The sequence below is a fragment of the Streptomyces sp. NBC_00464 genome, assembly GCF_036013915.1.
Lineage (GTDB): Bacteria > Actinomycetota > Actinomycetes > Streptomycetales > Streptomycetaceae > Streptomyces.
Window position 1 is genome coordinate 4,333,673 of sequence record NZ_CP107899.1, and the last position, 228,026, is coordinate 4,561,698.

211 protein-coding genes and 1 tRNA gene (2 of these 212 running past the window's edge) are annotated in these 228,026 nt (G+C 70.0%); 100 read left to right on the plus strand and 112 right to left on the minus strand.

Features of this window, described 5'->3' with window-relative positions; genetic code table 11:
• Positions 1 to 760, minus strand: partial view of a DUF4253 domain-containing protein gene (locus tag OG912_RS19545; RefSeq protein WP_327710464.1) — the 5' portion only. The gene continues 29 nt to the left of window position 1, outside the view; 760 of the gene's 789 nt are visible here — the first part of the coding sequence; it begins with the start codon at positions 758 to 760; its stop codon lies off the left edge, out of view.
• 93 nt (positions 761 to 853) lie between these two features.
• Positions 854 to 1,663, minus strand: coding sequence for a HEAT repeat domain-containing protein (locus tag OG912_RS19550; protein ID WP_327710465.1), 810 nt, complete (start codon positions 1,661 to 1,663; stop codon positions 854 to 856).
• Between the two features lie 124 nt (positions 1,664 to 1,787).
• On the opposite strand from OG912_RS19550, the gene OG912_RS19555 reads away from it, so the two are divergent.
• Complete coding sequence (locus tag OG912_RS19555) at positions 1,788 to 2,219, plus strand: DUF3224 domain-containing protein (protein WP_327710466.1); 432 nt, start codon at positions 1,788 to 1,790, stop codon at positions 2,217 to 2,219.
• Here OG912_RS19555 and OG912_RS19560 read toward each other — a convergent pair.
• Both OG912_RS19560 and OG912_RS19565 read right to left on the minus strand, forming a co-directional pair.
• On the minus strand, positions 2,213 to 2,935 hold the full coding sequence (locus tag OG912_RS19560; protein ID WP_327710467.1) for a DUF4232 domain-containing protein: 723 nt from the start codon (positions 2,933 to 2,935) through the stop codon (positions 2,213 to 2,215). The genes OG912_RS19555 and OG912_RS19560 overlap by 7 nt on opposite strands.
• 40 nt (positions 2,936 to 2,975) lie before the next feature.
• Positions 2,976 to 3,737, minus strand: a complete 762-nt coding sequence (locus OG912_RS19565) for a DUF4232 domain-containing protein (RefSeq protein WP_327710468.1) — start codon at positions 3,735 to 3,737, stop codon at positions 2,976 to 2,978.
• Positions 3,738 to 4,152: 415 nt separating this feature from the next.
• On the opposite strand from OG912_RS19565, the gene OG912_RS19570 reads away from it, so the two are divergent.
• Entirely contained in the window at positions 4,153 to 5,610 is a 1,458-nt protein-coding gene (locus OG912_RS19570; RefSeq protein ID WP_327710469.1) for a helix-turn-helix domain-containing protein, read from the plus strand.
• 69 nt (positions 5,611 to 5,679) lie between these two features.
• Here the strand turns inward: OG912_RS19570 and OG912_RS19575 are convergent, their stop codons facing one another.
• On the minus strand, positions 5,680 to 6,963 hold the full coding sequence (locus tag OG912_RS19575) for a choice-of-anchor A family protein (protein ID WP_327710470.1): 1,284 nt from the start codon (positions 6,961 to 6,963) through the stop codon (positions 5,680 to 5,682).
• A 227-nt stretch (positions 6,964 to 7,190) separates the two neighbouring features.
• On the opposite strand from OG912_RS19575, the gene OG912_RS19580 reads away from it, so the two are divergent.
• Positions 7,191 to 7,619, plus strand: a complete 429-nt coding sequence (locus OG912_RS19580) for a hypothetical protein (RefSeq protein ID WP_326736886.1) — start codon at positions 7,191 to 7,193, stop codon at positions 7,617 to 7,619.
• Positions 7,620 to 7,703: 84 nt separating this feature from the next.
• Here OG912_RS19580 and argS read toward each other — a convergent pair whose 3' ends face one another.
• A complete protein-coding gene (gene argS / locus OG912_RS19585; RefSeq protein WP_327713476.1) occupies positions 7,704 to 9,476 on the minus strand; it encodes an arginine--tRNA ligase in 1,773 nt (590 codons plus the stop codon).
• Between the two features lie 168 nt (positions 9,477 to 9,644).
• Here argS and lysS point away from each other — a divergent pair, with 168 nt between their 5' ends.
• Positions 9,645 to 11,408 carry a lysine--tRNA ligase gene (lysS, locus tag OG912_RS19590; protein ID WP_326740655.1) on the plus strand — a complete coding sequence of 588 codons (1,764 nt, stop codon included), beginning with the start codon at positions 9,645 to 9,647 and terminating at the stop codon, positions 11,406 to 11,408.
• A 97-nt stretch (positions 11,409 to 11,505) separates the two neighbouring features.
• On the opposite strand, the gene OG912_RS19595 is transcribed toward lysS, so the two are convergent.
• The 3 genes from OG912_RS19595 to OG912_RS19605 form a co-directional block, all read right to left on the minus strand.
• On the minus strand, positions 11,506 to 12,915 hold the full coding sequence (locus OG912_RS19595) for a DUF2637 domain-containing protein (protein WP_443060994.1): 1,410 nt from the start codon (positions 12,913 to 12,915) through the stop codon (positions 11,506 to 11,508).
• Between the two features lie 213 nt (positions 12,916 to 13,128).
• Positions 13,129 to 13,995 (minus strand): DUF3558 family protein, encoded by an 867-nt coding sequence (locus tag OG912_RS19600; protein WP_327710472.1) that lies wholly within the window; start codon positions 13,993 to 13,995, stop codon positions 13,129 to 13,131.
• Positions 13,996 to 14,141: 146 nt separating this feature from the next.
• Positions 14,142 to 15,038 carry a DUF3558 domain-containing protein gene (locus OG912_RS19605; protein WP_327710474.1) on the minus strand — a complete coding sequence of 299 codons (897 nt, stop codon included), beginning with the start codon at positions 15,036 to 15,038 and terminating at the stop codon, positions 14,142 to 14,144.
• Positions 15,039 to 15,208: 170 nt separating this feature from the next.
• Here OG912_RS19605 and OG912_RS19610 point away from each other — a divergent pair, with 170 nt between their 5' ends.
• Complete coding sequence (locus tag OG912_RS19610; RefSeq protein WP_327710475.1) at positions 15,209 to 16,402, plus strand: RtcB family protein; 1,194 nt, start codon at positions 15,209 to 15,211, stop codon at positions 16,400 to 16,402.
• 55 nt (positions 16,403 to 16,457) lie between these two features.
• On the opposite strand, the gene OG912_RS19615 is transcribed toward OG912_RS19610, so the two are convergent.
• Positions 16,458 to 17,216 (minus strand): SDR family oxidoreductase, encoded by a 759-nt coding sequence (locus OG912_RS19615; protein WP_327710476.1) that lies wholly within the window; start codon positions 17,214 to 17,216, stop codon positions 16,458 to 16,460.
• 54 nt (positions 17,217 to 17,270) lie between these two features.
• Positions 17,271 to 17,606, minus strand: coding sequence for a YnfA family protein (locus tag OG912_RS19620; RefSeq protein WP_326736880.1), 336 nt, complete (start codon positions 17,604 to 17,606; stop codon positions 17,271 to 17,273).
• 94 nt (positions 17,607 to 17,700) lie between these two features.
• Between OG912_RS19620 and OG912_RS19625 the strand changes: the two genes are divergently transcribed.
• Positions 17,701 to 18,222 (plus strand): hypothetical protein, encoded by a 522-nt coding sequence (locus OG912_RS19625; protein ID WP_326736879.1) that lies wholly within the window; start codon positions 17,701 to 17,703, stop codon positions 18,220 to 18,222.
• A 51-nt stretch (positions 18,223 to 18,273) separates the two neighbouring features.
• On the plus strand, positions 18,274 to 18,759 hold the full coding sequence (locus tag OG912_RS19630) for a MarR family winged helix-turn-helix transcriptional regulator (protein ID WP_327710477.1): 486 nt from the start codon (positions 18,274 to 18,276) through the stop codon (positions 18,757 to 18,759).
• A 58-nt stretch (positions 18,760 to 18,817) separates the two neighbouring features.
• Here OG912_RS19630 and OG912_RS19635 read toward each other — a convergent pair whose 3' ends face one another.
• The 9 genes from OG912_RS19635 to OG912_RS19675 form a co-directional block, all read right to left on the minus strand.
• Entirely contained in the window at positions 18,818 to 19,576 is a 759-nt protein-coding gene (locus OG912_RS19635; RefSeq protein ID WP_327710479.1) for a Mut7-C RNAse domain-containing protein, read from the minus strand.
• Positions 19,577 to 19,676: 100 nt separating this feature from the next.
• Positions 19,677 to 20,516, minus strand: coding sequence for an SDR family oxidoreductase (locus OG912_RS19640; RefSeq protein WP_327710480.1), 840 nt, complete (start codon positions 20,514 to 20,516; stop codon positions 19,677 to 19,679).
• Positions 20,517 to 20,675: 159 nt separating this feature from the next.
• Positions 20,676 to 21,206 (minus strand): GNAT family N-acetyltransferase, encoded by a 531-nt coding sequence (locus OG912_RS19645; protein ID WP_327710481.1) that lies wholly within the window; start codon positions 21,204 to 21,206, stop codon positions 20,676 to 20,678.
• 48 nt (positions 21,207 to 21,254) lie between these two features.
• On the minus strand, positions 21,255 to 22,076 hold the full coding sequence (locus OG912_RS19650) for a helix-turn-helix domain-containing protein (RefSeq protein WP_327710482.1): 822 nt from the start codon (positions 22,074 to 22,076) through the stop codon (positions 21,255 to 21,257).
• A gap of 28 nt (positions 22,077 to 22,104) precedes the next feature.
• The gene (locus OG912_RS19655) at positions 22,105 to 22,422 is read right to left on the minus strand and encodes a hypothetical protein (protein ID WP_326736873.1); all 318 of its coding nucleotides are present in this window, start codon (positions 22,420 to 22,422) and stop codon (positions 22,105 to 22,107) included.
• A gap of 170 nt (positions 22,423 to 22,592) precedes the next feature.
• On the minus strand, positions 22,593 to 23,126 hold the full coding sequence (locus tag OG912_RS19660; protein WP_327710483.1) for a DUF3291 domain-containing protein: 534 nt from the start codon (positions 23,124 to 23,126) through the stop codon (positions 22,593 to 22,595).
• Between the two features lie 48 nt (positions 23,127 to 23,174).
• Positions 23,175 to 23,876, minus strand: a complete 702-nt coding sequence (locus OG912_RS19665; protein ID WP_327710484.1) for a helix-turn-helix transcriptional regulator — start codon at positions 23,874 to 23,876, stop codon at positions 23,175 to 23,177.
• Positions 23,877 to 23,982: 106 nt separating this feature from the next.
• Entirely contained in the window at positions 23,983 to 24,591 is a 609-nt protein-coding gene (locus OG912_RS19670; RefSeq protein WP_327710485.1) for a hypothetical protein, read from the minus strand.
• Positions 24,592 to 24,781: 190 nt separating this feature from the next.
• A complete protein-coding gene (locus OG912_RS19675) occupies positions 24,782 to 25,369 on the minus strand; it encodes a hypothetical protein (RefSeq protein ID WP_326736869.1) in 588 nt (195 codons plus the stop codon).
• Positions 25,370 to 25,498: 129 nt separating this feature from the next.
• Here OG912_RS19675 and hemL point away from each other — a divergent pair, with 129 nt between their 5' ends.
• The 7 genes from hemL to ccsB all read left to right on the plus strand — a co-directional run bounded on the left by hemL (position 25,499) and on the right by ccsB (position 33,568).
• The gene (hemL, locus tag OG912_RS19680) at positions 25,499 to 26,824 is read left to right on the plus strand and encodes a glutamate-1-semialdehyde 2,1-aminomutase (protein WP_443060995.1); all 1,326 of its coding nucleotides are present in this window, start codon (positions 25,499 to 25,501) and stop codon (positions 26,822 to 26,824) included.
• A complete protein-coding gene (locus OG912_RS19685) occupies positions 26,821 to 27,522 on the plus strand; it encodes a histidine phosphatase family protein (protein WP_326736867.1) in 702 nt (233 codons plus the stop codon). The genes hemL and OG912_RS19685 overlap by 4 nt, the downstream gene beginning before the upstream one ends.
• A gap of 458 nt (positions 27,523 to 27,980) precedes the next feature.
• Complete coding sequence (locus OG912_RS19690) at positions 27,981 to 29,243, plus strand: hypothetical protein (RefSeq protein WP_327710487.1); 1,263 nt, start codon at positions 27,981 to 27,983, stop codon at positions 29,241 to 29,243.
• Positions 29,244 to 29,310: 67 nt separating this feature from the next.
• Positions 29,311 to 29,919, plus strand: coding sequence for a TlpA family protein disulfide reductase (locus OG912_RS19695; RefSeq protein ID WP_327710488.1), 609 nt, complete (start codon positions 29,311 to 29,313; stop codon positions 29,917 to 29,919).
• Between the two features lie 4 nt (positions 29,920 to 29,923).
• Positions 29,924 to 30,685: a cytochrome c biogenesis CcdA family protein gene (locus tag OG912_RS19700; RefSeq protein WP_327710489.1), complete on the plus strand. Its 762-nt coding sequence runs from the start codon at positions 29,924 to 29,926 to the stop codon at positions 30,683 to 30,685.
• Between the two features lie 7 nt (positions 30,686 to 30,692).
• The gene (resB, locus tag OG912_RS19705; protein ID WP_327710490.1) at positions 30,693 to 32,489 is read left to right on the plus strand and encodes a cytochrome c biogenesis protein ResB; all 1,797 of its coding nucleotides are present in this window, start codon (positions 30,693 to 30,695) and stop codon (positions 32,487 to 32,489) included.
• Positions 32,486 to 33,568, plus strand: a complete 1,083-nt coding sequence (gene ccsB, locus OG912_RS19710; RefSeq protein WP_327710491.1) for a c-type cytochrome biogenesis protein CcsB — start codon at positions 32,486 to 32,488, stop codon at positions 33,566 to 33,568. Before resB ends, ccsB begins: the two co-directional genes overlap by 4 nt.
• 72 nt (positions 33,569 to 33,640) lie before the next feature.
• Here ccsB and OG912_RS19715 read toward each other — a convergent pair whose 3' ends face one another.
• From OG912_RS19715 to OG912_RS19730, 4 genes are all read right to left on the minus strand, one after another.
• The gene (locus OG912_RS19715; protein WP_327710492.1) at positions 33,641 to 35,209 is read right to left on the minus strand and encodes an ABC transporter substrate-binding protein; all 1,569 of its coding nucleotides are present in this window, start codon (positions 35,207 to 35,209) and stop codon (positions 33,641 to 33,643) included.
• Positions 35,202 to 37,322 (minus strand): hypothetical protein, encoded by a 2,121-nt coding sequence (locus OG912_RS19720; protein ID WP_327710493.1) that lies wholly within the window; start codon positions 37,320 to 37,322, stop codon positions 35,202 to 35,204. Before OG912_RS19720 ends, OG912_RS19715 begins: the two co-directional genes overlap by 8 nt.
• A 128-nt stretch (positions 37,323 to 37,450) precedes the next feature.
• A complete protein-coding gene (locus OG912_RS19725; protein WP_327710494.1) occupies positions 37,451 to 37,906 on the minus strand; it encodes a nucleoside deaminase in 456 nt (151 codons plus the stop codon).
• Positions 37,903 to 39,210 (minus strand): aldehyde dehydrogenase family protein, encoded by a 1,308-nt coding sequence (locus tag OG912_RS19730; RefSeq protein WP_327710495.1) that lies wholly within the window; start codon positions 39,208 to 39,210, stop codon positions 37,903 to 37,905. The genes OG912_RS19725 and OG912_RS19730 overlap by 4 nt, the downstream gene beginning before the upstream one ends.
• Before the next feature lie 151 nt (positions 39,211 to 39,361).
• Between OG912_RS19730 and OG912_RS19735 the strand changes: the two genes are divergently transcribed.
• Positions 39,362 to 39,826 (plus strand): MarR family winged helix-turn-helix transcriptional regulator, encoded by a 465-nt coding sequence (locus OG912_RS19735; RefSeq protein ID WP_327710496.1) that lies wholly within the window; start codon positions 39,362 to 39,364, stop codon positions 39,824 to 39,826.
• 31 nt (positions 39,827 to 39,857) lie between these two features.
• Here the strand turns inward: OG912_RS19735 and OG912_RS19740 are convergent, their stop codons facing one another.
• Complete coding sequence (locus OG912_RS19740) at positions 39,858 to 40,256, minus strand: PLD nuclease N-terminal domain-containing protein (RefSeq protein ID WP_327710497.1); 399 nt, start codon at positions 40,254 to 40,256, stop codon at positions 39,858 to 39,860.
• Between the two features lie 88 nt (positions 40,257 to 40,344).
• Between OG912_RS19740 and OG912_RS19745 the strand changes: the two genes are divergently transcribed.
• From OG912_RS19745 to OG912_RS19755, 3 genes are all read left to right on the plus strand, one after another.
• Positions 40,345 to 41,802, plus strand: coding sequence for a menaquinone biosynthesis decarboxylase (locus tag OG912_RS19745; protein WP_327710498.1), 1,458 nt, complete (start codon positions 40,345 to 40,347; stop codon positions 41,800 to 41,802).
• Positions 41,799 to 42,716 (plus strand): menaquinone biosynthesis prenyltransferase MqnP, encoded by a 918-nt coding sequence (gene mqnP, locus OG912_RS19750; protein WP_327710499.1) that lies wholly within the window; start codon positions 41,799 to 41,801, stop codon positions 42,714 to 42,716. The genes OG912_RS19745 and mqnP overlap by 4 nt, the downstream gene beginning before the upstream one ends.
• Positions 42,717 to 42,798: 82 nt before the next feature.
• Positions 42,799 to 43,464, plus strand: a complete 666-nt coding sequence (locus tag OG912_RS19755; protein WP_327713477.1) for a UbiX family flavin prenyltransferase — start codon at positions 42,799 to 42,801, stop codon at positions 43,462 to 43,464.
• A gap of 10 nt (positions 43,465 to 43,474) precedes the next feature.
• Here OG912_RS19755 and OG912_RS19760 read toward each other — a convergent pair whose 3' ends face one another.
• Complete coding sequence (locus OG912_RS19760) at positions 43,475 to 43,609, minus strand: hypothetical protein (RefSeq protein ID WP_326736853.1); 135 nt, start codon at positions 43,607 to 43,609, stop codon at positions 43,475 to 43,477.
• Positions 43,610 to 43,741: 132 nt separating this feature from the next.
• Between OG912_RS19760 and OG912_RS19765 the strand changes: the two genes are divergently transcribed.
• The 5 genes from OG912_RS19765 to OG912_RS19785 all read left to right on the plus strand — a co-directional run bounded on the left by OG912_RS19765 (position 43,742) and on the right by OG912_RS19785 (position 48,249).
• Complete coding sequence (locus tag OG912_RS19765; protein ID WP_136330825.1) at positions 43,742 to 44,197, plus strand: Lrp/AsnC family transcriptional regulator; 456 nt, start codon at positions 43,742 to 43,744, stop codon at positions 44,195 to 44,197.
• A 50-nt stretch (positions 44,198 to 44,247) separates the two neighbouring features.
• Positions 44,248 to 45,411, plus strand: coding sequence for an aminofutalosine synthase MqnE (gene mqnE, locus OG912_RS19770; RefSeq protein WP_326740653.1), 1,164 nt, complete (start codon positions 44,248 to 44,250; stop codon positions 45,409 to 45,411).
• Positions 45,412 to 45,533: 122 nt separating this feature from the next.
• Positions 45,534 to 46,058, plus strand: a complete 525-nt coding sequence (locus OG912_RS19775; protein ID WP_327710500.1) for a GNAT family N-acetyltransferase — start codon at positions 45,534 to 45,536, stop codon at positions 46,056 to 46,058.
• 156 nt (positions 46,059 to 46,214) lie between these two features.
• On the plus strand, positions 46,215 to 46,469 hold the full coding sequence (locus OG912_RS19780; RefSeq protein ID WP_326740652.1) for a DUF4229 domain-containing protein: 255 nt from the start codon (positions 46,215 to 46,217) through the stop codon (positions 46,467 to 46,469).
• A 433-nt stretch (positions 46,470 to 46,902) separates the two neighbouring features.
• Positions 46,903 to 48,249, plus strand: coding sequence for a dicarboxylate/amino acid:cation symporter (locus tag OG912_RS19785; protein WP_327710501.1), 1,347 nt, complete (start codon positions 46,903 to 46,905; stop codon positions 48,247 to 48,249).
• Positions 48,250 to 48,321: 72 nt separating this feature from the next.
• Here the strand turns inward: OG912_RS19785 and OG912_RS19790 are convergent, their stop codons facing one another.
• The gene (locus OG912_RS19790; RefSeq protein WP_327710502.1) at positions 48,322 to 49,521 is read right to left on the minus strand and encodes an alpha/beta hydrolase family protein; all 1,200 of its coding nucleotides are present in this window, start codon (positions 49,519 to 49,521) and stop codon (positions 48,322 to 48,324) included.
• A gap of 241 nt (positions 49,522 to 49,762) precedes the next feature.
• Between OG912_RS19790 and OG912_RS19795 the strand changes: the two genes are divergently transcribed.
• A complete protein-coding gene (locus OG912_RS19795; protein WP_327713478.1) occupies positions 49,763 to 50,401 on the plus strand; it encodes a TetR/AcrR family transcriptional regulator in 639 nt (212 codons plus the stop codon).
• Here OG912_RS19795 and OG912_RS19800 read toward each other — a convergent pair.
• Complete coding sequence (locus OG912_RS19800) at positions 50,346 to 51,194, minus strand: MaoC family dehydratase (protein WP_327710503.1); 849 nt, start codon at positions 51,192 to 51,194, stop codon at positions 50,346 to 50,348. The genes OG912_RS19795 and OG912_RS19800 overlap by 56 nt on opposite strands.
• 5 nt (positions 51,195 to 51,199) lie before the next feature.
• Positions 51,200 to 52,519, minus strand: a complete 1,320-nt coding sequence (locus OG912_RS19805) for a 3-oxoacyl-ACP reductase (RefSeq protein WP_327710504.1) — start codon at positions 52,517 to 52,519, stop codon at positions 51,200 to 51,202.
• Positions 52,520 to 52,595: 76 nt separating this feature from the next.
• On the opposite strand from OG912_RS19805, the gene OG912_RS19810 reads away from it, so the two are divergent.
• From OG912_RS19810 to OG912_RS19845, 8 genes are all read left to right on the plus strand, one after another.
• On the plus strand, positions 52,596 to 53,873 hold the full coding sequence (locus OG912_RS19810) for an acetyl-CoA C-acetyltransferase (RefSeq protein WP_327710505.1): 1,278 nt from the start codon (positions 52,596 to 52,598) through the stop codon (positions 53,871 to 53,873).
• Between the two features lie 96 nt (positions 53,874 to 53,969).
• Positions 53,970 to 55,883, plus strand: coding sequence for an AMP-dependent synthetase/ligase (locus OG912_RS19815; RefSeq protein WP_327710506.1), 1,914 nt, complete (start codon positions 53,970 to 53,972; stop codon positions 55,881 to 55,883).
• Between the two features lie 605 nt (positions 55,884 to 56,488).
• Positions 56,489 to 57,442, plus strand: coding sequence for an LLM class F420-dependent oxidoreductase (locus OG912_RS19820; RefSeq protein WP_327710507.1), 954 nt, complete (start codon positions 56,489 to 56,491; stop codon positions 57,440 to 57,442).
• Between the two features lie 21 nt (positions 57,443 to 57,463).
• Entirely contained in the window at positions 57,464 to 58,249 is a 786-nt protein-coding gene (locus OG912_RS19825; protein ID WP_327710508.1) for an SDR family NAD(P)-dependent oxidoreductase, read from the plus strand.
• 125 nt (positions 58,250 to 58,374) lie between these two features.
• Positions 58,375 to 59,496, plus strand: a complete 1,122-nt coding sequence (locus OG912_RS19830; protein ID WP_327710509.1) for an LLM class flavin-dependent oxidoreductase — start codon at positions 58,375 to 58,377, stop codon at positions 59,494 to 59,496.
• Between the two features lie 211 nt (positions 59,497 to 59,707).
• Positions 59,708 to 61,447 carry an N-acyl-D-amino-acid deacylase family protein gene (locus OG912_RS19835; protein WP_327710510.1) on the plus strand — a complete coding sequence of 580 codons (1,740 nt, stop codon included), beginning with the start codon at positions 59,708 to 59,710 and terminating at the stop codon, positions 61,445 to 61,447.
• The gene (locus OG912_RS19840; protein ID WP_327710511.1) at positions 61,444 to 62,907 is read left to right on the plus strand and encodes an aldehyde dehydrogenase family protein; all 1,464 of its coding nucleotides are present in this window, start codon (positions 61,444 to 61,446) and stop codon (positions 62,905 to 62,907) included. The genes OG912_RS19835 and OG912_RS19840 overlap by 4 nt, the downstream gene beginning before the upstream one ends.
• A gap of 174 nt (positions 62,908 to 63,081) precedes the next feature.
• Positions 63,082 to 64,425, plus strand: a complete 1,344-nt coding sequence (locus OG912_RS19845) for an MFS transporter (RefSeq protein WP_327710512.1) — start codon at positions 63,082 to 63,084, stop codon at positions 64,423 to 64,425.
• On the opposite strand, the gene OG912_RS19850 is transcribed toward OG912_RS19845, so the two are convergent.
• Together OG912_RS19850 and OG912_RS19855 are read right to left on the minus strand one after the other, a co-directional pair.
• The gene (locus OG912_RS19850) at positions 64,422 to 65,972 is read right to left on the minus strand and encodes a CehA/McbA family metallohydrolase (RefSeq protein ID WP_327710513.1); all 1,551 of its coding nucleotides are present in this window, start codon (positions 65,970 to 65,972) and stop codon (positions 64,422 to 64,424) included. The genes OG912_RS19845 and OG912_RS19850 overlap by 4 nt on opposite strands.
• 170 nt (positions 65,973 to 66,142) lie before the next feature.
• Positions 66,143 to 66,499 (minus strand): hypothetical protein, encoded by a 357-nt coding sequence (locus OG912_RS19855; RefSeq protein WP_327710514.1) that lies wholly within the window; start codon positions 66,497 to 66,499, stop codon positions 66,143 to 66,145.
• A gap of 97 nt (positions 66,500 to 66,596) precedes the next feature.
• On the opposite strand from OG912_RS19855, the gene OG912_RS19860 reads away from it, so the two are divergent.
• Positions 66,597 to 67,442 (plus strand): LLM class F420-dependent oxidoreductase, encoded by an 846-nt coding sequence (locus OG912_RS19860; RefSeq protein ID WP_327710515.1) that lies wholly within the window; start codon positions 66,597 to 66,599, stop codon positions 67,440 to 67,442.
• 27 nt (positions 67,443 to 67,469) lie between these two features.
• Here OG912_RS19860 and OG912_RS19865 read toward each other — a convergent pair whose 3' ends face one another.
• The 3 genes from OG912_RS19865 to OG912_RS19875 form a co-directional block, all read right to left on the minus strand.
• A complete protein-coding gene (locus OG912_RS19865; RefSeq protein ID WP_327710516.1) occupies positions 67,470 to 68,174 on the minus strand; it encodes a L,D-transpeptidase in 705 nt (234 codons plus the stop codon).
• A gap of 97 nt (positions 68,175 to 68,271) precedes the next feature.
• Positions 68,272 to 70,449 carry a choice-of-anchor A family protein gene (locus tag OG912_RS19870; protein ID WP_327710517.1) on the minus strand — a complete coding sequence of 726 codons (2,178 nt, stop codon included), beginning with the start codon at positions 70,447 to 70,449 and terminating at the stop codon, positions 68,272 to 68,274.
• Positions 70,450 to 70,591: 142 nt separating this feature from the next.
• Complete coding sequence (locus OG912_RS19875) at positions 70,592 to 72,097, minus strand: hypothetical protein (protein ID WP_327710518.1); 1,506 nt, start codon at positions 72,095 to 72,097, stop codon at positions 70,592 to 70,594.
• A gap of 139 nt (positions 72,098 to 72,236) precedes the next feature.
• Here OG912_RS19875 and OG912_RS19880 point away from each other — a divergent pair, with 139 nt between their 5' ends.
• Complete coding sequence (locus OG912_RS19880) at positions 72,237 to 73,001, plus strand: MerR family transcriptional regulator (RefSeq protein ID WP_327713479.1); 765 nt, start codon at positions 72,237 to 72,239, stop codon at positions 72,999 to 73,001.
• A gap of 30 nt (positions 73,002 to 73,031) precedes the next feature.
• On the opposite strand, the gene OG912_RS19885 is transcribed toward OG912_RS19880, so the two are convergent.
• A complete protein-coding gene (locus OG912_RS19885) occupies positions 73,032 to 73,529 on the minus strand; it encodes a cupin domain-containing protein (RefSeq protein ID WP_327710519.1) in 498 nt (165 codons plus the stop codon).
• Between the two features lie 47 nt (positions 73,530 to 73,576).
• Entirely contained in the window at positions 73,577 to 73,945 is a 369-nt protein-coding gene (locus tag OG912_RS19890) for a DUF4267 domain-containing protein (protein WP_327710520.1), read from the minus strand.
• 262 nt (positions 73,946 to 74,207) lie between these two features.
• Here OG912_RS19890 and OG912_RS19895 point away from each other — a divergent pair, with 262 nt between their 5' ends.
• Positions 74,208 to 76,796 (plus strand): S8 family serine peptidase, encoded by a 2,589-nt coding sequence (locus OG912_RS19895; RefSeq protein ID WP_327710521.1) that lies wholly within the window; start codon positions 74,208 to 74,210, stop codon positions 76,794 to 76,796.
• Complete coding sequence (locus OG912_RS19900) at positions 76,796 to 79,750, plus strand: hypothetical protein (RefSeq protein WP_327710522.1); 2,955 nt, start codon at positions 76,796 to 76,798, stop codon at positions 79,748 to 79,750. The genes OG912_RS19895 and OG912_RS19900 overlap by 1 nt, the downstream gene beginning before the upstream one ends.
• Positions 79,751 to 80,003: 253 nt before the next feature.
• Here the strand turns inward: OG912_RS19900 and OG912_RS19905 are convergent, their stop codons facing one another.
• Both OG912_RS19905 and OG912_RS40075 read right to left on the minus strand, forming a co-directional pair.
• Entirely contained in the window at positions 80,004 to 80,759 is a 756-nt protein-coding gene (locus OG912_RS19905; RefSeq protein ID WP_327713480.1) for a hypothetical protein, read from the minus strand.
• Positions 80,760 to 80,985: 226 nt separating this feature from the next.
• Positions 80,986 to 83,283, minus strand: coding sequence for a hypothetical protein (locus OG912_RS40075; protein WP_443060996.1), 2,298 nt, complete (start codon positions 83,281 to 83,283; stop codon positions 80,986 to 80,988).
• A 258-nt stretch (positions 83,284 to 83,541) separates the two neighbouring features.
• On the opposite strand from OG912_RS40075, the gene OG912_RS19915 reads away from it, so the two are divergent.
• A complete protein-coding gene (locus tag OG912_RS19915) occupies positions 83,542 to 84,222 on the plus strand; it encodes a hypothetical protein (protein ID WP_327710523.1) in 681 nt (226 codons plus the stop codon).
• Between the two features lie 43 nt (positions 84,223 to 84,265).
• Here OG912_RS19915 and OG912_RS19920 read toward each other — a convergent pair whose 3' ends face one another.
• From OG912_RS19920 to OG912_RS19935, 4 genes are all read right to left on the minus strand, one after another.
• The gene (locus tag OG912_RS19920; RefSeq protein ID WP_327710524.1) at positions 84,266 to 84,427 is read right to left on the minus strand and encodes a hypothetical protein; all 162 of its coding nucleotides are present in this window, start codon (positions 84,425 to 84,427) and stop codon (positions 84,266 to 84,268) included.
• 197 nt (positions 84,428 to 84,624) lie between these two features.
• Entirely contained in the window at positions 84,625 to 85,536 is a 912-nt protein-coding gene (locus OG912_RS19925) for a helix-turn-helix domain-containing protein (RefSeq protein WP_327710525.1), read from the minus strand.
• Between the two features lie 372 nt (positions 85,537 to 85,908).
• On the minus strand, positions 85,909 to 86,250 hold the full coding sequence (locus OG912_RS19930) for a VOC family protein (RefSeq protein ID WP_327710526.1): 342 nt from the start codon (positions 86,248 to 86,250) through the stop codon (positions 85,909 to 85,911).
• Positions 86,251 to 86,313: 63 nt separating this feature from the next.
• Complete coding sequence (locus OG912_RS19935; protein WP_327710527.1) at positions 86,314 to 87,120, minus strand: enoyl-CoA hydratase/isomerase family protein; 807 nt, start codon at positions 87,118 to 87,120, stop codon at positions 86,314 to 86,316.
• A 93-nt stretch (positions 87,121 to 87,213) separates the two neighbouring features.
• Here OG912_RS19935 and OG912_RS19940 point away from each other — a divergent pair, with 93 nt between their 5' ends.
• Positions 87,214 to 87,804 carry a TetR/AcrR family transcriptional regulator gene (locus tag OG912_RS19940; RefSeq protein ID WP_327710528.1) on the plus strand — a complete coding sequence of 197 codons (591 nt, stop codon included), beginning with the start codon at positions 87,214 to 87,216 and terminating at the stop codon, positions 87,802 to 87,804.
• A 36-nt stretch (positions 87,805 to 87,840) separates the two neighbouring features.
• On the opposite strand, the gene OG912_RS19945 is transcribed toward OG912_RS19940, so the two are convergent.
• Together OG912_RS19945 and OG912_RS19950 are read right to left on the minus strand one after the other, a co-directional pair.
• Positions 87,841 to 88,086, minus strand: coding sequence for a DUF397 domain-containing protein (locus tag OG912_RS19945; protein WP_327710529.1), 246 nt, complete (start codon positions 88,084 to 88,086; stop codon positions 87,841 to 87,843).
• Complete coding sequence (locus OG912_RS19950; protein ID WP_327710530.1) at positions 88,083 to 88,949, minus strand: helix-turn-helix domain-containing protein; 867 nt, start codon at positions 88,947 to 88,949, stop codon at positions 88,083 to 88,085. Before OG912_RS19950 ends, OG912_RS19945 begins: the two co-directional genes overlap by 4 nt.
• Before the next feature lie 135 nt (positions 88,950 to 89,084).
• On the opposite strand from OG912_RS19950, the gene OG912_RS19955 reads away from it, so the two are divergent.
• Positions 89,085 to 89,582: an ATP-binding protein gene (locus OG912_RS19955; protein WP_327710531.1), complete on the plus strand. Its 498-nt coding sequence runs from the start codon at positions 89,085 to 89,087 to the stop codon at positions 89,580 to 89,582.
• A 12-nt stretch (positions 89,583 to 89,594) separates the two neighbouring features.
• Here the strand turns inward: OG912_RS19955 and OG912_RS19960 are convergent, their stop codons facing one another.
• Complete coding sequence (locus OG912_RS19960; RefSeq protein ID WP_327710532.1) at positions 89,595 to 90,161, minus strand: hypothetical protein; 567 nt, start codon at positions 90,159 to 90,161, stop codon at positions 89,595 to 89,597.
• Positions 90,162 to 90,382: 221 nt separating this feature from the next.
• On the opposite strand from OG912_RS19960, the gene OG912_RS19965 reads away from it, so the two are divergent.
• Positions 90,383 to 91,423: a hypothetical protein gene (locus OG912_RS19965; RefSeq protein WP_327710533.1), complete on the plus strand. Its 1,041-nt coding sequence runs from the start codon at positions 90,383 to 90,385 to the stop codon at positions 91,421 to 91,423.
• Positions 91,424 to 91,496: 73 nt separating this feature from the next.
• Here OG912_RS19965 and OG912_RS19970 read toward each other — a convergent pair whose 3' ends face one another.
• A complete protein-coding gene (locus OG912_RS19970) occupies positions 91,497 to 91,934 on the minus strand; it encodes a hypothetical protein (RefSeq protein WP_327710534.1) in 438 nt (145 codons plus the stop codon).
• Between the two features lie 293 nt (positions 91,935 to 92,227).
• Here OG912_RS19970 and OG912_RS19975 point away from each other — a divergent pair, with 293 nt between their 5' ends.
• Together OG912_RS19975 and OG912_RS19980 are read left to right on the plus strand one after the other, a co-directional pair.
• Positions 92,228 to 93,502 carry a serine/threonine-protein kinase gene (locus OG912_RS19975; protein ID WP_327710535.1) on the plus strand — a complete coding sequence of 425 codons (1,275 nt, stop codon included), beginning with the start codon at positions 92,228 to 92,230 and terminating at the stop codon, positions 93,500 to 93,502.
• 116 nt (positions 93,503 to 93,618) lie between these two features.
• On the plus strand, positions 93,619 to 94,089 hold the full coding sequence (locus OG912_RS19980) for a hypothetical protein (protein ID WP_327710536.1): 471 nt from the start codon (positions 93,619 to 93,621) through the stop codon (positions 94,087 to 94,089).
• An 87-nt stretch (positions 94,090 to 94,176) separates the two neighbouring features.
• Here OG912_RS19980 and OG912_RS19985 read toward each other — a convergent pair whose 3' ends face one another.
• The gene (locus tag OG912_RS19985; protein WP_326736824.1) at positions 94,177 to 94,575 is read right to left on the minus strand and encodes a hypothetical protein; all 399 of its coding nucleotides are present in this window, start codon (positions 94,573 to 94,575) and stop codon (positions 94,177 to 94,179) included.
• Between the two features lie 126 nt (positions 94,576 to 94,701).
• Here OG912_RS19985 and OG912_RS19990 point away from each other — a divergent pair, with 126 nt between their 5' ends.
• The 3 genes from OG912_RS19990 (at position 94,702) to OG912_RS20000 (ending at position 96,792) form a co-directional block, all read left to right on the plus strand.
• Complete coding sequence (locus OG912_RS19990) at positions 94,702 to 95,358, plus strand: maleylpyruvate isomerase N-terminal domain-containing protein (RefSeq protein ID WP_327710537.1); 657 nt, start codon at positions 94,702 to 94,704, stop codon at positions 95,356 to 95,358.
• Between the two features lie 154 nt (positions 95,359 to 95,512).
• Positions 95,513 to 96,124 (plus strand): TetR/AcrR family transcriptional regulator, encoded by a 612-nt coding sequence (locus OG912_RS19995; RefSeq protein ID WP_327710538.1) that lies wholly within the window; start codon positions 95,513 to 95,515, stop codon positions 96,122 to 96,124.
• Positions 96,125 to 96,174: 50 nt separating this feature from the next.
• Positions 96,175 to 96,792 (plus strand): SRPBCC domain-containing protein, encoded by a 618-nt coding sequence (locus tag OG912_RS20000; protein ID WP_327710539.1) that lies wholly within the window; start codon positions 96,175 to 96,177, stop codon positions 96,790 to 96,792.
• Between the two features lie 110 nt (positions 96,793 to 96,902).
• Here the strand turns inward: OG912_RS20000 and OG912_RS20005 are convergent, their stop codons facing one another.
• Positions 96,903 to 97,301, minus strand: coding sequence for a DUF6281 family protein (locus tag OG912_RS20005; protein ID WP_327710540.1), 399 nt, complete (start codon positions 97,299 to 97,301; stop codon positions 96,903 to 96,905).
• A 278-nt stretch (positions 97,302 to 97,579) separates the two neighbouring features.
• On the minus strand, positions 97,580 to 98,323 hold the full coding sequence (locus tag OG912_RS20010) for a GntR family transcriptional regulator (protein WP_327710541.1): 744 nt from the start codon (positions 98,321 to 98,323) through the stop codon (positions 97,580 to 97,582).
• A 173-nt stretch (positions 98,324 to 98,496) separates the two neighbouring features.
• Between OG912_RS20010 and OG912_RS20015 the strand changes: the two genes are divergently transcribed.
• From OG912_RS20015 to iolD, 6 genes are read left to right on the plus strand one after another with little or no spacing between them, the layout of a single operon-like run.
• The gene (locus OG912_RS20015) at positions 98,497 to 99,495 is read left to right on the plus strand and encodes a Gfo/Idh/MocA family protein (RefSeq protein ID WP_327710542.1); all 999 of its coding nucleotides are present in this window, start codon (positions 98,497 to 98,499) and stop codon (positions 99,493 to 99,495) included.
• A complete protein-coding gene (locus tag OG912_RS20020; protein ID WP_443060997.1) occupies positions 99,492 to 100,352 on the plus strand; it encodes a TIM barrel protein in 861 nt (286 codons plus the stop codon). The genes OG912_RS20015 and OG912_RS20020 overlap by 4 nt, the downstream gene beginning before the upstream one ends.
• 32 nt (positions 100,353 to 100,384) lie before the next feature.
• Complete coding sequence (gene iolC, locus OG912_RS20025; RefSeq protein ID WP_327713483.1) at positions 100,385 to 101,329, plus strand: 5-dehydro-2-deoxygluconokinase; 945 nt, start codon at positions 100,385 to 100,387, stop codon at positions 101,327 to 101,329.
• Positions 101,322 to 102,197, plus strand: coding sequence for a Cgl0159 family (beta/alpha)8-fold protein (locus tag OG912_RS20030; RefSeq protein WP_327710543.1), 876 nt, complete (start codon positions 101,322 to 101,324; stop codon positions 102,195 to 102,197). The genes iolC and OG912_RS20030 overlap by 8 nt, the downstream gene beginning before the upstream one ends.
• An 11-nt stretch (positions 102,198 to 102,208) precedes the next feature.
• Positions 102,209 to 103,048 (plus strand): 5-deoxy-glucuronate isomerase, encoded by an 840-nt coding sequence (iolB, locus tag OG912_RS20035; protein WP_327710544.1) that lies wholly within the window; start codon positions 102,209 to 102,211, stop codon positions 103,046 to 103,048.
• Complete coding sequence (iolD, locus tag OG912_RS20040) at positions 103,045 to 104,901, plus strand: 3D-(3,5/4)-trihydroxycyclohexane-1,2-dione acylhydrolase (decyclizing) (protein WP_327710545.1); 1,857 nt, start codon at positions 103,045 to 103,047, stop codon at positions 104,899 to 104,901. Before iolB ends, iolD begins: the two co-directional genes overlap by 4 nt.
• Before the next feature lie 54 nt (positions 104,902 to 104,955).
• Here iolD and OG912_RS20045 read toward each other — a convergent pair whose 3' ends face one another.
• Positions 104,956 to 105,642: an HAD family hydrolase gene (locus tag OG912_RS20045; RefSeq protein ID WP_326740647.1), complete on the minus strand. Its 687-nt coding sequence runs from the start codon at positions 105,640 to 105,642 to the stop codon at positions 104,956 to 104,958.
• Between the two features lie 116 nt (positions 105,643 to 105,758).
• Here OG912_RS20045 and OG912_RS20050 point away from each other — a divergent pair, with 116 nt between their 5' ends.
• Positions 105,759 to 108,356, plus strand: a complete 2,598-nt coding sequence (locus OG912_RS20050; RefSeq protein WP_327710546.1) for a bifunctional FO biosynthesis protein CofGH — start codon at positions 105,759 to 105,761, stop codon at positions 108,354 to 108,356.
• Positions 108,357 to 108,434: 78 nt separating this feature from the next.
• On the opposite strand, the gene OG912_RS20055 is transcribed toward OG912_RS20050, so the two are convergent.
• Entirely contained in the window at positions 108,435 to 109,205 is a 771-nt protein-coding gene (locus OG912_RS20055) for a hypothetical protein (protein ID WP_327710548.1), read from the minus strand.
• Positions 109,202 to 110,380 carry a type VII secretion protein EccE gene (eccE, locus tag OG912_RS20060; protein WP_443061096.1) on the minus strand — a complete coding sequence of 393 codons (1,179 nt, stop codon included), beginning with the start codon at positions 110,378 to 110,380 and terminating at the stop codon, positions 109,202 to 109,204. Before eccE ends, OG912_RS20055 begins: the two co-directional genes overlap by 4 nt.
• 318 nt (positions 110,381 to 110,698) lie before the next feature.
• Here eccE and eccB point away from each other — a divergent pair, with 318 nt between their 5' ends.
• The 15 genes from eccB (at position 110,699) to OG912_RS20135 (ending at position 122,195) form a co-directional block, all read left to right on the plus strand.
• A complete protein-coding gene (gene eccB / locus OG912_RS20065; protein ID WP_327710550.1) occupies positions 110,699 to 112,249 on the plus strand; it encodes a type VII secretion protein EccB in 1,551 nt (516 codons plus the stop codon).
• 173 nt (positions 112,250 to 112,422) lie between these two features.
• Positions 112,423 to 113,577 carry a type VII secretion-associated serine protease mycosin gene (gene mycP, locus OG912_RS20070; RefSeq protein ID WP_327713484.1) on the plus strand — a complete coding sequence of 385 codons (1,155 nt, stop codon included), beginning with the start codon at positions 112,423 to 112,425 and terminating at the stop codon, positions 113,575 to 113,577.
• A gap of 146 nt (positions 113,578 to 113,723) precedes the next feature.
• Positions 113,724 to 114,071 carry a WXG100 family type VII secretion target gene (locus OG912_RS20075; protein WP_327710551.1) on the plus strand — a complete coding sequence of 116 codons (348 nt, stop codon included), beginning with the start codon at positions 113,724 to 113,726 and terminating at the stop codon, positions 114,069 to 114,071.
• Between the two features lie 48 nt (positions 114,072 to 114,119).
• Positions 114,120 to 114,401 carry a WXG100 family type VII secretion target gene (locus tag OG912_RS20080; RefSeq protein ID WP_327710552.1) on the plus strand — a complete coding sequence of 94 codons (282 nt, stop codon included), beginning with the start codon at positions 114,120 to 114,122 and terminating at the stop codon, positions 114,399 to 114,401.
• A gap of 111 nt (positions 114,402 to 114,512) precedes the next feature.
• Positions 114,513 to 114,977, plus strand: a complete 465-nt coding sequence (locus OG912_RS20085; protein ID WP_327710553.1) for a hypothetical protein — start codon at positions 114,513 to 114,515, stop codon at positions 114,975 to 114,977.
• A 26-nt stretch (positions 114,978 to 115,003) separates the two neighbouring features.
• Positions 115,004 to 116,506, plus strand: coding sequence for a WXG100 family type VII secretion target (locus OG912_RS20090; protein ID WP_327710554.1), 1,503 nt, complete (start codon positions 115,004 to 115,006; stop codon positions 116,504 to 116,506).
• Positions 116,507 to 116,604: 98 nt separating this feature from the next.
• The gene (locus tag OG912_RS20095; RefSeq protein WP_327710555.1) at positions 116,605 to 117,810 is read left to right on the plus strand and encodes a S8 family serine peptidase; all 1,206 of its coding nucleotides are present in this window, start codon (positions 116,605 to 116,607) and stop codon (positions 117,808 to 117,810) included.
• A gap of 67 nt (positions 117,811 to 117,877) precedes the next feature.
• Positions 117,878 to 118,642 carry a hypothetical protein gene (locus tag OG912_RS20100; RefSeq protein WP_327710556.1) on the plus strand — a complete coding sequence of 255 codons (765 nt, stop codon included), beginning with the start codon at positions 117,878 to 117,880 and terminating at the stop codon, positions 118,640 to 118,642.
• A gap of 135 nt (positions 118,643 to 118,777) precedes the next feature.
• Positions 118,778 to 118,969 carry a hypothetical protein gene (locus tag OG912_RS20105; RefSeq protein ID WP_326736803.1) on the plus strand — a complete coding sequence of 64 codons (192 nt, stop codon included), beginning with the start codon at positions 118,778 to 118,780 and terminating at the stop codon, positions 118,967 to 118,969.
• A 12-nt stretch (positions 118,970 to 118,981) separates the two neighbouring features.
• Positions 118,982 to 119,716, plus strand: a complete 735-nt coding sequence (locus OG912_RS20110) for a hypothetical protein (protein ID WP_326736802.1) — start codon at positions 118,982 to 118,984, stop codon at positions 119,714 to 119,716.
• An 85-nt stretch (positions 119,717 to 119,801) separates the two neighbouring features.
• The gene (locus OG912_RS20115) at positions 119,802 to 120,164 is read left to right on the plus strand and encodes a hypothetical protein (RefSeq protein WP_327710558.1); all 363 of its coding nucleotides are present in this window, start codon (positions 119,802 to 119,804) and stop codon (positions 120,162 to 120,164) included.
• Between the two features lie 69 nt (positions 120,165 to 120,233).
• Complete coding sequence (locus OG912_RS20120; RefSeq protein WP_327710559.1) at positions 120,234 to 120,380, plus strand: hypothetical protein; 147 nt, start codon at positions 120,234 to 120,236, stop codon at positions 120,378 to 120,380.
• 45 nt (positions 120,381 to 120,425) lie between these two features.
• The gene (locus tag OG912_RS20125) at positions 120,426 to 120,761 is read left to right on the plus strand and encodes a hypothetical protein (protein WP_327710560.1); all 336 of its coding nucleotides are present in this window, start codon (positions 120,426 to 120,428) and stop codon (positions 120,759 to 120,761) included.
• A 213-nt stretch (positions 120,762 to 120,974) separates the two neighbouring features.
• On the plus strand, positions 120,975 to 121,343 hold the full coding sequence (locus tag OG912_RS20130; RefSeq protein WP_327710561.1) for a hypothetical protein: 369 nt from the start codon (positions 120,975 to 120,977) through the stop codon (positions 121,341 to 121,343).
• Between the two features lie 282 nt (positions 121,344 to 121,625).
• Entirely contained in the window at positions 121,626 to 122,195 is a 570-nt protein-coding gene (locus OG912_RS20135; protein WP_327710562.1) for a PH domain-containing protein, read from the plus strand.
• A gap of 133 nt (positions 122,196 to 122,328) precedes the next feature.
• On the opposite strand, the gene eccCa is transcribed toward OG912_RS20135, so the two are convergent.
• Positions 122,329 to 126,291: a type VII secretion protein EccCa gene (eccCa, locus tag OG912_RS20140; RefSeq protein ID WP_327710563.1), complete on the minus strand. Its 3,963-nt coding sequence runs from the start codon at positions 126,289 to 126,291 to the stop codon at positions 122,329 to 122,331.
• 170 nt (positions 126,292 to 126,461) lie between these two features.
• Here eccCa and eccD point away from each other — a divergent pair, with 170 nt between their 5' ends.
• Positions 126,462 to 127,928 (plus strand): type VII secretion integral membrane protein EccD, encoded by a 1,467-nt coding sequence (eccD, locus tag OG912_RS20145; RefSeq protein ID WP_327710564.1) that lies wholly within the window; start codon positions 126,462 to 126,464, stop codon positions 127,926 to 127,928.
• A 164-nt stretch (positions 127,929 to 128,092) separates the two neighbouring features.
• Complete coding sequence (locus OG912_RS20150; RefSeq protein ID WP_327710565.1) at positions 128,093 to 128,512, plus strand: hypothetical protein; 420 nt, start codon at positions 128,093 to 128,095, stop codon at positions 128,510 to 128,512.
• Between the two features lie 37 nt (positions 128,513 to 128,549).
• Here OG912_RS20150 and OG912_RS20155 read toward each other — a convergent pair whose 3' ends face one another.
• From OG912_RS20155 to OG912_RS20170, 4 genes are all read right to left on the minus strand, one after another.
• Entirely contained in the window at positions 128,550 to 129,476 is a 927-nt protein-coding gene (locus tag OG912_RS20155; RefSeq protein WP_327710566.1) for an SDR family oxidoreductase, read from the minus strand.
• Between the two features lie 174 nt (positions 129,477 to 129,650).
• Complete coding sequence (locus OG912_RS20160) at positions 129,651 to 130,742, minus strand: tyrosine-protein phosphatase (protein WP_327710567.1); 1,092 nt, start codon at positions 130,740 to 130,742, stop codon at positions 129,651 to 129,653.
• A gap of 271 nt (positions 130,743 to 131,013) precedes the next feature.
• Positions 131,014 to 131,214 (minus strand): DUF397 domain-containing protein, encoded by a 201-nt coding sequence (locus OG912_RS20165; RefSeq protein ID WP_327710568.1) that lies wholly within the window; start codon positions 131,212 to 131,214, stop codon positions 131,014 to 131,016.
• Positions 131,211 to 132,035: a helix-turn-helix domain-containing protein gene (locus tag OG912_RS20170; protein ID WP_327710569.1), complete on the minus strand. Its 825-nt coding sequence runs from the start codon at positions 132,033 to 132,035 to the stop codon at positions 131,211 to 131,213. Before OG912_RS20170 ends, OG912_RS20165 begins: the two co-directional genes overlap by 4 nt.
• Before the next feature lie 139 nt (positions 132,036 to 132,174).
• Between OG912_RS20170 and OG912_RS20175 the strand changes: the two genes are divergently transcribed.
• The gene (locus OG912_RS20175) at positions 132,175 to 132,465 is read left to right on the plus strand and encodes a hypothetical protein (protein WP_327710570.1); all 291 of its coding nucleotides are present in this window, start codon (positions 132,175 to 132,177) and stop codon (positions 132,463 to 132,465) included.
• Positions 132,466 to 132,496: 31 nt separating this feature from the next.
• On the opposite strand, the gene OG912_RS20180 is transcribed toward OG912_RS20175, so the two are convergent.
• Positions 132,497 to 132,895 carry a hypothetical protein gene (locus tag OG912_RS20180; RefSeq protein WP_327710571.1) on the minus strand — a complete coding sequence of 133 codons (399 nt, stop codon included), beginning with the start codon at positions 132,893 to 132,895 and terminating at the stop codon, positions 132,497 to 132,499.
• The gene (locus tag OG912_RS20185; RefSeq protein ID WP_327710572.1) at positions 132,892 to 133,176 is read right to left on the minus strand and encodes a hypothetical protein; all 285 of its coding nucleotides are present in this window, start codon (positions 133,174 to 133,176) and stop codon (positions 132,892 to 132,894) included. The genes OG912_RS20180 and OG912_RS20185 overlap by 4 nt, the downstream gene beginning before the upstream one ends.
• A gap of 210 nt (positions 133,177 to 133,386) precedes the next feature.
• Between OG912_RS20185 and OG912_RS20190 the strand changes: the two genes are divergently transcribed.
• Entirely contained in the window at positions 133,387 to 134,502 is a 1,116-nt protein-coding gene (locus OG912_RS20190; protein ID WP_327710573.1) for an ADP-ribosylglycohydrolase family protein, read from the plus strand.
• An 85-nt stretch (positions 134,503 to 134,587) separates the two neighbouring features.
• Here OG912_RS20190 and OG912_RS20195 read toward each other — a convergent pair whose 3' ends face one another.
• Both OG912_RS20195 and OG912_RS20200 read right to left on the minus strand, forming a co-directional pair.
• On the minus strand, positions 134,588 to 136,159 hold the full coding sequence (locus OG912_RS20195) for a sodium:solute symporter family protein (RefSeq protein ID WP_327710574.1): 1,572 nt from the start codon (positions 136,157 to 136,159) through the stop codon (positions 134,588 to 134,590).
• Positions 136,160 to 136,570: 411 nt separating this feature from the next.
• A complete protein-coding gene (locus OG912_RS20200) occupies positions 136,571 to 137,353 on the minus strand; it encodes an SDR family oxidoreductase (RefSeq protein WP_327710575.1) in 783 nt (260 codons plus the stop codon).
• 79 nt (positions 137,354 to 137,432) lie between these two features.
• On the opposite strand from OG912_RS20200, the gene OG912_RS20205 reads away from it, so the two are divergent.
• Positions 137,433 to 138,302, plus strand: coding sequence for a hypothetical protein (locus OG912_RS20205; RefSeq protein ID WP_327710576.1), 870 nt, complete (start codon positions 137,433 to 137,435; stop codon positions 138,300 to 138,302).
• A 142-nt stretch (positions 138,303 to 138,444) separates the two neighbouring features.
• On the opposite strand, the gene OG912_RS20210 is transcribed toward OG912_RS20205, so the two are convergent.
• From OG912_RS20210 to OG912_RS20220, 3 genes are all read right to left on the minus strand, one after another.
• Positions 138,445 to 138,651 carry a DUF397 domain-containing protein gene (locus OG912_RS20210; protein WP_326736784.1) on the minus strand — a complete coding sequence of 69 codons (207 nt, stop codon included), beginning with the start codon at positions 138,649 to 138,651 and terminating at the stop codon, positions 138,445 to 138,447.
• Between the two features lie 243 nt (positions 138,652 to 138,894).
• Positions 138,895 to 139,764 carry a helix-turn-helix domain-containing protein gene (locus OG912_RS20215; protein WP_327710577.1) on the minus strand — a complete coding sequence of 290 codons (870 nt, stop codon included), beginning with the start codon at positions 139,762 to 139,764 and terminating at the stop codon, positions 138,895 to 138,897.
• 255 nt (positions 139,765 to 140,019) lie between these two features.
• A complete protein-coding gene (locus tag OG912_RS20220) occupies positions 140,020 to 140,742 on the minus strand; it encodes a GOLPH3/VPS74 family protein (RefSeq protein WP_326736782.1) in 723 nt (240 codons plus the stop codon).
• Positions 140,743 to 140,906: 164 nt separating this feature from the next.
• Here OG912_RS20220 and OG912_RS20225 point away from each other — a divergent pair, with 164 nt between their 5' ends.
• From OG912_RS20225 to OG912_RS20235, 3 genes are all read left to right on the plus strand, one after another.
• Positions 140,907 to 143,504, plus strand: coding sequence for a serine hydrolase (locus OG912_RS20225; RefSeq protein WP_443060998.1), 2,598 nt, complete (start codon positions 140,907 to 140,909; stop codon positions 143,502 to 143,504).
• A 258-nt stretch (positions 143,505 to 143,762) separates the two neighbouring features.
• Positions 143,763 to 145,616, plus strand: coding sequence for an MFS transporter (locus OG912_RS20230; protein WP_443060999.1), 1,854 nt, complete (start codon positions 143,763 to 143,765; stop codon positions 145,614 to 145,616).
• Positions 145,617 to 145,763: 147 nt separating this feature from the next.
• Positions 145,764 to 146,657, plus strand: a complete 894-nt coding sequence (locus OG912_RS20235; protein ID WP_327710579.1) for an adhesin — start codon at positions 145,764 to 145,766, stop codon at positions 146,655 to 146,657.
• A gap of 7 nt (positions 146,658 to 146,664) precedes the next feature.
• Here the strand turns inward: OG912_RS20235 and OG912_RS20240 are convergent, their stop codons facing one another.
• From OG912_RS20240 to OG912_RS20265, 6 genes are all read right to left on the minus strand, one after another.
• Positions 146,665 to 148,263, minus strand: a complete 1,599-nt coding sequence (locus tag OG912_RS20240) for a glycosyltransferase family 39 protein (protein WP_327710580.1) — start codon at positions 148,261 to 148,263, stop codon at positions 146,665 to 146,667.
• A 281-nt stretch (positions 148,264 to 148,544) separates the two neighbouring features.
• Positions 148,545 to 151,262 (minus strand): FG-GAP-like repeat-containing protein, encoded by a 2,718-nt coding sequence (locus OG912_RS20245; protein ID WP_327710581.1) that lies wholly within the window; start codon positions 151,260 to 151,262, stop codon positions 148,545 to 148,547.
• 120 nt (positions 151,263 to 151,382) lie between these two features.
• On the minus strand, positions 151,383 to 151,754 hold the full coding sequence (locus tag OG912_RS20250) for a hypothetical protein (protein WP_327710582.1): 372 nt from the start codon (positions 151,752 to 151,754) through the stop codon (positions 151,383 to 151,385).
• A gap of 654 nt (positions 151,755 to 152,408) precedes the next feature.
• The gene (locus tag OG912_RS20255; protein WP_326736776.1) at positions 152,409 to 152,633 is read right to left on the minus strand and encodes a cold-shock protein; all 225 of its coding nucleotides are present in this window, start codon (positions 152,631 to 152,633) and stop codon (positions 152,409 to 152,411) included.
• A 271-nt stretch (positions 152,634 to 152,904) separates the two neighbouring features.
• Complete coding sequence (locus OG912_RS20260) at positions 152,905 to 153,213, minus strand: hypothetical protein (RefSeq protein WP_327710583.1); 309 nt, start codon at positions 153,211 to 153,213, stop codon at positions 152,905 to 152,907.
• Between the two features lie 59 nt (positions 153,214 to 153,272).
• The gene (locus OG912_RS20265) at positions 153,273 to 154,424 is read right to left on the minus strand and encodes an ISAs1 family transposase (protein WP_327710584.1); all 1,152 of its coding nucleotides are present in this window, start codon (positions 154,422 to 154,424) and stop codon (positions 153,273 to 153,275) included.
• A 286-nt stretch (positions 154,425 to 154,710) separates the two neighbouring features.
• Here OG912_RS20265 and OG912_RS20270 point away from each other — a divergent pair, with 286 nt between their 5' ends.
• The gene (locus tag OG912_RS20270) at positions 154,711 to 155,061 is read left to right on the plus strand and encodes a hypothetical protein (protein ID WP_327710585.1); all 351 of its coding nucleotides are present in this window, start codon (positions 154,711 to 154,713) and stop codon (positions 155,059 to 155,061) included.
• A 418-nt stretch (positions 155,062 to 155,479) separates the two neighbouring features.
• On the opposite strand, the gene OG912_RS20275 is transcribed toward OG912_RS20270, so the two are convergent.
• From OG912_RS20275 to OG912_RS20290, 4 genes are all read right to left on the minus strand, one after another.
• On the minus strand, positions 155,480 to 155,704 hold the full coding sequence (locus OG912_RS20275) for a hypothetical protein (protein ID WP_327710586.1): 225 nt from the start codon (positions 155,702 to 155,704) through the stop codon (positions 155,480 to 155,482).
• A 686-nt stretch (positions 155,705 to 156,390) separates the two neighbouring features.
• Complete coding sequence (locus OG912_RS20280) at positions 156,391 to 157,908, minus strand: S1 RNA-binding domain-containing protein (protein WP_327710587.1); 1,518 nt, start codon at positions 157,906 to 157,908, stop codon at positions 156,391 to 156,393.
• Between the two features lie 223 nt (positions 157,909 to 158,131).
• Positions 158,132 to 158,317 carry a hypothetical protein gene (locus OG912_RS20285; RefSeq protein ID WP_327710588.1) on the minus strand — a complete coding sequence of 62 codons (186 nt, stop codon included), beginning with the start codon at positions 158,315 to 158,317 and terminating at the stop codon, positions 158,132 to 158,134.
• A gap of 1,027 nt (positions 158,318 to 159,344) precedes the next feature.
• The gene (locus OG912_RS20290) at positions 159,345 to 161,567 is read right to left on the minus strand and encodes an MMPL family transporter (protein WP_327710589.1); all 2,223 of its coding nucleotides are present in this window, start codon (positions 161,565 to 161,567) and stop codon (positions 159,345 to 159,347) included.
• A gap of 463 nt (positions 161,568 to 162,030) precedes the next feature.
• Between OG912_RS20290 and OG912_RS20295 the strand changes: the two genes are divergently transcribed.
• Positions 162,031 to 163,272 carry a sensor histidine kinase gene (locus tag OG912_RS20295; RefSeq protein ID WP_327710590.1) on the plus strand — a complete coding sequence of 414 codons (1,242 nt, stop codon included), beginning with the start codon at positions 162,031 to 162,033 and terminating at the stop codon, positions 163,270 to 163,272.
• A 9-nt stretch (positions 163,273 to 163,281) separates the two neighbouring features.
• On the opposite strand, the gene OG912_RS20300 is transcribed toward OG912_RS20295, so the two are convergent.
• The 8 genes from OG912_RS20300 to OG912_RS20335 form a co-directional block, all read right to left on the minus strand.
• A complete protein-coding gene (locus tag OG912_RS20300; protein ID WP_327710591.1) occupies positions 163,282 to 163,956 on the minus strand; it encodes a response regulator transcription factor in 675 nt (224 codons plus the stop codon).
• Between the two features lie 242 nt (positions 163,957 to 164,198).
• A tRNA-Arg gene (locus OG912_RS20305) sits at positions 164,199 to 164,271 on the minus strand.
• A gap of 123 nt (positions 164,272 to 164,394) precedes the next feature.
• Positions 164,395 to 165,717: an aminotransferase-like domain-containing protein gene (locus tag OG912_RS20310; protein WP_327710592.1), complete on the minus strand. Its 1,323-nt coding sequence runs from the start codon at positions 165,715 to 165,717 to the stop codon at positions 164,395 to 164,397.
• 34 nt (positions 165,718 to 165,751) lie between these two features.
• Positions 165,752 to 167,038, minus strand: coding sequence for an ATP-grasp domain-containing protein (locus tag OG912_RS20315; RefSeq protein WP_327710593.1), 1,287 nt, complete (start codon positions 167,036 to 167,038; stop codon positions 165,752 to 165,754).
• 90 nt (positions 167,039 to 167,128) lie between these two features.
• A complete protein-coding gene (locus tag OG912_RS20320) occupies positions 167,129 to 167,923 on the minus strand; it encodes an ABC transporter permease (protein WP_327710594.1) in 795 nt (264 codons plus the stop codon).
• Positions 167,920 to 168,690: an ABC transporter permease gene (locus OG912_RS20325; RefSeq protein WP_327710595.1), complete on the minus strand. Its 771-nt coding sequence runs from the start codon at positions 168,688 to 168,690 to the stop codon at positions 167,920 to 167,922. The genes OG912_RS20320 and OG912_RS20325 overlap by 4 nt, the downstream gene beginning before the upstream one ends.
• A gap of 2 nt (positions 168,691 to 168,692) precedes the next feature.
• Positions 168,693 to 169,646 (minus strand): ABC transporter ATP-binding protein, encoded by a 954-nt coding sequence (locus OG912_RS20330; RefSeq protein ID WP_327710596.1) that lies wholly within the window; start codon positions 169,644 to 169,646, stop codon positions 168,693 to 168,695.
• 63 nt (positions 169,647 to 169,709) lie between these two features.
• Entirely contained in the window at positions 169,710 to 171,002 is a 1,293-nt protein-coding gene (locus tag OG912_RS20335) for an ATP-grasp domain-containing protein (protein ID WP_327710597.1), read from the minus strand.
• A gap of 335 nt (positions 171,003 to 171,337) precedes the next feature.
• Between OG912_RS20335 and OG912_RS20340 the strand changes: the two genes are divergently transcribed.
• The gene (locus OG912_RS20340) at positions 171,338 to 172,633 is read left to right on the plus strand and encodes a homoserine dehydrogenase (protein WP_327710598.1); all 1,296 of its coding nucleotides are present in this window, start codon (positions 171,338 to 171,340) and stop codon (positions 172,631 to 172,633) included.
• 183 nt (positions 172,634 to 172,816) lie between these two features.
• Here the strand turns inward: OG912_RS20340 and OG912_RS20345 are convergent, their stop codons facing one another.
• From OG912_RS20345 to OG912_RS20390, 10 genes are all read right to left on the minus strand, one after another.
• Complete coding sequence (locus OG912_RS20345) at positions 172,817 to 173,773, minus strand: DMT family transporter (RefSeq protein ID WP_327710599.1); 957 nt, start codon at positions 173,771 to 173,773, stop codon at positions 172,817 to 172,819.
• 25 nt (positions 173,774 to 173,798) lie between these two features.
• Entirely contained in the window at positions 173,799 to 174,281 is a 483-nt protein-coding gene (locus OG912_RS20350; protein ID WP_326736761.1) for a YbaK/EbsC family protein, read from the minus strand.
• Complete coding sequence (locus tag OG912_RS20355) at positions 174,278 to 176,104, minus strand: class II fructose-bisphosphate aldolase (RefSeq protein ID WP_327710600.1); 1,827 nt, start codon at positions 176,102 to 176,104, stop codon at positions 174,278 to 174,280. Before OG912_RS20355 ends, OG912_RS20350 begins: the two co-directional genes overlap by 4 nt.
• Complete coding sequence (locus OG912_RS20360) at positions 176,101 to 177,480, minus strand: hypothetical protein (protein ID WP_327710602.1); 1,380 nt, start codon at positions 177,478 to 177,480, stop codon at positions 176,101 to 176,103. The genes OG912_RS20355 and OG912_RS20360 overlap by 4 nt, the downstream gene beginning before the upstream one ends.
• A 548-nt stretch (positions 177,481 to 178,028) precedes the next feature.
• Positions 178,029 to 179,003, minus strand: coding sequence for an ABC transporter substrate-binding protein (locus OG912_RS20365; protein WP_327710603.1), 975 nt, complete (start codon positions 179,001 to 179,003; stop codon positions 178,029 to 178,031).
• A gap of 61 nt (positions 179,004 to 179,064) precedes the next feature.
• On the minus strand, positions 179,065 to 179,835 hold the full coding sequence (locus OG912_RS20370; protein WP_327710605.1) for an amino acid ABC transporter ATP-binding protein: 771 nt from the start codon (positions 179,833 to 179,835) through the stop codon (positions 179,065 to 179,067).
• Positions 179,832 to 180,722 carry an amino acid ABC transporter permease gene (locus OG912_RS20375; RefSeq protein WP_443061000.1) on the minus strand — a complete coding sequence of 297 codons (891 nt, stop codon included), beginning with the start codon at positions 180,720 to 180,722 and terminating at the stop codon, positions 179,832 to 179,834. Before OG912_RS20375 ends, OG912_RS20370 begins: the two co-directional genes overlap by 4 nt.
• 86 nt (positions 180,723 to 180,808) lie before the next feature.
• Complete coding sequence (locus OG912_RS20380) at positions 180,809 to 181,498, minus strand: alpha/beta hydrolase (RefSeq protein WP_327710606.1); 690 nt, start codon at positions 181,496 to 181,498, stop codon at positions 180,809 to 180,811.
• Positions 181,495 to 182,238 (minus strand): HAD family hydrolase, encoded by a 744-nt coding sequence (locus tag OG912_RS20385; RefSeq protein ID WP_327710607.1) that lies wholly within the window; start codon positions 182,236 to 182,238, stop codon positions 181,495 to 181,497. The genes OG912_RS20380 and OG912_RS20385 overlap by 4 nt, the downstream gene beginning before the upstream one ends.
• An 8-nt stretch (positions 182,239 to 182,246) precedes the next feature.
• Entirely contained in the window at positions 182,247 to 183,035 is a 789-nt protein-coding gene (locus tag OG912_RS20390; protein WP_327710608.1) for a 2OG-Fe(II)-dependent halogenase WelO5 family protein, read from the minus strand.
• A 314-nt stretch (positions 183,036 to 183,349) separates the two neighbouring features.
• On the opposite strand from OG912_RS20390, the gene OG912_RS20395 reads away from it, so the two are divergent.
• Positions 183,350 to 184,099, plus strand: coding sequence for a PIG-L deacetylase family protein (locus OG912_RS20395; protein ID WP_327710609.1), 750 nt, complete (start codon positions 183,350 to 183,352; stop codon positions 184,097 to 184,099).
• Positions 184,100 to 184,152: 53 nt separating this feature from the next.
• Here the strand turns inward: OG912_RS20395 and OG912_RS20400 are convergent, their stop codons facing one another.
• Positions 184,153 to 185,292 carry an acyl-CoA dehydrogenase family protein gene (locus OG912_RS20400; RefSeq protein WP_327710610.1) on the minus strand — a complete coding sequence of 380 codons (1,140 nt, stop codon included), beginning with the start codon at positions 185,290 to 185,292 and terminating at the stop codon, positions 184,153 to 184,155.
• 15 nt (positions 185,293 to 185,307) lie between these two features.
• The gene (locus tag OG912_RS20405; RefSeq protein WP_327710611.1) at positions 185,308 to 186,003 is read right to left on the minus strand and encodes an HAD family hydrolase; all 696 of its coding nucleotides are present in this window, start codon (positions 186,001 to 186,003) and stop codon (positions 185,308 to 185,310) included.
• A 271-nt stretch (positions 186,004 to 186,274) separates the two neighbouring features.
• Here OG912_RS20405 and OG912_RS20410 point away from each other — a divergent pair, with 271 nt between their 5' ends.
• The 7 genes from OG912_RS20410 (at position 186,275) to OG912_RS20440 (ending at position 193,604) form a co-directional block, all read left to right on the plus strand.
• Positions 186,275 to 186,826 carry a hypothetical protein gene (locus OG912_RS20410; RefSeq protein ID WP_327710612.1) on the plus strand — a complete coding sequence of 184 codons (552 nt, stop codon included), beginning with the start codon at positions 186,275 to 186,277 and terminating at the stop codon, positions 186,824 to 186,826.
• A gap of 62 nt (positions 186,827 to 186,888) precedes the next feature.
• The gene (locus tag OG912_RS20415) at positions 186,889 to 189,321 is read left to right on the plus strand and encodes a radical SAM protein (RefSeq protein ID WP_327710614.1); all 2,433 of its coding nucleotides are present in this window, start codon (positions 186,889 to 186,891) and stop codon (positions 189,319 to 189,321) included.
• A gap of 16 nt (positions 189,322 to 189,337) precedes the next feature.
• Entirely contained in the window at positions 189,338 to 190,180 is an 843-nt protein-coding gene (locus tag OG912_RS20420) for a hypothetical protein (RefSeq protein ID WP_327710615.1), read from the plus strand.
• Positions 190,181 to 190,224: 44 nt separating this feature from the next.
• Complete coding sequence (locus OG912_RS20425) at positions 190,225 to 190,746, plus strand: DinB family protein (RefSeq protein WP_327710616.1); 522 nt, start codon at positions 190,225 to 190,227, stop codon at positions 190,744 to 190,746.
• Positions 190,743 to 191,792 carry a phosphotransferase gene (locus OG912_RS20430; RefSeq protein WP_327710617.1) on the plus strand — a complete coding sequence of 350 codons (1,050 nt, stop codon included), beginning with the start codon at positions 190,743 to 190,745 and terminating at the stop codon, positions 191,790 to 191,792. Before OG912_RS20425 ends, OG912_RS20430 begins: the two co-directional genes overlap by 4 nt.
• 77 nt (positions 191,793 to 191,869) lie before the next feature.
• Positions 191,870 to 192,796 carry a class I SAM-dependent methyltransferase gene (locus OG912_RS20435; RefSeq protein WP_327710618.1) on the plus strand — a complete coding sequence of 309 codons (927 nt, stop codon included), beginning with the start codon at positions 191,870 to 191,872 and terminating at the stop codon, positions 192,794 to 192,796.
• 4 nt (positions 192,797 to 192,800) lie between these two features.
• A complete protein-coding gene (locus tag OG912_RS20440; protein ID WP_327710619.1) occupies positions 192,801 to 193,604 on the plus strand; it encodes a DUF402 domain-containing protein in 804 nt (267 codons plus the stop codon).
• A gap of 33 nt (positions 193,605 to 193,637) precedes the next feature.
• On the opposite strand, the gene OG912_RS20445 is transcribed toward OG912_RS20440, so the two are convergent.
• A complete protein-coding gene (locus OG912_RS20445; RefSeq protein WP_327710620.1) occupies positions 193,638 to 194,600 on the minus strand; it encodes a LysR family transcriptional regulator in 963 nt (320 codons plus the stop codon).
• A gap of 430 nt (positions 194,601 to 195,030) precedes the next feature.
• Complete coding sequence (locus tag OG912_RS20450) at positions 195,031 to 195,165, minus strand: hypothetical protein (protein ID WP_327710621.1); 135 nt, start codon at positions 195,163 to 195,165, stop codon at positions 195,031 to 195,033.
• A gap of 310 nt (positions 195,166 to 195,475) precedes the next feature.
• Between OG912_RS20450 and OG912_RS20455 the strand changes: the two genes are divergently transcribed.
• Complete coding sequence (locus OG912_RS20455) at positions 195,476 to 195,964, plus strand: AMIN-like domain-containing (lipo)protein (protein WP_327710622.1); 489 nt, start codon at positions 195,476 to 195,478, stop codon at positions 195,962 to 195,964.
• Positions 195,965 to 196,038: 74 nt separating this feature from the next.
• Here the strand turns inward: OG912_RS20455 and OG912_RS20460 are convergent, their stop codons facing one another.
• Together OG912_RS20460 and OG912_RS20465 are read right to left on the minus strand one after the other, a co-directional pair.
• On the minus strand, positions 196,039 to 196,665 hold the full coding sequence (locus tag OG912_RS20460) for a glyoxalase (RefSeq protein ID WP_327710623.1): 627 nt from the start codon (positions 196,663 to 196,665) through the stop codon (positions 196,039 to 196,041).
• Positions 196,666 to 196,782: 117 nt separating this feature from the next.
• Complete coding sequence (locus OG912_RS20465) at positions 196,783 to 197,535, minus strand: IclR family transcriptional regulator (protein WP_327710625.1); 753 nt, start codon at positions 197,533 to 197,535, stop codon at positions 196,783 to 196,785.
• A 435-nt stretch (positions 197,536 to 197,970) separates the two neighbouring features.
• On the opposite strand from OG912_RS20465, the gene OG912_RS20470 reads away from it, so the two are divergent.
• Positions 197,971 to 199,380, plus strand: coding sequence for a class I adenylate-forming enzyme family protein (locus OG912_RS20470; RefSeq protein WP_327710626.1), 1,410 nt, complete (start codon positions 197,971 to 197,973; stop codon positions 199,378 to 199,380).
• Here the strand turns inward: OG912_RS20470 and OG912_RS20475 are convergent.
• Positions 199,367 to 200,644 (minus strand): M6 family metalloprotease domain-containing protein, encoded by a 1,278-nt coding sequence (locus tag OG912_RS20475; protein WP_327710627.1) that lies wholly within the window; start codon positions 200,642 to 200,644, stop codon positions 199,367 to 199,369. The genes OG912_RS20470 and OG912_RS20475 overlap by 14 nt on opposite strands.
• Positions 200,645 to 200,973: 329 nt before the next feature.
• Here OG912_RS20475 and OG912_RS20480 point away from each other — a divergent pair, with 329 nt between their 5' ends.
• Both OG912_RS20480 and OG912_RS20485 read left to right on the plus strand, forming a co-directional pair.
• Positions 200,974 to 201,636, plus strand: a complete 663-nt coding sequence (locus OG912_RS20480) for a TetR/AcrR family transcriptional regulator (protein ID WP_327710628.1) — start codon at positions 200,974 to 200,976, stop codon at positions 201,634 to 201,636.
• Between the two features lie 171 nt (positions 201,637 to 201,807).
• Positions 201,808 to 203,340, plus strand: a complete 1,533-nt coding sequence (locus OG912_RS20485) for an MFS transporter (protein WP_326736753.1) — start codon at positions 201,808 to 201,810, stop codon at positions 203,338 to 203,340.
• 105 nt (positions 203,341 to 203,445) lie between these two features.
• On the opposite strand, the gene OG912_RS20490 is transcribed toward OG912_RS20485, so the two are convergent.
• On the minus strand, positions 203,446 to 203,961 hold the full coding sequence (locus tag OG912_RS20490) for a MarR family winged helix-turn-helix transcriptional regulator (protein ID WP_327710629.1): 516 nt from the start codon (positions 203,959 to 203,961) through the stop codon (positions 203,446 to 203,448).
• Between the two features lie 134 nt (positions 203,962 to 204,095).
• Between OG912_RS20490 and OG912_RS20495 the strand changes: the two genes are divergently transcribed.
• Entirely contained in the window at positions 204,096 to 204,878 is a 783-nt protein-coding gene (locus tag OG912_RS20495; protein WP_326736751.1) for a dioxygenase family protein, read from the plus strand.
• A gap of 25 nt (positions 204,879 to 204,903) precedes the next feature.
• On the opposite strand, the gene OG912_RS20500 is transcribed toward OG912_RS20495, so the two are convergent.
• Both OG912_RS20500 and OG912_RS20505 read right to left on the minus strand, forming a co-directional pair.
• Positions 204,904 to 205,980: a questin oxidase family protein gene (locus tag OG912_RS20500; RefSeq protein WP_327710630.1), complete on the minus strand. Its 1,077-nt coding sequence runs from the start codon at positions 205,978 to 205,980 to the stop codon at positions 204,904 to 204,906.
• Between the two features lie 71 nt (positions 205,981 to 206,051).
• Positions 206,052 to 206,642, minus strand: coding sequence for a GNAT family N-acetyltransferase (locus OG912_RS20505; protein WP_327710631.1), 591 nt, complete (start codon positions 206,640 to 206,642; stop codon positions 206,052 to 206,054).
• 148 nt (positions 206,643 to 206,790) lie between these two features.
• Here OG912_RS20505 and OG912_RS20510 point away from each other — a divergent pair, with 148 nt between their 5' ends.
• Positions 206,791 to 207,789: a sigma-70 family RNA polymerase sigma factor gene (locus OG912_RS20510; RefSeq protein ID WP_327710632.1), complete on the plus strand. Its 999-nt coding sequence runs from the start codon at positions 206,791 to 206,793 to the stop codon at positions 207,787 to 207,789.
• Positions 207,790 to 207,932: 143 nt separating this feature from the next.
• Here the strand turns inward: OG912_RS20510 and OG912_RS20515 are convergent, their stop codons facing one another.
• Complete coding sequence (locus OG912_RS20515; protein ID WP_326736748.1) at positions 207,933 to 208,904, minus strand: helix-turn-helix transcriptional regulator; 972 nt, start codon at positions 208,902 to 208,904, stop codon at positions 207,933 to 207,935.
• 62 nt (positions 208,905 to 208,966) lie between these two features.
• On the opposite strand from OG912_RS20515, the gene OG912_RS20520 reads away from it, so the two are divergent.
• Positions 208,967 to 210,514 carry an MFS transporter gene (locus OG912_RS20520; protein WP_327710633.1) on the plus strand — a complete coding sequence of 516 codons (1,548 nt, stop codon included), beginning with the start codon at positions 208,967 to 208,969 and terminating at the stop codon, positions 210,512 to 210,514.
• 90 nt (positions 210,515 to 210,604) lie between these two features.
• On the opposite strand, the gene OG912_RS20525 is transcribed toward OG912_RS20520, so the two are convergent.
• Both OG912_RS20525 and OG912_RS20530 read right to left on the minus strand, forming a co-directional pair.
• Complete coding sequence (locus OG912_RS20525; protein ID WP_327710634.1) at positions 210,605 to 211,399, minus strand: DUF6227 family protein; 795 nt, start codon at positions 211,397 to 211,399, stop codon at positions 210,605 to 210,607.
• 133 nt (positions 211,400 to 211,532) lie between these two features.
• Positions 211,533 to 212,669, minus strand: coding sequence for a P1 family peptidase (locus OG912_RS20530; RefSeq protein WP_327710635.1), 1,137 nt, complete (start codon positions 212,667 to 212,669; stop codon positions 211,533 to 211,535).
• Positions 212,670 to 213,074: 405 nt separating this feature from the next.
• Between OG912_RS20530 and OG912_RS20535 the strand changes: the two genes are divergently transcribed.
• The 6 genes from OG912_RS20535 (at position 213,075) to OG912_RS20560 (ending at position 218,590) form a co-directional block, all read left to right on the plus strand.
• Positions 213,075 to 214,226, plus strand: a complete 1,152-nt coding sequence (locus OG912_RS20535) for an MFS transporter (protein WP_327710636.1) — start codon at positions 213,075 to 213,077, stop codon at positions 214,224 to 214,226.
• Positions 214,223 to 216,547: a molybdopterin oxidoreductase family protein gene (locus OG912_RS20540; protein WP_326736743.1), complete on the plus strand. Its 2,325-nt coding sequence runs from the start codon at positions 214,223 to 214,225 to the stop codon at positions 216,545 to 216,547. The genes OG912_RS20535 and OG912_RS20540 overlap by 4 nt, the downstream gene beginning before the upstream one ends.
• Positions 216,548 to 216,554: 7 nt before the next feature.
• On the plus strand, positions 216,555 to 217,157 hold the full coding sequence (locus tag OG912_RS20545; protein WP_136327991.1) for a 4Fe-4S dicluster domain-containing protein: 603 nt from the start codon (positions 216,555 to 216,557) through the stop codon (positions 217,155 to 217,157).
• Entirely contained in the window at positions 217,154 to 217,924 is a 771-nt protein-coding gene (locus OG912_RS20550; RefSeq protein ID WP_327710638.1) for a Rieske (2Fe-2S) protein, read from the plus strand. The genes OG912_RS20545 and OG912_RS20550 overlap by 4 nt, the downstream gene beginning before the upstream one ends.
• Entirely contained in the window at positions 217,921 to 218,298 is a 378-nt protein-coding gene (locus tag OG912_RS20555; protein ID WP_327710639.1) for a hypothetical protein, read from the plus strand. The genes OG912_RS20550 and OG912_RS20555 overlap by 4 nt, the downstream gene beginning before the upstream one ends.
• 82 nt (positions 218,299 to 218,380) lie before the next feature.
• Entirely contained in the window at positions 218,381 to 218,590 is a 210-nt protein-coding gene (locus OG912_RS20560) for a hypothetical protein (RefSeq protein ID WP_327710640.1), read from the plus strand.
• A gap of 25 nt (positions 218,591 to 218,615) precedes the next feature.
• Here OG912_RS20560 and OG912_RS20565 read toward each other — a convergent pair whose 3' ends face one another.
• From OG912_RS20565 to OG912_RS20590, 6 genes are all read right to left on the minus strand, one after another.
• Complete coding sequence (locus OG912_RS20565; protein WP_443061097.1) at positions 218,616 to 219,116, minus strand: large conductance mechanosensitive channel protein MscL; 501 nt, start codon at positions 219,114 to 219,116, stop codon at positions 218,616 to 218,618.
• A gap of 174 nt (positions 219,117 to 219,290) precedes the next feature.
• Entirely contained in the window at positions 219,291 to 219,752 is a 462-nt protein-coding gene (locus OG912_RS20570) for a hypothetical protein (protein WP_327710642.1), read from the minus strand.
• Between the two features lie 282 nt (positions 219,753 to 220,034).
• Entirely contained in the window at positions 220,035 to 220,868 is an 834-nt protein-coding gene (locus OG912_RS20575; protein ID WP_327710644.1) for an S-methyl-5'-thioadenosine phosphorylase, read from the minus strand.
• A 118-nt stretch (positions 220,869 to 220,986) separates the two neighbouring features.
• Positions 220,987 to 221,364 (minus strand): FmdB family zinc ribbon protein, encoded by a 378-nt coding sequence (locus OG912_RS20580; protein WP_327710645.1) that lies wholly within the window; start codon positions 221,362 to 221,364, stop codon positions 220,987 to 220,989.
• Between the two features lie 66 nt (positions 221,365 to 221,430).
• Positions 221,431 to 222,714 (minus strand): MFS transporter, encoded by a 1,284-nt coding sequence (locus tag OG912_RS20585; RefSeq protein ID WP_327710646.1) that lies wholly within the window; start codon positions 222,712 to 222,714, stop codon positions 221,431 to 221,433.
• 313 nt (positions 222,715 to 223,027) lie between these two features.
• The gene (locus OG912_RS20590) at positions 223,028 to 224,590 is read right to left on the minus strand and encodes a potassium/proton antiporter (RefSeq protein WP_443061001.1); all 1,563 of its coding nucleotides are present in this window, start codon (positions 224,588 to 224,590) and stop codon (positions 223,028 to 223,030) included.
• Positions 224,591 to 224,867: 277 nt separating this feature from the next.
• Here OG912_RS20590 and OG912_RS20595 point away from each other — a divergent pair, with 277 nt between their 5' ends.
• Positions 224,868 to 227,618, plus strand: a complete 2,751-nt coding sequence (locus OG912_RS20595) for a penicillin acylase family protein (protein WP_327710647.1) — start codon at positions 224,868 to 224,870, stop codon at positions 227,616 to 227,618.
• A gap of 104 nt (positions 227,619 to 227,722) precedes the next feature.
• Here the strand turns inward: OG912_RS20595 and OG912_RS20600 are convergent, their stop codons facing one another.
• Positions 227,723 to 228,026, minus strand: partial view of a 5-formyltetrahydrofolate cyclo-ligase gene (locus OG912_RS20600; RefSeq protein WP_327713488.1) — the 3' portion only. 281 nt of this gene lie beyond the right edge of the window; 304 of the gene's 585 nt are visible here — the last part of the coding sequence; the start codon falls outside the window, past its right edge; its stop codon occupies positions 227,723 to 227,725.

A 228,026-nucleotide genomic window follows, 5' to 3' on the forward strand; every position in this document is an offset into this window, starting at 1 on the left:
GGTTCAGCAGCGCCTTCTCCGCATAGCTCTCAAGGGTGTTGAGCGTGGACTGCTGGATGTTGTCCGGGCAGAACGCGAAGTGTTCGGCGGCCAGGGCCAGGGCCTCCGCCTCGGTGGTGGGCGGGCGCGCCACGCTGACCGTCAGGGTGTCGAATCCGAGCGACAGGACCCGGATGCCGAAGCGGTCCTCCCAGGAGCGCAGGACCGCGCAGAGCCTGGCTACGTCGTTCTCGTGGTTGAGCGGCCCGCTCCAGCCGATCGCGGCCGGGATGTCCGCACTGCGCCTCGCCGGAACGAGCGCCGGGCGCGCGTGCTCCAGCGGCATGCCGTCGGCCGCCAGCATGTCCGCCATCTCGGCAGCCAGCTTCTCCGGGCTGTCCGGGCCTTCGGCCAGGGGGGTGGGGGCCAGGCCCGGCCAGGTGTTCTCGGTGTCGAGCTCGTCCTCCGCGTACGCGTCCCAGACCTCGCTCAGGACTTCCTCGGCGTCATGGTCGCCGGGGTACGACGTGCGGTCCGGGCCGAGGTCCCAGGCCTCGGGCCCCTGGTCGCGGCTGCCGCGGTCGATGAGCACGGGGAGCAGCCCGAGGGCCCGCCCCGCGTCGCGCAGCGAGGCCCAGGTGCCGGGGGCCGCGGGCCCGTCCGCGTACCAGAGCAGCGGTTCGTGCCACGGCCCGTCGCTCGTGGTGTCCACGAGGGTGCCGGGCGGGAGTCGGAGCCCTGATGTGGCCAGGGACGGAAGCGGGTTCGGGAGCGTCGCCATGTCGAGGAGCGTACGGGCGGGCACTGACAACCGGGTGCTCCGCCTGCCGCTCAGGAGTCGATGCGCGGAGGGAAGGCGTCGGGGGCGGCCGGGTCAGGCCGGGGGCAGCCGGTCCGTGAAGCCGACCGCTTCGCGTACGTCCTCGTCCGGGTCATCGGCCAGCCGTTGGAGCAGTGCGTCGACCCCGGGGGTCCGCCAGCGGGCCACGGCCTCGACCAGGGCCAACCGGACGCCGGCGTCGGGATGGTCGGCGAGAGGGGCCAGTCGGCCGACCGGTCCGCGTCGGCGGAAGCCGAACCAGTGCAGGGTCGCGCACAGTTGGGCGGCGTCGCCGGGGTCACCCGCTTCGGCGATCCGGGTGAGCAGGACGGGGGTTGCGGGCGCCGGGCCGTCGAGGGGGTGCGGACGGCGGCGGCGCAGGCGTTGCGAGCCGTACTCGCCGCGTACCCGACAGCCGTAACAGGTACAGGGTGCCTTGCCGTTGGAGTCGGGGAAGTACCGCCAGCCGGTGACCTGGCGGACCGTGTACACGCGGTGGATCTCGGCCCGGGGCGCGGCGCGTGGGAGGAAGACCTCCCAGCCGCGTGGGTCCTCCAGGGAGGCCACCCGCCGCACGGCCTCGCTTGCTGTGGTGGCGGCGTGGGCCCGGCCCCGACGGTTGCTGTAGTGGCCGACCGTGACGGGTTCGCCGTCCGGGAGCCTCAGTTGGACGGCGACGAGGCCGCGCGGGCCGCCGTGGCGGGCGAGTTCGCGCAGCCACTGGTGGGTCAGCGTGTAGGACGGCAGGACCGGGAAGCAGTACAGGCCCTTGTCGCCGTCGGGGCCTTGGCCGGCGGCCCGTATCCCGGACTTCCGGATGCGGGCCGCGTTCGCGGCGGGTGTCAGGTGCACGAACATGGCCATGGCGCCGATCGTAGGGGAGGGGAAGGCGGGGGCGTGCTGTCGGTGACTGCCGTCCGGACCCTGAGGATTCTCGGTCCTGCGGTTCCTCGGCCGGATGTCCGAGGGTGTCCCTACCATCGACGGCATGAGAGCTTCCGGAACCTTCACCGTCACCTCGTTCGTCCCGTCCGACCTGAAGCCCGTCCCCGAGGTCGAAACCCGTCTTCCGATGGGCGTCGCGACCCTTGTGAAGAGCTTCGAGGGCGAGATCACCGGGCGTTCGACGACCCTGTTCACGGCCGCCTTCGACCAGGCCACCGGCGTCGGCACCTACGTGGCGATGGAGGCCTTCGAGGGTGTGGTCGACGGGCGGGAGGGCACGTTCAACTTCGTGCACTCGGCCGCGACGAGCGGCGACGACCGCGCCAATGAGTTCTTCGCGATCGCGCCGTCGAGCGGTACCGGCGCGCTGGCCGGGATTCGTGGGAGCGGCGGGCTGGCCGTCGATGCGGACGGCCGGCACCGGATCTGGTTCGACTTCGCATTCGATGCCGTGCCCGCGGACGGTGCTCAGTAGGTGAGCGCGTCGGCCATCTCGGTCTGCCAGTAGGTGACGAAGCCGTTGTCGTCCCAGAAGGTGTCGGACGGGAGCGTCAGGTTGACCGGGGTGCCCGAGGAGCCTTCGAGGTTCCGGCCGGAGAAGTTCACCTGGAGGTGCGTGGCCTTGCGCGGGGCCGGGCCGGCGCCGGGCTCTCCGGTCAGACCGATGGCGGCGTACGCGGACCGGCCCGGGTCGAGCGTCACGACGGCCTGCGGTTGGCTGGCGTCCAGGATCGGGAAGACGGCCTGCGCGTCGTCGAAGCGGAGCTTGGGTGCGTAGTACGCGTAGCAGGGGCGGTCGCCCGTGTTGGTCAGGGTCAGCAGCAGATGGTTGAGGGGGCGGCTCACCGTGCTGACGGTGGTTTTGGTGTTCCCGCCGTGGCAGGTGACGGGGGTGGTGCGGTCACTGGTGGCGCCTGCCCGGTCCGTCGGGGCGGAGGTGTTCTTCGCGTCGCTCTCGGCGGGGGCGGTGGTGTTCCTGGGCGTGCTGCCGGTGTCGGTGGACTTTTCCTCCGGAGCGGCGGTCGCCGCCGGGGGCGGGGACTGCTTGACGGCGGTGTGTGCCGCCGGAGCCGCCGAGCCCGCCTTGGCGCCTGCGCTGCTGCCGTCCTCACTGCCGCACGCGGTGAGGGAGAGGGCGGCCAGGAGGGCGGTGGCCGCGAGGGCGGTGGTGCGGATGCTGTTCTTGCGCATGGTGGTACTCCCCGTGAAGTGCAGTGGTGGTGGGTGGTGTTCAGTACTGGAGGGCTTCGTCCATGCTCATCTGCCAGTAGGTGACGGTCAGGCTGCTGTCCACGTACGTGCTCTTGGAGAGCGGCACACTGACCGACGAGCCGGTGCCGTCGGAGTTGCCGTCGCGGTTCTGGAAGCTGACCTTCAGGTCCTTGGTGGAGTAACCGTTCGAGCCGCTGCCGTCGGCGGAGGAGGTCATGACGGCGGTGTAGGCGGACTCGCCCGGGTTGATGGTCGCCACGGCCTGCGGCTTGCTCTCGTCGAAGGTCTTCGGCACGGACTGGGCCTCGCCGAACTGCAGGTAGGGGTAGTAGTAGGCGTTGCAGGCCTTGGAGCCGGTGTTGGTCATCGTGAGCAGCATGTGGTTGGCCGGCCGCTGTACTTCGGTGATCGACAGCTTGGTGTTCGCTCCGGTGCAGGTCTCCGTGGCTGCGTCGCCGCTGTTGCCGCTGTCCCCGCCGGCACCGCTGCTGTCCTTCGGCTTGGCCGTGGACGTGCCGCCGCCGGATCCCGAACCCGAACCGGTGCTCGAACCGGCGGAGTCCTTGCCCTGGTCGGTGGCCGGGGCCGCCGTGCCCTTGTCGCCGGATGCGCCGGAGCTCTCAGCCGGGGTCCGGGAGGACGAACCGGCCGAAGCGGAGGCGTGGTCGTCGAACGGCTCCGGGTCGTCGCCCTGGCAGGCAGTCAGGGACAGGGCGGCGATCAGTGCGACGGTGCCGAGAGCAGAGGAGCGGGTGGCGCGGCGGAAGTTGAGGGTACGCATGAGATGTATTTCCGTTCGTCGAGTGTTGTGGAGTGTGGGGCGCCGCTTTGGCACACAGGGCGCCGGCGGATGTACTGGACAATGACGTGTGGTCAGAGGTTCCACAGGAGTGTGATGACGGTCGCGACAGAGGCGATCAGAACTGCTGTGGCCACTGCATCGGTCAGGCTGATTCGATGACGAGTACGCACGGCGGCTCCCGGGGACGGGCAAGTGGTGGATGTACGAGTCGCGCTGCTCGCCCTTGCCGGGGTGCCGCTGCGGTGTGTTCCAACATCGTGTCCGGTCCTCGGATCCGGTGGCAACGATTGCCGGTGGGTACGGGACGCTGGAACGGAAACATGGCCTCTGACCTGCGATGACACCACCTGCCTGGGACGCCGTTCCGGGAGGGCAGTAGAGGGGAACGGTCAGAGTGGGCACGGAGATCCAGGACTTCGCCGCATTGCTCAGGAGCCTGAAGGAGCGCTCGGGGCTGAGCTACGGAGCGCTGGCCCAGAAGCTGCACATGAGCACCTCCACGATTCACCGGTACTGCAACGGGGAAGCGGTCCCGCACGACTACGCGCCGGTCGAGCGCTTCGCGCGCGTGTGCCGTGCGCCGTCGGACGAGCTGGTGGCGTTGCACCGGCAGTGGATCCTCGCCGACGAGGCGAAGCGGCGAGGGGCCCGGAAGGCGGAGGCTGCCGGGAGGGTCGAGCCGTCCATGGTGACGTCGGAGCTCGCGGCCCCGCCGCAGGATCCGGTGAACCGCCCCGACCCTGCCCCGGGACCGGGATCGGAACAGGGTTCAGAACCGGGACCGCAACCAGAAGCGGAATCAGAAGCTGAGCCGGGGACGGTCCCCGGTTCAGCGGCTGCCGAGGACGTGACGCCGGATGCGCGGAGCGCCGGAGTCGTGCCGGCCCGCGGCCGGTTGTCCGGCAAGCGGCTGCGTGTCCTGCTCGCGGCCGTCGCGGTCGTGGCGCTCACCGTGCCCACCGCGTTGGCGATCAGCCACTACTCGGGCGACCGCAGCCACGAGGAGGGTATGGACGCGCCCCGCAGCAGCGCACCGGTCACTCCGAGCCGGAATGGCAGCACGTCTCCGTCGCCGAGTCCTTCGAAGCCTTCGCCGTCCGCGACCAGCGGCTCCGCGTCACCCTCCGCCACGGCGACGAAGCCCACCGCCCCCCGGGGCGCGGACGGGAAGGGAGAGGAGGGAGCGAAGAGCACCGGGTCCCAGGGGGTGCCGGTGACCTCCACGCTCAGTTCGTACAACTGGGACTGGCCCTGCAGTCAGTACTTCCTGCTCGACCGGGACCCCCAGGGCATGCCGCCGGTGCCGGACGTCGCGGACAGGGCAAGGCGCAACTGGTCGGCGCAGCTGGGCGGGGTGGACGGAGGGAAGATGCTGATCGAACTCACCCTGCAGGGAGCTTCGCAGGATGCGGTCGTCCTGAAGGCACTCCGTGTCCGGGTGGTGAAGCAGACGGCGGCCAACGACTGGCCCGCGTACTCGATGGGGGAGGGCTGCGGGGGCGGCATCATGCCGCAGTCGTTCAATATCGACCTGGACGACGGCCAGCCCGTATCGCGGCCGGTCGCCGGTGAGGACGCCGGCAAGGTCGTACCGGCGAAGAACTTCCCGTACCGGGTGAGCTCCACCGACGTGGAGGTGTTCCACGTCAACGCGCACACCGAGGACCACGACGTGACCTGGTACCTGGAGCTGGACTGGTCCAGCAAGGGCCGGAGCGGGACGTTGCGCATCGATGACAACGGCAAGCCGTTCCGCACGGCAGGGATGAGGAACCGGCCCGTGTACGAATACCGGTCCGACACGGCCGTGTGGGAGGACATCTCGAAATCGCTGGAGGGCCAGGGCGAGTGAGGGCGCCGGATCCCCGACCTGGCGCCGGGCGCGGTGAGTCCGCGCCCGGCGTGTGTCGTACGGGGTGCGTCAGGCCTGCTTGCGGCGGCGGGCCGCCACGACCAGGCCGGCGCCCGCGGCGAGGACGACCGCGCCGCCGATGACGATCGGGATCGTGCCGTTGCTGCCGGTCGAGGCCAGGTCGCCCTCACCGCCGCCGGCACCCGGGGTGGAGCTGCCGGACGGGGCGGGGGACGAGGTGCCGGGCGTCGCGGATCCTGACGGGCTGCCGGACGGAGTGGCGCTCTCGGACGGTGAGGTCACCGGGGCCGACGGGGTGCCCGTCGCCGGCGGCGTCGTCGCAGGGGTGGTGGCCGGGGTCGTGCCGGGTGTCGGGGTCTTCCCGCCGGGGACCTCGGGGAGGCAGCCGGTGAAGGGGAAGTGGTGCGTCTCGGCCCCGCCCGAACCGTGCAGGGAGGCCACCCACACCGAACCGTTGACCGGCGCGGCCGTTCCCAGCTCCAGGTGGGCCTTGGGGGCGAGCACGCTGCCGGGCCAGGCGGCCTGGCTGTTCTTCGTGATCTCGGTGGCGTCGGGGAAGTTCCACAGCAGCTTGGCCCGCACCTTGCCCTCGGACGTGCTCTGCAACTTGTCGTCCAGGACGAAGTCCTGACCGCCCGACAGGAAGAAGCCCGTGGTGCCGGCGGCCGCCATGTCGTAGTTCTGGCCGCTGACGTTGACGATCGTCGTCGCTCCGGCCGGAACCTTGATGAAGACCTCCTTGGCCTTCTTCAGCTGGTCCGCCGGTACGGAGAAGACGTTACGGACGCTGTCGCCGCCCTCCAGCGTCAGCCGGTTCCCGTCGAGCCGCACCTGGGCGCCGGAGGTCGTGGACTCCTCGGCCAGCGCAGCGGAGTAGGACCTGAGCTTGGTGAACTCCGCGTCGAAGTCGATGAGGTCGGCCTTCTGGCTGAAGGCGCCGCTGTGCAGTTCGACGGCGCGGTCCGTGACCTCGCCGCCGACGACCGCGTTGCCCTTCATCACGACGGTGGCCGAACCACCGTTGAGCAGGTCGCCGCGGACGACGAGCGACGCCCGGCCCGGCAGGGCGTCGACCTCGGCGGCCGACAGCTCGTTCGCGACGCTGAACCCGCCCCGGAAGTCGGCGTTGCCGCCTACGGCCACGGCACCCTCCGCGTCGGGGGAGTGGACGTCGTCCCCGAGGACGAACTCGCCGTACTTACCTGCGATTCCGAAGGCGTCGGTGGTGCAGCCCGTCGGGGTGGGGGTGGCCTGGGCGGCCGGAGCGACGGTGAGCCCGAGTACCAGGGCACCGCCGAGTGCCGCGAGGGCAGCAGTGGTGGATATACGCATGATGCGTGGTTCTCCCGCGGAGCAGTTATGAAGGTTCTGTGGCGACCCCGGTCATGATTTCCCCTTATCTGAAAATTGGTCAAGTCCAATGGAGAAATCCGATCGGCACGACTCCGCTCGCGACGGGAGGCGTGCGGCTCCTTCCTCGGGGAAGGTGAGCGGGACCAGACCATGCGGTTCGCGCGGATCCACTTCCGGGCGCACCGCCGCGGCGAAGGGAACAGCTCATGAACGAGTCCGCAGGCCCCGCACCGGACTCGACTGCGGTGATCACCGAGCCGGTACCCGATCTTCAGCTCCAGCTGCTGGTCCAGTTGCTCGACAGGGAGATGCGCTCCGGGCTGCCGCTCACGCTGACCATCCCCGCCGGGGTGCTGCACGGTGACGTGATCGGGCACGAGGCGTGGAAGGCGGACTGGTCCAGGAGCCTGCGGCAGGTCGAGGGCGAGGGCGCCAACCTCATCGCCGAGTTCCCCGAGACGGTGGACCAGGGCATCAAGGAACTCGGCGCGGACGAGCATGCGCAGCAGCTGCCCCGATGGATCCACCTGAGGGATGCCACGCTCCTCTTCGGCGGTACGGCTCCGCTGCGGCTCCCGTTGTGGCGCGGGCGGCTGTCCGACGTGTCCGGCTGGGCGCTCGGCCGGCCGGAGTGACGCCGGCCCACGGACGCAAAAGGGCGGGGCCCGGCACACCGATGTGTGCCGGGCCCCGCCCTCGTTCGTCCGGACGTGCGGCGCTCAGAGGCGCTCGGGGGTCCTGATACCGAGCAGCGCCATGCCCTGGTGCAGGGTGCGGGCGGTGACGTCGCAGAGGAAGAGCCGGTTCTCGACGACCTCGGCCGGGTTCTCATCGCTCAGGACGTGGCACTGGTCGTAGAACGTCGTGTAGAGCGAGGCGAGCTGGTAGAGGTACGCGGCCAGCTTGTGCGGCTCGTAGCCCGCCGCCACCTCGGACAGCACCTCGCCGAACTGGTCCAGGTGCAGACCCAGCGCCCGCTCGGCCGGGGCCAGTTCCAGCTCCGGGTGCGCGACCGGCTTCGCGTCGCCGGCCTTGCGCAGGATGGAGCGGATACGCGCGTACGCGTACTGGAGGTACACCGACGTGTCGCCGTGCAGCGACACCATCTGGTCCAGGTCGAACTTGTAGTCCCGCACGGCGGAGGTCGACAGGTCCGCGTACTTCACGGCGCCGACGCCGACGTACCGGCCGTTCTCGACGATCTCCTCCTCGGACAGGCCGACCTTCTCGGCCTTCTCCCGGACCACGGCCGTCGCCCGCTCGACCGCCTCGTCCAGCAGGTCCTGAAGCCGGACGGTGACGCCCTCACGGGTCTTGAACGGCTTGCCGTCCTTGCCGAGCACCGTGCCGAACGCCAGCTGGTGCGCCTTGACGTCCTCGTTCAGCCAGCCGGCCCGCCGGGCCGTCTCGAAGACCATCTTGAAGTGCAGGGACTGCCGCGCGTCCACCACGTACAGCAGGGTGTCCGCCTTGAGGTTCTGCACCCGGTCACGGATCGCGGAGAGGTCGGTCGCCGCGTAGCCGTAGCCGCCGTTCGTCTTCTTGACGATCAGCGGGGTCGGGTTGCCGTCCGGGCCCTTCACATCGTCGAAGAAGACGCAGAGCGCACCCTCGGAGCGGACGGCGACGCCCGTCTCCTCCAGGATCCGGCAGGTCTCCTCCAGCATGTCGTTGTAGCCGGACTCGCCGACGATGTCGGGGTCGCTGATCTCCATGTCGAGCTTGTCGAAGACGGAGTAGAAGTAGATCTTCGACTCGTCGACGAACCGCTGCCACATGGCGAGCGTCTCCGGCTCACCGGCCTGGAGCGCGACCACCCGGTCCCGCGAGCGGGCCTTGAACTCCTCGTCCGAGTCGAACAGGACCCGGGACGCCTTGTAGAGCCGGTTCAGGGACGACATGGCGGCCTCGCCGTCGGCCTCGTCGCCCTCGTGGTTCAGCTCGTCCGGGTGCTCGATCAGATACTGGATGAGCATGCCGAACTGGGTGCCCCAGTCGCCGATGTGGTGCCGCCGGACGACGGACTCGCCGGTGAACTCCAGGATCTGCACCATCGCGTCGCCGATCACGGCGGACCGCAGGTGACCGACGTGCATCTCCTTGGCCACGTTCGGCTGGGCGTAGTCGATGACGGTGGTGCCGGCGGCGCCGTTGTACGGCACGCCGAGCCGGCCCTCCTCGTCCGCGGCACGCGCGGCGAGCGTCTCGATGATCGCCTTGTCCGAGAGCGTGATGTTCAGGAAGCCGGGCCCGGACACCTCGATGTCCTTGATCAGGTCCGTCGCCGGAAGGGCGCCGGTGACCTGGGCGGCCAGCTCGCGCGGATTGCCCTTGAGCTTCTTGGCGAGCGCCAGGATGCCGTTGGCCTGGAAGTCGGCCCGGTCGCTTCGGCGCAGCAGCGGGTCCGCGGTACCGGCATCCGGCAGGGCTGCCGTCAGGGCGTCCGCCAGCTGCTGCTGGAGCGTGGAAGCGAGGGAATTGACCGAGGCCATCAGCTGGCTGCCGTTTCCGTAGGGGTACAAGGGATGACCCCAAGTATCCCACGGGCTGTAAAGCCGTTTACGCCTGCGGACGCGCGCCCCCGTAAAGCCGTTTTCGCGCTGTGGGCGGTACCTGGGAGAATGGTCGGTGCCCCTATGAGTCCTACAAGAGAGAAGGACGTGCCGACCGTGGCTCAGAGTCAGAGCAGCACCGAGACCGACTGGGTCTCCCGCTTCGCGGACGAGGTCATCGCCGAATCGGAGCGTCGTGCGCCTGGCAAACCGGTCGTCGTCGCGTCCGGCCTCTCCCCGTCGGGCCCGATCCACCTGGGCAACCTCCGCGAGGTCATGACCCCGCACCTGGTCGCCGACGAGATCCGCCGCCGCGGGTACACCGTCCGGCACCTGATCTCGTGGGACGACTACGACCGCTACCGCAAGGTGCCGAACGGCGTCGAGGGCGTCGACGCGTCCTGGGCCGACCACATCGGCAAGCCGCTGACCTCGGTGCCCGCCCCGGCCGGCTCCGCCTATCCGAACTGGGCCGAGCACTTCAAGGCCGCCATGACGGCGTCCCTGGACGAGCTGGGTGTCGAGTACGACGGAATCAGCCAGACGGAGCAGTACCTGGCGGGGACGTACCGCGAGCAGATCCTGCACGCGATGCGCCACCGCGCGGACATCGACGCCGTCCTGGACCGCTACCGGACCAAGAAGGACCCGGCGGCGGGCGGTACCAAGGGCGGCAAGAAGCCGCAGCAGAAGAAGGCCGACGAGGCGGAGCTGGAGGCCGAGGCGGGCTCCGGCGCGGCCGGCGAGGACGACGGCAGCGGCGGCTCCGCCGGCTACTTCCCGTACAAGCCCTACTGCGGCAACTGCGAGAAGGACCTCACCACGGTCACGTCGTACGACGACGAGAGCACCGAGCTGAACTACACCTGCACGGCCTGCGGCTTCGCCGAGACGGTCCGGCTGAAGGAGTTCAACCGCGGCAAGCTCGTCTGGAAGGTCGACTGGCCGATGCGCTGGGCGTACGAAGGCGTGATCTTCGAGCCGAGCGGAGTCGACCACTCCTCACCCGGGTCGTCGTTCGTCGTCGGCGGCCAGATCGTCCGCGAGATCTTCGACGGCGTACAGCCGATCGGACCGATGTACGCCTTCGTCGGCATCTCCGGCATGGCGAAGATGTCCTCCTCCAAGGGCGGCGTGCCGACCCCGGCCGACGCGCTGAAGATCATGGAGGCGCCGCTGCTGCGCTGGCTCTACGCCCGCCGCAGGCCCAACCAGTCCTTCAAGATCGCCTTCGACCAGGAGATCCAGCGGCTCTACGACGAGTGGGACTCGCTGGGACGCAAGGTCGCCGACGGCTCGGTGCTGCCGGCGGACGCCGCCGCGTACACCCGGGCGATCGGCACCGCCGCCGGTGAGCTGCCGAGCACGCCGCGCCCGCTCCCGTACCGCACCCTCGCCTCGGTCGCCGACATCACGGCCGGCGCCGAGGACCAGACGCTGCGCATCCTCAGCGAGCTGGACCCGTCGAGCCCGCTGACCTCGCTGGACGAGGCCAGGCCGCGACTCGACCGGGCCGAGAACTGGATCACCACCCAGGTCCCGGCCGAGGCCCGCACCATCGTCCGCGACGAGCCGGACAAGGAACTGCTCGGCTCGCTGGACGAGCAGGGGCGCGAGTCGCTGCGCCTGCTCCTGGAGGGCCTGGACTCGCACTGGTCCCTGGACGGGCTGAGCACGCTCGTCTACGGCGTACCGAAGGTGATGGAGGGGCTGGAGGCCGACGCCAAGCCGACGCCGGAGCTGAAGGCGGCGCAGCGGTCGTTCTTCGCACTGCTCTACCGGCTGCTGGTCAGCCGGGACACCGGCCCGCGCCTGCCCACCCTGCTGCTCGCGGTGGGGGCGGACCGGGTGCGCACGCTGCTCGGCGCGTAACCGCGTACGTACGTATGACGAAGGGCCGTCACCCGGTGATCCGGGTGACGGCCCTTCGTCATGAGCATGGGTGGCGCTGCTGCTGCGGCCCATCGGCTCACGCGATGTGGTCGGCCTCCAGCTCGGCGTGGTAGCGGTTCTTGAAGCCCTGGATCAGCTGGCGGAGCAGAGCCATGCTGCGCGGGTGCCGCACGTTGTGGCCGTCCGACAGATGTATGTCGAGGACCTCGATGCTCGGATACGTGCTGTGCTGCGTCACGAACGCCGCGAAGACCTCATAGGCGATCTCGCTGAACTCCGCGTCCTCCTGCGCCCACTCCTCGGCCCACTCGTCGGCGGCCTCGACGACGGGCAGCGGCTGCTGCTCCTGGACCGCGACCTGCACCTGCGCCGGGATCTGCTCCTGCGCCGGGGCCTGGACCTGTGCCGGGGCCTGCGCGGCCTGCGCCTCGCCGCCCTCGGGGGCCGACGGCACCTGCTCGGTGCGGGGGCCGGGCACGGCGCCGATCGTGCCGACGTTGCCCAGCGGGCGGGTGCGGCCGCCGGGGCCCGACGGGATCATGACCGGGGTGGGCTCAAGACCATCGACATACGTCGGGTTGTACGAACCCTCGTACGCCCCGTCCGGAACCTGCGCCGCGAACCACGGGCTCTCGTGCGTGCCGGGGCCCTCCGCGGGCTGCTGCTCCTCGGCCCATTCGCCGGGGACCGTCTTGGCGTACTGCTCCTGCTGGGGGGCGTACGCGAGTTCGGGCTGCGGGGCCGTTTCCACGGCGGCGGCGGTGGCCGGGTTGGCGGCCTGGGCGGGGGCGGGGGGCAGGAGGGCCGGTTCGATGCCGGCTGCGGCGAGTCCGGCGGGGCCGGTGTCGGCGAGCGGGACGCCGTACTTGGCGAGGCGCAGCGGCATGAGGGATTCGACGGGGGCCTTGCGGCGCCAGCTGCGCCCGAAGCGTGCCTGGAGGCGTGCCTGGTAGATCAGCCGGTCCTGTTCGAGCTTGATGACCTGCTCGTAACTGCGCAGCTCCCACAGCTTCATCCGTCGCCACAGCTTGAACGTGGGGATGGGCGAGAGGAGCCAGCGGGTGAGGCGGACGCCCTCCATGTGCTTGTCGGCCGTGATGTCCGCGATCCGGCCCACCGCGTGGCGGGCGGCCTCGACGGAGACGACGAACAGCACCGGGATGACGGCGTGCATGCCGACACCGAGCGGATCGGGCCAGGCGGCTGCGCCGTTGAACGCGATCGTGGCGGCGGTGAGCAGCCAGGCCGTCTGGCGCAGCAGCGGGAACGGGATGCGCAGCCAGGTCAGCAGCAGGTCCAGCGAGAGCAGGACGCAGATGCCGGCGTCGATGCCGATCGGGAAGACCAGCGAGAAGTTCCCGAACCCCTTCTCCAGGGCGAGCTCGCGCACGGCCGCGTACGAGCCCGCGAATCCGATCGCTGCGATGAGCACCGCACCGGCGACCACGAGCCCGATGAGTATCCGGTGCGTGCGTGTCAGCTGCATCGCGGCCACCCGCGACCCCTCCCCAATTCTTTGTCTCCGACGTCCGGTCCAGCGGGACGACTTCGAGTTCTGGCGGGCACAGCCTGGCACATGCCGGTGGGGTGCGTCGCGCGGGGAGGGGCGAAGCCCGGTTCTCGGGTGAGGACCGGGCTTCGTAAAACCGTTTCTGCGCGGGAGGGTTGAGGCCGTCGGCTGCCGCGCGAGCGGGTGCGGTCAGCTCGTCTTCCTGGGCGAGGCCTTGCTGGTTGCCTTGCTCGTCGTCTTGCTGGTTGCCTTGCCGGTTTCCTCGGCCGAGGCGGGCGCTGCGGTCTTGGCCTTTGCCTTGGCGGACTCGGAGGGCTTCGGCGAGCTGCCCGGCTTTGCGGCCCCGTTGGCGGTGGCGACCGAGGCGACCGCTTCCTTGGCGGCCTTCTCGGCGCCCTTCAGGATGTCGGCGGCGGACGGGGTCTTGGCTCCCGCGTAGCCCGCGCCGTTGTAGTTGAGGGTGACGACGACGTTCCCCGTACGGGCGACGACGGTCGCGTACTTGAAGTCCTCACCCGTCTTGGTGAGGTCGTACGTGATCTTGGTGGCCTGCTCGCCGATGGCGCCGACGGGCGCGGTGGCGAGCTTCTTCGCACCCTCGGCCGCCTGGGCCTTGGCGACCTGCTTCGTGTAGTCCGCCTGGGCGCGGTCGGCACCGCTGCCCAGGGCCTGGTCGGAGGCGAAGCGCGTGAAGCCGACGTCGAGCCAGCGGTACTGGGAGCCCTTGATGCCGTTGTCGTCGAGCCCGTTCCACGAGCAGCCACCGCGGGCGGCGGCGTCGCTGGACTTGCCGCGGGTGCCGCTCTTGGTCTTGGCCGAGGGGACCAGGGACTTGACCGTCTTCGCGGTGATCGACTTGCACGGGTCGGGCAGCACGGCGAACTTCGCCGGCGCGACGGCCGGTTCCGTCTTCGTCGCGTCCGGTGCGGCGGACGAGGAGGAGGAGGCGTCGTCCTTCTTGCCGTCGGAGTCCGACGAGCAGCCGGCGACGACGAGCATCACCGGGACGGCGGCGCAGGCGAGTATGCGGGTGAGTCGCGGGGCTGATCGGTGCATGGTTCCTTCACTCGGGTGGAGCGGCGGTCGGGCGGCGGTCGGGCGGTTCCGGAGGGCCACGGTACGACGGACGGGGGCCGGATGCCGCCTCGGCCGGGAGGCCCGCGGGGCGGTCGGCGTCCCGTCCGGGGCGGCCGGGGGCGGGGCTATTCGCTGAAGGTGTCGACCAGCTTCTCGCCCAGTGCCTGGGCCTTCTCCTGCAGTTCCTTGCTGTCGGGGGCCTCGGTGGAGAGGGCCGGCTGCGCGGTGTACTCGATGGTGACGATGACGTTCGATGTGCGGAATACCACGCTCACCGTGCGGTGCTGTGCGGTGGAACCTGCCCGGGTGAGCACATCGTCCAGGAACGCGCTGTCTCCGAGGGTGTCGAGGACGCGGGGCTGGAGGTTCTCGGCGGGGCTGCCGGCTGTGCCACCGTCCGCGGTGTCGCCTTCGGCGTCGCCTGTGGCGTCCCCTGCGGCGTCATCCGCGCTGCCGGTCGCGCTGCTGTCCGGTGTCGCGTCCTTCTTCCCGTCGGTTCCGCCGTCGCTCTTCGCTCCGGCTTTCTCGTTCCCCGTCGGGGAGCTCTTGGGAGAGGCCGTTTCCCTGTCCGCGTCGTCGGGCGCGAGGGAGGCCGAGGGGAGGTCCGCGGCGTCCTCCTTCTTCGCGTAGACCTCGCGGGCGCGGTCGTCGTCGCTCACGGCCGGGTCGTACGAGACGACGCGCTCGAAGTCGATGGCGATGCTGCGGGAGGCGTCGGGCGCGTCGGACGTCCAGCGGCAGCCGACGCGGCGGTCCGTGTCGAAGGTTCCGGCGGGCGTGCCCTCGTACACCTTGTCCTGCTGGGCCTCGGGCAGTTGCGCGGCGCCGGGCAGCAGGTCCTTCAGGGTGGAGAGGGGGATGGCCCGGCAGGCCTCGGGAAGGGTGCGGTACTTGCCCGGGGGTGCGGCGGAGGTGGTCAGGGTGCCGGGCTTGCTGTCGGAGGCGGATACGTCGCCTTCGGTGCCGGCACTGCAGCCGGCGACGAGTGCCGCGATCAGCACGGCGCCGGGTACGTACGCCATTCGTCGCACGGTCCTGGGCTCCCTTCGCACGAAAAACGGTTGCCGCTCGATGGCGGCCGGTGGACACAATGTGTATCGCACGCGCCGCTGTGAATGCCGGTCGGCTGACTTATTTGCCGACCTTGGCACCGGTTTTGCGTTTTCAGACTTTTCGGGGGAATCGAGGAACTATGTCGTATGTAGAGGTGCCGGGTGCGAAGGTCCCCATCCGGATGTGGACCGACCCGGCTTCGGTCGAGGACGTCGCGATGCAGCAGCTGCGCAACGTCGCCACCCTGCCCTGGATCAAGGGCCTCGCCGTGATGCCGGACGTCCACTTCGGCAAGGGCGCCACGGTCGGCTCGGTGATCGCGATGCACGGTGCGGTCTGCCCGGCGGCGGTGGGCGTGGACATCGGCTGCGGAATGTCGGCGGTGAAGACCTCGCTGACCGCCAACGACCTGCCCGGGGACCTGTCCCGGCTCCGGTCGAAGATCGAGCAGGCCATTCCGGTGGGCCGCGGGATGCACGACGAGCCGGTGGACCCGGGCCGGCTGCACGGTCTTGCGGCGACCGACTGGGACGACTTCTGGCAGCGGTTCGACGGAGTGGCCGATGCGGTCAAATTCCGTCAGGAACGTGCCACGAAGCAGATGGGAACGCTCGGCGGAGGAAATCACTTCGTCGAATTCTGTCTCGACGAGGCGGGCGCGGTCTGGCTGATGCTGCACTCCGGTTCCCGGAACATCGGCAACGAACTGGCCGACTTCCACATCGGCCAGGCCCAGAAGCTGCCGCACAACCAGGACCTGGTCGACCGCGACCTCGCGGTCTTCATCGCGGACACCCCGCCGATGCAGGCATACCGCAACGATCTCTTCTGGGCACAGGAGTACGCGAAGCTCAACCGCGCAGTCATGATGGCGCTCTTCCAGGATGTGGTCCGCAAGGAGTTCAAGAAGGCCAAGGTGACCTTCGAACCGGTCATCTCCTGTCACCACAACTATGTGGCGGAGGAGCGGTACGAGGGCATGGACCTGCTGGTCACCCGTAAGGGGGCCATCCGGGCCGGCTCCGGTGACTACGGGATCATCCCGGGCTCGATGGGCACCGGCTCGTACATCGTGAAGGGCCTCGGCAACGAGAAGTCCTTCAACTCGGCCTCGCACGGCGCGGGCCGGAAGATGAGCCGGAACGCCGCCAGGCGCCGCTTCTCGACGAAGGACCTGGAGGACCAGACGCGGGGCGTGGAATGCCGTAAGGACTCCGGCGTCGTCGATGAGATTCCGGGTGCCTACAAGCCGATCGAGAAGGTCATCGACCAGCAGCGCGACCTCGTCGAGGTCGTCGCGAAGCTGAAGCAGGTCATCTGCGTGAAGGGCTGAGGCGGGCGGCGGGGATGAGGGGTACGGGGGTCCCCTCGCCCCGGCCGCGCGCGGGTCAGACCGTGCGGTGGACCTTGGAGTTGGATGCCTGGGCGCGGGGGCGGACCACCAGGAGGTCGATGTTCACGTGGCTGGGACGGGTGATGGCCCAGGTGATGGTGTCGGCCACGTCGTCCGCGGTGAGGGGGGCGTCGACGCCCGCGTAGACCTTGGCGGCCTTCTCGGCGTCGCCGCGGAAGCGCGTGGTGGCGAACTCCTCCGTCTTGACCATGCCGGGGGCGACCTCGATGACGCGGACCGGGGTGCCGACGATCTCCAGGCGGAGGGTCTCCGCCAGGACGTGCTCGCCGTGCTTGGCGGCCACGTAGCCGCCGCCGCCCTCGTAGGTGGAGAGGCCGGCGGTCGAGGAGAGGATGACGATCGTGCCGTTCCCGCCCGCGGTGAGGGCCGGGAGCAGGGCCTGGGTGACGTTGAGCGTGCCGATGACGTTGGTCTCGTACATCTGGCGCCAGTCCGCCGGGTCGCCGGTGGCGACGGGGTCGGCTCCGAGCGCGCCGCCGGCGTTGTTGACGAGGACGGCGAGGGTGCGGAACGCGGTGGCGAACTCGTCGACCGCGGCGCGGTCGGTGACGTCCAGGGCGTAGGCCGTGGCCTCGTGGCCCGCCTCGGTGATCTCGGCGGCGAGCGCCTCGATGCGGTCCTTGCGGCGGGCGGTCAGCACCACGCGGAAGCCGGCGGCCGCCAGCTGCCGGGCGGTCGCGGCACCGATGCCGCTGCTCGCTCCGGTGATGACGGCGATGGGGGTTGCGGCCATGGCGGGCTCCTCGGACAGCTGATCGGTACGGGGTCAGGATAGGCAGGGGCGCGGTCAGTGGTTGCGGGGGGCATACATGATCACGGCCATACCGGCCAGGCAGATCAGCGCACCCGTCACGTCCCAGCGGTCGGGCCGGTAGCCGTCGGCGGCCATGCCCCAGGCGATCGAACCCACGACGAAGACCCCGCCGTACGCGGCGAGCACCCGCCCGAACTCGCCGTCCGGCTGGAGGGTGGCGACGAAGCCGTAGGTGGCCAGGGCGATGATGCCCCCGCCGATCCAGGCCCAGCCGCGGTGTTCGCGGACCCCCTGCCATACGAGCCAGGCGCCGCCGATCTCGAACAGGGCGGCGACGACGAAGAGCGCGAGGGAACGGACCACGGACATGGGAGAAGGGTGTCACGGGCGCGCACCCGGTCCGCCGCCGCGCCGAACCCGTGGGTATATATGGATAATTCGTGACGATCTGTATCTTCAGGGCATGGTCGTGACGCGTAAGGCTCTGCTGGGTGTGTCCGCTGCGGCGGCAATGGCGTCGACGCTGGCGCTGGGTGTGGGCGGGACGGCCGCGGCCGTCGGTGCGCCGGTCGGTACGCCGGTGGGGCGGAACATCGCGCCGGAGGCGGATGTGTCGCACCACGGGCATGTCTCGTTGTGGGGTACCGGGCTCGGGATCTGGCTGCGCAGCGAGAACCGCGGGCCGGCGGATCTGGCCGGGGTCACCGTGCGGCTGCGGGTCTCCGTACCGCTGGCGGGCCGCCAGGAGCTGCCGCAGGAGTGCCTGCAGGCCGATCGGGCGACCGTGCTGTGCCGGACGGGTGCGTTGCACGCGGACGGTTCCGAGCAGCGGCAGCTCGGCCTCGAACTGCGGCTCGCGGGCCGGCCCGCGGAGCTGGTCGTCCGGATCGACACCGTGTGGAACGGCGGGGCGACGGACCGGAACGCGAAGAACAGCGAGCACGAGGTGCTGGCGCTTGCCACGGGGGACGAGTACGTCTTCTGAGCCGCCGGGGCGCACGGACGCGCGGCGATCTCTGCTTCGTACACTCTCTGCATGCCGCAGAAGTCATCCGCCCCGAGCCGCAGCGTGCTGCTGGCCGAGCTGGCCGTCACGTCGCGCCGCTACATGGCCTCGTACGCCCTGTTCAACCAGGCCGTCGCCGACCATCTGCGGCTGCATCCCACGGATCTGCAGTGCCTGAACCTGCTCGGCCTGGAGGCCGGGCCCGTCACCACCGGCCGGGTCGCCGAGCTGACCGGGCTCACCACCGGGTCGGCGACCCGGCTCGTCGACCGGCTGGAGCGGGCCGGTTATGTGACCCGCGCGCGCGACACGGCGGACCGGCGGAGGGTGCTCGTCGCGACCGTGCCCGAGCGGATGGCGGAGTTCGGTGCGGTCTGGGAGCGGCTGAACAGCGGTTGGGCGGCACTGTTCGAGGCGTACGGAGACGACGAGGTCGACTTCCTCATCACGCATATGCGGCGCACGGTGGAGCTGAGCGCGGTGCAGATCGAGAGGCTGCGCGACGGCGACGCCTAGGGCGTGTTTTGAAAGTAGCGCCGTCCGCCCCGGGCAGGCGGGACTTTCAAAACACGCCCTAGGGCCGCTCCGGGGCGCCCGGTCCGGCCAGGGCGTTGCCGAAATCGCGGACCGCTTCGGTGACGATCGCCTCCAGGCGGGCGTGGTGGGCGCCGCGCCAGTACACCCGGTCGCACTCCGTGCACTGGGCGAAGACGTCGTACGACCGCTGCGTGCCGTGTTCCAGATGCGCGCTGACGGAGTCCTTGTCGGCCGCCGTCAGCGGTCCGTTGCACGCCGTGCATCGCGTCCACGGGGCAAGGGCCGGCGCGAACCGCTCCAGCACGTCACGCAGCTGTGCCTCTGGGCGGTCGCTGTAGACGTACGCCCCCGCCCAGATCTCCCGCCGGTGCAGCAGCCCCCGGTCCCGGGAGAGCAGGACCCGCCGTTCCTCAGCCGAGCGGGTCGCCAGCGCGGGATCCCCGATGTCCTCGCTCTCGTACGCCGCATCGACCCCGAGCAGCCGCAGCCGTCGCGCGAGAGTGCCGAGGTGGACGTCGAGCAGGAAGCGCAGGGGTGCGCCCGGCACGCTCTGCGGACGCCGGACGGCCCGCACCTCGACGGTCTCGCCCGCGGCGGGAATGTGTGAGACCGGCACGGGGTGCCCGTCGACGAGGAGCTCGCCGGCCTCGGTGAGCGGAACACCCAGTGACTCCACGACGTGCCCGAGGGTGGACGAGCCGTCGGTGGTCACGGTCGTCCGGCCCCGGCGGCGTTCGTGCGCGACGAAGAGGCGCAGTTCGGGGGCGACTTCGAGGTGGATCTCGGGTCCGTTCACCTGGTCAGGATGCCATTGGGGCGGGATGCCGGCCACGGGATTCGGGATCGCTTGCGTACGGGCGTGCGGGCGGGAGCGGGAAGGCGCGTGCGGGCGGGCGTCAGGCGCGGAAGGCGTCGGCGTGCCCGGAGGCCCAGGCTGCGAACGTACTGGCCGGACGGCCGGTCAGTTTCGCTGTGTCGCCGGTGACTTCGGCGGCGGACCCGTCCGTGGCGGCCCAGTAGTCGAGCAGCGCCTCGGCGATCTCCGCCGGGACGAAGGGGGAGACGGATGCCTTCCAGGCGGCCCGGCTCACGGTGTGGACGGTGACGGGGCTGCCCGCCGCTGCGGCCAGCAGCTCGACCTGCTCGGCGGCGGTGAGGGATTCGGGCCCGGTCAGGTGATACGCCGAGCCCTGCAGTCGCGCGTCGGTGAGGACGGCGAGTGCCGCTTCGGCGATGTCGGTCTCGTCGATGGGGCTGGTCCCGCTGTGCGGGTAGGGCAGTTCGACGGGGCGGCCGGACCGGAAGGACTCCGACCACTGGTAGGCGTTGCCCGCGAAGGCGCCGGGGCGCAGCAGGGTCGCGGTGAGGGGGGAGTCGCTCAGCGCCTGTTCCACCGCGTGGTGGGAGGCGGCGATCGGGTTGGATCCGGCGTCGGGGGCGAGGACCGAGCTGGAGGAGAGCAGGACGATGTGTGCGACGCCGGCGGTCTGCGCGGCGGCGAGGAATTCGGTGATGTGGGACGGCTCGGCGTAGAGGAAGACGGAGTCGACGCCTTCCAGGGCGGCCGCGAAGGTACCGGGGTCGCCGAGATCGCAGGCGGTGGACGGGACGCCGTCCGGCGGGGAGAGCTCGCCGGGGTTGCGGGAGCCGGCGCGTACGGCGTGGCCGCCCCGGTGCAGGAGCGGGACGAGTGCGGAAGCTACGCGGCCGCGGCAGCCGGTGACAAGGGTGAGCATGGGAGGGGCCTCCGTGGTGTGTGGGGCTGGGTGTGGAGGGGCCTGTGCAGGTTTAACTGTGAGACGCATAAGGTGCGTGACGCAGATAAATATCCAGGAGGTGGCCGCACCCGTCAAACGCTTTACGCTGCCCCGGCCCGCGCGCCCCCTTCTGCCGGGTCAGCGCTCCGGGTGGAGGTCCAGCCGCCAGTCGTGGGTCAGCAACGGGTGTCCCGGCGGGTACTCGACCTCGCACTCGCCGATCAGCAGGAAACCCGCCTTGCGGCACACCCCGTTCGACGCGCCGTTGTCCACGGACGGGTAGGCGTGCAGATAGCGGTGCTTGTGCTCGGCGCGTGCCTGCTCGGCAACAGCCTTCGTCGCGGCCGATGCGATGCCCCGGCCCTGGAACTCCGCGAGAACGGCCCACCCCGTCTCGTACACCTCCTGGCCCTGCCAGGTGCGCTCCCAGAAGCCGATGGTGCCCACGGCCTCGGCCTCACCGGGCAGCGTGATGCGGAACATCCTGCCCCGGCCCGTCCGGTCCGCGCTCAGCGCCACATAGCGGCCATGGCGCCCTATGAGCTGCTCCTCCGACTCGGGGCCGCCCAGGTGGTCCATCAGCTCCGGTGCGTTGGCACGGCGGAGCAGCTCCAGGTCGCTCGGGGACCAGGGCTCGATCTGTACGGATGATGCTTCGGTCCGCTCCATGTCAGAACTGTAGGACGGGCCTCTGACAGTCGGCGGGCACGAGCGTGTTCAGCGGGCGCCGAGCATCGTCGGTGGGACGCCGACCGTCGCCGTGAAGTCTCTGACCAGGTGCGCCTGGTCGCTGTAGCCGAGATCCGCGGCGAGCCCCGCCCAGTCCACCGCCGGGTCCGACTCGGCGCGTTCCAGCGCCTCGTGGATGCGGTAGCGGAGGATGACCCACTTGGGGCCGACGCCCACGTACGTGGCGAACAGCCGTTGCAGGGCCCGCACCGACAGCCCCTCGGTGCGGGCCAGCTCGTCGACGCGGCGGACCGTGCGGTCGGTACGCACCAGGTCGACCAGGGCCATGGCTCTCTCGGCCTGCGGATCCGGTTCCGGGCCGAGTGCCAGCAGATACGCGTCGAGCGCCGCGACCCGTGCGTCCTCCTGCCCGGGGTCCAGTACGGCCGACGGCGGGGCGGGCGGTGTGAACACCTCGGGGGCCGGGACCCGGCGCCCCGTCCACTCGGAGACCGGCCGGCCCGGTGCGAACGGCCGGAAGCCGCCCGGCCGGAACTGCACGCCGCAGACCCGTCCCCGTCCCTCCAGCTTCTGCGTGAAGAGCTCAAGGCCGATGCCCGAGACCTCCGCGAACCCGGCGTCCTCGTCGCCGCAGCCCGCGTACCGCTCGAAGACCAGGTTGACGCTGGGGTGCGGGACCAGATGGGAGGCGTACGGCTCGCGCAGGTCCCAGTCGATCAGCCAGTAGTGCTCAAGGTAGGGGCGCAGCGCGGGGGCGGGTTCGCGGCGCCGGAAGCGTACGTGCGTGAACAGTTCGGGGGCGTCGACGATGCCCCGGGTGTCGCGTCGGGGACCTTGGGAGCCGGACATGGCTGCCGATCCTATGGCGCCGAAGGCCTCAGCCCCGTTGCGCGGGTGCCGGCGCCGACCGGTCGTGATCCTGACCGGCAGCAGCCCCGGGCCGGACGCCGGTGGCCGGAACTGGTGTGTCCGCAGTCGTCGGTCCGTCGTAGAGCGGTCCGAGGGTTCCGTAGGCGCCGTCCACGATCTGCTCGGCGTCCACCAGCATCGCGCGCTCGGCGAGCCGGGCCGCCTGGTGGGTGTACGGGGACGGTGGCGCCGGGTGGCGCCGCCGCCACCAGCTCTCACCTGCTGCGTAGATGCCACTGGCGAAGACCAGCACGGGAATGGACAGAGCCAGCAGAGTGTCGCCCACGGCAGGCCCCCTTCAGAGTCGATGCCTCCTGCATCGGCAGGTTCGGCAGGTCACCTGAAGATCATTCTTCGGCCAATGAATGGCCGGATACGGCTGGCTGACGGACGCCCTTCGTGCAGGTGGGCGGCAGGGGTGACGCGTGCTGGGCCGCGTGTTCGGCGGCGGGCCGCTCAGCGGGGTGTGTGTTCGGCGGGAGTGTGTTCAGCGGGGGAGGGGGCGTCGTGGCGGCCGTGCCCGGATGTGCCGGGGGACTCGGTCGGCGGGGGGTGCGGGGCCCGGAAGGTGAACGCCCCGGGGCCTTCGCCGACGTCACGGATCAGGGCGATGCGGTCCATTGCCTCGTCGACGCTCGGGTGGTGCCCTGCGGGGACCCACCACAGTGCGTGGTGGAAGTCGGCGAGGCGCTCGAACCATTCCCGGCGGCGTGTCAGGACCTTGAGGTGCTCGCTGCGGTACGTGAAGTTCCGCAGCGCTTCGACCGATTCCCAGACCGAGCAGTTGATCAGAAGCATGTCGTCGTTCTCGGGGCGCAGGCTCGTCGCGTCCGCTCCACTGTCGTCGACCATGCGCCAGACGAAGCCGGGGGCCTGATCGGCGACCGCGTTGATCTCCGGGAGCCGGGCGACGAAGTCGGCCAGCCGGGGGCTGTCGAGTGGGGCGAGGATGCGCCCGACGTTGACCTGGGCCAGGTGGAAGTTGCTCACGGGGTCAGCATGACCGGGTGAGCCTTCTAAAGTCAATGAGTGCTGTTTTTAGATGTCCCCTGCCGCGCCTGCCGGGTCCTTCGCGGATTCCTCTGCCGCACCCTTCGCGGCTTCGAGGGCGACACAGCACCCGCGCGGAAGCGGGTCCATCGCCGCGGTCCAGCCCCGGCCGCCCGGCAGTCCGGCGAGCAGGCCCTCGATCTTGGCCAGGTTCATCCCGCAGACCAGGGCGGGGAACCGGTCGGCCAGCGCGTGGAACGGGCAGTTGTTCAGCCGCAGCGTTCCGCCGTCCCAGAAGGGCTCGTAACCGCGTGAGCGCAGCGCCTCGACCGGATCCGCCTCGCTGTCCGAAGCGCCCTCCGCCTCCCCGGCCGTCCGGGCCGCCGCCTGTAGCTCCCCGTCGAGCCCGGCCTGCTCCACCACCTCGGCCAGCAGCCGGCTCGCGGTGTCGTAGGAGCGGGGCGGCACGGACACCGTGCGCTCACCCTCGGCCCGCCGGTACAGCTTCGCGGGCCGCCCGGCCCCCGGGCCGCTGCGCCCCGAAAGCCGCCGGAAGCACACCTCCAGCAGCCCGGCCTCGACCAGCTTGTCCAGGTGGAACGCGGCCAGCGAACGGGAGATCCCGACCGCTTCGGCCGCCGCGTCCCGCCCCACCTCGCCCGGCGCCCCGGTGACGTGTCGATACAGTCCACGCCGCACCGGGTCCCCCAGTACGACCAACGCCTCCAGGGCGGCATCCTCGCTGCTCACGGCGCAATTCTATAACTAACGATGATTGACACCGATGTGGCTTTCCCGCGCAGGGGAGCGTCCGGACGACGGCCGGGGCCGTCCACATGACGGCAGCCCGGCAGGGTCATGCCGCCTGGAGCACCTCACAAGGGCAGTGGCGGAATTCCAGACCGAGTTCGTGGTCCACGGCCGCGCTCGAACGCGTGGCGGCTTCGGCGACCTTCTCCCAGGAGCCGTACTTCATGTAGAGCTGGTCCGCCGTCGGGCCGAGCGGGTTGCCGTACTTCTTCTGGTTGCGTGCCTCCAGTTCCGCGACCTGTTCCGGGGTCATGCCGGCGCGGACGATGTCCTTGGCGTCGTTGCGCATCTGGACCAGGGCGCGGGCGATGTCCTCCTCCGAGCGCCCCTCGGCACGCATGGCGCACTCCTCGCGCTCCATGTCCTCCAGGAGCTGGTGGTAGCGCATCCGCTGATCGCGGGCGATCTCGCGCTCCCTCGGGGTCTCGCTCCGGATCAGGCACACGACGGGTTCCGGGCTGGTGCAGTCACCGTGGTCCGGGGCGGCCTGGGAGACCGGGGCGACGATGACCGAACCGCAGCCGGCGGACGACTGACAGGGGTGTGCCGTGTACGGGGCGGCGGAGGCGGTCTGAAGGGGGAGGAAGACGGCTTGGGCGACCAGCAGCGTAGGAACCACGCGGCGGGCCAGCGAACGCAGGCTGGTAGGTGACATGCGCTCATCGTTGGGCAGACCACAACGGGACCGGAGCATGGCGAGGCCGAAGTCCTCCCCGCAGGTGGCCGACTCCACTCTGCCGAGTGAACCGAAGGCACCGGCGATGCCTCCGGCCCGGTCGCCTGCCCGCCCCGCCTACCGCGGGCACGTCACGAAGCCACTGCCCTCTACCGGTAGAGCCCCACGGTCAGGGCCACACCAAGCAGTACGCCTGATGCCCCGCGTCGTGCAGACGATGGCTGAAATCCTGCCACTCGTGCAGCAGCTGGTAGACGTTGAACGCGTCGCGCGGGCCACCGCGGTCCGGAACCGTCGACCAGATGAAGGCCGCGGCACCCACGGACTCCTCGCCCACGTCGCGCAGCGGGTCCACGACCGTCATGGGGAGCTTGACCACCGCGTAGTCGGGGTGCAGGACGACCAGCTCCAGCGGCGGGACCTTGTGCAGGGGTATGCCCTGTATGCCGGTGAGGACCATCGCGGCCACCGTCTCCGGCTTGATCTTGGTGAACATGCCGCCCATGCCCAGCTCGTCGCCACCGAGCTCCTCGGGGCGCATCGAAATGGGCACGCGTGCGGCAGTGGCCCCGTCGGGAGCCCCGAAATACTTGTAGGTCACCCCCACCCGGCCACCACTCCTGCTTCCGGCTCCGACCTGTGCGCCAGCGGCCGGTATGCCCTGCTTGCGCTCAGCCTCGCGCCGGTGCCGACCCCGCCGGGCAGGCTCGGGCCCCAGGTCGTCGGTCCCTTCGCCCACTCCGCCACCGCGATGCATATCTCATCCACCCGACTACTAACTAGGAGACACAGCCCCCGCCGCGCAACCCGATCATCGTGTCAGTGACCTCCCCCGCGAACGTGCGGTGAAACACCTGTCCGCAAGTCCGTCCGTGGCTCTGACACCATGGCATGTGTGAGCTTTCCCTATGACGCCCCTGACGCCTCAGTTTCGCAGACGCTTTTCGACCGCGCGTCCCTCGTGACGCCCGGTGGCGTGAACTCTCCTGTACGTGCCTTCCGGGCCGTGGGCGGTACGCCCCGCTTCATGGTGTCCGGCAAGGGTCCGTACCTCACCGATGCCGACGGTCATGAGTATGTTGACCTCGTGTGCTCGTGGGGGCCGATGATTCTCGGCCATTCCCACCCCGATGTCATCGCCGCGGTCCAGGAGGCCGTCGCCCGTGGCACCTCGTTCGGTACGCCCGGCGAGGGCGAGGTCGCGCTCGCCGAGGAGATCGTGGCCCGGGTCGAGCCCGTGGAGCAGGTACGGCTCGTGTCGTCCGGCACCGAGGCGACCATGTCCGCGATCCGCCTCGCCCGTGGTTTCACCGGCCGGGCGAAGATCGTGAAGTTCGCCGGGTGCTACCACGGCCACGTCGACGCGCTGCTCGCCGCCGCCGGGTCCGGGGTCGCGACCTTCGGGCTGCCGGACACGCCGGGCGTCACCGGCGCCCAGGCCGGCGACACGATCGTGCTGCCGTACAACGACCTGGAAGCCGTGCGGGCCGCCTTCGCCGCGCAGCCCGGCGAGATCGCCTGCGTGATCACCGAGGCGTCGCCGGGCAACATGGGCGTCGTGCCGCCCCTGGACGGTTTCAACGCGGGGCTCAAGGAGATCTGCGCCGCCGACGGCGCGCTGTACATCTCCGACGAGGTCATGACCGGCTTCCGTACGTCGAAGGCCGGCTGGTTCGGCGTCGACGGGGTGCGGCCGGACCTGATGACGTTCGGCAAGGTGATGGGCGGCGGCTTCCCGGCCGCGGCGTTCGGCGGTCGCGCCGACGTGATGGCGCACCTGGCGCCCGTCGGTCCCGTCTACCAGGCGGGCACCCTCTCCGGTAACCCGGTCGCCACCGCCGCCGGTCTCGCCCAGCTGCGTCTGCTGGACGACGCCGCGTACGCGAAGGTCGACGCGGTCTCCGCGGAGATCCGGGGGCTGGTGAGCCAGGCCCTGGACAAGGAGGGGGTCGCGCACACCGTGCAGGCGGCGAGCAACATGTTCTCCGTCTTCTTCACGGACGGTCCCGTTCGCAACTACGACGACGCCAAGCGGCAGGAAGCCTTCCGCTTCAAGCCGTTCTTCCACTCGATGCTGGCGCAGGGCGTCTATCTCCCGCCGTCCGCGTTCGAGTCGTGGTTCGTCTCGACCGCCCACGACACCCGGGCCGTCGAGCGGATCGCCGCCGCGCTGCCCGCCGCAGCCCGCGCCGCATCGGAGGCCACCGCATGAGCGAGACCAGCAGCAACGCCGGACGCAAGGACATCACCGTCGTCCACCTGATGCGCCACGGAGAGGTGCACAACCCGGAGGGCGTGCTGTACGGGCGGCGTCCCGGCTACCACCTCTCCGAGCTCGGCCGGCAGATGGCCGACCGGGTCGCCGAGCACCTGGACAAGCGCGACATCACGCATGTCGTCGCCTCCCCGCTGGAGCGTGCCCAGGAGACGGCCACGCCGGTCGCCAAGGCGCACGGCCTGGACCTCGCCACCGACGAGCGGCTCATCGAGGCCGCCAACGTCTTCGAGGGCAAGACCTTCGGCGTCGGCGACGGGGCGCTGCGCAAGCCGGACAACTGGAAGCACCTGACGAACCCGTTCCGGCCGTCGTGGGGTGAGCCGTACATCGAGCAGGTCGTACGGATGATGGGCGCCCTGGACGCGGCGCGCGACGCGGCCCGTGGTCACGAGGCGGTGTGCGTCAGCCACCAGCTGCCGATCTGGATCGTCCGCAGCTTCGTGGAGCGGCGCCGGCTGTGGCACGACCCGCGCAAGCGGCAGTGCACGCTCGCCTCGCTGACCAGCTTCACGTACCAGGGCGACAAGATCGTGTCCGTCGGGTACTCGGAGCCGGCGCGGGACCTGGTCCCGGCGCATCTGCTGGCGGGGGCGAAGCCGGTGAAGGGGGCGTCGAAGGGGTTCGGCGCGTAGCCGGCCGTTGGCCGGGGGTCTCTCGGTTCGGGCCCGCCCCGGTTCGGCCGGTGGGTGGGCCCGGGTTCGACCCGGTGGTCGTTTTGTCCTCAATCGCCGGACGGGCTTGATGTGGCCGCCCCTGTCCGAGGTGTGGCCGCTGGTGCCGGACGGGCTTGATGTGGCCGCCCCGGTCCGAGGCGTGGCCGCTGGTCCCGGCAGGGCTTGATGTGGCCGCTCTGCGGTCCGAGATGTGATCGCTGATCATTTGTGGGCCGACCGGACGGAATTTCGCCGTCCGGGGTTTCGGCCTGCCGTTTTTCGGGGCGTTTCGGGTCGATCTTGCGTTCGGTCAAGTCCGGGGGCTGGTTCCGTAAAGAATTGTGTGCTAATTCGCGGAACCTCCGTGTTGCTTCACCCATCTAAGCCTTTGCCAGTTTGTATGGACTTGAGGCAAAACGACCGCAGATGGGAACCGCATGCGTGACATCAGCCGAAGGGGTTTGCTCGGAGCCGGACTTGGGGCCGCGGCCGCCGTCGGGGTGGCGGGCTGCAGTTCTTCCGGGACTTCCGACACGGGCCGGGCGCGGCCGGACAAGGGTGCCAAGGGAGAGAAGGGTGCCGACGGTGCGGTCAAGGGAAACGGACCCGCGAAGAAGGACGTCCGCGCCATCGGGGACGGTTCCACCGCCGACACGGGGAAGCAGCCGCACCAGCCGTCCGCGCCCGTTCCGCTCGAACCGGGCCAGAAGCCGCCGCAGTTCGTGATCTTTTCCTGGGACGGCGCCGGCGAGGTCGGCAACGGGCTGTTCCCGCGTTTCCTGGAACTCGCCAAGCAGCACGACGCGGCGATGACCTTCTTCCTCTCCGGGCTCTATCTGCTGCCCGAATCGAAGAAAACCCTCTATCGCCCGCCCAACAACCCCATCGGCGCCTCCGACATCGGCTATCTCACCGACGGTCACATCAAGGAGACGCTGAAGAACGTACACCAGGCCTGGCTCGACGGGCACGAGATCGGCACGCACTTCAACGGGCATTTCTGCGGTGGTTCCGGATCGGTGGGCAACTGGTCGGCGTCGCAGTGGCAGAGCGAAATCGATCAGTCGATCTCCTTCGTCACCGAATGGCGCACCAACACCGGCTGGACCGACCTCGATCCACTGCCTTTCGATTACCGCAAGGAACTCATCGGAGGCCGCACGCCCTGTCTGCTCGGACAGGACAATCTGTTGCCCACCGCGAAGAAGCTGGGCTGGCGCTACGACGCCAGTTCGCCCGGCGGCACCCAGGTCTGGCCCACCAAGCGGATGGACGTGTGGGACCTGCCGCTCCAGGGCATCCCGTTCCCCGGGCACAGCTTCGAGGTCCTCTCCATGGACTACAACATCCTGGCCAACCAGTCGCAGAATTCGACCAGGGGAATGCCGTCCCGCTATCCGGGCTGGCGCGACCAGGCCACCGAGTCGTACATCAGCGGTTTCCAGCGTGCGTACGAGACGAACCGTGCGCCGTTCTACATCGGAAACCACTTCGAGGAGTGGAACGGCGGCATCTATATGGATGCGGTCGAGGACGCGCTCAAGCACATCGCGGGGAAGCCGGATGTGCGCCTCGTCTCCTTCCGGCAGTTCGTCGACTGGCTCGACGTCCAGGACCCGGCGGTGCTCGCGAAGCTCCGTACTCTGGAGGTCGGACAGGCACCCGACGGCGGCTGGAACTCCTTCTTTAAACAAGCCTGACAACGGGCTTTACGGGCACCGAGGGGGGTGCCCAAGATCCCCGAAACTGCCATGCGAAACTTTTCACATGAGCTATGGCCGCGCACCTCGACGCCGCTTCACCCTGCTCGCCGCCCCCGCGGCGGCCGCCGCGCTCGCACTCACGCTGACCGCGTGCAGTTCGGACAGCCAGACCGGTGGCGGCGGCGACACGAACTTCGTCACGGGCAAGGGCGGAATCGCCACCGCGGCCAAGGGCGATCGTGTCGAAGCCCCGAAGCTCGACGGCGAGAGCCTGGACGGCAAGAAGCTCGACCTCGCCGACTACAAGGGCAAGGTCATCGTCCTGAACGCGTGGGGCTCGTGGTGCGCCCCCTGCCGGCTGGAATCGAAGTACTTCACCAAGGTGGCCAAGGCCACCGAGGACCAGGGCGTCCAGTTCGTGGGGGTCAACACCCGCGACACGGAACGGGCCCAGGCCGTCAGCTTCGAGAAGGACTACGGGGTCACCTACCCCAGCTTCTACGACCCGACCGGGAAGCTCCTACTGCGCTTCCCCAAGGGAACGTTCAGGCTGCAGTCCATCCCGTCGACCGTCGTCATCGACCGCGACGGAAAACTGGCCGCCCGCTTCGTGGGCGGGATCAACGACACCCAGCTCCGCGAGATGATCGACCCCCTGATCGCGGAGAAGTGATCAGGTGATCACCCTCGCCGCCGCCACGAACAACGAGACGGTCCTGAGCGGGGCCCTGCTGGTCGCCCTGCCCATCGCCCTTCTCGGCGGGCTCGTGTCCTTCTTCTCGCCCTGCGTCCTGCCGCTCGTCCCCGGCTACCTCAGTTACGTCACCGGAGTCAGCGGCGCCGACCTGGCCGACGCCCGGCGGGGGCGCATGGTCGCGGGCGCCTCGCTCTTCGTGGCCGGATTCACCGCCGTGTTCGTCTCCGGCGGTGCGCTCTTCGGCTTCTTCGGCGACACGCTCCAGGCGAACAGCGGGCCGCTCACCAAGGTCCTCGGCGTGCTGATGATCCTCATGGGGGTCTTCTACATGGGCCTGATGCCGTGGATGACCCAGCGCGAGTTCCGCATCCACAAGAAGCCGGTGACCGGCCTCGTGGGCGCCCCGCTGCTCGGCGCGCTCTTCGGGATCGGCTGGACCCCCTGTCTGGGGCCGACGCTGAGCTCGGTGAGCATCCTGGCGTTGGACCAGGGCACCGCCGGACGCGGGGCGATACTGACCGTCGCCTACTGCCTCGGCCTCGGCATCCCCTTCGTGCTCGCGGCCGTCGCCTTCCGCAAGGCGCTCGGCGCGTTCGGGTGGGTCAAGCGCCACTACGCATGGGTCATGCGCATCGGCGGCGGCATGATGATCGTGACCGGGCTGCTCCTGCTGACCGGTGTGTGGGGCAGCATGATGCAGGAACTACAGGGCTGGTCCGCCGGCTTCCAGGTGGGGATCTGAGTACGGAATGAGCAACACCAAGTCCAACCCTTCCCAGGAGCGCGAGCGCCCCGACGAGCGGGAGGTGCGCGCCGAGCAGGACCGGGAGACCGCCCAGGAGCTCGGCGCCGCCGGCTCCCAGCTCTCCACCGCTCCGCGCGAGGAGGCCCTGGCGAACCTTCCCGCCATGGGCGTCATCGGCTGGGCCCGCTGGTTCTGGCGGCAGCTCACCTCCATGCGGGTCGCCCTGATCCTGCTCTTCCTGCTGTCGCTCGGCGCCATCCCCGGCTCGCTGATCCCGCAGAACAGCGTCGACGAGCTCAAGGTGCAGACCTTCAAGGGGCTCCACACCACCGTCTCGCCGATCTACGAGAAGCTCCAGTTCTTCGACGTCTACAGCTCGGTGTGGTTCTCCGCGATCTACATACTGCTGTTCGTCTCCCTCATCGGCTGCATCGTGCCGCGCACCGGCACGTTCATCGGCCAGCTGCGCAGCCGCCCGCCGGGTGCGCCCAAGCGCCTGACCCGGCTGCCCGCGTACACCACGTGGCGCACCGAGGCCGAGCCCGAGCAGGTCCACGAGGCCGCGCTCAGGATGATGCGCAAGCGCCGCTACCGGGCCCATGTCGACGGGAACGCGGTCGCCGCCGAGAAGGGCTATCTGCGCGAGGCCGGGAACCTGATGTTCCACATCGCGCTGATCGTGATGCTGGTGGCCTTCGCCTGGGGACAGCTCTTCAAGTCCGAGGGCGCCAAGCTGGTCGTCGAGGGCGACGGGTTCTCCAACACGACCACTCAGTACGATAACTTCAAGTCCGGCTCGCTCTTCGACGACGACTCGCTGGTCCCCTTCAGCTTCAACCTCGACGACTTCATCGGTACGTACGAGCGCAGCGGCCCGCAGATCGGAACGCCCCGGACCTACGAGGCGCACGTGACGTACTCGAAGGGCGCGTACGGCAAGCCGAAGAAGACCGTCATCAAGGTCAACGAGCCCCTCGTCGTCGACGGCACGAAGGTCTATCTCAACGCCCACGGCTACGCGCCCGTCGTCTCCGTCAAGGACGGCAGGGGCAAGGAGGTCTACAAGGCCGCCGTGCCACTGCTGCCCCTCGACAACAACGTCACCTCGTCCGGTGCGATCAAGGTCCTGGACGGTTACCGCGACAAGAACGGCAAGAAGGACCAGCTGGGCTTCCAGGCCTTCTTCGTGCCGACCTTCGCCGGTAACGGCAAGGGCACGATGTTCTCGCAGTTCCCGGCCGCCGACATGCCCGTCCTCGCGCTCAACGGCTACCACGGCTCGCTCGGCGTCGACTCCGGCCTGGCGCAGAACGTGTACCAGCTCGACAAGTCGAAGATGAAGGAGTTCAAGGACTCCGAGGGCAAGCAGCTCAAGCAGCGGCTGCTCGTCGGCGAGACGATGAAACTGCCCGACGGAGCCGGCTCGATCACCTTCGAGGGCCTCCAGGAGTGGGCGAGCTTCCAGATCTCCGAGCAGCCCGCCAGCGGCTGGGCGCTCACCGGGGCCATCGGCGCGATCGCCGGACTCGCCGGCTCGCTGTTCATCCAGCGGCGCCGGGTCTGGATCCGTGCCGTGCGCGGCGCCGACGGCGTCACCGTCGTCGAAATGGCAGGGCTCGGCCGCAGCGAGTCCGCGAAGCTTCCCGAGGAGCTGGCCGATCTCGCGGTCACGCTCAACGCCGTGGCGCCCACCGCGCCCGGCCCTGACACCGACCCCGACCCTGATCCGGACCCCGGCACCCCCGGCACCCCCGTCGCCGCCGCGTCCTCCGCAGAACCTTCCGAAGGGGCTGAGAAGTGAATCTCGCCGCCGCAACCAACGAGAATCTGGCACACACCAGCAATGTGCTGATCTATTCGTCGATGGCCGTCTACACCCTGGCCTTCTTCGCGCACATCGCGGAGTGGGTGTTCGGGTCCCGCAGCAAGGTCGGCCGCACCGCCGCCTCACTGACCACCGAGCAGGCCGCCGCCGGCACGGTGAAGGTCCAGGTCGCGCAGAAGGGCGGCACCACCGCCGTACTGGAGCGGCCGAAGATCGTCACCCGTTCCGCGGCCGGATCGCGCGACGTGCCGGACGGGCCCGGCGCCGCGGGCGGCACCTTCAAGGGCGACCTCTACGGGCGGATCGCGGTCTCCATGACCGTGCTCGCCTTCCTCGTCCAGGCGGGCGGGGTCATCGCCCGCGCCCTGTCCGTGCAGCGTGCCCCCTGGGGCAACATGTACGAGTTCTCCATCACCTTCTCCACGGTGGCGGTCGGCGCGTACCTGACCCTGCTCGTCCTGAAGAAGAACGTCCGCTGGATGGGCCTGATCCTGATCACGGCCGTCCTGCTGGACCTCGGCCTCGCGACCACGGTCCTCTACACCTCCAGCGACCAGCTGGTGCCCGCACTGCACTCGTACTGGCTGTGGATCCACGTCTCCACCGCCATCATCTGCGGCGCCGTGTTCTTCATCGGCGGCATCGGCACGCTCATCTACCTCTTCCGCGACAGCTACGAGAGCAAGATCGCGAACGGGGGAGAGCCGGGCACGTTCGCCCACTCCGTGCTCTCCCGGATGCCGTCCGCGTCGAGCCTCGACAAGTTCTCGTACCGGATCAACGCCGCCGTCTTCCCGCTGTGGACGTTCACGATCATCGCGGGCGCGATCTGGGCCGGCGACGCCTGGGGCCGCTACTGGGGCTGGGACCCCAAGGAGGTCTGGTCCTTCATCACCTGGGTCGCGTACGCCTGCTACCTGCACGCCCGCGCGACCGCCGGGTGGAAGGGCCGCAAGGCCGCCTACCTGGCGCTGATCGCCTTCGGCTGCTGGATCTTCAACTACTACGGCGTCAACATCTTCGTCACCGGCAAGCACTCCTACGCCGGCGTCTGAGCGAGCCGCCCGCACACCACGGCTGCCCGTCCCCGCTCCGGCGGGGACGGGCAGCCGTGGTTCATACCCCGGTCAGGGCGCCGACGACGGAGGCAGGCACTGCTCCTTCGGCGGCTTCCCCTCCGGCCAGGCCAACGCCGAGAACCGCTGGTGCGGCGGGTCCGGTGCCAGCTCCACCACCGGCACGGCCTTGTTGTACGGGTTGCCGTGGTTGTCCAGGCAGATCCAGCCGCTGGCCCCCCGCACCCGCAGGGAACCCTTCACCCGGGGCCACTGGCCGCCCACGTCCTCCAGGCCCGGCAGCTCCTTACCGTCGGAGGTCGCCCGCCGGATCCCCGCCACCGCCAGCGTCATCGCGTCATGGGCGATGATCAGCTGCCCGTCGGTCAGGTCGTCGTGCGCGGTCGGCCCGATCGGACCGACCGGCTTCTTCCCGACCTCGGCCAGCAGGTCGGTGAACGCCCGGTAGTCCTCCGCTGAACCGCCCGTCGGCTGCTTCTTCCCCGCCGCCACCGCGGGCCAGGCGTCCGGATGCGCCAGCGAGGCGTAGCGGACGGTCACCTTGCGCCGCAGCGCGTTCCGGTCGAGCTTCTTGTCGTTGCCCAGGTACGAGCCCTCGTCACCGGTGAGCACCGTGAACGGGCGGCTCTGACAGCCGCGCGCGCCCAGCGCGTTGACGAACTGGCGCAGCTGGACGTGGCGCCCGGCGAAGAACACCGTGTTCGCGTCCGTGTCGCAGATGAGGTGGGTGATCTGCTCGAAGGTGTTGGCCGTGGTGCCCTCGTCGTACGGATCCTTCCGCGAGGTGAACAGCTCCGGCTCGTACTTCGACCCCTTCAGCAGATTCCGGAACGCCGACTTCAGGGTGTCCGTGTAGTGGTCGCCGCTGCGGGTGTCCTGCACCAGCAGCGCCTTGTCCGCCTTCACCTCACCGAACGAGGCCAGCGCGCGGGCCTCGTCCCGGTTGGTCGGCGACACCCGGGCCAGGCCCGGGAACGGGTCGCCGGCCGGGCCGTTGGCGATGTCGTCGGCGGTGATCGTGGAGCCCACGACCGGAATCCCGGCCCCGGTCAGCTCCTTCACCGCCTCCTTGGTCTGCGTACTGCTGATCGCGACCCCGGACACCGCGCGCAGCCGGTCGGGGGCTCCTGTCATCGTCAGCAGCCGGTCCACCACCGGTCGCCACTGGAGGCTGTTGCTCCCGATGTTCGCGAGCACCACCCGGATCTGCGGGACCTGCCCGTTCGCGTGGTGGTTGGCCCGGTACTGCGCGGCGAACGCGCCCTGGAGCTCATGCAGGACCTTCGTCCGCATGGACGCGTCGGTCGAGGTCAGCGGGAGCAGCAGTGCCACCGTCGCGTACGGGGTGTCCTTCTTCAGCGAGCGGTTCTCCCGGCCGATCGCCGCGGCGGCCGACGTCAGCTGCGACTGCCCGAAGTCGTAGCCGTCCCCGGACACCCCGACGCACTCGTCGCTGTCCTGCGGCCGCTCCACTCCCTTCGCGCAGGAGCGGTCCTCGGGCGCGGTGACGCGGTCCACCCCGTACCAGCCGGCCGTGACCAGCAGGGCGGCCGCCACGACCGATGTGATGATCTTCTGTCGGGTGGTCCACCACAGGCGGTACCGCAGCGGATTACGCATCCGGACCACCGTCCCCCGGGCCGTGCGGCCCGACCCGGGCCGGGGCGGGCGCGCCCGGCGGCATGGACAGGGCCCGCCAGTCCCGCAGATCGCGCGGCCAGTGCGTCGCCGCGTCCCAGAGCACCGCGTGCCCCGTCGCATGCCTGCCGGACAACTGCCGCAACTCGTGCGCCATCTTGTCGATCACCTCTTCGTCGGGCAGAGCCAGCGGATCGGACAGCAGCCAGACGGCGTGAAGCAACCGCCGCAGCTGCAACTGGAGTTCGGCGTCCCGCTCGACGAGCCCGGCGAGCGCCGCCCGTTCGTCGTCCGAAGCGGCCGCCCGCCCCAGCGCGACGGCCCGCCGCGGATCGGGACCGGTGCTGCCCGGCGGGCGCGGGAACGGGGCCGAGGCGATGAACCGCAGCGCGTCGAGCCAGCTCAGCACGTCGGGCCGGGCGAACTGCACCCGCAGATGCGTGACGCAGTCCTCCGCCGCGCCCAGCACCAGCTCCTGATGCAGCCGGTGCCGTTCGCTCGGGCAGGCGCCCCCGGCGGCGTAGGCCGAACGCAGCGTCTCGTGCACCGCGCGCCACACCGCGTAGTACGGCGGGTCGTCGTCCTGGAACCGCAGCCGGTGCAGCAGCAGCGCCCGCAGCAGCGGATCGGCGACGAAGTGCTCCGGGCCCACCGGCCAGTCCTCCGACCGCAGCGCGTCCCGCACCCGCAGCGCCACATCGCCGTCCGACGACTCCCCGCGCAGCCGGGTCGTGGCCAGCAGCCGCGCCGAGTCCTCGCCGTGCGCGGCGGCCAGCACGCTCAGTACGTCCGGACGCTGCCCGGGCAGCAGCCGCTCCAGCAGCTCCTCGGCCACCCGCACCGGCGGCCGGTCCTCCCGCAGCTCCACCGTGCGCTCCAGCAACGCCCCCGGCACCAGGCCGCCCGGGTCCGGCGACTCGCCCGCCGCCTGCGCCAGCAGGGCCACCCCGAGCGGTCGGCCGCCCGTCAGCCGGTGCACCCCGCGCGCCAGCCCGGCAGGGGTGCGGCCGTGCGGATCGTGCCGGTCCAGCGCTGAGCGCACATGGGCCGCGTCCAGAGGGGTGAGGCCGACCGCCAGAATCCCGGAGGTCACCTCCGTGCCCCGTGCCCAGTGCGAGGCGTGCGCCACCTCGGGCAGCCGCCGGCGCACCGCATGGCTCAGGCCCGCGTGGTCATGGACGCGGGACGACGCGAACACCGCGACCTGGTCCCGCACCCCGCCCGTGCGCTGCCGCAGCAGCGGTTCGACCAGCTGTCGGCCAAGCGGGGTGTGCGCGTTGTCGAGGAGCAGGACCGGACGGCCCCGCCGGGCGCCGCGCGCCATCCCGCGATACGCCCGCACCAGGTCCTCGACCAGGGCCAGCACCAGATGGTCCTCGGCGCGGCGGCGCAGATCGCCACCGCGCTCGAAGTCGACCGCGAGCTGCCGCAGCCCGATGCGCCCGTTGCCGCCCGCGTGCGGATACGTCCCGTACCAGTCGGCCGACCGGCGCTGGAACCGGCTGAACGTCTCCTCGAGTACCGTCTCCACGGTCGCCTCGGCCACCATGCCCGCCATCGGCGCCATCGAGTCGAACGCCCCGGCCGCCAGCTTCGTCAGCACCTTGGTGACCCAGCCCGTCGCGGTGTCGCCGCGGGTGTCGAGCGTCGCCAGCACCGGGCCGAGCGACTGCAGATCACGCTGGGCCCGCGACTCGTCCTCCCGCCGCCAGGACACCGAGGCCACCGCCACAAGTCCCAGGCTGAGGCGGGGAAACTGCACCGGACGGGCCGCGTGCACCCGTGCCGTGAGCTGGGTGGCCAGCTCCGGCAGCACCCCCGTCACCGGCGTCCAGCCCGGCCCCGGATCCGCGGGCGGCAGCACCGCCTCGCAGTCCACCAGGGCGACCGGCGTGATCTCCCGGTACAGGCTGCGCAGTTGCTTGAGCACAGCCGTCTTGCCCATGCCGCGGCCGCCCGTCAGCACCGCGACCGGCGGATCGTCGCCGTGCTCGCAGACGACCCGCCGCGAACCGTGTGGAGTGAGGCCGGTCAGGCGCGCCGCAAGTCCGTCATCACCGAAAATCGCCTCGCGCCCGTACAGCTCTCGCTCCACAGCACCCCCAGCGCCGCCGCCCATCACGATCTGTCACCCCGTCAACACCAGGATATCGACAGGGTGTTGGAGGGAGGTGACAATATTCGAACGATCGGTGCCGGGGCCCGGAGCGAGGTGCTGGGGGATCAGTCGTCGCCGATGTCCTCGTTCCACAGCGCGGGGTGCTCCCGTACGAAACCACGCATCAGCTCCACGCAGGCGGCGTCGTCGAGCAGCACGATCTCCACCCCGTGCCGGGCCAGCCAGTCGTGCCCGCCGTGGAAGGTCTCGGCCTCGCCGATCACCACCCGCGAGATCCCGAACTGCCGTACCAGGCCCGAGCAGTACCAGCACGGCGACAGCGTCGTCACCATCGTCGTACCCCGGTACGAACGCTGCCGCCCGGCCGCCCGGAACGCGGCCGTCTCCGCATGCATCGACGGATCGCCGTCCTGCACCCGCCGGTTGCGGCCACGCCCCAGCAGCGCGCCGTCCGCCCCGTACAGGGCGGCGCCGATCGGGATACCCCCCTCGGCGAGTCCGGCACGCGCCTCGTCGAGAGCGGTCGCCAGCCACGCCGCGTCCCGGCCCACCGCGCTCACGAGGGCATCGGGGTGTCCAGGACCGCCTTGCGGTGGCTGAACGTCTCCAGCGAGTACCGGCCGTGGTAGTTCCCCATCCCGCTCTCGCCGACCCCGCCGAACGGCAGGTCGGAGACCGTGAGATGGGCCAGCGGCAGCCCGATGCCGACCGCGCCCGACGACGTCTCGCCGATCAGCCGCTCACGTACGGCTTCCGAGTCGGTGAACGCGTACAGCGCCAGCGGCTTGTCGCGGTCGTTGATGAACGCGATCGCCTCGTCGAGCCCGTCGACCGTCACGATCGGCAGCACCGGGCCGAAGATCTCCTCCCGCATCACGGGCGCGTCCGGCGCCACGTCGGCCAGCACGGTCGGCGCGATGTACTTGCTGTCCCGGTCGTACGTCCCACCGGTCACCGTGCGGCCGGAGTCCAGCAGCCCCGTCAGCCGGTCGAAGTGGCGCTCGTTCACGATCCGCCCGTACTCCGGGTGCGTCGAGGCGTCCGCCCCGAACAGCTCCTCGATCGCGGCTGCGAGCGCGTCCGCGAGGGCGGCGCCGGTCTCCGGGTCGGTCAGGACGTAGTCGGGGGCGACGCACGTCTGGCCCGCGTTCAGGAACTTGCCGGCCGCCAGCCGGCCCGCGACCGCCTTCAGGTCCGTGTCCCGGTCCACGAACACCGGTGACTTGCCGCCCAGTTCGAGCGTCACCGGCGTGAGGTTCTTCGCCGCGGCGGCCATCACGATGCGGCCCACCGTGCCGTTGCCGGTGTAGAAGATGTGGTCGAAGTGCTCTGCCAGCAGCGCGGTGGTCTCGGGAATCGCACCCTCCACGACGGCGACCGCGTCCGTGTCCAGGTACTGCGGCAGCAGCCGCGCGACGGCGGCAGAGGTGGCGGGCGCCATCTCGCTGGGCTTCACCACGACCGCGTTGCCCCCGGCCAGCGCGCCGACGAGCGGGGCCAGCAGCAGCTGCGCCGGGTAGTTCCAGGGCGCGATGACCAGGACGACGCCGAGCGGGTCCTGCACGGTCAGCGCCTTCGCCCCGCGCAACGAGGCCGGTACGGGGGCCGGTTCGGGCCGCAGCCAGTCGGCCAGATGCTCCAGCGTGTGGTCGATCTCGCGGATCGTGAAGTCGATCTCGGTGCGGTACGCCTCCTTGCGGCTCTTGCCGAGGTCGGCGTTGAGCGCGTCGGCGAGCTCGTCACCGCGCTCGGTGAGCAGCGCGCGCAGCTGCCGGAGTTGCCCCGTGCGCCAGTCGAGGCTCTTGGTGCGCCCGGTGCGGAAGGTGGTGCGGAGGCGGTCGACCGTCTCGGATACGGAGGGCATGGAGGTACTCCCTGCGGTGGGGGGAATGCGGCTGAACACCGGCGAGGCCGGCATGGAACTTGATATGCTCAAGCAATACAGTTCATGTAACTGCCATAAGTTGAGCATGTCAAATAAATGTCGGCAGACGCCGATCGAAGAATGGCCGACCATGACCACCGAACCGACACCCCGCGCCGCCACTGCTCCGGACGATCGACCCGCCCCGACCCCGGAGGACCTCCTGGAGCCTCTGGCCCTCGTCGTGCGCGGCCACCACGACGACCTCACCGCCGTCGCCGCCCGTCATGGCCTGTCGACCTCGCAGGCCCGCGCGCTGATCGCGCTCAACGCGCCCATGCCGATGAGCGCGCTCGCCGCCCACCTGGTCTGCGACGCGTCCAACGCCACCGGTCTCGTCGGACGCATGGAGACCCGCGGCCTGGTCGGCCGGACCCCGTCCCCCGACGACCGCCGCTCCAAGGTCGCGAGCCGCACCCCCGAGGGCACGGCGCTCGCCCACACCATCCGCGCCGAGATGCGCGCGGTGCACGGCGCACTCGAAGCACTCACCCCCGAGGAGCGCACAGCACTGCTGCCCCTGCTCAACAAGCTGGGGCAGCAGTTGTACGCGTGATCGGGCAGCGGGCAGCGGGAAGGACCGACGGTCAGGAAGCGGGCGGGGTCGAGCCCTCCGGCCCGCTCTCCCGCCGCTTGAGCTCGTCCTCCCGGCGGCGCAGGTCCGCCTCCCAGTCCTTGAGGACCGCCTCGTCCTTCTCGTTCTCGTCCTTGAGGGACTTCAGGAAGTCGGGATTGTCGTCGGGTGCCACCCACTGCTGGCGGTGGTTGCGGTGCCATTCGGACGGCGTACGGCCTCCGGCGGGCACCTCGCGCATCTTGCCCGCGGCCAGCCACACGATCGGGCCGACGATCCAGAACAGCAGGATGATGAAGACCCAGGCGATCTTCGGCAGGTGTTTGGCCTCGTCCTCCGGGGTGTTCAGGCAGTCGATGAACGCGTAGATCGTCAGCGCCAGAGGCAGGAGATAGATCAGAGCCCGGAACATGGTGAAAGGTCCCCCCGAGGAGAGTTGGCGGGGCAATGTCCCGCCCCGGTGACGGGCCCAGGGTAGCGGGTGGCCGATACTGGTCGGCATGGCTTACGACGATCTTCGATCCCTCCTCCGGGCTCTGGAGCGCGAGGGCGAGCTCAAGCGCATCAAGGCCGAGGTCGACCCGTATCTGGAGGTCGGCGAGATCGTCGACCGGGTGAACAAGGCCGGCGGGCCGGCGCTGCTCTTCGAGAACGTCAAGGGCTCCTCGATGCCCCTGGCCATGAACGTCTTCGGCACCGACAAGCGCCTCCTCAAGGCCCTCGGGCTGAAGTCCTACGCCGACATCAGCGACAAGATCGGCGGACTGCTCAAGCCCGAGCTGCCGCACGGCTTCGTCGGTGTCCGGGAGGCCTTCGGCAAGCTCGGCACGATGGTGCACGTACCGCCGAAGAAGGTGAAGAGCGAGAACGCCCCGGTCCAGGAGGTCGTCCTCACCGGCGACGACGTGGACCTGGACCAGCTGCCCGCGCTGTTCACCTGGCCCAAGGACGGCGGCTCCTTCTTCAACCTGGGGCTCACGCACACCAAGCACCCCGAGACCGGCATCCGGAACCTGGGGCTCTACCGCCTCCAGCGTCACGACCGCCGCACCATCGGCATGCACTGGCAGATCCACAAGGACAGCCGCAACCACTACCAGGTCGCCGCCAAGCGCGGTGAGCGGCTGCCGGTCGCCATCGCCTTCGGCGCGCCGCCCGCCGTCACCTACGCCTCCACCGCCCCGCTGCCCGGGGACATCGACGAGTACCTCTTCGCCGGGTTCATCCAGGGCAAGCGCATCGAGATGGTCGACTGCAAGACCGTCCCGCTCCAGGTCCCGGCCAACGCCGAGGTCGTCATCGAGGGCTGGCTGGAGCCCAGGGAGATGCTTCCCGAGGGGCCGTTCGGCGACCACACCGGCTTCTACACGCCGCAGGAACCGTTCCCCGCGCTGACCATCGACTGCGTGACCATGCGCAAGCGGCCGCTGCTCCAGTCCATCGTGGTCGGCCGGCCGCCGACCGAGGACGGTCCGCTGGGGCGGGCCACCGAGCGGTTCTTCCTGCCGCTGCTCAAGATCATCGTGCCGGACATCGTGGACTACCACCTGCCCGAGTCGGGCGGTTTCCACAACTGCGCGATCGTCTCGATCGACAAGAAGTACCCGAAGCACGCCCAGAAGGTGATGAGCGCGATCTGGGGCGCGCACATGATGTCGCTGACGAAGCTGATCGTCGTCGTGGACTCCGACTGCGACGTCCACGATCTCCACGAGGTCGCGTGGCGGGCGCTCGGCAACACCGACTACGCACGCGACCTCACCGTCGCCGAGGGCCCCGTCGACCATCTCGACCACGCCTCCTACCAGCAGTTCTGGGGCGGCAAGGCGGGCATCGACGCGACGAAGAAGTGGCCCGAGGAGGGCTACACCCGGGACGGGGGCTGGCCGGACATGGTCGAGTCCGACCCGGACACGGCGGCGAAGGTCGACCGCCGGTGGAAGGAATACGGACTGTGAGCGCCGCCGAAGCGACCCTGGGCTCCGGGCCCGCGCAACCGAACAGCAAGGTCAAGGCGTTCCTGCGGCTCGTGATGATCGAGCACTCGGTCTTCGCGCTGCCCTTCGCGTACATCGCCGCCCTGACCGCGATGTTCGTCGAGGACGAGTCGATCCACTGGGTCACCCTGCTGCTCGTCACCGTGGCCATGGTCGGGCTGCGGACGTTCGCGATGGCCGCGAACCGGATCATCGACCGCGAGATCGACGCCCGCAATCCGCGTACCGCCAACCGCGAGCTGGTGACCGGTGCGGTGTCGGTGAAGTCGGCGTGGACGGGTGCGCTCGTGGCCGTAGTCGTGTTCCTCGGGGCGGCGGCTCTGCTGAACCCGCTCTGTCTGGCGCTGGCACCGCTCGCCGTGATCCCGATGGTCGTCTACCCGTACGGCAAGCGGTTCACGAACTACCCGCACGCGATCCTGGGCATCGCCCAGGCCATGGGGCCCATCGGCGCCTGGCTCGCGGTGACGGGCAGCTGGTCGTGGGACGCGGTGATCCTGGGTCTCGCCGTCGGCGTCTGGATCGGCGGCTTCGACCTGATCTTCGCCTGCCAGGACGTGCAGGCCGACCGCGCCCACGGGGTGCTGTCCGTCCCGGCGCGCTTCGGTGTGCCGGCGGCGCTGTGGGGGGCGCGGGTCTGTCACGCGGTGACGACGGGCCTGCTGGTCTGGTTCGGTCTGGCCACGGAGGCCGGGCTCTTCTACTGGATCGGCATGGTGATCGTCGCGGTGGCCTTCGTGTACGAGCACCGGGTGGTGCGGCCGCACGATCTGTCGCGGCTGAACCGGGCGTTCTTCCAGGTCAACGGGTTCATCGGGATCGCGCTGTTCGCGTGCGCGCTGCTGGACCTGCTGGTGCGCGGCCTGACGGTGTAGTACCCGTCGCGGGTCCGAACTCCTGACGCGCCCGCGCTGTGGCGTGCCGGATAGGCTCGGGGGTGTGGATTCCGGGACTTCAGTGAGTCAGCAGCGGCGAGAGCCTTGGATTGTCGGGGTTTCGGGCGCTTCGGGCACCCCATTCGCCGCTGCCGTGCTGCGCGGTCTGCTGGCCGCGGGGGAGAGCGTCGATCTGGTGGTGAGCCGGGCCTCGCGCCTCACGCTGCTGGACGAGACGGGGATCGCGTTCCGCGACGCGCACTGGCAGGAGGATCTGCGCAGCTGGCTGGCGCGGGGGGCGGACGGGAAGCCGCACACCTTCGATGTGGATGTGTCCGGTGTACGGCACTGGGCGGCCGGCGATCTGGCCGCGGGGCCGTCCTCGGGGTCGTATCCGGCGAAGGGGATGCTGATCGTGCCCGCGTCCACGGCGTGCGTGGCCGGGGTGGCGCTCGGGCTCTCGAAGGATCTGCTGCAGCGGGCCGCGAGCGTGACGCTCAAGGAGCGGCGGAAGCTGGTCGTCGCGGTGCGCGAGACGCCGCTGAACGGTCAGACGCTGAAGCACATGGTGACCCTGGACGAGGCGGGCGCGGTCGTGCTGCCCGCCTCTCCGGCGTTCTACGCGGGTGCGACGCATATCCAGGATCTGGTGGATTTCGTCGCGGGGCGGGTGCTGGACGCGGCAGGGGTGCCGCACCTGCTGTACCGCCGCTGGGAGGGAGAGCTCGGTGGTGGCTCTCCCGGCTGATCCGGTGGGGTCAGCGCTTCTTGGGAGTGCGCGGGTTGCGGGTCTTGTCGACCCGGTGGGCCGCGGCGGGCTGGTGGGCACGCGAGCGGTTGGCCAGGTCCTGCAGCTCGCGCATCCGGGCGTAGGCCATCTCGATCGTGTACACGGTGTATCCACTCCTGAAGATTCGAAAGCATTTTTTGGAAATCTGGAAAGATTTGCAGGCTGTGAAGCCTGCATGCCTTAGATTCTACACATAGACTCGCGGTACTGCTGAACAATGGAAGGTTTCAGTCACATGGACGCGGTGGACAGGCAGCTCATTCAGGCCCTCAGGGAGAACGGCAGGGCCTCGTACGCCGAGCTGGGACGGCTCGTCGGGCTCTCCGGGCCCAGCGTCACCGACCGCATCAACCGGCTGGAAACCGCCGGTGTCATCACCGGCTACCGCGCCACCGTCGACGCCGCCTCGCTCGGCCTCGGGGTCACGGCCCTGATCGGCATCTCGCTCTCCGACGCCGCCGACCACGAGGACGTGGCGCGCCGGCTGAAGGACCTCGCCGAGATCGAGGACGCCTGGTTCATCGCGGGCGACGACTCCTACATGCTCAAGGTCCGGGTCGGTGACGTGGACGGACTGGAGAAGACCATCCGCCGGCTCAGCGGCACCAAGGGTGTCTCGCGCACGCGTACGACGATCGTGCTCTCGACGAAGTGGGAGAACCGGGTCGGAGACCTCCCCGAAGAGAGCTAGGCGTACGGTGATCTGAAGTCTGTTACAGAGAGAAAATGGGAGGCGCCCTAGTGGACGCGGGACTCAAGCGCGAGCTGGAGCAGAAGGTCCGGGACGGCGAGCGGCTGTCCCGCGAGGACGGGATCGCGCTCTACGAGTCCGACGACCTGGCCTGGCTGGGCGGGCTGGCCCACGAGGTGCGTACGCGCAAGAACGGCGACGTCGTTCACTTCAACGTCAACCGTCACCTCAACATGACCAACGTGTGCACCGCCTCGTGCGCGTACTGCTCCTTCCAGCGCAAGCCGGGGGAGAAGGACGCGTACACGATGCGCATCGAGGAGGCCGTCCGCCTCGCGAAGGCGATGGAGGGCGAGAGCCTCACCGAGCTGCACATCGTCAACGGGCTGCACCCCACCCTGCCGTGGCGCTACTACCCGCGTTCGCTGAGCGCGCTGAAGGAAGCGCTGCCGGAGGTCTCCCTCAAGGCGTTCACCGCCACCGAGATCCACCACTTCGAGACCATCTCCGGTCTCTCCGCCTCCGAGATCCTCGACGAGCTCATCGAGGCCGGTCTGGAGTCGCTGACCGGCGGCGGTGCGGAGATCTTCGACTGGGAGGTCCGTCAGCACATCGTCGACCACGCCACCCACTGGGAGGACTGGTCGCGCATCCACCGGCTCGCGCACGAGAAGGGTCTCAAGACCCCGGCGACGATGCTGTACGGGCACATCGAGGAGCCCCGTCACCGCGTCGACCACGTGCTGCGGCTGCGTGAGCTGCAGGACGAGACCGGCGGTTTCCAGGTCTTCATCCCGCTGCGCTACCAGCACGACTTCGTGGACATGAAGGACGGCAAGGTCCGCAACAAGCTCCAGGCGCGGACGACGATGGCGACCGGCGCCGAGGCGCTGAAGACCTTCGCGGTCTCCCGGCTGCTGTTCGACAACGTTCCGCACGTCAAGGTCTTCTGGGTGATGCACGGCGTGCAGACCGCCCAGCTGGCGCTCCAGCACGGCGCGGACGACATGGACGGCTCGGTCGTCGAGTACAAGATCACGCACGACGCGGACAACTACGGCACGCCGAACAAGCTGGGCCGTGAGGATCTGCTGGACCTGATCCGCGACGCCGGTTTCCGGCCCGTGGAGCGCAACACCCGGTACGAGATCATCCGCGAGTACCCGGGCCCGGACGCGGACCGGCGCGAGTCGCCGCAGCCGATGCGGGTCTGAACCGGCGCGCGCCCCGTCGCGCGCACCGCTGTACGAAAGCTCCGGCCGCCGTCCCCGGCCGGAGCTTTCTCGCGTTTCGGACGGTGGTTGAGCCGACGGGCCGTAATGGTTAATCTGCGCCTATGGCGCTTACATTTGAACTGGATCCCACGTTCGACCCGTCCGTCCGGGACGGCATAGCCGCGCTCTGGGCCGATGTGTCCAACGCGGGCGGGGCGGTGGGCTTCGTACCGCCGGTCACGGCCGAGGACGTCCGGCCCGAGCTGGTCAAGCACCTGGTCGCGATGGCCGAGGAGCGGACCCGGCTGCTCGTCGGCTACGACGAGGACGGCACCATCGCCGCCACGGCCTTCCTCACCCACAACGCACACCGGCTGATGAGGCACTGGCTCTGGATCTACACCGTCATGGTCCACCCCCGGCACCAGGGCCGCGGCTACGGACGCGATCTGATGGCCGCGGCAGCCGACGCCGCGCGCACCATCGACGGCATCGAGGCGATCCGGCTCACCTGCCGCGGCGGCACCGGCGCCGACCGCTTCTACGGCGCCTGCGGTTACAAGGAGGTCGGACGGGTGCCGGGAGCGATCCGGGTGGCCGAGGGCGACGACCGCGACGACGTCATCATGCTGCTGCCGCTTCGCTGAGAAGGCCTGCCGGGCCCGCCTGGCACGCGTGGGACGCAGCCCTCCGAACTGATCGATTGTGGGGCATGCTTCACTGGTCGGGCAGGACTGTCGTACGTAGAGAGAAGGCCAGCTGTGTCCGCTGCCAAGCCGAGCGCAACCGTCCGGTACACCGCGATGCGTCTGAGCATCTTCGTCGGCTGCCTCGTCGTCGCCGCCATCGCCGTCAACTTCGGGCTCATCCCCTCCGGCGCCGGGGGATCCAACGTCGTCTGGGTCGTCCTGCTCGCGCTGGTGCTCTCCGCGCCGCTCAGCTACGTACTCCTGCGCAAGCAGCGTGACGAGATGTCCGAGCAGATCGTGTCCTCGGTCGACCGCGCCAAGGCCCGCCTCGAATCGAACCGCACGCGCGAGGACAGCGTCACCCAGTAGTGATTCGGTGAGGGCAGAGTAAGGAACTTGTAAGCTTCCTCACACCCGCCCTCATTCTCTTCGAAACCCCGGCACCGGAGCGACCGCTCCTGTACTGGGGTTTTCGCGTTCCCGGGACGGGTGTTGGCCGTCGACGGTCCGGATCGCGGGCCCGTCGAACGCCCTGGGACCCCAAAGAAGACCTTTGAGGTTCTCAAAGTTCAAGTGTTAACGTGTTCGACATGAAGACAGCTGTGCGCCTCAGTCCTGCCACGAGCATCCCGCTCGTGGAGCGCCTGCATGTCGATCTCTGCCGCTGTATGTCCGCGGTCTGTTGCCGCAACGTCTGATACCGGCATCATGCAGCGGCGCCGCCCCTGACGCGGGCGCCGCACCCCCGTCCCCCCCCGCACCGTCCCCGTGCGTCCCGATGCGTCACATCTGGAGTGTGTCCGTGTCCGCGAACCCCGCGTCCGCCACCACCGCTGAGCCCTCCGGCTCCGGTTTCCGCATACCCAAGGTCCCGTTCTGGGCCCAGATCGTCGCCGGTCTCGTCCTCGGCGTCCTGCTCGGCTGGCTCACCCGCAGCTATGACATCGAGTGGCTCTACACCACGCTCGACAAGATCGGCCACATCTTCGTCCAGCTGCTGAAGCTGGCCGTCGCGCCCCTCGTCTTCTTCGCGATCCTGGTGTCGATCACCAACCTGCGCAAGGTCAACAACGCCGCCCGGCTGGCCGGCCGCACCGTCCTCTGGTTCATGATCACCTCGCTGATCGCGGTCGCCATCGGCCTCGCGATCGGCCTGATCACCAACCCGGGCTCCGGCACCGGCCTCACGCCGAAGGACGGCAAGCTCCCGGAGCACGCGGGCTCCTGGCTCGACTTCCTGACCGGCATCGTGCCGAGCGATGTGATCACGCCGTTCACCGAGCTGAACGTGCTCCAGATCGTCTTCATGGCCGCCGTCGCCGGCATCGCCGCGCTGAAGCTCGGCGAGAAGGCCCAGCCGATCCTCACCCTCAGCGAGTCGATCCTGGAGCTCCTCCAGAAGGCCCTGTGGTGGGTCATCCGCCTCGCCCCGCTCGGCACCGTCGGCCTCATCGGCTACGCGATCGCCGACTACGGCTGGGACCTGATCGGCAAGTACGCGACGTTCACCGCCGACGTCTACATCGGCTGCGCCCTGGTGATGTTCGGCGTCTACCCGCTGCTGCTCGCCACCGTCGCCAAGGTCAGCCCGCTCCAGTTCTTCAAGGGCGCCTGGCCCGCGATCCAGCTGGCCTTCGTCTCCCGCTCCTCCGTCGGCACCATGCCGGTCACCCAGAAGGTCACCGAGCGCCTCGGCGTCCCGAAGGAGTACGCCTCCTTCGCGGTCCCGTTCGGTGCGACGACCAAGATGGACGGCTGCGCCGCGATCTACCCGGCGCTCGCCGCGATCTTCATCGCGCAGATCTTCGACGTGCAGCTGGGTGTCGGTGACTACATCCTCATCGCGTTCGTCTCGGTGATCGGTTCGGCGGCCACCGCCGGTCTGACCGGCGCCACGGTCATGCTGACCCTGACGCTGTCGACGCTGGGTCTCCCGCTGGAGGGTGTCGGCCTGCTGATGGCCATCGACCCGATCCTGGATATGATGCGAACCGCCACGAACGTGGCAGGTCAGGCGTTGATCCCGGTGATCGTCGCAGCCCGCGAGAAGATCCTCGACCACGACGCGTACAACTCGGCCTCGGCCTCCCCGGTCGACGACTTCGAGGTGCACGACGCCGAGCCGGAGCGGGTGGCGGTCGCCGCGTAACCCGCACGCACGATCCTCCGGAGCGCCCCCGGTCCCGCTGGACCGGGGGCGCTCCTGTGCGTGGCGGGGCCGTCAGGGCCGCTGGAAGACGACCTCGGGGTTGCCCGGTGTGGGGCCGTCCAGCAGGGGCTGGGGCCGGTCCCTCAGATGCTGGTCGAGGAAGGCCGCCACGTAGTCACGGGTGATCCGTGTCGACCGGTCGGCGGAGAGGGGGGCCTCCGGGTCCACGGGCAGGCCGAGCTGTTCGGCGAGTTCCGGGAGGTCCGTGAAGGTGAAGTGGCCCGCGTCCTTGACGGTCAGCCAGCGCTTCCAGCCGTCGAGGCGCCGCCAGCCCTTGTCCCAGGACCCGTCGAGGCTGCCGGGGTGGTGGCCCGCGTCGGTGCCGAGCATCAGGAACGGACGGTTCCCGATGCCCGAGTGGGGGACCGGCTCGAAGAAGGTGCCGTCCATGTTGACCCCGGCGTCGAAGCGAGGATCGGCAAGCATGGCCGAGGCGGCTGCGCTGCCGCCGATGGAGTGGCCGGCCACGGCGACCCGGCGCCTGTCGATCATGCGGGAGTTCTTCCAGGCCGGACGGGCGCCGGTCAGCCGGTCGAGCACGAAGGAGAGGTCGGCGGCCCGTCCGGTGGAGACGGTCCTCAGCACCTCCTGTTCGGCCTCGTCGTCCGGTGCCGCCTCGGCCGCGTCGCAGGCCGCGCACGTGAGGACCCGTCCGTCGGGGAACGACGTGCCGGTGGACTCGTAGGCGTGATCGACGCTCGCCACGACATAGCCGCGGCTCGCCAGGTCCTCCGCGAGGGAGGTCAGAGTGGCGCGGGGAGTGCCGAAGCCGGGGGAGAGCAGTACGAGGGGGAACCGGCCCCGGGCGGCGGGAGCGTCGGTGCGGGCGTGGGTGGAGGTGGCGCTGACGACGGAGGCGGGCACGATGCCGTCCAGTCCGCGCTCCGCCAGCATCAGCCGGGCCTCTTCGGTGCTCATGTACGGGGCGGCGGTGCTCCCGCCCGCGGCTCGGGCCGGGTAGTGGACGGACACCATCAGTTCACGGTCCCCGCTTTCGGGCACCCAGGGGTCGGTGCGTTCGTGGTCGGTGAGGTGCAGGACCTCGGTGCCGACGGCGTACGGGCCGGTCGGGCGGGGCAGTTCGAGCGTGGTGGCGGCTGAGGCCGAGGCTGCCGGTGCCGGTAAGGCCTGGGCGGTGGCGACGGGTGCGGCCAGCAGGAGTGTGGCGGAGAGGAAGGCGACGGTCGTCCGGCTGCGGAGTTTCATGGTCATGCCGGGACACTAGGCGGCGGTACAGGTCGAAGGCATCGGGCCCAGGGGCGACCCCGGGGTGGGACCAGGGTCGTACACGGGTCATCCCACAGGGGTGCACACCGGTGGACGGCTACCGGCCATCGTGACCGGGCCGCTGCCGTTCCGTACGACGGCGAGGCGGCCCGCGCCGTACGCTTACCGAGGAGTAGGGCATCGGGGGCGGGAGGAAGTCGACGTGGGTGCTGTGAAGAGCAAACGGATGCCGCGCGCGGTGCGTGAGCAGCAGATGATGGATGCCGCGGTGCAGATCTTCGGGCAGCGGGGATTCCGCGCGGCCTCGATGGACGAGATCGCCGAGCTGGCCGGGGTGTCCAAGCCGTTGGTCTATCTCTACCTGAATTCCAAGGACGAACTCTTCTCCGCCTGCATCAGGCGTGAGGCGAACGCGCTGGTGGAAGCGGTGCAGGCGGGGGCGGAGCCGGGGCTGCCGGCCGACCGGCAACTGTGGTCGGGGCTGCGGGCGTTCTTCACGCACACCGCGGAGAACCCGGACGGCTGGGCGGTGTTGTCCCGGCAGGCGCGGACGCACGGGGAGCCGTTCGCCTCCGAGGTGAACGTGATGCGCGAGGAGATCGTTGCGTTCGTGACGGGTCTCATCGGCGCCGCGGCGCGCGAGGCCCACCATGATCCGGCGCTTCCCGACGGCGATGTGACGGGGCTCGCGCAGGCCTTGGTGGGGGCCGCGGAGTCGCTCGCCGGCTGGGCGAACGAGACTCCGGGCGTCTCGGCCAAGGAGGCCGCGGCCACCTTGATGAACTTCTCCTGGGCCGGTCTGGAGAACCTTATGAACGGCCGTCCCTGGCAGCCTCGGGGGAAGTCCGCGCCGTCGTCCCGGTGAGGTGGACGCGGCCGCCGTCGCCGCGCAGCTGGAAGGCGGCGCCGTCCGATGCGTAGGTGACGGTGCCGGGTAGCAGGACAGGGGCCCTGAAGTCGGCCCGTACCGAGTGGATCAGGTGGGGCTGCGGGGCTTCGGCGAGGCAGCGGGCGACGGTCCACATGCCGTGGGCGATGGCGCGCGGGAAGCCGAACAGCCGGGCGGTCAGCGGGTACAGGTGGATCGGGTTGCGGTCGCCGGACGCGGCTCCGTAGCGCCGTCCGAGGTCGGCGGGCAGGCGCCACTCGGTGACGGCGGGGAGCGCCGGTTCGGGAGCGGTGGGGGCGGGGGCCGTATCCGTACGGGGCGCGTGGCGTGACAGGTAGCCGCTGCGCGACTCCCACACGAGCTCGCCGGCCAGCCGTGCCTCGGTGGCCATGGTGACTTCGGTGCCACGCCGATGCGGGCTCAACTTCTCTGCGGACACGGTGAGTTCGAGCGCGTCCGTCGGGTGCAACGCCCGATGTGCGGTGATCTCGATCCAGGTGTGGACGAGTCCGGTGACCGGCAGCGGGAAGCGCCGCCCGGTCATCAGCCGCATGGCGAGCGGGAAGGCCAGGACGTGCGGGTAGGTGACCGGGAGGGCGCCCGGCTCGGTGAAGCCGCAGAGTCTGCTGTACGCGGCCAGTGGTCCGGGGGCGGGCGGTGCGGCCGGCAGGCGGTGGCGGTCGGCCGGGAGTGTGGCGCCCGGCCTGCCCGCCCGCTTGAACGGGGACGTGGCGGCTCCGCGTGCCAGGGACAGGATCAGGCTCGGCATGCGCGTCACGCTCCCAGCAGGCTCTGGCCGCAGACCCGGACGATCTGGCCGTTGACGGCGCTGGAGGCGGGCTGGGCGAACCAGGCGGTCGTCTCGGCGACGTCGACCGGGAGGCCGCCCTGGGAGAGGGAGTTCATCCGGCGGCCCGCCTCCCGGATGAAGAGCGGGACGGCCGCGGTCATCTTCGTCTCGATGAATCCTGGGGCCACCGCGTTGACCGTGACGCCGTGGTCGGCGGCGGCGCGCGGGGCGAGTGAGCGGACCAGGCCGATGATGCCCGCCTTGCTGGCCGCGTAGTTCGTCTGGCCGTTGTTGCCCGCGATGCCGGCGATGGAGGCGGTGGCGACGATCCGGCCGCCGCGGTTGACCGTGCCGGCCTTCAGCAGGGCGTCGGTGGTGCGCAGGACGCTGTCGAGGTTCACGTCGATGACCGAGGCCCAGCGGTCGGCGGGCATGTTGGCGAGCCGGCGGTCGCGGGTGATGCCGGCGTTGTGGACGAGGATGTCGAGGCCGTCCGGTGTGGCGGCGGCGATCCGCTCGGCCGCGTCGTCCGCGGTGATGTCCAGCGGCAGGGCGGTGGCCCCGAGCCGGTCCGCGGTGCGCACCAGGTCCTCCTGGGCCTGCGGGATGTCCAGGCAGATGACGTGGGCGCCGTCCCGGGCGAGGACCGAGGCGACCGAGGCGCCGATGCCGCGGGCGGCTCCGGTGACCAGTGCGGTGCGGCCGGCGAGCGGGGCGGCCCAGTCGGCGACCGCGTCGGGGGCGGCGTCGGTCACCTCGATGACCTGGCCGCTGATGTACGCGGACCGGGGGGAGAGCAGGAAGCGCAGGGTGGACCCGGCGCCGGCGACCGCACCGGGGACGATGCGTACCAGCTGCGCGGTGGCGCCCTTGCCGATCTCCTTGCCCAGGGAGCGTACGAACCCTTCGAGGGCCTGCTGGGCGGCGGCCTGGTGGTGGTCGTCCGGGGAGGGGTGCGTGCCGATGACGACGATGCGGCCGCCCGGTGCGAGGGAGCGTACGACGGGGTGGAGTGCGGCGTGTACGGCTCCGAGTCCGGCGGCGGTGTCGACGGCCGTCGCGTCCAGGACGATTCCGGCGGGCCGGTCGGCGCGTGCCACGACCTCGGGTCCGCAGGCGGCGAGGACGGTGCCGAGTTCGTCCGTGACGGTGGAGTCCCCGGCGGTGAGGTGGAGGACCGGGCCGGTGAGGGTCTGGGTCTCCAGCGTCCAGCGGCGCAGTGGTGCGGGCTGGGGCAGGCCGAGTTTCCGGGTCAGGAACCGGCCGGTTGCCGTGCCGGTCAGGTGCAGATAGCGGTCGGCCATTGTCCAGACTCCCTGCTCGGTCGTAGATTTACTCCAGAGTAAGGTTACTCAAGAGTCAGGAGTTGGTCGAGATGAGTTGGTCGAGTTGATCCCCCTCGCACTCCCGCAGCCCCGCAGGGTCGCGGTCATCGGCGGCAGCCGTATCCCCTTCGCGCGCTCCGACGGGCCGTACGCACAGGCCTCCAACCAGCAGATGCTCACCGCGGCGCTGAACGGTCTGGTCGAGCGGTTCGGGCTCCAGGGGCAGCAGGTCGGCGAGTTCGCCGCGGGCGCGGTCCTCAAGCACAGCCGGGACTTCAACCTGGCCCGGGAGACCGTCCTCGGCTCGCTCCTCGACCCGCGCACCCCGGCGTACGACATCCAGCAGGCCTGTGGCACCGGCCTCCAGGCCGTCATCGCCGCCGCCAACAAGATCATGCTCGGGGCGGTCGACTCCGCGATCGCGGGCGGCGCGGACACCACGAGCGACGCGCCGCTCGGCGTCAACGACGAACTGCGCCGACTGCTGCTGTCGGCCCGGCGCGCGAAGTCGACGGGCGGAAAGGCGGCAGCCCTTGCCGGGGTACGTCCCCGGCACCTCGTCCCGGACATCCCGCGCAACGCCGAACCGCGCACCGGCCTCTCGATGGGCGACCACGCGGCAGTCACCGCGAGGCAGTGGGACATCGGCCGCGCGGAGCAGGACCTGCTCGCCGCCACCAGCCACCAGCGGCTCGCCGCCGCGTACGACCGGGGCTTCCTGGACGATCTCGTCGTCCCGTACCTCGGCCTGGACCGCGACCAGAACCTGCGCCCGGGTTCCACGGTGGAGAAACTCGCCACGCTGAAGCCGGTGTTCGGCGCGGACCACCCGGACGCGACGATGACCGCGGGCAACTCGACCCCGCTCACGGACGGCGCCGCGACGGTGCTGCTGGCGAGCGAGGAGTGGGCCGAGCGGCACGGCCTGGAGCCGCTGGCGTACCTCTCCCTGTACGAGACGGCCGCGGTCGACTACGTGGGCGGCGAGGACGGGCTGCTGATGGCGCCCGCGTACGCGGTGCCGCGGATGCTGGAGCGGGCCGGGCTGGGCATCGAGGACTTCGACCTCTTCGAGGTGCACGAGGCCTTCGCCTCCCAGGTGCTCGCCACGCTGGCCGCCTGGGAGAAGCAGGGGCTGGCGCCCGTCGACCGGGACCGGCTCAACGTGGCGGGGTCCTCCCTCGCCACCGGGCACCCGTTCGCGGCGACGGGCGCACGGATCGTCGCCACCCTCGCGAAGCTCCTCGCGGAACGCGAAGCCCCGGGCCGCGGACTGATCTCGATCTGCGCGGCGGGCGGCCAGGGCGTCACGGCGGTCATCGAACGCGTCTGAACAGCAGGGAAGTTGAGCACAGTCCGGCGAAGGCCCCAGGGCCTGCCGCCGTTCGCACCAGGTGAACCGCCCGACCCCGACGTTGAGGAGCCGCACGTGTCCACGCCACCCGCCCCTTCACCCGCCCCCTCCACCCCCGTCCTGGTCGAGCCGACGAAGGTCAGGGCCGCCGACGGCAGCGTCCGGCAGGTCTCCGTACCGGCGTTCGCCCCGCCCGTGCGCCGCGGCTCGCTCGCCGAGATCCCGTTCGACAACGCCCGCGAGGCCCCCTCGGACGCCGTACTCAGCCGCAAGCAGCCGGACGGCAGCTGGCTGGATGTGACGGCGGCCGAGTTCGCGGCCGAGGTCCTGGCCGTCGCCAAGGGTCTGATCGCGGAGGGCCTGCGAGGCGGCGACCGGATCGCGATCATGGCGCGTACGACGTACGAGTGGACGCTGCTCGACTTCGCGTCCTGGGCGGCCGGACTGGTCACCGTCCCTATCTACCCGACCTCGTCCGCCTTCCAGGCCCGCTGGATACTCCAGGACTCGGGAGCGGCGGCCTGTGCCGTCGAGACGGCGGAGCAGGGCCGCATCATCAGCCAGGAACGGAAACAACTCGGCGACCTCACCCACCTCTGGCAGTTCGACACGGGCGCGCTGGGCCGGCTGAAGAAGCTCGGCAGGGACGTCCCCGACGACGCCGTCGCCGCCCGCCGCGCCACCCTGGAGCCGCAGACCCCGGCGACCCTCATCTACACCTCGGGCACCACCGGCCGCCCCAAGGGCTGTGTCCTGACGCACGGCAACTTCTTCGCCGAGGTCGACAACGCCATCGAGCTGCTGCACCCGGTCTTCAAGACGGTCAGCAAGTACCCGGCGTCCACCCTCCTGTTCCTGCCGCTGTCGCACGTCTTCGGCCGGATGGTCGCGATCGGCTGTCTGCGCTCCCGGGTCCGCCTCGGCCACGCCCCGTCGATCCGGACGGAGGACCTGCTCGGCGACCTGGCCGGCTTCAAGCCGTCGTTCCTGCTGGCCATCCCGTACGTACTGGAGAAGGTCTACAACACCGGCCGGGCCACCGCCGAGAAGATGGGCCGCGCCTCGTCCTTCGACCGTGCGGCGCGGATCGCCCAGCGCTACGGCCAGGCCGTCGAGGCCGCGGAACACGGCACGGGCCCCGGCCCGGGTCTCGGCCTGCGGGCGGCGCGCGCGCTGTACGACCCGCTGGTCTACCGCCGCATCCGGGCCGCGCTCGGCGGCCATGTCCGCTACGCGGTCTGCGGCGGCTCCCCGCTGGGCCGCCGGCTCGCCGCGTTCTACGCGGGCGCCGGCATCGAGATCTTCGAGGGCTACGGCCTCACGGAGACCACGGCGGCCGCCACCGTCACCCCACCGCTCAAACCACGCCTGGGCACGGTCGGCTGGCCGCTGCCCGGCACCGCCGTACGCATCGCGGAGGACGGCGAGGTGCTGCTCAGCGGCGCCCAGGTGTTCCAGGGCTACTGGGACACCGAACGCGGCGAGGCCGTCCCCGCCCTGGACGGCGGCTGGTTCGCCACCGGCGACCTGGGCGCGCTCGACGAGGACGGCTACCTCACGATCACCGGCCGCAAGAAGGACATCATCATCACGTCGGGCGGCAAGAACGTCACCCCGGCCCCGCTGGAGGACTGGCTGCGCGCGCACCCGCTGGTCAGCCAGTGCATGGTGGTCGGCGACAACCGCTCGTTCATCACCGCCCTGATCACCCTGGAGCCGGACGGGCTGTCCCACTGGCGGCAGATGAAGAAGAAGCAGGACGTCCCGATGCGCGACCTCGTCCACGACGAGGAACTGCGCTCGGCGCTCCAGCGCGCGGTGGACGAGGCCAACCGGCTTGTGTCGCGGGCCGAGTCGATCCGCAAGTTCACGGTCCTGCCGGTGGACTTCACGGAGGAGGCCGGGCACCTGACGCCGTCGCTGAAGCTGAAGCGGGATGCGGTGGCGCGGGACTTCGGGGCGGAGATCGAGGAGTTGTACCGGAAGTAGGGGCGCGGTTCGCCTTGGCGCGGGGTTCCGTCCTCAATCGCCGGACGGGCTTTTGTGCGGGTGCCCCGCGGGGCGCTGTTGCCCGGTGGGTGGGGGTCCGGGGCCCCTCCGGGGCGTCTCCTCGGACGACGAACGTTCCGCGGGTACGCGATGGACCCGGGTATCTGTTCGTCGTCCTGCGGGGACTCCCCTGCACGGCCCCGAACCCGGCCGCCCTGCGTCTGCGGCAGTCTCGGAGCCGGTGTTCAGACGCACGCGATGCCGGGTGGGGGCGTGCAGGGGAGTCCCCGCAGGAAATGGCGTACGACCCGGGTGTCTGTTCGTCGTCGGGTGCACACGCCATTTTTGAGGAGTCTCCCCGGAGGGCCCCCACCCCCACCCACCGGGCAGGGGCGCACCCCGCGGGGGACCCGCACCCAAGCCCGTCCGGCGATTGAGGACGGAACCCCGCACCCCGGAACCCCGCACCCCGGAGACCCGCACCCCCCAAGACCAGACCACCCCTTGCCTGATGATGCGTCAGGTACGACGATGACTCCGCTCACTCGGAATATGACGAGCCGTCAGATTCTGTCAGGGTCATTCCAGGGGAAGGAGGCCGTTCGGTGCCGATACTGCCCGCCGGACCGCTGTCGTACGGGATGCAGCTCCCGATCCAGTCGCAGAGCGCCATCTACGCAGAGCCGTGGGAGGCCGGGGCCACCCCGGCCGACCTCGCCGAGATCGCCCGCACCGCCGACCGGGCCGGGTTCACCTATCTGGCGAGCTGTGACCACGTCGCCATCCCCCGCAGGCTCGCGGAGGCGATGAGCACCGTCTGGTACGACCCGGTGGCCACGCTCTCCTTCCTCGCGGGGATCACCGAGCGCGTGCTGCTGATGAGCCATGTCGCCGTCGTCGGGCTGCGGCACCCGCTGGCCACCGCCAAGCAGTACGCCACCCTCGACCACCTCAGCGGCGGCCGGCTGATCCTCGGGGTCGGGGCCGGGCATGTGCGGGAGGAGTTCGACGCGCTCGGGGCGGACTTCGACGGGCGGGGCGGGGTGCTCGACGAGAGCATCGACGCGCTCAAGGCCGCGCTCGGGCCCGAGGAGTACCCGGAGTTCGCGGGGGAGCGGTTCTCCTTCAGCGGGCTCGGGCAGCTGCCCCGGCCCGCCCAGGAGCGGGTGCCGGTCTGGGTGGGCGGGTCGTCGCCCGCGGCGGTGCGGCGGGCCGCCGTGCGCGGTGACGGCTGGCTGCCGCAGGGGGATCCGAGGGCGAAGCTGCCCGCCCAGATCGCCCGGCTGCATGCCCTGCGCGAGGAGGCGGGGGTGGACAGGCCGATCGTCGTGGGGGCCATCACCGAGCCGCTGTACGTGGGGGAGCCGGACTGGTCCGTGGGGCGGCGCACGCTCAGCGGGAAGCCGGAGGAGCTCGCGGAGTCACTGCGGGAGTACGGCGCGATGGGGGTGCACCAGATCCAGGTGCGCTTCCGCAGTCGCAGCAGAAGTGAACTGACCGATCAGATGGCGGCGTTCGCCGCCGATGTCGCACCTCACCTCGACAACATCGACAGGTAATCGACAGGTAGGAGTCAGGCCATGGGCAAGCTGGACGGGCGGGTCGTACTGATCAGCGGCGCGGCGCGCGGACAGGGCGAGCAGGAGGCGCGGCTCTTCGCCGCCGAGGGTGCGCGGGTGGTGATCGCCGATGTGCTCGACGAGCAGGGCGAGGCGCTCGCGAAGGAGCTGGGTGAGGATGCCGCGCTCTTCGTGCACCTGGATGTGAGCCAGGAGGCGGACTGGCAGGCTGCCGTCGCCGCCGCGAAGGGTGCCTTCGGGAAGATCGACGGGCTGGTCAACAACGCGGGCATCCTGCGCTTCAACGAGCTGGTGACCACGCCGCTGGAGGAGTTCCAGCAGGTGGTGCAGGTCAATCAGGTGGGCGCCTTCCTGGGCATCAGGAACGTCGCGCCCGAGATCGAGGCCGCGGGCGGCGGGACCATCGTCAACACCTCCTCGTACACCGGGCTCACCGGCATGGCGTTCGTCGGTGCGTATGCGGCGACCAAGCATGCGGTGCTGGGGCTGACCAAGGTGGCGGCGGTGGAGCTGGCCGCGAAGGGTATCCGGGTCAACGCCATGTGCCCCGGCGCCGTGGACACCCCGATGACCAATCCGGCGGCGCTGGACCCGGACGCGGACCCGGCGGAGACGGCGGAGGCCGTGGGCGCCCTGTACAAGAAGCTCGTGCCGCTCGGGCGGATCGGCCGGCCCGAGGAGGTGGCGGCGCTCGCGCTCTTCCTGACCTCGGACGACTCCTCGTACATCACCGGTCAGCCGTTCGTCATCGACGGCGGATGGCTGGCGGGCGTCAGCCTCTTCTGACCGCGCCGCCCACCCCGTCCCGTCTGACGGAGCATCAGGTATTGACGGGTCGGGGTGTCGGTGGAACAGTCGGACACATCAGAATCTGACGATGTGTCAGAAACGATTGAGGACGGTGAACCCCCTTGGAATTCGGGCTCTTTGTACAGGGGTATGTGCCCGCCGCGCGGGCCAAGGTCGACCCCGAGGCAGAGCACAAGGCGCTGATCGAGGAGACCGAGTACGTCATCCAGGCGGACAAGTCCGGCTTCAAGTACGCCTGGGCCTCCGAGCACCACTTCCTGGAGGAGTACTCGCATCTCTCGGCCAACGATGTGTACCTGGGCTATCTCGCACACGCCACGGAGCGCATCCACCTCGGATCCGGCATCTTCAACCCGCTGGCCCCGGTCAACCACCCGGTGAAGGTGGCCGAGAAGGTCGCCATGATGGACCATCTCTCGGAGGGCCGCTTCGAGTTCGGCTCCGGCCGCGGGGCGGGCACCCACGAGATCCTCGGGTTCATGCCGGGCATCACCGACATGAACCACACCAAGGAACTCTGGGAAGAGACCATCGCCGAGTTCCCCAAGATGTGGCTCCAGGACGAGTACGTCGGCTTCCAGGGCAAGCACTGGTCACTGCCGCCGCGCAAGATCCTGCCCAAGCCGTACGGGAAGTCGCACCCGGCGATGTGGTACGCGGCCGGCTCGCCGCCCTCGTACGCCATGGCGGGCAAGAAGGGGCTCGGCGTGCTGGGCTTCAGCGTGCAGAAGGTCTCCGACATGGAGTGGGTCGTCGAGTCCTACAAGAACGCGGTCAAGGACGCGGAGCCGGTCGGTGACTTCGTCAACGACAACGTCATGGTGACCTCGACCGCGATCTGTGCCGAGACCCACAAGAAGGCCGTCGAGATCGCGGTCGGCGGCGGGCTGAACTACCTCCAGTCGCTGCTGTTCCGCTACCACGACACCTTCCCCCGGCCGGAGGGGATCCCGGAGTGGCCGGAGCTGCTGCCGGAGTACTCCGAGGAGATCATCGAGTTGTTGATCGCCGAGGAGCTGATGATCTGCGGCGACCCGGACGAGGTGCTGGGGCAGTGCCGGCGCTGGGAGCAGGCGGGGGCGGACCAGCTGAGCTTCGGGCTGCCGATCGGGATCAGTCCCGAGGACACGATCAACTCGATCAAGCTGATCGGTGAGCACGTGATCCCGAAGATCGACACGGATCCGGTGCACCGGACTACGCGGTTCCGCGACGCGGCGTAGCCGGGCCCGGGCGCGGGCTTTCGAGGGCGCTGCCCCCGTACCCCCGCTCCTCAATCGCCGGAGGGGCTCGATTCTGCCCGGCTGGGCTTGATTCCCACCCCCACACGGGCGGCGTCTTCCCGGACCGCCGCTCCGCGAGCCGGGGTGCGTACCGCGGCCGTACGCACCCCGGCGCACACCCATGTTTGGACACCACGGAAGGGACCCCGTCATGCTCGACCACCTCATCCGCGGAGCGACCGTCGTGGACGGCACCGGCGGGCCCTCCTACCGCGCGGACCTCGGCATCCGGGACGGCCGCATCGCCGTCATCGCGGAGCCCGGGACCGTCGCCGAGGAGGCCGTGACCTCCGAGGACGCCACCGGCCTCGTCCTCGCGCCCGGCTTCGTCGACCCGCACACCCACTACGACGCCCAGCTCTTCTGGGACCCGTACGCCACCCCGTCGATGAACCACGGCGTCACCACCGTCGCCGGCGGCAACTGCGGGTTCACCCTCGCCCCGCTCCATCCGGACCGGCCCGAGGACGCCGACTACACCCGGCGCATGATGTCGCGGGTCGAGGGCATGGCGCTCAAGGCCCTGGAGGAGGGCGTCGAATGGAGCTGGTCCAGCTTCCGCGAGTACCTCGACGCGCTCGACGGGCGGATCGCCGTCAACGCCGGTTTCATGGTCGGCCACTGCGCCCTGCGCCGCCACGTCATGGGCGCGGACGCGGTCGGCGGCCAGCCCACTCCCGCCCAACTCGACGCCATGCTCGCCCTGTTCCACGAGGCGATGGACGCCGGGGCATGGGGGCTGTCCACCACCCAGTCCTCCACGCACTCCGACGGTGACGGACAGCCGGTCGCCTCCCGCCACGCACTCCCCGAAGAGCTCCTCGCGCTGTCCCGGGCCGTCGGCGAGCACGAGGGCACACAGATCGAAGCGATCGTGGCCGGCTGCCTCGACCAGTTCTCCGACGACGAGATCGACCTGTTCGTCGACATGACCGCCGCCGCCGGACGCCCGCTCAACTGGAACGTCCTCACCATCGACGCCGCCGTCCCCGAACGCGTACCGCGCCAGCTGATCCCCAGCGAGCGCGCCCGCCGTGCGGGCGGCCGGATCGTGGCGCTCACGATGCCGATCCTCACTCCGATGAACATGTCGCTCGGCACGTTCTGCGCCCTGAACCTGATCCCCGGCTGGGGCGACATCCTCGCCCTCCCCGTACCGGAGCGCATCGAACGGCTCCGCGACGCCGACACCCGCGCCGAGATGCTGCGCCGCGCCAACAGCAAGGAGGCGGGCGTCTTCCGCCGCCTCGCGAACTTCGGCCGGTACGTCATCGGCGACACGTACAGCGAGGCGAACGAGGGCCTCAGCGGGCGGGTCGTGAAGGACATCGCCGCCGAGCGCGGCCAGGACGCCTTCCAGTGCCTGGTCGAGATCTGCGCGGCAGACGAACTGCGTACGGTCCTGTGGCCGATGCCCACCGACAACGACCCCGACTCCTGGGCGCTGCGCCGGCGGACCTGGGAGCACGAGGACGTCATGCTCGGCGGCTCCGACGCGGGCGCCCATCTGGACCGGATGTGCGGCGCCCCGTACACGACCCGCTTCATCGGCGACTGTCTGCGCGGCCGCAAGCTCGTCCCGCTCGAACAGGCCGTCAAGATGCTCACCGACGACCCCGCACGGCTTTTCGGCCTGCGCGACCGGGGACGCGTCGAGGAGGGCTTCCACGCCGACCTCGTGCTCTTCGACCCCGAACGCATCGACGCGGGCCCCGCCACCCTCGTCCACGACCTGCCGGGCGACAGCCCCCGGCTCGACTCCAAGGCCCTCGGCATCGTGTCGGTCCGCGTCAACGGGGTGGAGACCCTGCGCGACGACAAGGTGACCGGTGCGGTCCCCGGGACGGTGCTCCGTTCCGGCCGCGACACCCGGACGGTGAGCACGCAATGACCACGACCCCGCAGCGCCTCTTCATCGACGGAGAGTGGACCGAACCCGCCGACGGCCACTACGAGGTGGTCGACCCGGCCACCGAGGAGACCGTCGGTTTCGCCCCCGAGGCGAGTCGCGCGCAGGTGTGCGAGGCGGCCGCCGCGGCCCGTGACGCCTTCGCCACCTGGTCCCGCACCCGCCCCGAGGAACGCGCCGCGATCCTCGACCGCGCCGCCGACCTGATGCAGCGCGACTTCCTCGCCAACGCCGCACTCGCGCAGGCGGAGAGCGGCGCGACCACCGGTACGGCCCGGGGCATGCAGGTCGCCGTGGGCGCGGCCCGCTTCCGGCGGTACGCGAAGGGCGCGCTGGAGCCGGTCGAGGAGGCCGTCCCCCCGCAGATCAACGAGGCGGGTCCGATGGGCCGTGCCGGGATCTTCGGGGCGCTCGCCGTCCGCCAGCCGGTCGGCGTCGTCACCTGCATCACCTCGTACAACAACCCCTGGGCCAACCCGGCCGGCAAGATCGCCCCAGCGCTCGCGATGGGCAACACGGTCGTCGTGAAACCGGCCCCGCAGGACCCGCTCTCCGTCTACCGGATGGCCGAGGCCCTCGCGGAAGCGGGCGTGCCGGCGGGCGTCGTCAACGTCGTCAGCGGTTCGGCCCCCGGAGTGGGCGAGGCCGCGGTCGACTCGCCGGACGTCGACATGGTCAGCTTCACCGGCTCCACGTCCGTCGGGCAGCGCATCGCCGAGATCTGCGGCCGGAGCATGAAGCGGCAGCTGATGGAGCTGGGCGGGAAGGGTGCGGCCGTCGTCCTCGACGACGCGGACCTCGACTCGGCAGTCGCCGGCATCGGGACGACGTTCTCGTTCTACAGCGGACAGATATGTACGGCTCCGACCCGCGTCCTGGTCCAGAGAGGCGTGCATGACGCGCTGATCGAGAAGCTCACCGCGTACGCCGGGTATCTGACGGTCGGCGATCCGAGGGCGAAGGGCACGGTCGTCGGTCCGGTCATCTCCGCCGCGCACCGCGACCGCATCGAGTCGTACGTGGAACTCGGGCGGAAGGAAGGGGCCCGGATCGTCACGGGCGGCGAGCGTCCGGAGCCGACCGGCCGCGGCTTCTACGTCGCCCCGACGCTGCTGGCCGACTGCACCAACGACATGCGGGTGGTGCGGGAGGAGATCTTCGGTCCGGTCGTGGTGGTCGTCCCCTTCGACGACGAGGAGGAGGGCATCGCGCTGGCCAACGACAGCGACTACGGACTGATCGACTACGTCTGGTCCGGCGACGTGGCCCGCGCCTTCCGGGTCGCGCGCAGACTGCGTGCGGGCGGGGTCGGGGTGAACACCATCGGCCGGAACATGGAGGCCCCGTTCGGCGGGTTCAAGCGGAGCGGTGTCGGGCGGGACGTCGGTTCGTACGCCCTGCACGCGTACAGCGAAACGCAGTCGATCGTCTGGCCGGGCTGAGGAGGATGCGGGTCTGAGGGGGCTCGCTCGCGCGCCGTGAGGCGGGGCGCCGGCCGGTCCGATTCGGGCGGCGGGCATGTATCTCGCCATCAAGTATCTTGACATCGAGAATAACTCCCGGCAGGCTGCCCTGGTCTGTATGTCTCTTGATGTCGAGATAACCGGGGGTGGGCGGTGCGCCGCACGGCGGGAAGCGGAAGCTCGGGGAAGAAGCAGGGTGCGGGTGGGCAGGGGCTGTTGGCCCAGCTGCGCAAGCCGCCGGGCGGCCGGGACGCCCGGATCATGCTGCTCGCCCTGGCCGTCGACCGCACCGGCTCCGGCCTGTGGGCCGCCTCCTCGGTCCTCTACCTCACCTTCGTCACGCATCTGAGCCCCCAGCAGATCGGCGTACTGCTGGGAGCGGCCGGGGTGGCGGGCATCGCCGGCTCCCCCCTGGCCGGACGGCTCGCCGGCCGCTTCCCGGTCCGCCCGCTGCTGATCGGCTGCCACCTGCTCCGGCTGCTCACCCTGGCCCTGGTGCTGACGTGCACCGGGTTCACGGCCCTGCTCCCCGTGATCGCGGCCACCTACCTCGGCGACCGGGCGGCGAAGACGCTGGAGATGCTGTTCGCCACCCGTGCGGCGGGCGAACGCCGGGCGGCCTACCAGGCGTTGTCCCGCAGCGCGGCCAACGCCGGCTACGGCGTCGGCGCCGGTCTTGCGGCCATCGGCCTGGCCATCGGCACCGCGGACGCCTACCGCGCCATGATCCTGGCCAACGCGCTGTCCTTCGCCGTCGCCGCCCTCCTGGTCCGGCGCACCGGCGAACCGCGCGACACGGTGACGGTGGAAGTGGCGAGGAGCGAGGCGCCCGGCGCCAACCCGGTGGCTCCCCGCGCCCCCGCCCGGCCCAAGGGCCCGTGGCGCGACCGCGGCTACCTCCGCTTTGTCCTCCTCGACATCCCGATGAACCTCGACGACTCCGTCCTCGGCGTCGGCCTGCCCCTGTGGCTGGTGAGCAGCACCTCCGCGCCCCACGCCCTCGTACCGGCCGTCCTCGTCATCAACACCGTGCTGGTCGTCACCCTCCAACTGGCCGTCTCCAAAAGGGCGGAGGGGCCGCACCGCGTGCTGCGCACGGTCGTCCTGTACGGAGTCCTGATGGCCGCGTGCTGCGCCCTGCTCGCCGCCGCCACCCGGTGCGGGACCTGGACGGCCGCGGTGGTCCTGCTCGCGGCGGCGGTGCTGGTCACCCTGGCGGAGCTGATGCGCTCGGTGAGCTCGTGGGAGCTGGCCGTCCTGCTCGCGCCGCCCGGCGAACGGGCCGCGTACCTGGGGGTGGCCGGCATGTCCCAGTCCATCCAGAAGTCCGCCGGGCCGCCGCTGCTGACGGGAGTGGTCATGGCGGCAGGACCGGCGGGCTGGCTGGTGCTCGGAACGGTGGTCGCGGGGCTCGCGCTCGTACAACAACGCTGCTGTGCGCAGCGGTTGCGTACCCTCGCGTCATCCGGCCCGGAGCGCGCGGCGGTGACCGCCTAACCCTCCAGGAACACCGGATTGGTGAGCGCCGCAAGGGCCCCGGGCAGTCCCGGCACCGAGACCGGGTGGCGGACCTCGGCGCGCACGTAGGCGGCGTAGGCGGGCGTCGTACGCCACTGCACCGTCTCCGTGCCCGACTCCGGGAGTGTGGCCGTGAACAGCGTGCCCTGGTCGGTGACGAAGTGCGCGGTGCAGCCTGGCGCCCCGGTGACCTCCAGCCGTACGGTGACGGGCGTGTCGTCCCCCGCGACCCGCAGCCGCTCCCCGATACCGGCATGCTGCCCGCGCCCGCCCGAGGCGCCGAAGGCCAGCGAGACGGCCGAGGACTCCGCGATGTAGGAGCGCCCGGCCCGGATCCCGGCCAGGACCGCCTCGCGCGACAGCTCGTCGGCGAGCACGACGGTCTGCGGGAGCCCCACCCTGTCCGGCTCCCGGTGGGCGTCGCTGTTGCCCATGGCCGGCACCCACGCACGACCTGAACGGGCCGCAGCCACGAGCGAGTTGTCCCACTCGGCGAGGGCGATCTCGTCCTCCGGGGTATACGCCCCGTTCCACACCTCCACCGCGTCCGCCTCGCCGAAGCCGAACTTCCAGTGGCAGCCGATGCAGGTGGCGTGCGGATGGGCGGGCACGACGAGACCACCGGCCCGGCGCACGGCCTTGGCGTAGTGCCCGAACCGGTTGTCCCTGGCCCGGTAGCGCCAGTCGACCCAGGTCCCCGCGTCGGTGCCGAGCGCGATCACGTGCCCGTTGCGGGTGGTGACCTCCTCGCCGGTGAGGACGAGCAGGTCGTCGCCCCACAGCCCGCCCCAAGCGCCGTGTGCGGACGTGGTGTTGTGCTCGCTGCTGTTGATGAAGTCGAGCCCGGCCGCACGGGCGGCGGCGGCGATCTCGGCCGGGGTCCGCTTTCCGTCCGAGTGCACGGAGTGCAGATGGCAGTCCCCGCGGTACCAGGCGCGCCCGCGCCCCTTGACGCGCTCCGGCGGATACACCGGCTCGGGCGTGGACCCGGCCGCGCCGAGGCGCAGGGTGACCGTCACCTCGTACGGCAGCCCCTCGGGCGCCACGGTGTACGGACCGAGGGCGATGTGCCAGGTCCCGGCCCGTACGGGCCCCGCGAGATAGCCGGGAGTCGCCTCGTCGGCCCGGATGAAGAAGCTGCTGCGCGCCCCGCCGGACCACCCGCGGAACCCCGGCCCGCCCAGGTCCGTGCCGCGCTCGTCGAAGATGCCGATGTCGAGGGCGTTGCCCTGCGTACCGGCGGGGACGGGCGGCTTCTCGTACGCGTACGAGACCGCGATCTCGGCGACGCCGCGCGGCACGTCGACCGGCAGGTAGACGTAGTCGGGCGACCCGGTGGGCAGGACGCCGCGCACGGTCCGGGTGCGGGTCGAGCCCTCCGGGGCGTCTGTTCCCTGGGCTTCTGCTTTCTGGGCGTCTGCGGCATCGGCGAAGCTCACGGTGGACAACGTGAGGGCGGTGGCGGCCGTGGTGACGAGAAGGCCGCGCCTGGCGATCGGACGGTGCGCGGGATGCGGTGCGGGCATGCGAGGGCTCCCGGGGCGTCGTGGGCCGAGACGAGGTCTCCGTACCCGACACCGTGGCGGGGCCCGTTGAACGCCGCGTGAACGCCGGGGAGCCGGCGGGACGGCCACCGGGGAGCCGGGCGGAATCCGCACCTCCCGCCACCCGGCCGGGGCGGCGCGAGGTGCGGAGGCTATGAGTTGCGCCGTGCCCGCGAGATGAGCACGAACGCGATGATGCCGACCACGATCACGGCCAGCACGATGCCCACGACCAGCCCGCCACCGAACCCGCCCGAGCCGTGCCTCCGCCGCTTCTTGCTCTTGCTCTTACTTTTGCTCTTGCTCTTGTACGTGTGCGCGGCCTCGCGCACCCCGGTGTGGACGGCTGCCGCACCGTCCGTCTGTCCCGCGCTCTGCACCGACGCGGTACGGGAGGCGGCGGAGGCAGGAGCCGGCGCGGCGGCAGTAGCCGCGACGGGTGCGCCGCCGACGAGTACGCCCGTCAGGAACAGAGCGGTGAGAGCGGTGCGTGTACGCGTACGAACCATGGTGATGGACCTCCCCCGAAGTCGCCGAAGGCTCGGCTTTGCGCACCGTACGGCATACGTTTGAGCCGCCACCAGACAACGACGGAGGTGTCCTCGAATGCGGATCGCCACAACGATCTTCCTCACCGACGAAACGATCACACCGGTGCGGCTCGCGCGCCAGCTTGAGCAGCGGGGATTCGCCGGGCTCTATCTTCCGGAGCACACGCACATTCCGGTGAGCAGGGAAACTCTTTACCCGGGGGGCGGCGACCTGCCGCCCGAGTACGGCCGCACCCTGGACCCGTTCGTCGCCCTCGGCCAGGCCGCCGCGGTGACCGAACGGCTGGCGCTCGGCACCGGAATCACGTTGATCACCCAGCACGACCCGATCGATCTGGCCAAGCAGATCGCCACCCTCGACCACCTGTCCGGCGGCCGTTTCACGCTGGGTCTCGGCTTCGGCTGGAACGTGGAGGAGGCGGCGGACCACGGGGTGAACTGGTCGACGCGCCGGGAGCTCGGCCGGGACCGGATGGCGCTGATGCGCGCCCTGTGGTCGTCGGAACCGACCGCGTACGAGGGTGAGTTCGGCTCCGTCCGGGCCAGCCACGCCTACCCGAAGCCCGTCCAGAAGCCCCGCGGCCCGGTGGTCGGCCCGCGCACCCTGATCGGCGGCGCGGCGGGCCCGAAGCTGTTCGCGCACATCGCGGAGTACGCGGACGGCTGGATGCCGATCGGCGGCCGGGGCCTGACGGAGTCGGTGCCGGTGCTTCGTACGGCCTGGGAGTCGGCGGGCCGCGACCCGAAGGACCTCCAGGTGATCCCGTACGCGGTCCTGCCCAGCCCGGGCAAGCTGGCGCACTACGCGGACCTGGGCATCGAGGAGGTCGTCCTCCAACTGCCCCCGGCTGCCGAACCGGAGGTCCTGCGGACGCTGGACGCGTACGCGGAGTACCTCTGAGAGGCGGCCGGCCGCCTCGGGCCGTCGTCAGCCGGCCGTGCCGGGCTTGACGCCCCATACGTAGACGCGGTCGTCCACCGCGAGGAGGTCCCACAGTGCCGCCGCGTCGTCCACGGTCAGGTTGACGCAGCCCGCCGAGCCGCCGCCGTCGTACAGGTCCCCCGGATGTCCGTGGAGGGCTTGTCCGCCGTCGAAGAACTGGGCGTACGGCATGGGTGCGTTGTCGTAGATCGTGGAGACGTGGTCGCGGTGGCGCCAGTAGATCGAGTGCCACCCCGGTCGGGTCTCCTGCGCGTCGCGGCCCGTACGGATGGGGGCGGGTCCGAAGACGACCCGCTTGCCCTTCTGCACCCACAGCAGTTGGCGGTCCATGTCGACGCAGGTGACGCGGGTGGTCTCGACCGGGCAGTGACCGGCGGCGTTCGGGGCGGGTGCCGCTTCGACGACCAGCACGGTGCGGTACGTGCCGAGGTCGGCGTGGCCGTCGGCGTGGGGCCGGCCGTGCGCGGTCTGGAAGGAGCGGATGGCCCGGCAGTCGGCCGCGGACTGGCGGCCGTCCACGGGCCGGCCCAGGTGCTTCTCCAGCTGCCGCTGGTACGGGCCGGCCGGGGCCGTGCACGCGGTGTCGTCCGCGGCGGAGGCGGCCGGGGCGGCGACCGAGGGGGCCGCGGTACACAACAGTGCCGTGGCCGCTGTGGCGACCACGGCACCGATGAGGCTGTTGGGGCGCACTGCCGGACCTCCTGGCGGATCGGGAACCGAAGTCCTGCCAGCCAAGCAGTGCGCCTGCCCGGCCGCCCATTGATGGGCGGCCGGGCGAGTGATCAGGTCAGGCGCGTGCACCCTCGTGGACGCGCTTCTTGCAGTCCTTGCCCTTGCAGGGCTCGCCGCGCTTGTTGGACAGCTCGACGGTGACGCCCTGCGAGCTGTTGGCCTCCGTTACCTCGTACGGCCCCGAGACGGGGTTGGCCGGCAGGACGTAGCCCTCCGGGACAGCGATCTCGCGAAGGTAGTACTCACCGAGGGGCAGATCGTCGAACGTGCACTCACCTGTGTCGTCGGTCGAGCACCCCGCGTCGGCGAGCGTGTCGGGATTCGTGCCGGTCGTCTGCAGTCCGGGCACGTCGTTGGTCTCGCGCCACAGCTCGAAGACGGCTCCGGCCAGCGGCTGCCCGTTCTTCGTGTCCGTCTTCTCCAGGGTGAGCGAACCCGTGACCGGCGGTACGGACTCTTCGGTGTTGGTGGCTTCGATCTGGACGCCGGTGTCGGCGTTGTCCTCTGTCAGTACGAGTGGTCCGAAGACGGCCGGGTCCGGCAGCTCGTAGCCGTCGGGTGCTGCGGTCTCTTGCCAGTAGTACGTGCCGGGCGTGGTCGTCTCGGCGCACACGCCGTTGGCCGGTGTGGTGCAGGTGGTCACCTGGGTGTCCGGTGTGGTGCCTGTGGTCTGGAGGCCGTCGACTCCGTTGGATTCGCGCCAGAGTTCGAAGTCTGCGCCGGCGAGCGGGTCGCCGGTCTCCGCGTCGGTCTTGAGGACCCGCACCTCGCCCGTGACCGGCGGTACGGACTCCTCGGTGTTGGTGGCTTCGATCTGGACGCCGGTGTCGGCGTTGTCCTCTGTCAGTACGAGTGGTCCGAAGACGGCCGGGTCCGGCAGCTCGTAGCCGTCAGGCGCTGCGGTCTCGCGCCAGTAGTACGTGCCGGGCGTGGTCGTCTCGGCGCACACGCCGTTGGCCGGTGTGGTGCAGGTGGTCACCTGGGTGTCCGGTGTGGTGCCTGTGGTCTGGAGGCCGTCGACTCCGTTGGTCTCGCGCCAGAGTTCGAAGTCTGCGCCGGCGAGCGGGTCGCCGGTCTCCGCGTCGGTCTTGAGGACCCGCACCTCGCCCGTGACCGGCTGCGGTCCGTCGCAGTCCGGGAGGTCGCCGTTGAACGGATACGCGTGGAACTCCTGGCCGCCACCGCCGGTCGCGGAGCTGGTGTGCGTCACCGAACCGGTGGTGAAGAACCTGCCGTTGACGCCCGGGAGGGACACGGTGGTCATCGAGGACTGCTCGCCCATCAGGAAGCTGCCCTGGAACTGACCCGTGCCCGCCAGGTCCACGCTGGTGGCGTCGGGGAAGTTCCACAGGAGACGTTCGCGGTAGGCGTTCAGCGGGTCGGTGTCGTCGTCGATTCCGCCGCTGAAGGTGTTGATCGTGCGGTCGGCCCCGATGACGTTGACCAGGATCGTCGCGTCGTCGGGGATGCCCGCGAAGACGACGCCCTGCTGGCCGCCGCCGTCGGCCGTCATGTCGAAGTCGACGTTGAAGACCTGGAGGGCGGACGTTCCGTCACCCGTGAAGAGCGTCTGCGTGCCCTGGTTGACCGCGGTCCCGGTCGGGGTCCGGAGCTCTCCGCCGGGCCGCGCGTAGCACTGGCTGGCGTCGGTGAGCTGGTCGCGCAGGTCCGCGTAGGGTTCCGCGGCGTCCGGGTCCTGGACGAGGGCCCCGGTGACGGTGCCGGTCTGCGCACCGGCGTAGCGCACAGTGCCCACCTCGTCGACGATGCCGCCCGTCGTGTCGAGGGTCTCGCCGGCGGCGATCGTCACGTCTCCGCCGGTGGTCAGGAAGTCGGAGTCGACGGGCGGCGGAACACGGGATCCGACACCGACGATCCCGAGGTTGTACGACTGGCCCGCCTCCGGGTCCTTGTCCTGGTCGAAGTCGTCGAGCACCACGACACGGCCCTCGGCCTCGGCCGCACGGCCGCGTACGAGGAAGTCGTCCCCGACGTAGATGTTGATCGCGTCGTCCCGGCCCGCGAAGTCCCCGTTGTTGATCTCCGGGAACGGGTCCGGGCAGTCGCCCGGTACGCACGGGCCGAGCCCGCCGGGCAGGGGCGCGGCGACGGCGGGCGTCGCGCTCAGGCCGAGGGTGAAGGCGGGGACGACGGTCGCCAGTACGGCGCACGCGGCGCCGGTGGTGCGGGCGCGTGCCCGCAGCGCGGCAAAGCGCTTGGTCATGGGTCTCATACGGGCATCCTGGGCAGCATCGGCGCACCGGCCCCGAGGCGACACGTGCCATTGCCCCGTCCAGTGGCCGACCCCACCCGGACGGACCGCCCCCGGACGCGCCCCGGTCCACGCACCAGCTCTGTGTCCCGGGCGCCCCCGTTCAGCAGTCCGCCCCGGCCACCACTTCAGGAACCGCCGCGATCAGCTCGTACATCGTCGCGACCGGCAGCGCCGGATTCGCGGCGGCCCGCCGGCCGAGCTCCGGGTCGTCGAGCAGCGCCGCGATGCGGTCCTGCGGCAGCCGCGGGTGGCGTGCCGCGTCCGCGCGGACCTGCGGGTCGGGGTCGCGGGTGAGCCGGTCGGCGACGTCCCCGGGCATCCCGGGGTCGAGCAGGGCCAGCCGCCGGACCGCGGGACCCTCGGCGCCGGCGAACCGGGCGAGCCCGGCGCGGGGGAAGTTGCCGTGCCCCGTCAGATGCCACCGGCCGCGGCCGGTGTACTCCAGGAAGGAGCGGAGCAGCAGCGCGGCCGGGGCGTCCGGATGGTTCTGGCCGAGCAGGACCCGTACGCCGAGGTCGGAGTCCTGAGCCAGAAGCGCGACCAGGTCGGCGGGGAGATGCAGCTCGCGAGCGGCCCGCCGGCGCAGGAGCGGGTGTGCGGACAGCGCGTGGGCGCGGACGAGCTCCAGGTCGGGCACCAACTCCGGGTCGTACACCGGATAGTGGCAGTACGACTTGTCCTGCTCCACCTCGTAGTCGATCGCGGCCCGTTCCTCCTCGGTCAGCGCCGGATGCACGGAGAGCGCGAGGCGCACCTCCGGATCGGGGTCCACGGCGAGTGCGCGGCGCTCGGCCGGCCCCAGGTCGGGCCGCTGGGCGACGTGGGTGCGCACCTTGGGGTCGGGGTGTGCGGCCAGCAGGGCCACGGTCTCCGGCGGCACACTGGCATTGCGGGCGATCAGCCGGGCGTGCCGCGGCAGGGCCTCCGCCACGACGTCCGGGGCGAGTGCTCCGTACATCAACAGGTGCGTGTGCGCATGGCAGGGGTGCGCGGGAAGGTCCTCCCGTACCGCGTCGGGGTCCCGGAGCCGGGCGTACGAGCGGCTGTTGGCGGCGGCCGCCTTCTGGACCTCCGGGTCCGGGTCGGCCAGCAGGGCGGCCAGCTCGCGGGGTGTCAGGGAGCGCCAGCCATTCGCCCCCATGTGACGGACCTTCGCCGAGGGATGGGTGGCCATCGCACGCCGGAGACCGGGCGAGATCAGCCGGTTGAGCTCCCACAGGAGGTCGTCCTCGTACGTCTCGATGATCCGCACGACGGTCCGGTCCGGCAGCGGCCGGGGCATGCACACATCGTCGGCCCGGGGCTCCCGGGCCAGACGCCCCCGTACGCGGTACTCCGGATCGTCCACCAGCCGTGCCCGCTGCTCCGGGTCGGCGTACGGGTTCTCGGCGAAGAAGCCGCGCGTGGTCCCGTCCGGGTGGGCCACGACCGCGTCCACTACGGGGTCGGGGAGCACCCGGTCCCGGCACAGCGCCATCCGTACGGCAGCGGACTCGCTCGCCAGCAGCCGCAGCAGGACGTCGACGGGCGCGGCCGGATTGAGCGCCAGACCGATCAGCCGGCGTTCGGCCGGACCGGCGGACTCGGATATCTGTTCAGGGGTCACGGCGGGATGGTCCCACGGCCTGGCGACCTCCCGGCCGGGAACGAGCCCCCGCCGCGTCCGGCTTGCGCTTTCCGTTGCGTCAACTCCTACGGTCATGTGTGTGGCCGGAGGAACCGGCCCGGTGAAGGGAGGCGCGGCCATGGCCTGGTCGATCGCGGAGGTGGTGCGGATGTCCGGGGTGACGTCCCGGACGCTGCGGCACTACGACGAGATCGGCCTGCTGCCGCCTGCGGGGATCGGGAGCAACGGGCACCGCTTCTACGAAGAGGCCGGACTGCTGCGCCTGCAGCGGATCCTGCTGATGCGGGAGCTGGGTCTGGGGCTGCGTGAGATCCGGCGCGTGCTGGACGAGCGCACCGACCCGGTGAGCGCACTGCGCGAGCACAGCAGGCGGCTGCGTGAGGAGCGTGACCGGCTGGACACGCTCGTCCGCACGGTCGAGCGGACCATCACCGAACTGGAGGAAGGAAAGGACGGCAACGACATGGCGAAGATCAACAGGCCGGAGAACCTGTTCGAGGGCCTTGAGCACACCGCGGAGGAGGACACCGAGGCGCGCGAGCGGTGGCCGGCGGCGTGGGAGGAGTCCCGCCGGGCCCGGGACACGATGACCGATGCGGACCAGGAGGCGTGGCAGCGGGAAACCACCGCGCAGATGATCCGGCTCGCGGAGTTCATGGTCGCGGGCACACCGGCCGACGACCCCGCTGTGCAGGCGGAGACGGACGCGCACTTCCGGGGCATCTGCCGGTTCTGGACGCCGAACGCGGAGGCCTACCGGGGCCTGGGCCGGACGTACGTCGACGACCCGCGGATGCGGGCCAACTTCGACCGCATCGCCGACGGCCTGGCCGCGTACCAGCGCGATGCGATGGTCGTGTACGCCGAGGCCCGCCTGAGCTGACCGGGGCCGCCCCCGCCGCCCTCCGACGGCCTACTTGGCCCGCGCCCCGTCCCACGCCTTGCTGCCGAGGAAGTAGGTGTCGTACAACTCCTGCACCTCCAGCAGGCTCTCCGGGGTGACCTCGCCCAGTGCGATGCGCTTCAAGTGGCGGAAGTACTCGAAGCGTTCGACGCCCGGCGTGATGACGATGAGGATGTCGGCATCGCACCCGGGAGCCGCGGCGAAGGCGTGCGGGAGGCCCGGAGGGACGACGACCAGATCGCCGGGCTCCGCGGTGACGACCTCGTCGCCGGAGAGGAACTGGGCGGCGCCGTCCAGCATGTAGAACATCTCGGCGGAGTTGTCGTGACGGTGCGGACGCGCACCGTCGGCACCGTCCGCGAGGGTGACCCGCTGGGTGGAAAGCGCACCGCCGGTCTCGCTGCTGTCGGCCAGCAGACGGATCGTGGTGGGCGCGCCACCGACCACTTCGGCGTCGGCCGAGCGGACGATCACGGACGAGGAGAAGTCGGGCAGGACGAGGGACATGAGGAACTCCTGGGGTCTGCGGCGCCCTGTACGGGCGCCCCGGTGGCTCAGGCGGCGAACAGCAGGGCCGCGCTGATGAGGACGGCGACGGCGGTGGCGAGGTGGATCCCGTACGCGACGGCCTTGTTTCCTCCGTTCCGCAGCACGATCACGGTGTCCCCGAGCGGGCACAGTGCCACGACCAGCATGAACCAGCCCCCGGCATGGGCGCCTTCGAACGCCAAAAGGGCCAGCCCCATGATGCCGAACGTCCCGTCCCGCAGCCCCTTGATGGTGAGGTAGGCCGGATTGACGTCGGCCCTGGCGGGCACCCCGTAGCCTGCGGCGGCCGGACCGGGCCGGAACAGGAACCGGAACCCGATGAACAGGACGAGCAGGTTGAGCATGGTTGCCAAGGTGTAGGCAGCGAGGGTCATGTGACGGCTCCTCGGGAAACTGATGTGCGGGAGCGGCGTTACGCCGCATCAGCTTCGAAGAATCCGAGCACCCCGGCAACGACGATCTCGGCAACGGGCCGTTTACCTCAGGGTTCACGATCGCCGGAGAACGGCCGTCTGCCAGTGGCGGCGGGGCCGCACCGGGGCGGACGTGGCGAGAGCAACTGGCCTGTAATGGCCGAGTAACGGCGGCCTCCTAGGGTCCGGGCACCCGACTGCCTTCCTCCGGAGGAGTGCCTTGATGCACCTGTCCCGATCGCCCAGGCGTAGACGTGCCGTGTGGGCGGCGGCCTCGCTCAGCGCGGCTGCCGCGATGCTGGCCGGCCCCGTACCCGCTCTTGCCGACTCCGCACCGTCGAGTCCGGCGTCGGGCAAGATCGATGCCGGGCTGGCGTCCGCCGTGCGCGGCGGCGCGGACGCCCGCTTCTTCGTCGTTCTGAAGGACCAGGCCGACCTCACGGCCGCCAAGCGCAAGACGACCCATGCCCAGGCGGCCCAGGCGGCCTACAAGGCGCTGCGTGACACCGCGGACAAGGGCCAGCGCTCGCTCACCACCTTCCTCGACAAGGAGAAGGTCGGGCACCAGGACTACTGGATCGCCAACACGGTCCAGGTGACCGGTGACCAGGCGCTGGTGGACGAGCTGGCGAAGCGTTCCGACGTGGCCAGGATCGTCAAGGCGCGGACGTACAAGCTCGACGACATCGAGACGTCCGACAGCAAGGTCACCGCCTCGCGCACTCGGGCCGCCGGGACCGAATCCTCCGCCACGGGCGACGACACCCCGGAGTGGGGTGTCAAGGACATCAAGGCCGACCAGGTCTGGTCGCAGTACGACAACCGCGGCGAGGGCATCGTCATCGCCAACGTCGACTCGGGTGTGCAGTACGACCACCCGGACCTGGTGCAGCAGTACCGGGGCAACAACGGCGACGGCTCGTTCACGCACGACTACAACTTCTACGACCCGACCGGGGTCTGCGGCAGCGCCGGTGCACCGTGCGACAACGCCGGCCACGGCACCCACACGATGGGCACGATGGTCGGCAAGAACGGCATCGGTGTCGCCCCGGACGCGAAGTGGATCGCGGCCAAGGGCTGCGAGTCCGACAAGTGCACGGACGACTACCTCCTCAAGGCCGGTCAGTGGATCCTCGCCCCGACCGACCACAACGGGCAGAACCCGCGCCCGGACCTGGCCCCGAACATCGTCAACAACTCGTGGGGCGGCGACGACAACACCTTCTACAAGGAGATCGTCGAGGCCTGGAACTCCGCGGGCATCTTCGAGGCGTTCGCGGCCGGTAACGACGGTGACGGCGTCACCTGCTCCACCACGCACCCGCCGGGCGCGCAGGTCGCCTCCTACGGGGTGGGCGCGTACGACTCCGCCGGCAAGATCGCCAAGTTCTCCGGCTTCGGCCCCTCCCCGATCGACGGCCTCGCGAAGCCGAACATCTCGGCACCGGGCGTCGACGTCACGGCCACCTGGCCCGGTTCGTCGTACAACACCATCAGCGGTACGTCGATGGCGACGCCGCACGTCGCGGGCGCGGTCGCGCTGCTGTGGTCGGCGGCCCCCTCGCTCATCGGTGACATCGAGGGCACCCGCGCACTCCTGAACGAGGGCGCGCGCGACGTCGAGGACACGCACTGCGGCGGCACCGCCGGCATGAACAACGTGTGGGGCGAGGGCAAGCTCGACATCTTCGCCTCCGTGGAGAAGGCCCCGCACACCGCGGTGACGGTCTCCGGAAAGATCACGGACAAGGCGAGCGGCACCCCGCTGTCGGGCGTCACCGTCAAGGCCACGAACGACTCCACGAACCGCTCGGTGACCACCGGGACCGACGGCTCCTACCGGCTGTCGCTGCTCCCGGGCACCTACAGCTTCTCGGCCGGCTCCTACGGCTACGTGACCGGCACGGCCTCGGGCGTCGAACTGACCATGGGACAGCCCCTGACGCAGGACCTCGCGCTCACCGCCGTGCCCGCGCACAAGGTGACCGGCACCGTCCTCGACGTCACCGGCCGACCGCTCGCGAAGGCCACCGTCTCCGTGACCGGCACCCCGATCGCGGCGGTCACCACGGACAGCCAGGGCCTGTTCACCCTGCCGAAGGTCGCCGAGGGCGCCTACACGCTGTCCGTCGCCCCGGCCGCCCCGGTCGTGTGCAACGGCGTCTACAACGGCGCGCTGAAGGTCGACGGCGACGAGACGGCCGACGTGAAGCTGCCCAACCGTACGGACGCGGCCGGTACCTACTCCTGCGCCCCGGTCGCCTCCTCCTGGGTCAAGGGCTCGAAGAGCATCGCCCTGACTGGTGACGAGGACGCCACGAAGATCAGCCTGCCGTTCCCGGTGCGCCACTACGGCGTGAGTTACACCAGCGCCTCTGTCACCACCAACGGCCTGGTCAACTTCCTCCAGCCGCGCCTGGGCGACTACGCCAACATCGCGCTGCCTGCGCCCGCCCAGCCCAACGGCGTGGTCGCCGCCTTCTGGGACGACCTCACCCTGGACCAGAAGTCGAGCGTCCAGACCGCCGTCACCGGAAAGACCGGCTCCCGTCAGTTCGCCATCGTGTGGAACAACGCCGCCTTCGCCTCCGACACCTCGGTGCGCGTCTCCTTCGAGGCCGTCTTCGACGAGGCCACCGGCGCCGTCACCCTCCAGTACAAGGGCATCGGCAGCGCCGCGTCGCAGCGCGGCGGTTCGGCCACCACCGGTATCGAGAACCAGGCCGGCACCGACGGTCTCGGCAGCTCGTTCAACGAGACCGTCCTGAGCGACGCCACCGCCCTCCGCTTCTCCCCGAAGGACATCTGATGAGAAACCCGCAACGACGGGGCCTGCGCCTGGCCTCCATGCTGGTTGCCTCCGGCCTCGCCCTGAGCATCGCCCCGGCGGTCCACGCCGACGACAGCAACGGCCTCCTGACGCTCACCGACAGTCAGGCCACGGAGATGGCCGGCCGCCTCATGCCCGACGTCTACGGCGACGGGCGGAGCCAGGGCGACGCCCGGCAGACCGCCGAGGCAGCCAAGGAGACCGCCGACAAGACCGCCGCCGCGGCGGGCGAGGACGCCTCCGCGCCCGACGGCGGTGCCTCGACCGACGCCACCGGCTCCTGGAAGCTGACCAAGAAGTCCGGCATCGAGGGCGCCCAGGGCATGGCCGCCACCTTCCCGGTCGGCGGCTCGAAGGGTGACTACTTCTCCGTCAACGGGCTCAGCCCGATCCAGCGCGTCGGCGCCGACGGCAAACAGCTCTGGTCGCGCGACGCGACGTCCCTGGACGCGGACTGGCAGATCACCCCGTCCCCCCGCGGCAGCAAGGAGCCCTACCCGCCCGCCGTGGTGATGGGCTTCAACGCGATCAGCCCGTTCGCCATGGCCAGCGACGACGGTGTCACCACCGGCGACCTGACCGGCGACGGCGTGGACGACATCGTCTTCACCGCCGAGGTCGGCGTGCTGCCCTACCGTCCGTTCACCTCGCCGGGCTCCTCGCTGCCCAACGGCACCTTCGTCACGGTGCTGGACGGCGCCACCGGCAAGACGCTGTGGTCGAAGCTCTACGCGGCCGCCTACAACGTCAAACTGGTCGGCAAGACGCTGGTGATCGCGGACTCCGCGTTCTCCAACATGAACTCCCCGGCCGGCTCCAAGGCCACCCTGACCGGCATCCGCTTCGACTTCGCCGACGGCAAGCTCACCCCGAAGCAGACCTGGACGCACGAAGCCGAGCTCTACAACGGCGTCCAGTGGGGCTCGCTCCAGGCGCTGGGCGACGGGCTGATCGCCGCCTCCTGGAACCAGGACCGCGACTACGCCACCGACCAGACCCCCAGCGGCCACACCCTGGTGATCGACACCGAGGACGGCAGTGTCAAGTGGTCACAGACCGGTCGGCTCTACGTACGGCAGCTGCGCCTGGACGCCAAGCGTGACCGCGTCGTGGCGCTGGAGCAGTCGGACTACACCGAGGGTGTGAAGTACGAGATCGCCGCGTACGACCTCGCCGACGGCACCCGGACCACCCTCACCGAGCGGATCAACGCGCTTCCCCTCGCGCTGGAGATCGGCGACATCCAGGGCGGCTCCAAGCCGGAATACACGGTCAGCGAGTCGACGCTCTCCGAATCCAAGTACAGCCCGGTTCCCGACATGAACACCAACAGCGTCCGCGCGCTCGACGGCGACGACGCGAGCCTGCTCTGGGCGCGCACCGTCAAGCGGGCGGGCGACGAGGGCGACGTCGCCGCCGCCTGGGGCCTGAAGGCGGCCGACGGCAAGATCGTCGCCTCCTACCTGGACGACACGGACCTGCAGGCCGCCGAGAACCGCTACGGCTCCCACTACGCCAGGATCTCCGTGCTCAGCGGCACCAAGGGTGCCGTGACGTGGGAGAAGAGCGGTGTCATCGGCTCGCCTCTGTTCACCGAGCCGTTCAAGGACGGCTCGTGGCGGATACGGACCGCCGACACCGACCAGAACGTACGCGTCTACAACCTCGGCAACGGCGCGGAGAAGGCCGTTCAGCCGCTGGAAGGCGTCCCCACCACCGCCGCCGCCACGGACATCAACGGCGACAAGAAGAACGACGTCGTCCTCGGCGGCTCGTCCAACGGCCTGTTCGCCTACGACGGCACGTCGATGGTCGCCGGTCAGCCGAAGCGGCTGTGGGAGGCGACGCTGCCCGGCCGCGTGGTCCAGGTCATCAAGGCCGACACCACCGGTGACGGACGCGACGAGCTGATCGTCGCCGCGAGCACGGCGGCCGCGATCGTCGACGCCCGCACCGGCAAGGTCCTGACCGTCATCAAGGCGGGCGCCGGCGAGTACGTCCGTAACGTCGTCGCCTCCGACCTCGACGGCGACGGCGCCGCGGAGGTCGCCGTGGCGACCGACAAGGTCCGCGCCTACGAGGGCGACGGCTCCCTGAAGTGGGAGTACGCGGTCCCGGCGGAGATCGGCACCCCGGCGTTCGCCGACCTGTCGGCCGCCGACGGCAAGATCTACGCCCAGTACCAGACCCGCGGCCAGAGTCCTGTCGCGCCGGTCGCCACGGGCGGCGTCGCGCTGAACGGCAAGGACGGTTCGGCCGCCTGGTCGTTCACCCCGAAGGCACCCGGCACCAGCCAGGGCGCCGTCCTCGGCATGCCGCTGCGGGCCGGCACGTTCGCCTCGTCCGGCATCCCCTACGCCGACGGTCACGCGGTGGTCTTCACCTACGTGGTGCGCGGCAACTCCGAGCAGTCGCCGCCCAACCAGCTGACCAACATGGTCCAGATCCGCGACGGCCGCACCGGCGAACTGCTGCACGAGGCCAAGGCGGGCGGCTACGCCACCCTCGCCAACTGGACCACGGGCCCCGAGGGCCTGGTGGAGAACAGCCTCGCCTCGCTCCGCACCTACGGTGCCGACGGCCTGGACGGCCAAGCCCGCGCCATTGCCGAGATCCGCAGCGGCTCCTTCGCCACCGGCCCCGACGGCGCCCGCATCCTCGTCCGCAGCGGCGAGACGTTCGTCGCGCTGTACAGGCCCGAGGTCCTGAAGGCCGACGTCGAACCCCACCAGACGGCCGTCACCGGCTTCAACGCCTGGGGCGCCCGGGAGCACTTCGTGGCCGACCTCGACGGGGACGGCAAGGACGAGATCATCACCCTGCCGTTCGACGCGTACGGCACCGACCGCACGGCGGGCCTCGTCGGCAACGAGGTGTCGGGCTCCTACACCGCCATCCGTTCGGCGATCACCCTGAGCATCGACAACGCCTGATCCCCCGCACACTCCGAGCCGGCGTCCCCGCACCACTGCGGGGGCGTCGGCTCTCGCGTTTAGCGCAAGCCCAGTTGGCGTGCGCCGGCATGTAACGCACCAGTAATGGCAACGACATACGGTCGCGGAGATCCCTACGCCTCGCCCGGCTTCTCTGGGGTGGTACTGGGGAACCGCCGACCGGCGGAATTTCAGAGAGGGCGAGGCGTAGGGATCGCCCCTGGGTGGCGACGTCGGCGGTCGGCCGCTCCGCTCAGCCCGCCGAAGCGTCGCGTGTCGCCTCGCGTGCCTCGGCGAGGGCGCGCTGCCTGATGCCGACGAACAACCGCATCCTGGTGGCGGCCATGACGTCATCCCGGCCGACGGTCCGCCTGGCCCCGCTGCGGACGGACAGGGCCCGGAGGGATTCGTCGAGCGCGAGGGGCGGAGCCGGTTCGCCGCCCGGCATCACTGAGGCGACCGTACCGAAACGCTTGACCCCGTCCTCGCGGACGACCATCACCGCGTCCCGGGCGAGGTCCGTCAGGAACGTGCTCGCGATCCCGTCCAGGTCGCGGACCATCGCCGGGACGGCCGACACCCCCTGGCTACGCAGCAGCTTCCTGACCCCGGCCTCGAACCGGTGGGAGCCGGCCACAGCGCTCGGTCTGCGCGACCTGCTGCGCTTGGGAGGGGTCACGATGACACCCTCGGCGTCGCGTACGACACCCATCCGCTCCTTGAACGTCGAGCTGTATCCGAACCACGTTCCCCCCACGTCGAGTTCGACGTCCCGGTCGATCGCCGAGATCAGGTCCGTGGGAAGCAGTCTCGTTCGGTTCTCCTCTGCCGCCGCCCTCCTCGCGGCGTCGATGATCTCCGTCAGCACGGTCCGCGTCACCGACGCGGCGGCTATCGCGGCCGGCCGGGAGACGTGCATCGGGGTCAGGTCCCTGAACACCGCTTTGGCGAGAGAAGGCGTGAACGGTGAGACGTCCGCCCGGTCGATGGTCTTCCCGTAAGCGTTCATGGCATCAGCCCGGGGCGGGGTGGTAACGGTGGCGTTCATAGGAGGGATGCTGCCAGTGACGTCTGACAACTGGGCCCGTGCGAGGTACCGGTGGAGGTCACGGTGTACCCGGCAGGTCGGCTGGAGATCGCCGACCTGCCGAAGCATCGCCTGCTGGAACTGGAACTGGAGCCGGCCGCCGCCGAAGTCCAGCAGACGGCCGGGCAACTGCTGACCGGGAATCGGCTCACTGGATCAGCTCGATGTGCGGGTGGTCCGGGGATACCGGGCAGACGTGCAGTTGCAGGCCGTAGCCTCCGGCGAGGCCGAGCATGGTCGGGTTGTGCGGTTCAGGATGGGTGGTGGATGACAGCGAGCGGGCACGGTCCTCGTAGGGAATCCAGTCGGGATAGTTCGAGTCCCATTCCTCTGAGGCGATGGTCAGCAGCGGATCCATTTCGGTGCCGCATGAGGGACAGAGCCGGGGCCGGGGATCGGTGAGGTCCCAACGGGTCCATCCACCGACCTTCCAGCCGGGAGCGACGGACAGCCTGCCTGTGTAGAACTCATTGTAAAAATCCTTCGAGTAGGGCCTGTCAGAGCTGTCCAGGGGGTAGGGCGTGTCAGAGCTGCCCAGAACGGCGCCGACTTCCTGCCATCTGCGCCAGTCCTCCAGCTGTTGCTGGAGCCCTTTGCCCAGTTCCATGATGTTGGGGTACTCGGTGATCTGCTCCGGTGCCAGCAGGCACGGCTCCGGCAGATAGCCGGGGAACTGGATCGCGGGCGGCTCGGGGGGTGTGTCGAGGATGTCGGTGACTGTGGCGGCGGACCGCCAGAACAGCGCGGTCTCGGGATGCGCGAGGTGGTCGAAGGGGCACCACAGCACTTGAAGCAGATCTGCCTCGGCCTGCTCGGGCGGGCACAGCATGGGGACGTCGCGTACGTACAACTGGGCCACGGGCAGCAGGGGTATCGGGCCCTCGGGCCATGGGCGGCCGGTCTGGATCCGCTCAGCGATCGCCCGTTCCGCGGGCGTGTATTGGGTCCTCGGGGGCTCGCCACCCGGCCGGTTTGCCACCGCCGCCTGTATGCGTCGCTGCTGCCGCACGTCCTCCGGCGAATGGATCGCGTTGAGCCCGTCCCACTTGTGCGGTCCTTCGCAGTGCGGCCACGGCTCGTCGGCGGGCCACAGCAGCGGCCCGCCGACTGAACTCTCGTACGGTGTGGGCGACCCGGGGCGGGGATGCAGCCGGGTCGCCGTGCGTGCCAGCGGGGTCAGTTGCGGGGCGACCGCGGTGACGTCGACCGGGCGGGGCGGGGTGGTACGGGTACGGAGTGCAGCGTCCACACTCATGGCCCGCTCGGCGCACACCGACCGGATCTCGTCCAGCAGGCCGGGGTAGTGCTCGCCGTATGTGTTCAGGGCATGCCATACCGCGTCCAGTGCCGCTGCGAGCGGTGCGGGTTTGGCGGCGGCGAGCACGGCGGGAAGAGCGAAGTGCGGCTGCGAGATCAGGCCCCGGGTCTGTGGCGTAGCGGCAGGGTGCACCGTCACGAAGGCCTTGTTCGTTGTGTCGGCGGACGGTGGCGGGACGTACGGAGGCCGCTGCGGAGGTATCGCCCCGAGCACCGACGTGTCCGGTACCCGAGGGTCGGAGCGCAGGGTCTCCCGCATCCGGGCCGGGTTGTCGAACGGCGCCGGCAGAGGGTGTCCCTCCGCCAATTCCGAGAGCGCCCGGGCCACCCACGGCACATCGGTCAGGCCTGCGGCCTCGCAGGCCCGCCGTGCGGCCAGCAATGCCACTGCACGCTGGACCTCGGGACCCACGACATCGAGGGCGTGCACCAGGTCGCCGTCGAAGCGGAGCAGACCCAGGACGTTGCTCTCACGGGCACGACGCAGCCGCTCACTCGGCAGCCGGCCACCCCACTCCCATTCCTCGTGGTGCAGGCGCCGCCCCTCGGCGGCTTGTTCGGCCGGCTCCTCGGCGGCCCGTTGGAACACCTGGCGCGTCAGACGGCCGGCCTCGGCGAGCTGTTCGGGCGTGCGCGCCGTCGCGCGAGCGTACATGTGCAGGTCCCCGGCCATCCGCGAGGTGTGGCGGATGACCTCGTCCGGGCGGGGTGGGGCAGGCCAGAACTGCAGGAGGTAACTGTCCGCCTGCGGCTCCCCGGCACCTCTGGTGGAGAGCTCCCTTCCCTCGTCCATTCCCCGGGCGCAGTACCGGACCCGGTAGTCGGTCCGAGCGAGACCCAGGTCCCATGCGGCCTCGGCGTCCCCCTGTACCAGCCGTGTGCGTTCCGACGCGGGGCGGTAGGACACCTCCATCACGTCATCCCAGACCGGGTCCAGCGCAGGTGCCGTTTCGTGGACTTCCACGACAAAGCCGACGTCGCCCGCGTACAGCCCGGTGGACAGGACGATCACACCTGGTGCCGCAGCGCCGCACAGCCCCCCGATCTGGTGGGTGAGCGCCTTGGCGAGGTCAGGTCTGACGCCGCCAGGATCGCTCTCGACGTAGATCTGGCGATCGTGGACGCACACCTCACCTGCGACCGGCCTATGCACAGCACTCCCCTCGTCGAGCACGGCTCAAAGCCTCTACCAGGCAGGCCGTCACGTGCCCAGCATCATGCCGCAGGCCACTGACAACACTGCCGACCCCGTCGCGGGCGGCCGGCACCGACCGCGAGCAGATGCCCCCGCGAAAGCCCCAGTCGGCGAACGCCCCGTTAGGGGCCCGGCTTCGAGGTGAGTACACGTACTCATGGCTGTGGCGGCGCGCGACTCTACGTTGACGACATGCCTCGAATAGCGCACGCCGTAGCCACCCTCGCTCTGGGCGCACTCACTCTCACCGCCTGCTCCAGCACGCCCCAGGCCGCCGCCATGAAGACCGACAGGGTCGCCCCGGCGTCCGAGGGCGAGGGCTCCGGCGAACCGGTGGTCGATTTCATGAGGCTGTCCCTCAGGCTTACCGCCGACTGCCCGCCGCTGGACGACAGCAAGACCGACAAGGTCCTCGGCCCCGGCGAGATCCCCACCGTTCCCGAAGAAGACCCCTCCATCAAGCCCACGGGTGATCCCGGCGACCGCCTTCCCGTGCCCGCCGATCCGCCCGTCACCGAGGACTCCGCGCCGCCCGTGCCCGACGGGAACCTTCTGGAGCCGGTCCCGCTCACCAAGCCCGAGATCTGCTACGCGGACAAGTTCGCCGCGCACGTCACCACCGCCCTCAAGGGCACGGGCGAGGACGCCGCCGAGGTGCGGACCGCACTCAACCGTGCCGGATACCCGGACGAGTTGATCGTGAACATGAAGTCCGAGGGCGGCTCCCCCCGCGTGCGGCTCGACCTGCGCGAATGGGACACCCATGTCGCCCTCCAGGTGGTGCACCACGGCACCGAGGGCACCGTCGCGGAGAAGTTCGGCGCACAGCCCACCGCGCCTCTCGCGGGCGTCCGGTACGTCCCGGAGGGGTGACCCCGCAGGAGGCCCCGCCCCGAGGCCGCTGCGTGTGCGCTTCTCAGGGGCGCAAGGCCTCAAGTTCGGCCGCGCGACGGAGATCCTTGGGGCGGCCGAGGGCGTGCCGCATACGGATCAGGTCGTCCAACCCGACGTACTGGATGTCGAACCCAGCCGGGTCACAGGTGCGCAGGGCCCGGGCGAGGCAGGGCGTGACATCCATGTCGCCCCAGGGAGGGCGGGCGTGCACAGGTCGCCGCTGGCACCGGTCACCTGGTAGGCCACCTGCGGCCGGTCCAGCTCGGGCAGCGCCGTGCAGCCTGTGGCGGTCAGGGCCTCATGCAGGGCCCGGAGAAGGGGCAGTGGGGCGAAGCCGAGCGCACCGTCTGTGGAGCGCTGCGGTCTCGTTCACCGGCCCATTCAACCGCAGCTGTTCAGCGGGTACGTGTCCGTGGCCCCTGCGCACTCGTCGCAGCTGCCCGGCTCCGGAGCCCTGAACGCCCGGTCGCAGCCGTCGCAGTTCTGCATCGGCACCGGGCGGAACGCGGCAGGCAGGGAGCGCCCGGACGGCAGGGAGACCGTGAGCCGGTGCCTCACCAGCTGTGCCGGGAACCGTACGGGCCTGGGCAGATCCTCGGTGAGCGCTTTGCGTACGGCGGCGGGCGAGGCGTCCCGCTCGAACCATGCCGCCACACCGGGAGCGAGGAAGTCGATCTGCTCCTCGGTCAGGACGAGTTCGGCGTCCTGGTTCTGTAGCCCGACGAGGAGGAGCGCGGCAGCCTGGAGCAGCTGCGGCCGGGGGTTGAGCGGCTGAGGCAGCGGGGGACGCGGGGGCTTCTTGGCCGTGGGTGCGGGTACGCGGGGGAGGGGTGCGGGCTCCGCGAGCTGCGCCGGGGGCGGTGCGGGAGTGGGCTTCGGCGAGGGGGCCGGGGCCGGGCGGGGCTTGCGCGGCTTGACCGTCTGCGTCTGCGCCTTGGCGAGGGCGGCAGGGTCCGGGTGGTTGTACGACACCGTGCGCGTGTAGACCTTGCCCTCCGGCGAACGCACCCGGGTGCGCTTCAAGTAGCCGTGCTGCTCCAGCTCCCGCAGGGCCTCGGCAATGCGGTGCTCGCTGTCGGCGGGCAGACGGGCGGCGAGGGCCTTGATGCCGATCTTGGCGCCGGGCGGCAGCGACTGGATGTGGAGGGCCAGGCCCCGGGCGGCGAGGGAGAGTTCGGGGTGCTGGCTGAGGTGATTGCCCACGACGGTGAAGCGTTCGGTGTGGCGGACGTTGGCATGTTCGACGCCAGAGGGCGGGACGTAGGGGGCCGCGATAACCTGCGAGGTAGCCATCAGGAAGGTGCTACTTCCGTGTTGGTCAGGCCCCCGCTCGGGATTGTCGTCCCGGCGGGGGCCGTCAGAGGTCTGAAGTTTGGTGCGGCGAGCATATGCCACGCAACCGGGGGCAAATCCAGCTCAGTTGGCGAACCTCACCCGTGCGGGTGACGAGGACGCCGGGCGGGTTGGGTGGGTATTTAGTTCTCTTCCAAGAGCCTTTAAAAGCCTTTACGTCGCGGCGCACCGGGACGCGGGAATCCACGATGTGGGTACCGCGTCGTGGATTCCCGCGACCCGGTGGCGCACGATCCGGGGGCAGGCCCGGCAGGCCCGGCAGGCCCGGCAGGCCCGGCAGGCGTACTGGGCGGCCAGGACGTGACGTGTTACTCAGGGGCCGACGTACTCGTACACGCCTCCGTGGGGGTGGCGGAGCACCGCGCGATGGCCGTTGGGCGTGGGCTGGGCCGGCCTCAGCACGGTGGCCCCGGCCGCCACGGCTTCGTCGACTGCCGCTTTCAGGTCGACGACCGCGAGCGTGGCCGCGACCCCTGCGACCTGCTGTACCGCCTCGTCGGGCCCGCTGAACAGCAAGAAGGGGCCGATGCCGGCCAGAGTCACCCCGGCGAAGGCGAAGCGGGCGGCCGTCAGGCCAGTCAACTTCTCGTAGAAGGGGATGGCTGCATCCAGGTCGTCAACACGCTGGCGCGCGATTACGGAGTCGATGTTCATGGTCGCTGGGGGCTCCTTGGAGTGTGCCGGGTGTCCGGATGGCCGGGTGAGTTCGCGGCGGCGCTAATGGCCACTGCCGGCCAGAAGTTGACGCGCATACAGGCCACGCAGATCCTCGGAGATCCTGCGCCGCCACGGGTGGCTGACGACCGCATGGGTGAGTCGACGGGATGTACGAGGCGCAGCCATGACCGTCTCCGCGATTCGGCGGGCCCGGTCCATCAGTTGTTCCCTCGGGAGCACCTCATTGACCAGCCCCCATCGCAGCGCGGTCGCGGAGTCGATTCCCCCTCCCGTGTAAGCGAGGTGGGCGGCACGCTTGGTGCCGATCAGCTCCTCCAGCGCCAGGTACATGCCGTCGCCGGGCACCGAACCTGCGGCGAAGTTCCCGTCCGCGATCACCACGTCGTCGGCGCACAGGGTGATGTCGCACATCAAGGCCAGTTCCTGTCGCGGTCCGGGCCCGTTCAGCACGCCGATGGTCGGTACGTCGACGTGGAGAACCAGGCCCTCAAGCAGCCGTACCCCGTCCGCGTACTGCTCGTACAGCATGTCGCTGGACCACTGCGACAACGGTTGCGCGAACGACCGGTGGTCCACCCCGGCCATCCAGTGTCCGTCCGTGCCCGTGATGATCACGACCTCGTTGTCCGGGTCCGCGCCGGCCTCCGTGAGCACGCGCCCCCAGGCGTTCAGCAGCGCACGCGAAAGGACGGCCGATCGGCCCGCAGTGTGCATACGGATCTCGATGACTCCCGCGTCCCGTTGGATGGCGAAGTGTTCGGAGAAAGCGGTGGCATACCGATCCAGCGACGGGCGTTCCACGAAGCCGCCGACAAGCTTGTCGCGATCACCAAGGGCATCGGGCATCGGGCATCGAACCTTTCGATCGGCAGGAGCCTGGCGCCTCACCATGCCACAGTAAACGGGGTCAGACCCCATTTAGCGAGAAGACGGGAAAGAATGCAGCCAGACGACGAGGTGCGCGCGGGTGTCGATCGGCACGTGCGTGCCGATGCCCGGATCAGCCGCGAGCGGATCGTGGCATCAGCCGGTCAACTCTTCGCGCAGGAAGGTGTGTTGGTTTCGCTGGAGCGGATTGCCGGGCATGCGGGCGTCGGCTCGGCGACGCTGCACCGCCACTTCCGGGGGAGACGCGCACTTGCCGCTGCGGTGATGGACGAGCGGGTCGGGGCCCTCTGCGCGCGAGCACGTGGGCTCTCGGACGAGTTCGCACCCGGGCAGGCCCTTGAAATCTGGATGCGGGAAGTCGTGGAGCACAACTGCACGTTCCGGGGCCTTGCCGCGCTGCTCTCCGAGGAACTGGCCGAGTCCGGAACGCACGTGGAAGCCCGCCACGACGAGGTGCGTGCGGCGGGCGGGGAACTTCTGCATCAGGCGCAGCAGGAGGGCACGGCCCGGAGTGACCTCACGATCTCGGATCTGCTCAGCCTGACCAACGGCATCGCGGTGGCCACCGAGGGTGCCCGGGAACGGACGAGTCGGGTCGGCCACCTACTCGATGTCGTGGTTACCGGAGTGCGTCCTCGCTGAGAGCCGGACCCGTACGAAAATCCGTCCGGTGCCGGATCAGCCCCGGCGGACGTAGGTGACGAAGGCGGACCAGGCGGCGGGGGCCACGTCTACGTGGGGGGCCTGGAGGTTCTTGGAGTCGCGGATGTGGATGGTGGCGGGGGAGGTGGCTACCTCGATGCAGTTGCCGCCTTCGCCGGTGCTGTAGCTGGACTTGCGCCAGTCGTAGGCGACCTCGATGCAGGCTCCGCCCTCGCCGCCGCTGTAGCTGCTCTTGAACCAGTGCAGTTGCTCGGTGTTCATCGCTCTCCCAGCATCTTCTCGATCAGGGTCAGGGACTCCCTCGGGGTGAGAGCCTGCGCTCGGATGATCCCATAGCGCTCGCTGAAGACTCGGACTGCTTCTGGCTCGGTAATGAGCCGCGGGTTGCCGTACAGCTCTGTGTAGGCAGCCTGGGGGCGTCCCTTGGGTGTGATCAAGGTGAACGTGCCGTCAATGGCTGGGTGTTCCTCGCGCTCGGTTGGCATCACCTGAATCTCCACTGTGCGGAGGCGGCCGACTCGTAGAAGCTGCCGCATCTGGTCTGCGTGCACAGCCCTTCCTCCGATGGGGCGGCGTAGCGTTGTCTCTTCCAGCACGTAGCTGAAGGTCGGAGCGGGCCAGCGCTCGAAGATCCGCTGCCGATCCAGCCGATCGGTGACGCGCTTTTCGATGGTCTCCTCGTTCAGCAGCGGGCGTCTCTGAGTGAATACGGCCCGCGCATAGGCCTCCGTCTGAAGCAGGCCGGGAACGACCTGAGCGCTGTACTCGTGCAGCGCGACGGCCTCCGCCTCCACCCGCGCGTAGTCCCGGAACCAGTCCGGGTGCCGCGTCCGCGTCCGCGCCAACGCCTCCCGCACCTCGTCCGCAGCCGCCGCCAGCACCCCGCCCGCGTCGAGCACCTGGTCCACACGCTCAAGGAAGTCCGGCTGAGGCGTTCGCACCCCCCGCTCCACCGCCGACACCAGGTCCTCGCCGCAGTGCGTCGCGAGGCCCAGCTCCCGCTGGCTCAGGCCCGCGCGTTCGCGCAAGACCTTGATCTGTTTGCCCAGCGCCCTGAACAGGTGCGCCGTACCGTCCGACTCGACCGGGCGCTCCGGCCGTTCTTCGCGTTCCGCGTTCGCCATCTGTCCCGTACCGCCTCTGTCCGTACCCGGTCACGGCCGACAGCCCGTACAGCCGGCAGGAAGGTCCCGTACAGCTTCACGGCGTCGTGGTGTCACTCCTGGTCAGCGTACGAGTACGCGGACACGCTGAGTCACATGAACGCCGAAATCACCCTTGTGGGCGCCGAGTTCGTCCAACGCTTCACCGCCACCCGCCGTGGCGCCAGGCTGGCGCGCCGGCTCGCGGTGCATCAGCTGGACGAGTGGGGAGTGCCGTACGGGAGCGAGCTGTCCGACGACGTGGCGGTGATCGTGGCCGAGCTGGCGGCGAACGCGGTGGTGCACGGGTACGTACCGGGGCGGGACTTCGAGCTGCGGCTGACGGCGGACGCGGCCGGGCTCCGGATCGAGGTGTCGGACGCGCGAGGGGAGCGGCGGCCGGAGATGAGCGCACCGGAGGTCGGGTCGGAGGCCGGCCACGGCCTTCACCTCGTCGAGGCGCTGGCGGCGAAGTGGGGGGTGGCCGAGCGCGTCATCGGGAAGACGGTGTGGGCGGAGTGCCGGACGGGCGGGCCCGCGCCGTGGACCGTTGCGCGCCCATCCAGGAAGTGCCACGACCGACCGTCGCCGGCAGCCGCCGAACCGACACGGTGAGGATGGGCCGGATCAGCCGACCGGCCCGGAATCGGCGCCCTTCTCCTTCATACATGCGTCCTCGAAGGCCGTCAGGGTGATCACGCCGTTCTCGTCAAAGGTCCGGTAGGTCGCGACCACGGTCCAGCCGCGCTGCTTGAGGATCGCCTGGCTCATGTTGATCTGCCTGTCGCCCCGGTCGTTGCGTTCCTTCGCTGTCCGGGTCTGCTGCCAGCCGCGCTCACGCAGCTCGTCCACCACCGTCTTGTGGCGGTCGACATCGACCGGAGTGGCCTCGGTTCCGAAACCCTTGAAGCTGGCGCTGCACGACCGCGCCGAGTCGGCGGGGGCCTCGTCGAAGCCACGCCCCCATTCCGGTGCGTTCGCCGGAATGCCCGCGTCCGCGGCCGAGGTGTTGATGTCAGTGCGCACGATGTCCTTCGTGAGCGGCCCGGTGCCCTTGGGCCGGGGCGTCGTCGATATCGGGGCGGCGGCGGCCCCCTCGGCGTCGGCGTCGCTCGTGCCGCAGCCTGCGGCTCCGAGCGCGATGGCCGCCACCGACACCGCCACCGCCACAGTGGCCCACTTCGTCCTGCGCACAGCCGTACTCCCCCCAGCTCGCAGGGCCGAGCGCCCCACGACGAAGCGAGAAGCGTGCCACAGGGACCGGACAGGGCGAGCCGCCGCCCCGAGGCTCCGGGAGAAGTTGGGAGAGGTTTGGGCGTACGTACGGCCTGGCAACGCCCGTCCGTCGTTGCCCGTGGCCGCCCAAACCTCTCCCAACTTTGGCGGCCGTCCTCGCGTCCGTAAACTCGCGCGGCATGGAAGAGATCTTCAGGCTCGGCGAGATCAGTTGCCCGTCGGGGGTTATGGCCGTCCTTGACGGCGGTCATCTCGGCTTGTGGAGCGGCGAGCGGTCGCCGGCAGAGGTCGATCCAGCTCTGCTGGGCGTTCACGACCCGGCGGCGGCTGCCGAAGTGCGCAACTCGGTCGACTTCGCCGTGGTCGGGCCGGATGCAGCGGCAGCGGCTCGCAGCTTCGGCCGGCAGCCGGGTGCCATGCTCCACGACATCCCGGCCTCTCGGGCTGCCGAGCTCGGCACGCTGTTCGAGGAGCACTGTCTGGCCGCCGGTCTGGACGCTCGCCTGGAGGCGTTGGCGAACCGTGAGCCACACGCCCGACGCGCGCGCCGTACCGCCCTTGAAGGCGGCGGAGGTTTTCTGATGTTCGGGGTGCCTGTCGTCGCGGTGGGAGGGGTGCCCAGCGACGTCCGTCTGCCGGTGCTCGCTTCGCGGGTCGATTTCGGAGACGGCATCGGACCGCGCTGGTCCGAGATATCGGTTCGCCTGAGCGCAGCCGAAGCGGAGTCGTCCGTGTTGCTGGGTGACATCGGCGTCGACTGGGCGCGCGTGCTCTTCGGCGACGTCGATGCGCTGAACGCCTGGCAGCACGACGAGCCGGTGGACGGCCTGGCCGACGTCGCGTTCTGGGGTGCCGCCGCAGAGGAAGCCGCCGTGACGTTCGCAGCATCGGAACTGGGCGAGCCCGGCGAGGACGGGGTCCGAGGGTGGACCGGGCTGGCCGTGGCGGAGGCGATGGAGAAGGCTCTCGCCGTGCAGAGCTGGAAGGAGGAGACCGGGCGCCGCATGATGGTGGACTTCCGGCCTCATTCCCATCACTGGCAGGTCATGCGACAGGTCCGCGCTTCCGAGGTCGAGGCCGGGACCGTGGATGTCGGTGACGCCCGACTGCTGTGCGCGATGACGAGCTGGGGAGACGGCTACTTCCCGGTGTCGGCCGACCTGGACGCATCGGGCTCGGTGGTCGCGGTGCGGGTGAGCTTCTCCGACGCGGCCGGGTAGCCGCTCTGCCTCGGTGGAGGCCGGGGCGGACGGCGCGATGCCGGGGCGGGGCAGGCCGGGCCATGTACGTAGCTCAGAGGCCGTCGGTCCAGGAGCTCCGGGTGGATACCTGTGCGCCGAGGGCCAGGGCCACGTAGCGCATGTCCGGGGGAGCGCAGGCGATCAGGATGTCCGTCTGCCCGTCGCGGCACTCGGCGAGGTACCAGTACGGAGGAATGGTGTGCGGATCCGTTCGCGTACGGCGTCGGATCCGGCGGACCCCGATGTGCTCGGTCGGCAGAGCGCTGCGCTTGAGCTCCCTCACCTCGGTGGGTGACGCATACAGTGCGGTCCGGGAGGCGGAGAGGAAGACAGGGACCGGCCGGCAGTAGGGGCGGTCGCCCAGGATGTACGCCTCGAAGGTCACTTCGGCGCCGTTCGCGAAGGCTTCTTCCCGGGCTCGTTCCCGGCGTCGTCGGCCGGGGACCGGGATCAACGCGCCCACTGCTGAGGCAATCAGGTCTGCGATCACTTCTGTGTCACCTCTGCGAGTGAGGGAAGGCGAGCGCCTTCCGGAGATCGTCTTCCGCGATGCCCCGCCCGGGAGCGAGACCTCGTCGGACTGCTTCGGTCCGGACAACTCTCTTCGAGATCAACGTGCCCAGGCCGGCGGGAGTGCCCGGCGAGGCACGATCGCGGGATACGAGAACACCGCCCGTTCCGGGCGGCGGCTTCCGCCGGGATTCGAGCGCAGGGTTCGGAGCGGCCACCCGTCATGCCTACGTCATACTGATGCGCTGAAGCACACGGGGAGGCGTACGACGCATGGGGTACGGGGCGGACGGTACGGGCCTGCCGGCGAGCATCGGCGGGTACGCCGTGGAGCGGCAGTTGGGCGCCGGCGGGATGGGCGTCGTCTATCTGGCGCGCTCGCGCGGCGGGCGTGCGGTGGCCGTGAAGGTGGCGCGCTCGGAGCTCGCGACCGACCCGCACTTCCGGGAGCGGTTCCGCGCCGAGGTCGAGGCCGCGCGCAGCGTCGGCGGCTTCCACACGGCGCAGGTGGTGGACGCTGACCCGGATGCGGCGGCGCCCTGGCTGGCCACGGCGTACGTTCCCGGGCCCACGCTCTCCGCGCTGATCGAGGCCGAGGGGCCGATGGGCGAGGCGCTGCTGCGGCAGCTGGGCGCCGCCCTTGCCGAGGCGCTGGCGGCGATCCATCGCTGCGGCCTGGTGCACCGTGACCTGAAACCGGGGAACATCATCATCGCCTCGGACGGGCCGCGGGTCCTGGACTTCGGTATCGCGCGGGCACTGGAGTCGACCCGTCTGACGGCCACCGGCATGGCCTTCGGTACGCCGGGGTTCCTGGCGCCCGAGCAGGCTCAGGGGCAGGAAGTCGGCGGTGCGGCCGATGTGTTCGCGCTCGGGGCGGTGCTGGTCGCGGCGGCGGGCGGCAGTGCGTTCGGGGCGGGTACGCCGATGGGGCTGATGTACCGGTCGGTGCACGAGACGCCGGACCTGGCCGCGCTGCCGGAGGGGCTGCGGCCGATCGTCGCGTCGTGCCTGGCCAAGGAGCCCGCCCAACGGCCCACGCCCGAAGGTCTTTTGGACCTGTTCGCGGCGGGCGGTGCGGCGCACCCCCCGACGTTGGCGGCACCGCCGCCGCCCTCCTACGCGCCGTCCAACGCCGCTCCGTGGCAGTGGAACCAGGCTCCGGCCGACGCCGCCCCCGGCTCCGCACCCGTTCCCGGCCCCGTTCCCGGCCCCGGCTTCGGCCCCGGGTTCGCCCCCGCGTTCAGCCCCGCGGGCCAGGCGGCGCCCGGCACCGAGAGTGACGTCGCCTTCATCGCGGTGGCTTCGGACAGCCACCTCCTGATCGACTCCGTGGGCGTCGAGTTCGGTACGGCGGCCGGTGAAGTGCAGTTCACCTGGGCCCAGATCAGCACGGTCGAGTACGCGGCCTGGGGCACCAAGCACCTCAGCGTCACGGTCCGCTTCCACAACGGCACCGCGTATCCGTGTCTGATCGCCGCTCGCAGGCGGGCCCGTCTCCGGGAATGGCTGGAGGACCTGCCGCTGGTCCTGGAGTTCTTCAGATAGCTCCCAGGGCCACGGCGGCATCGCAGCGCGCCCCGTCCAGCAGGAGCTGTCCGGTCGATCCTGGTTGGCGCGCATGGGCGGTGGTGGGTGTCGGCGCGGTCCCCTAGCCTGCCCTCATGACCACCGAGGAATACCTCTCGATGATTGACGCGTTGGCTGCGCGGCCGTTCCCGGAGGCGACCTATGCCGACGCCTCCGGAGGAGGTGGGCCGGAGCATCATGTGCGCGATCTGCAGGTCAGTCGGGACTTCTGGGATGACGACGACGGGCAGGCATGGGTTGAGGCCGAAGCCGAACTACAGGCATGCCTCGACGACCTGTCTGTACGCCTGACGACTCGATGGGGCAATGCGTTCGTCGTGGACCTCGCACCGTATCTCAGCGCTGCCTGCGAGGGAGAGCCGGTGCCTGAACCGCTCGACTACCTCAGCCAACAAGCTGTGACCATGCAGGTGTGGCCGCTCCCGGACGGGGATCGCTGGCTTGCGCTGGCGCTCGGCCAGGCCGACAAGGAACTGCCGCTCATTCTGTTTGCCGCGGTCGGCCAGGTTTCCGTACTCGACTTGAGCACGAGTGGCCAGTCATGAGCGGAGCCACACGATTTCGACAGGGCCCTCGGGAGTCGTAGCGGCTCTGTCTTCGACCTGATCCTCTGGCCTGCTCGGAGCCGTACGTCAGAAGCCGGGATGCGGGACGAAGTCCGGCCACCACGGCGGCACACCACTGGGGCAGTGGTAGGTGGTGCCTTCCCAGAAGAGGGAGAGGGCGCACCAGGAGACGGCGAGGACGAGCGCTCCGCCGACCACGGCACAGGGCAGGGGGCGCGTGTGCAGGACGGCCAGGGTGCCCAGCCAGGTGAGCAGCAGGACGATCGTGAGAACGGGGATGAAGACCCAGAGGAGGAAGCCGCCGTTGGCCGAGTTGTTCACGCCTACGTCGCAGGCGCTCCACGCCCGCCCCAGGAGCGCGGCCGTCAGCACGGCCGCGGCCGTCGCGGCCACCGAACCGGCCCATCCGAGTGTGCGCAGATTGCTCGTACGTTCTCGGAGCTCTGCCCCGCCCGTCGCTCCCATGGATGGTCACCCTGGCCTGCACGGAACGTCCCGTCAATGATCTTTTACGGGAAGCCGCCCGTGCGCGATCGACAGGACGGTGCCGTGGGGAAGGGGGGTCCGGGCCGGCGCTGCTAGCTTGCGGCGATGGACCTTTTCTCCCGCTCATGGGCGGCGCTGCGTACAGCGGTCGCCGATCTCCCGGATGAGGACTTCGCCCGCCCTTCCGGCTGCGCCGGCTGGCTCGTACGCGATCTGGTGTGCCACCTGGTCATCGACGCCCAGGACGTCCTGATCACGCTCGCCACCCCCACCGCTGCGGAGCCGACACGGGACGCGGTGACCTATTGGGAGGTGTCCGGCACGCCGCCGACGGGCGACGACCCGCTCGACGCGCTGACCGTGCGTCTCGCGGCGGCGTACGAGGAGCCGTGGCTGCTCAAGTTCCATCTCGACGACGTGGGTTCGGCCGCGGGGCGGGCTGCCGGACTCGCGGATCCCGGGGCCGGGGTCGGTACCCGCGACGAGGTGTTCACGGTCGACGAGTACCTCACCACGTACGTCCTGGAGTGGACGCTGCACCACCTCGACCTGGTCGCACACCTCCCGGACGCGGCGGACCCGCCGGCCGAGGGCCTCGCCCGCTCGCGCGCGCTCCTCGAAGCGATTGCCGGGGCGCCGTTCCCCGCCTCGCTCCCGGACCGGGACGCCCTTCTCATCGGCACGGGGCGACGAGGCCCGACCGAGGCGGAGGCGGCCGAACTCGGCGACCTGGCCGCGCGACTGCCGCTCTTCCTCGGCTGACGGGGCTTGAGTGACCGGGGGTGACGGTCACCGTTCTGTGGTGTGGGCGCCCTGCCGGTGCCCTGTCGCGACTTTTCGCTACGGCTGTTGCGTAATGCCGTGCGCGGCACTACCTTCGTTTTACGAAACGGTCGTAGCGATAAGGGGTGGGCCCGTGGAACCGGCAGTCCGGCGCGGTCGGCCGCGCAGCGAGGCGGCGGACGCGCGCATCACCGGCGCGGCCCTGGAGCTGCTGCTCGAACGCGGCTACGACGCCTTCTCGGTCGACGAAGTGGCGGTGAGGGCCGGGGTCGCCAAGACCACGCTGTACCGGCGATGGCCCACCAAGGACCACCTCGTCGTCGCCGTCGTGGCGCGGATGCAGGACGAGGTCCCCGTCGAATACCGGGGCGACGTTCGCGCCGATCTCACGCGCTACCTCAACGCGATCGCCGGCGGCCTCGACCGGATGCGGCTCGCCGGGCGCCCCGCGGCGTCGGGTGACGCGTCAGCCGGGCTCGTCGCCGAGGTCGCCGCCGCCGCGGCGCGGCACGCGGACATCGGCTCCGCGGTGCAGGCCATGTTCGTGCGGCGAAACGCCCTGGTGCTCCGCCTCATCGAACAGGCCCGGGAAGGTGGGGAGTTGGCCGACGACATCGAGCCCGAGGTGCTGTTCGACCAGTTGGCAGGCGCCCTGTACTACCGGCTGCTCATCACCGGCCGCCCCATCGGCACCGCGTACGTCGACCGGCTGGTGACGAGTGTGCTGCGGGGCGCCGCCGCCTGAGGCGGGCCGGGCCCCGGACCACGTAACTCCTGACGAGAGGAAGTACGACGATGACCGCCGCCTTACCTTCCACGCCGACCGATGCGCCCACGGCTTCCGCTCCCGCTCCCGTTCCCGCCCGGCGCCGCAGGCGTCGCGTACTCCTCGGGGCCGGGGCGGCGCTCGTCGCCCTGCTCGGCGGGTACACGGCGTGGAGCAATACCCACCCCGTCCGGCTGACCGCCTCCATCGAGATCGAGGCGTCGTCCGACGAGGTCTGGCAGGTGCTGACCGACCTGTCCGCCTATCCGCAGTGGAACCCCTTCCTCACCTCGACGCAGGTGACGTCGGAGGGCGGCCGCCTCGAAGAGGGCGCGACCCTGCGCAACGTGATGCACGACAGGACCGGGGACACCGTCTTCACCCCGGAAGTCCTGACCGTGGAGCCGGGCCGGGAGCTGCGCTGGCTCGGGAGGATGGGGCCCGGCTGGATCGCGGACGGGGAGCACCGGTTCGTGATCGAGGAGATCGGGGAGCATCGAGTCCGTCTCACGCAGAGCGAATCCTTCACCGGTGTCGCGGTGCCTTTCTTCGAGGGGCAGTTGAGGGCCGACACCCTTCCGCAGTTCCGTGCGATGAATGAGGCGCTCGCCCGTCGGACCGAGGCGGGCGGGGCCGACGCGGGCTGAGCGGGGCGGCCCGGGCGGCACTCGCCGCTCCGGGCCGCGAACCGGGCCGGTCGGCAGCCGTCCGCCGGCCCCATCCACCCGCATCAGCCGTTGCGCGTCCGCGCAGTGCGTTATCCGGCCCCGTCGATGAACTTCTGTACCTCGGGGGGAAGGTCCGCACCGGTGTGAGCGGCGAAGAGAAGCGCCTCCTTGGGCGTGTCTCCGATGGCGACGGCCACTTCCGGGGAAAGGCCGGCCACCTTGTAGGCGTTCGTCGTCGTGGTCGGCTCGTCGGTCCTGTCGCTTTGACCGGTGTCGTTGCAGGGAGGCTGGGTGGCGACGCCGAGTTTCCTCCCGACCGTGAAGTCCACCTGCTGCACGTCCAGATACGAGTGGTCGTCGTAGGTGAACAGGTTGGCGCAGGACGCGGATGCGCCGCCTCCGTTGTCCCCGTCGGCCGTGCACGCGGCTGCTGCCATCAGCAGGGCAGCAGACAGCAGCGCGCCTGCCGATCTTCCGGTCCGGTTCATGGTGGGCCCCCTCAGTGGATACGTCGAAGAGCGACGCCGAGTAGACGTGGGCGACCCGGGCCCGGTTCCCCGCCCCCGCCTACCGGCCCGGGATCGCTCGGCCCGTCACGGCACCGGCCCGTCCTGGACGCGTCCTGCCGGTTCGGCCACCGCTCCCTCGCGCCGCCGCCGTTGGTGGACCGGCCGGGAGAGGTGGACGCGGCCACATCGGAGGCCCGTGAGGCCGCCGGACAGGTGCGCAGGGCCGCGGGCCCGCCCGTTGCCGGTTGCCGGGCCGTTCAGTGCGCGGTCAGCGTCATCTCGAAGGAGTACCGGGAGGCCCGGTAGAGGTGTGAGCCGAATTCCACCGGGCGCCCCGCGTCGCCCTGGACCGTACGTTCCATGGTGAGCAGGGTGCCGCTGCGGCCCTCGCCCAGCAGCCGGGCCTCCGCCGCCGTGGCCCTGCGCGCCCCGACGGTCTGACGAGCGGTGCGCAGCGAGACGCCGGCCCGCTTGAGCAGTTCGTAGAGCCCGTACTCGGTGAGGTCGTCCGCGGTCAGGGGGAGCAGGTCCACGGGCAGGTGGTTGTGCATGACGGCTATGGGCTCGTCGTTCGCGTAACGCAGCCTGCGCAGCGCCACGGTGGGCGTGCCGGGTTCGAGTTCGAGTGCGACCGCGACGGTGCCCGCGGCGGGCACGGTCTCCAAGGACAGCACCTCGGTACGGGGCCGGCGGCCGTCCCGCTTCAGGTCCTCGAAGAGACTGGTCAGCTCGATCTGCCTGCGCACCCGGTTGTTGACGACCTGGGTGCCCACCCCGCGCTTGCGTGCGAGGAGCCCCTTGTCGACGAGGTGCTGCATGGCCTGACGCATCGTCGGGCGGGAGAGGCCGAGCTTGTCGGCCAGGGAGATCTCGTTCTCCAGCCGGGTTCCGGGCGCCAACGTGCCGGACTCGATGAGCTGTTGGAGCTGCTGTGCGACCTGGAAGTACAGCGGTACGGGGCTGCTTCGGTCGATGCTTATCAGCCTGGTGATCGATTCCATGGGGACTCCTCGACACGTAGTACCAGGCGCTCAGTATGCCGCACGCTTCGACGCAAGCTCAGTACGTATATATGTCAGAACAAATGCTTGACTCGTTGTGAGTGCCGAGGATACAAATCAGGGGCAGGGATCAGACAGGAATCCACTCCTCCTCGAACCGGAGGCATTCGCGCATGCGCATCGGACTCATCGGTACCGGCCGGATCGGCACGTTCCACGCCGAGACCCTGATCGGACTGCCCGCCGTGAAGCGGGTCGTCCTCCACGACTCCCTCGAACGCCAGGCGCACGAACTGGCCGTCAAACTCGGTGCCGAGCACGCGCCCGACCTCGACGGGCTGCTGGGTTCCGGCCTGGACGCCGTCGTGATCGCCGCTCCCACCGCCGCCCACGCAGACCTCGTACGGGCCGCCGCAGGCGCCGGAGTGCCGGTCTTCTGCGAGAAGCCGATCGCCGGCACCCTCGCCGAGACCCGCGCCCTGCTGGCGGAGCTCGACGGCACCGGCGTCCCGCTCCAGGTCGGCTTCCAGCGCCGCTTCGACGCCGGCTACACCGCGTTGCGCGACGCCGTCGCCGCCGGAGAGCTGGGCTGGCTCCACACCGTCCGGGCGTGCACCGCCGACCCGGCGCCGCCACCGGCCGGATACCTGCCCGCCTCGGGCGGCATCTTCCGCGACTGCGCGGTCCACGACTTCGACATCGTGCGCTGGGTCACCGGCCGCGAGGTCGTCCAGGTCAGCGCCACCGGAGCCAACCGGGGCGAGTCCTACTTCACCGCCGCCGGAGACGTCGACACCGCGGTCACCGTCCTCACCCTCGACGACGACACGCTGGTGACGTGCACCGCCACCCGTTACAACGGCGCCGGTTACGACGTACGGATGGAGGTGGCCGGCTCCTGCGGCACCCTGGCCACCGGTCTCGACGCCCACGCCCCCCTCCGCTTCACCGCGGGCGGACCGCAGCCCGGATCCGTCTCCCACGACGGATTCCTCAGCCGCTTCCGCGACGCGTACGTCGCCGAACTGACCGCCTTCACCGAGGTCGCCGCAGGCACCCGCCCCAGCCCCTGCACCGGGGACGACGCGCTGGCCGCCCTGCTGGTCGCCGAGGCCGCCGACCGGTCGTGCCGCACCGGCCGTCCCGTACGAGTAGAGGAGGCGGGCCGATGATCCGCGTTGCCGCAGCCCCCATCTCCTGGGGCGTGTGCGAAGTCCCGGGCTGGGGACACCAGATGGCCCCGCAGCGGGTGCTGGAGGAGATGGCCGCCGCAGGGCTGGCCGCGACCGAGTTCGGGCCCGACGGCTTCCTGCCGCAGGATCCGAACGCCCGCGCGGAACTGCTGGCCGGTCACGGCCTGACCGCCGTCGGCGGATTCGTCCCCGTCGTCCTCCACGACCCCGGCCGCGACCCGCTGCCCGAGGTCCGGCGCGCGCTCGCCGGGTTCGGGTCCGCCCGGACCCTGGTCCTGGCCGCCGCCACCGGATCCGACGGCTACGACGCCCGCCCGGAACTCTCCGCACGGGAATGGGACACCCTGCTGGCCAACCTCGACCGGATCGCCGCCCACGCCGGCGCCGAAGGCATCACCGCCACCCTGCACCCGCACATCGGCACGATGGTCGAGGGCCCGGACGAGGTCGAACGCGTCCTCACCGGCAGCTCCGTCCCCCTCTGCCTGGACACCGGGCACCTGCTGGCCGGCGGCAACGACCCCGTGGCCCTGGCCCGACGGGCCGCCGACCGCATCGCCCATGTCCACCTCAAGGACGTCGACGAGGCGCTCGCCGCCCGGGTCCGGGCCGGGGACATCACGTACACGGAAGCCGTCCGGACCGGCCTCTACCAGCCGCTCGGCCGCGGTGACGTGGACATCTCCGCGATCACCACGGCGCTCGACGCGGCCGGCTACACCGGCTGGTACGTACTCGAACAGGACACCGTGCTCGACGCCGAACCCGCCGTGGGCGAGGGGCCGTTGGCGGATGTCGAGGCATCCCTGGCCCATCTGCTCAAGGTGACGTCGTGACGGCCGCTGAGCCCGCGCCCGAGGTGCTGGTCATGGGACGGCTCGGGGTGGACCTCTACCCGCTCCAGCAGGGGGTGGGCCTGGCCGACGTCGAGACCTTCGGCAAGCAGCTGGGCGGCAGCGCGGCCAACGTCTCCGTCGCCGCCGCCCGGCACGGCCGCCGCACCGCGCTGATCAGCCGCACCGGCCAGGACCCCTTCGGCGACTACCTCAGGACCGAGCTGCGCGGATACGGAGTCGACGCCGCCCGGGTCCATCCCGTCGCCGGGCCCCCGACCCCGGTCACCTTCTGCGAGGTCTTCCCGCCCGACGACTTCCCCATCTGGTTCTACCGCCCGCCCGGCACCCCGGACCTCCGGATCCGCCCCGAGGAACTGGACCTGGACGAGGTGCGCGCGGCCGGACTGCTCTGGGTCACCGGCACCGGGCTCTCCGCCGAACCCAGCGCCGCCGCCCACCTCGCCGCCCTGAGCGCCCGCGGCCGGTCGGGCATCACCGTGCTCGACCTCGACTACCGGCCCGGACTCTGGCCCTCCCCGCAAGCCGCCGGACCCGCACTGCGGGCCGCCCTCGCGGGAGCCACCGTGGCCGTCGGCAACCTCGACGAGTGCGAGGCGGCCGTAGGCGAACGCGACCCGGACGCCGCGGCCGACGCCCTGCTGGTCACCGGCATCGAACTGGCCGTGGTCAAACAAGGACCCGCGGGCGTGCTGGCACGCACCGCCACCGAGCGGGTCGTCGTCGCCCCCCACCCCGTCAAGGTCGTCAACGGTCTCGGAGCGGGCGACGCCTTCGGCGGCGCCCTGTGCCACGGCCTGCTCGCGGGCTGGCCACTGGAGCGGACCCTCCGTTTCGCCAACGCCGCGGGCGCCTTCGTCGCGGGGCGGCTCTTCTGCGCCCCCGACATGCCGACAACCCCACAGGTGGAAAACATGATGGACCACGCCCACACCCCCGAAGCGGCACCGCATGCGTGACGGAGTGCTGCACACCCTGATGGAGACCCGGGCCCGGCGGCCCGAGGCGATCCTGGAGGCGGCCCAGCGCCGCAGCCGGCGCCCGATGATCCAGCCCTCCGGCCGGCTGATGCTGCTGGCCGCCGACCATCCCGCCCGCGGCGCCCTCGCCGTGCGCGGCCGCCCCGACGCCATGGCCAACCGCGCCGGACTGCTCGACCGCCTGCTCACCGCCCTGGAACGCCCGGGCGTGGACGGCGTGCTCGGCACTCCCGACGTACTGGAGGACCTGCTGCTGCTCGGCGCCCTGGAGGACAAGGTCGTCATCGGCTCGATGAACCGCGGCGGTGTACCCGAGACCGTGTTCGAGATGGACGACCGCTTCACCGCCTACGACGCCGCCTCGATCGAGGAGATGGGGTTCAACGCCGGGAAGATGCTCCTGCGCATCGATCCGACCGACGCCGCCACCGCCTCCACCCTGGCGGGCTGTGCGGACGCCGTCTCCGCACTGGCCGACCGCAGGCTGACCGCCCTGGTCGAGCCCTTCTGGGTCAGGCGCGGTCCGGACGGGCGAGCGGTCAACGACCTGCGCCCCGAGCCCATGGTCCGGGCGCTGGCCATCGCCCAGGGCCTCGGCCGCACCTCCGCCTACACCTGGCTGAAGGTCCCGGTGGTCGACAACATGGAAGCGGTGATGGAAGCCTCGACGCTGCCCGCACTGCTGCTCGGCGGAGACCCTCCGGGCACCCCCGACGAGACGTACGCCTCCTGGGAGAAGGCGCTCCGGCTCCCCACCGTGCGCGGCCTGGTGGCCGGCCGGTCCCTGCTCTACCCGCCCGACGACGACGTGGCCGCAGCGGTGGACACCGCCGTCGGCCTGCTGTGAGAGGAGGCGCCATGGACGGCCATCAGCCCGCGGGCCACACCGCACACGGCCCCTGGTCCGTGGACACCGGCATGCGGCACACGGGACTCCGGGTGCTGGAGCTCGCCCCCGGCGGCTCGCAGTCGTTCGGTACGCAGGAACGCGAGGCGATCGTGCTCCCGCTGTCCGGCTCCTGCTCCGTACGCTGCGGAGCAGAGGAGTTCGAACTGGCCGGGCGCCCCGGGGTCTTCGAGGGCGTGAGCGACTTCGCCTACGTCCCCCGCCGCAGCGACGCCGTCATCAGCAGCCCCGGCGGCGGCCGCTTCGCACTGGCGAGCGGCACGGCCCGGCGGGATCTGCCGTTCCGCCGCGGACCGGCCGACGGGGTACCGGTCGAGACCCGCGGTACGGGCTCCTGCCTGCGCCGGGTCCACAACCTGGCCAGCGCCGACGGCTTCGCGTGCGACCGCCTGATCGTGGTGGAGGTCCTCACCCCGGACGGGAACTGGTCCAGCTACCCGCCGCACAAGCACGACGAGCACACCGCCACCGAGTCGGAGCTGGAGGAGGTCTACTACTTCGAGATCGGCCGCGGCGGCTTCGGCCTGCACCGGCTCGGCGGCAGCCCGCCGGGCCCCGTCGGCGAGAGCGCCGAAGTCCGCACCGGTGACGTCGTGCTGGTTCCGGACGGCTGGCACGGCCCGTCGGCCGCACTGCCCGGCTACCCGATGTACTACCTCAACGTCATGGCCGGCCCGCACGACGAGCGCGCCTGGCGGATCACCGACGACCCCGCGCACGCCTGGATCCGCGAGACCTGGGGCGCCGCTCCGACCGCCCCCGCGGCACCGACCACGGAAGGAACGGCATGATCCGGCTGACCGTCGCCCAGGCGCTGGTGCGCTTCCTGGTCGCCCAGCACACCGAACGGGACGGGGAGAGCCGGCGCCTGTTCGCCGGCTGCTTCGGGATCTTCGGGCACGGCAACCTCGCGGGGCTGGGACAGGCGCTGTGGGAGAACCGCGACCTGACGTACTACCAGGCCCGCAACGAGCAGGCGATGGTGCACACCGCCGCCGCGTACGCCCGGATGACCGACCGCCTGTCGACGTTCGCCTGCACCGCCTCGGTCGGCCCCGGCGCCACCAACATGGTCACCGCCGCCGCGGGGGCCACCATCAACCGGCTCCCCGTGCTGCTCCTGCCCGGGGACACCTTCGCCACGCGCGTCGCCGAACCGGTGCTCCAGCAGCTGGAGATGCCGTGGTCGGGGGATCTGACCGTCAACGACGTCTTCCGGCCCGTCTCCCGGTACTTCGACCGGATCAGCCGCCCCGAGCAGTTGATCGGCGCCGCTCTGGCCGCCGTGCGCACGCTCACCGACCCGGTGGACACCGGCGCGGTGACGCTCGCGCTGCCCCAGGACGTGCAGGCGGAGGCCCACGACTGGCCCGAGGAGTTCCTGGCGCCCCGGGTGTGGCGCATCGACCGGCCGGCCCCGCAGGACCGGGTGCTGGCCGATGCCGTCCGCATGATCCGGGCCGCCCGCCGCCCCCTCGTCGTGGCCGGAGGCGGAGTCGTCTACGCGGGCGCCACCGAGGCGCTGGACGCCTTCGCCCGCGCCACCGGCATCCCGGTCGCCGAGACCCAGGCCGGCAAGGGCGCGCTCCGGCACGGCCACCCGTCCGCGGCCGGCGCCGTCGGGCACACCGGCACGACGGCGGCCGACGCGCTGGCCCGGGAGGCCGACCTGGTGATCGGCGTCGGCACCCGCTACAGCGACTTCACCACCGCCTCGCACACCCTGTTCGCCGACCCCGGCGTGCGGTTCCTCAACATCAACGTCGCCCGGTTCGACGCCGTCAAGCACGCCGGACTGGCGATGGTCGCGGACGCCCGTACCGCCCTGGAGGCACTGACCGCCGGGCTCGCCGACTGGCAGGTACCCCCGGAGTACCGCGCGCGGACCGCGGCACTGGCCCGCGACTGGGACGCCGCCGTGGACGCCGCGTACCACCTGGAACACACCCCGAAGCCGGCCCAGTCCGAGGTGGTCGGAGCGGTCAACGAGGCGGCAGGCGAGGACGGTGTGGTGATCTGCGCCGCCGGATCGCTCCCGGGCGACCTGCACAAGCTCTGGCGGCCGGCGGACCCGAAGCAGTACCACGTCGAATACGGGTACTCCTGCATGGGTTACGAGATCGCCGGCGGGCTCGGCGTGAAGCTCGCCGCCCCGGAGCGCGAGGTCTTCGTCATGGTGGGCGACGGCTCCTACCTGATGATGGCGCAGGAACTGGTGACGGCCGTCGCCGAAGGGGTCAAGCTCATCGTGGTCCTGGTCCAGAACCACGGCTACGCGTCGATCGGGGCGCTCTCCGAGACGGTCGGCGCCCCGCGCTTCGGCACCTGGTACCGCTACCGCGACGCGGACAGCGGAGCGCTGGAGGGCGACCGGCTGCCCGTCGACCTTGCGGCCAACGCGGCGAGCCTGGGGGCGGACGTCCTGCGCGTCGCCACCGTCGCCGAACTCCGGGGCGCCCTCGCGGACGCCAGGGCCTCCGACCGGTGCACGGTGATCCACATCGAGACCGACCCGCTGGTGCCCGCGCCGTCCTCCGGCGCCTGGTGGGACGTGCCGGTCGCGGAGGTCTCGGACGCCCCGGAGACCGGGGCGGCACGCGCGGCGTACGTGGACGCCAAGTCGGCCCAGCGGCCGTACCTCTGAGGGGGCCGCGGCGACGGGCCGGCCGGTCTCGGGGGCCGGCCCGCCGAGGCCCCGCTACAGCACCCGCAGCAGCCTCGGCCGCGGCGGCTCAGGGGTGTCCGCCACCTTGCCGAGGAGGGCCGGCAGCTCCGTCAGCGCGCTGATGCGGAAGTCCGCGGTCTCCACCACATCCGGGTGATCCGCCCACCAGTACCCGCACGCACCCCGCCGGATGTGCGCCGCCAGCAGCCCCGAGGACTTGGCCGGGAACAGATCGCCCGCCGGGTGGTCGCCCACGTACAGCGTCGACTGAGGGTCCGAGCCGGACACCTCGAGGACGCGGGCGAAGAACTCCGGGTCCGGCTTGGCGACGCCCCACTCGTCCGAGGTGACGACCACATCCGCGGGAAGGTCCAGCCCCCGCAGCAGCTCCCCGGCCCGCGCCGTCCCGTTGCCCGCGACGATCACCCGTACGCCCAGCGACCGCAGTTCCGCCAGTGCGGGCCGCACGTCCGGGTAGAGGTCCGACTCGTCCAGGTGCTCACCGCGCCCGGCGGCGGTGCGGGCCAGCGAGGCCTCGGTGACGTCTATGTCGGGGCGCAGCATGGTCAGCGCGTCGGCGCTGTCCCGCCCCTGGACGACCGCGGCCCCGACCAGCGCACTCAGCGTGTGCGGCGGGACGCCGAGCCAGTTGGCCCAGGACGCCCAGTAGCGGTCGTCGCGGATGAGTGTCTCGCCGATGTCGAAGACGATCGTTTCCATCACCGGGCCGAGCCTACGGGTCGAGGACCCTTGTGCGGCCGAGGCGCCAGGGGCGTGGGTGACCTGCGGGAGATCCGGCCGGTCACCGGCCGGGTACTCGCTCGTATGCTCGGTTCATGACCGATCCTCAGCGCGGACGCCCCACCACCAACTCCATGCGACGTGCCCTCAAGCGTGCCAGAGACGGTGTCGCCCTCGACGTTGCCGAGGCCGCCGTCCTGCTCCAGGCGCGCGGCGACGATCTGACGGATCTCGCCGCGTCCGCCGCCCGGGTGCGGGACGCGGGCCTGGCGGCGGCGGGCCGGCCCGGCGTCATCACGTACTCCCGCAAGGTCTTCATCCCGCTGACCCGCCTCTGCCGCGACAAGTGCCACTACTGCACCTTCGTCACCGTCCCCGGCAAGCTGCGCCGCGAGGGCCACGGCATGTTCCTGTCGCCGGACGAGGTCCTCGACATCGCCCGCAAGGGGGCGGAGATGGGCTGCAAGGAAGCGCTGTTCACGCTGGGCGACCGGCCGGAGGACCGCTGGCCCGAGGCCCGGGAGTGGCTGGAGGCCGAGGGGTACGACGACACGCTCGCGTACGTACGGGCCATGGCGATCCGCGTCCTGGAGGAGACCGGTCTGCTGCCTCACCTCAACCCGGGCGTCATGACCTGGACCGACCTCCAGCGCCTCAAGCCCGTCGCGCCCTCCATGGGCATGATGCTGGAGACGACCGCGACCCGGCTGTGGTCCGAGCCCGGCGGTCCGCACCACGGCTCCCCGGACAAGGAACCGGCCGTACGGCTGCGGGTGCTCGAAGACGCCGGCCGGTCCAACGTCCCGTTCACCACCGGCATCCTCATCGGTATCGGCGAGTCGTACGAGGAGCGCGCCGACTCCCTCTTCGAGCTGCGCAGGACCGCCCGCGCCTACCACGGCATCCAGGAAGTCATCGTCCAGAACTTCCGCGCCAAGCCCGACACGGCGATGCGCGCCATGCCGGACGCGGAGCTGGAGGAGCTGGCTGCCGCGATCGCCGTCGCCCGCCACATCCTCGGCCCGTCCGCCCGCATCCAGGCCCCGCCGAACCTCGTCGACGCGGAGTACGCGCTGATCGTCGGCGCCGGGATCGACGACTGGGGCGGCGTCTCGCCGCTCACCCCGGACCATGTGAACCCCGAGCGCCCCTGGCCGCACATCGACGAGCTGGCGGAGCGGACCGCGGAGTCCGGCTTCACGCTGCGCGAACGCCTCACCATCTACCCGGAGTTCATCCAGCGCGGCGAACCCTGGCTCGACCCCCGCCTGCTCCCGCACGTCCGCGCGCTGGCCGATCCGGAGACCGGGCTCGCGAAGGAGGGGGCGATCCCCGCCGGTCTGCCCTGGCAGGAGCCCGACGAGGGTTTCAACGCCTCAGGCCGCACCGATCTGCACCGCACCATCGACACCGAGGGCCGCACAGGCGACCGGCGCAACGACTTCGACGAGGTGTACGGGGACTGGGAGGCGCTCCGCGAGGCGGCGGCCCCCGGCATGGTCCCCTCGCGCATCGACACCGATGTGAAGGGCGCCCTGAGCCAGGCCGCCGCCGACCCGACGAAGCTCACCGACGACCAGGCGCTCACCCTGCTGCACGCGGACGGGCCCGCGCTCGACGAGCTCTGCCGGATCGCGGACACCCTGCGCCGGGACGTGGTCGGCGACGACGTCACGTACATCGTCACGCGCAACATCAACTTCACCAACGTCTGCTACACCGGCTGCCGTTTCTGCGCCTTCGCGCAGCGGCGCACCGACGCCGACGCGTACACCCTCTCCCTGGACCAGGTGGCCGACCGGGCCGCGCAGGCCTGGGACGTGGGCGCGGTCGAGGTCTGCATGCAGGGCGGCATCCACCCGGACCTGCCCGGCACGGCGTACTTCGACATCGCGCGGGCGGTGAAGGAGCGCGTCCCGGGCATGCACGTCCACGCCTTCTCGCCGATGGAGGTCGTGAACGGTGCCACCCGCACCGGCATGTCGATCCGCGACTGGCTGATCGCCGCGAAGGAGGCCGGGCTCGACTCCATCCCCGGCACCGCCGCCGAGATCCTGGACGACGAGGTCCGCTGGGTTCTCACCAAGGGCAAACTGCCCACGGCGACCTGGCTGGAGGTCATCAGGACCGCCCACGAGGTGGGCCTGCGCTCGTCCTCCACGATGATGTACGGCCATGTCGACCAGCCCCGCCACTGGCTGGGCCACCTGCGGACGCTGGCCAACCTCCAGCAGGAGACCGGCGGCTTCACGGAGTTCGTGACGCTCCCCTTCATCCACACCAACGCGCCCGTCTACCTGGCCGGCATCGCCCGCCCCGGCCCGACGGACCGCGACAACCGGGCCGTCATCGCGATGGCGCGCCTCCTGCTCCACCCGCACATCACCAACATCCAGACCAGCTGGGTGAAGCTGGGCACGGAGGGTGCGGCGGAGATGCTCCGCTCGGGCGCGAACGACCTGGGCGGGACACTGATGGAGGAGACCATCTCCCGGATGGCCGGGTCGAGTTACGGCTCGTACAAGTCCGTTCAGGACCTGGTCGCGGTGGCCGAGGCCGCCGGGCGCCCGGCGAAGCCGCGTACGACGCTGTACGGAGAGGTCCCGGCCGAGCGGGTGGCGGCGGCGACGGCCTCGGACGGGCATCTGCCGGAGCTGCTGCCGGTGCTGCCTGTTCTGCCTGTTCTGCCTTGAGGAGGGCAGGGGGCGGTCCGGCGCGAATGAGCCGGGCCGCCCTCTGCCGAGGACCCACAGCGTGGGTCGGGGCGCGTGTCAGTCCAGGCGGCGCGGGCCGCCGAGGAGTCCGGTCTCGACGTCGGTCGGCACCATCTTGACCAGCTTGCGGTGCTGGGGCGTACACCACAGCATCATGTCGTCACCGAGTGAGGGCAGCGCTTCCGCCTGCACCCGGGGCAGCCCCAGAATGCGCCCGAGGACCGCCGACTCCTCGGGGGAGACCCGTTGGATCCCGACAAGTCCGGCGTTCTCGACCAGCCTCGGTGCCGCCGGGCCCAGGAACGGCAGCAGCGTCAGCACGGACTGCCACGGTCCGGGCGCCAGCCGGCTGCGCGGTGGGCGCATGCCGCAGTCCCGCACCACCAGGACGGGACTGGTGACCGACGCACCCTGCGGTCCGATCTGTTTGACGTCGTGCACCGTCATGCACTGCTGGCCCCCGCCGGCGGCCTGTGCGAGCCCCGTCCACGCCTGCGGCCTGGCCGTCTCGACGGCGACGCGCGCGCCGGTGCCGGCGGTGCGCAGCGCCAGCGCCTGCGCCGACCACAGACTGCCGATGATCACGACATCGAGCTGGACGGGGCGGAAGAGGCCGAGCACGGCGGGCTGCCTCTTCGCGTCGACGCCCACCACGACCCCGTCGTCGCCGAGCGGCAGTGACAGCGCGGCGAGCTGTTCCACGGGCAGCACATGCCGGTCGCGGCGCGGGCCGAGCAGCCCGAACCCGGCCCTGCCCGGACGGGCCGCGGGAGGGGCGGGAGCAGCCGGGGCGGGGGCGCCGGTGGGCACCCTTCGATGCGTGGTCAACGGGTACCTCCGAGGGGCAGGGTGGCCAGCACGCCGGGAAGCTGTTCGCGGTCGAGCCGTACGAGACTGACCTTCACGGCTCGTGCGGCGCGCTCCAACTGCCTTCGCACCGACACCAGTTCATTGCTCCCGCGTGCGGTGAGGCGGACGTAGCCGCTGACGGCCGGTGCGCCGCCGGTCCCGCGCGACACCGCCATGCTGAAGGTGCTGGCGGATGCGGGCATCGACGTCAGGAGCGCCACCAGTTGTGCCGTGGGCGCCGCGTCGGCGCCCAGGTGGGGCCAGCGGCCGACCCAGTAGGTCGTGTGCCAGCGGTCGTCGCAGCGCCAGGCACGGGTGGACTCCGTCGTGCGCCGCACCGGCACGTCCGCCCGTATCGCCTGCGTGGTGGCCTGCGGATTCACCCCGGCCGATGTCGCGAGTGCGGAGGTCACCTGCGCCTCGGTCATGACCGAGGCGTCGAATCCCGCACCCGCCAGCCGGCTCGCCAGCTGATCCGTGGCCCGCAGGAGCGCGCGCTGCGCTCCGCCGACCCCGCCGCCGCGTGCGCGTACCGCCTCCGGGCACAGCTCCGGGTCGAGCTTCAGCGCTATCCATGTCAGCCGGGTCGCAGGGGTGCCGACCTGGGCCTGGAGCGGCCCGTACGACCGCGCCGCCGCGGACTGCTCGGGTACGTGCGGTCCGGGCGCGGGCTGTGTGTGCTGCACGACCTGTACCGACTCCAGCCGGATGTCGTCCACCTCAAGGGCGTCGTGCAGCAGCCCGAGCTCCAGCGGCCGCGCGGCACGGGGCATCCGCAGCGGTTCGTCCCGCGGCTGCACGAGCAGCAGGGTCGTCAGGAACGTCCCGTCACCCACCATGCCTATGGAACGCTCGCGCTGCCGGTCGGTGTAGGTGTACGTCCGCAGAGCCGACTCGCACTCGACGACCGGCGCCAGCGCGGGATCGACGCCTTCCGCGGACAACGGCCGTCGCGCGGCCCTCAGCCGTCCGCGCAGCGCCATGACCGCGTTGAGCCACTCCATCACCGGCCGCCCCCGCCGCCGCAGGACCGCCAGCAGCACCAGCCCGGCCGCAACCACGCCCATCGGCACCAACAGGACCCTGTTCGTCACCCACGCGATCAGCATCAGCGCGGCGGCGACCTCCATCAGCACCACCTGGTGCAACCGCACCCCACCGATACGTCCCGGCTTCGGGTGCACGCTCATTACTGCAGTCGTCGCGCTGCTCATCCCCCGGTATGTCCCTCCGTGTCACGGCACTACGGCGTCTGCGAGTCGGTCCGCCGCCTTCGGCACACCGGCCCGCGACCGCCCACTGTCCCACGCCCGGCGACAAGGGGGTCGAACGGGGGTTCGCGGTACGCCCGGTCGAGCAGGGGCGTCGGACGGCTTCACCAAGCATGGACCCGCACTGCGGTGAACGAGGGTCGGCGGGCATAGTGGGTGCGGCTCGCGAGGCAGCTATAACCACGGGGAGAAAAAGGGCAGATGGCATCACGGCGGGACGAACTCAATGCCTACACCTTCGCGAAGAAGCGGCTGACGGCCGCCTTTCTGCAACCGTCCGCCGTCGGTACGGACGAGGGGGCGCCGCGCCCGCTGCGGGCCGTCGTGCCCGGCCTGGTGGTGGGAGCCCTGCTGGTGGCGGGATTCGGGGCCTGGGGCCTCTTCAAGCCCAAGGTTCCCGAGGGCTGGGACAAACCCGGCGCCCACGTCATCGTCGGCAGCGAATCGACGACCCGATACGTCGTCCTGGAGACCGACGGAGTCAAGCGCCTGCACCCCGTGCTGAACTTCTCCTCCGCGAAACTGCTTCTGGACCCGGACAGTTCCTCGGTGATGCAGGTGGATGAGTCCGAGCTCGACAACGGAAAGCTCCAGCGCGGTCCGATGCTCGGCATACCGTACGCACCCGACCGCCTGCCCAGCGGCGACGACGCGGGCAGGAGCAAGCTCTGGGCGGTCTGTGAGCAGCCGGGCGGCGCGGGTGAGACCGTGCAGAAGGCGGTCTTCCTGCTCGCCGACCGGGAGGCGGACAAGGTGGGCGGCAAGCGGCAGCTCCACGGCGGCCAAGCCCTCTACGTGGAGGCGGACGGCGGGACCGGCACGCGGTACCTCGTGGACGCGAGCGGCACACAGCACGTCATCGGGTCCGCCGCCGCCGGCGCCAAGCTCTCGGCCCGGGACGAGGTGCTGCGCCGCTCGCTGTTCAGCGAGGGGGCGAAGCCCCAGAAGGTCACCAAGGACTGGCTGGGCACCCTTCACACCGGCACGCCCATCGACTTCCCGCGGCTGCCCGGCAAGGCCGGCGACCCGGCCGGCGTCACGGGCCTGGACCCCGCCCTGAACAAGGTGGGCACCGTACTCAAAGCCGTGGCGGGCAACGGCATGCAGCAGTACGTCGTCCTGCCGGGGTCGGTCGCCCCGGTGTCCGACCTCGTCGCCAGGCTGCTCCTGACGAGTCCGGAGGCGGAGGTGCTGGGCCAGAAGGCGCAGGCCATCGAGGTCGGACCGCAGTCCTTCACTCCCTCGCCGGACGGGTTCTACGCGAAGTACGGCTGGCCGGAACAGGTCCCGACCCAGGCCAACGACACGTCGGCCCGCACCGGGACCGTCTGCAATGTGCTGCACGGCGTCACCGCGGCGGGAAAGCCGAAACTGACCACCTGGGCCGGCCCCCGGTATCCGGTCGCCTTCCTGGACGGGGCGACCAGCGCGTACGTCACTCCCGGCAGCGGTGAGCTCTACCGGCAGTTCAACGGAGCGTCTCCCACCACCGGTTCGCTCTTCCTCGTGACGGACACCGGACTGCGTTACGCCGTGCAGACGAACAACGACAGCAGCGCGGACCCCTCCAAGATCGGGGCGTCCCCGACGCCCATGAGCCCGGAGGAAACGGCTGCCGAGGTCAACAAGGCGCAGATCAGGCTCGGTTACAAGGACGTGAAGCCGCTGCCGGTGCCGGACAACTGGTCCGCGCTCCTGCCCAAGGGGCCGCGGCTGGACACCAACAGCGCCAAACAGCCACAGAGTTCCTGACGACGGAAGGGAGGAAGCGCGTGATGATCACTCGCAAGGGGTTCCGTTCTTCGGCCGTCGTGCTGCTCCTGACGGGCTCGGCGGCGGTCGGCCTGCCGGTGTCCGCCCCGACACCCGCGGCGGCACAGGGTTCCGTCCCGCAGGCCGAGGGCAGCGGTGAGTGCACGTTCCCGATGCCGAAACAGATCAAGGGCCGCCCCTGGGCGCTCCAGCGGCTGGTCTTCGACCGGCTCTGGCAGGACACCAAGGGGAAGGGCGTCCGGGTCGCGGTGATCGACACCGGTGTCGACGTCGCGAACCCCCAGCTGGCGACCGCTGTCGACCGGGCGTCCGGGGCCGATCTCCTCCCGCCGTCGAAGGACGGGACCCAGGCCCCGGCCCCGGATGCCTCGAAGGGCAAGGGCGGCGCGAAGGCTCCGGCGAAGTTCGGCGGCGGCGCCGGCACCACCGATCTGATCGGCCACGGCACCAAGGTCGCCGGCATCATCGCGGCCCGCTCGCGGGCGGGCACGGGATTCGTCGGACTGGCTCCCGAAGCGACGATCATCCCGATCCGGCAGAACGACGACAAAGGCACCGGCACGGCCGCGACGATGGCCGCGGCCATCCGCCACGCCATCGCGAAGCGCGCCACGGTCATCAACATCTCCCAGGACACCGTCAAGCCCCTGCGGGACGACTCCGACCTGGCACTTGCCGTGCGCGAGGCTCTGAACAAGGACATCGTCGTGGTCGCGTCCGCAGGCAACGACGGTCTGGCCGGCAAGGTCAAGCTGACGTATCCCGCGGCCTATCCGGGCGTCCTGGCGGTGGCCGCCTCGGACCGCAACGACGAGCGTGCGCCGTTCTCCCAGACCGGCCCGTTCGTGGGCGTCGCGGCGCCGGGCGTCGACATGGTGTCCACCGTCCCCAAGGGTGGCCAGTGCGTCGACAACGGCACCAGCTTCTCGGCCCCCTACGTCGCCGGAGTCGCCGCGCTCGTGCGGGCCAAGCACCCGGGCTGGAAGCAGTCCCAGGTGGTCGCCCAGATCGAGCAGACCGCCGAGCGCGCGGTCAAGGGACGCGATGACTTCATCGGGTGGGGGGTGGTCGATCCGGTGCGCGCTCTCAACGACGACGCACACCCGGTGAACGCGCCCACCCCGGACCGCGCCGTCTCGGACGGCCCCGTCGGACCCGAACCGATCGCCCTCCAGCTGGGCGAGACCAGGCAGGAGCGGTTCGAGCGGATCGCGCTGTACGTGGTGGCTACCACAGGTCTTCTGGTGGCAGTGATCGCGGGTGCTGCGATCGTGTTGCGAGACCGTCGCAGGCGTGTAATTAGGTGAATAACCAACAACTCAAGTTAAGCCCAAGTCCGTTGGAATGAGTGGCGGCCGCAGTTAAACTGACAATTGACAACTTTGGTCCGATGTACGCGCGGTAGCGACACATAGGCAGCCCGCGACATTCGATTCATGGGGGAAGGTGCGCTATGTCAGACAAGCTCAGGCACTCAGCTGATCAGATTGACAGCCTCATCCGCGAGCTCGGCCACATGCACGACACGCTCCAGGGCAGGATCACGCACCTGAACGGTGTCATCGACGCCGTGGAAGGTCACTGGAAGGGTGTCGCGGCCAACGCGTACAACGGCCTCCAGACGGAGGTCAACCTCGATGTGCGCAACCTGAAGGAACTCCTCGACTTCACCAAGGAGGCCGTCCAGATGAGTCGTGACGGCTTCGACGCGGAGGAAGTGGAGCAGCTCAACAAGTTCAAGGGCGTCGACGGCGGCAACCTGGGCAGCAACGACGTCCTGGACCGGTTCCAGGCCTCCTAGCAGGCCGCCCACGCAGTCCGCCCTCACCTCGCATCAGGAGACCTTTTCATGGAGATTACGTACTCAGGGGTTGTCGAAGCCTCGAACCAGGTCAAGACGACCGCCAACACCATCAAGACCCAGCTCGACGACCTCAACACCAAGGTCAAGGCCGTCGTCGCCACTTGGGACGGTGAGACGCAGCGCGCGTTCTACGACCGTCACAGCGGCTGGGACGTCAAGGTCAGCCACATGCACCAGACCCTGCTGACGATCTCGACGAGGCTCATGGAAGCCACCGAGGGCTACCGGGCGAACGACCTCGCCCAGGCCCGGCGCTTCCAGGGCTGACCCAGCCTCAGATGAATCCAGACGGAACCGGCACGATGTGGGTGTGGGATGCGGACGACGCATCCCACACCCATGCCTGCGGTTCCGCGGCACTTTAGGGGAGGTGCTTGCATGAGACCTGAACTTCCGGGCGACGGGTCGCCCTCGCCCGATCTGGCAGCGCCCAGCGAGTCTCTTCAGAGCTTCAAGATCCGCGTGGACAAGCTGCTCACGAAGCTCGACGCTTCGCCGGCCGCGCACGGCCGCATCACTGAGCAGAAGGTCACCCCCGCCTCGTACGGCACCGGGTTCCCGGAGGCCATGGGGCTGTCCAGCGCCTACGACATGGTGCACGCGCGCCTGGAGCTGCTGTCCAAGACGCTCGGTGATCAGCTGGAAGCGATGGGCATCACGGTCGACCTGGCCGACCGCGGCTACGAAAACGTCGACAAGGAACAATCCGAGCGCCTGCACGCCATCCAGCAGCGAACCGAGATCTATTACAAGAAGCCGGACGACGGCAAGGATCCCGGAGCGCACGGAGGCGACAGGAGCGATACCGGAGGGGGCACGTCCAGCGGTCAGGACGGCTTCTAACACGTGAACGGGGGACAGGGATAACCATGGGCGAGAAACTGCCACCACTCAACGCCTGCTACAACACCAGCAACTTCGAGCACGCGTCCTACCAGGACATGCTCAACATGGTCAGTGGCGTCGACGCCTCAGCGATCATGGCTCGCGGCACGGCGCTCGTCGACGCGCAGACCGAGATCGAGAAGATCGGCACCGAGCTCAAGGAGCACGTCGGCCGCACCACCGGCTGGAAGGGCGCGGGCGGTGATGCCTTCCGCGAGTGGGGCGACGGCTTCGCCAAGGAGACCCTGAAGCTGGCCGACTACGCCGGCACCGCGGGCACCTCGCTGCAGACGGCCGGCCAGGCCCTCAGCGAGGTGGCCAAGGTGATCCAGGGCCACCCTGACGCCGTGTCGATGTGTTACGCGGACGAGGCGAAGGAGAAGGCCCGGCTCAAGGCCGTCGAGACGGCGCGGAACGAAGCCATTCCGCAGATGAACAAGCTCGCCTCGTACTACCTGATGGCCCAGCAGTCCATCTCCTCGCAGGAGGAGCCGAACTTCAAGCCGTTGCCGAGCGAAGCGGTGCCGCAGAGCCCGGTCGACAGCTGGAAGAAGGGCTTCGGCTCTCCTGGAAGTGTCCCCGGCAGCACGGACTCGGTGACGAGTTCGTCGAGCGGCAACACGTCGAAGGTCGATCACCAGTACAGCACCGTGCGTCCCGATGGCGTCAGCCCGTCCTCCCCGGACGGCACATCTGCCGTCCACACGCCGCAGCACGTCAACTCGGTGCCTGGGGCCCCGGACACCACGGGGACGAACATCGACACGGTGACGATGCCGCAGGCCCCGCCGACTACCGCGACCCCGCCCACGGGTGGATTCCCCCCGCAGGGTCCGACGGGTGGTGGACATCAGACACCTCTTCCGCCGGTGGTGATGCCCACGCGTCCGGGTCCGTTCGGGCCCGGAGACAGCATCGGGCGTATCACCCCCACCGGTCCGGGCGCCAAGGGCCCCGTGGAAAGCGTCCGGCCCCCCGTGATCACTCCTGGCAGGGGAGGGATGGAAAGCGTCCGGCCTCCCATGACCACCCGGACCGACACCGGCATCCACGGCGGCACGCCCGCGCAGGGGCAGACCGGCCCGGGCCGGGGCACGTCGCGTGGCCTGGTGGTCGGCGGCGAGAGGCAGGTGACCGGTCACGGAATGATGGGCGGCAGCACCGGCGGTCATGGCGGCTCCGTGGGGCGGCCCAACGGCCTCGGCGGATCGCAGCGCCTGGTCACCGAGCCGGGCGGCACCGTGCGGACACCGCGCGGAACGCAGGCGGGGGCGGGCCGGGAATTCACCCAGGGTGGCACCGGGCTCGTCCGTGAATCGACGCGTTCGGGTGGGGCGATGGGACCGATGGGCGGTGCGATGGGCGGGTCCCAGGGCACAGGGCGACGTTCGCAGCGACGTGACGGCGAGAGCCCGGATTACCTTGCCGAGGACGAAGAGACCTGGGGCACGGGGGACAACGGTGTGGTTCCCCCCGTGATCGACTAGAGCCGGTTCCAAAGCAGCGACGGTGGACGGCGCACAGAGAACGAGTGGGTGGCATGAGGTCAACGGTCAGGCATCACCGCAGGCGAGCGTCGGCGGTGGTGTCAGCGCTGGGTTCCCTGCTCCTCCTCGGCGGCGCCATCGCCCCGGCCGCGTCCGCGGACACCATGCGAGACCGGGAGTGGTACCTGGACCGGATGCAGGCCGCTGAGATGTGGAAGGTCAGCACCGGTAAAGGGATCACTGTCGCTGTTCTCGATACCGGCGTGATCCCGTCTGTTCCAGAACTGACGGGGAAGGTCCTCCCGGGGAAGAACTTCGTCGATCCGCAACTGGGTGCGCACAAGGACGTGGACGGGCATGGCACCGCCATGGCGATGCTCATCGCTGGGAACGGTGTGAATGGTCAGGGTGTGAAGGGCCTCGCTCCCGACGCACACATTCTCCCCCTGACCGTTTTCGGATCCACCAAGGAATCGGCCACCAACAGCGTTCCGGCTCTTGTCTCGGCCATCCGGTATGCCGCCGACAGCGAAGCCAAGATCATTAACATGTCGTTGGCCTACGAGTACTTCACGCCCGAACAGGACGAGTTGACCCAGATCCAACAGGCGGTGGATTACGCGATTCAGCGTGGAAAGCTGCTTCTTGCCGGGACCGGTAACAGGGGTGACAAGGAGAACAGTGTCGCGTACCCGGCGGCGAGCGTCGGCGTCGCCGGCATCGCGGCCGTAGACAAGACGTCCTCGGTCACGAAGTACTCGGTGTCAGGACCTCAAGTGGCTCTCGCCGCCCCGGGTGAGGAAATCCCGATCCTTTGTGGTGGCAGCCAGGCGGGCTACTGCAACAGCGGCGGCACCAGCCAGGCGACCGCCATCGCCTCCGCCTCCGCCGCCCTCATCTGGTCCAAACACCCCTCCTGGACCGGCAACCAGGTCCTCCGCGTCCTGATGAACACCGCGGCCAAGCCGACCGAAGGCAAGGTCCCCAGCCGCTACATCGGCTACGGCACGGTCCGCCCCCGGCTGGCCGTCCTCGGTGACGCCGGGGACCCGGGCCCCGCCGACGTGAACCCCCTGGTGGCCGCCCGGACCCCGAAGCAGTCGCCGTCACCCTCGGCGTCGAAGTCCGGCGGTTCCGGCTCCGCAACCGCTTCGAAGCAGCCGACGTCATCCGCGGCCTCCGAGAAGTCGGACGACGGCAAGAGCACCGGCGCGATCGTCTGGATCATCGTCGGAGTCGGCGCGGTGCTCGTCGTCGGCGCGGTGCTCCTGTTGCGCCGGAGAACTGCCGGTGTCCGGCGTTGACCTCGCTTCATCACCCACCCACCCCAATCGAACTCACCTGTAGTGCACAGGCCATGAGGGAAGCATCGTGAACGAAGAATTCATACAGGGCCTGCAGAATTTCCAGCAGCAGGCGCTGAACCTGCAGAACATGATGACGAATCTGCAGAACCAGATGCCCCAGGGCTCCGAAGGAACGGATTCCCAGGGTGCCGTGACCATCCGGCTGGCATCGGACGGGCTTCCGGAGTTCATCAAGGCCGCCTCGGACTGGCAGCGCAGGCAGCCGCCCGAGGCCATCGGGGCCGTCGTCGTCGAGGCGTACGGGGCGGCGATGAGCGCACAGATGGAGGGCCTGTCGCGGTCCTTCGACGAGGCGGACTGGCAGGCCCAGGCCGACCGGATGGACGATTCCCGCGCCTCGCCCGGCCCTTCAGGCGCGGCGGCGACGTCCGCGGCGGCAGCGGGAGTCCCTGAACCGGATCTGCGTTACGTCGTCCCCCGGAGTCTCGACGAGGTGACCGAGGACGTGCTCTCGGCGTTCGGCGCGGTGGAGCAGCTCGCGACGGAGGTCCCCGAGCCGGTGCAGGCCACCGGCAAGTCGACGGCCCACCGCGTCGTTCTCACCGTGACGAAGGGCGGCCTCGTCTCCTGCGAGGTGGACCCTCAGTGGGCGACGAAGCAGTCGTCCATCGGGCTCAACCAGGCGTTCGAAGAGGCCCTGGCCGATGCCCGCACCAAACTCGGTGCTCTTGAGACCACCGCCGGGGACGGGGTGGCCAACCTGCAGCTGGACAGCCTGTTGCACGAAGCACTGGCCATTCTGAGCGACCCTCGGCGCCTTGCCGAATAACTCCTGAAGGGAATGAAGACATTGGGTGACCCCGATCTCAAAGTCATTACCGATGGACTGCGTACCGATGCGGCCATGTGGGACGAACAGAGCGGCGCGATGAAAGCGGTTCACACCGCGGTCGAGGGAACGCGCATGAACCACCTTCAGGCGGGTGTGTTCCAGCTTCTGGTGTCGGCCTACGGAGCCGTCGTCGACCAGGTCTCCGAGCGCAGCGCCGAGGGCGCGACGCAGATGGCGGCAGTCGCCTCGGCCTTGTACAAGAACGCGAAAGCATACGACGACCACGAGGTCGACACGAAGAAGCACGTGGATCACGCCTACTAGACGGGGAATCGAATGGCTTTCAACGCGGCACAATACGAAGCAACCTCCCAGAAGCTGACCTCGGGAATCCAGACACTCTCGACGAAGCTGAACCAGGTCGGTCCGAAGGCGGAATCGACCGCGAACCACTGGTACGTACCCGATGTCATCGCGAAGGCCCTGATCTGGGCCGCGAACAAGGTCATCGAGGCCGCCTCCTGGGTCCTCAACAAGATCAAGGAGCTGCTGCAAGGGATAGCGGCGCCCGTCTACCTGGCGATCCACACCTGGGACTGGCAGTCGGACATCCGAGGGAAGGCCACGGGCGTCGCAGGCAGCACCACGGCCGACCAGCTCCAGTCCCTCAAGAACTGGACCGGCGACGCCGCCACCTCCTACACCACGGCAGTCAAGGCCCAGCCCATCGCGGCCGCCAAGATGGGAACGACCGCTGACAAGGTCGCCACGGGTCTGGCGCTGTGCGCCACTGCCGGGCTGGCGTTCTACGTCTCGCTGGCCGTCATCCTGGCCCAGTACATCGTGACCATGATCGGCGCGATCGCGGCGCTGGGTTCCGTTGTCTTCTCCTGGGCGGGTGCGGCCCTCATCGTCGGCGACACCACGGTGAGCATCGGCTACATCATCACGGCCGTCACCGCGCTCCTGGCCCTGCTGGGTGCGCAGGCCCAGCAGATGTCCGCCATCGAGGGTGAGGCGCGTGACATGACCGCCTACCCCAACGGCCACTGGCCCGTCGCGGCACCGTGAGTTCCGGCGTTCGTCCGACGCCGGACCATCGGCCGGCGCGGTACCGGACGCATGGATTCATCGGAACTACAGGCAGGTGCACTTCATGTACGGATTGCGGGCAGTTCTCTGGTTCATCGGCCTGGTCGCCCTGGTGTGTTCGTTCTTCCTGATGAGATCGGACCTCCCCAAATCGGTCCTGATTCTCTGCGTGATCCTGGCGATCGCCTGCCCGATGCTGGCCGAGGGGCATGCCGCGTGGCGGAAGCAGGGTGCACGCCAGGCGGAGCAGAAACACTGGTACGTCGAGAACTTCGGCTCGATCGACGCCCTGCTGCAGGCCGTCGACGAGCCGGGGCTGCGTCGCATCCGCGACGAGAAGGGTCCTGCCAACGCGGTACGGGAGGTCAAGCGCCAGCATCCCCAGCTTCCGTTGGACGTAGCGGTAACCCTGGTCAAGGCGTTGTGAGCCGCGAGGTGGGCCCGAGCGGGCGAGGGCGGGCCTCAGGAGAGGCTCGCCCCGTCCGGCGTGTACTGGTTGCGACTGCCGATCTGGTGCGCCGCCCTGACCTGCTTCTACATGGCGTTCTCGCACCGGCTGGAGAGCACCCCCTTGGTGGTGCTCTTCTACTTCCTGGGCGTTCTCCTTCCGAGCTGCTTCGAGGGCAAGCTCGGCAGTGCTTGATGGCCGGGAAGGCAGGATCTTCTGAATGACGGGTGATGGTTTCACATGTACTGGATTCGAGTACCGCTTTGGTGTGCCTCCCTGGCCTGCTTCTATGTGGTGCTCGCTGTTCGGCCGCATAGTCTGCCGCTGACGATCCTTCTTTACGCCTTGTTCGTTCTCCTTCCGGGCTTTGCCGAGGGATACGCGCAGCGGCGGCGCCAGAAGGACTGGTACGGACAGTTCGGGTCCATCGACGCATTGCGGTCGATCGTGACGGACGAGGCGGAACTTCGCCGGATCCGTGACGAAAAGGGGTTGCTGGTGGCTGCCCGCCGGTTCAGGCGCCAATTCCCTCGGTGCCCCTTGCCCGAAGCCCTGAAGCTCGTTCAGTCGCTGTGACCGCTCACGCCCTCCCCGCGGGCGCCCAGGCCGGAGCAGGCACTCCTGGATGCCGTCATGGGCCCGACGGCTGCCAGGGGCCGGCAGGGCCGCCCTCTACGTAGCGCCGGGCGTCATTCTGGCCCCGTGCAACGGAACCCGGCGTCGCGATCGAGACGCCGGGTTGTGCGCGTCCCGGAACCGGGCGCGTGGGCTTCTCGGATCAACAGACAGGTGGATGTCATGTATGGGTGGCGGATTGCTCTCTGGGCCGCTGGGATCGTGGCCGCCGGAGCGGCGATGCTTCTCTTCCATCGGGCGGCCACCGATGCGTCGGTGCTTCCATTTCTGCTCTGTGTCGTGCTGGCCTTCGTGCTCGTGCTGGCCGCTGAGAGCTATGCGACCGGCCGCAAGCAGCGCGAAAGGCGGGAGCGTTTCATCCAGACGTTCGGATCGGTCGACGAGCTGCGGCAGGTCATTGACGGGCCGGGTCTCCGGCAGATTCGGGATGAGGGTGGACGGATCGGTGCATTGCGTGAGCTCAAGCGCCAGTATCCGGGGATCCCGATCGATATGGCCGCGACATTGATCAAGGAGCTGTGAGCCCGCGAGTCCCGAGTTGTCGATTTGTGGGACCGCGCGTCGGGACGAGTCGACTCGCCGTGCGCACGGCGGCGGAGCACGGTGTGCAGCATGTCCTCAGTGATGACGGGCATGACTACCCGGTTCGTCCGGCGACTGAAAACGCTGGGAGGGGCCGTGGCGGTTCACGTGTTGACATTGCGCTGCCGGCCTGGACAGCGATTCGGGGTGTCTCACCACGCTTTGGCGGCGGCGAGTTGAGCGTCATGCACTTGCCGCCCGAACCTCAACGAAGGAAGCGTCATGACCACACCCTCCAACACCGCCGAAGGGCTCCTTCTCCCCGCTGAGCGGGCGCGCCGCGGCGGGTTCTACCTCGGGTTGATTCTCGCGGCGATGCTCTGCCTGGTGCTCCTCGAAGTGCTCGTTCTCTTTGTGGTCGGAGTGCTGATCATGGGTGAGGACCTGGGGTTCCTGGGCGAGGCGGGTGTCGCCGGCTATGCGGGACTACCGGTGCTGGGAGGGGTGGTGGCCCTGCTGCCGCTGATCGCCCTGGTGTCGCGAACGCCGGCCCTGCGCATCGATCCGGTGGGCATGAGCAAGGTGCGGCGTGGGGGTACGGAGACCGTGCGGTGGACCGATATCGACCAGGTCCGGTTCAACAGCAGGCAGAGCCTGCTGCTGTTGGTGCTGAAGGACGGGGCTCTCCCGGAGAAGCAGATCGCCGGGGCGGGGCCGAGGGCGGTCGTTCTCTCCTCTCTCGGAAACTCCCTGTGGCGCCGGCGCAGGCCCGGCCACCCTGCCCTGATCATCGACGCGGTCGAGCGCTTCGCCCCGGGAAGGTACACCGCCCAGCCGTTGACCCTGGGCTGAGCGCTGTCCCGCCAGGAATTGCGGAACAGCGCGTGGCCGACACGCAGAACGGACGACGTCTCGGCGCATGAAGGAGGGGGCAGGCCCGATCGTGGGCCTGCCCCCTCCTTCGCGCTCCGCGGTACCCCGATCCTCAGCCCAGGTCCTGCGGCAGCCACCCCGTCTGGATCAGGGCAGGCGCGCCGCGGCGCGAGACGAACAGACCGCGGCCCGGAGGCAGCGGGCGGGCCTTCACGTCGCCGAGGAGTTCGCCCTCACCGGGGTGACCGGACAGGACGATGCCCTGCGCGCCGAGCTCCTTGAAGCGCTGGATGAACGGCTCGTACGAGGACCGGCCGGCCCCCGCGCTGCTGCGCGCGATGATGAAGTTGACCCCCGCGTCGCGGGCGTACGGCAGGTTGTCGACCAGCTGCGCCATCGGGTTTCCGGAGGACGTCGCGACCAGGTCGTAGTCGTCGACGATGATGAACGCCCGCGGGCCCCTCCACCAGCTGCGCGTGCGCAACTGCTGCGGTGTCACATCGGGGCCGGGGATGCGGCTGGTGATGAGGGTGTTCATGTCCTGGAGGTACTTCTCGAAGCCGTTCTGCGTCGTCGAGTATCCGACCAGGTACGGCTCGGGCACGCACTCCAGCAGGCTGCGCCGGTAGTCGCCGACACAGATCAACGCCTCCTGCGGGGTGTACCGCTCGGTGATCTGCTTGATGAGCAGTCGCAGCACCGCGGTCTTGCCGGACTCCGACTCACCGAAGACCGCGAACAGCGGGTCGGTGTCGAAGTCGACGAAGACCGGTGCGAGGTTCATCTCGTCGAGTCCGATCGCGACACCCGGGCGCGTATCGCCGGGGCCGCTCGGCAGCTCACGGGCCGAGAGCATCCTGGGCAGCATGCGGACCTGCGGGGCATGCGGGCCCGGCCAGTTGTCCGTCGTGGCCTTGACGAAGGCGGCGGTGGCATCGGACAGGCTGTCGGCGTCCGAGGATTCGTCGATGCGCGGCAGTCCGCCCATGAAGTGCAGCTTCTCCGCGGTCAGGCCGCGGCCCGGTTGACCGACGGGGACGTTCACCGCGATCTTGCGGTCCAGTTCGGAGTCGGTCGGGTCGCCGAGGCGCAGCTCCAGCCGGTTGAGCAACTGGTCCTTGAGCGCTGCCCGCATCTCCATGTACCGGGCGACGGTGGCGATCAGGTGTACGCCGAGCCCCAGACCCCGGGCGGCGATGTCGGCGACGACGGGCTCCAGGAACTCGTAGTCCGTCTTGAAGGACTGCCAGCCGTCGATGACGAGGAAGACGTCGCCCCACGGCTCGCCCGGCAGCCGGCCCTCGGCGCGGAGCCGGCGATAGGTGGCGATCGAGTCGATGTTGTTGTCCCGGAAGAACTCCTCGCGCCGGTTGAGGATCCCCGAGACCTCGGCGACCGTACGGCGGATCTTCTCCGGGTCGAGCCGGGAGGCCACCCCGCCGACGTGCGGCAGGCCCTCGACGGCGATCATGCCGCCGCCGCCGAAGTCCATCCCGTAGAACTGCACTTCGTTCGGCGTGTGCGTGACGGCGAAGGAGCCGATGAGCGCGCGCAGGAGGGTGGACTTGCCGGAGCGGGGGCCACCCACGATCAGCATGTGACCGGCCGCGCCCGAGAAGTCCCGTACCAGGGAGTCGCGGCGCTGCTCGAAGGGCTTGTCCACCAGGCCGAAGGGAACGACCAGAGAGCCGTTCTGGGCGTACTGCGGGGAGTGGAGTCCGCGCTCGGGCGTCACCGCCAGCGGCGGCAGCAGCTGGTCGAGGGACGGGGCCTCGGTGAGCGGCGGCAGCCATACCTGGTGAGCCAGGGGCCCCTTGCCCTCCAGGCGGCGTGCGATGACGTCGAGAACGGTGTCCGCCAGTGCGTCGGGAGTGGTCTGCCCGGGTGCGTGAGAGACATACGGATCGGGTTCGGGGTAGTGGACCGCCACCGGTTCGGCGGTGAACAGCACGGGCCGCCGGTCGATGGGAAGTTCGCCGCTGCTCGTGACGGCGGTGACCCCCGGGCGGTAGGTGCCCGAGACGTACGCGGCCTTGAAGCGGGTCATCCCCTCGGTGCCGAACTTCAGGAACCCGGAGCCGGGCACCGAAGGCAGGTGGTAGGCGTCGGGCACGCCCAGCGCGGTACGGGATTCGGCGGCGGAGAAGGTACGCAGGCCGATCCGGTAGGAGAGGTAGGTGTCCAGGCCGCGGAGGCGGCCCTCCTCCAGACGCTGCGAGGCCAGCAGCAGGTGCACACCCAGAGATCGCCCGATGCGGCCGATCTGGATGAACATGTCGATGAAGTCCGGCTTGGCGGTGAGGAGTTCGCTGAACTCGTCGATCACCAGGACCAGCGAGGCCAGGGGCTCCAGCGGGGCCCCCGCGGCGCGCGCCTTCTCGTAGTCGGTGAGGTTCGCGTAGTTGCCCGAAGCCCGAAGGAGCTCCTGGCGGCGCTGGAGCTCACCCGTGATGGAGTCCCGCATACGGTCGACCAGGGTGAGGTCGTCCGCCAGGTTGGTGATGACCGCCGCGACATGCGGAAGCTCGGACATCCCGGCGAACGTCGCGCCACCCTTGAAGTCGGCCAGGACGAAGTTGAGCGTCTCGGAGGAGTGGGTGACCGCCAGGCCGAGCACCAGGGTGCGCAACAGCTCGGACTTTCCGGAACCGGTCGCTCCCACACACAGCCCGTGCGGGCCCATGCCCTCCTGCGCGGCCTCCTTGAGGTCGAGCATGACGGGCGAGCCGTCCTCACCGATGCCGATCGGTACGCGCAGCCGGTCGGCCGTCGAACGCGGCCGCCAGGCGGTGGCGGTGTCGACCGCGGCGGGATCGCCGATGCCCAGCAGATCCGTGAAGTCCAGATTGGCGAGGAGAGGCTCGTCGTCCTCCGAACCGCTGCCCATCCGCAGCGGGGCGAGCTGACGGCCCAGGGCTTCCGCGGTCTCGACCGGCAGGAGGTCGGGCGTGCCGTGGTAGGTGGCCGCGGCCGACTCCAGCCGGAGCCGGCCCGGCCGTACGGCAATGTGCAGCTGGCCGCGGGGATCGTCCAGCTCCTCCGGAATGATCTCCACGACGGTCACCCCCTGCAGCCCTTCCGCGGAGGCGAGCAACGACTCCGCCGGCACGAGGCTGCCGTCCAGGATGAGGACCACATGCGGCTGGTCGAGGAGCGGTGTTCCCTCGCGGTTGAACCTCGACCGGCCCTCAAGGGTGCCCTTGAGCAGTTCCTCGACCTCCATCAGGTTGTCGCCGAACAGCCGCTTCGTGCCGGCCCCGTCGGACGACCCCGGAGCCTGGGAGTGCGGCAGCCACTTCGTCCAGTCCCACTGATCGGTCACATCCGGGGACGCCGCGACCGCGACCACGAGGTCGTCAGGAGAGTGCAGCGCGACCAGACCGGCCACCATCGAGCGTGCGGAAGCGCGCACCGACCCCGGATCGCCCGAGATCACGACGTGGTAGAAGGCGCGAAGCGATACCGCCATGGGGAGCCGGTCGAGCGAACCGTGAGCGGCCAGGAACTGGTGCATGGCTCCGGCCGACAGCGGCTCCAGCTCGTCCAGCGGCGCGGTGCTCGGAGCGACCAGGGGCGTCCACAGCTGCTGCGGTCCCAGACCGACGCGCACCTGCCCGAAGTCGGTGTCGCCGATCCGCCGCTCCCAGAGCCGCTCACCCTCGGCGACCAGCGACCACAGCTGGTCCGGGTCCGGGTGCAGGTAGAACTGCGCGTCCCTCTGGACCCGTGCGGTCTTGCGTACCTTCCGCCGGGTCTGCGCGAGGTACTTCAGGTAGTCCCGGCGCCCTTCCGAGGCCTCGCCCTGGGATCCCTTGCGGTGCCGCATCACCTGGGCTATCGCCATGGCCGCTGTCGACACCAGCATCATGACGCCCATGATCTTCATGAACGACTGTGAGCCGGGCATGAAGAAGAACACCACTGATGAGCACATGCCGAGCATCGGCAGCAGCTGCATGGCCACGCCCTCCTGCTGCCCGCGCGGCAGTTCAGGGGGCGATTCGAGTCTTACTTCCGCCGAGGATGTCTCAGGCGGCATGGCCCGAGGCGGGCGTTTGACGACGATCTGGGTCACCGGCGAATCAATCCCTCAGTGCGGCCCGGAGAGTTGTGGGCCGGCACCCCCGTGGCAGCGACCTACCTCCGCGTGCCGATAATCCTACGTGCAGCCCATGCAGGGGCCCCCGATAGGGTGGCGCTCTTGCTCAGGAGCGCGGTGTACAGCGAACGAGGGGGATATACCAGGTGAGTTCGACCATTTCAACCGGTTTCTGCCGAATAACGGTCGTGGCACCGGACAGCCGTATCGATGTCGCCCTTCCGGACGATGTCGCTGTCGCCGACCTCCTTCCGGAGATCCTGCGGCTGACCGGCCAGGCCACACCCCCTGGCACGCCCCCCGGCTACCACTTGGCCCGCCGCGACGGCACCCTCCTGGACCTCACCCACCCGATGGCCGTCCAGCGAGTCCTGGACGGGGACGTCCTGCGGCTTCGGCCCTTCGCGGAATCGCTCCCCCCGGCAGTCTTCGACGATGTCAGCGACGCGGTCGCCACCGCGGTCCGCCGCGACCGCGCCCTCTGGAGCGACCAGCTGCTCCGCGGCGCCGGTCTCTTCGGCGGCGCGCTCCTGCTCGTACTCATGGGCTTCGTGCTCTGGTTCTCCGACCCGATCCAGCACGACATGCACGGCCTGCCGGGCATTGTCGCCGCCGCCGTCGGTGTGCTGCTCGTCGTCCTCGCCGCCGTCAGGGCCCGGAGCTACGGCGACCGGGCCTCCGCGGTCGCGCTCGGCCTCGCGGCTCTGCCGCACCTGATGATCGCCGGGTCCGGCATCCTCGCGCTCGATGCGGGTACCGGCATCGGGCGCCTCCAGTTCCTGCTCGGCTGCGCCACCGTGCTCTGCTTCTCCGCCGGGCTCGTCGCCGCGATGCCGTCCGGCGACGCGCCCTTCGTCGCCGTCGTCTTCGCCTCGGCGGTGGGCACCCTCGCGACGTTCTGCTCGATCCTCGCCGAAGCCAGTCCCAGCGAGACCGCCGCCGTCTGTGCGGTGGTCGCGATCGGAGCCGTGGCCTTCCTCCCCGGGCTCTCCGCGCGGGTGGCCCACCTGCCGATCGGCTACGCGGCCCCCCGCCCCATGACGGACGCCGACCTCGACTCCGCGTCGGTCACCGGCGACGGTGGTCCCGTCGACGCCGAACGCATCGCGGCTCAGGCCCGTCGCGGGCACGAACTGCTGCTGGGCCTGGTGGGCGGCTGCTGTGTGGTCGTGGTCGCGTCCGCCACCGTCCTGGGCTTCTCCAGCAACGTCTGGGGCCAGACCCTCGCGCTGGTCGCCGGCCTGGCCATGCTGCTGCGGGCACGGCTCTTCCGCTACACCGCCCAGGTCGCCGCCGTGCTGGCCGCGGGCCTCACGTCCCTGGGCCTGCTGGTGCTGGGGCTGTCACTCAATCCGCCCACCGGCGCGGTCATCAAGCTCCTGACGGAACAGGACCGAGGACCGCTCGACATCCGTACGCTCTGGCTCGCCGCTGCCGTCACGGTCGGCTCCGCACTGCTGATCGGCATCGCGCTGATCATCCCGAAGAAGGGGCTGTCCCCCTTCTGGGGCCGGCTCTCCGACCTGGCCGAGGTGGTTCTCCTCCTCGCGCTCGTGCCCCTCTGCCTGGCCGTCCTCGACGTGTACTCCTCGGCGCGGGGCATGTCGAGCTAGGGCCTTCCGTTTGGATCAGGCTGCTTCCGGAGCCGCGCGGGCGGGCTCCGGGAGCGACCGCTCGCACCTGTCGTTCCTGATACGTCACTCACACGGGTGAGTCAACTCCTGTTACAGGTGCGGGCGTTACGTGCGGACATATTCTCCTGGCAAGAACGAACCCGGTGCTCGGGGCGGTTCGAGCATCACGCCACTTGCTGAAAACGCTGTCCACCGCTCTGCGGGACGTACCGGAAATCATCGCCGATCCCCTTGTCGAACTCACCGCACAAGGCCTGGGCAACCGCCCGGCCGCACAACAGTGGAGGAACCTGGTGGCCGTGGACCTCTCTTTCTACAAATCCTTCATGGCAGAGGAAATCCGGGACGAGGGCCGGTCGGAAGGCCGGTCGGAAGGCCGTTCGGAGGGCCGTTCGGAGGGCATCGCGCAGGGCATCCTGCTCTTCCTCGCGCGGGCGGGCATCGACGTACCGGACGAGGCGCGTGAACGGATCACCACCTGTGGCGATCTCGACACCCTGAACCGCTGGCTTCTGCGGGCCCCCACCGCCCGGTCGGCCGAGGACGTCTTCGCCGAGGAGTAGGTCGCCCCTCAGGGCGAAGCGAGCTTCGGCCTGACCGTCACCGGTACCCCGTCGCGTCCGCCGGCTTCCCGGCAGCGTCGACCTCGACCAGGTAGCGCCAGCAGTCGGGCCGGGAACCGTCGAGGTCGGTGAATCCGTACTCCTGGGCGAGCTGCCCGCTGGACAGCGACTGGCCGTTCCAGCGCGCGAGGCCGGCGTCTCCGGCCAGAGCCGCGACCGCACGCCCGACGTACGCGGGGCTCTCCGAAATACAGAAGTGCGGGACCTCGGCCAGCGCATCGCGCCAGTTCTCCTCGGCCACGCCGAAGGCATCGAGCATCATCTCCGAGCGCAGCCACCCGGGGGTGAGCGCCACCGCCGTACCACCGTGCGGCTTCAACTCGTGTGCCTGCACGAACGCCATGCGCAGCACGCTGTTCTTGACCAGGTCGTAGAAGTAGGAGTTGCGGTAGTTCGCGTGGTTGTACGCGGCCGTCCCGTCGGTCATCTCGACCACGAGCCCACCCGGGCGACGCACCAGCAGCGGCAACAGGAAGTGGCTGGTGATCGCGTGGGTCTCGACGCCCAGCCGGAGCAGCCGCAGCCCGTCGTCGAGGTCGTGCTCCCACACCGGTTTGTCGAACGCGAACAGCCGCTCGCCGCCCCAGATGTCGTTGACGAGCACATCGAGCCGCCCCTGCTCGGCGTCGATGCGCCCGGCCAGCGCACGGACCTGCTCCGGCACCAGGTGGTCGGTCGGCACCGCGATACCGGTCCCGCCGGCGGCGGTGACGAGCTCCGCGGTGTCCTCGATCGTTTCGGGCCTGTCGTACTCCGAGCGCTTCTCCCGGGTCGTGCGGCCGGTGACGTAAACGGTCGCACCCGCCGCGCCGAGCTGGACGGCGATGCCGCGCCCGGCGCCCCGGGTGGCCCCGGCGACCAGTGCGATCCTTCCGTGGAGTGGCGGTTTCGATGTGTCGGACATGCGGCCCCTTGCGGTTCGTAGCTGCCTGGTACGCCCCGGTCCCCACCAGGCAGATTGTCGATGAGGACCGGTGACCCCATGCTCGCCGCAGAAGCGGACACCACGTGTCCTATTTCTTCATGTCTCTCCACACGACCTGGTGCCGTGCGGGGGACTGCGGGGAACTCCGCGGCGTCAGCCGACCAGCAGGTCCCTCTTCAGCGCGCGAACATCCTTGGCATCCAGGCCGAGTGCCTGCTTCTCGTACGCGCCGAACGAGCCGAACGTCTCGGAGATCTCCTGGAACCCGGAGTTCAGGTACGAAGGCCGGACATCGAGCAGCGGCTTGTACACCGCGGCCTGCGCGGCCGGCATCGAGGCGAGCGCCGCCGCGTTCGCCTCGGCACGGTAGTCGTTGGAGGCCAGGTAATCGGCCATCACGGTGGAGCGCGGCACCCCGAGGGCGGTCAGCAGGGCGGCGTTCGCCCAGCCCGTGCGGTCCTTGCCCGCCGTGCAGTGGAAGACGACAGCGCGGGCGCTGTCGTCGCCGATGCCGGAGAACACCGTGCGGTAGGCCTTCTTGGCGGTGCCTCCGCTGACCATGAACTTCTCGCCGTCGACCATCATGGCCTCGGCCTCCGCCGCGGTGACCGGCATGGCGGTGAACGTCGGCGACCCCGCCAGTACATCCGCGACGACGTGCGTCGCACCGGCCGGGACCCGGTCCGGGGCGGCGGCGCGCTCCGACTCCATGCGCAGGTCGAAGACCGTGGTGACGGACAGCCGCCGCAGTTTCGCCAGATCGGCGGACGTCAGCTTGTCGAGGGCGTCCGAGCGGTAGATCTCGCCCATCTTCACCCAGTGGCCGTCCGCGGTGCGGTAGCCGCCCGCGTCACGGAAGTTGACGGCACCCTGGAGCCGGATCAGCCGGTCGGCGAGGTGCAGCGAGCCTCCCCGCTCGGGGACCAGGTCGAACCACTGTCGGTCGGCGGCGGGCAGCCCGCGCACGGTGACCTTGCCGGTGGAGCCACCGGAGGCGACGGTACGGCCGTTGGCCCGGACGGCCACGTGACGTATGCCGGGGGCCTTCCACTCCACGGTGTACGAACCGTCGTCGGAGGCCGTCACCGTGGCCGCGGTGAACGGGATGCGTCCGTGGGAGGAAGCGGCGCCGTGCCCGGTGGGGGTGTGCGGGGCCGCGGCCGCGGCCGCGGGTACTGCGAGGCCGGCCAGGAGGGCGGCGGCCAGGGCGTAGGAGGTAGCCCTGACACGAGTCATCTGCGTCATGCGTGCATGCTCTGAGCCCCGCACGTGGAGAGGCGTAACCCCGGGTGAACGGGGGACGAAGACAGTTCCAACAGGGCCTCTGCGGCGGAGGGGGCACGCTGCGGCTCAGCAGCGCCTTGCACAGGGCCCAGCCCCGGGCCTCGGGCCCACGCCCAGGTGGCAGCGTCTTGGCCGACGCACGCAACTGCCAGACATGGAGCCATGTCCGCCACAGCCGACCCGCGCCGGCAGAACGCCGATGGGTCCGGGCAATCGAGCCGGCTGTCCGGTGTCAGCGCCCGGCCGCGTACTCCAGGAAGGTGGACCAGGCGGCCGGAGCGAAGAGCAGGACGGGTCCGGCGGGAGTCTTGCTGTCGCGGACGGGGACGAGGGCGGGGAAGGTGTCCGATACCTCGACGCAGTTGTTGGCGCCGCCGTCGCTGTAGCTGGACTTGCGCCAGGTCGCGGTGGAGAGGTCGGGGGTACGGCTCATGATCTGTGCTCCTCCAGGACACCCCTGATGAACGCGGTGGACTCCGGCGGGGGCAGCGCCAGGTCCCGGAGGCGATCGTAGGACAGGCGGTAGCGCGTCACAGCGGCTGGATCCTCGATCAACTCCGCGCATCCGTTGCCTTCCGTATAGGCAACCGTGCTCGTGTCGTCCTGCCACAGCAACGTCAGGGAACCGTCCATCAGGTGGTGCGCCCCGGCGGCGAAGGGCAGGACCTGGAGGACGACGGAGGCCGTCTCGCCCATGTCGATCAGATGCGTCAGTTGTTCGTCCCACGCCTTGGGGTCCGGGACGGGCCTGCGGAGCGCGTACTCGTCCAAGATGATCCGTACGGACGGAGCCGGTTTACGGTGCAGCAGTTGCTGACGTCCCATGCGGGCTATGACCTGCTCCTCCACCAACTCGGCCTCGGCGTGGGTTTCCTGGGCGCCGGACAACAGCTTCCGCGCCACCTCCTCCGTCTGGAGCAGGCCGGGGATGCCGAGCGTGAACAGGTGCATGATGCGAGCCGTCGGCTCCAGCCGCATGAACTCCTTGTACCGGTCCTTGAAGACCTCCTTCCGCGCCACCTTCCAGAGCTGCACCAGCAGGCCCCCGGAGTCGTAGAACCGGTCCAGGTCCTCCATCACCGCGAGCTTGGACAGGCGTTGGCTGACCTCCAGGCGGTAGAGGTAGCTCTTGTCGTAGCGGGTCTTCTCGGCGAGCTGCCCCAGCGACAGGCCCGCCTTCTCGCGTAAGTACCGAAGGGCCCGGCCGAGCGCGGCGCGGCCCGACTCCTCGTCCGTGGGGGTGAGTTCGGTCATCGGCGGCCCTCCGTTGTCCTGCGCGCGGGCAATCGTGTCTCTCTGTCCGAGCGTACGGCGGGCGCGTCATCATCGGGTCACGATCCGTCACCGTCACCCGTCGGTGGGACGCAGTGCCCGCCGGCCGTCAGGAGCAGTCATGGCCGACCTACCTCCCCGCCTCCTTCCCTGGGTCTCTCCGGAGGGCAAGCCGTGCTGGCTCAGCACCGACGATCCCGGGAGCCTGATGTCACGGCTGGCCGACGACATGGAGGACGAGCAGATCGAGTGCGGCGAGCAGGTGTGGGCCGGGTCGCGGGCCGTGCTGGCGGACCGGGCGGCGGGGGAGCGGGCGGTGCGGTTCGCGCTTGCGCGGGCCACGGAATCGCTGGGGGATCTGCTGCGGATCGCGCACAGCCGGGGTGAGCGGATGCGTGCGGAATCCTCGTGACCGGCGTCCGTCCTGCTCCTGGCGGGGGCCGTCAGTGAAAGCCGAGCATTCCGGGGGAGTCGATGTCGACGGTGAGGATGCCGGGCGGGTAGTCGTCTTCGCGGCCGGTCAGGATGATCGACATGCCGCCGGTCTCCAGGTGGGGCATCGCCACGTACAGCGCGTGGCAGGTGTCCGGCCCTCCCCAGCCGTCGCGCACCATGCCCCCGATCGTGGCCGCTGCCGTCTGGTCGAGCTGGTCCACCAGGAGGCCGGGGAGCGCCAGCGCTGCACGCGCCAGGCCCTCGGATGCCACTTCCCCCTGCATGAGGCACAGCGCGGGAACGTGCACCCAGTCCCCGGGTGTGTGAGCGACATTGTCGGCGAGAAGGTGCAGGGCGCGATGCCCCTGCGTGAGGGCGGTGACCGCACTCGTGTCGAGGATGATCACGCTGCCTTGTCCCGTCCGGCGCGCATCTTCTCGGCAGCCATGGCGTACACATTGGCCAGCACGTCCGGTCCGTCCTCGAACTCCGCATCGGTCAGAGTGCAGCCCATGCGCTCCCTCAGCACCCGTCGAGTGGTGGCCACACGCTCGGCGATCTGGGCGGCGGTCGGCTGCTGCGAAGCCAATTGCTCGACCAACTGGCCCAGGCTCAGACCGCGCTCCTTGGCGACCTGTGCGAGATGATCACGTGTCTCTTTGGGGACCTGGATTGTCGTCGTTGCCATAGAGTCACCATAGCCAGAGTATGGATACGACGCGCCCCTACTGCCCGAAGCGCACCAACCGGGCACATGCGAAGCGCGGTACGCCCGTTGACATTCCTACGCGTACCCGTATCGGCCCTCGGCCGCCCTTCCCCGTTCGATTACAGTGCTGCGCAGTTACCGCGCAGTCGCACACGGATACGGACCGATCGGGAGACGGGAAGGGGCACGGTGAGCTCAGGGACCACAGCCGTCTGGGGCCGTGCCGAGCAGCAGGACTTCCGCAGCCGGGTACGCGGCGCACTGCTCGGCGGCGCCATCGGTGACGCGCTCGGCGCGGGCGTCAGCGGGCTCACGCTGGAGGAGATCCGCGAGGCCCACGGGGTCGACGCCGTCACCGACTTCGTCCCCGCACACGGCGGGCGCGGCCGCGTCAGCGCCGTCACCCAGCTCACCCTGTTCACCGTCGACGGGCTGATCCGCGCCCAGGTCCGCCGCGACACCGGTGCCTGGCACCCGCCCACCGATGTGCACCAGGCCCATCTGCGCTGGGCCGCCACCCAGCACGACTGGGGGCCCGACGAACGGCGCAAGGACAACGGCTGGCTCGCCGGGCAGGAGTGGCTCTACAACCGGCGCGCGCCCACCCGGGAATGCCTGAACGGCTTCGGCGACACCGTCATGGGCACCCTTGAACAGCCCAAGAACCCCGCCGCGCACGACTCGGCCGCACTCACCCGCTCCGCCCCGTTCGGGCTCCTCGTCGGCTGGGAACCGCAGCTCGTGTTCCAACTGGCCGTCGAGTGCGCCGCCCAGACCCACGGCCACCCCACCGCCCTGCTCTCCGCGGGCGCCGTCGCCGTCATGGTGCACGGGCTGGCGCGCGGCGAGTCGCTGGACGGGGCCGTGCAGCACGCGCTGGGGGTGCTCGCCGAGCGGCCGGGCCACGAAACCGTCACCGAGGCGCTCCAACAGGCCCTCGGCACCGTGCGCCAGGGCATTCCGGGCCCCGCACTCATCGAGTCGCTGGGCGCCACGGACTCCGCCGAGGAGGTCCTTGCCGTGGCCGTGTACTGCGCCCTGGTCGGCGAGGACATCCGGCACGGGCTGCGGCTGGCCGTGAACCACGGCGGGCCGTCCGCGGCCACCGGGGCCCTGTGCGGGGCGCTGCTCGGCGCGCTGCACGGCGAGACCGCGCTGCCGCCGGCCTGGCTGGCCGAGCTGGAGGGGCGGGCCACGCTCCTGGAGCTCGCCGACGACTTCGCCATGGAGATGACACAGGGGCCCGCCCTGCACGGTCCGGCCGCCGCCGCACCGGGCTGGCTGGCCCGCTACCCGCGCGGCTGAGCGGGAAGGGCGGAACAGGTGAGGGGCGGGTCACGGAAGCCGCCGCATCCGTGACCCGCCCCTCACCCCCGTACAGCCGCAGGCGTCAGTCCTTCACGCCCTCCACGGCCGCAACGTCCTCGGGGCCGCCCTGCGCCGGTACGGTCGCACCGGTCGCCGGGCCGTCGCTGTCCGTGTTGATCTGCTCGATGATCGCATCGCGCTCCGGGGTGTCCTCCGGCTTGATGAAGCCGATGACGATGTAGAGCACCAGCGAGATCGCCAGCGGCAGCGCCACCTGGTACTGCAGGGCGACGTCCGTCTTCACCGAACCGTCGAAGTTGTAGTTGGTGAAGTAGAACGCCAGCAGACCCGCCGCCCAGCTGGTGAGCGCCGCCGTCGGTCCCGACTTACGGAACCGGCGCAGCAGACCCAGCATGAACGGGATCGCGATCGGGCCCATCAGACCGGCGACCCACTTGATGACGACCGAGATGATGTCCTTGAACGTCGGCGAGTTGATCTGGGTCGCCAGCGCCATGGACAGGCCCAGGAAGCCGAGCGTGGAGAGCCGCGCGGCCAGCAGGCCGGCGCGGGCGTTCCAGTTGCGGGCCGCCTTGGAGAAGACCGGGGCGATGTCGCGGGTGAAGACCGCCGCGATGGCGTTGGCGTCCGAGGAGCACATGGCCATCGTGTGCGAGAAGAAGCCGACGACGACCAGGCCCAGCAGGCCGTGCGGCAGAAGCTGCTCGGTCATCAGCGCGTAGCTGTCCGAGGCGTCCGGCTTCTGGGCGTCGACGAGCAGCGGGGCACACCACATCGGGAAGAAGAGGACCGTCGGCCAGACCAGCCACAGGATGGCGGAGAGCCGTGCCGAGCGGGTCGCGGAGGCGGCGGAGTCCGTGGCCATGTAGCGCTGGGCCTGGTTCCACATGCCGCCGTTGTACTCGAAGGTCTTGATGAACAGGTACGCCAGCAGGAAGGTCACGGTGTACGGACCGGCCGTCGGGTCCGTGTGGCCCTCGGGCAGCTTGTCCCAGACCGTCCACAGGGTGGAGAAGCCGTCGAGCTTGCTCATCGCGGTGACGAGCATCGCGAGGCCGGCGAACAGCTGGATGACGAACTGCCCCAGCTCGGTGAGCGCGTCGGCCCACAGGCCGCCGACCGTGCAGTAGATGGCCGTGATCAGGCCGGTGATGAAGATGCCCTGGGTCAGGCTGATGCCGGTGAAGACGGAGAGCAGGGTGGCGATGGCCGCCCACTTGGCGCCGACGTCCACGATCTTCAGCAGCAGCCCGGACCAGGCGAGCGCCTGCTGGGTCTGGATGTTGTAGCGGTTCTTCAGGTATTCGAGAGGCGAGGCGACGTGCAGCCGCGAGCGCAGCCGGTTGAGCCGGGGAGCGAAGAGCTTGGCGCCGATCCCGATGCCGATGGCGATGGGGAGCGACCACGTCACGAAGGACGTGACGCCGTACTGGTACGCGATGCCGGCGTAGCCGGTGAACATCACGGCGCTGTAGCCGGACATGTGGTGCGAGATGCCGGAAAGCCACCACGGCATCTTGCCGCCGGCCGTGAAGAAGTCGCTGACGTTGTCCACACGCTTGTGGGACCAGAGTCCGATCGCGATCATCACGCCGAAGTAGCCGATGAGCACGACCCAGTCGAGACTGTTCATGTGCCCCCTCCTGGGGTCCGCCTTGTGAACGGGTACGCACTTCGTCAGTACGGCCGTTCAGCGGTGCCCCCGTGCGGGAACGGGGACTTCGGGGATTGAACCGCCTGTTCGGCACCTCGGTCAAGGTCTCCGTCGGTCAGAGATGTGAACGCGGATCAGTAAGTCGAACGATTTTACTTGTTCTTGACCCACGAAAGCGTTGTCGTGCACGTGACGGGGGCCACACGATGAGCGGGCACTTCGTCAGGCTGTGCAGAGAAGAAGAGGGAACATCCAGGAACGCCGAAAGACCGCACGGGATGCGGGTCCCGTGCGGCCGAGAAGGAGGAGAACTGACCTTGCCGAACTCCCTGTGGAGCGAGCCCGCACGAAACGGGCCCCTGCGGAGCGAGCCCGTGGTGCGTCAGTGCGTCAGCGCATCAGCTCGCCCGCGTTGACCAGCAGGGACTGCCCGGTGATCGCCCGTGCCCGGTCGGAGGACAGGAAGACCGCGGCCTCCGCCACATCGCCGTCCGTCGCCAGCTCCGGCAGCGCCATGCGCTCCGAGAGCCTCCCCAGCACCTCGGCCTCGGGTACCGACTCGGTGTGTGCGGTGAACTGTACGTAGGCCTGTACCGGCGGCCCCCACATCCAGCCCGGCAGCACGGTGTTCACCCGGATCCGGTGCGGTCCGAACTCCCACGCCATGGAGTACATCGCCGAGGTGAGCGCGCCCTTGGAGGCCGCGTACGCCGCCTGCCGCACCTGGGACGGCGCCGCCACCGCGGACTGCGTACCGATGATGACGACCGATCCGCCCCGTTCCTTGAGTGCGGGCAGGCAGGCGCGCGTCATTCGCAGGGTGCCGAGCAGATTGACGTCGACGACCGCCTTCCAGGTGTCCAGATCGGCGTCCTCGACGCCGCCGAAGTAGCTGTCCCAGGCGGCGACATGGACCACCGCGTCGATCCGCCCGAACCGCTCGACGGCCAGCGCCGCGAGCGCCTCGCACTGCGCCTCGTCGGTGATGTCGGTGGCCAGATGCGCGGTGTGCACCCCCTCCGGATCGATCTCGGCCGCCGACTTGGCGAGATTGGCCGCGGTGCGCGCCCCGAGGACGGCGTTGCCCCCGTCGCGCACGACCGTGGCCGCGATCTGGTGCCCGAGCCCGGCGCCCACCCCGGACACGATGACGGTCTTCCCCGCGAGCAACATCGGCGCCTCCCGGCTCTGGAACTTCTTCTGACGGGGCGTCAGAGTAGGTCCCTCCGGCAGAGTACGGAAGGGGAACGGCATGGGTGAGGGAACGAGGCCCGAACAAGAGCGGGGCGGCGGGACGCGGAGTGACACGTACGCCGAACTGGCCGCGCTGGGGCCGTACGGAGTCCATCCCGGCCACGCGCTGATCACCATGGTGGAACCGCACCCGGGCCATGAGTTCGCGTACAACCGGTGGTACGAAGACGATCACTACTACGCAGGCGCGATGGCGATGCCCTGGATGTTCTCCGGCCGGCGCTGGGTCGCCACCCGGGAGCTCCAGGAGCTGCGGTACCCGGACAAGTCCGCGATCGCCCAGCCGGTCGGTGCCGGGTGCTATCTGTCCACGTACTGGGTGACGGACGGACGCTACGACGACCACATGAAGTGGACCGTCGGCATCAACAAGCGGCTGAACCGGGACGGCCGGGTCTACCAGGACCGCACCCATGTCTTCACGGCGTTCCAGGACCACGAGGCGACGGTCTACCGGGACGGGGCCGCGGGGCCCCGGGACTTCCATGCCCTCGATCATCCGTACAGCGGACTGGTGCTGGAGGTGATCGACGCCGAAGGGCCCGCGCAACGGGCCGAGTTGCTGGAGTGGCTGCGCTCCCGGCATCTGCCCAAGCGGCTGAGCGGGTCGCCCGCGGCGATGGTGACCGTGTTCCGTCCCACGCCGTTGCCGGGCGACCGGATGACCTATGTGAAGCAGGTCGAGGGCGTCGACACCCGGCTGACCCTGCTCTGGTTCCTCCAGGAGGACCCGCGAGCATGCTGGGACGAGCATTTCGCCGGGCTCGACGCGACGGTTGCGGAATCGGGGCTGGGGCGGGTGGAGCTGATGGCGCCGTTCATCCCGACCGTGCCGGGCACGGACCGGTACGTGGATCAGCTGCGCTGAGACGCCCGGCGGGTGGCGCCGCGCGGTGTCCCGTTGCCCGGATGTGCGCGGAGGACCCTCTCGGCCAGGACGGCGAGCCGGACGAGAGGGCTACCGGCAGCACCTGAAGTGGTGCGGCAATGCGAGGTAAGGGCAACATCGGTCAGGCGTTGATGGAGCCCTCGGCCACATCACGCACGAATGCGGTCCACGCGCCGGGGACGAAGGTGAGCGAAGGGCCTTCGGGGGCCTTCGAGTCACGTACGGCAATCGCCTGCACGAGAGGGGACTTGACTTCGACGCAGGCGCCGTTGCCCCCGGAATACGACGACTTCGTCCAGTTTTCCGTAGCACCCTGACGAATGGCCATGTTCACTCCGGTTCAGAGAGTTGTGTGAGCGCCAGCGGAATTCCCGTTGGCGTGATCGACGCTACTCGCCAAGCTCCTTGAGTGGAGGGGCCGTTCACTCGACCGGATGGTATATACCATGCAGGTCTTCCGCTGCGAGGTGGCGACGGTGTACCGTGCCGTCGCCTCACCCGTAACATCGCTTTATTTCTCGCATACCGGACTTTGCGGGCCAGTTGGTTCACCCGCCCGTACGGCCGGAGTTCACGTTGCGTTCAGGCGGGTGTACTCCTTCGCGATCCCGTCGATGAAATGCCGGGTCTGTTCCACATTCAGCGCCTGGGCCCGCAGGTGCTCGTACATGACGCTGTAGCGCTGCACGTCATTCGCCTTCTCCAGATAGAGGTCGCTGGTGACGCCCTCGATATAGACCACGCTGGAATCCGCGGCGTCCGGGAATTCCAGAATGGCGTACTGCCCGTTGATGCCCGGGTGTGCCCCCATGTCGAACGGCAGCACCTGGACGGTCACGTGCGGCAGGTGCGACAGCTCCACCAGACGCTCCAGCTGTTCGATCATCGCCTGCTTGCCGCCGACCAGCCGGCGCAGCGCGGACTCGTCGATGACCGCCCACAGCCGCAGCGGGTGCTCGGGAGCGGTGATCCGGTCCTGGCGGCGCGAACGGACGCTGACGCGCTTGTCGATGTCCGACTGCGGGGCCTCCGGAAGCGCGCCGTTGATCAGCGCCTCGGCGTACTGCCGGGTCTGCAGCAGGCCGGGGATCACCTGGGGTTCGTACACCCGCAGTGACTCGGCATCGGTCTCCAGGCCGATGTAGACGCTGTACGGGATGTCGCCGAAGGCATGCCACCAGCCCTGCTGGCGGGAGTCCTTGGCCATCTGCATGAGCGAGTCGACGACCCGGACGTCCTCGACCTCGTACACCCCGCAGAGATCGCGTACGTCGCGCTGGCTGATGGAGCGGCGGCCGTTCTCCAGGCGGCTGATCTTGGACTGCGAGACCAGCAGCCGCTCCGCGACCTCCTCGGCCGTCATGCCCTTGATCTCGCGGAGTCGGCGCAATTCCTGACCCAACCGGCGTCGCCTGACGGTGGGATTGACGTTGGACGGCACGGAAACGGCACCTCCGGCTATGTAGCTGTGCGTATCTACTGCTCAGCAGATTGCCACCCGTGCCCCCGGCCGCGCTGGGAAACGGCCACACGCAGCGGCGCGGGGCAGCCGGTGGTACCGGCTGCCCCGCGCTTGGTGCGGCTCCCGAACCGGGTCTTGGGGACGACGGTGCGGCGGTATTCGGTTGTTGCGGTGGTGCGTTGCGGTGCAAGTGGTGCTGGGTGGTGCGGGTGCTGCGTCGACGCCCGTGCGGCCCTAGTGGACCGCGGTGTGCGCCATGCTGTCGCGGCGTGACTGCGACTGCACTTGCTGTTGCAACGGAACTCCGGCCGCCTGGTTGCGGCGCGGTTGTGCGACCGCCCCGTTCTGGACGTCCATCACGGCATGCGCCACGAGACCGCCCATGGGGTCATGTCTGATCAGGTCCCGGAGCCGGGAGCGCGAGGAGCGCCCCTCGTTCCCGGGGTACAAGTGCTTGCCGAGTCCGACCGCGTGGGCCAGTGCGGCGAGCGCCGCGGTCCGCGGGTCCGGCGGTACGCCGGTGCGGATCGCACTGTCCAGCCTGGTTCTGATGTCCCGGCTGATTGCCGTGTCCGTCGCCTGGTAGCGAGTCGTCGGCAGCACTCCGCACATCTGGCCCGCCACGGCATGCACCATGCCGCACCGCTCCAGATGAGCGAGGTAAATCTGGCGGAGCCCCAGCCGGGGTCCGCCGATCCAGTGGACGGCCCGGACCGGGCTGCCGCGTCTGCGCAGCAGTTCCAGTGCGGAGTCCAGAGTCGGATCTCCTGTCGGCCGTGGCATCACCACGGCGATACGATCCCCATCAGGGGCTATCCGTCCTGCCAGAGCCAGCTCTACTAGCTGGGCCCCGGCCAGGCCGAGGTCGAGCGACTGCGGCTGCGCTGTGGTACCCGTGGTCGGGTCCAGAGCGAGCAGCAAAAGCTCCTCCGGAATTGTTCTGCGGCTCCTGCCCATCCATGCCTCCCCGCGTGGATGAGTGACAGGGTGACCCCTCTCACATCTGTCTGTCGAGGGTGCCTGGGTGCTTTGTACGGGAACCAGTAGGTATGTCGTTCTCGTCTAGCAGCCCGGACATGGGTTCACACGGGACACTGGTAGACGGTTCGGACAGCGCGGGGATGTCCCCGCGCCGCATGGAGGAGGCATCGGTGGCGGGCGAGTCCCCCGACAAGTCGGAGCAGCAGAAGTCGTCGGGAACGACTCGGAGCGAGGCCGATCCGCGGCTTGCCGTGTTCCGCGAACCCGCCTCTCCGGCGGAGTCCGGAGGCGGTGTGGACACGGCGACGGCTGTTTTCCGCACGCAGCGGTCCGCGCCGGAGGCGGAGGACGCCGAGGGCGGTGCCGAGGATGGGGCCGAGAGCGGTGCCGTGGACGAGGGTGCGGCGGATGCGGATGCGGATGCCGGTGTCGTCGAGGGTGACGCGGTCGACGAGGCCGCTTCGAGTGGCTCCGCCGAGACCGATGAGGTGACCGCTCAGGAGCCCGAGGAAGGCCCCGAGGAAGGCCCTGAGGGCCCGGTGGAGGCCTCTGTGGCCGATCTGGGCGCCGTGGAGGCCCCCGAGGCGTCCGAGGGGCCGGTGGAGCCTGCGGAGCCCGTGGAGGGGGCAGAGCCCGCCGGTGCCGACGAGCCTGCCGCGTCCGAGGAGCCCGAGCCCGCTGAGCCCGAGGAGGCTGCTGAGCCCGAGGGGGCTGCTGAGCCCGAGGGGGCTGCTGAGCCCGAGGAGGCTGTCGAGCCCGAGGAGGCTGTCGAGCCCGAGGAGGCTGCCGAGCCCGATCCGGCTGCCGAGCCCGAGGGGGGCGACGCGCGGTTGCGTGCAGCCGTTGCCGCATGGGTGTCCAAGAGCGACGAGGCGAAGGGCGACGGGAAGAGTGATGCGCCCCGTGCCGAGCCTGAGCTCGATGCCGGGTCCGAGTCCGCTCCCGAGTCCGCTCCCGAGTCCGACGATGCCTCCGCTGCGGAGCCGGACGGTGGCGACGAGCAGCCTGCTGACGAGTCCCCTGCCGAGGATTCCTCTGTCGACGAGTCCGACGAGTCCGACGAGTCCGACGAGTCAGGCGATTCCGGCGACTCCGACTCCGGCGAATCCGACGACGCGGCGCAGCCCGCCGAGGACGAGCGCGGAATCGATCAGGCGACGGCCGTCTTCAAGGCGCCGAAGCTGCCCCGCGTCGACCAGCCCACGACCGCGCTGAAGATCACCCCGCCACCGGCGGAGTCGAAGCCCGGGACCGGGGCCCGGCCGGAGTCCCCTGCCGAGCGGACCAGCAAGTTCGTCCCGTTGCGGGCGGACGACGTACGCCCGGCCCCCGCACCCCCCGCCCCCCGCGCGCCGGAGGCACCCGCACCTGAACCCGCAGCCGGTGCCGGTCGGCAGCAGCCCGACGCGTCGCTCAGCGGCGCCGAGCGGACCCGGCAGCAGCCGATGCCGCCCAGGCCGCCGCTCGATCTGCTGGCCGAGCTGACGAACACCCCGCCGCCGGCGGAGACCCCGGTCCGCACGGCCGTGCGCCGGGTCAAGATCTGGACCCCGCTGGTCCTCCTGCTGCTGATCGTGTTTGCGATCGTGCAGATGGTGCGTCCGTTGCCGACCCCCGTGCTCACGATGACGGCGGAGTCGTCGTACACCTTCAAGGGCGGCGATCTGAACCTCTCCTGGCCGGAGCAGGGGCAGTCGGCGGTCACCGTGGACGGTGTCGGCTCGCTCGGTTCGGCGGGGGCGCAGAAGCCGGCGCCCATCGCCAGCGTCGCCAAGATCATGACGGCGTACGTGGTGCTCAAGGAGCACCCGCTCACCGGCAAGGAGCAGGGCGAGAAGATCACCGTCGATCAGCAGGCCGAGGACGAGTCCAAGCTCGATGACGAGTCCACCGCGCCGATCAGCAAGGGGCAGCAGTTCACCGAGAAGCAGCTGCTGCAACTCCTGATGATCCCCTCCGGGAACAACGCCGCGCGCCTCTTCGCCCGCTGGGACTCCTCCGAGACCGAGTTCGTCGCGAAGATGAACGCCGCGGCCAAGGACCTCGGGATGACCGGCACCACGTACACGGACCCGAGCGGTCTGAAGAAGACGACGGTCTCCACCGCTGTCGACCAGCTGAAGCTGGCCAGGGCCGTGATGCAGAACGAGGTGCTCCGGGAGATCGTGGACACTCCGCAGATCCAGATCGAGGGCGTCGACGGGACGATCTACAACAACAACTCGATCCTGCTGCAGCCGGGTGTGAGCGGCATCAAGACCGGCTCCTCCACGCCGGCCGGCGGCAACCTCGTCTGGTCGGCCAACACGGTCGTGGACGGCAAGAAGCTCTGGATCTACGGTGCGGTCATGGGGCAGCAGGCGGGCACCGGGCAGCCGTACGACAGCCTGGTGATGTCGCTGAACAACAGCCTCAAGCTGATCCAGGACGCACAGAAGGCCGTGACGTCCGCCACGGTCGTGAAGAAGGGCGATGTCGTCGGATACGTCGACGACGGCTTCGGCGGCCGCACTCCGCTGGTCGCGACCGGTGACCTCAAGGCGAAGGGCTGGCCGGGCCTCAAGGTCGAGCTGTCCGTGCAGGGCAACGGCGAGGAGATCTCGCGCAGCATGAAGGCGGGCACGAAGGTCGGCGTGGTGACGGTGGGGACGGGCCCCGGCAAGGTCAGCGCCCCGGTCGCCCTCCAGGAGGATCTGAAGGACCCGGCCTTCGGCCAGAAGCTGACCCGGATCGGCTGAGGCTCCGCACAGGCCGGTGCGCACCTGAGGTGCCCTGCGGGATCCGCTTCCGCAGGGCACCGTCGCCGTCCGGTGCGCTGCGGAGGTGCGAGCCACCTCACGGGCCCTCGCGGGCCTTATTCGGGGCGGCGACGAGAATGTGCGTGTTAGCGTCCCGGGGGCAACGCGTGGACCCTGGAACGCGTCTTCCCGCCCATGAGACCCGAGCAGGCAAGCCGGCGGTTCCAACGCGTCCGGGGAGGGACGGGGAGAGTCGCAGTGACCACGGCCGAGCCGACACGGGCGGGCAGTACGGATCCCGCAAGCTCCGTGAGGAGCGACAGCGGGGCAGACGGACCGGACGGACCGGATCTACGGAACGGACCGGACGGAACTCCTCGCTTCACCGGGCATTTCGACGGCCTCAAGCAGCGATGTCTGCGGCACCCCGTGCTGCTGACGACCGCCGTGGCGGCGGCCGTCCACATCCTCTGGTTCCTCTTCTTCGCCAACAGCGGCGGTGACATCGCGGCTCAGGACGCCTGGGCCGAGTTCGTCGGCCGGCATCCCGGGACCGCGTACAACCTGGCCTGGTACGGGGGCATGCACCCCGTCTCGTACAGCGTCGTCTCGCCGTATCTGATGTCGCTGCTCGGCGTCCGTTCGACGATGATGATCGCCGGGACGGTCTCGGCGGGGCTGACCTCGCTGATCCTGTACCGGGTGAAGGCGGTGCGCAATCCGCTGGCCTGCTCGATGGCGGGTGTCTTCGCGTATCTGTGCAACGCGCTGTCGGGCCGGGTGACGTTCGGGCTCGGCATGATGTTCGCGGTCGGTGCGACGGCGGCGGTCTTCTGCTGGCCCCACCGCTGGCGGTACAAGCGCTGGGCGAAGGCGGCCGTGGCCGCACCGCTGGCCGCGCTCGCGACGGCGGGCAGCCCGGTGGCCGGGCTCTTCCTCGGGGTGATCGCGGCCGCGCTGTTCCTGAACAAGCGGCGCCCCGGCGCGTACGCCCTGGGGCTGGCGCCGGTCGTCGTGGTGGCGCTGTCCGCGTGGCTGTTCCCGTTCTCCGGTACCCAGCCGATGTCGATCGCGACGCTGTCGGGGCCGTTCATCTTCGCCGTTCTCGTCTTCTTCCTGGTGCCGGCCGACTGGAAGACGGTGCGCACCGCGGCCGCCGTGTACGGCATCGGGACACTGCTGACCTATGTGATCGACTCGCAGATCGGCTCGAACGTCTCGCGGATGGCGATGCTGTTCGCCGGAGTCGTGCTGCTTGCCGCGCTGCCGTACACCGTGCCCCGCTCCCGTAAGTGGTACGCGCTGGTCCTCGCGTTCGCCGGGCTGAACTTCTGGATCGGCTTCAAGGGCGTCGACGACATCGTCAAGACCGCGCCCACCGCGTCGTGGGCGCGTGCGCTGGCTCCGATGGTCGATCAGCTCCAGCAGGTCGGTGCGGACCGGGGCCGGGTCGAGGTGGTCCCCCCGAGCAGCCACCGGGAGGCGGCCGCGATGCTGCCGTACGTCAATCTGGCGCGCGGCTGGAACCGGCAGGCCGACATGGAGCGCAATCCGCTCTTCTACGACGACACCCTGGACGCCGTCAACTACCGCCAGTGGCTCGACCGCTGGGCCGTGCACTACGTGGTGCTGCCCACGGGCGACCCGGACTCCAGCGGCGCCGTCCAGGAGGCGGAGCTGGTCGGCAACGGGCTGCCGTACCTCAAGGCGATCTGGTCCGACGAGAACTGGCGGCTCTTCGCGGTCGACAGCCCCGTGCCGATGGCCGATCCGCCGGCGACGGTGGACGAGGCCAGTGCCGAGGAGCTGACCATCCATGTGAAGAAGGCGGGCCGGGTGCTGATCCGTATCCCGTTCTCGCGCTGGCTCGCCGTCGTCGACGACGAGGGCAACAGCCTGGAGCGGCCGCAGGAGACCGAGGCGTCCAAGCAGCGTGCGGACAAGGACACCCCGAAGTCGTTCGTGAACACGAACGGCTGCCTGATCAAGGTGGAGGAGGACGAGCACGGCGACGAGTGGACCGAACTGCTCGCCCCGCGCCCCGGCGTGTACCGGCTCGGTGCTCCCTACCAGCTGTCGCCCGGGACGCCGTGCCCGGACGAACTGCGCTGACGCCTGCCGCCGGTCCCCGCGCAGCGGTACGGGGACCGGCCGGGCCAATTCCGTACGAGCTCTCCCTGCGGGGAGGCGGCACTGGCATGGTGTGCTGCCATGAGGTGCCAACAGTGCGGCGGTGAACGGCGTGGTGCGCTGCCCGGGATGCGCTGTCCCGACTGCGTCGGTGTGAGGCGTACGGGCGGCGGGGACGGTACGTGGATCGCCCGGGAGACGCTCGCGGGCCGGATATCCACCCTGCCGGGGAGCCGTAGGGCCTGGCTGGCGGCGGGCGTCGTGGTGCTGGCCGGCTCCCTGGTCACGGCCGTGTCGCTCCTCGCGTCGGCGGGCGGCGAGACCCGTGTCGGGGCGGCCGGCCGCGCGGGCGCCGGGGCCGGTGACCGGGTGGGCGGCGCTCCCACCAGGATCAGCCCCTCGGACGCCGGAACGGTCACCACCGCACCCGCACCCGCGTCCTCACCGGCCGCGACACCGTCGGAGCCCGGCAGCCGCCGCCCGTCCGCACCAGCACCGGCGCCCCCGTCGCCCTACCGCTACACGGCGTGGGCGGGCCCCGGCTGCTCGACGGGGGAGTACCGCGAGCTCGGGCGCTTCGAGAACGGTGACGCGGGCTGGTACACGGTCGCCTCGGGCGGCTTCCACGACGGCTCGTGCGACGGCCGGTTCAGCGCCGTCCCGATGTCCGGCAGCCCGGACGAGGACCGCGGCAACACCGCCACCTGGTCCTGGCACCTGGGGTCCGGATTCCGTGAGTGCGCGCTGACCGTCTTCGTCCCGCGCTCGGACCGCGACCGGGATGTCGCCGGGAATCCCACCGTCTACCGGGTGCTCTCCGACCCCGCAGACGCGGACTCCGCGTACACGGGCTTCGCCGTACGCCAGACCGCGCACCGGGGCACCGCGGTCGAGGTGCGCAGCTACCCGGTCAAGGGCGAGACCTTCGCGGTCCAGCTGATCGACCGGGGCCGGGACTGGGGCAGCATGGAGCTGGTGGGCGCGCATCATGCGGCGGCGCAGCTGAAGGCCGCCTGCCGCTGAGGCGGCATCAGGGTCGTTGGCCGGCGTGGGGCGGCTCGGTGCCGCGGCCGGCGGGGCCACAGCCGCCGCGGTCGTGGCGGCGGAGGTACACCGTGACCTGGCGGCCGCGCGCGGTGGTCGCGGAGCAGCGGACGAAGTAGGCCTTCAGTACGCGCTGTTTGGCCCGGTCGCGATCCGTGGTGGCGGGCGGGGCCCCCGCGTCACTGACGACGACGATCCGCCGTACGGCGCGCATCGCGGCGGCTATCTGCTCCGGGCCACGCTCCACGCCGCCCAGGGTGCCGGACTCCGCCGGGCTCCGGACCAGGGCCAGGTCTCTGGTCCCGGTGAAAGCGGTGGGGGAGACAAGGGCGGTGTCGCGGCGTGCCGCGGGGATGTACAGCACCGCGTCACCTGTCTCGCGGACGGCGGCGACGCTCTCGGCCGTGGCCAGCACGTCGTCGACCCGGCTGTTCGCGCTGCGCAGGGAGAGCTGGACGGGAAGCAGCCCGGCAAAGGCGAGAGCCATGACCCCGACGATCGTCCGGCGGGGAGAGGCGCGCAGCCGGAGCGCGAGCGCGTGGCAGGCTCCGCCGATGAGCAGGGCGAGCCCGATGTGGTGGAACAGGACGTAGCGGGTGAGGTAGACGGGATGGGCCAGGGAGGCCGCGAGCAGGACGAGCGGGGGAAGTACGAGCAGGGGCAGGGCGACCGCGGTGAGCGGGAGTCGCGTGCCGCGGGGTGTGCGGCGGGGTGTGCGGCGGGGTGTGCGGCGGCGCTCTCCCGGCCGTATGGGTGTGCGGAGGCGCTCTCCCGGTCGTATGGCCCCTGCGCAGAGGGCGCCTGCGGCCAGCGTGAGCAGGAGGCCGTACAGCGTGCTCGGGCTGACGGGGCGGATCCAGGCGACCTGTTGCGACTGCGTCCCGCTCGCCACCACGAGGGGGAGCGTGCCGATCACGGCGCAGGACGAGGCGATGCCCCAGCGCACCACGGTGCCGCGCGGCGGGCGGCCCAGGACGATCGTTGCCGCGTGGGCGCACAGCATCAGGAGCGAGAACCAGTTGAGCAGTGCCGCGACCAGCACGGTCACGCCGTACGCCGTCCAGCGCCCCGCACCCGGGCTCTCCACCGCCGCGACCAGGAGCAGGCAGGCCAGGGCCGTACAGGCCGTCACCAGGGCGTAGGGGCGACCCTCCTGCGCGTACTGCTGGAACGCGGGGATCAGGGCGAAGGCCAGCCCGCAGGCCAGTCCCGTGCAGCGGCCGGCCAGCCGGGAGCCCAGGAGGGAGACCAGGGCGGCGGCGCCTGCCATGGCCAGCACGGACGGCAGGCGCAGGGTGACGAGGCTGTCCCCGGCGATCGCGAACACCCCGTGCATGAAGAGGTAGTAGAGGCCGTGGACGACATCGATCCGGTCCAGCATGTGCACGGTTTCGGGGATGGTTCGGTGGGCCGCTTCCCATGTCGCCGCCTCGTCGCGCCACATGCTGTTCTCGCGCGTGATGCCCCACAGGCCGAGAAGGAGGGTGAGGGCCGCAGGCCCGGCCGCGACCCATCCCGCACGGTGTCGTGTTCCGGACGGCACCTCTGCCCGGGGCGGGATGGCGAATGCACGTGTTCTGAACATGACAGTTTCAGGAGTTCCAGGCATGGCGAACCTCTGCTCGGCGCGAAGGGGACCACCGGAATGCCGGGCGGTCGCCGGACGATCCCGATCACCTGAAACACGCTAGGCGGCAGCCTTGTCGAGGTCGTCACCTGCGCCGGCGACCCCGGGGGTCCACCGCAGGGACTACGGCGCAGGGTCCTTCGCCCGGCAGGTGTAGTCCTCCCGGCCCGTGACATGCGGAGGGGCCGGTACCCAGCAGTCCTCGCTGGGTACCGGCCCCTCCTGTCGTGCCCGAACTCCTACGGCGTCAGCGTCTGGCCGACGTGGGCCGCTGCCGGGGTGCCGAGGTTGGAACGGCCGTAGTAGAGCGTGCTCTTGGGGGAGACGCCCGCGCTGCCGCTGTCCATCTGGAGGAAGACGCCGTCGCCGGCGTTCTCGCCGTCCGCGCCGATCGCCAGGTCCGCACGGCCGTAGCCGGACAGGTCCTGGAGGAGGACGGAGGACCCGAGCCGGTCGCCGGACTCGGTGTCGCCGCTGACGTCGGCCGTGTCCTGGCTGTACGCGACGGAGCCGGTGCCGGAGATGCCGGCGGAGGTCCCCTTGAAGAGGATGACCGTACCGGCGTCGACCCGGCTCACACCGCCACGGGCGATGTCCTCGTTCGGGGCTCCGGCCAGGACGTCCGCGTAGCCGTCCAGGTTGTAGTCGCCGACGGCGACGGAGGCGCCGAGGTCGTCGCCCGTCTCACCGGTACCCGGCACGCCGGTGGAGTCCTGCCCGAGAGCGATCACACCGGTCGAAGTGAGGCCGGTCGTCGTGCCCTTGACCAGAGCGACCGTGCCGCCCTTGGCCGTCGAGCCCGACTCGGTCGTGCCCGGCCGGCCGACGACCAGGTCGTCGATGCCGTCGCCGTTGACGTCACCGGCGGCGAGGGAGCGGCCGCCCTTCGCGGTGAGGATTCCGACGCGCTGCAGGCCGGTGGGCGAGCCCTTCAGCCACAGCAGGCGGGAAATGCCGGTCGGGTCACGGAAGTTGACGGCGGCATCCGCGTAGCCGTCCCGGTTGAAGTCACCGGTGGCGACGGCCGCGTAGGCGACGGCCGCGGTGTAGGCGGTGGTGTTCAGGTATCCCGACTTGGCCGCGCCGGACTTGGAGTCGTACGACCACCAGCGGCCGGGCTTGCCGGGCGCGACCGAGAAGACGTCGGCCATGCCGTCCGCGTTGAAGTCACCCGTGGCGACGGAGGTGCCGAGCTTCTCACCGGCGGCGCGGGTCGCGGTGGCGGTCCCGTACGAGGTGCCGGTGTTGAGCGCGGGGCCGTACATCACGGAGACGAAGCCCGAGTCGGCGTGGCCGCTGGTGTCGTCCTCGCCGGGCGAGCCGATGACCAGGTCGCCGTACCCGTCGCCGTTCACGTCGCCGTAGGCGTTGGACGTACCGAAGAGGTCCCCGGCTTCGCTGCTGCCGGGGACGCCGGCGCTGTTCTGATCGATGATCTTCTTGGCGGAGGCGACCGGGCCGCTGTCCCCGCCCGGGACGACCGTGAACGAACCTGCGCTGCTGCCCGTCTTCGGGGTTCCGGCGACCAGGTCGGTCACACCGTCACCGTTGAAGTCCGTGCGGGTGAGGGCATGCGAGATGCCCGGCGTGGCAGCGAGAGTACGGATCTGCGACAGCTTGGTGTACAGCGCATCGCCGGGGCAGAGCGTGGTGTTGGTGTCACGGTGTCCGAAGACCCGGGGCAGCGTGATCGAGGCGCCCTGGGCGACCTTGTTGCCGTCCTGGCCGAGCGGCGAACCGGACACCAGAGTCACGTTGGAGGTCGGGTTGATGCCGTACATGCCGAACTTCCAGGCGACGACACGGGAGATGGCCTCCAGGCCGGCCCGGGTCGGCTTCAGCGTCATCGTGTTGCCGATGTAGGAGATGCCGACCGTGTTCGTGTTGAAGCCGACGTCGTGGGCGCCGACCACGGGGAGGTCCATGCCGCCGCTGCGGCCCTCGAAGATCTGGCCGCAGCGGTCGACGACGAAGTTGTAGCCGATGTCGTAGTAGCCGCGGGCGAAGTGCTCCTGCTGGATGGTGCGCATCCGGGCCTTCGACTGGCTGCACGGGACCGCGTTGTCCTGGTCGACGCCGGTGTGGTGGACGACGGCGGCCTTGATCTCCTGGCCGTACGAGGGCGTGCCGTCGTAGTCCGTGGAGGCACCCCACTCGGCCTGGGTGATGACCGGCGGCTTGACGACGGTGGAGGGGAGGGGCGCCGGGACCGTCGGAGACGGGGAGGCCGTGGGCGGTTCGCTGGGGGTGGTGCTCGGCGACGTGCTGGGGGTGACGCTGGGCGAAGCGGTGTCGCCCGGCGAGGCGGTGTCCGCCGGGGACGCTGAGTCACTCGGCGGCGGCGGCGTCGCGGTGTCGGTAGCCGTGGCCGTGTCCGTCGGCGTCGGCGTGACGTCCTGCGTATACGCGACGGGCTTCGCGGCGCTCTTCGGGTCGGTGCCCGGGTCGAGGAGCTTCACGTCCATGCCGGACGGGAGAGCGGTGGCGGAGCCGTCGGCGGCCACCACCCGCACCTCGACGCCGTCCGACGGCCCGGTCCACACCGAGGCGGTACCGCCGCGGGTGGCCGCGTCCTCGGCCTCCTTGCCGTCGGCGGAGAAGGGATCGTCCGGCAGGGCCTGCCAGCCCGACCACTCGCCGGTCCCGGCCTCCTTCGACCGGATCTGGGCAGTCCCCCTGAGCTTGACGTCCGGGTCCGACCAGGTCAGCAGCGCGGCGCTGAACTGCGCGGTGTCCTGCTTCGGCAGCCCCTTGCGTCCGGCACCCTGACCGGCGAGCTTGACCGTACGAACGGCCGCGGCGCGCCCCTTGTGGTCACTCGCCGGTCCGTTGCCGGCCGGCCCGGCGACGGCGTAGGCCGTGGCCCCGGCCCCACCCAGGACGACGGCGCCGATGGTCAGCCAGGCCCGTCTCTTCAGGCTCAGCGGTTTGTACGCGTGCTTTGTGCGCGGGCTCAATGCCCCACCCCATTGTTTCCGTTCGCGGTCACGTGAGCACCACAGGTTCTATTGATGTTCTGAACTGTCCAGCGTCCGTGGGTCGAGGAGTGTCACACCTGAGGCCGGGCCGAACACCGTTTACCGGCGTCGAGGGAAGGGCGTGTTGATCGTCCTAGGCTCGGACGGGAGCGGTTCGTCGGGGTTGAAGCGTGGAAGGTCGTACTCAGGGACGAGGAAGCTGCCGTACGTCTCCGGAGCGGAGGACTCGCCCCAGCACACGTTGCCGGCGACTACGAAGCCGCCCAACAACTTCTCACCCAGGACGAAGGCCCGCGCGTCGTACCAGGGGCCCGGAACCGCTCCGCGCAGTTCCTCTTCTTCCTCGCCGGATGCTTCGCGCATGGTCAACGAGGGATAGTGGTCCCGTACCGACAGGGCGCTGACGTTCTTGAAGAGCACTTCCAGCGTCGTCGAATGTCCCTGTTCGGTGTCCTGTTGGCCTCTGAGCAAAAGCTGACTGTGGCCGATGATGTAAGTGACCAGGCGGAGGGGCCGCGCGAAAGTCACCGGAAGATCCACCAGGGTGATCTGGCGATTCACTGTATGGTCTCCCGGGCCCACGAGAAGGAATGTTTCGTCATCGTGGCACTTTAGCCGGTTGAACGGTGCGCAATTCTCTGGTTCGTCGGCCAGAGCATTGCCGCATGCAGCCTCGCCCGGTCTACGTGTGCTCGGCAATGGGGGCAGTGAGTTGCCCACCGATGGTGGTGGAGCTGGTCACCGAAGAAGGGGAGGGTGGCTGCTTGAAGTGAGTCCACCAGCCCCTCGCACACTTGGCACCGCCAGCCACGTCCCCATTCGGTGAGCATCACTCCGGACAACTCGTCGAGGGTCCACGGAGGAGCACTGCTTGCTGCGTCGGGCAGTTCTGACAGTTCGGGCCAGACCGCGATATAGGGCAAGAGCGAGCCCGACCGTCTCACATGCAGCAGAGCGAGCCGAAAGCGATCGTTGTGCCGCAGCGCGTCGGGGATGGCGAGACCCGGCTGGGTGGGCACGCTGTCATGGGGCGCATAAATCGTCACGTCCCCCCAGGGGCCCAGAACGACCGTCTGCATACTGGCCTCCGTGGCTGTGCGCCGCCGTTGATGTCAGGCGAGGATGTCAGGCGGGCCGCGGCACGATACTCACGGCGCGGTAGTCGTACCCGTCCTGTTTGAAGCCAGGGGCTTCCCAGGTGAGGTCGACCTGTTGTCCGGGCGACAGGGTGCGGAAGCCGGTCAGCTGAATCTCGGCGTAGTGGCCGAAGCAGCCGCCGGGGGTCTCGGGGGAGTCGAGTACACCCCACCCTTCCTCATCGCTCCACTCGCGGACCGTCGCAGTCACCATGGGCGGCACTCTACGGGCTTCGTCTGCGCCGGCATGCTCGGTACCTCGGCTTGGGAAGCTTGGCCTTTCTCGGGGAGAAGACTGCACTGATCTGCGGCGGAGCGGTATACGTTTCTGCGGATCCGCGGATCCGCAGATCTACGTCCGAGTCCCCGCCGTTCCCTGTGAGTTCGGGGCGCCTCAATGGCCCGGTCAAGCGCTGCTTGACTCGCGCTGTGCCAATCCGTCGCATGCGTCCTGCGGTGTTCGCCAGAGGCCAGGAGTGGTGGTGTCAGCCGCTGATGTCATCGCCGGACGGCGCTCCTGAGGCGCTCCCGCTCTGCTCCTCTTCCTCGCCGCCACTCGTGGCGTCGAGCAGACGTTGCCGCGCTTGATCCAGGCGGCTGTCGTAGTCAGGCATGAAGATCTCAGCCAGCGTCGTTTCCAGCGTGCCGGAGATTCTGTAGATCCCCGACCAGACAGCGCGGTCCGGGACGATCGCACCGAGCTTGTCGGACTCCATCATCACTTCGTGGAGCCAGTGGGAGAGCACGAACGCTTCATCGCGCGTGAGCCTGACTGTCACCGGTTCCTCGTCCATGCGGTCACCGTACAGCGCAGGGTTGATTCAAAGTCTTGGTGATCTTTCTGCGCTGCAGGTCACGGGATCTGCAGGAGGTCCAGGGGGCGGGTGAAGGGCTCGTAGGAGAGGTGGCGGAGTCCGGCGGCGATGCTGTGGTGGCCGTGATCTCGGAGGGTGTTGATCGCCAGGTTGCGCAGGGCGGCCATGTTCTCTGGTCCGTGTCCGGTGCGGACCTTGGAGGCGTCCTCGCGGTAGGCGGTGTCGCGGACGAAGTGGAGTCGGTTCTCGATGGTCCACTGTGCGCGGGCGAGTTCCCCGATGCGTTGAGGTGATGCCTGCTGGTGCGTCAGGTCGGTGAGCACGTAGACGGTTTGTCGGGACAGCCTTCCTGTCTTTATGTCGGTTCGGTAGCGGGTGATCCGGGCGGCTTGGACTGCGTGGGGGAAGTCCAGGCCCAAGTCGGTGATGGTGAGCGCGCGCACCGCGCGGGTCTCTCGGCGACCGTGCCCGCGTCCGCGCTGGTAGTGGCGGGCGCTCACTTTGGGCCAGGGCAGTGACCGCAGTGCCGCGAACAGCGCCGGCTGGTTGGCCTTTACGACCAGCAGGTAGTGCGCCTGCTTCTGTTCGACCAGGAACCTGGCGTGGGCGCGCTGAGTGTGGAGCGCGTCGGCGGTCACCGTTACCTCGTGCAGGTCGAACGGGGCCAAAAGTGCAGCGAAGCAGGTGATCTCGTTGGTGCGGTCCGGCACCCGCAGTTGTCCGATCGTCTGCCCGCTGCCGGTTACCGCCGCGAGCAGGTGAGCTGCCAGTTCCTGGTCGTGCCGTGAGCCCCGCGCCGCTTTGCCGTCCACGGCCAGCGAAGAGGCACCGTCTGGATCCGCGCCGGTCAGCTCGGCCAGGCCGCCGGGGCAGACCAACGAGATCACGCGGCGGATCGTGGCGGTGCTGGGTGCTACCCGCACGCCGAGCAGGCCGACGGTACGGGCGCCGAGGCGGACCAGCGTGTGCTGGGGAGCGGAGGCGGCCCACTGCCCGATCGCGGCATAGGAGCACGCCCCGGCCAGCACCGCCGCGGCGGCCAGCAACGGCACACTGACCAGGGAGTGCCGCCGGCCTCGACGGCCACGCGGGTCGGGAAGTGCGACCAGTCGCCCCATCAGCGTTCCGGCCCCGCGCTCGGCGCGTGTCGGAGTCTTGGTCAGACAGACGGTGGCAGACTGGCGGCACATCGAAACTCCGGCTGGCGTGGGCGACTTGGCGGTCACCTGGGCCAACCGGAGTTCCGTTGCTTTCGTGGCGGTCTGCCAGCAACGGGCCACGTGCCGCTTGCCTGCAGCTTCACATGATCACCTGGGCCCTGGGCAGGTGCTGCCGCCTCGCGACCATGCAGACGGCGCCTGAACAGCAAGTATTCGCTTGCAGGGACGGGCCACGGCGGTGAGGATCGTCGGTTGTCCAGGTCTTGGGCACCCGGTCGACCATGCCCATCGCGGTGTGTCATTCAAGGAGATCACCATGACAGCCGCGGACATGGCAGACGAGACGTCCTGGTATGCGGTGCGCTGCGTGTTCCAGTGGGATGCCTGGGAGGGCGCACCGTACGAGGAGCGCCTGACGTTGTGGCAGGCCGTCTCGATGGACCAGGCCATCGCCAGGGCCGAGGACGAGGCACGAACCTATGCCGGGGAAAACGGCCATCGTTACCTGGAGATGGCCCAGTGCTATCGCCTGGCCACGGCAGGACGGCCGGACGACGGCGACGAGGTCTTCTCGCTCTTGCGCGACAGTCCCCTCGGCAAGGAAGCGTATCTGGACCACTACTTCGATACCGGGCACGAGCACCAGGGCACCCCGACCGAGGACTGACGGCCGCACCGGGTCCGGGCTGCGAAGCATTATGGGGTCAGCCCCCAGCGGATGTGCCCGCTGAGTCGCTGCCCGGCCTCCACCCCACCTGAGTCGATCCTTCCCCCAGGATCGACCTCCTGGATGCCCTCTGACCAGCCGACGGGCTTGATCACCAGGACTTTGAATCAGCCCTGCCGTACAGCGAGGCCTGGGGCGGGAGTTCAGGATTGATTCGCGGGCAAGTCCAGCACACGTACGAAAGGCACGAAGCGCACCGGAGTCGCGGTGGTCTTGTTCTCCAGCTGAAAGAGGAAGCGCTGAGCATCAGCGACGCCAACCGCTTCCCGTCGACCATGGGCACCAGGTACCGCCGACCCCCTCCGGCGTCGAGACCCCGCTCCACTGATGTGGCCTGATCCAAACGGAGGACCCTAGCTCACTTCCTCTCCAGCGCTGTGCGAACAGCCTTGGAGTCCGTGCCCTGGGTCTCGTCGAGGTTGACCGCCTGATCGACGAGCCAGGTGCCTCGTTCGTCAGGAACGAGCCGCAGCGCGGAGTGAATGGCCATGGCGAGTCGCTTGGAGTCCACGGTCATCCTCAGTCCGATTCCCGCCGGGTGCGGACCGAAGGCCGGGACCTCGAACGCCTCACTGGTGCTCACCCGCGTGTCTCGGTTGTTCCCAGGTTTGGGTGCCCTGGTGACTTCGACGCACTCGGCGACAGTCGCCATCCCCCAACTCCGCCGCAGGCGTTCGGTCCGGGCCTCGCAGGCGGCCTCCCAATCGTGGTCCAACTGGGCCTGTTGATAGGCCCGAGCGGCCTGGATCGCAGCCGTGTGTCGCTCGATACCCCCACCAACGCTCGCTGTGCCGTCGGAACCGCCGCAACCCGCCAGCGGCAGGGCCACCGACACTGCGAGCACTCCAAGAGCCCATCTCACCCGAGCAGCCACGTTGTGTTCCCCCTACCTCGCATCGGACCTTCCCGGAACCGGTGGGGAGGGTAACAGCACGGGGCCAGAGGCAGGTGATCTGACGGCAACCCGCTGGCGAAGGTTCCGACCGCGGCCTGTTCGTCCGCCGGCCCGGCTCCACGACCTCCGTCACGGGGCCGCGACGCCGGCACACGCAAACGGCCTCGGACGAGAGGTCCGAGGCCGAGCAAGATTCCTCTCCGAGGGAGAAACGCCAGGTCAGGGAGGTTTCCCTACTCAAGGCGGTGAACCGCGTAAGCGTCGTCCCCGGTGTGCCTGACTTGGGAAAACACCCCTCCATAGTTCTCATGGGTTCGTGGGGTTTCCCGGCCTCATGCGCGCTGAATCTGTTTCGGTGGGCAGCGACTGGACGATCAGCGGGGATCTGCTCCGCTGCTGTCGGCTGCAAGTGTCTGTGTATGTGACAGGAGGATCCGGCGCCGTGCGGGGTCGACTACGAGAATCTTCACAGTGAGGGCGTCGCCGACTTGGACGACGTCTTCGGGTCTTTCCACATGCCTCTCGGCGAGTTCGGAGATGTGCACCAGGCCCTCGAAGCCGTCGTCCCGGTCCTCGATGCGGACGAAGGCACCGAACGGTACGAGCTTCGTGACAGGGCCAGTGATGATCTGACCGACCTGTTGGACGAGTTCCCCCATTGGATCCTCTTGTAGAGACTTCAGCGAGAGCTGTACCCGCTGCCACGCCATGTCGACGCCGAGGATCTCGACAGTTATCTCCTGGCCGACAGTCACAACATCAGAGGGGCGGTCGATGTATCGCCAGGACAGTTCGGGGATATTGATCATCGCGGTGAAGCCGCCGATATCCACGAACGTGACGCCGAAACTGGCGATCTCGATCACCGTTCCGGTGCAAATCTGGCCGCTGCGAAGGGTCTTCAGGATGGCCCAATGCCGGTCGCTCGGCGTCGGCTCGGTCCGCCACCGGGCCCGCAGCACACCGTCGCTGTCGGGCAGGACTGCGGTGAACAGCGGGTGGCGCTGATCGGTGTCGAGGGACAGGACGGTCGCGGCACGGGCGCCGTTGACATGTTCGGCCAGTTCGGCGAACTGGGTCTCGTCGGCGACCGTGCTGGTGATCTGCCCGTTCTCGTCCTCCCAGACGACTTCTACCAGGCCTTCGTCGGGGAGGCCGGCAAGGACCGTGTCGACGTCCGGGGACAGGTCCGGCCAGACGGTCAACCGGGCGCGGGGTGTGAGCCGAGCGCACACTGCGTCCACCGTGTCGCTTGCGAGGCGGTGCCAGCGCGACGCGGTGCTGATATAGCACTCTTCCAAGATCGCAGCACTGCCCATGGCGATGGACAAGCGCAGTTGTGCCCAGAAGTCGTCGTCGGCGGGGCGCTGCTCGCCCTCCCCCTCGTCGAAAGCCGCGTCGTAGGGAGAGGCGTCCATGCGTTCCGGGAACAGTCCAAGGGTTCGGGTGCGGGCCACCGCTCGATCAGGTGGCGTGCTGGTGCCCACGTAGACGTATTGGTCCCACCCGACATGTACGGCGAAGGTGCCTTCCACCTCCAGGCGGCACCAGGCACCGTCGTCGCGAAGCATTGCCCGGACCAGTTCCAGGCCGATGGCAACGGGCACCGTTGCCCCGTCGTGGTAGCCGGTGAGGTCCGGCGGGAAGATGCCCGTCAGACCGTGGCCGGACACTGCCGGCTCCAGGCCGAAGTGGAAAAGGCCTGGGGCCTGGGGTTCCCGGATGGTCAGCTGGTCGATCCCGGCACCTGCGGCGAAGGCGGCCACCGCCTGCAGATACGCGTCCTCTACCGGCCCGTGGTCGCTGATGGCCTCGGTGGCGCCGATGTAGCTGCCGTGCTCGTCGCGGTCGGCGGGATCGTACTTGGTGATCCGGTAGACGTACGGCAGCACGTCACTGCCCGCCAATGGGGCGGCCTGCGACTGGGTGAGCCGGCCCTCGGGAGGCGGTGCAGTCCTGCTTATTGAGAGGGCCCGGTGTGTAGCGGATGGAGTCGTACATTGCCGCGAGTGTACGGATGGCTCTGGTTACCGAACAGACCACCGAGGCTCTCAGCACTGCGCGTTGGCGCTGTGTTGATCGTTTGGGTGCACCAGCGGCAAGACCGAACCGAACTCAGTCAATCCGTCCTGGTAAGCGGCAGAGTTCGTCGAGGTCCTCGACCAAGGTCGCGAACTCATCCTGCGCCTCAGTGATGACCTCCCGAGCGGGCTTGCGCGGGGTGGTTGCGTGCCGCTCGGCAAGATCGGCTAGCGCTGCGTCGTGGGGAGCCTCAGGTTCCTCGTTCAGTGCGGCTTCCATCGGCCCGAAGCCATCGGCGAGCACCCGCAGGAAGTCGGGCAGATCGCCGTCGACTCGGGCGGTGGTTCAGACCCTCGAGGGACATCCGTTACGCGCCCTTGCGGCGGGTCAGCCCGTCGTAGGGACTCAGCGGATGCGCCGTACAGGCTGAGGGTGATCCGGTTCGGGCACGGGGATCTGTCGATCCGTAGCCCTAGACCGATCGGTCAGTGAAAATCATCCTTCGTCCCGGTTTGTCGACGTCCAATCTTCCCCTCCATCTGACGCTCGAAATCGATTGCACGTGCCTCGGAGGGCGTGGCAATACTCCGGCATGAGCTGGTGGAGAGCCAGTGGGTGGTTCGTTCGGCATCGGTTGGGCCACAGAGTTCGAACGGATGAGATCACGGTCCGGGCTGCTGCGGCACTTGGAGTCACTGCCATGGCCGAACCCGGAAAGCGTGCAGGTATTGATTCACGACCAGGACGACGAGTGTTTCGGCCGTTGGATGATGCATGACGGCAGGTTGGTGGAAGTGCCTCTCCCGCGTACGGAGCGATTCCACCAACCGGCGCCGCCCACCGAGGAGTTTCCGCCAAACCCGGGATACCTGCTCCGGACGGACCAAGGCCGCAACCTGCCTGAGCAAACCCGGAGTGACCGCCGGGATCAGCGTCCCGCTTGGTAGTACCACGTCCGAGTCTTCCCCTCGTACGATCTCCCGCGCGCAGCACATCCCCAACCCAAAGACCCCGGACCATGATCGGTCCGGGGCCTTCTCGCTTGTGCCCCCGGCAGGATTCGAACCTGCGACACCCGCTTTAGGAGTGGGATCGGATCTCTGCCGGGTGGTGCCCGAGCCTGCCGTGTGGTGCCGCCCTGCCTGGCCGGCACCACACGGCTTCGTACTCGAGCCTGCTCGTTGACACCTTGTGCCGGACCGTCCGCTCACGCATCGCGCACGCATCAACGGGAGTGTGGGCTCGCTGCATGGGCACGGCCGATCGGACTTCCAGGCCCGTCGCCGAGCAGCGAACCCGGGTGGGGTCAGTACTGGCTGGTGTACTGCGGCGTCGTGTCCCTGACCTGATGGCCTTCGTCCGATGTGTGCCGGGCGAGCTTTTCGCCTTCGATGTCGACGTTGGGCAGGATGCGGTCGATCCAGGCGGGCAGCGACCACGCGTGCCGGCCGAGGAGGGCCAGGGCGGCGGGCACGATCGTCATGCGGACGACGAAGGCGTCGAAGGCCACGGCGATCGCGAGGCCGAAGCCGAGCGACTTGATCATGGCGTCGTCGCCTCCGACGAAGCCGGCGAACACGGAGATCATGATGAGGGCTGCGGCCGTGACGACCTTCGAGCTGTGCTTGAAGCCGGTCTCGATCGCGGTGCGGGCGTCGGCTCCGTGGACGTACGCCTCACGCATACGCGTCACCAGGAACACCTGGTAGTCCATCGCGAGGCCGAACACGATGCCCACCATGAGAATCGGCATGAGGCTCATGACCGGGCCGGTCTGTTCGAGGCCGACCAGGTCCTTGAGCCAGCCCCACTGGAAGACGGCGACGAGCGCACCGAGCGCGGCCAGGACCGACAGGAGGAAGCCGAGCGCTGCCTTCACGGGGACCATGAGGGAGCGGAAGACCAGGATCAGTACGAGGATCGCCAAGCCGACGACGAGCGTCAGATAGGGAAAGATCGCTGCGCTGAACTTGTCGGAGATGTCGATGTTCAGTGCGGTGGAGCCGGTCACCATGGACCGGGCGCCGCTGGACGACTCGGTGTCGGCGGCCAGCGAACGGATGTCGCCGACGAGTTCCTTGGTGGCGTCGCTGCTCGGTCCGCTCTTGGGGATCACCGTGATGATGGCGGTGTCGCCGGCCTCGTTGAAGGCGGCGGGTGACACGGACGCCACGTCCGGGAGATCGGCGACGGCCTTGCTCATGCCGGCGGCGGTACTGCGGGCGGTGTCAGGGCTCCGGTCGTCGACGGTCAGGGTCAGCGGGCCGTTGAAGCCGGGGCCGAAGGAGTCGGCCAGGATGTCGTACGCCTTGCGCTGTGTTGAGGAGGCGGGCTTGGAGCCGTCGTCCGGCAGTCCGAGCTTGAGCTGCGTGGCGGGCAGGGCGACGACGCCGAGAGCGACGACCGCGAGCACGAGGACCTTGACCGGCCTGCGCAGCACGAAGGCGATCCAGCGGTTGCCGAGCGTCGCCCTGGGGGCCGCGGTCGGTGCCGGGATGCGCGCGGACTTCTTACGGGCTTTGCCCAGGACCCGCTCCCCGGCGAATCCCAGCAGCGCCGGCACGAGGGTGACGGCCACGAGCACGGAGACGACGACAGCTCCGGCGGCGGCCAGGCCCATGGCGGTGAGCATGGGCAGGTTGACCACGGCCAGGCCGGCGAGGGCGATGACGACGGTCACGCCGGCGAAGACGACGGCTGAACCGGCGGTGCCGTTGGCCCGGGCCGCGGCCTCCTTCGCGTCGTACCCGTCCGCCCGTTCCGAGCGGTAGCGGGAGACGATGAACAGCGCGTAGTCGATCCCGACGGCGATACCGAGCATCGAGGCGAGCGCCGAGGTGTTGCTGTTGAGATCGAAGATCGCGCTCACCGCCGTGATGGCCGTGGTGCTGACGCCGACGCCCACGACGGCAGTGATCAGGGGGAGGCCGGCGGCGATGAGGGACCCGAAGGTCATGACCATGATGACGGCGGCTAGGGCGAAGCCGATCGCCTCCGCGGAGTGGCCTCCCTCCGGGGCCGCGAGCGCGTCACCGGATGCCTCGACCGTCAGCCCTTCGTCGCGGCCGACGTCCAGTGCGTCGTCGATGCCGATGTGGTCGGCGTCGGTCAGGTCCGCTGCGGCAGCGGTGTAGTTGACCTGGGCGTAGGCGGTGGTGCCGTCCGCGCTCACCGCCTTGGTGGCGAAGGGATCGCTGACCTGGCCGATGCGGGAAGAGGAGTTCTTGAGGTCCGTCAGGGCCGCTTCGGCTGCTGCCCTGTTTTCGGCACTGCTGATCTTCTGGCCGTCGGGGGCCCGGAGTACGACGCGAGCGGACGCGCCTTCGGCGTTGGCGGCCGGGAACTTCTCGCCGAGGAGGTCGAAGGCGCGCTGGGACTCCGTACCGGGCAGGGTGAAGCTCGAATTGGCCGAACCGGAGGTGCCGGCCGCGCCGGCGCCGACGGCGCCCAGGATGACGGCCCACAGGAGGACGACCAGCCAGCGCCGCCGGAAGGCGAACCGGCCGATCCTGTGCAGGAAAGTTGCCATGAGGGTGTGACTCCGTAGGGAAGGAAGGTGCTCGGTCGGCGGACATATGCGGCTTGAACGGTGCGTCGCTCCTCGCTCAGCACTTCCGTTCCTGGGTCCGAGGTGGGGGTGCCGCAGCGCCCCGCCGGGTGCAAGGTGCGGGCGCTGCGGCGCGTACCGGCCACCGTCCCCACAGGGCGCGGCACGCCGTCCGGTCCCGTCACCGCGTGAACGGTCCCGGACCCCAGCGGCGCGGCGCTGCCACCCGACCGGCCCGGCCGCGGCGCCGCCGGCCATGTATGCCGTCGGCATTGACGGCGCTGATACCGGCGGCCGGCCTCGGGGGAAGGACCGGCCGCCGGTGATTTCCATGGTTTCCTGCGAAGACGCCCTGCGGTGTCGGCCGTAGGTACGGTTCCGGCGCGGGCCTGTCGGTCATTCGGCCGACACGGCTACCGGGATCCGTACACCTACGCTGACCAGCGTGGACCTGGACCTTCCGTTTACTCCTGCGGTCAAACGCCTCATCACCGTGTGCGCGCTGCTCGCGCTCGCCCTGACGGGGTTCGCGGACGTCGCTCTGCTGTCCATGGCGCCCGACCCGTGGCACCCCGCGACGAACTGGCTGCCCGTCCTGGTGACGGGCCCGCTCCTGATCCTCGCCGTGGGCGACACACGCTTCTCGCCGCCGCTGCTGCCACGCATCTGGATGGTGGTGGCGATGTCACTGACGCTGAGCGGCATCTGCGTCGCGGTCCCCCAGACCGGGTCCTCCGTGGGCGCACTGGAAATTGCGGGACTGCTGGGTCTGCTTCTCCGCACCGCCGCACGCACCGCGCGCCCGAAGGCGGCCGCCGCATCGGCCGCCGCCCTGAGCGTGACCGTCCTGGTCCTGCCCTTCCGCACCGGCTCGTGGCCGAGCATCGTGGCGGGCGTCTACATGCTGACCGTGATCCTCGCCATCGTCATCACACTCGGCTGCGCCATCCGCGCCATGGAGGCGAGGCGCCGCCGGGCCATCACCGACGTACGCCAGGCGGAACGCCTCGCGCTCGCCCGCGACCTGCACGACCTGATCGCCCATCACATGACCGGAATCATCGTCCAGGCGCACGCGGCAACAGCCGTCTACCCCACCGCACCCGACAAGGTTGAGCCGATCCTGCGGAACATCGCGCAGGCCGGCACCGAGACACTGGAATCCATGCGCCGCCTGGTCCGCGTGCTGAGGGAGGACAACCACACCGCGGTGCGCCCGGGAGACCTGCTCAGCGAGCTCGCCGAGCTGACCGCGAGCTACTCGACGCCTGCGGCCGCCGGCCTCGCGCCCGCCACTGCGCGCCTCGAAGCCACCGCGGCCGCGCGCACCGCCCACATCAGCCCCGAAGTGGAGATCTCCGCCTACCGCGTGGCCCAGGAAGCACTCACCAATGTGCGCAGGCACGCCCCCGGCGCCCAGGTCGACATCCGCCTCGACGCCGACAGCACCTGGCTGCAGCTCGGCATCACCGACACCGGAGGACCCCACCGCACCGCTGTACCGGCCGGCGGCCAGGGCGGCTTCGGCCTCATCGGCCTGCGCGAACGGGTCGAAGCGCTCGACGGAACCCTTCACACCGGCCCTCTGCCCAACGGCGGGTGGGAAGTGAAAGCCACCTTCCGACTGCGTGCCCCGTCCGCGGCTCAGGACCCTGCCGCGCCCACCGGCTCCCCGCCCGCAGCCTGACCGGGCAGCTCATCCGGCCGGCCGTACCGCGCCGTGCTCCCACGCCCACGCCGCGATCTCCACCCGGTTGCGGGCCTCGACCTTGGCCTGGATCCGCCCCAGATACGTCTTGACGGTCGACAACGACAGGAACAGCTCGTCGCAGATCTCCTGGTTGGTGCGGCCCACCGCGATCAGCCGCACGATGTCCAACTCCCGCACGCTCAGCCCGAACGCCTCCACCCCAGCCGGCGCCGTACTCGACTCGGCCTGCTCCAGCCTCTTCAGCAGCCGCACCGTCACCGCCGGGGACACCAGCGCATCCCCCCGGGCGGCGGCGCGCACCGCCTCCACCAGCAAGGCCGGAGTGGCGTCCTTCAGCAGGAACCCGCACGCGCCGTTACGCAGAGCGGTACGCACGTAGTCGTCCTGGTCGAATGTCGTGATCACCACGACGTTCAACGGATCAGCCACCCCGGGCCCGGCCAGCTGCCGGGTCACCTCCAACCCGTCCAGCCGCGGCATCCGGATGTCGGCGAGCACTACCTGCGGGCGCAGTCGGCGCGCCAGCTCCACGCACTCCACGCCGTCTGCCGCTTCCCCGACCACCTCGATGCCCGGCTGTGCGTCCAGGATCATGCGGAAACCGGCACGCACCAGCTCCTGATCGTCGGCAACCACCACGTCAATACTCATTCCGGGCATGGGCCAGTTCGTATCACAGCGCTTCGCCCAGGACCCCACCGGTTACCTGCTGGTCCTGGCGGTCGCGGAGTCTGCGGGTGCGGAACCCGTGCCGGATGGTGCTGATCCGGTGGGCAGAATTCGGGAGATCAACTCCTCGTCCGCTCACGCACCACTCACGCAAACGGCCCCGGACGAGAGGTCCGAGGCCGAGCAAGACCCCTCCCTGGGGAGAAACCCCAGGTCGGAGCGGCAATGTGTTGTGCCCCCGGCAGGATTCGAACCTGCGACACCCGCTTTAGGAGAGCGGTGCTCTATCCCCTGAGCTACGAAGGCGAAGGCCCGAAGGCCATCCAGGGCCACCCGCCAAGGCAGCCCAGGACAGGGTAGCGGATAGGGGGCGGCGATGGCGTGGGTGGTTGCCGGAGCCCCGTCTGCGCGGGTGCGGCAACCGGCCGGTCAGGCGGTGCGGTCGCGGACGAGGGCGGCGAGCCGTGCGAGGCCCTCGTCGATCTGTGCGGGGGTGAGCACGCTGAAGGACAGGCGGATCTGGTGCGTGCCACCGCCCTCGGGATAGAAGTGGCGCATCGGGGTCCACAGCACTCCGAACCGCTGTGCCGAGTACTCCAGCATCGCTTCATCGGCCTCGAAGGGCAGCGAGACGACCGCGAACATGCCGCCGCCCGGGATGTTCCAGGTCACCCGGGGAGGCGAGCCGTCGGTCGGGGCGGGGAAGTGTCTTTCCAGGCCGGCGAGGACCCTGGCGAGGTTGCGGCGGTAGATCTTCGTCTCGCGCTCGGTGGCCCTGGTCATACTGCATTCGTTCGCCAGCAGCTTCCCGCCGATCACGGCCTGGGAGACGGTCGACGTGTTCAGGGTCAGCATGCTCTTGAGTTTGGCCAGCTGGTCGGCGAGCAGCCGGCCTTCGCAGCCGAGACCCGAGACCAGCTGGTCGGCGACCAGATAGCCGACGCGGGCGCCCGGGAAGGCCGTCTTGGCGAAGGAGCCCACGTAGACGACGCGGCGAGTGATGTCCAGGGACTTGAGCGAGGGCAGGCGCCGGCCGTCGGAGTTGAACAGGGAGTAGGGGTTGTCCTCGATGAGCAGCAGCTCTTCCTGTTCCGCCACCTCAAGGAGCCGTCGGCGGTCGGCGAGGCTCATGCTGAGACCGCTGGGGTTGGCGAAGTCCGGCACGACGTAGCAGGCACGCGGGCGCAGTCCCCGCTCCCGGGCTCGGCGTACCTGCACCACCAGGTCCTCGACGTCGATGCCTCCGCTGCCCTCCGCGACAGGCAGGACCGGCATCTCCATCAGGCGGGCCGCTCCGAGGAAACCCACGTAGGTCGGTGCGGGGGCCATGATCGCGTCCTTGGCGTCCGTCCGCAGGGCACGCAGCAGCAGGATCATCGCCTCCTGGCAGCCGGTGGTGACCACGATGGATTCCGGTTCGACGCTCAGTCCTTCGTCGATGGCCAGGTGCCGCACCAGGAGGTCGGTCAGCAGGCCCTTGGTGTGGCCGTACTGGAAGAGAGCCGTGCGCACCTGTTCGGGTTTCTGGCCGCGCTCCACCTCCAGATACGTGACGAACCGCTCCAGGTACTGGTGAATCTGCGGCGGATCGTAGAACTCCTCATAGGGCCGCCCCGCTGCGAAGGAGACAGCCTCCGGGAATCGTCCCGCGATCTCGTTGAGGAGCGTCATGGAGCCCAGCACCGGATCGGAAAGAGACGCGTGCAGCTCGTCCAGGCGGAAGGTGGTGACGGCTGTGCTGTCCGTGATCATGGATATGCCTTTCCGCGTGACGGTGACGCCGGGCTCAGGTTTCCGGGGTGCTCCGGGGGGCTGTTTCAACGGCGTACGCTGCGGCAAGCTGCCGTATGTCCCGCTCGACTTCCGCCGTGCTCGCTCCGGACAGTACGAATTTGCCCGCACTGGGGAAGGCGGTGATGTCGCCGTTGAGTATCTGGCCGATATTGGGGATCTCGGACAGCACCACGGAGTCCGGGCAGGTGTCGAGGCCGTGGATGCGCTTGACCACGCAGGGTTCGCTCTCCGGCAGTGCCGGATAGAGCCAGCCGGAGGCGCCGACGCCCTCGTGGTCCAGGATGCCGGTGGTGGTCCCGACCTCGGAGGGCAGGTCCATGCAGGCGAGCACGGACTCGCGGATCAGGTCCACGCCGTAGACCGCGTGGATGGAATTGCTGATGTAGGCGCCGCCGAAGCGGTTGGCGATCTCAAGGAATACCAGCTCGTCGTCGGGGGTGAGGAACAGTTCCAAATGGAAGGTGCTGGTGTGCAGTTTCAGCGAACTCAGCACGAGTGAGGTGAATTCGGTGATCGCCGCCAGTGTCGACGCGTCATCGAAGGTGACGGACGAGAGATGCTGCTCGCCGTTCGTGAAGTTGAAGCAGTCGCCGATGTACCGGGAGGCGCTGATGAAGCGGATCTCACCGTTTCGCACCACTCCGTCGACGTGGCACACGTCCCCTTCGACGAACTCCTCGACCTCGTGATCGTCGGGGATGCCGTGGGTCCGGGCGTGAGCGAGGAACTCCGTTCCGTCGCGGAGGACCGTGACGCCGAAGCTGCCGGCCTGGCGTTTCGGCTTGAGGACGATCCGGCCCGGCAGGGCGGCCGCGATCCTCTCCAGGTCGGCGTACGGAGTGGCCGCGTCGACCGCCCAGAACACGGGGACGCGTACGCCGCCGCTCCGGACGGCCTCCTTCATACGGACCTTGTCGCGGCACAGCAGCGCCGTCCCGGCGTCGACGCCCGGGATGCCGAAGTGGTCACGCAGTCGGGCGGCGGGCAGAGTGACGTGTTCGTACATGGCGACGACGGCGGTCGGCGGGCCCAGTTCGGTGGCGAACTCCTCGACCAGGCGGATCATCTGGTCCAGCGCCCGGTCGTAGTCCTCGAAGTCCAGTGTGTGCGGCACGTCGAGCACTCCGACGCGGGCGAACCGCTGCCGCGCGGCGTGCGACATGTGCTCGGCGACGTGCTTGTGCACCAGCAGGGATACCTGATGGTCGCCGAACTCGATCGAGTCGATGTGCTGCTCGGCGAAGCCGAGATGAACCACATGGCTGCTCGTGGTGTCCACGGCGTTCGTCTCCTTCTAAGGTGCTCGTCTCACGGGTGGCAGGCCGGCGCGGTCACGTCGGTCGGCCGTCGGTCGGCAGTCGGTCGGCAGTCAGTCGGCGTTCAGGCGGCCGAAACGGCGTACGGCGATCCACAGGGCGACCACGGTCAGGGCCACCAGGTAGGCCACTTCCAGCAGTTGGGCCACACCCACCCGGCCCAGGCACAGCGCCCTGATCAGTTCATTGGACGCGTACAGGGGCGAGACCTTGACCAGGTAGCCGATGGCCGCAGGGTAGGCAGAGGCCGGGAAGAACGTGCCGCTCGCCAGGAACAGCACCAGCGTGCCGAACCGGACGGGATCGAGATCCTGCCAGCTGCGCATCACGGTCGATATCGCGACGCCGATGGCCGCGAAGGCGAATCCCACCAACAGGGCGGCCGGCACGGTGAGTACGGCCCACGGGGATCTGAGACCACCGCAGATGCCGATGACCACCAGCATCACGACCGCGTAGACCGCACCCCGGATCTGGGCCCAGATGATCTCGCCGACGACGATGCCCTCGATGTTCATCGGGGCGGACAGGAGCTGCTTGTAGAGGCGTCGGTACCGCAGCTTCCAGAAGAAGTTCACGGTCGAGTCGTACAGGGCTCCGTTCATGGCGGAGGTCGCCATCAGGGCCGGAGCGAAGTAGGCGAGATACGGCACCGTCTCGTCGCCCACCTTCACGGGCCCGAGCAGTGAGCCGAGACCGAGGCCGATGGACAGCAGGAAGAGGATCGGTTCGATCATGCCCGACAGCAGGGTCGACCAGTTCTTCCGGGAGACGAGGTAGTTCCGCTCGACGACCGCGCCGACATCCGTGAGAATCGCTGATCTCCGCGTGAGTATCGCTGACTTCATAGGGTCAATCGCCTCTTGAATACGCGCTCGGCCGCGACCAGCCCCAGCAGCAGGTAACACCCGAGAACCAACAGATGCAGCAGCGTGTGTGTCACGTCCGGGCGGCCCGTCATCAACTGCCGGCAGAGTTCCGCCCCGTTCCACAGCGGCGTCACGGAGATGACCCACCGCAGCGCCGTCGGGAAGACCGTCACGGGATAGAAGATTCCGGAGAACAGGAACATCGGCGTCACGACAAGGCGCGTGAGCGTCGTGAGGCTCGCGTCCCGCATGATCGCGGCCGAGAACGCGAGGATGGGCGCGCCGCACGCCATACCGGTGAGCACCGCCACGAAGAGCGCGGCGATCGCCCACCACGAGGTGACGATCCCGAGGACCCCCATGACCGACAGGAAGATCGCGCAGTTGATGGTGATGCGCAGCGCGATGAAGGCCAAGTGCCCCGCGTAAGCGCCCCGGTAGCCCAGCGGGGAGGCCGCCATGCCGTGATACGTACGGTCCATGCGCATGGCGGTGGCGACCGGGTACGCCGACACCTCGGCCGCGGTCTGCAGCGCCCAGCCGGCCAGCAGACCGGGGGCGACGAACGCGACGTAGTCGACGCCCTGGGAGCCGACCTCGACCTGCAGATCGAAGCTCGCGCCGATGCCGAGCCCGAGTGTCGCCAGATAGAGCAGGGGCGCGAGTACGGAGCTGGTGAGCGTGCCTCGCCAGGTGCGGCGGTACTGGAGCAGCCAGTGCTCGCTGGTGACAAGTATCGAAGGCATCGTCACCCCGTCAGACTGCGGCCGCTGAGCCGCAGGAACACGTCTTCCAGCGAGCCGCGCCGGACCAGGCAGTTCCTGGGGTCGATGCCGAGGCCGATCACCTGGCGCAGGGCGAGGTCACCGTCGTCGACATACAGCAGGAGCCGGTTGGGAAGCCGTTCCGTGCGCTTGCCGACCTTGCCGGCCAGCTCTTCCAGTGCGGGCACGTCCTCTTCGCCGCTCGCGCGGATCTCCACGACGTCCTTGGAGGCATAGCGGGTGATGAGGTCCTGTGGTGCGCCCTCGTCCTTGATGCGGCCCTCGTCCATGAGCAGGATCCGGTTGCACAGCTGCTCCGCCTCGTCCATGAAGTGCGTCGTCACGATCAAGGTGACGCCGCGCTTCTTCAGCATCGCGAGCCGGTCCCAGAGCATGTGCCGGGCCTGGGGGTCGAGACCGGTGGTGGGCTCGTCGAGCAGCAGCACGTCCGGCTTGCTGACCAGGGCGCGGGCGATGCTCAGACGGCGCTTCATTCCACCGGAGAGAGTCTCGACGCGGGCGTCCGCACGGTCCGACAGCTTGGCGAACTCCAGCAGTTCGGCACTGGTCTCACGAATCACCGCACGGGGTATGCCGAAGTACCTGCCGTAGATGTGGATGTTCTCGGCAACGGTCAGCTCGGAATCGAGGATGTCCTCCTGGTGCACGATGCCCAGCCGTCGGCGGATGTCGCGGCTCTGCTTCGCGGCGTTCAGACCGAAGACGCTCAGCGAGCCGGCCGACGGGAGGGAGACACAGCTCAGCATGCGCATGAGTGAGGTCTTGCCTGCACCGTTGGGCCCGAGGAATCCCACGGCCTCACCGGCCCGGATGTCCAGGTCCACCGCGTCGACGGCCGTCGGTCCTCCGTAGGACTTGGTGAGGCCCCGGGCATGGACGACCGGCGCCTGCTGTGCCGAGGGCGGCGCCTGCGTCATCTGGTCTCCCCACAGAGAAGGTCGTTCCGTACTCGATCCGGTTCGCCCACCGGCCCGGCGTCGTCAGCGGATGAGACCGGCAACGTCGGGCTCGATCTTCATCGCGTCCTCCGCCCAGCGGACGACACGCTCCATTTCGGCCGCCAGCCCCTGGTACGTGGGACTCGTCAGCGTGACGTCGCCGATGGTGTCGAACCAGCTCGTCGGCATGGGGAGAGTCGCACCGGGGACCATCCCCTGGGGCAGGACGAGCTTGAGAACGGAGGGGAGTTCACAGCCCTCCGGCAGTGCCACCACCTTGCCCGAGCGGTACGGCAGGCCGAACCCGGCCACCGGCCGGATGTTCTCCTTGCCGACGAAACCCAGCTGTTCCGGCTTCATGCCGGTGGCGAGCCCGAGGCACAGCTTGTCGGGCATGAGACCGGTGGCCGCGCCGATATTGGTCATGGTGAAGTGCCCGCCGGTGCGCGAGGCGACCTCGTTCAGGTACAGCCTGCCGTCCGCATCGCCCCACACCTCGGCGTGGAACGAGGACGTCCGGGCGGTGGGCAGACTCGCCACGACCGCCTCGATGAATTCCACCAGACGCCGCCCGATATCCGATGACGGGTCGAGCATGATGGAACCGAAGGAGCCGACGTGTTCCCCCACGGCCCGCCCGGTCCCGAATCCGTAGTACTGCGACGGAATGAGGTAGAGGAATTCTCCGTCGTGGCGGACTCCGTCGACGTGATACATCACGGAGCCCGCCATCGGCTCGATGACGTAACGTGCCGGCATATCGGCGGAAAGTCGGCCGAAGCAGTTCGACGCGGCCTTTCGGGCGCCGTCCTCGTCATAGACGAAGGCTGCTGTCTCGCCGGCCCAGGCGGACCGGGACTTGAAGGCGAACGGATATCCCAGTTCGTCGACGGCATTCCAGAAATCGACTGCGTCGTCAACCCGGTGGGAAGGCCAGACGTCGAGTCCGGCGGCGGCCACCCGTCGCTTCATATCGAGTTTGTCGCGGTAGGCCCATGCGCTCTCGACGCTCTGGCCTTCGATATCGAATTTCTCGCGAAGGCGTGCGGCTCGCACGATATCGCCCTCTCGGGGGGCGAATACGAGGTCGTAAGCGGATTCCCTGAGCAATTCGGAGACCCGGCGCTCGACGGCGCCCGGAGTGTAGTAGTCGGGCACTTCCACGAGGAGCTCGACCTCGTCCGGAACACCGTTGGCGAACCGGTCCCGCACGCCCTCCCTGGTCAGCACGGTCAGACTCAGGTCGCCATGCCGACGGGCGACGTCGGCGAAGTCCGCGATCATGGAGGCGTTGACGTCCAACGACAGGGCACATTCCAGAACGAGAACCCGCACCGAGCTTCCTCCACATGATCGGTCGTTCACTGCCGACCTTGACGCGCCGGTCAGTGCCCTTTATCCCATCACGCAAGTGAATCAATCAGTAGTGACAGTTTCTTGGGGGAGACGTAAGCACGCTTTACGGCAGATCGGCCGGGCCGTCGTAGGCGGGATCCCCGGCCGGCACGCTCGGGTAATTTCTGGCGATTTTGGTTGTATGTCCAATTTCGCATCCGTGAATCCTCGAAAGTGTGTGCCAGGAGGATCGCCTTCTTTCGGGCCGGTTTCACTATGCGAGACGGCGTAGCAGGGCCCGGCGACAGAAGGGCGCAGGAGTATATGCTCCCAGTATGTATCGTTGCGTAAACGTGGGCATGCTGGGTTGCGGCAATGTCGGTGCGACTTTTGCCGAATTCCTCTTGAGCCGGGCTCCGGAAATCCAGGAAATCAATGGCATCGATCTCCGCCTCACGCGTATCGCCGTACGCGATGCGGGGAAGAAGCGTCCGGGGATGCTGGCCCCGCTCATCACCGAAGACGTGCAGGCGGTCACCCAGGCCGACGACGTCGACGTGGTGGTCGAGGTAATGGGCGGTATCGAGCCCGCCCGCACCTATGTGCTCGCCGCGCTCCGCGCCGGCAAGCCGGTCGTCACCGCCAACAAGGAACTGATCGCCAAGTGCGGCCCCGAGCTGTACGCGGCGGCCGATGCCACCGGCGTCGACCTCTTCTTCGAGACAGCCGCCGTCGCGTCCGTACCGATCCTTCGCATCCTCAGGGAATCCTTCCTGGGCGAGGACATCACCAGCGTCCTGGGCATCGTCAACGGCACGTCGAACTACATGCTGACGCGTATGGCCGAAGAGGGGCTCAGCTATTCCGAGGCCCTGAGCCTGGCGCAGGAGGAGGGTTACGCCGAGCCCGACCCGTCGAACGACGTGAACGGCGCGGACTCCGCGTCGAAGCTGGCCATCCTCGCCTCGCTCGCCTTCAAGCGCGCGATCGCCGTCGACGACGTCGAGCGGGAAGGGATCGAGACGCTTGAGCGCGAGGACTTCGATATCGCCGCGCGCTTCGGATACGTGATCAAGTCGATCGCCAAGGCCGATGTGTTCGAGGCGGTCGGCTCCGGCAAGCGCGAGATCGGCATCCAGGTCTTCCCGGCCCTGGTGGACAAGAACCACGCCCTCGCCAACGTGCGCAACACGTACAACGCCGTGTTCCTCCGGGGAAGCGCGGCCGGCGACCAGATGTTCTACGGCCACGGAGCGGGGCGCCTGCCCTCCGCGTCCGCCCTCCTCGGTGACCTGGTCACCGCGGCGGACCATCTGCGACGCGCCACCCACCGGGTGGTCCCGCTGGGCAGTGCCGCGGTGCTGCGGTCCACGGAACGGCTGGTGCACCCCCACTACCTCAAGCTGGAGGTCATCGACGCGCCGGGCGTCCTCTCCGAGGTGTCGGGCGTGCTGGGCCACCACGGGGTTTCCATCCGTTCCATCACCCAGGAGGACCACGCCTCGAAGGCCCGGGTCGTCTTCATCACGCACCGCGCCGAGGAGGGTGCGATGAAGAAGGCCGTCGAGGAACTCCGCGGTCTGGAGAGCGTCCTGGGCGTCAGCAGTATGCTCCGCATCGTGGAGATGTGAGCCCCGGATGTGAGCTCGGGACGTGAGCCCCGGATGTGAGCTCGGGACGTGAGCCCCGGATGTGAGCTCGGGACCTGAGCCCCGGATGTGAGCTCGGGACCTGAGCCCCGGATGTGAGCTCGGGACCTGAGCCCCGGGCTGCCGCCGTCGGCCGGTCCGGCCTGCGGTCCCGGGGCTGATCCCTCAGCGGGCCGAGCCCTCCTCCAGTCGTTCCGAGGGCTCGCGGACCTCCGGCGGGGGTGCGTCCGCAGCCGGGCGCGGGCGGGCCGCCCGCAAGGTGCCGTGGGCCGCCATGATGCCGGCGATGACCAGGACCGCTCCGAGCGGCTGGTTCCAGGTCAGCTTCTCGCCGAGCAGGATCACGCCCGCGGTGACGCCCACGACGGGCGTGAGATAGGTGACCGCCGAGGCGTTCACCGCGCCCCACGCCTGCACGATGTTGTTGTTCCACAGGTAGGCGAGGCCGGTGCTCAGGCCCCCCAGCGCCAGCATGCTCACCACGACGCCCGTGCTCGCGTGCGGTACGGGTGTCGCCAGCCACGGCGTCGCCACCAGCATGATCAGCGCGCCGATGGTGACCTGTACGAAGGCGACGCTCACCGCCGGGAGCCCCAGCGGGGTGATGCAGCGGCGCAGATAGACGAAGGCGAAGCCGTAGCAGGTGGTGGCTCCCAGACAGGCGACCTCGGCCTTGAGGTGACCGCCCCCTGACAGGCTCCCGGGACCGATCAGCACCAGCACACCGACGAATCCCGCGAGCAGGCCCGCGGTCCGGCGACGGGTCAGGCGCTCGTCCCTCAGCGCGGCCGTACCGACGGCCAGAGTGAGCAGCGGAGTGGTGGCGTTGAGGATGCTCGCCATGCCGGAGGTGAGGTGCTGCTCCGCCCAGGAGAACAGCAGGAACGGCACGACACACAGCAGTACGGCCACGACGGTGAGATGCAGCCACACCCCCCACTTCCATGGCACCCGGCTTCGGGTCACCACCATCACGGCGCCGAGCGCCACCGCGCCCAGCACCAGGCGGCCCCAGACGACCTGAGCTGGCGTCAGGTCGTCCAGGGCAATCTTGATGAACAGGAAACTCGAACCCCATGCGCACGCCAGCGCGCAGAACTGGGCCACGGTCTTCGCTCGCACGGCACCCCCGAGGCTCACCCGGCTGCTACCGCGGGTCCGCGGCGATCGGCGCCACGATCGGCGCGACGATCCTCACGTAGTCCTCGGTGGCCATGACGACGGACCGGTCCAACCGGCCCGCGTTGAAGGCGATTTCCTTGTGTGCGGAGAGGAAGTCGGCATCGGCGACCACGGGAAGCCCACCGGAGAGCCACAGCGGCGGGATGGCACCGACCACACAGCCGGTGAGCTCCTCGGCCAGCTCCGACGGCGCGAATCCGCCTTTGCGCCCCTCGACCGCGGCGACGACCTTCTTGAGGTCCGCGCGCCGGTCGCCCGCCAGCACCGCGAGCACGGCGGCGGAGTCGATTCCCTTCACCCGGCAGACCAGCGCCTTGGCGCCCTGCGACACCTCCGTGCCACGCACGCCGGACACCTCCTCGGAGCGGCCCTCGGCCGGGTGCTCCACCACGCGGAACGTGGCCTCCTCGCGTTCAAGGATGCCGATGATCTGCTCAAAGGGACTCAATTCCGGCCTCCGAAGGGCTGTGCGGGTGTACGGGTCCGGAGCGGGGCGGCGTAGCGCTGCTCCAGGCGGCTGACGAAGGTGTCGATGAAGGGCGGTGGCGCATCCGTCCAGGACCGCCAGTCGCGGGTCACCTCGGCAAGGTACGACATGCGCCGCAGGTGCAGCCAAGTGCCGTCACCCGTTAGGGATCTGAGGTCCACGGGGAGATGGGCGCGCAGCGCTTCGAGATAGTCGGCGAAGACATCGCTGCCGAAGTTCACCCGGGCGACCCCGTGCGCCCGCAGGGACGTCAGGTCGACCTTCGTCAGGGAGCTGCCGCCGTGCACGACAAGGCTCCGGCCGGAGTTCTCCAGGACCTTGGTGAAGGCCCGTACGAGCCCGTGATCGACGGCGGCATGCCGGTGCCCCCGTGCGGGTTCCGTGGCGAAGATGCCGTCCCACAGCCCGGTCTTGCGCTGTGCCTTCTCCAGGCGCTGCTCCAGCCACTTCGTCTCCAGCTCCTGCAGCAGCGGGTGCTGGAAGGCCGGGACGCTCGCGCGGGCCTCGCACAGGACTGTGTCGAGCCGCTGTCCTGCATCGGGTCCCTCGACGTCCATCGCCCGGCGGACCATGGACGCGATCAGCCGGTGCTCGGCGGAGTACGCGGGCAGCCCGGCGGCCGTGAGGGACTGCTCGACCTGCGCGCACGCGGCGGCGAAGGCATGCAGATCGTCCCCGCCCGCGCTGTCCGACAGCAGGTCGATCTCGGCCAGCGACCGGCGGGTGGCGGCGAATCCGTAGTCGAAGCTGTGGAACTGGCCCACATGGGCCCCGATGAAATCGAGATCCGTGTCTTCGACGAAGCGCACGAAGTCGGGCAGGGGAGTCTTCGACCACTTCCGCAGCCCGGCCCCGTCGATGCAGCCGATCTCACCCTCGACGAGTACGTCGTAGCGGCGCGCCAGTTCCGTGGCCGTGTTCGTGAACAGGACGTTCTGGTGCAGGGCGCGCCCGGAGCCGTCGACCATGACCGAGTCGAAGCCCGCCTCGCAGGCGGCGCGGACGACCTCGTAGTCGTCGGCGTGATCGAGGTGCAGCCGAAGGCGCGAGCCGAGGGCGGAGTTGAGCCGGTCCACGTCCTGCCGCAGCCGGCGGAAGACCTCGGCGACGGTGGAGACCGGCTCGCGGCCCGCGCTGTCCGCGACGAAGAGCAGGGCCTCCTGCGGCGAGATCTCGCAGTACACCTCCTGCGAGGTGCGTGCGGAGAGCAAGGCGTACGGCAGCAGCATCGACGGGTGCTTCACGTTGAAGTTCGGCACGGCGCCGGTCCAGCGTGCGGGGCGGGTGCCGGCGGACGCGACGCTGCGGTGCGGGACCGCGGAGTGCCGGTTGCGCAGTTCCCAGTGGAATTCGCGCCGTACGCGCTGCACCTCGTCGACGAAGGCGTTCAGATCCGTGTCGCCGGGGGACAGGGTGCGCACCAGCGGGCCCAGGGCACTCGGATCCAGCGCCCGGGGGTCCTCGACGGCGAAGACGACGCCGAGATGCGGGTCGTGGCGACGCAGCTCCTCCGCACGGCGTGCCGCCCAGGCCAGCGCGGCCAGGCCGCTGACGGGGAGCTCCTCGCACACGAAGGCCACCGACTGGGCGGCGAGCGTTTCGAGGACCCGCTCCGGCGTCAGCCGGTCGTCGGCGAGGACGGTACGCAGCGCGAGCCGCTCCAGCTGCTGCCGGGCCCACTCCGTGTTCCAGACGTCCATGCCGATGACGGCGTGCGGGGTGTCGGTCCGGCGGCGCAGCGCATCGCTGCCGGGCAGGGGAAGGGCAGGGTGCACCGGAATCATCGGAACACCTCGCCGAGCAGGCGGGCCGCCGCCGGTGAACCGATGTGGTCGTCGAAGGAGTAGGCGAGCCGGTCGAGGGTGAAGTTCTGGAGCAGATGCGCCACTTCGGTGCGGACCGCCGTCGGCTCCGCCCGCCGCAGCACCACTCTGGCCACCAGCCGGGCCACTTCCCGCATCTCCGCCTCACGCAGTCCGCGGCGGGTCATCGCCTGCACGCCGAGCCTGAGGCCGTGCAGACCGTTGCTGCCGGGTACCTCGATGTTGGTGGTACGGATTCCGGCGCGCGCCAGGTCACCCAGTGCCAGCGCCAGCGCGTCGGAGGCGCACCCGGTGATGATGTGGACCTGATGGGTTTCCGTGAATCCGAAGGATTCCCCGGATACCCGGACGCCCTCCTCGTGCAGTGTGCCGGCGAGTGCCTTGGCGTTGGCGAGTATCTGCCGTGCGTAGTCGTGTCCGTAGAGGGCGATTTCGGACAGGGCCACATACATGGGCGCGATCAGTTCGGCATGGGAATTGCTCTGCATCTGCGGGCAGATCCAGTCCGAAACGGACTTCAGCTTCGGATGGTCCGCGTCGCGGAAAGCGACATAGGCCTTCTGCGGTCCCGGGATGGTCTTGTGGGTGTTGCCATGAATGGCGTCCGCGCCGAGCAGCGTCGGCTGCGGCAGGGCGCCGCCCGCTATCAGGGCGCCGTCGTGACTTGCGTCATAGGCGAGGAAAACGCCTTCGGGAAGCGCGGCGCGGATCTGCGCCAGCGGCTGCCACCGCAGTTTGAAGGACTGGTCGAGGATGACGAGCTTGATCTCCGGATGTTCTGCCACCAGGACGGCCAGCCGGTCCACGTCGACGAGGAGGGTCCGGTCCACCATCGGCAGGTGGTAGGTGTTGATGCCCGCCGCGCCGGCCAGCGACTCCAGGGCGAAATGGCCACCGTCCTTGTGCGCGAAGTGCACGAAGCCGTCGCCGCGTGCACAGGTGCCCAGCAGGACGCCCTGCTCCGCGACGGAGCCGCCGTTGGGCCGCCAGTCGAAGGTCGCCGCCTCGAAGAGCTGCTGGCCGAGGCCCGTCAGCTTCGCCACCAGCGACGCGTTGGCGCCCGAGTCCGGGAAGGACCATTCGCCGGGCTCGGAGGCGTACGGCGGAGCGAACTCGTAGAAGCTGCCCTGCAGTCCGCCACCCAGCATGCGAACCAGCTTGCTCGGGTAGTTCTCGCTGGCCGTGAGGCTCAGGTGCTGCTCGCGGTAGGTGTTGTCCAGTACGAAGTCCGAGGTGAGCCGCTCCAGCATGTGCGCCACCCGGTCGACCGACCACGCCTCCCCGGCCGGGACCGCGTCGGTCCTCTCCGCGATTTCCCGACCGTCACTTCTTGTCACCCCGTCGATGATGCCTTCCGCCTCGTCGACAATCCCTTGGGCACTCTCCGTCGCACGCATGTATGAAGCCCCCGTTCATTGATCGCTCATTTATCGCTCGTAATCGCCGCGCCCGGTTCGGCAGCAGGGCGGCAGAAGTCGATTGGAGGGGAGGCGGCTACGTCGGCGCACGGCTCTGTGCGCGGACGGAAGATTCTGTTCTGCCTCCGCGTCCCCCGGTCCTGCGGTGATAGGCCTCGGGATACCAGGGCCTACCAGCGTTGCAGACCCTACAAGGTATGGATCAGCCACAGTCGATGAGATCAAGCCGTTGATTAGGGCCCTTTCTCGCCTTACTCGAAGCGGTGACCGGCAATTGCCGGCAGAGTCCGCAGGTCCGCGTCGACCTGCGGGGAGCAGCGCACAGGGGCCGGGGCCGTACCCCCGCTCCCGACATCTGCACCCGTTATGGATCTGGCCTGATACCGATCACCGAGCCGGCGGGGCTCGGGCGATCGGAGTGTTCGGCTCCGCTGCGCCCCGTCCGGACGGGGCGCAGCGGCGGGGTGTCAGGACTTGGGGATGCCCGGCGGGTTGATCTCCGACTTCTGCAGAGCCTCCGCCTGCAGCCCCCATCTCTTGAGGACCTTCGTGTAAGTCCCGTCGGCCATCACGGCGTTGAGGGCCTTGGCGAGGGGCCCGGCCAGGCCGTTGCCCTTGCGGACGGTGCCGCCGATCCGGCCCTCCAGGCCGCCGCCGCTGCTGGAGAACGTGCCGATCACTTTGGTCTTGCCGCTGGCGACGGCGTGATAGGCGCCCGCCGGGCCGGGGCCGAGGTAGGCGTCGACCCTGCCGGAGCCGAGCGCCAGGTAGTAGTCGGCGGGGTTCTGGAAGTTCTTCACGGTCACGGGCTTGCGCTTCTTGGCGCGGTTCTCCCGGTCCCATGTCCGGAGCAGCTGTTCCTGGTTCGTGCCGGGGGTCACCGCGATGGTCCGGCCGGCGACGTCCTCGGGGCCACGCACGGTCCAGTCCGCGTCCCGGGGTGCCTCGAAGGCGACCTCGTCGGCACGGTAGGTCGCGAAGTCGTACTTCTCCTTGCGCTCCTCGGTCACCGTCACATTGGTCATGGCGAGCTCGTACTTGCCGCTGTCCAGGCCGATGAAGATGTTCTCCCACGACACGGTGTGGAAGCGGGGCTTCAGGCCGAGCACGTCCGCGACCAGGGTCGCCAGATCGGGCTCCGCGCCGATCACCGTCCGGTTGTCGTTCGCGTAGAAGCTCAGTGGCGGTTCGGTGCCGGCCAGATTGACGATGTCGAGGACACCGTCCTTGCGGACGGACTCGGGTACCGAGCCGGCGATGGCCGCCACCCGCTCGGCACGCACCCGGTTCTGATCGGCCGTCAGATTCATCCGGGTGCCGTCGGCTGCCTTCGCCGGGGGTGCGTCCTTCCCGGACTCGGGGTCCGCGCAGCCGGCGACGGCGAGGGCGAGGCAACAGGAGAGTGCGGTGAGGGCGGCGGCGCGCCCGGGGACGTGTCTCATCTGCGGTTCCCTGACGTTGGTGTCGAGTGGTGTGGTCATCGGGGGCGGGCGGGCGGAACGGTCAAAGGACCTTGGAGAGGAACATCCGGGTACGTGCGTGGCGCGGGGCGCCGAGGACCTGCTCGGGAGGTCCGGCCTCGACGACGGCTCCGGCGTCCATGAAGACCACCGTGTCGGCGACCTCCCGGGCGAATCCCAGTTCGTGCGTGGCGACGACCATCGTCGTGCCTTCCAGGGCGAGGTCCTTGATCACGGCCAGTACCTCGCTCACCAGCTCCGGATCGAGTGCGGAGGTGGGTTCGTCGAAGAGGAGGAGGACCGGCTCCAGGGCGAGTGCCCGTGCGATGGCCACGCGCTGCTGCTGTCCGCCCGACAGCTGGCGCGGGTAGGCGTCGCCGCGGTCGGCGAGGCCGACCCTGGCGAGCAGCCGGGCGGCTCGCTCCCGGGCCCGGTCGGGGGGCACGCCCAGCGCGCCGATGGGGGCCTCGGTGAGGTTCTCGGTCACGGTCAGATGCGGGAACAGGTTGAAGTTCTGGAAGACGAAGCCGATACGGGTGCGCTGCCGCAGCAGCTCCCGGTCCCGCAGCGCGACCAGGGCGCGGCGGTGGCGGCGGTAGCCCATCAGCTCGCCGTCGACCAGGACATGTCCCCGGTCGGGGGTCTCCAGGTGGTTGATGGCACGCAGCAGGGTCGACTTGCCCGCGCCGGACGGTCCGATCACCGCGGCGACCTCGCCCCTGCGCAGCGAGAGGTCCACACCCCGCAGCACCTCGGTCCCGCCGAACGCCTTGTGGATGCCTCGTACGTCCAGGGCCGGGGTCTCGTCGGTCATGCGTCGGCCCTCCCGCCGCCGTCGGAGCCGACCCAGGCGAAGCGGCGCTCCACCCGGCGCTGCACCAGGGTCAGTACGGTGGTGAGCACGAGGTACCACACGGTGGCGACCATGAGCAGCGGGACGACGCGGCCGTTGCGTCCGTACACGATCTGGACGCGGTAGAAGAGCTCGCCGATCGCCATCACCGACACCAGCGAGGTGGACTTCAGCAGGGAGATGATCTCGTTGGCGGCGTTCGGAAGGATGGCGCGCATGGCCTGGGGCAGCACGATGCGGCGCCACTGGCGCAGCCGCGGGATGCCCAGGGCGTTCGCCGCCAGCAGCTGCCCGGGGTCGACGGAGGCCACTCCGCCGCGTACGACCTCTGCCGCGTAAGCGGATTGATGGAGCGTCAGGCCGATGATGGCGGCGGTCATCGTGCCGATGAGATGCAGGGTGTCGGCGGACGCGAGGACCGGGCCGAACGGAATGCCCACACCGATCCGCCGGTACAGATAGGCCAGGTTGAACCAGAACAGCAGCTGGACCATGAGCGGGACCGAACGCAGCGCCCATACATAGGCCCAGGCGACACTGCGCAGCACCCGGCTGCGCGACAGCCGCATGACCCCGACGACGCTGCCGAGCGCGAAGCCCAGGACCCCGGAGACGATCACCAGCTGGACGGTGACCCAGACCGCTGAGACCACCGTCTCGCTCAGCAGGTAGTCGAAGAAGACTCCCCATTCCCAGGCCGGGTTGGCCACCAGGCCGTGCACGAACTGGGCGGCGAGCACCAGGCCGATGCCACCCGCCACCCACCGCCAGGGTCGGGGAGCGGGCACGTGCGGCAGCGCGTCCAGGTCGTCCGGCCGGTCCGGAGCGTCGGTCGCCTTCGGTGACACGGCCGGCGTCACAGCGGGGCCCGCGGGTCGGCGGGACCATCGCGTACCGAGTGCCAACGGGACTCCTCAGGGTGGTTCGGGGCGGTTCAACCGCCGTCGGCTCGGCGCGCGTTCACGCCGAGGAGCAGGCCGGTGACGAGATCGGGCCGGCTGAGCATGGGGCAGTGCCCCACCGGCCACTCATGGCGCCCGGTGCATCGCGCGGCCATGGCGCGCTGCATCTCCGGATCCAGGGCGCGGTCCGACCCGCAGACGAGGTAGGTGGACGGGGTCTCGCGCCAGGCGTGCCGTACCGGGCGGGCCCGGCCGTACCCGGGACCCTGGGGGCGCAGCCAGGAAACGGCGCGTGCCGCGAGGTCGTCGGGGCTGTCGTGGTAGAGCACATCGGCGGCCCGTTCGGGCAGCAGCCTGGTGGTGCCGTCGTGGCTTTCCGCCACAGCCGCCGCCAACAGGGCACTGGTGCCGCCCATGTCGGCGGTGGACTCCCCTTCCGCGAGGACGAACCCCGCGACGTACACGAGGTGGGCCACCCCGTGCAGCCCGGTCGCCACCGAACCCCCGTAGGAGTGGCCGAGGACGACGGGCGGCTCGGGCAGCGCGTCCACGAGCCGCTGGACGTGGGCGGTGTCGGCGGCGAGCGAGCCGCGCTGGAGCCACGGCGTGTGGACCGTGACCCCGTGCTGCCGCAGCACGGCGCGCAGCGGCCCGAAATGGTGGGGGGTGTGCCAGCGCCCCGGCACCAGGACGACAGGGGCGGAAGGGGCGACAGAGGTCATGTGTCCGGCCGTTCCGCGGACCGCTGCCGCAGCAGTCCGCCAACGGTCAGCAGGACCGCTTCGGTGTCGGCGAGGCCGTGCAGGACCGCGTCGGCTCCGACCGCCATGAGCTCGCTCGCGTCGGCCGCGTGGCGCGCCACCCCCACCGCCCGGACCCCGTGCGTCCTGCCCACGGCGATGTCGCGGGGGGTGTCCCCCACGACGACGATCCGGGCCGGCGGACAGTCGGTGCCGAGGGACCGCCGGGCACGCTCGCGAGCCAGTGGCAGCAGCGCGGTACGGTCCTCGGCCTCGTCGCCGTACGCCCCGATGGCCAGGTCCAGATGCTGGTCGAGGCCGAAGGCGCGCAGCTTGGTGGCGGCGGACCGGCGCGTGTTCCCGGTGAGCACGGTCTGCCGGATGCCGGGGCTGCCGGCGAGCGCTGTGAGCGCCCGCGCGGCGCCCGGCATGCGGTGCCCCTCTGCGGCCAGGGACTCGCCCAGTCGGTCCATCTCGTCGTCGACCGCGTCGAGCAGCCGCTGTACGAGAGCGTCCGAAGGGCGCGGTTCGTTCCGGCCGAGCGCCCGTGCCGCGATGTGCCGTGCGGTGGCCCCCGCGATGCCGGGGGCCGGGCCGAGCGGCTGTCCGGTGATGCGCCGGAAGGCCCGGTCGTACGCGCGGCCGGTCACGCGGGAACAGTCGACCAGGGTGTGGTCGATGTCCCACAGGAGCAGCGCCGGGGGTTGGAGCAGGCTGTCCACCGGGGCTGTCAGGCCCAGGTGACGGCGTAGTCGAGCAGGTCGTCCCGGAAGCCGAGGGAGAACTCCACCGTGACGAGTTCGCCCGTGGAGACGGGGGTGATCCGGTGGTACCAGTCCGGGTTGAAGAGGATGACGTCACCGTCGCGAGGGGCGTACCGGTCGGTGTGCGCTCCCTCCACGACGGACTCGGCGCAGCCGGCGCCGTCCGCGGTGCGGTGGGCTTCGTCGCCCGGCTCCCAGGCGCGGTCGTGCACGAGCAGTTCGCCGCCGTCGGCAGCGCTGTCCGCGACGACCACGCACTGAAGCTGGTAGGCGAGGTAGGTGAGCGCGATGTTGGTGCCGTCGCCCTCGCGCATGATGTTGTGGCTGGCGAGCCACGAGGCCGACTCCGGGGTACGGGCCCGGAGCACGGCCTCGCCGAAGGCGCCCTCGCCGTCCTCGACGGCCACCTCGACGGAGCTGAGCCCGAAGGACTCCCGCAGGGCCTCTCGCGCCCGGGCCTGCAGGTCGAAGCCCGCCCGGTCCAGCGCCTCGCGGGCCTGGTCGGCGCGCTCGTGGTAGGAGTCGGTCTCGTCGAGGAAGTCGGTGAGCGGAGCCCCCAACAGCTGCGCGGTGTCCGCGTCGACGAGCAGTTTCCGGATCCGGGCCGCCTGGTCGGCGACGTAATCGGCCGGGAAGAGATTGCGCAGAACGACGACAGCCGTATCGCCATTGGTCAAGTGGCGTAGCGACTCGAACTGTGCGTGCTCGTCCCGCGTATCGATGACAGTGGGTTTCCAGTCCTGAGCAGTCGGCATACGCCGGTCTCCTTGTGCGTAGTGTCCGTGTGCAGGAGATTTCAGTAAGCAAGAGACTGCGGCCCGGGCAGTCACGCCAGCACGGACTCCATTCACTGGAATTCCAAAGGATCTGGTTCCGGAAATGGCGCGAAGGCACGTGACGCGGTGGCGCAGCCTGGTGAACTTACCTGGCCGACACCCATCGGTGTCAACGATCGATCTCAGCATATGAGTTGCGTACCGAAAGGGGATCTGATGGCTGTAGTCGATGTTTACTTAAGTCTTCGCGGCGGGCTTATGCCGAAGATCGTGTGCGGGCTAGTGTGAAACGTGTGTCCCAGTTCCCGAATCCGCGCTCCGAATCCGACGACGCGACGGCGGGCCGCGTCCGCACACTGGTCGTCACCGCACACCCCGACGACGTCGACTACGGCGCGGCGGGCGCCGTCGCCCGATGGGTCCTGGAGGGCGAGGACGTCCGCTACTGCGTGGTGACCGACGGGGACTCGGGTCACGACGACCCCGCGCTGTCCGCGGCCGAGCTCTCGGCCGTCCGCCGGGCGGAGCAGCGTGCCGCGGCGCGGGCGGTCGGCGTTCGTGGCGTGGAGTTCCTGGGCCGGGCGGACGGATCGCTGACGCCTTCGCTCGACCTCCGCCGCCGTCTGACCCAGGTGCTGCGCACGCACCGCCCGCACCGGGTCGTGACGCATTCGCCGGTACGGCAGATCGACCGGATCCGGGCCTCTCATCCCGACCATCTCGCCGTGGGCGAGGCGGTGTTCAGCGCCGTCTACCCCGACGCCCGCAACCCGCGCGCCTTTCCGGAACTCGCCGCGCGGGGTCTGGAGCCGTGGCGGGTTTCCGAGATATGGGTCATGACCGGGCGCGACTCGAACACGTACGTCGACATCACCGACACCCTCGACGCCAAGCGTGCGGCACTGCGCTGCCATGCCAGCCAGCACCCCGATCCCGAGTCGCTCGACGCCGACGTACGACGGTGGGCGGCGGCCATCGCCCGCGCGGGCCGGCTGCCCGACGGGCGGTACGCGGAGTCGTTCCGGGTGGTCTCCGCGGACTGAGGACGGGGCCCCGGCTCCAGCAGGATCACCGGGCCGGGGCCCTCCGGCGTCGGCTACCGTCCGGTCAGCGCGTAGCGGCCGACCCGCTCGAACACCTGTAGCGACGCGGCGTCATGGTGGTTCACCACGTTGACGTCACGGAAGCAGCGGGCGAGCCGGCTGGACTCGACGACCGAGCTGGAGCCGGCCGCGGTGTAGACGATGCGCACGGCCTCCACCGCGTTCTTGGCCGCGGTCGCCGTGGAGAGCATGATCTCCGCGGTCAGCTCGTGCGGGATGTCGGTCCCCGCCACCGCCGCGGACCACAGATCGGCGGTGGCCGCGTGCAGATAGGCGCGGGCCGAGGACACGAGGGACCTGGCCGTGCCCACCTTCTCCTGCACGGCGCCGCGCTCGCTGAGGGTCAGGTCGCTGCCGCGGCTGGTCTTCTTCTGGGCCAGGTCGTGGAAGCAGCCGATGGCGTCCTCGGCTATGCCGAGGGCCAGCGCGCCCAGCGGCGGATTGATGAAGTGCGCCATGGAACTCCGGTACAGGGGACCGTCCACGACCAGCTCGGCGCCCGGCGTGATGTGCAGCCGCTCGGGGACGAAGACGTCCGCCACCCGGAAGCCGTTGCTCCCCGATCCGCGCAGGCCGACCGCGTCCCACTCGTGGATGATCTCGGCCTCCGCGGCCGGTACGAAGAAGATGTGCGGGCTGCCGGTGCCGGGTTCGTCGGTGACGGAGGCGGAGCAGATGAGCCAGCTCGCCTCCGCGCACCCGCTGGCCAGGCGCCACCGGCCGGTGAGCCGGTAGCCGCCGTCGACGCGGACGGCCGTACCGCCGTTGTGCAGCGACCCCGCGACCACGGTCAGCGGATCGCCGAAGACCTCCCTGCCGCCGGCCTCGGGCAGCCGTGCCGCGAGGAGCGCCGAGTTGGCCCCGGCCATCATGGACCAGGCCACCGAACCGTCGTGCCGCGCGATCTCCTCCACCACGCGCAGCATCACCCGGGGAGGCACTTCGTGGCCCCCGAGGGAGCGAGGCACCCACAGCCGGTACAGGTCGGCGTCCCGCAGCCGGGCCACCAGGGCGGGCGGCAGGTGGCGGGTGGCTTCGACGGTGTCGCGGGCCTCCTGGATCGCGGGCACCAGGGCGGCCACCCTCGCCAGCCACGACGCGACCTCGCCGGCTTCCTCTGACAGCGGATTCATCTGAGGACCAACTCCTTAAGAAGAGATGAGCAGTTCATCGAGCGTGCTGATTCGGTAGGGGTCCGGGCCGGAATGCGTGCCTTGACGGTCCAGGTGCAGCGCGGGCAGCCCGGCCGCGCGGGCGGCGAGTACGTCCCACTCGTGGTTGTCGCCGACCATGAGGACGGCGCCGGGCACCTCCCCGAGCCGTACGCAGGCGCGCAGGAAGGCGTCGGGGTCGGGCTTGGCCGCGCCCAGGTCCTCCGAGGCGCAGACCACGTCGCACAGGCCGAGCAGCCCGGTCCCGCGCAGCTTTCCGGTCTGCCGCCCGGTGGAGCCGTTGGTCAGGATTCCGGTGGTGATACCGGCCGCGCGGACCCGGTTCAGGGCGCGAGCGGCGTCGGGATAGGGCCGGTAGGACTGTTCGAAACGGTCGAGGTAGCCGGCGAACACCTCCAGGAGCACCGGTTCGTCGACCGGTCGTTCCAGGGCGGTGAGGAACTCCCGCAGCCGCAGTCTTCTGTGTTCGCTCCAGCTGATGAGTCCGGAATGAGCCGCAGGATAGTGCTTGCGCTCCAGCCTTCGCCAGAGTTCCAGTACGTCGTCGGAAGGATCGACACCCAGCTCGGGAAGCCAGCCGTGCAGGGCCTTCGTCACCGATCCATCGTAATCGAAGAGAGTTCCGTCGAGGTCGAAGAGGACGGCTTTTATGGAGTTCACAGGCAAGGACACTTCATCAATTCTTTCGACAGCCTTAGACATTGCTAATGTCAGCGTCCAGATCGTGGACCCGGTATGGACCCGACGGGAGCCGGGCGCTAGATTCCCCGCCATTGCACCGCTGTTAGGGGGAGCCTTGCAAGTCGACGTAAGAAGTCGTGACAACCTGCGCTGCCTCTTCTGTTTTCCGGCTGCTATATCTCCCAGTCAACTACTGGTTTCGACACCGAACTTCTATTTGCTGGCGCCGGTCGGGCAGGTGATCGAGGGCTACCTCTCGATCATGACGCGAGCGTGCCACGACACACCTTTCAGGCTGCGCTGTTTCGACGACATTCCCGCGGAGTGGTTCACCGAGATCCAGACACTCCAGTCGCTGATCACCGGCTTCTACAGCGACGTGTACGACGCGCCCCCGGTCTTCTACGAGCACGGCCGGGGCGGCGGCGGAGCGTCCGCGTTCTCCGACGAGGACTACACCTTCCATCCGCATCTGTGCGCGCTGCCGGGCTCCCTGCGCATCCACGAGCCGCTGTCGGAGCTGTTCGCCTCGGGACCGGCACCCCTGCCCGGACTGCGGGAGCGCATCGGCGACCTCCCCTACATCTACGTCCACACGCCCTTCGACGCGGCCCATCAGGAGCCGGTCGCCTACTTCACCGCGGACGACCCGGCGGACGGGCGCGTCGCGGGCTTCCGGCTCAAGAAGCTCCTGGTGGAGGCGAACGGGCTGGACAACGGATGGGACTGGCGCGCCCATCCCGGAGAGGGCGAACTGACCTCGCTCATCGACCGGTTCACCGACTGGTACACGAGCAAGTTCCGTCACTACTGACGACCGCCGCGCCCACCACTCGACGACACCCCAGATCGGCCCAAGGACCCAAGGAGTCTTCGTTGTTGTTCCAGAACGGCAAGCAGGAGCGTCTCGACCGCACTTTCCTGGAGACCGAGACCGAGCGGCTGGACCGCAAGGTGGCCAAGGAGGGCTTCGCGAAGCTCTCCACCCCCGAGCGCTATCTGTTCGCCCGTGGTCTGGCAGACCTGCCGATCGAGACCCTGGACGAACTGGGCTCCATGACGCCGATGGTGAAGAAGGCCATCCAGCGCCTGGAGAAGACCGACAACCGCACCTACGCCCGGGTGTCCGCCAACCTGTTGGCCCCCGTCGTGGCCGACGGCTCCGTCTACGGCATCGACCGCAGCCCCCTGGAGGACGGCCCGGCGGCGATCTTCGTGCCCAACGTCGGCGGCCAGTACCCGGTGCGCGGCGGCACGGTCGGCAACCGCTCACGCCGCGTCCTCGGCATCCAGCCGCCGATCGGCTCGTTCTACGTGGCGTCCTGGCTGGGGCTGCTGGGCGTGGAGGTCAAGGCCTTCAACCTCGAACTCGGCGACTCCGAGTTCGAGGCCTGCGACGCCGCACTCGACCAGCTCGGGGAGCGCTGTTACTTCCTCTTCTCGACCTCGAACTTCTTCACCCAGACCGAGATCGAGTCCATGTACTTCCTCAACGAGCAGTGCCGTCGGCACGAGGACCGCGGCTACGTGCCGCGCCTCGTCGGCGCCGGCTACAGCTCGTACTTCAACCGCCGTGAGTACCTGGACTACACCCCGCTGGACATCGTCGTCGGACCGCACGGCGAGACCAGCGAGGCGGACATGATCTTCTCGTCCGGGTACGAGGGCCCCCGGGACACCCGGCCCGCCCTGGAACTCTTCAGCGACATCCCCAACCTGCACCTGGCCGACCGCACCGGCGACGCCGTGCAGGTCCACGACACCCGGGTCGTCAAGCTCACCGAGTTCGAGCGCCGCGTCTTCTCCGGCGGCCTCGACGTCAATCTCATGGAGCTCGACACCAAGTACTGGACGCCCACGAACATCATGGACGTCTGCGCGCCGGACGACCTCAACATCCCGCTGGAGCTGGCCGAACTCCCCCAGATCGACGAGGAGTCCGGCACCGACGAGGCGGGCCGGGAGACCGGCGCGAGGGCCCGCGCCACGCTCAGCCTGAGCAACTACGTACACCGCCCGAACGCCATCAAGATGATGACGGTGTTCGGCAGCTGCCCCAGGGCCTGCGAGTTCTGCCAGCTCACGCAGTGGGGCGAGCAGCTCTACTTCTACGACGGCAGTGAGGCCGTGCGCGCCATGAACCGCGCCGCGAGTGCCTACCCCGACCTCCAGATGTACATCTTCGAGGACGACGACTTCCTGCTGCGCCGCTCGCACGTGGATTCCCTGATCTCGGCGCTGCGCGACAACGAGCCGACGCAGGGCAAGACCATCTACGTCTCCACCGTCCCGATGGAGGTGGACCCCGACATCATGCTGGACCTGCGTGACGTCGGCTTCCGGGCCATGCTGCTCGGTCTGGAGACCCCGGTGGAGCGGGTCGCCCGCCAGATCGGCAAGTTCAAGGCCCGCTACAACTGGGACCACATCCTCGAAGCGCCCAAGATCGGCCACGACGCCGGTCTGCACATGCGGATCACCGCCATCCCGTTCTACCCGCTGGTGCAGGAGGACGACCTGGCCGGCGTCCTCAACGGGCTGCTCGACTTCATCACCTACAAGACGGGCATATCCGTCGCCGTGCACCCGCTGGTCAAGGCGGCGCCCGGCATCGAGATCACCAAGCACGGCGCCCACGAGGTGACGACCAAGCCGTACGTCCTGCCCGACGGCTCCGAGCGCTCGATCGACCTGCTCCAGTACGTCATGCCGGACGACCCGATCGTCAAGGCGGTGGCCCTCGAAGCCATCAAGACCACCGCGGACCGAGTGGACTCCATTGTCGAGGCGCTGGGCACCAACGGCGGTGACCACCCCTCCGCACTCGGTGTGGTGGCCCTGTTCGCCAGCACCGTCGAGGCGTGGCGCCGGACGCCGGGCCGCAACGTGGACGACGAGGTGCTCGACGCCCTCGACGCCCGCCTCAAGGCGGCGATCGACCAGATCACCTTCAAGCACCGGGCCATGACCGACGTACAGGGCGCCCTCAAGGGACAAGGCCTCAACCCCGCCTCCGTGTCCGACTACCTCACCGAGGAGAACGCACCGTACCTGCACCTCGGACTCCGGATGGCCGCCGACTTCGGCACTCCCGAGGAGGCCGTGGCCGCCGCCCGGATCGCGACGTTCGCACAGGCCGAGGGCTTCACCGACTGGACCGTCCAGCACAGCCTCGGCTACGCCCTCAAGCGCAAGATGCCCCTGGACGTCCAGCGTGAGCTGACCACCCTGGTGGAGGGTCTGGGTGAGCCCGTCCGGCCGGTCATCAAGCAGCACGCCCCCAAGCTGCTGCGCCTGGCCCAGGCGTAGGCAGCAGGTGGGTGCCATGGCCCGGACCGGCGGAAGCTGGCAGTCGGAGCGGGATCGCATCGCGCGCGAGTGCGAGGGAATCCGCTCCGAGGTGAGCGCCCAGGTCCGGGCGGCGATGCTGTCGGCCGGCCTGCCGGCCGACAGCGACCCGTCGCTCGTCGGCCGGTGGTACGACGCATGGATCGACAAGGCCGCCGACGAGCAGTGGTACCTGGGCCTGGCCGACGACGAGCGCGCGGCGTTCGTCGTCGTCGACGGCCTGTCCGAGCTGGAGGCGGCGGTGGCCCGCCGGGACCGACCCGTCCTGCTCGTCGGCGCGCACCTGCACGCCCACACGGTGGGTCTGGTCCACCTGGACTTCCTGGGACTGCGCCAGACCATCCTCGTCCACGACGCGATGCTGTCCGTGATGCACCACTACGGGCTGCGCAACTCCACGTGGACCACGCCCGGCCGGGACTTCAGCCTGTCGCTGCGGTCCGCCCGGGACCACGGCGGACTGTTCGTCAGCTATGCCGACGTCGGCACGGACGGCGGTCCGCTGGTCCCGGGGCCGGACGAGGGCGCCGCCCCGCCGCCCGTGCAGCGCATGGTCAACCTGACCCGGGCCCGGGTGTTCACCTGGCAGGTGACCCCGGTGCCCGGGGCCGGGGCCGGGGACCGCCGCCTGGTGCTGAAGCTGCGGCGCACGCCCTGGGAGGCGGGCGAGCGCAGGGCGGGCGGACCGCGTGCGTGGGTACGGACGAACCTGCTGGAGCGGCCCGAGACCTGGATGCTCTGGCGGCAGGTGCCCACGGCCGGGACACGGCCCCTGAGTCTGCGCTGGCCGGGCGCCGACGCGGATCCCGCCTCCCCCTGACCCCGCCCCGCCCCTGTGGGGACCCTACGGAGAGAGAGCCTTCGATGACGTTCACCAGGACCGAGCTGCTGGCCTCGATGGACGAGCAGTGGAAGCGTATTGAGCTGGTCGCCTCCGTCCTCGACGAAGTCGCGGACCTGCCGACCGGCGTGGGCACCTGGACCGTCCGGGACACCCTGTGCCACCTCGCCGTCTACTACCCCGAGCACGAGGTGGGCGAGCAGATGGCCAAGCTGCGCCGACTCGCCGAAGCGGGCCGGACGAACCGTCGGCCCGACTTCGACATCGACGCCGCCAACGTCGAGCGGCTGCGCGTCTTCGAAGGCATGCCGGTGGCCGAGGTCCTCGACATCGTCGCGAAGGCCCGGCGCACGATCCGCGCCGAGATCGGGGCCCTCGACGACACCTTCCTGGCGCTCCCCGTGGCCGGCACGGCCTGGGGCGACGTCGTGCCGGTGGGCCGCGTGGTCGCGGAGTCGACCTGCACCCACGACGAGGGGCACCTGGACGAGATCGTCCACGCCGTCCGGGCACATGACGCGACTGTCGGGGCCGTCCTGCGGTGACTGCGCCCCTGGCCCCCGAGGCGCTCGACGCGGCCACTCTGTCCGTCCTGCTCGGGTCCGGTGCCGGGTCCGGTCCCTTCGACCCGGAGCAGGAACTGACCTTCGAGCAGGTGGAGGGCGCGGCCCACGTGTGGCGGGTACGCCCGACCCCGGCCGTGCCCCGCGCCGGCCGCCCCGCGCCGCCGAACTCACTGATCGTCAAGTTCCCGCCGGCCGACGACGGCGTACGTGCGTTCAAGGAACGGCTCGGCCTGCCGGCCGTGGAGCACGCCCTGCACGGCCCGGACGGTGTCCAGGGCACCGCACTGCTGCGCCTGCCCGGACTGCGCGGCGGGGGTCCTGCGGCGGCCGGCGTCCTGGTCCTCGACGACATGGCCGACGGAACCCTCCCGCCCCGCCCCGCGCTGTCCGTCGCCGACAGCGAGCGGGCGGTCCGGGCCCTTGCCTCGTTCCACGCCCGCTGGTGGGCCCGCATCCCGGACGCGTGGCAGTGGCTGCCCGATGAGGCCGCCCCGGCACGCGCGAACTTCCTTGTGGGCACGTTCGGTTCGGCGGGGCTCTCCGCCCTCGCCGAGGCGGACTGGCTGCCCACCGAGGTGCGCCACGGATCCGCACGCCTCGCCGAACGGGCGCCGGCCCTGTTGCGGGCGCTGAGCGCGCCTCCCCTCACCGTCGTCCACGGTGATCTGCACCCGGCCAACATCCTGTTCCCCGCCGACCCTGCGGAGCCGGGCATCCGGGTGATCGACTGGGAAGCCGCGACGCGCAGCCGCGGACCGGTGGATCTGGCCTTCCTCATCGCCAACAGCGAGGCCGACGACGACCTGGAACTGCTCGACCTGTACCGGAGGGAGCTGGCAGCCACGGTGCCCGGCATCACGGCCGACGGGCTGCTGAGCGACTACCGTCGCGCCCTCCTGTACTACTACCTGCGCAGGGTGGCGCTCCGCGCGGCGTACGCGGGGGTCCCCGACGACCCGGCGATGCGCCGGGTCGCGGCAGCCCTGGTGCGGCATCGCGCCTTCGACGAACTCGACGCGCTGTGAACGACTCCCAGAACTCCCCGAACTCCCAGAACTCCCCGAACTCCCAGAGCTCCCCGAACTCCCAGAAGGTGCGGCCGATGACCGTCCCCGGCCGTCACGACATCGGAAGGCCCAGTTCCACAGCACTGGGCAATGCCTTCATGCGAGCCTTCCACAGCGCCCACGAGCCGAAGCCGGTCCACACCGACCTTGTGGCGCGGCAGTTGCTGAGCGAGCAGGAGTGGACGTCCTTCCGTACGAGCGTCCTCGCCTCGTCGGCAGTGCGCGGGCCGCAGGCCGAACAGGACCCGGAGGGCGCCATCCGCCGCTATTTGCGCGCCGGTTCGGTGGCGGCGCCGCACGTGCTGCTGCGCGGCCGCCACACCGAGGACGCCCTGCGCCGCACCTGCGAGCGCGGAGCGAGTCAGTACGTGCTGCTCGGCGCCGGCTTCGACAGCTTCGCCCTGCGCCGCCCCGAGTGGGCGGAACGGCTGACGGTGTACGAGGTCGACCGGTCGGCCACGCAGGAGCTGAAGCGGGCCCGGGTGGCCCGGCTGCGCCCCGACGGAGTGCCCGGGCTGCGCATGGTCCCGGCGGACCTCGCCAAGCAGCGGCTCGATGCGGTGCTGCGGCGGATCCCCGGGCTCGACGGCACCCGGCACACCTTCGTGGCGTGGAGCGGCGTGACGTACTACCTGGACGAGAAGGCGATCAGCGCCACGCTGGAGGCGCTGGGCGACTTCTTCACCGGCGGGCTGACCATCGTGCTCGACTACTGGGAGGCGGCGCAGCTGGCCGAGCCCCAGGACCCCCTCGTCGCGAGCATGGCGGCGAGCGTACGGCGCAATGGCGAACCATTTGTCTGGGGCGCCTCGCCCGGGGAGATGGCTGCACTGGCAGGCTCGACGGGATACCGCGTGACCGCCGACGTCAGCGCGGTCGAGGTGGCGGAGACCTGTCGGGCGCAGGGCAGCGTCACCCTGGCTCCGCATCCCATCGGCCGGTTCGCGGAGCTGGAGAGGTGAATCCATGACGGGTGAATCGGTGACGGGTGAATCCACGACGGGTGAATCGGTGACGGGTGAATCGGTGACGGGTGAATCCACGACGGGTGAATCGGTGACGGGTGAATCCACGACGGGTGAATCCATGACGGGTGGATCCACGGCGGCACAGCGACGATGGTCGCCGGGCGAGCAGGTGCTGGTACAGGAGGTCTGGCGGGGCCGGGTATGGTCCGCACGGCCGATGACGGCGGTGCGGGACGACGGCGATTTCCTTGCTCTGTGGATGCCTGCGGGCACCGAGTGGCGCGCGCCCGACTCTCCGCCGGACAGGCCGGCGCCGGCCGATCGGGGCGAGCGGATCGCCGAGTGTCTGGTCCGGTCGGACTGGGTGCACATCGACCGGGTCTGGCGGATGAACACGCTCTGGCTCATGCCGCGCGGTCTTCACCATGTGGTCTGGGTCTGCTGGGACCGGAAGGGCGCGCACCTCGGCTGGTACGTCAACTTCCAGCGTCCGTACGAGCGTGAGGGCGCCACCATCCAGTACATGGACTACGCCCTGGACCTCCGGGTTGCTCCGGACGGCACCGCGACCTGGAAGGACGAGGACGATCTCGCGCAGTTGACGAGCCGGGGTCTCGTGTCTCCGGAGACCGTCCGCTCGATGCGGGCGGAGGGAGAGGAGTTGAGCCGGTCGGCGCTGCGGCACGAGCCCCCGTTCGACGAACGCTGGAACGGCTGGCATCCCGACCCGGCCTGGCCGCCGCCGGTCCTCGACCCTCGCTGGTCCCTTCCGGGTCTCGGCTCGGGCGAGGACGCCGGCTGAACCACGGCCTCCGGCGCGGACAGGACCGTGCGGTCAGTACGCCGAGGCGGCAGTCGCCTGCTGTGCCGGTCTGGCACTCGGGGCACCGCCGCTGCGCGCGAAGGTCTCACGGAACACGCAACGGGCCTTGCGCACCAGCGGTGTTGTGTCCGAGCTGCGCCACAGAAGGTTGACGACACGTTTCAATGGCTGGGCTGCGAAGGGCCGGGTGCTGATGAGTGCGGTACTCGCCTCGACCGCTGTTCTCGGCACGCAGGCGACTCCGACCCCGCTGCTGGCGAGGGCGCAGGCCATGGCGGAGTTCGCCGTCTCGAACGCGACCACCGGAGGCGCCATCGCCCGGCTCGCGAACAACGCCTCCAGCGTCTCGCGGTCGGCCAGGCCGCGCCGCCCGATGATCAGCGGGAAGCCGGCCAGCGCCGTCCAGTGCAGAGGCACGCTGTCAGCGGTCAGAGGATGCCCCTCGTGGGCCACCAGAAGCAGCTCCTCCTCAAGGAGCACCTCCGAACTCAGCCCTGCGGGAACGGGGGAGTGCCGGCCGTGAATGTACGAGGAGGTGAGCAGGAGGTCGATGTCGCCGTCCCCCAGCGGCCCGAGTCCGTCGGGATGGTCGAACTCCTGGAGAGACAGGGCGATTCTCGTATGCCTGCGGCGCAACTCCGCCAGTACGGGGGGCAGAAGATGGATCCCGCCCGTGGTGAAGGTGCCGATGCGTATCTGCTCCTCCGAGACTTCGAGGAACTGCACGAGGTCGGTCTCCGTGGCCCGCAGGATCGCCTCGATCTCGCGAGCGCGCCGTACGAGCAGCTCACCGGCGGCGGTGAGGCGCGCACCCCGGCGATGCCGGACGAGCAGCTGCACACGTGCTTCCCGTTCGAGTTTGGCCATTTGTTGACTCAACGCCGGTGGTGTGTAACCGAGTTTCGACGCGGCCGCAGAGATCGAACCCGTTTCCGCCACCGCCATGAGCGCGAGCAGTCGGCTGAAATCCTGCACGAATTCCTCCATTCGGCATACAGCGGAATCAATCACCTGAGGGGGTGGATATCACCCGAATTCGCGAGGAGGGACTCTCGACTGGAAGCCGCTGTGGGCGCACAAAAGCCGAACGTGCATGCGTGAGGGCTGAAAGTCGGAGTCGATGGGTGATCTCGCGGCGATACCACGCAATGACATACCCATACAGAGCCCCCCCGGACGAAAAAGCATGCCCTGCCGGGCAGTTGGCCGAGCAGGTGACTGGAATCAGTCTCCGAAGCGCACCCGACAGGCGCAAGGAGATCTATGCGGCGTCTCGCGTTTCGAGACATCCGGGCGACATGTTGCGTCCATGCCACCTTCCAATAAGTCAGACACCCTTCCTTAATGGGATATGAGCTTCATGTGACCACCTGTGGTGACAGTCACCGATAGTTCCTTGCTGAATTCAACCAACCCCGGTGCCGAGCGGCATCGTCGGGTTCGCCTCGAAGCGCGACGCATGCAGGGCGGTATCCGCCACGGGCTGCCCGCCGGTCGCCTCGGTGCGGAGGCCGGGGTCCTTGGCGGTCTGCCTGGGCAAGGAGGCCGGCGATTCTCTCCGGGTTCATGCCCGCGTTCTCGAATCCGGTGGCGCAAATACGCCATCGAATCCGAAGGGGTGGCCCCGCTCGCCTTTCCCGACGTAGCCTCGCCCGGGGTGAATCGCCGGTCGGGGAGTGTATCGAGCGTGAAGGTCGATCTCTGTTTCAGCCGTATTAAATTTCATGGCGGCAGGGGGGCGTCGGCTCTCCGTGCGGCTTCAATTCGCTCCCGTGCTGTTGAATTCAACGCGAAGGAAGCCACGCGATATGCGATTTTCACGAACCATATGGGCCCGCCTGGCTGTGCTCATGGCAGCCGTCCCGGCGCTTGCACTGCCCGCGGCCACCACGGCCACCGCGGACACGTCCGTGGGCGATTCCGTGTCCGCCGCCGCCTCCACGTGCTACCAGCCCTGCATACAGGGGATCCGTTTCGCGACGCACGACGGATACGACCGCCTGGTGTTCGACTTCAACGGTAAGACTGAATTCACGACGGAAACCAACACGACGGGTCTGTACACCCCGTTGAGTGGGCAGGATACGTACCTCACGACCAAGGGTGCCTCATACCTGTTCATCAGGATGACGCCCGCGAGTTTCTACGACGATGCGGGAAATCAAGTCTTCACGGGTCCCATGCAGCAGGTGGTGGACCTTCCCACGCTGAAGGGGATAGAACTGACGGGTCTGCATGCGGGCGTGATCAGTTTCGGTATTTCACTCGGACCGTCGACTCGCTACAACGCTTTCCAGCTCACTCAGCCGGACCGTCTGGTCATTGACGTCTACAGGTAGGTCCTGCCGGCGAAACAGCTCGACCGGATAACTGGTCGAGCCATTTCGTGTTCGATGTGTTTCGGCGACCCGGATCAAGGCGCGGGCGTCAGTGACGCGGCCTCCCAGCCGAACCCGTCCGGGTCGGTGAAGGCGCCGGTGCCGCCCACGAGCGCGATCCGGTGCGAGCCGGTGCCGTCGACCGGGACGCCGACGTCCTTGGCGAGGGCGCGGCGCCCGTACAGGGCCAGGCTGACGGGGCTGTCCTGGGTGTCGAACTCGACGTACTTGCTGCCGAAGCTCTTGGCCACGGCGAGGCCGTGCTCGACGTAGAAGCGCTTGCTGGCGGTCACGCTCGCAGTGCCCAGCAGGAGCACCATCCGGTCGATCCGCCCGGTGGCCGGGGCGGTGTCCTTCTTCGCCGATGTGGCGATCTTCCAGATCGTTCCGTCCGGGGCCCGGACGACGCCGCCGTAGCCCCAGAACGACTTGGCGGCAGGCTTCAGCGATGTCGCGCCCGCGTCGAGGGCGGCGTCGACGAAGCCGCGGACGTCGGCCGGCTGGGACATCGTGAGCGACAGCGAGAACCCGCGGAATCCGGTGGTGGGCGCGTCCGAGGAGCGCAGGCCCACCCGGGTGTCCAGGCCGAGGGCGGTGTAGAAGCGGTGGGCGGCCGTGGTGTCGGCCACCTCAAGGGTGAGGGCTTCGATGGGGGAGCTCATGCGCTTCACGTTAGGCGCGGGCCTGCGGCGGGTGCTTCTTGATTCCTGACCGGTTCGGCCGCCGGTCAGCCGGCAGAGGGAGCCCGGCAGCGGGCCGGCCGGCCGCAGTTTCGGCCGTCAGCCGGTGACGGTGAACGCGTGCGAGGTCAGCGTGCGTTCGCTGCGCGCCTTGAGCTGCTGGGCGGTGCTGTGCAGCCGGTGCGACTCGGTCAGCGGAAGCGAGAGGGCGATGGTCGAGGGGACGGCGCCGATGGTGATGGGTACGGCGGCGCAGACCGCGCCCATCGCGTACTCCTCGGTCTCGAGCGCCGGCTCGCCCCTGCGGGTACGGGCCAGCCGGCTGAGGACGGTTTCGGGCTCCGTCACCGTGTTCCGCGTCAGGGGAAAGGGCGGATGGCGGTCCAGATGCTCCCGGCGGGAGGCTTCGTCCAGCTGGGCCAGGAGGCACTGGCCGATGGCGTGGGCGTGGGCGGATGTGCCGAAGGACGCGCCCTCTTCGACCTTCGGGTGGGAGGGGCCGTCCATCGCGTGCGTGAGCCGTATTTCGCCGTCCACGTAGAGCGCGTAGTAGACGGCCGCGTCCAGGTCGCGGGCCACATCGGCCAGCCAGTGCGAGGGGCCGGAGCCGGGCGGGACGGGGCGGCCGAGGTTGAGGGTGGCGTCCCCGGGCACGTACAGGCCCCGGTCCCGCCGCAGGTAGTTCTCATGCACGAGGGTGCGCAGCAAGTGGTACGTCGTGCTCAGCGGCAGTTGGGCGCGGCGGGCCAGCTGCTTCGCCGTGGCGCCGTGCGGATGGTCGGCCGCCGCTTCCAGGAGCCGCAGGGCGCGCTGTACGGAACCGATCAGGGTGGGGGACGCTGCGGGGGGCACTCATGCTCCGGATTGTCGGTCGGTATCGGAGATGGGCACCGCGTCCTTGGACACCGGCGGACACCTGGGCTTGCACCTCAGTGTGCGTCTTACGACTGCTGGTCACCTCGGGGGTACTTTCGCATTCTTTTACGAAATGGGCCACTGAGAGAAGTTGGCCCGTTTCCGGGTGCCGTGAGGCTTTGGGTGCGACCATTCGTCCTGTGATGTGAGTCACTGAAATGTGAATGGCGGTGCGGGTGGGGCGGGACATGAACTACTCGATGCAAGCGGGCATTCGCGCGGGGGATTCCGGAAGGCTTCGGAGGGCTCTTCCGTGACTGCGCGCAGCTGGTTTCGTAAGGCGGGGCGTGCCGCCCGGCGTTGTGCTCAGGAAGGTTGTCCGTGCCGCATTCCGATCCGGCCCCAGCCGCATCTCCCTCTTCCGCCGCAGCCGTGGCCGACACCGCCGTGACCGAAGCGGCGGCGCGTGTGCGTGCCGCGCTGAGCGGTCCCGGCGGTCCGTTCGCCGTGGTTCGGGAGGAGGGCGGACCGCAGGCGGGCTCACTGGTGTACGCGGACGGGCCCAGGACGCTCCGTGAGTTCGTGGAGACGACGTGGGCGTTCGGGGACCAGCCGTTCCTGATCGCGGGGGAGCGCAGCTGTTCGTACGGCGAGTTCTTCGCCGCCGCGTCCGCGCTGGCATGCCGGCTGAGCGAGAGGTACGGGCTCCGCCCGGGCGACCGGGTGGTGGTCGCGATGCGCGACTGCCCGGAGTGGCAGATCGCGTTCTGGGCCGCCCAGCTGGCCGGGCTGGTCGCCGTGCCGCTGGCCGCCCGGTGGACGGAGGGCGAGTTCACATACGCGCTCGACGACTGCGGGCCGGGGGCGCTGCTGGTCGACGGGGAGCGGTTGCCGCTGGTGGCGGACTGGGCCCGGAGGGTTGGGGCGCGGGTGATCGTCTTTCACGGTGAGGACCACGACCGCACTCAGGAGGACCGCGTCGAGCGGTACGAGGACCTGCCGGCGCCCGATCCGTTCGCCGCGCCGCCCGACGTCGAGATCCGGCCCGAGGACGACGCGACGATCATCTATACCTCGGGGACCGCCGGCAGGCCCAGGGGTGCCGTGGCCACACAGCTGGCCCAGGCGGGTGCCGCGCGCAACCCGCGCTTTCATGCGGCGGTCTCCGCGCTCGGCCGGGGAGTCATTCCGGGGCAGGGGCCCGCGCCCGTCACGCTGCTGACGTTCCCGTTCTCCGACGTAGCCGCCTTCGCCGGCCTCTGCGCCGCGATGTCGGCGGGTGGCGCCGTCGTCCTGATGCGCGAGTGGGACGCCCGGGAGGCGCTGCGGCTGATCCGGGAGCACCGGGTCACGCAGTACTCCGGGGCGCCCGCGACCGCCCTCCAGCTGCTTGCCGAGGCCGCGCGGACGGAAGACGCCCTGGAGAGCCTCCGGGTGCTGGAGACCGGTGGGGCTGCGGCACCACGGGACCTGCTCGCACGGCTGACCGCCGGCTACGGGGAGCGGATCGAGCCGCGCAACGGTTACGGGCCGGCCGAGACCGGCGGCTGCGTCATGGCGAACCTCGGCGCCGAGTACCGCCTCCACCCGGGCAGCGCGGGGCGGCCGACGCCGAGCACCGAGGTGCGGATCGCCGGTCCGGCGGGCGAGGCGCTGCCCGAAGGGGAGACCGGCGAACTGTGGCTCCGTGGCCAGGCGCTGGCCCGTGGGTACTGGCAGGACGAGGAGGCCACGGCGCAGGCGTTCACCGGCGGCTGGTTCCGTACCGGAGACCTGGCGGTGATCCGGGACGGGCGGGTGGACGGCGCGGACGGGGCGTCGCGGACGGTCAGAGGCGGGTGATGCGTACGCGGTAGTCGCCCTTGGAGTCCTTGTCGAGCACCGAGATGCGGATCCCGTTGGCCCGGTCGTTGAAGGTCTGGCCGGGCTGGAACGGGGCATCGGAGAGTTCGGCGTGGACGTTGGGCAGCCGGGTGCAGCCGCTGCTGTCCTTGGTGCTGTCCGTGACGGACACGGGCCCCTGGCCGGTGTCGACGTCCGAGCTCACCTTGTAGATCAGCACGCCCGGCCGGCACACCTCCTGGTCGTTTCCGGCCTGGGTCCGCACCTCCACCGCATAGCCGGATTCCGCGGTCAGCGGTACGAACGCCAGCTTCGTGCCGCCGTGGGTGGCCAGCGGCTCCAGGACGTGGTCGCTGGTGCCGGGCCGGGCGGCGCAGCTGATCTGGCTGTTGTCCAGCCAGCCGAGCTTCCACTTGTGCCAGCCCAGCAGGTCGTTATTGGCGCCCCAGTCCTCCGACATGATGTCCCAGTGCCCGACCGAGCCCCCGCCCTCCATCGTGTAGAGGTCGGGCAGGCCGAAGACATGGCCGTTCTCGTGCGGCAGGACGCGGTAGCCGGTCTGGGGGTACGAGCCCGAGCCGTCGTCCTGGCGGCTGTAGACGAAGGACGTGTTGGAGAGCGGGACGCCGTCCGCGTACGGGGCGTCGTCGTTGCCCGAGAAGGTCACGGACAGCACGGTGTCCAGGGCCGAGGGCCCGGCGTTCGGCGTGACCAGGATGTTGACCAGGTCGTATGCGGTGAAGTCCACCTTCGGGTCGGCGGCGGCGACGATGTCCTGGACGAGGTGGCGGTAGCCCGGCTCGTACGGTGATCCGCGCTCGATCCCGTACTCCGAGAACGGCAGCGGCATCCGCAGCCAGGTCTTCACCGGCGCTTCGGGCACATAGGTGAGCCGCCCGTAGGAACTCGTGCGGAACCAGTCCGTGGTCTGGGGGAAGAACTCGGCGAGCCGGTCCATGGCCGGTTCCTTGCCCGGCGCGTCGGGGAAGTCGATCATCAGGTTCAGTGCGTGTACCTGGCCGGTGGAGCGGGCGTAGCCCGGCTGCGTGGGCATGCCCTCCGACATCTGCACCCCCATGGTCGTCGATATCCGGCACGGTCCGAGACCGGCCGCCTGGGTGCTGGTCATCGGTCCTGCGGAGGCCCGGCTGGGCAGTGGGAGGGTGCTGCTGGCCGAGGCCAGTGATGCGATGACCAGGGCCGTTGCCGCGCCGAGGGCCACCGGGTGGCGGTGCTTGCGTATCCGGTGGCGGGGCTGCTGCATAGAGGCGCCTTCGGGTCCGCGGCAGTCGGCCGACCCCGACTGCGCTCTGTCGATCAGCCTTAGCCGGGCGGTGCGGAGCCGCTCGTTGGGTGCGCCGATCGGTGGGTTTTTCCCTCGACCGAAGGGTGTGACTCAGGTCACATCGCGGCGGGAAATAACCGGGGACCTGTTCCCCGTTTGAATCGGTGTCCCCCGCAAAACGGGGAGGCGGTCCCCGGTTAACCGGATGGGTCGCCGGAGTTACGAACGTGGGAACGGCACCGGCTCAGCCGGGTTCCCGCAGCACGAGAGCCCGAAGCCGGAAGACCAGGAAGAGAAGGAGCGCCGCCGTGGACACCGTCGCCCGCACCGCAGCCGGAACCGCGCAGCCGCGTACGCCCCGCCCGCGGGCCGACGCGCTGCGCAACCGGGAGCGGATCGTGACGGCCGCGCGCGAGATGTTCGTCGAGTTCGGCCCCGATGTGCCGCTCGACGAGGTCGCCCGCCGCGCAGGCGTCGGCAACGCCACCCTCTACCGGAACTTCCCCGACCGGGCCGCCCTGACCCATGAGGTCGTCCTCGCGGTCACCTCACGCACCACCGACCGTGCCGAGGAGGCTGCGAGCGAGGAGTCCGACCCCTTCGTCGCGCTCAGCCGCTTCGTGCACGCGGCGGCCGACGAACGGATCGGGGCGCTGTGCCCCATGCTGTCCGGCGGCTTCGATCAGGACCATCCCGAACTGCTCGCCGAGCGCCGGCGCCTCGAAGAGGCCGTCGAAGGGCTCGTCGAGCGCGCCATGTCCGCGGGGCGCCTGCGTACCGACATCGCCGTCGGCGACGTACTGGTCGCCCTCTCCCAGCTCACCCGGCCACTGCCGGGCATCGCCTGTCTCAACATCGACCGGTTCACCCACCGCCACATCCAGCTGTTCCTGGACGGACTGGAGACCCCGGCCCGGTCCGTACTCCCCGGAACGGCGGCGACCTTGGAGGACCTGCGGCGCCGGAACTGACCCTCGCGCCGGATTTCCTGAACCGGATGCCCGGCCGCGTGTCCGTCACGCCCCGACCTTCTTCTCCCTTTTCTCCCTGACCAGAGTCCGACCCTCGCTTTCGCCCTGCCTTCACCGAATTCACGGTTCACGACCTCGCGCGCCCTCGCGCGTCCTTAGGTGGCTACTCCCATGTCAAAAACAGCTGATATCCGACTCCCTGACCCCAGTCGCTGGAAGGCGCTGGCGTTCATCGCCCTCGCGCAGTTGATGGTCGTGCTCGACGCCACCATCGTGAACATCGCGCTTCCGCACGCCCAGACCGACCTCGGCATCACCGATGCCAACAAGCAGTGGGTCATCACGGCCTACGCCCTCGCCTTCGGCGGACTGCTGCTCTTCGGAGGCCGGATCGCCGACCTCTGGGGCCGCAAGCGCACCTTCGTCGTCGGTCTGATCGGCTTCGCGCTGGCCTCCGCACTCGGCGGAGCTGCGCAGAACCAGGGCATGCTGTTCGGCTCGCGCGCCCTCCAGGGTGTGTTCGGCGCGCTGCTCGCCCCGGCGGCCCTGTCGCTGCTCGCGGTGATGTTCACCGATGCCAAGGAGCGCGCCAAGGCGTTCGGCATCTACGGGGCGATCGCCGGTGGCGGTGGCGCCGTCGGCCTGATCCTCGGCGGATTCCTCACCCAGACGCTGAACTGGCGCTGGACGTTCTTCGTCAACATCCCGTTCGCGATCGTCGCCGCAGCCGGTGCGTACTTCGTGATCCGCGAGCCGGCCGGCAGCCGTAACCGCTCGTCGCTCGACATCCCCGGCGTCGTCCTGTCCGCGCTCGGTCTGGTCTCGCTGGTCTACGGATTCACCCGCGCCGAGTCCAGTGGCTGGTCGGACACGCTGACCATCGGCACGTTCGTCGCCTCCGCCGTGCTGCTGCTGTCCTTCGTCCTGGTCGAGTCCAAGGTCAAGTCGCCGCTGCTCCCGCTGCGCGTCGTGATGGACCGCAACCGTGGTGGCGTCTACCTCTCGCTGGGTCTGGCCGTCATCGCGATGTTCGGCCTGTTCCTGTTCCTCACGTACTACCTGCAGGTCGTCAAGGGCTACTCGCCGATCAAGACCGGCTTCGCCTTCATGCCGATGATCGTCGGCATGATCACCGGCTCGACGCAGATCGGTGCCCGGCTGATGACGCGGGTCCCGGCCCGTCTGCTGATGGCCCCCGGCTTCCTGACCGCCGGTGTCGGCATGCTGCTGCTGACGCAGCTGGAGATCGACTCGTCCTACGCGGCGGTCATCCTGCCCGGCCAGCTCCTGCTGGGTCTGGGCATGGGCACGGCGTTCATGCCCGCCATGTCGCTGGCCACGCACGGCATCGAGCCGCGTGACGCCGGGGTCGCCTCCGCGATGGTCAACACCTCGCAGCAGGTCGGCGGTGCGATCGGTACGGCGCTGCTCAACACCATCGCCGCCTCCGCCGCCACGGCGTACGCCACCTCGCACGCCGCGCTCGGTGCCACCGACCCGGAGCTGCTGAAGCTCCAGTCGATGGTGCACGGCTTCACCGGCGCCATCTGGTGGGCCGTCGGCATCCTGGTGGTGGCCGCCGCGATCGCGGGGACCTTCATCAACGCCGGCCGCCCGTCGGTCACCACGACGTCCGGGGGCACCGGTTCCGGTGACGCCCAGGGTGTCGAGGACGAGTTCAAGGTGCCGGTCGTCGCGCACTGAGCCCTTGCGCGCGATGTGCCGTGACGCGGTGTGAAGCGAACTCTGCCCCGGTTCCGTTCGACGGAACCGGGGCAGAGGCGCGTGCGGGGAAGGGGGTGCGGCGGGTCAGCGGAGCCAGGGGAGGTCCGCGTTCGAGCCCTCCGGCTGGAGTCCGGCCGCCATGACCTGCATGATCTCGCCGAGCGTGCGCACCTGCTCGGGGCTGAGCCGGTCGAACATCGCCTGGCGCACGGCGCTGACGTGGCCCGGGGCCGAGCGGCGGAGCATCTCGTAGCCCTCCTCGGTGAGGACCGCGTTCTGGCCGCGCTTGTCGGACGGGCAGTCCTCGCGGCGTACCCAGCCGCCCTTCTCCAGCCGGGCGACGGCGTGCGAGAGCCGGGACCGGGTGATCTTGGCGTCCTTGGCCAGTTCGGTCATCCGCATCTGGCGGCGGGGGGCCTGGGAGAGCTGGACGAGCAGTCCGTAGTAGATGTGCGGCATGCCGGCATCGCGCTGCAACTGGCGGTCGAGGTGATCCTCCAGGAGCGTGGTGGCGTGCAGATACGCACGCCAGACGCTCTGTTCTTCGTCGGTGAGCCAACGCGGCTGCTCACCGGTGGATGCCGTGGTCATGTACTCCACTGTACGACCTTTTCTTGAAAGTTGAACAAGATAGAGCTAAGGTCTCCGAACGTAGGAACTTGAACATTAAAGAACTGTTCCTGTTGAAGGCCCCGTAGAAGACTTACCTTGAGCAGCAGTGGATGGGGAGTGTCATGACAGTCACCGCGGAGCGCATGCCCGCCCTCTATCTCTCCCACGGCGCACCGCCGCTGGCCGACGACCCGGTCTGGCCCGGCGAACTGGCCGCCTGGTCCGCCGGGCTGCCACGGCCCACCGCCGTTCTCATGGTCTCCGCCCACTGGGAGGAGGCCCCGCTCGCGCTCGGCGCCACCGAGACGATCCCGCTTGTCTACGACTTCTGGGGTTTTCCCGAGCACTACTACCAGGTGCGGTACGCCGCCCCGGGTGCCCCCGCACTGGCCGAGAGCGTCCGCAAACTGCTGCGCGGCGCCGGTACGCCGGTCCAGGACATCCCCGACCGGGGCCTCGACCACGGGGCGTACGTCCCGCTGGTGGAGATGTTCCCGGCGGCCGACATCCCGGTGCTGCAGATCTCCATGCCCACCCTGGACCCGCAGAAGCTGATGGACATCGGGCGCAAGCTCGCGCCGCTGCGCGACGAGGGCGTCCTGATCGTCGGCAGCGGCTTCTTCACCCACAATCTGGCCGCTCTGCGGCATACGGGCGGCGGCGTGCCCGGCTGGTCGGCGGAGTTCGACGACTGGGGACACCGGGCGCTCCAGGCGCAGGACATCGACGCGCTGCTGGACTTCGAGCACAAGTCACCGGCCGGCCGGCTCGCCCACCCGCGCACCGAGCACTTCGCCCCTCTCTTCGTGACGCTCGGCGCCGCGGAGCAGGAGCTGGGGCAGGGGCGCAGCGTGATCGACGGGTTCTGGATGGGGCTGGCCAAGCGCTCGGTGCAGTTCGGCTGAGGCGGGCCTTCCCCGCCCGCCCGGGTCAGAACGCCGGCGGGTTCAGCTCGACCGACCGGAGCGCGGCGGCCAGCGCGGTCGCGTCGCCGATGTCCAGCGCGGTGTCGGTGAACTTGATGGTGTGGTCGTCGCCGTGCGCTGCCGCCTGCGCGAAGACCTCCTCGGGAGACAGTCTGCCGGGCACGGGCACCGGCTCGGCGGGCTGCTGAGGGGAGTACGCGGCGGTGACCGCCGCGCTCGCTGCCCAGGCCGCGTCCAGACTGGGCGCCCACAGTTCGCGGGGGAGCGCGGGCAGTGTGCGCAGCACGGCATTGGGTGCGGTGGCGGCGTGCACCAGCATGATCGGCGCGCCGTATCCGTACGTCGCATAGCGATGGGTGGCGGCCCGCACCAGTTCCTCCAGCCGGGCGCGGGCGGTGTCGGGATCGGTGACGGCGCGGCCCGGCCACGCGGGGAAGGCGGTCAGCTGGTCCAGCCGGTTCCGGATCCCGCCGCTCCGGTCGGGCACCGGCGCCACGGCGTCCAGCGCGGCGGCGGCGTCGGCTGCCGGGGCGAGCGAGGACAGCGGGGGCAGCGGCTGATGGCGGGCCGCCCAGTAGCCGAGGGCGTGAGCCAGCTCGGTCACACGGGGTCCGTGCTCCGGCGCGGCCGGCAGGGTTGCGCGGGGCCCGTGCTCCGGCGCGCCCAGCAGTGTGCGCACGCTGTGGCCGACCCGGATCACCGGGTGCGTGGCGCCGGCCGCGATGCCGGGGAGCAGTCGCGGCCACCACTCGGCGAGGACCTCGCGCCAGGGGCGGCCGGCCGTTTCGCGCTCGAAGTACGCCGCCCAGTCGGCGATGCGCCGCGGATCGCCGAGCGCCTCCTGCCAGTTCTCCGGGGTCACCTCGACGGCCGGGTCCGGCATGTCCTCCAGCTTCTGCCGGTAGTGGTCCAGCCACCGGTGCACGGCCGGCGCCTGGCCGTGGCGCACCAGCGCCTCGACGGCCATCGGGGCGTGGTTGCTCAGCCAGCCGCCCCGCTCGGGGCCGAAGGTGTGCAGCCGCTCCAGCGCTTCGTCGAGGGTTCCCGAGGTGTCGGACGGGGTGTGCGTCGTGAGGGTCATGCGGAATCACGGTAGGCACCGCGGCGGCACCCGGTATCGGGCTGCGGTCCCGGACGGGGCGGGCTCCGGGACTAGGTCCGAGGCCCCAGGTGTTTCTCGTACCAGGCCACGTCCCAGTACCGGTCGAACTTCCGGCCGACCTCCGAGTACGTACCGACGGGCCGGAAGCCGAAGCGCTCGTGCAGCCGGACCGAGGATTCGTTGGGCTGGGTGATGCCCGCGTACGCGCGCCGCAGGTCCTCACCGGCGAGGGCCTCGAAGAGCGCCGAGTAGAGGAGGGTGCCGATGCCCCGCCCCGTGGCGTCGGGGGAGCAGTAGACGCTCACCTCGACGGACGTGGAGTACGCCGCCTTGGGGCGGAAGGCGCTGCTGGTGGCGTAGCCCAGGATCCGGGGGCCCGCCCCGCTCGTTCCGTCCGCCGTCCCGTCTGCCGATTCGTCCGTCGTCCCGTCCGCGTCGGGGACCTCCTGAGCAACCAGAAGCCGGTGCGGGCCGTCTTCGGGGTGGGAGCGCAACCAGGGCAGGCGCTGCTCGGGAGTGAAGGGGGCCGTGTCGAATGTGAGGGCGGTCTCACGTACGTAATGGTTGTAGATGTCCGTGAGGGACTCCAGATCGGCCTCGATACCCGGCCTGACCTGCACCTCTGTGCTCGACTGCATCATGCGCCCTCCCCCGGTGACGCGACAGGGTACTGCATGATCTCGAAAATGAATGCCAGGCATGGGAATTCTGTCCGGATTCCAGTCGTTGTTTCCATCGGATGCAGGGCACCCGGAAGGGTGTCGCGACCTACTTAGCAAGGGAGCACGCATGGCAACCCGTGCCGTCGCCCGTCGTTCGTCCGCCACCGGCGGGACCAACCGGGCAAGCAGTGTTCGCGCCGTGGGCGGGGAGATCGCCGATCGCGACCTGGTCGGCATGTACCTGGACGAGATCGCGCGCACGCCGCTGCTCGATGCCGCCAAGGAGGTCGAGCTGTCGCAGACCCTGGAAGCGGGTGTCTTCGCGCAGCAGGTCCTCGACGGTGCGGTGGAGAGCAAAGCCGGCGGGGCCTCGCGCGAGGAGCTGGAGGCGCTGGTCGCCGAGGGCGAGCGCGCCAAGGACATATTCATCCGTTCCAATCTCCGGCTCGTCGTTGCCGTCGCCCGCCGCTATCCGCGAGCCGGGCTGCCCCTGCTCGACCTGATCCAGGAGGGCAACGCCGGCCTGGTGCGCGCGGTCGAGAAGTTCGACTACGCCAAGGGCTTCAAGTTCTCCACGTATGCGACGTGGTGGATCCGGCAGGCCATCACCCGTTCCATAGCCGACCAGTCGCGCACGATCCGGCTCCCCGTCCACCTGGTGGAGGAGCTCGGCCGGATCCGCCGTGTGCAGCGCGAATTCAACCGCGAGCACGGACGCGACCCGGAGCACTCGGAGATCGCCGCCGAGCTGGACTCGACCACGTCGCGCGTCAGCGACGTCCTGGACTGGGCCCGCGACCCGGTCAGTCTGAACATGTCGGTGGACGACGACGGCGACACGCAGTTCGGTGACCTCCTGGAGGACACCTCGGCCGTATCGCCCGAGCAGTCCGTGATGACACTGCTGCGCAGCGAGGAGCTGGAGGAGCTGATCGGCAAGCTCGACAACCGCACCGCATCGATCATCCGTATGCGGTACGGCATCGAGGACGGCCGTGAGCGGACCCTCACCGAAGTGGGCAAGCAGCACGGGCTCACCCGCGAGCGGATCCGCCAGATCGAGAAGCACGCACTGCTCGAACTGAAGCGAATGGCTCACGACACGGGCTTTGACGCTGCGGCATGAGCCCGCGTCCAGTAACCTCCGAATTGGGCCGCTTCACATCGGCGGCCCCCTAGAGCTGAGTCCCGGCGCCCACCCCCCCCTGGCGCCGGGGCTCATCCTTTTTTCCGGCGGCCCTTCCTGTGGTCCTTCCTGCCACGCGGGTCCTATGAGGCAGGCGTCGCCGCCGCGCGGGTCAGCCGGCCGCCCAGGTCCTTCAGATACGTCACCAGCTGCGGCGGCTGATGCGCGGTGAACTCGCAGTCCACCAGTGCGAGGCGCAGCGCCACCCATTCCAGCGAGTCGGTCAGTACCGCCCGCAGCCGGCAGCTGTGCTCGCCGGTCTGCTCCAGCGGGCCGATCGAGGCGGGCAGCCGCGAGGCCACGAAGTCGGCGGGGGCCGCGAAGCTCACGTCGACCGCCAGCTCCGGCTGCCTGCGCGCCATGGAACTGCTGAGGAACTCCGCCGCGTCGCCGGTCGGCAGTTCGCGCGGCGTGAAACGGGCGCCCGTGGCGAACGGGTCACTGACCCGGTCGACCCGGAAGGTGCGCCAGTCCGCCCGCTCCAGGTCGTACGCGACGAGATACCAGCGCCACCCCGTGCTCACCAGGCGGTACGGCTCCACCTGCCGCCTGGTCTCGGCGCCGTCCCCCGCGCGGTACGCGAACCGCAGCCGCTCCCGGCCGGTGACCGCCGACGCCATCACGGTCAGCGTCTGCGGGTCGATCGTCGAGCCGTCCCCCCGGGCCAGCGGCATCGTCGCGTTCTGCAGGGTGGAGACCCGGTGGCGCAGCCGGGAGGGCAGTACCTGTTCCAGCTTGGCCAGCGCCCGTACGGAGGCCTCGTCGACGCCCTCGATGGCATGACCGGCCCCGGCCCGCAGGCCCACCGCGATGGCCACCGCCTCCTCGTCGTCAAGAAGGAGCGGCGGCATCGCCGTGCCGGCCACGAGCCGATAGCCGCCGACCGAGCCGCGTGACGCCTCGACGGGATAGCCCAGGTCGCGGAGGCGGTCGATGTCGCGGCGGATGGTGCGCGGGCTGACGTCGAGCCGGTCGGCGAGTTCACTGCCCGGCCACTCGCGCGGCGTCTGGAGCAGTGACAGCAGATTCAGCAGTCGTGCCGGGGTGTCGGTCATGTCACTCAGGATGCCCGCCCATTGGGTCATGACCTGACCTAATTGACGTTTAACTTCCTCATATGACTTCTTCCGCACCCTTGCCGTCGACGGCGGACGCTGCCGCGGCCCCGGACCCGTCGGACCGCCGCCGGTGGTTCGCGCTGGCCATCGTGATGACCGCGGCCTTCATGGACCTGGTCGACGTCACGATCGTCAACATCGCCATCCCGAGCATCAAGGCGGACACCGGAGCCTCGTTCAGCTCGATCCAGTGGATCACCGCCGGGTACGCCCTGGCTTTCGCCGCCGGTCTGATCACCGGTGGCCGGCTCGGTGACATCTACGGGCGCAAGCGGCTCTTCCTCATCGGGATCGCCGGCTTCACGGTGGCCTCCGCGCTCTGTGGATTCGCCGCGAACCCGGAGATGCTCGTCGCCTCCCGCATCCTCCAGGGCGGCACGGCCGCGCTGATGGTGCCGCAGGTGCTGTCGATCGTGCACGCCACCTTCCCGGCGCACGAGCGCGGCAAGGTCTTCGGCCTCTTCGGCGCGATCGTCGGCCTCGGCGCCGTGTCCGGTCCGCTGCTGGGCGCGCTGCTCACCGAGTGGAACATCGCCGGTCTCGAATGGCGCCCGATCTTCCTGATCAACCTGCCGGTCGGCATCGCGGGCCTGATCCTGGGCCGCAAGTTCATCACCGAGTCCAAGGCGCCGAAGGCGCTCCGCCTCGACATGGTCGGCGTGGTGCTGGTGACGCTGGCGATGCTCATGCTCATCTACCCGCTGACCCGCGGCGAGGAGCTGGGCTGGCCGCTCTGGGGCTACCTGTCGATGGCCGGCAGCATCGTCGTCTTCGCCGCTCTCGTGCTGTTCGAGCGGGCGAAGGCGCGCCGGGACGGTTCGCCGCTGGTCGAGCTGTCGCTGTTCCGGGTCAAGAGCTTCGCCGCGGGCATCGCCGTGCAGCTGACCTTCGGAATCGGCCTCGGCATCTTCTTCCTGGTCTGGACGCTGTACATGCAGGAGGGCCTCGGCTGGAGCGCGCTGCGCGCCGGCACGACCGGTATCCCGTTCTCGATCGCCGTGTCGTTCGCCGCCGGTATCTCCGTACAGAAGCTGGTGCCGCGCTTCGGGCGCAAGGTGCTCCAGGCGGGGGCGCTGCTCATGATCGCCGGTCTGCTGCTCTACATCTGGGAGTCGGACCGTTACGGCATGGGGATCACGTCCTGGCAGATGGCGCTGCCGCTGGTGGTCATGGGTGTCGGCATGGGGCTGATCGTGGCCCCGCTGGCCGACGCGGTGCTGTCCGAGGTGCCCAAGGAGCACTCCGGATCGGCATCCGGACTGTTCAACACCGTGCAGCAGATGGGTAACGCGCTGGGGCTCGCCCTCGTCTCGGTCATCTTCATCGGTGCGATGGGCGACCACCTGACGCCGCCGCAGATCGGTCCGGCGTTCGCCGACGCCTTCGAGCAGTCGCTGTGGTGGGTGGCCGGCGTGCTCGCGGTGATCTTCCTGCTGATGTTCGCGCTGCCGGCCCGGCCGAAGCAGCACGTGGAGGGCGGCGACGAGAGCGTCGGCTCCGCGGACTCCGCCGAGCAGCCTGCCAAGGAGCCGGTGCTGACGCACTGAGCAGGCGCAAGGCGCGGAAGCGGAAGAGCATGACGGTGCCCGCACCCCGGCCGGGGTGCGGGCACCGTCATGCTCCGGGCCGGGCGGTTGTCAGCAGATGCGGGTACGGCTCTCCATCGCGCCGCGTGCGGCGTCCTCGTCGCCGTACACCTCGCACATGTGACGGCCGTCCGGCGTCGCCGTGTGCTCGACCTCCCACAGGCTCGTCTCCCGGCCGTCGAGAAGCAGGAAGGCGTGCTCGTACAGCGTGAACCCCGCGTCCCGCCCGTCCACCTGGCACTGCCGCCCGAAGACCTGGGTGATGTGGTGGGCGAAGGCCGACCGCAGCAGGAGCGCCGTCGCCTTGCCCGGCACGTCCCGGTTCTCCGCGCGGCGCAGGACCCGGCGGGCGTGGTCCGCCGAGTTGTCCGGGGCGTACATCCGGGGCAGCGGGGCCGGTGGCGCCGCCATCAGGGCGTCGAGTATCTCCAGGTCGGCCTGCGGTCCGTCGTGCCCGAAGACCGGGCTGTCGCAGAAGCCGCCGGTCAGCCGGGCCGCCGCGATGTGGACGTCGGCCTCGTCGTCGTACAGCTCGTGCTGCCGGAGTCCGGCCTGCGTGTCGTACCCCGGGCCCGCGGCCGTGTCGTGTCCCGGGTCCGAGGCATCGCGCGGGCCGCAGTGCACGAGCTCCCACAGGGCGAGCGGTGTGCCGTCGGCCAGCAGGTAGGTGTGCCGGTAGGTCTCGCGGTGCAGGGATGAACTGTGGTGCGAGGAGTGCAGGGAGCTGCTGTGGGCGAGCGCGGTGCCGAGCCGCTCGACCGTACTGTCGGGCAGGTCGAACGAGTTGAGAGCCCGTCGCAGGAGTCGTTCGAGGTGCTGCTCGGTTGTCTCGTACGGATCGCTCAAGGTGCTGTCTCCAGGCCGTCGCCGCGTGTGACTTGGTGCGTGCTCAACGTAGTCCCTGGGTCTGACATCGTGACCGGGGTTGGAGAAAACGTACCGTGCACGCAGAAGGTTCCCGCTCTGAGCCCGAACTGCCCTACGCCGAAGGCGAGTCGAGGACATGCGCCCTATTGTCCGGTGACTGTGCCGAATGCCGCGGTGTGTCGTAGAGATCGCCGTACGCGAGGTATGTGCCGCCGCCGTCGCTGCCGTTGACTCCCGTCGCGGCCCGCACGGCCTTCACGATGGCCCGGGTCACGGCCTCCGCGCCCGCCGCCAGCAGGTCGTTCAGCGCGAGCGGGTTCGCCGGATCCAGTGTTCGCGCGCCGGTGGCCAGGGCGAAAACGGTGTCCCCGTCGGTCATCAGATGTACGGGCCGGATGGCGCGCGCCAGCCCGTCGTGCGCCGTCCCCGCGAGCTTCTGCGCCTGGGCGCGTCCGAGTTCGGCGTCCGTGGCGACGACGGCGAGCGTGGTGTTGAGCGGGGGGCGCGTGTTCGCGTCGCGCGCCTGCGTCAGGCGCCGTTGCGCCTCCTGGTGGAGCTCCGGCGCGGGAGCGACGGCCGGCTCGGCGCCGCCGTACTCCCCGTACAGCACTCCGGTGCGGGGATCGAGCACGGAGCCCGCCGCGTTCACCACGGCCAGGGCGCCCACCGTGATCCCGGACGGCAGCAGGACGCTCGCCGTGCCCACCCCGCCCTTGAGCTGCCCGGCGACCGCGCCCGTGCCCGCACCGACACAGCCCTCCGCGACCGCGGCCCCGGGCTCCGTGCGCGCCGCGTCCTCCACCGCGGCCCGGCCGGTCGAGGCGTCCGGCCGGGCCCGCCAGTCGCCGCCCCGCCCCAGGTCGAAGACGCAGGCCGCGGGGACCACCGGGACCACCTGGGCCGGATCGGCGCCGACCCGCACGCCGCGCCCCTGCTCCTCCAGCCAGGCCATCACCCCGGACGCCGCGTCCAGGCCGAACGCGCTGCCGCCGGTGAGGACCACGGCGTCGATGCGCTGCACCAGATTGCGCGGATCCAGCGCGTCCGTCTCGCGGGTGCCGGGGCCCCCGCCGCGTACGTCGACGGCCGCGACCGCGCCGCCCTCGGGCGCGAGGATCACGGTGGTGCCGCTGAGCGCCCCCTTGCCGGCCACCCGCGCATGTCCGACGCGAATCCCGGCGACATCGGTCAGCGCGTCCCTGCGGACCGGTGCCTGCTGCGTGGGGGCCGTGGTGTCCTGACCGGTCATCCGGTGCTCCTCGTGGCGCGGGTGGGTCACTGCTCCGGGGGGTGCATCGTGAACGTACCCGCCGGGCGGCGGGGCCAACGGCCCTTCGCCGAGGACCGATGCGGGCGGCCGGACGCGATGATCGGGAGTGCGGTGGACGAGGCGGTGAAGAAGGCGCGCGGACGACGCGGAAGGTGGCTGATGACTGATGGCCGGAATCGGTGAGGACGGCCGCCCGCTCGTCTCCCCTATGACCTTCCGTGCACTACGGGCGCTCTGCACCCTGGGCGGCACCCGAGCCGAGTCTCACGGTCTTCCGGTCGTGAGCCGTCGAACTCGCCGCCCGGATGCCTCCCCACCACGACGCGCTCACCCGTAGGGCCATAAAACAGGACTAATATCCCCATACGGCCCTACGCTGACGGCGTGACCGAGCCACCAGAAGCCTCTGCCGCAGCCGCGCAGCCCGCCCCCGGTGACCACACCGGTTCCTCCGGCGAGGCCGTCGCCCCGCCGCCCTCCGGCGGGTCCGCCCGCTCCGGCGCCGCCGTCCCCCGGTCCGTCACCGCCCGCGCGACCGCGGCCGGCGTGATCGTCTCCCTCCTGCTGATCGTGGCCATCGTGCTCGGCAGCAGGTTCCTGGAGAACTTCGACTCCGCGCTGCTGCCGTACGCCGTGGCCACGGTCTTCCTCGCCTTCGGTGTCGCCTACCGCTACACGGTCTGGGTCTCCGCCCCCGGCGCCCGACGGCTGTTCAAGAAGGGCTGGGGGAGCCTCTTCTCGGTCGAGAACTTCCGTAAGGCACCCACCGCCCTGCCGAAGATGATCGCCACCTACCTCGGCTTCCAGAAGTTCCTCGGCGCCCGCTCCCACGCCCGCTGGGCCGCCCACCAGCTGATCTTCTGGGGCTGCATCCTCGCCTCGCTGATCACCTTCCCGCTGACCTGGGGCTGGTTCACCTTTACCTCGGACACCGGATCCGGACCCGGCTACGAGATGCGTATCTGGGGCTTCAAGATCATCGGCTTCGACTCCCTGGACATCCTCGGCTGGCTGATGTTCCACGGCCTCGACATCGCCGCCGTCCTCGTCATCCCCGGCGCCTCCTACTTCCTGTGGCGCCGGATGAAGGACCGCGGCGCCATCACCGGCCAGCGCTTCGGCTACGACCTGGTGCCGCTCATCGCGCTGATCGTCATCTCCGTGACGGGCCTGCTCCTCACCTTCTCGTCGATCTTCCTGCACGGCGGGGGATACGAGTTCCTGGCGATCCTCCACATGGTCTCGGTGGTCTTCACCCTCATCTACATCCCGTTCGGGAAGTTCTTCCATATCGTCCAGCGCCCCGCCGCCGTCGGTATGCAGCTGTTCAAGTACACCGGCCGGCAGGACCAGGAGGTCTTCAACTGCCGGCGCTGCGAGGAACCCATCGACACCGCCCCGTACGTCGAGAACCTCCGCGGCACCATGCGCGACCTCAGCCTCGACTTCGACCAGTGGGCCGAGTACTGCCCGCGCTGCAAGCGGGTGCTGCGCGGCAGCGCCTATCTCTCCCAGGTGAAGAAGGGCTTCAAGTGACCGCGGATCCGCGAGCAGCCGACACCCGTGCGGTCGTCCCCCTCGACCCCTCCCTCGCCCCGCCCGGCACCCGCGCCTTCCGCGACGCCGGCGGCATCCCCGCCGACCAGTGGCACGCCGACCAGAACGGCGAAACGCTCGTCCCCACCCACTGCTGCTTCTGCGGTGTGCAGTGCGGGATGTATCTGCGCGTCGACCGCGGCGGCAAGGTCTTCGGCGTCGAACCCCGCAACCACGACATCAACCGGATGCGCCTGTGCCCCAAGGGCATCAACGCGTATCAGCAGGTCAACCACCCCGACCGGCTCACCGCCCCGCTCATGCGCCGCTCCCGTGACGAGGAGTTCCAGGAGGTCTCCTGGGACGAGGCGCTCGACTTCACCGTCGCCGAGATCAAGCGCATCCAGCAGACCTACGGCAATGACGCCTTCGGGCTGCTCGGCGGCGCGAGCCTGTTCTCCGAGAAGACCTATCTGGTCGGCAAATTCGCCCGGGTCGCCCTCAAGACCCGGCACGTCGACTACAACGGCCGGCTCTGCATGGTCAGCGCGGCGGGCGCCAACAAGCTCGCCTTCGGCATCGACCGGGCCGGCAACCCCTTCTCCGACATCCTGCTCACCGACTGCCTGCTGATCGCGGGCTCCAACGTCGGCGAGTGCTTCCCCGTGATGACCCAGTACGTGTGGGGCGCCCGGGACCGCGGCGCCAGCCTGATCGTCATCGACCCGCGCGAGACGGCCATCGCGCGGACCGCCGACATCCATGTCGCCCTCAAGCCGGGGACCGACGCGGCGTTCTTCAACTCCGTGCTCAACGTGGTCATCGAGGAGGGCCTCACCGACGAGACCTACCTCGCCGCCCACGCCACCGGCTGGGAGGAGGTCAAGGCCAAGGCCGCCGAGTATCCGCCGTCCCGGGCCGCCGAGATCTGCGGGATCCCCGCCGAACAGGTCGTCCAGGTCGCCCGCACCTTCGCCCGCGCCCCCAAGGCCATGGCCTGGCACGCCCGCGGCATCGAGCACCACTCGCAGGGCGTCGAGAACTGCCTCACCGTGATCAACCTCTGCACCGCCACCGGACACATCGGCAAGCCCGGCGCCGGCTACGGCACCATCACCGGCCAGGGGAACGGCCAGGGCGGCCGCGAGCACGGCCAGAAGTCCGACCTCCTGCCCGGCGGCCGCTCGATCATGAACGAGGAGCACCGCCGCCAGATCTGCGAGATCTGGGGCATCGAGGAGTCCGAACTCCCGCGCGCCGGCACCTCGATGATGGAGATGGTCTGGCAGATGCAGCGCCGCGAGATCCGCGGACTGATCGGCATCTGCAACAACCCCTTCGTCTCCCTGCCCAACTACAAGGTGGTCAAGGAGGGATACGACACAGCCGAGTTCCACGCTCAATTCGACTTCTTCCTTTCCGAGACCGCGGCCAACGCGCATGTCGTCTTCCCCGTCACCACCTGGGCCGAGGACGAAGGGGTCATGGCCAACGCCGAGGCCCGGGTGGTCAAGCACAACAAGGCCCAGGACCCGCCCCCCGGCGTACGGACCGACACCTGGGTGATGTGCGAACTCGCCAGGCGTCTCGGAGCGGGCGACAAATTCGCCTTCGCCGACTCCCGCGAGGTCTTCGACGAGCTGCGGATCGCCTCCGCCGGCACCGTCAACGACTACTACGGCATCACCTACGAACGGCTGGAGGAGACCGGCGGGATCGCCTGGCCCTGCCCCTCCACCGACCACCCCGGCACCCCCCGGCTCTTCGAGGACGGCAGGACCTACCACCCCGACGGCAAGATCCATATGCAGGTCGTCGACTGGCACCTGCCGATGGACCCGTACGACGACGACCACCCCATGTCCCTCACCACCGGTCGCACCGTCGCGCACTTCCTCTCCGGCAACCAGACCCGCCGCCTGGGCGCCCTCGTCGAACAGACCCCGCGCCCCTGGGCCGAGATCCACCCCTCCCACGGCTTCCGCAACGGCGAGCCGGTCCGCGTCGTCACCCGGCGCGGCAGCGAGGTCTTCCCCGCCCTGGTCACCGAGGCGATCCGCCCCGACACCGTCTTCATCCCGTACCACTGGCCGGTCCCCACCGCGGCCAACGCGCTGACCATCGACGCCCTGGACCCCCGCTCCAAGATCCCCGAGTACAAGGTCTGCGCCTGCCGCATCGAGCACGCCGAGAAGATCGACGAGGTTCCCGCGCCCCCGGTCGCGCCGGGCCATGTCGCCTACCCGGAGACCCAGGTCTCCCGCACCGACCCGCTGCCGCCCACGTCCCCGCAGGGCCGTGGCACCTCGGAAAGGAGCTGATGCCCGCATGATGGGCAGAACGATCTTCATCGACCCGGGGCGCTGCATCGGCTGCCAGGCCTGTGTCTCCGCCTGCCGGGAATGCGATTCCCACCGCGGCAAGTCGATGATCCACCTCGACTACACCGACGAGGGCCAGTCCGTCGCCTCCCTCCCCACGGTCTGCATGCACTGCGAGGACCCTGTCGCCCCCTGTGCCGAGGTCTGTCCCGCCGACGCGATCCTGGTGACCGCGGACGGGGTGGTGCAACAGGCGGACACCACCCGCTGCATCGGCTGCGCCAACTGCGTCAACGCCTGCCCCTTCGGTGTCCCGAAGATCGACCTCCAGGCGAAGCTGCAGATGAAGTGCAACCTCTGTTACGACCGCACCGCCTACGGTCTCGCCCCCATGTGCGCCACCGTCTGCCCGACCGGGGCCCTCTTCTACGGAACCGTCGAGGAGCTCCAGGCCGAACGCCCCGGAGTCCAGGTCGCCGACACCTTCGTCTTCGGCGAGACCGAGGTGCGCACCGGGGTCGCCATGGTGGTCCCCGCCGACCGGGTCCAGTGGCCGGTGCCGGGCGGTCTGCCCGTCGTGGAGATCAACGGGAAGGACGTCCGCCGATGAGCGTCACCGAACAGCCGCCCGCCGGCGATCCGCGGCAGTCGCCCTCCGGGGACCCGCGCGAGGCCCTGCACGACAGGATCGCGGCGGACTCCCTCACCACCCGCCGCGACTACCTCCGGATCGTCGCCACCGTCTCCGGCGGTCTCGCCGTCGGCGGGCTCGGTGTCGCGGGCGGCATGCTCCCGCGCCACGGCGACCCCGAGGACGACAAGGCGCTCGCACCCAAGCGGATCAGCTCCCAGTTGCTGCCCGGGGAGTCCCTCGCCTTCAGCTATCCGGAGGAGGAGGACAAGGCGGTTGCCGTCCGGCTCGACGACGGCACCCTCGTCGGCTATTCGGCGATCTGCACCCACCTGGCCTGTGCCGTGCTCTGGCAGAAGGACCGAGGCTCCGAGGGCGAGCTGTACTGCCCCTGTCACGAGGGCGTCTTCGACGCCCGCACCGGCGAGGTCACGGCCGGACCGCCGCCCCGCGGACTGCCCAAGGTGGTCCTCACCGAGCAGACGGACGGCAGCATCTGGGCGGTCGGCACCACCCGGTCCGGCGAGAGTATCGAGAAGGGGCTGTGCCGCCAGCTCGGCGACGACCGCCCGGATCTCGCATCCCGGATCGGCTGCCCCGGAGTCCGCAGGGGCGCCGAAGCCCCCGAAGCCCCCGGGGCCACCGGCACCTCCCGTACCGGGGCGGCCGGCACCTCCCGTACCGGGGCGGCCGGCACCTCCCGTACCGGGGCCGGCGAGCCCCAGACCTCCGGCAGGCGGACATGAGCGACGCCCAGCAGCCCACCGGCCCGAACTACCCGGAGTACCACCCGGGCAGCGCGCGGCCCGAACTCAACCGGCCCGTCCACGAGCGATACCCCCAGATCCGGTCCACCAGCGGCTACGGCGACCCCCGTGTCCGCCACACCGGGCCGGGACCAGGAGCGGGCAGCGACCAGGAACCGGAGCGGTCCTCGAAACTGACGGCACGGCTGACCCTGGCCATGACCGTCGTTATCGGGCAGCTCTGGGGACTCACGGTCGTCATCGACGAATGGATGGAGGGCAACACCGGCACCGCTTGGTGGGGGGCCGGATTCCTCTGCCTGTCGTTCCTCGTCGTGCTCGGACTCTGGTGGCTCGACCCCAAGGACCGCTGAGCGGCGTTCCGGCGTCCCGCCCTCAAGGCGGGCGCACGCCGGGGCGCCCGCGCATCCGCAGGGCCGCCGTACCCTGGGAGGTATGAGTACCGCCCCCGCCCCCGGACCGCGCGATGCGAAGCCGAGCTCGCCGGACCGGCCGAAGCCCAAGCCGGCACTGATCTTCGACGATCCGCTGGACCAGCAGTCCGCGGACGATACGGACCGGGGGTGGGGTGAGCGGGCCCCTTCCGGTGGCAGCGCCGCCGACCTGGACCGCTTCCTTGACGAGAAGCCGCCGCACCACGTCTGAGCCCGCCCTGGCCCGGTCCGGAGTTCTACTCCTGGAGCCCGCGCCCCGGGTCCTCGCCGCGATTCCCTTCCGCCGGGCTGTTGCCGGTGCCCGTGCTGCCGATGCCACCGCTGCCGCCGGTGCGCTGAGCGATCAGTGCGTCGCGGATCTCCTTCAGGACCTCCAGCTCGCTCACCTCCATCGTTTCCTGCACGCCTTCCTTCGCCGCCTGCATGGCGGCCCGCCTGGCGAGGTACTTCGCCATCGGGAGCACCATCAGGAAGTAGACGACGGCAGCGGTGATCAGGAAGCTGAGGGTCGCGCTGAGCACCGAGCCCCACAGGATCCGGATGCCCTCGGTCGCCTCGCCCGTCTCCGGGTCCGTCGTGCAGGGGCCCTTGAGGCAGGAGCTGTAGCTCTCCAGGTCCTTGCTGCCGAGCGCACCGACGAGCGGATTGATCACACCCTTGACGATGGCGTTCACGATGTTCGTGAACGCGGCGCCGATGACGACGGCGACCGCCAGATCGATTACGTTGCCGCGCATCAGGAAGGCCTTGAAGCCGTCCAGGACGCTGACCTTCTTCTTCTCGCTCACGCGTGAGCCGTCCTTTGCATGTGCCGTAAGGGGAGCAAACTTTTCCGCAACCTACGGCAGTACAAGGGGAATCCACCCCATCTGCGTCTGATGTCAGGTGACGTGATGGTTCGTCAGTGCGAATCAACACAGAATCACCGCAAATCCGGCCGAGATTCCCGCACCGGCCAGCGCCGTGGCCGTCGCCCGCGGTACGGACAGCACGATCAGTGCCCCGTTCTCCGCGGAACCCTCGGCGGACACCGATGGCACCTGGGTCACCCGCGCACCCTTCGCCAGCACCCGGGAGTCCGACCCGGCGCCCTCGGACGCGATCACGTCGACCCGGTCGCCCGGCCGCAGCAACCGGACGGTTTCCGCATCGGCGATCCGGACGGGCGCGGACACTTGACGAACGGGTGGCGACACCCGTCGGTGCGCCGTCCCGGTCGCGTGCGCGGCACCGCCCCCGCCGCCGGCCTCGCCCTTGCCCCCGCCGAGCCCCGAAGCTGCCAGCGCGGCAGCCGTCAGGGCCAGCCCCGCGGCCATCGCCCGCCGCTGCCGCCACACCGCCCGCCGCAGCCGGTGTCCGCTGCCCCCGCGCACCCGCAGTGGGGGAAAGGGCGGCACCCCGCAGGGAGGTGGCGCGGGGGCGGGTGGGGGCGGGGAAGCGGGGCGCGAAGGAGAGGAGGGGCCGTACGGGGGCATGGCAAACACCGCCTGCGGTGAGGGAGTTCAGAGGAATCGGATCGAGTGGTCCGGTCGAAGTGGATCGGCCGGACAGCACCCACGATTCACCACCCACGAGATTTCCGCTGAGCCCTGTGGACGGTCCACACGATGTGGAAAACTCCCTCACCCGCTTGAGGGACGCCAGAAGCTGACCGCCTACGGCAGCTCGATCCCCGTCTCGATCCCGTCCAGCGCATGCGCGCACAGGCAGTCCCGGTCCGCCTCCGCGGGCAGCGCTGCCACCGCGTCGAAGAGGACCGAGCGCAACCGGTCGACATTGGCCGCGAACACCTTGAGCACCTCCTCGTGGGAGACCCCCTCGCCGGCCTCCGCGCCCGCGTCCAGGTCCGTCACCAGCGTCATCGTCGTGTAGCAGAGGCCCAGTTCACGGGCGAGCACGGCCTCGGGGTGTCCGGTCATCCCGACCACCGACCAGCCCATCGCCGCGTGCCAGCGCGATTCCGCCCGGGTCGAGAAGCGCGGCCCCTCGACGACCACGAGCGTCCCGCCGTCCACCGCTTCCCAGTCCCGCCCGCGGGCCGCCGCCAGGGCGACCTTGCGCCCCTCGGGGCAGTACGGGTCGGCGAATCCCAGATGCACCACGTTCGGTGCCGTCCCGTCCGCCCGGGTCTCCCCGTCGTAGAACGTCTGGACGCGGGTCTTCGTACGGTCCACCAGCTGGTCCGGCACGAGCAGCGTCCCCGGCCCGTACTCCGGCCGCAGCCCGCCCACCGCGCACGGGCCGAGCACCTGGCGCACGCCGACCGAGCGCAGCGCCCACAGGTTGGCGCGGTAGTTGATGCGGTGCGGCGGCACATGGTGGCCGCGTCCGTGACGGGGGAGGAAGGCGACCCGGCGGCCGCCGATCTCGCCGAGGAAGACGGAGTCGCTCGGCGCTCCGTAAGGGGTCTCCACGCGAACTTCGGTGACGTCCTCCAGGAAGGAGTACAGCCCCGAACCGCCGATCACACCGATCTCTGCGTTCACCATGCGGTCACAGTAGGCGTTCGCCGCGCGGCCCATGCGGCCGGGCGGGAAACGCCGAGGACCCCGCCGAATGGATCGGCGGGGTCCCGGTGAAGCCAGGTGAAACGGTCGGACGGGCGCCTCAGGCGGCCGACGAACCGCTCGACGAGGACGAAGAAGACGAAGAAGAGGACGACGAAGAAGACGTCGTGGAAGAGCTGGACGAACCGGAGGAGGACGTCGACGAAGAGGACGAAGACTTCGCGTCCGATCCCGTCGAGGACGACGACCCGGAACCGGAGGCCTTCGCAGCGGCCGGGGCCGGCGTGCTGCTCGACGAGGAACCGCGGCTGTCGTTCCGGTAGAAACCGGAACCCTTGAACACGATGCCGACCGCCGAGAACACCTTCTTCAGGCGTCCGTCGCAGCTCGGGCACACCGTGAGGGCGTCATCGGTGAACTTCTGCACCGCTTCGAGGCCCTCGCCACACTCGGTGCACTGGTACTGGTAAGTCGGCACTTGTTCCTCCTGGCACTCTGACTCGATGAGTGCTAACGACGCTCCATACTGACTTATTCCGCTGGATCAGTCCACCGTGACCGGCCCGCGGTGACCGATCCCACGTGCCACGGTCCGCCCCGAACTCCTCGGGAGGAGCCGCGAACGCAGGCTCACCAGGGTCACCAGCGCCAGCACCGTGCCCACCAGCGGCACCAGGAATCCGGTGCTCGCCCCATGGGCGTCCGCGAGCTGCCCGGCCACGGTCACGGCCGCCGCCTGGCCGAGCGCGACCGCGCCCGTCAGCCATGTGAACGCCTCGGTCCGCGCCGATCCCGGGACCAGCGCCTCGACCAGGGTGTAGCCGCTGATCAGGGCGGGTGCGATGGAGAGGCCGACCAGCAGTCCGAGCCCGGCCAGCAGCGGCACGGAGTGCACCGCCCACAGGCCCGACGCGGTGAGGGTCAGGGCCGCGTACCCGGCGATCAGCCGGCGCCGCGGCCCGGTCTTCCAGGCGATGGCGCCGCAGGCGATGCCGGCCAGCATGTTGCCGGCCGCGAAGATCCCGTACAGCAGACCGTTCGCACCGGGGCTGCCGATCTCCTCGGCGAACGCGGTCAGCGAGACCTGCATCCCGCCGAAGACCGCGCCGATCCCGAGGAAGGCCACCGCGAGCACACGCACGCCGGGGATGGACAGCGCCGAGGCGTGCCGCTGCGATCCCTCGGAACCGGTGGCGCGCACCGCGGGCTGGGTGGCGCGCTGAGCGGCGAAGAACAGGCCGCCGAACAGGGTCAGGGCGGCCTCGGCGATCAGCCCCGCCGCCGGGTGCACCCCGGTGCACAGAGCGGTGGCGAGTACCGGACCGATGACGAACGTGAACTCGTCCGTCACCGACTCGAAGGCCGCCGCCGTCGACATGAGCGGCGAGGCCTTCCGGCCCGGCGCCGCCCCGAGCACGGCCGCCCAGCGGGCCCGCACCATCGGGCCGATCTGCGGGACGGAGGCGCCGGTCGGGACAGCGGCGGCGAACAGGGCCCACATCGGGGCGTCCGCCAGCGCGAGCGCGGTCAGGGCCGAGACGGACGCCGTGTGTACGAGGACGCCGGGCAGCAGCACGGCACGCTGGCCGAAGCGGTCGGCGAGCTTGCCGGTCTGCGGGGCGAACAGGGCCATCGAGACCCCGGTCACGGCGGCGACGGCGCCGGCGCTGCCGTACGAGCCGGTGGTGTGCTGGACGAGCAGGACGATGCCGATGGTCAGCATCGCGAAGGGCTGCCGTGCGGCGAAGCCCGGCAGGAGGAAGGTCCACGCACCCGGGGTGCGCAGCAACTGCCCGTATCCGGGGCGGTCGGAGACCGTGGACGCCACGGTCCATGCCTTTCTGCCGCCTGGTGGCCGTGCCCCTGCGGGACGGGCCGGCACGTGGGTGCGGACCCGGTCAGGAGCTGCCGAGAGCTGTCCTCTTCGCGCGGAACTGCGGTAGATGCCGGGCGCTCGCAGCAAGAGGCGGAGGACGCCACGACCGCCATACGGTCGCGCCAGCTCTGCATCAGGCAGAGTTGGTGGATCAAATAGGTCGATCTAGGTTTCCTTCATGCTACAGGCAAGGACCCTGGTCCACCTGTGATTGTGCGCAAGGCAACCTCTCCCACCTGCGGACACGGGGTGTGTCCGCCCGTCCTCAGTGGTGGGCCTTGGCGTCCCGGGTGGTCCGCCCCTCGTGCTTCTTGACGTCGTCCGTTCTGCCCAGTCTCTTCACTGCCTTGAGGGCGTTGGCCACGTTCGGTCCGGTGAGGGCCTCGTCGGCCGCGTGCTCGCCGGTGCCCAGCCAGCCGGCCAGCTTGCCGCCCTCGCCGATCGCGCGCAGCCGGGCCTCGGTGGCGTCGCGCACCGGGTCGGTCGTCACGACCAGCAGTTCGTCGCCGCGGCGCAGCACGGTCGAGGGTGCGGGCACGAAGCTCTTGCCGTCCCGGACGACCAGCGTCACCGCCGCTCCTGCCGGCAGGCGCAGTTCGCCGACCTCGACGCCGTGCATCTTCGACTGCGCGGGGATGGCCACCGAGAGCAGATGCCCGCGCAGCCGCTCCAGCGGCGCCGACTCGATGCCCAGGTCGGCGGCCTCGGACGGGTCGTCGGCGATCTTGAGGGCCTTCGCGAGCCAGGGCAGGGTCGGTCCCTGGATGAGGGTGTAGACGACGACGAGTACGAAGACGATGTTGAAGACCCGGGTGGAGCCCTCGATCCCGGACACCATGGGAATGGTCGCCAGGATGATGGGCACCGCGCCGCGCAGCCCGGCCCAGGACATGAGGGCCTTCTCCTGCCAGGGCAGCCGGAAGGGTGCCAGTGAGATGAAGACCTCCAGCGGCCGGGCCACCACGGTCAGCACCAGCCCCACGACGACGGCGGGCCAGAAGTCGTCGATCAGGTCGTGCGGGGTGACCAGCAGTCCGAGCAGGACGAACATGCCGATCTGGGCCAGCCAGCCGAGCCCGTCGGCGAAGCCGCGGGTGGCGGGCCAGTGCGGCAGCTTGGCGTTGCCGAGGATCATCGCGGCGAGGTAGACGGCGAGGAATCCGCTTCCGTGCAGCATCGCGCCGGCCGCGTACGCGGACACCGCGATCGCCATCACCGCGATCGGGTAGAGGCCCGAGGCGGGCAGTGCCACATGCCGCAGTCCGTATGAGCCGAGCCAGCCGACGGCGATGCCGATCGCGGCGCCGATCGCCAGCTCCAGGGCTATCTCGCCGACCAGTACGTACCAGCTGTCGACCGGCCCCACGGTGGAGAAGGCCACGACCAGGATCACCACAGGGGCGTCGTTGAAGCCGGACTCGGCCTCCAGGACGCCGGTGATCCGGGCGGGCAGCGGCACCTTGCGCAGCACCGAGAAGACCGCGGCGGCGTCCGTGGACGAGACGACCGCGCCGATGATCAGGGCCTGCCGCCATTCCAGGCCGACCAGATAGTGCGCGCCGGCCGCGGTCACGCCCACGCTCACGCCCACGCCGACGAGGGAGAGGACCACGGCTGCGGGCAGCGCGGGTTTGATCTCTTTCCACTTCGTGCCGAGGCCGCCCTCGGCGAGGATCACGACCAGGGCCGCGTAGCCGATCACCTGCGTCAGTTCGGCGTTGTCGAACTTGACGTCGAAGAACCCGTCCTGCCCCATGGCGATCCCGATGCCCAGGTACAGGAGCAGGCTGGGGAGCCCGCTGCGGGACGAGATGCGTACCGCCGCCACCGCGACGAGCAGGACGAGTGAGCAGACGAGCAGGAGTTCGTTGAGCGCGTGGACAGTCAGTGGCCGGTCCTTCCCTGCGTACGCCCGCCGGATCGACTTCCGGCGGCGGGTTACTTCGTTACCTTACCTAATCTTTAACGTTTTCTTGATGCGTTCGAGTATTCGTGCGATCGCTACGCAATTCGAACCATCCCGATACCGCGTCGGACCGGCCTCGGCGCTGCGCCTATGGTTGCTCCTGCACTCCCAGGACCACCCTGCCCCTCGAAGGACAGCGATGCCCGCCAACACAACCGCCTCTTCCGGCTCCACCGGTACCGCCGGCGGTGGGCCGCGCAAGAAGAAGGGGCGACGAGCCCGCCTGATCGTGATCGTTCTGGTGCTGGCGCTTGTCGCGGGTGTCGGTTACGGAACGTACTGGTCCGTATCCACTGTGCGCGCCTCGTACCCCCAGACCAACGGCACGGCTCAGCTCGCCGGACTCGACGGCACCGTCGAGGTCAAGCGCGACAGCTACGGGATCCCGCAGATCTACGCGGACTCCGACGCCGACCTGTTCCGCGCCCAGGGCTTCGTTCAGGCGCAGGACCGCTTCTGGGAGATGGACGTCCGCCGTCACATGACGGCCGGCCGGCTCTCCGAGATGTTCGGCTCGGGTCAGGTCGAGACGGACTCCTTCCTGCGCACGCTGGGCTGGCGCAAGGTCGCGCAGGAGGAGTACGACAACGTCCTGTCCGACGAGACGAAGAAGAACCTCCAGGCGTACGCGGACGGGGTGAACGCCTACCTCAAGGACCGCGACGGCAAGGACATCTCCGTCGAGTACGCGGCCCTCGGCTTCACCAACGACTACAAGCCCACCGAGTGGACCCCGGTCGACTCGGTCGCCTGGCTGAAGGCCATGGCCTGGGACCTGCGCGGCAACATGCAGGACGAGATCGACCGTTCGCTGATGACCAGCCGGCTCGACGCGAAGCAGATCGAGGACCTGTACCCGCCCTACCCGTACGACAAGCACAAGACGATCGTCAGCGAGGGCGCGATCTCCCCGGTCACCGGGAAGTTCGACCCGCAGGCGCCGCAGTCTGAGGGCATCGCCTCGACGACCGCCCAGGGCGCCACCGAGGGCCTCACCGCCCAGCTCGGCGCGCTCTCCGACACCCTGGACGAGATCCCCGCCCTGCTGGGCCCCAACGGCACCGGCATCGGGTCGAACTCCTGGGTGGTCTCGGGGCAGTACACGACCACGGGCAAGCCGCTGCTCGCCAACGACCCGCACCTGGCGCCGCAGCTGCCCTCGCTCTGGTACCAGATGGGGCTGCACTGCCGCTCCGTCTCGGCGACCTGCAAGTACGACACCGCCGGCTACACCTTCTCCGGCATGCCCGGTGTGATCATCGGCCACAACCAGGACGTCGCCTGGGGCTTCACCAACCTCGGCGCCGACGTGACCGACCTCTTCCTGGAGAAGGTCTCGGGCGACGGCTACCTGTACGACGGCAAGGTGAAGCCGTTCACCGTCCGCGAGGAGACCATCAAGGTCGCGGGCGGCAAGAGCCGGCACATCACGGTGCGCGAGACCAACAACGGTCCGCTGGTCTCCGACCGCAGCAGCGAGCTGGAGAAGGTCGGCCAGAAGGCCCCCGTCAGTAATGCGGCCCCCGACCGGGCGGACGGTTACGGGGTGGCGCTGAAGTGGACCGCACTGGAGCCGGGTCACTCCATGGACGCCGTCTTCGAGCTCAACCGCGCCAAGGACTTCACCACCTTCCGTGCGGCGGCTGAGCACTTCGAGGTTCCCTCGCAGAACCTCATCTACGCCGACACCAAGGGCAACATCGGCTACCAGGCGCCGGGGAAGATCCCGCAGCGCACGTCCGGCGACGGCACGATGCCCAGCCCCGGCTGGTCCTCGTCGTACGGCTGGAAGAAGGAGCCGATCCCCTTCGACGAGCTGCCCTACGAGTACAACCCGAAGCGCGGCTACATCGTCACCGCCAACCAGGCCGTGATCGACGAGGACAAGTACCCGTACATGCTCACCAAGGACTGGGGCTACGGCAGCCGCAGTCAGCGGATCAACGACCTCGTCCAGTCGAAGATCAAGGGCGGCGGGAAGATCTCGACCGAAGACATGCAGAAGATGCAGATGGACAACACCAGCGAGATCGCCGCGCTGCTGGTGCCCGAGCTGATGAAGATCAACATTTCGGACAAGGACATCCGCGAGGCGCAGAAGCTGCTGGAGGGCTGGGACTACACCCAGGAGGCCGACTCGGCGGCCGCCGCGTACTTCAACGCGGTCTGGCGCAACATCCTCAAGCTGGCCTTCGGCGACAAGCTGCCCAAGGAGATGCGCGTCGAGGGCGAGTGCCTGAACGTGCCCCCGGCCAAGAGCTCGGGTCCGCTCGACGAGCAGGACAAGCTGGTACGCGAATGCGGTCAGCGCGATCCCGACTCCGCGCAGCCGGACGGCGGCGACCGCTGGTACCAGGTGGTCGCGAACCTCATGGACAAGCCGGACAGCGAGTGGTGGAAGGCGCCGGCGAACCGCAAGGACAAGGCGACCGACAACCGCGAGGAGCTCTTCGCCCGCGCCATGGAGGACGCCCGCTGGGAGCTGACGGCCAAGCTCGGCAAGGACATCACCACCTGGAGCTGGGGCCGGCTGCACCAGCTGACCCTGAAGAACCAGACCCTCGGTACGGAAGGGCCCGGACTGCTCCAGCGGGCGCTCAACCGGGGCCCCTGGAACCTCGGCGGCGGCGAGGCCGCGGTGAACGCCACCGGCTGGAACGCGGCGGGCGGCTACGAGGTCGTCTGGGTTCCGTCGATGCGGATGGTCGTCAACGTGGGGGACTGGGACAAGTCCCGCTGGATCAACCTCACCGGCGCCTCCGGGCACGCGTTCAGCGCGCACTACACCGACCAGACCGACAAGTGGGTCAACGGTGAACTGCTCGACTGGTCCTTCGGGACGAACGCGGTGTCCGCGGCGACCACGGACACGCTGACGCTGAAGCCGTAGGGGTGGGCCCGAGGCGCTCCGGAGACTGTCTCCGGAGCGCCTCGGGCCTTCAGCCGTCGCGAAGCGCCTCGGGCCTTCAGCCGTTGCCGAAGCGCCGTGGGCCTTCAGCCGTTGCCGAAGCGCCGTGGGCCGGCCGGGGTCACCACGGCGTCCACGGGGTGGTCGTGCGGTTCCTCCGGGACCCGGGCGGTCACCTCGGCGTCGTACAGCAGCACGATCAGCGCGGGATGGGCCCCGGCCGCCGCGAGGCGCGCCAGTACCCGGTCGTAGCTGCCGCCTCCGCGGCCGAGCCGCATCCCGCGCCCGTCCACGGCGAGGCCCGGAAGCAGTACCACGTCGGCGTCCAGGACGGCGTCGGGGCCGAGCCGCACCCCGGCGGGCTCCAGGAGCCCGCGACCGGCCTTTCGG

Coding starts and splice junctions, on each gene's coding strand:
- OG912_RS20185 (WP_327710572.1), bottom strand. CDS start 133,176: ATGGCAACGACGACAATCCAGGTCCCCAAAGAGACACGTGATCATCTC.
- OG912_RS19580 (WP_326736886.1), top strand. CDS start 7,191: ATGAACGAGTCCGCAGGCCCCGCACCGGACTCGACTGCGGTGATCACC.
- OG912_RS20440 (WP_327710619.1), top strand. CDS start 192,801: ATGACGGGTGAATCGGTGACGGGTGAATCCACGACGGGTGAATCGGTG.
- OG912_RS19940 (WP_327710528.1), top strand. CDS start 87,214: ATGCAGCCAGACGACGAGGTGCGCGCGGGTGTCGATCGGCACGTGCGT.
- OG912_RS20595 (WP_327710647.1), top strand. CDS start 224,868: ATGCCCGCCAACACAACCGCCTCTTCCGGCTCCACCGGTACCGCCGGC.
- OG912_RS19950 (WP_327710530.1), bottom strand. CDS start 88,949: ATGGCGAACGCGGAACGCGAAGAACGGCCGGAGCGCCCGGTCGAGTCG.
- OG912_RS20515 (WP_326736748.1), bottom strand. CDS start 208,904: ATGACCGACACCCCGGCACGACTGCTGAATCTGCTGTCACTGCTCCAG.
- OG912_RS19780 (WP_326740652.1), top strand. CDS start 46,215: ATGCGTCTGAGCATCTTCGTCGGCTGCCTCGTCGTCGCCGCCATCGCC.
- OG912_RS19945 (WP_327710529.1), bottom strand. CDS start 88,086: ATGAACACCGAGCAACTGCACTGGTTCAAGAGCAGCTACAGCGGCGGC.
- OG912_RS20220 (WP_326736782.1), bottom strand. CDS start 140,742: ATGGGCAGGAGCCGCAGAACAATTCCGGAGGAGCTTTTGCTGCTCGCT.
- OG912_RS20485 (WP_326736753.1), top strand. CDS start 201,808: ATGTCAAAAACAGCTGATATCCGACTCCCTGACCCCAGTCGCTGGAAG.
- OG912_RS19790 (WP_327710502.1), bottom strand. CDS start 49,521: ATGACCATGAAACTCCGCAGCCGGACGACCGTCGCCTTCCTCTCCGCC.
- OG912_RS19870 (WP_327710517.1), bottom strand. CDS start 70,449: ATGAGACCCATGACCAAGCGCTTTGCCGCGCTGCGGGCACGCGCCCGC.
- OG912_RS19880 (WP_327713479.1), top strand. CDS start 72,237: ATGGCCTGGTCGATCGCGGAGGTGGTGCGGATGTCCGGGGTGACGTCC.
- OG912_RS20235 (WP_327710579.1), top strand. CDS start 145,764: ATGCGCTGTCCCGACTGCGTCGGTGTGAGGCGTACGGGCGGCGGGGAC.
- OG912_RS19775 (WP_327710500.1), top strand. CDS start 45,534: ATGGCGCTTACATTTGAACTGGATCCCACGTTCGACCCGTCCGTCCGG.
- OG912_RS20310 (WP_327710592.1), bottom strand. CDS start 165,717: ATGATCACGGACAGCACAGCCGTCACCACCTTCCGCCTGGACGAGCTG.
- OG912_RS20320 (WP_327710594.1), bottom strand. CDS start 167,923: ATGAAGTCAGCGATACTCACGCGGAGATCAGCGATTCTCACGGATGTC.
- OG912_RS20015 (WP_327710542.1), top strand. CDS start 98,497: ATGCGCATCGGACTCATCGGTACCGGCCGGATCGGCACGTTCCACGCC.
- hemL (WP_443060995.1), top strand. CDS start 25,499: ATGGCATGTGTGAGCTTTCCCTATGACGCCCCTGACGCCTCAGTTTCG.
- OG912_RS19805 (WP_327710504.1), bottom strand. CDS start 52,519: ATGGCCGACCGCTATCTGCACCTGACCGGCACGGCAACCGGCCGGTTC.
- OG912_RS20505 (WP_327710631.1), bottom strand. CDS start 206,642: ATGATGCAGTCGAGCACAGAGGTGCAGGTCAGGCCGGGTATCGAGGCC.
- OG912_RS20555 (WP_327710639.1), top strand. CDS start 217,921: ATGAGCGACGCCCAGCAGCCCACCGGCCCGAACTACCCGGAGTACCAC.
- OG912_RS19550 (WP_327710465.1), bottom strand. CDS start 1,663: ATGGCCATGTTCGTGCACCTGACACCCGCCGCGAACGCGGCCCGCATC.
- OG912_RS20530 (WP_327710635.1), bottom strand. CDS start 212,669: ATGACCGGTCAGGACACCACGGCCCCCACGCAGCAGGCACCGGTCCGC.
- OG912_RS19965 (WP_327710533.1), top strand. CDS start 90,383: ATGGAAGAGATCTTCAGGCTCGGCGAGATCAGTTGCCCGTCGGGGGTT.
- OG912_RS20410 (WP_327710612.1), top strand. CDS start 186,275: ATGACGCGAGCGTGCCACGACACACCTTTCAGGCTGCGCTGTTTCGAC.
- OG912_RS20370 (WP_327710605.1), bottom strand. CDS start 179,835: ATGACCGACGAGACCCCGGCCCTGGACGTACGAGGCATCCACAAGGCG.
- OG912_RS20115 (WP_327710558.1), top strand. CDS start 119,802: ATGTACGGATTGCGGGCAGTTCTCTGGTTCATCGGCCTGGTCGCCCTG.
- OG912_RS19905 (WP_327713480.1), bottom strand. CDS start 80,759: ATGAACGCTTACGGGAAGACCATCGACCGGGCGGACGTCTCACCGTTC.
- OG912_RS20135 (WP_327710562.1), top strand. CDS start 121,626: ATGACCACACCCTCCAACACCGCCGAAGGGCTCCTTCTCCCCGCTGAG.
- OG912_RS19900 (WP_327710522.1), top strand. CDS start 76,796: ATGAGAAACCCGCAACGACGGGGCCTGCGCCTGGCCTCCATGCTGGTT.
- OG912_RS19745 (WP_327710498.1), top strand. CDS start 40,345: ATGGCTTACGACGATCTTCGATCCCTCCTCCGGGCTCTGGAGCGCGAG.
- OG912_RS19975 (WP_327710535.1), top strand. CDS start 92,228: ATGGGGTACGGGGCGGACGGTACGGGCCTGCCGGCGAGCATCGGCGGG.
- OG912_RS20195 (WP_327710574.1), bottom strand. CDS start 136,159: ATGAACAGTCTCGACTGGGTCGTGCTCATCGGCTACTTCGGCGTGATG.
- OG912_RS19640 (WP_327710480.1), bottom strand. CDS start 20,516: ATGCTCACCCTTGTCACCGGCTGCCGCGGCCGCGTAGCTTCCGCACTC.
- OG912_RS19955 (WP_327710531.1), top strand. CDS start 89,085: ATGAACGCCGAAATCACCCTTGTGGGCGCCGAGTTCGTCCAACGCTTC.
- OG912_RS19615 (WP_327710476.1), bottom strand. CDS start 17,216: ATGGCCGCAACCCCCATCGCCGTCATCACCGGAGCGAGCAGCGGCATC.
- OG912_RS20365 (WP_327710603.1), bottom strand. CDS start 179,003: ATGAGACACGTCCCCGGGCGCGCCGCCGCCCTCACCGCACTCTCCTGT.
- OG912_RS19620 (WP_326736880.1), bottom strand. CDS start 17,606: ATGTCCGTGGTCCGTTCCCTCGCGCTCTTCGTCGTCGCCGCCCTGTTC.
- OG912_RS19715 (WP_327710492.1), bottom strand. CDS start 35,209: ATGCGTAATCCGCTGCGGTACCGCCTGTGGTGGACCACCCGACAGAAG.
- OG912_RS19840 (WP_327710511.1), top strand. CDS start 61,444: ATGACCACGACCCCGCAGCGCCTCTTCATCGACGGAGAGTGGACCGAA.
- OG912_RS20355 (WP_327710600.1), bottom strand. CDS start 176,104: ATGATTCCGGTGCACCCTGCCCTTCCCCTGCCCGGCAGCGATGCGCTG.
- OG912_RS19915 (WP_327710523.1), top strand. CDS start 83,542: ATGCCTCGAATAGCGCACGCCGTAGCCACCCTCGCTCTGGGCGCACTC.
- OG912_RS19610 (WP_327710475.1), top strand. CDS start 15,209: ATGTCGTATGTAGAGGTGCCGGGTGCGAAGGTCCCCATCCGGATGTGG.
- mycP (WP_327713484.1), top strand. CDS start 112,423: ATGCCGAAACAGATCAAGGGCCGCCCCTGGGCGCTCCAGCGGCTGGTC.
- OG912_RS20000 (WP_327710539.1), top strand. CDS start 96,175: ATGACCGCCGCCTTACCTTCCACGCCGACCGATGCGCCCACGGCTTCC.
- OG912_RS20155 (WP_327710566.1), bottom strand. CDS start 129,476: ATGTCCGACACATCGAAACCGCCACTCCACGGAAGGATCGCACTGGTC.
- OG912_RS20520 (WP_327710633.1), top strand. CDS start 208,967: ATGACTTCTTCCGCACCCTTGCCGTCGACGGCGGACGCTGCCGCGGCC.
- OG912_RS20330 (WP_327710596.1), bottom strand. CDS start 169,646: ATGACGCAGGCGCCGCCCTCGGCACAGCAGGCGCCGGTCGTCCATGCC.
- argS (WP_327713476.1), bottom strand. CDS start 9,476: ATGGCCTCGGTCAATTCCCTCGCTTCCACGCTCCAGCAGCAGCTGGCG.
- OG912_RS20005 (WP_327710540.1), bottom strand. CDS start 97,301: ATGAACCGGACCGGAAGATCGGCAGGCGCGCTGCTGTCTGCTGCCCTG.
- OG912_RS20255 (WP_326736776.1), bottom strand. CDS start 152,633: ATGGTGACTGCGACGGTCCGCGAGTGGAGCGATGAGGAAGGGTGGGGT.
- OG912_RS20460 (WP_327710623.1), bottom strand. CDS start 196,665: ATGAGCTCCCCCATCGAAGCCCTCACCCTTGAGGTGGCCGACACCACG.
- OG912_RS20270 (WP_327710585.1), top strand. CDS start 154,711: ATGACAGCCGCGGACATGGCAGACGAGACGTCCTGGTATGCGGTGCGC.
- OG912_RS20050 (WP_327710546.1), top strand. CDS start 105,759: ATGACCGATCCTCAGCGCGGACGCCCCACCACCAACTCCATGCGACGT.
- OG912_RS20425 (WP_327710616.1), top strand. CDS start 190,225: ATGACGTTCACCAGGACCGAGCTGCTGGCCTCGATGGACGAGCAGTGG.
- iolC (WP_327713483.1), top strand. CDS start 100,385: ATGGGACGGCTCGGGGTGGACCTCTACCCGCTCCAGCAGGGGGTGGGC.
- iolD (WP_327710545.1), top strand. CDS start 103,045: ATGATCCGGCTGACCGTCGCCCAGGCGCTGGTGCGCTTCCTGGTCGCC.
- OG912_RS20105 (WP_326736803.1), top strand. CDS start 118,778: ATGAACCACCTTCAGGCGGGTGTGTTCCAGCTTCTGGTGTCGGCCTAC.
- OG912_RS20200 (WP_327710575.1), bottom strand. CDS start 137,353: ATGTTGCTCGCGGGGAAGACCGTCATCGTGTCCGGGGTGGGCGCCGGG.
- OG912_RS19765 (WP_136330825.1), top strand. CDS start 43,742: ATGGACGCGGTGGACAGGCAGCTCATTCAGGCCCTCAGGGAGAACGGC.
- OG912_RS19885 (WP_327710519.1), bottom strand. CDS start 73,529: ATGTCCCTCGTCCTGCCCGACTTCTCCTCGTCCGTGATCGTCCGCTCG.
- OG912_RS19595 (WP_443060994.1), bottom strand. CDS start 12,915: ATGCAGCTGACACGCACGCACCGGATACTCATCGGGCTCGTGGTCGCC.
- OG912_RS19930 (WP_327710526.1), bottom strand. CDS start 86,250: ATGAACATCGACTCCGTAATCGCGCGCCAGCGTGTTGACGACCTGGAT.
- OG912_RS20110 (WP_326736802.1), top strand. CDS start 118,982: ATGGCTTTCAACGCGGCACAATACGAAGCAACCTCCCAGAAGCTGACC.
- OG912_RS20020 (WP_443060997.1), top strand. CDS start 99,492: ATGATCCGCGTTGCCGCAGCCCCCATCTCCTGGGGCGTGTGCGAAGTC.
- OG912_RS19800 (WP_327710503.1), bottom strand. CDS start 51,194: ATGCCGAGCCTGATCCTGTCCCTGGCACGCGGAGCCGCCACGTCCCCG.
- OG912_RS20500 (WP_327710630.1), bottom strand. CDS start 205,980: ATGACCCTCACGACGCACACCCCGTCCGACACCTCGGGAACCCTCGAC.
- OG912_RS20030 (WP_327710543.1), top strand. CDS start 101,322: ATGCGTGACGGAGTGCTGCACACCCTGATGGAGACCCGGGCCCGGCGG.
- OG912_RS20575 (WP_327710644.1), bottom strand. CDS start 220,868: ATGGTGAACGCAGAGATCGGTGTGATCGGCGGTTCGGGGCTGTACTCC.
- OG912_RS19935 (WP_327710527.1), bottom strand. CDS start 87,120: ATGCCCGATGCCCTTGGTGATCGCGACAAGCTTGTCGGCGGCTTCGTG.
- OG912_RS19565 (WP_327710468.1), bottom strand. CDS start 3,737: ATGCGTACCCTCAACTTCCGCCGCGCCACCCGCTCCTCTGCTCTCGGC.
- OG912_RS19825 (WP_327710508.1), top strand. CDS start 57,464: ATGGGCAAGCTGGACGGGCGGGTCGTACTGATCAGCGGCGCGGCGCGC.
- OG912_RS19990 (WP_327710537.1), top strand. CDS start 94,702: ATGGACCTTTTCTCCCGCTCATGGGCGGCGCTGCGTACAGCGGTCGCC.
- OG912_RS19560 (WP_327710467.1), bottom strand. CDS start 2,935: ATGCGCAAGAACAGCATCCGCACCACCGCCCTCGCGGCCACCGCCCTC.
- OG912_RS20510 (WP_327710632.1), top strand. CDS start 206,791: ATGGCAACCCGTGCCGTCGCCCGTCGTTCGTCCGCCACCGGCGGGACC.
- OG912_RS19685 (WP_326736867.1), top strand. CDS start 26,821: ATGAGCGAGACCAGCAGCAACGCCGGACGCAAGGACATCACCGTCGTC.
- OG912_RS19605 (WP_327710474.1), bottom strand. CDS start 15,038: ATGGCGTACGTACCCGGCGCCGTGCTGATCGCGGCACTCGTCGCCGGC.
- OG912_RS20165 (WP_327710568.1), bottom strand. CDS start 131,214: ATGAGCCGTACCCCCGACCTCTCCACCGCGACCTGGCGCAAGTCCAGC.
- OG912_RS20560 (WP_327710640.1), top strand. CDS start 218,381: ATGAGTACCGCCCCCGCCCCCGGACCGCGCGATGCGAAGCCGAGCTCG.
- OG912_RS19645 (WP_327710481.1), bottom strand. CDS start 21,206: ATGGAGCGGACCGAAGCATCATCCGTACAGATCGAGCCCTGGTCCCCG.
- OG912_RS20495 (WP_326736751.1), top strand. CDS start 204,096: ATGACAGTCACCGCGGAGCGCATGCCCGCCCTCTATCTCTCCCACGGC.
- OG912_RS20075 (WP_327710551.1), top strand. CDS start 113,724: ATGTCAGACAAGCTCAGGCACTCAGCTGATCAGATTGACAGCCTCATC.
- OG912_RS20175 (WP_327710570.1), top strand. CDS start 132,175: ATGGCCGACCTACCTCCCCGCCTCCTTCCCTGGGTCTCTCCGGAGGGC.
- OG912_RS20085 (WP_327710553.1), top strand. CDS start 114,513: ATGAGACCTGAACTTCCGGGCGACGGGTCGCCCTCGCCCGATCTGGCA.
- OG912_RS20170 (WP_327710569.1), bottom strand. CDS start 132,035: ATGACCGAACTCACCCCCACGGACGAGGAGTCGGGCCGCGCCGCGCTC.
- OG912_RS19890 (WP_327710520.1), bottom strand. CDS start 73,945: ATGACCCTCGCTGCCTACACCTTGGCAACCATGCTCAACCTGCTCGTC.
- OG912_RS19670 (WP_327710485.1), bottom strand. CDS start 24,591: ATGTCACCTACCAGCCTGCGTTCGCTGGCCCGCCGCGTGGTTCCTACG.
- OG912_RS19690 (WP_327710487.1), top strand. CDS start 27,981: ATGCGTGACATCAGCCGAAGGGGTTTGCTCGGAGCCGGACTTGGGGCC.
- OG912_RS19850 (WP_327710513.1), bottom strand. CDS start 65,972: ATGCCCGCACCGCATCCCGCGCACCGTCCGATCGCCAGGCGCGGCCTT.
- OG912_RS19600 (WP_327710472.1), bottom strand. CDS start 13,995: ATGCACCGATCAGCCCCGCGACTCACCCGCATACTCGCCTGCGCCGCC.
- eccB (WP_327710550.1), top strand. CDS start 110,699: ATGGCATCACGGCGGGACGAACTCAATGCCTACACCTTCGCGAAGAAG.
- OG912_RS20550 (WP_327710638.1), top strand. CDS start 217,154: ATGAGCGTCACCGAACAGCCGCCCGCCGGCGATCCGCGGCAGTCGCCC.
- OG912_RS20475 (WP_327710627.1), bottom strand. CDS start 200,644: ATGCAGCAGCCCCGCCACCGGATACGCAAGCACCGCCACCCGGTGGCC.
- OG912_RS19630 (WP_327710477.1), top strand. CDS start 18,274: ATGCCGCAGAAGTCATCCGCCCCGAGCCGCAGCGTGCTGCTGGCCGAG.
- OG912_RS19575 (WP_327710470.1), bottom strand. CDS start 6,963: ATGCGTATATCCACCACTGCTGCCCTCGCGGCACTCGGCGGTGCCCTG.
- OG912_RS20400 (WP_327710610.1), bottom strand. CDS start 185,292: ATGAATCCGCTGTCAGAGGAAGCCGGCGAGGTCGCGTCGTGGCTGGCG.
- OG912_RS19855 (WP_327710514.1), bottom strand. CDS start 66,499: ATGGTTCGTACGCGTACACGCACCGCTCTCACCGCTCTGTTCCTGACG.
- OG912_RS20080 (WP_327710552.1), top strand. CDS start 114,120: ATGGAGATTACGTACTCAGGGGTTGTCGAAGCCTCGAACCAGGTCAAG.
- OG912_RS20045 (WP_326740647.1), bottom strand. CDS start 105,642: ATGGAAACGATCGTCTTCGACATCGGCGAGACACTCATCCGCGACGAC.
- OG912_RS20240 (WP_327710580.1), bottom strand. CDS start 148,263: ATGTTCAGAACACGTGCATTCGCCATCCCGCCCCGGGCAGAGGTGCCG.
- OG912_RS19925 (WP_327710525.1), bottom strand. CDS start 85,536: ATGGCTACCTCGCAGGTTATCGCGGCCCCCTACGTCCCGCCCTCTGGC.
- OG912_RS19675 (WP_326736869.1), bottom strand. CDS start 25,369: ATGCATCGCGGTGGCGGAGTGGGCGAAGGGACCGACGACCTGGGGCCC.
- OG912_RS19860 (WP_327710515.1), top strand. CDS start 66,597: ATGCGGATCGCCACAACGATCTTCCTCACCGACGAAACGATCACACCG.
- OG912_RS20565 (WP_443061097.1), bottom strand. CDS start 219,116: ATGCGCGGCAACGTAATCGATCTGGCGGTCGCCGTCGTCATCGGCGCC.
- OG912_RS20340 (WP_327710598.1), top strand. CDS start 171,338: ATGTATCGTTGCGTAAACGTGGGCATGCTGGGTTGCGGCAATGTCGGT.
- OG912_RS20225 (WP_443060998.1), top strand. CDS start 140,907: ATGTCCCCGCGCCGCATGGAGGAGGCATCGGTGGCGGGCGAGTCCCCC.
- OG912_RS20125 (WP_327710560.1), top strand. CDS start 120,426: ATGTACTGGATTCGAGTACCGCTTTGGTGTGCCTCCCTGGCCTGCTTC.
- OG912_RS20160 (WP_327710567.1), bottom strand. CDS start 130,742: ATGACGCAGATGACTCGTGTCAGGGCTACCTCCTACGCCCTGGCCGCC.
- OG912_RS19895 (WP_327710521.1), top strand. CDS start 74,208: ATGCACCTGTCCCGATCGCCCAGGCGTAGACGTGCCGTGTGGGCGGCG.
- OG912_RS19980 (WP_327710536.1), top strand. CDS start 93,619: ATGACCACCGAGGAATACCTCTCGATGATTGACGCGTTGGCTGCGCGG.
- OG912_RS20210 (WP_326736784.1), bottom strand. CDS start 138,651: ATGGCCATTCGTCAGGGTGCTACGGAAAACTGGACGAAGTCGTCGTAT.
- OG912_RS19695 (WP_327710488.1), top strand. CDS start 29,311: ATGAGCTATGGCCGCGCACCTCGACGCCGCTTCACCCTGCTCGCCGCC.
- OG912_RS19795 (WP_327713478.1), top strand. CDS start 49,763: ATGCCGCGCGCGGTGCGTGAGCAGCAGATGATGGATGCCGCGGTGCAG.
- OG912_RS20435 (WP_327710618.1), top strand. CDS start 191,870: ATGACCGTCCCCGGCCGTCACGACATCGGAAGGCCCAGTTCCACAGCA.
- OG912_RS19985 (WP_326736824.1), bottom strand. CDS start 94,575: ATGGGAGCGACGGGCGGGGCAGAGCTCCGAGAACGTACGAGCAATCTG.
- OG912_RS20325 (WP_327710595.1), bottom strand. CDS start 168,690: ATGCCTTCGATACTTGTCACCAGCGAGCACTGGCTGCTCCAGTACCGC.
- OG912_RS20265 (WP_327710584.1), bottom strand. CDS start 154,424: ATGTGCCGCCAGTCTGCCACCGTCTGTCTGACCAAGACTCCGACACGC.
- OG912_RS20090 (WP_327710554.1), top strand. CDS start 115,004: ATGGGCGAGAAACTGCCACCACTCAACGCCTGCTACAACACCAGCAAC.
- OG912_RS20300 (WP_327710591.1), bottom strand. CDS start 163,956: ATGCCCGGAATGAGTATTGACGTGGTGGTTGCCGACGATCAGGAGCTG.
- OG912_RS19555 (WP_327710466.1), top strand. CDS start 1,788: ATGAGAGCTTCCGGAACCTTCACCGTCACCTCGTTCGTCCCGTCCGAC.
- OG912_RS20010 (WP_327710541.1), bottom strand. CDS start 98,323: ATGGAATCGATCACCAGGCTGATAAGCATCGACCGAAGCAGCCCCGTA.
- OG912_RS19650 (WP_327710482.1), bottom strand. CDS start 22,076: ATGTCCGGCTCCCAAGGTCCCCGACGCGACACCCGGGGCATCGTCGAC.
- OG912_RS20420 (WP_327710615.1), top strand. CDS start 189,338: ATGGCCCGGACCGGCGGAAGCTGGCAGTCGGAGCGGGATCGCATCGCG.
- OG912_RS20290 (WP_327710589.1), bottom strand. CDS start 161,567: ATGGCAACTTTCCTGCACAGGATCGGCCGGTTCGCCTTCCGGCGGCGC.
- OG912_RS20260 (WP_327710583.1), bottom strand. CDS start 153,213: ATGGACGAGGAACCGGTGACAGTCAGGCTCACGCGCGATGAAGCGTTC.
- OG912_RS20455 (WP_327710622.1), top strand. CDS start 195,476: ATGGCAGCCGTCCCGGCGCTTGCACTGCCCGCGGCCACCACGGCCACC.
- OG912_RS19920 (WP_327710524.1), bottom strand. CDS start 84,427: ATGGATGTCACGCCCTGCCTCGCCCGGGCCCTGCGCACCTGTGACCCG.
- OG912_RS19740 (WP_327710497.1), bottom strand. CDS start 40,256: ATGTTCCGGGCTCTGATCTATCTCCTGCCTCTGGCGCTGACGATCTAC.
- OG912_RS19735 (WP_327710496.1), top strand. CDS start 39,362: ATGACCACCGAACCGACACCCCGCGCCGCCACTGCTCCGGACGATCGA.
- OG912_RS19730 (WP_327710495.1), bottom strand. CDS start 39,210: ATGCCCTCCGTATCCGAGACGGTCGACCGCCTCCGCACCACCTTCCGC.
- resB (WP_327710490.1), top strand. CDS start 30,693: ATGAGCAACACCAAGTCCAACCCTTCCCAGGAGCGCGAGCGCCCCGAC.
- OG912_RS20285 (WP_327710588.1), bottom strand. CDS start 158,317: ATGGAAGCCGCACTGAACGAGGAACCTGAGGCTCCCCACGACGCAGCG.
- OG912_RS20205 (WP_327710576.1), top strand. CDS start 137,433: ATGGGTGAGGGAACGAGGCCCGAACAAGAGCGGGGCGGCGGGACGCGG.
- OG912_RS19625 (WP_326736879.1), top strand. CDS start 17,701: ATGGTCGTGACGCGTAAGGCTCTGCTGGGTGTGTCCGCTGCGGCGGCA.
- OG912_RS20545 (WP_136327991.1), top strand. CDS start 216,555: ATGATGGGCAGAACGATCTTCATCGACCCGGGGCGCTGCATCGGCTGC.
- iolB (WP_327710544.1), top strand. CDS start 102,209: ATGGACGGCCATCAGCCCGCGGGCCACACCGCACACGGCCCCTGGTCC.
- OG912_RS19835 (WP_327710510.1), top strand. CDS start 59,708: ATGCTCGACCACCTCATCCGCGGAGCGACCGTCGTGGACGGCACCGGC.
- OG912_RS20380 (WP_327710606.1), bottom strand. CDS start 181,498: ATGACCTCTGTCGCCCCTTCCGCCCCTGTCGTCCTGGTGCCGGGGCGC.
- OG912_RS20390 (WP_327710608.1), bottom strand. CDS start 183,035: ATGCCGACTGCTCAGGACTGGAAACCCACTGTCATCGATACGCGGGAC.